This is a genomic window from Halobacterium wangiae, assembly GCF_021249345.1.
Classification (GTDB): domain Archaea; phylum Halobacteriota; class Halobacteria; order Halobacteriales; family Halobacteriaceae; genus Halobacterium; species Halobacterium wangiae.
Window position 1 is genome coordinate 436,610 of sequence record NZ_CP089588.1, and the last position, 219,204, is coordinate 655,813.

Genomic DNA, 219,204 nt, shown 5'->3' on the forward strand with positions numbered 1-219,204 from the left:
ACTTTATAAGTGTAGAAGGATTACCATAGGTTAGTCAAATGAATTTCGACACACTCACCGAACGGAGCGACGCGGTGGCTCGCCGGTACGACTACGGCGACGAGCAGGTGCTCGTGGCCGACCTGGGCGTGACGGACGACGAGGCGACCGTCGACGTCGTCGAGGACACCGTCATCCTCGTCGTCGAGGACGAGGGTGAACCCGTCCAGCACGAGTTCGAAACGCCCGAGGGAACCGTCGAGAAAGCGTTTATCAACAACGGCGTCGTCACTGTCGAGGTGGAACTATGAAGCTCACGGTCAAACCCCTCAAGCAGAAGGACGCCGGCCGCGGGTTGGCCGCCGTCGACCGACAGTCGATGGAGGAACTCGGCCTCGAGAACGGCGACTACGTTCTCATCGAGGGGAAGAGCGACCAGGGGCGCGCCGTCGCGCGCGTCTGGCCGGGCTACCCCGAGGACGAGGGCGAGAGCATCGTCCGCATCGACGGGCGCCTCCGCCAGGAAGCCGACGTCGGCATCGACGACCACGTCACCGTCGAACCCGCGGACATCAAGCCCGCGACCGCGGTCACCGTCGCGCTCCCGCAGAACCTGCGCGTACGCGGTGACATCACGCCGATGGTCCGGGACCGCCTGAGCGGGCGCCCCGTCACCGCCGGCCAGACCATCCCCATCTCCTTCGGGTTCGGCGGGATGAGCACCGTCTCCGGCCAGCAGATCCCCGTCAAGATCGCCGACACTGACCCCGAGGGCACGGTCGTCGTCAGCAACGACACCGATATCCAGGTCTCCGAACGCCCCGCCGAGGAGATCGCGCCCGGCGCCGGCGCGGGCGGCGGCAGCGGCGACGGCACGCCGAACGTCGCCTACGAGGACATCGGTGGCCTCGACCGCGAACTCGAACAGGTCCGCGAGATGATCGAGCTCCCGATGCGCCACCCGGAGCTGTTCCAGCAGCTCGGCATCGAACCGCCGAAGGGCGTGCTCCTGCACGGCCCGCCTGGCACCGGGAAGACGCTCATCGCGAAGGCCGTCGCCAACGAGATCGACGCCAACTTCCAGACCATCTCGGGCCCCGAGATCATGTCGAAGTACTACGGGGAGTCCGAGGAGAAGCTCCGCGAGGTCTTCGACGAGGCCGAGGAGAACGCGCCCGCCATCGTCTTCATCGACGAACTCGACTCCATCGCGCCCAAGCGCGGCGAGACGCAGGGTGACGTCGAGCGCCGCGTCGTCGCACAGCTACTCAGCCTGATGGACGGGCTGGAGGACCGCGGCGACGTCACCGTCATCGCGGCGACCAACCGCGTCGACGCCATCGACCCCGCGCTCCGTCGCGGTGGCCGCTTCGACCGCGAGATCGAGATCGGCGTCCCCGACCAGGACGGCCGCAAGGAGATCCTCCAGGTCCACACGCGCGGCATGCCGCTCTCTGACGGCATCGACCTCGACGCGTTCGCGGAGAACACCCACGGCTTCGTCGGCGCGGACCTCGAGAGCCTCGCCAAGGAGGCCGCGATGAACGCGCTCCGGCGCATCCGCCCGGACATCGACCTCGAAGCCAACGAGATCGACGCCGAACTCCTCGAGTCCATCCGCGTCACCGAACGCGACTTCAAGGACGCGCTGAAGGGCATCGAACCGTCCGCGCTCCGCGAGGTGTTCGTCGAAGTGCCGGACGTCACCTGGGACCAGGTCGGCGGCCTCGGCGACACCAAAGAACGCCTCCGCGAGACCATCCAGTGGCCCCTCGACTACCCCGAGGTGTTCGACTCGATGGACCTCGAGTCCGCGAAGGGCGTGCTCCTGTACGGCCCGCCAGGCACGGGGAAGACCCTGCTCGCGAAGGCCGTCGCCAACGAGGCCAACTCGAACTTCATCTCCGTGAAGGGCCCCGAACTCCTCAACAAGTACGTCGGGGAGTCCGAGAAGGGCGTCCGCGAGGTGTTCGAGAAGGCTCGCTCGAACGCACCGACCGTGGTGTTCTTCGACGAGATCGACTCCATCGCCGGGGAACGCGGCCGCGGTATGAGCGACTCCGGCGTCGGCGAACGCGTCGTCAGCCAGCTCCTGACGGAGCTCGACGGCATCGAGGAACTGGAGGACGTCGTGGTCGTCGCCACGACGAACCGCCCCGACCTCATCGACAACGCACTGCTGCGCCCGGGCCGCCTGGACCGTCACGTCCACGTGCCCGTGCCGGACGAGGAGGCGCGCCGCGCCATCCTCGAAGTCCACACGCGGAACAAGCCCCTCGCCGACGACGTCGACCTCGACGACATCGCCGAGCGCACGGACGGCTTCGTCGGCGCCGACATCGAGGCGCTCGCCCGCGAGGCCACGATGAACGCGACCCGCGAGTTCATCAACTCCGTCGACCCCGAGGAGGCCACCGAGTCCGTCGGCAACGTCCGCGTCACCATGGCGCACTTCGAGGACGCCCTCGACAAAGTGGTCCCGAGCGTCACCGAGGACGTCCGCGAGGAGTACAAGGAGATCGAGAGCCGCTTCGAGAAGGCCGACGCGCCCGAGACCGAGGAGACCACCCCCGGGGCGTTCCAGTAGGACCTTTTTACTGCGGGGGTTTCCTCGTTCGCGCTTCGCGCTCACTGCGGGAACCCACCTCGCAAAAAGCTACGCCGAGAGAGCAAAGCTCTCTCGAGCCCTGTCTCGCTTCGCTCGACAGGACGCCAAAAACTCCCCGCGCTCACTTCGTTCGCGCGGTGAAACTCGCCCTCCTGGCGAGTACGCTACTCCTTCCGCAATCGCAGTTTCACGGAGTAATCACTCCGTCCCGCCGACCGTCGACTCCGCAGGGGAGACCTCGGCCAGGAACTCCCGCAGCGCTGCCGTGAAGAACGCGGGGTTGTCGAGGTTCGAGGCGTGGCCCGCGTGCGGTACCTGCAGAATCGAGGCGTCCGGAATCTCGGACTCGAAGATGGGCGCGTGCCGGCGGACGAACGCCGGTTCGTCTTCGCCGTACAGCACCAGCGTCGGCACCGAGATCGCGGCGAGGTCGACGGTCGTCTCGTGGAACGCGGCGACGGCCCGCACCACCTTCGCGAACTCCGGGGTGGTCAGCTTCGGCCCCTCGGCTCGCAACCGTTCGATCTTCTCGTAGTCGCCGCCGACGCCCTCGCCGTGGAGGCGCTGCTGGAGCCACACCATCGCCTTCTCGACGCGCTCGTAGCCGAGGAGGCGGACCGGCGGGACGGTCGCTCGCAGCACGGCCGAGCGCTGGAGCCACTCACGCCAGCCGCCGAGGTCCGGGCTGAACGTGTCGGCGAGGACGAGCCCACGCAATCGGTCCGGGTAGCTCGCCGCGTACACCTGGGCGATACAGCCACCCATCGAGAGGCCACAGATCACCGGCCGGTCCAGGTCGAGTCCCTCGACGAGCGCTCGGAGGTCGTCGGCGAACAGGTCGATAGCGTAGGGCGAGCGGTCCGACCCGCCGGTGCGGCCGTGCCCCCGGACGTCGTACGCGACAGTCGTGTACTCCTCGCCGAGCGCCTCCACCTGCGGGGTCCACTGGGAGTGGTCGAGGATGGCGCCGTGAACGAACACGAGCGGCGGCCCGTTCCCGCGGCGCTCGTAGTACGTCTCGACGCCGTTCGTCTGTACTGTCGGCATACGAGAACTACACCGTCAGCACCGATGAACTTCCCGCAGAGAGAGGCGGTCGAGCGGTGCGTCGAGCGCCCTACTCCAGTTCCTCGGCCGCACCCTTCTCGACCAGCGGCGCCGCGTTCTCCTCGGGGAGCGTCACGACGTCCTCGGCTTCCAGGGAGTACGGTCGCTCGTCCACGCCGAAGATCTCGCCGACGTCGTCTGTCACGCGCACCGTCGTGCGGTCGACGTCCGCGCCACCCTCGTCCGTGTCCGCCGCGTCGTCTGCGGTCCCGCGGTCACCGACGGCTTCCGGGGGTTCTGCGTCCGCCGAGCGGTCCGGTCCCGAGTCCTCGTCGTCGTCCATACCGCCGCCCATCGCCGCGGCCGCCGAGGAGTCGGCAGACTCCGGTTCCGGCGGTTTCGCGGGCGACTCTCCGGGCGGCGACGTGTCCGCCGACCGCGTGTCGGCGTGGTCGTCTCTCGCCGCCTCGGTGCCGTGGCTGGTCTCTGCGTTCCCGGAGATGACGTCCAGCACGTGGGACTTGTTCGTCTCGATGCGCTCGACGAGGTCCTCGTAGAGGTCCCGCTCCTCGGCGGTCAGTCCGTTCCCGTCGTCGGGCATCCCCGCGGCCGCGAGACTGGCCTGCTTGACGAGTTTCCCCATCCGTCGCTCGTAGATGGCCTCCGTGACCTGCTCGGCGGTCTCGATCTTGTCCGTCAGCTCCTGGACCTCGGGGTCGCCGAACGGGTCGCTGGCGGCCGCAGCGGCCGCGTCGCGTCGCTCCTTCAGTTCCTCGAGGTAGTTCGCGACGTCGCCGTAGAACGAGTCTCGTAGCTCCTGGAGGCCGTCGGTCGCGCGCTCGCGGGTCTGGGCCGCGCGTAGGTCTTCGAGTTTCATTCTTTGGCCTTCTCGGCGGTGCCGCGGGCCATCAGGAAGATGCCCGCGTACTCTGGTACCGACACGACTCCCGGTTGTACCGTAAGCGTTTCCCCGAGCAGTTCGAGCGTGCGTTCGGCGTTCACCTCGACCGTGATGTCGTGGCCGACGAACGTCTCCGGGACGGCGTCGACCAGCGGGTCGAAGTCGTCCAGTTGCTCGCGGGTGAGCCGCTGAACGTGGAGGCCGCTGCCGCCGTGGAGCGTCCCCGGCAGGCGGATGAGGCGGTTCGTGTCCGTCGTCACCGGTTCGTCGATGGGCGCGTTCTCCGCCTCGACGGTCTCCGCGACGTACTTCCGGGCGACCTTCAGGAACGCGGGGTGGACGTCCACGTTGCCGGCCTTCACCGCCTCGGTGTTGTTCTCGACGACGTTGTAGATGGCGCGGGCCGACTTCTCGCCGACGCCCTCGAACCCCGAGAGGTACTCGACGGCGTCGTCCTCGCCGCGGGCGAGCAGGTCGTCGGCGAACGTCCCGAGGCGGTCCGTGACCCGCCGACCCCAGCCGCCGTCCGCGGGGAGCGTCCGCTTCGAGGTCGGGTTCTTCAGGCCGATGCCGTCGACCGTCTCCTCGCTGACGAGTGTGTCGAGGTCGAGTTCGTTCCCCCGGACGTAGTCCACGATCTCGCGACGCTGCTCGCGTTCGAGGTCGTAGACGCCGGGGTCGCGGACGTGGACATGGTAGCCGCGGCCGCCGGAGAACGTCACCGTGAGGTCCTCGAAGCCGAAGTCCCGTTCGAGGAAGTCCAGCAGGCGGTAGAGGGCGTCCTTGCACTTCGCGAGCATCTGGGCGTAGGAGTCCTCGCCGAGCGTGACGTTCGGGAGGTGGTCGGCGTCCAGGTCGAAGACGAGGTCCGACCCGCGCCACTGCTTCTCCTCCATCGTGCTCGCGCCCGGGTGGTCGTAGAACCCCGCCGAGAAGTAGACGTGGCGGGGGCGTTCGCGCTGGAGGAACGCCTCGGTGTCACCGAGGTCGAGCGTGGACTGGTGGCGGACCATCGTCGTGTCCGGCCCCGACGTCCACGGGATGTGGCCCCACTCGCGGTCGTCTGCCCGCGGCGGGAGCGTGACGTCTGCTCGGCGGTAGAAGTCGCCGAACCGACCCCGTAGATACGCTCGCGTCCGTTCCTCCATGTCGACAGTCGGCTACGACGACCTGTGGTAAATGCGTGTCGTTCGTCAGCCGACTGGTTACCAGGGGAAAATCGGTTAGTCGCCGCGGAGGATCTCGGAGATGCGGTCGCGGATGCGCTCGCGGTCGCCGAGGCGGAGGTAGTACGCGCCGACGCCGTCCTCGTAGTAGTCGTCGATCTCGCGCTCGACGGTGAACCCGAGGTGTCGGTAGAACTCGATGGCGTTGTCGTTCGTCACGCGGGCGTGACAGGACGCCTTCCCGGCCTCTCCGGCGACCGACGCGACGAGGCGTTCGCCGTAGCCGTGGCCGCGGTACTCTGGTGCGACCGCGAGGAAGAGGATGTAGCCGTCCGAGCGCGCGGCGGCGAAGCCGACGAGGGTGTCGCCGTCGAGGAAGCAGTGGACCGACGAGCGGCGGTAGGCGTTGGCGAAGAACCCCCGTCGCTGCTTGAGGAGGCCCTCCTCGACCCGGATCCGCTCTTTCAGTTCCCAGGCGCTCTCGAGGCACTCGGCGTTCCCCGGGGGCACCACGCGTTCGTCGACCGTTACGCTCACTGAGAGGGGGTAGCAGGCGCGTGACCATAATTCCACCGTCGCCGTCCGCCAAAATGCGTTTACGACTCGTCGCCCTCTGGTGGGACGATGCCAGGTGAGGAACGAGTCGGTGCCGGTCGAGTCCACCGGACGCGTCGTCGAGGAGCGCCGCTGCCGCGCGTCGGAGCGCCGACGCTCGCGGGTGGTTCCTCGTGACCTTCCGCCTCCGGGAGCACACCGCGGACGTCGCCGTGGAGGCCGAGGCGAACAGTCTGGGAGGCCTCTTCGCGGCCGTCGCGGACGGGATGGCGGCCGCGATGGTCGAGGATTTCCCCGACTCCGGCGAGCGGTTCACGCTGGAGGAGCGAGCGGGGAGCCGGGAGCGCGCGCTCTACGACTACCTCGACCGGCTCATCTACGAGCGGGACGTGCGCGGCGTCCTCCCCGTGGACAGCGACGCCACGGTCCGCGAAGTCGACGGCGAGTGGGTCGTCGAGGCGAGTGCGCGCGGCGTCCCCCTCGCGGCGGTCCACGGCCGCGACCTGAAGGCCGTGACGTACTCCGAGATGGTCCTCGAGGAGCGCGCGGACGGCTGGCACGGCTACGTGGTCTTCGACGTGTAGGCCCGACGAACGACCACGCTTTTCGGTCGTGGGAGCGTACCGCCGCCCATGTTCGAAGCCGTCGGCGACGGAGTCGGCCACGTCAGGTACGTCGTGGACGGCGCACCGACCGTCCGGGCCGTGACGTTCCTCGCGGACGTGCTGAGCGACCCGGTGAACGCCGCGCTCGTCGGTGGCGGGGGGCTCGCCGTCGTCCTCGCGATGGTCGCCTTCCTCCGGTACCGGCCCGCCAGCGCGGACGTCCGGGCCCTCCGGAACTCGCTCTGGGGCTACCGCGAGTTCGTCCCGTGGATGCTCCGGCTCGCCGTCGGCCTGCCGCTGATCGGCGCGGGGTTCGCCGGCTACTTCTTCTCCCCGGCGGTGCAGGCGCCGACACGCGTCTTCCAGGTCGCCATCGGCTTCCTCCTGCTGTTCGGGCTCGGCACCCGCGTGGTGGCGCTCGTCGGCCTGCTCGCGTACCTCGCCAGCCTCGCGGTGCGCCCGGAACTCGTGCTCGCCAGCGAGTACGTCGGCGGCTTCCTCGGCATCCTGGTCCTCGGGAGCGGCCGTCCGAGCGCCGACCACCTGCTCAAGGAGGTTGCGGCCACCGAACACACTGTCTACGGCCGCTTCGAACCGATCTATCCCGCCGTCGAACGGTTCCACGGCCTCGTCAAACCGTACGAACAGTACGCGCCCACCCTGATCCGCGTGGGACTGGGGTTCAACTTCGCGCTGCTGGGCTTCTGGGAGAAACTCGCGAACCCGGGCCACGCCCTGGAGGTCGTCGAGAAGTACGACCTGACGGCGGTCGTCCCCGTCGACCCGGGGCTGTGGGTCGTCGGCGCGGGCCTGACGGAACTCGCGGTCGGCGTGTTCCTCGTTGTCGGCCTGTTCACACGGGCGACCGCGGCGACGGCCTTCCTCGTGTTGACGACGACGCTGTTCGGCCTGCCCGACGACCCGGTGCTCGCCCACGTCACGCTGTTCGGGCTCACGTCCGCGCTGTTCGTCACGGGCGGCGGCCCGCTGTCCATCGACGAGCGCCTCGGCGTCGTCCTCGACCACTCGCCGCACCGACCGGCGACCGAGTAGGCAGTAGACGAAACGCCTACCAACGGGACGCACCGACTCTTCAGTATGAACTCGTTCGACGCCGGCGACCGGACGCTCTACGAGGTCGAGGAGAACGTCTGGGAGCTCGAAGCAGACGACGCGATGCGCGTCCCGGCCCGCGTACTCGCCAACGAGGCGCTGCTCGAACACATCGGCGACGACCGCACGCTCGGCCAGTTGCGCAACGTCGCGTGCATGCCGGGGGTCGTCGCGCCCGCGCTGTGTATGCCCGACGGCCACCAGGGGTACGGCTTCCCCGTCGGCGGCGTCGCCGCCTTCGACGCCGAGGACGGCTGCATCTCGCCGGGCGGCGTCGGCTTCGACATCAACTGCGGCGTCCGCATGGTGAAGACGGACCTCACGTACGAGGACGTCCAGGGCCGCGAGGAGGACCTCGTGGACGCGCTGTTCGACGCGGTGCCCTGCGGCCTGGGTGGCGGCGGCGTCCACGACGGCACGCACGGCGACCTGGAGGCCGCCCTGGAGCGCGGCGTCGACTGGTGCGTCGAGGAGGGGTACGCCACGCGCGAGGACCGACTGCACTGCGAGGACGAGGGGATGCGCCCGGACGCCGACCCGGACGCCGTCTCGAAGAAGGCCAAGGACCGCGGCGCGAGCCAGATGGGGTCGCTGGGATCGGGCAACCACTTCCTCGAGGTCCAGCGCGTCACCGACGTCTACGACGCCGAGACGGCCGACGCGTTCGGCCTCGCGGAGGACCAGGTCGTCGTCCTCATCCACTGTGGCTCCCGGGGGCTGGGCCACCAGATCTGCTCGGACTACCTCCGGCGCATCGAAGACGAACACCCCGACTTCCTCGCAAAGTTGCCGGAGAAGGACCTCGCCGCCGCGCCCGCCGGCTCCGAACTCGCCGACGAGTACTACGGCGCGATGTGCGCCGCCATCAACTTCGCGTGGGTGAACCGACAGCTCATCACGCACGCCGTCCGCGAGACGTTCGCGGACGTCTTCGATCAGTCGTGGGAGGCCCTCGAGATGGACCTCCTCTACGACGTCGCACACAACATCGCGAAGCGCGAGAGCCACGCGGTGCACGAGGTCGAGGACGGCTACAGCCTCTACGGCGACGGCGAGCAGGTCGAGCGCGACCTCTACGTCCACCGGAAGGGTGCGACCCGCGCGTTCCCCGCCGGCCACCCGGAGGTGCCGACCGCGTACCGCGACGTCGGTCAGCCGGTCATCATCCCCGGGAGCATGGGCGCGGGGAGCTACGTGCTGAGGGGCGGCGACGAGTCTCTCGGGCGGTCGTTCGGCTCGACGGCGCACGGCGCGGGCCGCCTGATGAGTCGCACACAGGCGAAGCGGGAGTACGGCGGCGGCGCGGTCCAGACCAGCCTCCGCGAGCAGAACCAGATCTACGTGAAGGCGGCCTCCGGCGAGACCATCGCGGAGGAGGCGCCCGGCGTCTACAAGGACGTCGACGAGGTGGTCGGGGTCTCGGACGCGCTCGGTATCGGTGACCTCGTCGTGCGGACGTTCCCCGTCTGCAACGTCAAGGGGTAGTCACTGCACGACCGGCTGGTCGAGGTACGGCCGCTCGATGCGGCCCTCCGTCTCCGTGTTCACGCCGTGTTCTCGCGCCCGCTCGACCAGCGCGTCCCGGAGGCTGCCGACCGTCCGCACCACGTCGCTCTCGTCGATGGCCTGCACGATGTGGTCGGTCACGACGTGGTAGTCCGAGAGCGCGACCTCGTACGTCTCCTCGGGGTGGACCGGCTCTCCACCGACAGTCGCTTCCACGACCGAGTAGTCCCGGTCGTCGTACACCAGCCTGGCGCCGGAGACGTGGCCGAACCACCACGGCGGCACGTCGTCGTCCGGGTAGCGGGCCGCCAACTGGAGGTCGGCGAACGCGTCGAGCAGCGTGGCGCCGTCGACGTCGGCGACGACCACCTCGTTGTCGAACGGACAGAGGCCGTGGATGTCCGCGGCGCTCACCTCGCCGTCGAGCGGGTCGTCCTGCCTGATACCGCCCACGACGAACGCGACGTCGGCGTCGCCGGCCGACCGGAGCGCGTCCGTGACGAAGTTCCCGACGGCGCTCTCGCCGCCCTTCAGGTGGCGCTCCGTCCGGCGCACTGGCCCGTCGACGTGTGCGACCGTCTCCGAGAGCCCCGTCTCGTCGAGGCGCTCGCGGAGCGCGTCCGCCACCGACTCGTCGACGGGGTAGTCGGCCGTCTCGCGGTGGCTAGCCGTCGGCTCGTCGCCGCCCAGCGTGACCTCGAGGAGCGTGTGGCCGTTGGAGCCGGGGCGCGCGACGAGCGTCCCGTCGACTTGCGCGACGACTTCGTCGTGCTCGTGGCCCCCGAGGACGGCGTCGGCCGACGTCTCGCGAGCGAGGTCCTCGTCGTCGCCACGGTGGGAGATGACGACCACCAGGTCCGCGCCGGCGTCGCGGAGGTGGCGCTCGGCGTCCTGGACTGCTTCGACCGCGTCCCCGACCGCCAGATCGTTGGCTACCGGGTTGATGTCCGGCGTCGTCTCTGCCGTGACGCCGACGAGGCCGACGGTCACGTCCCCAGCGTCTACGAGCGTCGAGGGGGTCGTGTGGTCGGCCGCGAAACGGTCGCCGTCGAGGTACGCGTTCGCGTTCAGCCACGCGCCCGGGAACTCGCGGGCGGCGCGGCGCGCGGCGTCGTAGTCGTGGTCGAAGTCGTGGTTGCCGAACACCTCGGCGTCCGGGTCGACGGCGTCGAAGAGGTCCTGTGACTGCGCGCCGCCGCAGGCCGTCGAGAGGACGCCGGGGCCGGTGTTGTCGCCGCCACCGGTGACGAGCGTCGGTACGTGGTCGTCGCGGAGGGCGTCGATGGCGCCGGCGAGACGACCGACGCGCTCGGGCGTGTCGTAGGCGTTCTCCACGTCTGCGTAGTGGAGGATACGGACGGTCATGGACGGACGTACCGCGAGTGTGACGAAAAGGGTTCCGTGAAGATTTCTGGGGTCAGGACTGTGCGGTCGTCGTCGCGTCGTCGCAGTCGTGGGTCGCCACGTACGTGATCTCCACGGCGTCCTCCTGGACGGTCACGCCGAGGGCGAGACAGGACTCCGCGGTGGTCTCGCTGGTGAACAGCGTGGTGTACGTCTCGTCGGTGTCGCGGACGCGCGCCCGGACCCGCCACTCGCCGCGCGACCGGGGGAACGCCGGCGGTTCGAACGTGGCGCCGTGGACGCTCTGTCCGACGTCGTCGCTGTCTGTCCCCTCGATGCCGACGTCGGACCAGAACACCACCTCGCCGTCGAGTTCGAGCTGGAGGTCCAGGGAGACAGACTGCGAGAGTGAGTTGCTGACCCGGACGCTGTCGAGGCGGGGGTTCTCGGTCCCCGACCCCGACCCGGAGTCCGAGGAACAGCCCGCGAGCGCGGCGAGCGAGACGACCCCCGCCCGGAGTGCGTTCCGGCGCGTGATGGGTGGCATACAGCCACGTGGGAACACCGCCGAGTAAAGCGTGTGGGTTTCAGTCTCGCTGCTGACGCATTGGCCGTCAGCGCGAGAACCCGGGTCCGGACGGGCCGCGGGGGCCGCTCGGCCCGCCGCCCTCGGCCAACTGGACGTACTCGGACTCGGGTTCGCCCGGAACCTCCTCGCCGTCCTCGTAGCGGACGAAGTTCAGGTAGAACGGTTCGCCACAGCCCGGTTCCTCGTCTTGCTCCGCGTCTGTGCCGCGGGTTGCGTCGCTCCCCGCTCTACCAACCGAGGCCTCGCGCGGAGGATGTGACCACTCGACGTCGCCCTCCCCACAGACGAACTGCACGCCGTCCGCGTCGTCGGCCTCGTAGTCGTCCGACGGACTGACGTATTTCCACCCCGCCAGCGGGAACGGCGTCACGGACTTGTCCGCCATGTAGGGGTCGCGGTCGAGTTCGGCGACGGCGCCACAGCGCGGACAGTAGTACGTCACGGCGACCATACGACGGGTTCGCGCCCGAGCGGCAAAGGCCGTTCGCCGACGGGCGTTCTCGAGCGCCCCACTGGTGGGCGTGTCAGACCACGCGGAGTTCCCGGGAGTAGTCGTTCAGGTTCTCGTAGCCGTCCTCGGTGACGAAGACGAGGTCCTCGAGGCGAACGCCGCCGGTCCCCTGCTCGTACAGGCCCGGTTCGACCGTCACGACGTGGCCGGGTTGGAGTTCGCCGCCGAACTCGCTGAGGCTGGGCATCTCGTGGACGTCGAGGCCAACCCCGTGTCCGGTGCTATGGAAGAAGCCGTCCTGGGTCGACTCGTCGGTCCGGAGCGTCGGGTAGTCCTCGCGCTCGAAGACGTCACACACCGCTCCGTGGACCGTTTCACCGGTCACGCCGGGCCCGATCGCGTCCAGGGCCGCCTCGAAGGCCTCCCGGGTGAGGTCGTACCACTCCCGAACCTGCGGGTCGGGGTCGCCCTTCACGAACGTCCGGGTCATGTCGCCGAAGTACCGCGACGCCTCGTTATGCGGGTAGATGTCGACGATCACCGGCTCGCCAGCGCGGATCGGACCCGACCCGGACTCGTGTGAGAGCGCGCCGTCGGCGCCGGCGGCGACGATGCAGTCGTCTACCCGACAGCCGTCCTCGAGGAGCGCGACCTCGATCGCGCGGCGGACCCGCTCGCTCGTCAGCACCTCGCCGTCGAGACGGAGCACGCCGTCGGTGACCGTCGCGCGTTCGAGTAGCTCCTCGGCGACTGCCATCGCGTCCTCGGTCGCGCGCTGGGTCTCCGCGATGTGGTCGATCTCCGCGTCGGTCTTCACCGTCCGAGCGCTGAGCAGGACGTCGTCGTAGTCCGTGACGACCTCGATGCCGTGGTCGCGCAGGACCTCCGCGGTCCCGGTCGGGAACGACACCGGGACCGACACGGAGTCGACGCCGTACTCGGCGAGGAACCCGGCGGTCGCGACGGGTCTGGCCTTCGTCCGCCCGTGGTCCGCGACCGCGTCCGCGAAGCCGAACTCCCGGAACGTCCGGACGCTGTCGGCGTCGGTGTCGGCGCTCGCTCGCGTGGACTCCAGCGGGGGCACGAGGAGCCTGACCGCCCCGTCCGCGTACAGCGTGACGAAGTCGTCCGGAGCGTGGTACCCCGAGAGGTAGTACTGGTTGCTGTCCTCGCCGTCGGCGTCGACGAGGTAGCCGTCCGTCCCCGCCTCGTCGAGGTGGTCCTCCAGGTGGGAGTGACTCTCGTTCACGGCCCGAGTTCGGCGCTGTGGTGTATAAAAACTGCCGAGGTGCGTCACCGACCGACACACGCCCCCGCAGCGGTACACGACCAGCGCACAATCCCGTGGCAGTAGGCAGCCGGCAGCCTGGCGGACTGTGAGGGCGACGACCGAGCGAGCGGCGCAGCGCGCCGCTCACGAGGGAGGAGGGCTCGCGAGTGGCCTACTTCGGAAGGCCTTTTGTCGCACCCCGGGTGGTAGCTACTATGATAGACGAGACTGCCGAGGAGATCCGAGAGATGCGGACGCACTCCTCCTCGGTCGTCGCCGTGAAGGCCGCTCGCGCGCTCCGGGACCTCCTCGACAAGGACTACCCGACCGTTGAGGAGTACGTGCGGGCGCTCGAACGGAACAGCAACGCCCTCCGCCGCGCGAACGCCTCCCACGCGTCGCTGGTGACCACCCAGCGCGCCATCGTCGAGGGCGTCCGGGACGCCGACCCCGCGTCCGTCGCGGAGGCCAAGGAGGTCACCGCGGCGGCCATCGACGACGTGGTCGACACCGTCGAGAACGCGAAACACGCGGCCGCAGAGGCTACCGCCGAGCGCATCGAGGACGGACAGACGCTGCTCACCCACGACTACTCCTCGACCGTGCTGGAGGCCCTCGAACTCGCCGCCCAGGACGGCAAACACCTCGACGTGTTCGTGACGGAGGCCCGCCCGCGCCACCTCGGCCGGAAGACGGCGCGGACGCTCGCGGCCATCGACCGCATCGACCCGACGCTCATCGTCGACGGCGCCTCCGGCTACTACCTCCCGGAGTGCGACCGCGTCCTCCTCGGGATGGACTGCATCGTCGACGACACGTACTACAACCGCGTCGGGACGTACCCGCTGGTCGCGACGGCCGCCGACATCGGCACGCCCGTGACTGTCTCGGGGTCGAGCGCGAAACTCGTCGACGACGGCTTCCGCTTCGAGAACGACTTCCGCGACCCCAGCGAGGTCATCCGTGAACCCCCGGAGGGCTTCGAAGTGGAGAATCCGGCGTACGACGCGACCCCGACCCGCCTGCTCGACGTCGTGGTGACCGACGAGGGCGTCGAGGAGTACTGAGGGCCGCCGGACTCGGTTCTACGCCGGACGCTCCGACGTGACCTCGTACTGTTCGTCCTCGTACTCGACGTAGACCGGTTCGTCGATGCCGAACGGCGGGACGGTCGCGTCCGGTGCTTCTAGGCGAACGGTCTCGACGCCCTCCTCGAAGAACGGAATCGTGTTCCGGTACGGCGTCGTCCGGCCCGTCCCGGGACCCGGTCTGAGGAGTTGCTCGGTGACGTACCGCTGGAGGGGGCGGCCTGCTGGAACCCCCTCGCGTTCGACGACGAACGCCGACAGCTCTTCGTCCTCCCCGGGTTCCTCGCCGGTGGTCACGACGACGGTGTCGCCGTCCCGCGACGCGGAGACGTCGTCGGTCGGCGTCAGTTCGAGTTGGTCGCCGTTCAGCCTGAAGCGGGCGCCGAGCGCCACGTGGAACGAGTCCTTGTCGCCGAGGGGGAACCATCCCTGCAGGGTGAACGCGTACTCCCCACCACCGAGGCCCGCGAGCGCGACGTCGCTATCGCTCGAGGACCCGCCGGTCGGCGTCTCGGAGTTGTCCACCGTGAACGACCACTCGTGGGACTCGCCGGCGGGGAGCATGTGGAGTGGCTGTGGCCAGTACTGCGGCGCGACGTGGAACCACTGGCCATGCACGCGCTTCGAGAGTTTCCAGCCGTAGAAGTTCGCGTGGTACTCGTAGTCGGTGTCGTTCGCGAGCGTGAACGTCGTCGAGTCCGTCGGCAGGTCGAGTTCGTCGTCGTCGGGCGTCAGCGAGAGAATCTCGCCGGTCTGCTCGGGGTAGCAGACGGCCCGTCCCTCGTCGCCGAGTGGGCATTCGCTCTGTGTCGTCGGAACGCCGAGTGAGAGTAACTCCGCCGGCGTGGCGTCCGAGGTGGTGGTCGGCTGCGTAGTCGACGTCGAGGTGGCCCGTGTGGTCGTCGTACTGTCGCTTCCGGACGGCTGGGCACCGGTACCCGTACAGCCAGCGACCGCCAGCGAAGCGATGGTGCCGAGGAGGGCGCGTCGTCTCATACCGGGGCGGTCGGCAGGAGGCGGTAAATGCTTCGTGGGGACTACGACGCGCGTTTCACATGTACATGCGGTCCTCGGAGCGTTCCTCCTCGGCGTGGCTCCGGATCCGCTCGCTGAGGTTCTCGTAGTGCTGGGCGACCTCCGCGGCGAACGCTTTCAGGGGCCCCGTGTCCACGTCCAGGTCGTAGACGCTGCTGGCGGCGTCGACGAGGCGAATTGCGGCCTCCACGTCGGGCACCTGTGCGTGGACGGGTGTCGTGTAGGTGCACGCGCGGAGGTTCGAATCCAGGCCGCGTGCGAGCAGTTCGGCGTTCACACCGTCGAGGAAGCCGTTCCCCATCGCCGGCACGTCGGCGTCCACGAGGCGCGCGTCGCGGTAGTCCTCGGTGGCGATGTAGAACGCGCGGTGTTCGTCGGGCCCGTGCGCGACGGGGACTCCAGAGAGCACGGCTACCTCGCCGACGTCGTTCTCGTCGATCCACGCGAGCAGCGACCTGGCGAACGGTTCGGCCGCCGGCAGCGGGATGAACAGTTCGCCGACGAGCACGGTGACGTCGACGTCCGGTTTCGAGAAGAACCGCGTGTGGTGGCGCGGCACGCCGTTCTCGAAGGGCGTGATCGCCGGGAGGCTCTCGACGGCGACGTGCCCGGTCTGCTCGAGGTCGAGGTGGTCGACCAGGTAGTCGGCGGCGGTGAGCCCGGCGAGTCCGAACTCGGAGAACCCACAGAGGAGCGCCTCGTTCGGGGGAGCGTCGTGCGTGAAGTGGAAGTCGGGGCGCTCTGGGCGGGTGTCTGTGTCGGCCATGTGTGTGAGAACGGCGACGATCTCCTTAGCCGTTGGCCCGGCCGGACCACGGCACCCGCCGATCGCCGCTCAGTCGTCGGCGTGGAGTTCGACGCGCCCCTCGATCTCGGGGTCGATGCCGCGCTGGCGAGCGTAGTCGGCGAGCACCCGGTGCTGGACCTCGAGGCGGTCCACGCGGTGGGCCTCGTCGAGCGCTGGGAACTCGTCGTCGGAGTAGAACAGGTAGTCCGTGGTGGCGAGCGTGTACGTCGCGGTGGGGTCGACTGGTTCGCCGTCGACGGTGGCTTCCAGGAGTTCGTCGCGGTCCGCGTCCCACACCAGTTCTGCCCCCGAGACGTGGGCGTGCCACCACTCGGGCTCCGCGAAGCCGAGGGAGCCACCGCGCGCGCCGTGGAACACGTCCAGCAGTTCCTCGCCGGTGAGTTCCGCGACGCTCACCGGTTCCTCGAAGGGGACGACGCTGACGAGGTCCGACACCGTCACGTCGCCCTCGATGTCCGGGCCGTCGCGGACGCCGCCGGAGTTCTGGAGTGCGACGTCCGTCCCCGCGGCCCACCGGTAGGCGTCCGCGACGAAGTTCCCGATGCGGGACTCCCCCCGGAACAGCGTCTGCTCGGTGCGCTCCAGGGGGTCCTCGACTTCCCCGACGACGTCGTTCAGTCCGGTCTCGTCCATGCGCTCCTGGAGTCGCTCGGCGAGCGGTTCGTAGACGGGTTCGTCGGCGACGACGCGCCGGGTCACGTCGCCCGATTCGAGGTCGACGTCGAGTACCACCTCGCCGCCCGATCCCGGTCGCGTCAGGAGCGTCCCGTCGATGCGCTCGACGCGCTCGGAGGCGATGTGCCCGCCGAGGACGGCGTCCACGTCGGTGGCTGCGGCGAGTTCCTCGTCGTCGCGGCCGAGGTGGGAGAGGACGACCACGTAGTCCGCACCGGCGTCCCGGACGTCGGCGGCGGCCTCGCGGGTCGCGGCGACGGGGTCGGTGACGGTGAGGTCGCTCGCCATCGGGTTGAGCGCGGGCGTGGCGTCGTCGAGGACGCCGAGGAAGCCGACGCGCACGCCGTCGTGCGCGTCGATAGTCCACGGTTCGACACCGCCGATGGGGTCGCCGTCGCGGGTGACGTTCGCGCTCACCCACGTCTGCGGGGAGGCGGCGACGATCTCGGCGGTGACGTCGGCGCCGTAGTCGAAGTCGTGGTTGCCGAACGTCGCGACGTCCGGGTCGACCGCGTCGTAGAGGTCCAGCGCCTGTCGGCCCTCGGTCACGAGCGAGAGCACGCCCGGCGAGGTGTTGTCACCGGAGCCGGCGGCGATAGCGTCCCCGCGGTCCCGGAGGAGTGAGGCGAGACGCCCCGCCTGCTCGGGCGTGTCGTAGACGTTCTCGAGGTCGGAGTAGTGGAGGATACGGACCGCCATTGTCGGCTGGAGGCGGGCACGGCCAATGAGCGCTTCGACCGCGACTGATAAATGCCGCAAGCCGGTACGTGGAGCCATGTTGACGGTGGCGACCGACGACGGGGAGACGCTGTACGTCGCCGAGGACGAGGCCGAGCGCGGGCAGGACGGCCCGTTCCTCGTCGTCTACCGGACGCCGGACAGACAGCGCCGCTGGGGCTGGTTCTGCACGAACTGCGAGTCCGTCGACAACGCGATGGACTCGATGGGGCGCATCGAGTGCAACGTCTGCGGGAACTTCAAGAAGCCCGACGAGTGGGACTCGGCGCACGAGTAGCGGGCCGGTCCGCCCCGGCCTGCGCGGCTCAGCTTCCGCCAACCCGGTCTTTATGCGCTCCGTGTCGTACCCGGTCGTATGAGCCGCGTCGACGAACTCGACCCGGAGACCAGGGACGCAGTCGAATCGTTCGTGAGCGAGTGGCTGGCCGACGAACACGTCCCCGGTGCGAGTGTGGCGCTCGTGGACTGCGCGGAGCCACGCTCCGCGGAAGACGCGAGTGGCGAGGGACGAAGTTCCTCGCACCGTTCGAGCGGGCAAAGCCCGCGAGAAGGCGGCGACCAGCCGCGAGCGGGCGACCACGTCGTGTACGCGGACGGCTTCGGCGCCCGCGACCTGGAGTCGAACGCGCCGGCGACGCCGGACACGGTGTTCGGCGTGGCGTCGGTGACGAAGTCGTTCGTCGCGACGAGCGTCCTCCGGTTGGTCGACGAGGGCCACCTCTCCGTGGACGACCCGGTGACGGACTACGTCCCGTACTTCCGGGACCTCGACGACCCGCCGACGGTCCACGAACTGCTCTCGCACACCTCCGGGATGCCCAGCGACGGCGCGAGCGTCGCGCTCATCTCGCGGTTCGTCGGCGGCGACGCGGCGACGGCGCCGCTGAGCTCCGACGCAGACGTCCGCCGGAACGTCCGCGACTCGCTCGCCGAACGCTCCGACGGCGAGCGCTTCTTCTACTACAACACCGGCTACACCGTCCTCGGCGAACTCGTTGAAGCGATCGACGGTCGGCCGTTCCCGGAGTACGTCGACGACGAGGTGCTCGGCCCGCTCGGGATGGACCGCTCGGTGGTGCGGGCGGACCCCGGCGACGTCGCGGACGGGATGACGCCGTACCGCCTCGACGACGGCGACCTAGAGGAGACGGCGTTCCCCGTGAAGGGGGTCGGAGCGGCGGGCGGCCTGTTGAGCACGGCCAGCGACCTCGCGGCGTACCTCCAGTTCGCGATGCACGGCGACGAGCGCGTGCTCCCGGACGACCTGCTGGACCTCGCCCAGGAGCCCCACGCGACGCGCCAGGAACGCGTCGACGGGGCGGCCAACCAGTACGGGTACGGGTGGATGCGACAGCCGCTGCTCGGCGACGAACTCGTCGAGCACTCGGGGGACCTCGCCGTATCGTCGGCGTACGTCGGCTTCCTGGAGGACGCCGGAGTCGGCGTCGCGGTGCTGGCGAACACGTCACCGGAGGTCCACCCGAGTTTCGTGGGCCGCGCGCTGCTGGCGCTCGTCCGCGGCGAGGACCCCGACGACGCGGTGCCGTTCTACGCACTCCGCGCGAAGTGCCGGCGGGTCGCGGGTCGCTACGAGTCCTTCCGGTCGGCGATGACGGCGGACGTCGAGGCCACCGGTGGGACGCTGCAGGCGACGTTCGAGACGGCGCTCGGCGAGGAGTCGGTGACTGCGTTCCCGGAGTCCCTCGACCCGACGGACCACCGGTTCTACACGGTGGACGCGGGCGGTAATCGCCAGCCGCTGACCTTCGAGGAGACCGACGAGGGACTGGACTGTTACTACCAGCGGTGGCGACTCCACGAATCGGACGAATAGCCACCGTTGTACAGGATTCCAAAACGTTCGTCCAGTATCGCCAGGGCCAGGCAGACGTTCGGTGAATGGTGGGAAAGCTTATAACCCGCTTCCACGAAGGGTAGTACGCATGGGGACTGTTACCACCCCTCCCGACGAGCAGGCCCGGTCGATCTTCGCCGACCTCGGGTACAGTCTCGCAGGTGACGGCGCAGAGTTCTCCGCGACTCGCGACTGGAAGGAGATACGAGTCTCCGCCGTCACAGAGAACGTCGACACGCCCGACGACAGCGGCTATCGCTGCTTCGTCACGTGGGCGGACGAGGCCGACGCACTGGAACGACAGTTACGCCGCGTAGATCCGCCCTACGAGTGGGCGGTGATGGGGGTCGAAGAGGACGGCGACTACGAGGTTGCGCGCGCACCGCCGGTCGAGTGACCGGTCGGTCGCGTCGATTTTTCGGGACCGAGTTGCCTAGCGGAGCGACTCGCGCGTCGCCGCGAGCCCCGCGTCCGCGTCGACGTCCGCGCCGAGCGCGTCGAAGGCGTCGGCGAGCGCCGCGACGACGAGGGTCACGTTCTCCGGGCGCGCACCGTGGCCCATGCAGCCGATGCGGAACACGTCGCCCGAGAGGTCGCCGAGGCCGGCCGCTATCTCCAGGTCGTAGGCGTCGAGCACGTAGTCGATGACGGCGCCGTCGTCGACGCCGTCGGGGACGCGGACGGCGTTCAGACTCGGCAGCCAGTAGTCGTCCTCGGGGTTGAGACCGAGACCCATCGCCTCCACGCCTGCCTTCAGCGCGCCCGCCATCTCCAGGTGGCGCTCCCAGCGCGCCTCGATGCCCTCCTCGGCGACGAGGCGGAGCGCTTCCCGGAGCGCGTACACGTTCGAGACGGGTGCCGTGTGGTGGTAGGCTCGCTCGTCGCCCCAGTAGCCCTCCAGCAGCGAGAGGTCGAGGTACCACGACCGGGCGGGTTCCTCGCGGTCAAGGACCTTGTCCATCGCGACGTCGTTCAGCGTCAGCGGGCTGGCGCCCGGCGGACAGGAGAGGCACTTCTGGGGGCCGGCGTACGCCACGTCGACGTTCCAGTCGTCGACGTGCAATTCGACGCCGCCGATGCTCGTCACGGTGTCAGCGATGACCAGCGCGTCGTGGTCGTGGGCGGCCTCGGTGATGGCGGGCACGTCCGGTTGCTTCACGCCCGTCGACGTCTCCGCGTGGACGAACCCGAAGACGTCCGGGTCGAACTCCTCGCAGGCGTCGGCCACGTCGTCCGGGTCCAGCGGTTCGCCCCACGGCGCACCGACGCGGACCACGTCGCCGCCCGCGCGACGCGCCATCGCCGCCATCCGGTCGCCGAAGTAGCCGTTCGTCGGCGCGAGGACCGTGTCCCCCGGTTCGACGAGGTTGCCGATGGCCGCCTCCATCGCGGCCGACCCCGTCCCCGAGACGGGGATCGTCCACTCGTTGTCGGTCTGGAATGCGTACCGGAGCAGTTCCTGGGTCTCGTCCATGATGTCGACGAACGACGGGTCGAGGTGGCCCACGAGCGGCGTGCTCATCGCCTTCAGCACGCGCGGGTGGACCGGACTCGGCCCCGGACCCATCAGCGTTCGCTGCGGCGGATTCAGCTCGCCGATGTCTGGCGCGTCTGTCATGTGAAACACACGCGTCGGGAGCGAGCAAGAAACTTCGGGATGCGGGGGCGTCGGCGGAGTTACGTGACCCCCGTGTGAACGGCCGGTATGCAGACCGACACGCCGTCGTCGCTGTCCGAGCTGGTGAACAGGGCCATCGACGGGTTCGTCGGCAACGTCGTCGACGCCCTCCCCGAGCTACTCACCGGCGTCGTCTTCCTCGCGCTCGCGGCCGTCCTCATCAGAGCCGTCGTCGCCGTATTGCGGTGGTTCCTGGCTCGCATCTACCGCAACCAGCCAATCTACGTCCAGCTCGGCGCCACGCTCGCGTCCATCCTGCTGTGGTTCGGCGCGCTGCTCGCGTTCCTCTCGGCGGTCGGCCTCCCGGAGATCGCGGCCGCACTCGGCACCGCCTCCGGGTTCCTCGCGCTCGGCGTCTCCTACGCGCTCTCGGGGATGCTCGCCGACGCCGTCGCCGGCATCTACCTCCTCCGCGACCCCGACTTCAACCCCGGCGACACCGTCGTCACTGGTGACGTCACCGGGACCGTCGAGACCATCGAGTTGCGGAAGACGCGCTTCGCGGTCGGCGAGGACATCGTGGTGCGTGCCAACGCGGAGGTTGAGAAGAAGTGGACGAAGAAGCCGGACTGAGCCGCGTTCCCGGCGGAGCGACCCGACCCGCGTGCTTATCAGCGACCGCGGCGTAGCGCGACTATGTTCGTCGGACACGCAACGTTCGCGTTCGGCGCCGTCGCCCTCCTCGCCCTCCAGTTCGGGAGGTCCCGAGAGCGTGCGCTGGCGCTCGGCGTGTTCGCCGGCCTCTTCGCCGCCGTCCCCGACGTGGACATGGCGTACGCCGTCGTCGGCCTCGTCGGTGCGGACCCGACCAGTCCGACAGCCGCCGCCAGTTCGTTCTGGGGCGCCTCCACGGTCGTCCACCGCGCGGTCACGCACTCGCTGGTGGTCGCCGTCCCGGCCGCCGCAGCGTTCGCGCTCGCTCCCACCCACCGCCGTCTCGCTGCGGTCGCGCTGCTCGGTCTGGTCGCGGTGGTCGGCACCACTGCCGGCGTGCTCGGCGTCTTCGTCGTCGCGCTGTTCGCCGTCGCGGGCTGGCTGGTCGCCGTCGGCGGCCACCACTGGGGCGTCCGTGGACCCGCGCTCTTCGGCGTCGCGCTCGCCGGCCTCGCCAGCCACCCGTTCGGCGACCTCCTCACCGGAGAGCCGCCACGCCTGCTGTACCCCCTCGACGTCGTCGTCTTCGACGGGCGGCTCACGCTGTCCGCGGACCCGACGCTCCACCTGCTCGGGGCGTTCGGCGTCGAACTCGTCGCCATCTGGGTCGGCGTGGTCGCGGCGCTCGCGCTCGCGGACCACCGGCTCACCGACCACGTGAACGGTCGCGCGGCGGTCGGCGCTGCCTACGCCCTCGCGGTGCTCGTGGTGCCCCCGCCGACGCTCGACGTCTCCTACCACTTCGTCTTCAGCGTCGTCGCGGTCGGTCTCGTCGCCGCCGTCCCCGTCCCGCGGGGGCGGTCGATTCCGCGCCCGACGCCGTTCAACGCGCTCGTGACGGGGCTGACGGCGGTCACGCTCGCCGGCACCGCGTACGCCGTGGCGTACGTCGGCGGACTCGCCTGAGGCCGCCGCCGGGGCGCGCGACCGCCCGTGACCGCGAGCGGGCCGGCGACTAGCTTTATCCGGCGTGCGACGGTATAACGTACTGATGGTCTACAAGAAGATCGAACTCATCGGGACCAGTGAGGAGAGCTTCGACGACGCCGCGGACGACGCCATTGACCGCGCGGAGGACACCCTCCAGAACGTGAAGTGGGCGGAGGTGATCGACCAGGGCGTCGAGATAGCCAACGCGGAGGACAGACAGTATCAGGTCGAGATGAAGGTCGCTTTCGAACTCCAGGACTAGGTGCGGAACGACTCGCCGCAGCCACACTCGCTCTCGACGTTCGGGTTCTGGACGTGGAACCCCGCTCCCTGCAGGCCGCCCTCGTAGGCGAGCTGGCTGCCGCCGACGTAGTTCAGGCTCGACTGGTCGACGAACAGCCGGATACCGTTGCTCTCGAAGATCTCGTCCTCTGGTTCGGGCTCGTTCTCGAAGCGCATCCCGTAGGAGAGCCCCGCACAGCCGCCCTGCTGGACGTAGAGTCGCAGGCCCGCCTCGCCCGCGTCCATCCCCTCGCCGTCCATCAGCTCCCGGGCCTGTTCGGCGGCTGGCTCGGTGGCCGTGACGACGACGTCTTCCTCGCCCTGTCCGGCGGTGGTGCTCATGGGAACACGTTCGCATGCTGCGGGGAAAAGGATGACGCCCCTACTCCTCGGTGAACCGCGCGTCGACGCTGGCAGCGTGGCCCTCCAGTCCCTCGGCGTCCGCGAGCGTCGTCACCGTCTCCCGGAGGTCGGCGAGCGCGTCCCGGTCGAGGCGCTGGACGGTCGTCGAGCGGACGAACGTGTCGACGCTGAGGCCGCCCGTGACCTTCGCCAGCCCGTTCGTCGGCAGCACGTGGTTCGTCCCGGTCGCGTAGTCGCCCGCGGCGACGGGCGCATACGGTCCGAGGAACACCGACCCCGCGCTGTCGATGCGGTCGAGGATGGCCTCGTCGTCCGCGGTCTGGATGGAGAGGTGTTCGGCGGCGTACTCCTCGGCGAACAGCACCGCCTCGCTCATCGAGCGCGCGACGAAGACCCCGCTCGCGTCGCTCTCGAGGGCCGCCCGGATGGTGTCAGCGCGCGCCCGGTCGTCGATTCGAGCGTCGACCGCCTCGCAGATGGCCGCCGCGGTGTCCTCGTCGTCGGTCACCGCGACGACGCTCGCGTTCGGGTCGTGTTCGGCCTGTGCGAGCAGGTCCGCCGCCACGAACCCGGGGTCCGCGGTGTCGTCGGCGACGACGAGCAGTTCCGAGGGGCCGGCGAGGAAGTCGATCTCCACGTCGCCGCGCACCTCGGCCTTCGCCGCCGTCACCCACTTGTTGCCCGGGCCGACGACCTTCTGGACGCGGTTCACCGTCTCCGTGCCGTACGCGAGCGCGGCGACCGCCTGGGCGCCCCCGGCGGCGTAGACGCGGTCGGCGCCCGCGGCGTGGATGGCGGCCAGCGTCACTGGGTTCAGCTCCTCGGCGGGCGGGGTCGCCACGGCGACCTGCTCGACGCCCGCGACGCGGGCCGGGATCACGCCCATCAGCACCGACGACGGGTACGCCGCGGTGCCGCCCGGCACGTAGACGCCGACGCGTTCGAGCGGCCGGAAGCGCCGCCCGAGTTCTCTCCCTTCACTGAACTCCCGTCGCCAGTCCTCGGGCAATTGGGCCTCGTGGAACTCGCGGACGTTCGCCGCGGCGTCCTCGATGGCCTCGCGGGTCGCCTCGTCCACCTCGTCGTAGGCGCGCTCGGCGGCGTCGGTCACGTCGAGGTTGCCGACCTCCACGTCGTCGAACTCGCTGGCGAACTGCCGGAGCGCCACGTCGCCCTCCTCCCGTACCCGGCCGACGATGTCTCGCACGTCCGAGCGGACCGCGTCGACGCCCGCGTCGCGCTCGAACAGCGCGCGGCGTCGCTCCGGTCCGAGCTCCGCGACGGCTTCGTAGTCCATGGGGCGGGCTACGCGGGGCCGCCGAAAAACGGTTTCTACACGCGGCCAGCGGCGCTACCGGACGGAGGGGAGTTCGACGTAGGTCGCCAGCTCCCGGCTCGGCTCCGCGAGCGCCACGAGCTCTCGCTCCGGATTGTAGTCGACGACGCCGGCGTCGGCCATCTTCGGTACGTGGGTGTGGTAGAGGTCGGCGTGGATCGCGGCGACAGCGTCTGCGGGGACTTCGGTGATGCGGGCGTCGTACTCCCAGACCGCGAGCTCGTCCGCGACGTCCGGGAGGGTGAGCGGCGTCTCGTACTCCGCGAGACAGGCGACGACGAACCGGCGGCGAGCGTGGGACAGCACGTCCATGAGTGCGTCAGTGTCCACGTCGAGGGCGGCGAGTGCAGCGTGGTCGGCGCTGACGCGTTCGTCTGCAGTCATTGTGTATTGGACTACGCCGAACGCTATTGAGCTGTCGGTCTAACAGCTAAGGGATTTAAATACCGGCGAGAGCGGCGCTGAGACGTCGGTAGTCCGACTGGTTCCTCCGGGTGGACTGCGTCTCCCCCGGTGGGGAACTGCTGGCTCACCTGCTGTGGGACCCCTCGGACGGGAGCGTGAACGAGAACGTCGTCCCCTCGCCGGGAGTGGACTCGACCCAGATCTCCCCACCGTGACGCTCGACGATGCGCTCTGCGAGCGCCAGACCGATTCCCGTGCCCGCGTGCTCGGCCTGGGAGTGCAGGCGCTGGAACACGTCGAACACTCGCTGGGCGTCCGCCGGGGCGATACCGATCCCCTCGTCGTGGACCGAAATCCGCCACGCGTCGGTCTCCCGCTCGGCGGTCACCTCCACGCTCGGCGGCGCCTCACCACTGTACTCGATGGCGTTGTCCAGCAGATTCTGGAACAACTGCCGCAACTGCCCCGCGTCGCCGTCGACGACCGGCAACGGTTCGTGGACGATCTCGGCGTCCGCCTCCTCGATGCGCACCTGCAGGTCGTCCAGCACGTCCGCGAACACACTGTCCAGGGCGACCGGTTCGAGCGGGTTCCCGCGGGAGTCCACGCGCGAGTACTCGAGGAGGCCTTCGATCATCGTCCGCATCCGGTCGGCGCCGTCGACGGCGAAGTCGATGAACTCCCGGCCATCGTCGTCCAGATCGTCGCCGTACCGGGTCTCGACGAGTTGCAGGTAACTCGACACCATCCGCAGCGGCTCCTGGAGGTCGTGTGACGCCGCGTACGCGAACTGCTCGAGGCGCTCGTTGGACTCCTCGAGGTTCTCGACCAGACTCTCGAGGTCGCTCTGGTACCGCTCGCGCTTGACAGCCTCCGCGAGCACGTTGGCGACGGTCTGGACGAAGTTCACGTCCTCCTCGGTGAACACCCGTGGCTCCGTGTCGTGGGTGCCGAGGATGCCCCACGGGTCGTCGACCGAGCCGACGATGGTACTGATGCCGCTGCGCACGTCGTGGCTCGTGAGGAGGTCCGGGCCGGAGAATCGGTGTTCCGTCTCGAGGTCCTCGACGACCACCGGCTCGTCGGACAACAGCGTGTAGGACGCTTGCGAGTCCCGCTCGACGGCCGACACCGTCGTGGAGCCGACGACACCCTCGCGCCAGCCGGCACCCTGCCGGAGCAGGAGTTCGTCGGCACCAGCCTGGAGGTCCAGCACCTTACAGTAGTCGGTGTCGAGGACGTCCGCGACCTGCCGGGCCGCCTCGTCCATGAGTTCGTCGAGGTCGTCGGTCTCGAGCGCGAACTGCCCGAGGTCCGCGACGACCTGCTGCTGGCGGGCGCGTCGCTCGAGTTCCTGCTCGTGTTCCTTCCGCTCGGTGACGTCCTGGGCGGTGCCGACGATGCGCGTCATCTCGCCGTCCTCGTCGCCCACCCGGGCACCCTGTGCGTGGACCCACCGGAGTTCGCCGTCGGGCCGGACGATGCGGTACTCGCCGTCGAAGGGCTCGGACGGGAGCGCCTCGAACCTCTCGCGGACGCGGTCGCGGTCCGCCCGGTGGACCGCCTCGAGGAAGGCCATCGGGTCCTCGTACAGCCGTTCCCGGTCCATCCCCCAGAGGTCCTCGAACGCCGGGTTGACGTAGACGAACTCCTCGACGTCCGCGGTCGCCATCCAGACGACCTCGTCGACGTTCTCCGCGAGCATGCGGAGTTTCGCCTCGCTCTCCTGGAGTTCGCGCTGGACCTCCCGGCGCTCCGTGACGTCCTGGACGACGACCATCCCGGTGAACGAGTCGCCGGACTCGATCGGGTGGGTGTTGACGAGGAGGTGGCGCCCGTGGAGTTCGAGTTCGAACGAGCGCGTTTCGCCGTCGAGGGCGGCCCTGAACCGCGGTTCGAGCCTGTCGGCTAACTCGTCCGGGTGGAGTTCGCGGATGGTGGCGCCGAGTCGGTCCTCGGGGTCGACGTCGAGGTCGTCCATCAGTTCTCCACCCACGGCAGTGTACCGCAGGTCCGCGTCGAACAGCCCCACTGCCCCGTTCGGGAAGTTCTCGACGAGTGCGCGGTAGCGGCGCTCGCTCTCCGCGAGCCTCCGCTCGCGCGCTCTCCGCTCCGTGATGTCCCGCACCACGCCGACACGGTACCAGCCGGACTCCCCGTCCGCCTCGAGTGGCGCGAACGTCGCCTCGGTCAGAACGGTGTCGCCACTGGCGGTCCGCAACTCGGCCTCGATAGTGGACGGTTCGATCGTCCCCTCCAGTAACCCCTGTCGCTGCTCCTCGACTCGTTCGACCACCTCGTCGTCGACGACGACCGAGGAGGCGGCAGTACCGACGAGTTCCGCCGGGGAGTAGCCGAGCATCGACGCGTACGCCTGGTTCACCATCGAGAAGTCGCCGTTCTCGTCGACGACGTAGACGCCGTCGTTCACCGTCTCGACGATGGTCTCGTAGCGCTGGAGGCGCCGCTCGCGCTCCGCCTGCTCGGTCGTGTCCTGGGCCATCGTCATCCCCGCGAACACCTCGCCGTGGTCGTCGGCCACCGGCACCACGTGGACCAGCCACTCCCGGTCGGCGTACGACAGTTCGACCGCCCCCTCCTCGCCGTCGAGAGCGGACTCCATCAGCGGGACGAGGTCTTCGGCGACGTCACTACCCCAGACGTCCCACGGACCACTCCCCTCCAGTTCGCCACGAGCGACGGGGAGGTCGTCGAAGACCTGTCCCGCCGCGAGCGTGTACCGGAGCTCCCGGTCGAACAGCGTGACGATGCCGTTCGGGAAGTGTTCGGCGAGCGTCCGGTAGCGCTGCTCGCTCTCCGCGAGCTGTCGCTCGTACTCGCGGCGCTCGGTGACGTCCCGGAAGTACACCGACAGCCCGGTCTCCGAGGGGTAGGCCCGGACCTCGAACCACGCGTCCAGTGGCTCGGGGTAGTACGCCTCGAAGGAGACGGTTTCCTGGTCGCTCATCGCGCGTTCGTACTGCTCCGCGAACTGCCGGCTGGCAGCCTCGGGGAACGCCTCCCAGATCCGTTCCCCGACCAGCGTACGGCCCTCGGGGTTGATCAGCTCGTGAGCGCGGTCGTTCAGGTACGTGAACCGCCACTCCTCGTCGAGCGCGTAGAAGGCGTCCGAGATGCGGCCGTAGATCTCCTCGACGTCCCGCTCGACACGCTCGCGCTCGGTGCGTTCGTTCTCGATAGCCGCCCCCAGTACGTTGGCGACGCCCTGGAGGAAGTTCACGTCGTGCTCCGAGAACTCCCGGTGATCGGTCGCGTACGCACCGAGGACGCCCCACGGGTCGTCGGGCGGGCCGACGACGACGCTGACACCGCTCACGACGTCGTGGTCGTCGAGCAGCCCCGACCCGGAGAACCGTTCGTCGGCGGACAGGTCCGCGACGACGGCCGTGCCGTCGCCGTGGAGGGCGTAGCCAGTCGCCGAGTCCGGGTCCGCGGCTACCGCTGCGCTCCCGACCAGGTCGTCGCGCCAGCCGGCGCCCGCACGAAGCAACGCCTCCTCGCCCTCGGGGAGCAGTTCGAGGACGGCCGAGTAGTCGATGTCCAGAATCTCGGCGACGACCGCCGCGGCGTCGTGTAGCAACTGCGCTACGTCGTCGGTCTCCAGGGCCTGCTGTCCGAGTTCGGCGACGACCGCCTGCTGGCGAGCCCGCCTGTCGAGTTCCGTGGCGGAGGCATCCATCTAGCCGGTCGTACTCCGGCAGCGCCTGTAAGCCCTTCCCCGGGTAGGACTCCCGGGCCCGCGTGGAGTGTCCACTGGCCGTCAGGACGTCTCGGCGTCGGCGTCCGTCGGGGTCCCGCCACCCTGTTCTTTCCACCTGTCGAGTGCGTCCATCACCGCGCTCGAACTGATGCCGTGGACGACGATCGACGAGAGGACGACGAAGCCGACGATCGCCCACAGCTGGTTGGCGGCGACGACGAGTTCGATCTCCTGGAACGACGACTCGGCGAGCGCGTGCGAGAGGTAGTAGAACGACCCGATCCCCCGGATGCCGAACGCGCCGACGACGATGCGCTCCGGCCACGAGGCGCTGGTGCCCACTAAGCTGAGGATGCCGACCACCGGACGGATGACGAGCAGGAGCGCCAGCCCGACCAGCGCTCCCCCCACGGTCAGGGGCGCGAGCAGGCCGCCGGCGATCGCACCGCCGAACAACACCAGGACGGTCGCCATCAGCAACCGCTCGGCGAGGACGGCGAAGTCGTGGAGCTCCACGTAGTAGTCGTGTTCCCACTCGGCGTGCCGGAGCGCCAGCGCGGCGACGAAGACGGCGATGAAGCCGTAGCCGTGGAGTTGCTCGGTGACGCCGTACGCGATGAGCGTCGTCGCCAGCGCCTCGACGCCCGCCATCACCTCCTCGCCGCGCCCCATCAGTTCCGCGACGCTCTTCGTCGCCGGGATGCGGAACAGGAGGCGGGCCATGAGGTGTCCGATGGCGTAGCCGATGAGCGTGCCGACGACGATCTTGTAGCCGACGTCGACGAGCAGCCAGTCGGCCAGCCACTCCTCCGGGGCGAGCAGCGACGCTCCCGCGACGGCGATAGCGAGGTTCGTCAGCGGGAACGCGAGCCCGTCGTTGAGGCCGGCCTCGGAGGTGAGCGCGAACCGGACCGACCCCCACCTGTGGCTCGGGTCCTGCTCCTCCTCGATCTCGGTCAGGGGCGCACCCGCCTCGATGCCGGAGGCGAGCACCGGGTCGGTCGGCGAGACGACGGCGCCCAGCAGGATGGCCGTCGCCGGGAGGAGGCCGAGGACGCCCCACGCGAGCACCGCCACCAGGGCGGCCGTGAGGGGCAACGCGACGACGAGCAGCCGCCACGTCGAGGACCACGACCGCAGCGAGAACGGGCGGTCGAGTTTGAGGCCGGCGCCCATCAGCGAGATGATGACGACGAGTTCGGTGAGCCGCTCGGTCAGGTGGGCGTTCTCGACTGGCTCGAGCGTCGGCGTTCCGGGGAGGAACGCGAACAGCAGGAAGCCGGTCGTCATGTAGACGATGGGGAACGACAGCGGCCTGTGTTCGAGCAGACGGGGCAGTATGGCCGTGCCGAGGAGCGCGATGCCGACGACCAGCAGCCCGATTTCGTAGACACCCATCACCACCTAGTAGCGTCGGCAGCCAGAAAAGCGTAGAACCTATTGGCGGACGCCGCGGCGGCCGGAACTGGGCTGTCTCAGTCGCGGTCCGGGAGTCGAACGGCGGAGAGCCAGAACCGTTTGAAGGCCTGCACCGCCTCGATGAACGCCCCGGGGTCGACCGGCTTCGTCAGGTACGCGTTCGCCTGCAGGTCGTACGAGCGGACCACGTCCGTCTCCGACTCGGAACTCGTGAACACGACGACTGGGATGCGCGCGAGTTCGGGGTCGGCGCGGACCTCCGCGAGCACCTCGTCGCCGTTCTTCCGCGGGAGGTTGAGGTCCAGCAACACGACGTCGACCCGCGGTGCGTCCTCGTAGTCGCCACGGCGGAAGAGGAAGTCCAGGGCCTCGTCGCCGTCGTTGACGACGTGGAGGGTGTCGGCGTCGCTCCCCGTCTCGAAGGCTTCCCGCGCGAGCCGGACGTCCCCCGGGTTGTCCTCGACGAGCAGGACGTTCGCCGGCTCCTCGCCTCGGGTCTGCTCTGTCACTGTCTCCTCGATAGTTGGCAATGTAAATGAAAATGCCGACCGGGGTCTGCAGGGCGTTCCCGGCGGTCGAGGCCCCCTCGGTACGCCGCGTGCGGATCGGAGTACGGGTCCATCCGTCGGGGAGTAACGGGTCGGCGCGTAAGGCCTTCGTGGCTACCGGGACCGCTCCGACCGGAGGTCGCGGACCCACGTTCCGCGGGTTGGCCGTCCGCGTCAGGGCGTGAACACGGGGCGGACGCAGCCGTCGGCCTTCTCCTTGAACAGTTCGTACCCCTCCGGGGAGTCCTCCAGGGAGAACTCGTGGGTGGCCAGGTACGACGGGTCCATCCGGCCCTCGGAGACGTGGTCGAGTAGCTCCGGGACGTAGCGCTGGCCGTGCTGCTGTGCGGTGCGGACGGTGAGGCCCTTGTTCATCACGACGCCGAGGGGGAACGTGTCCATCACGCCGTAGACGCCCAGGATGGAGAGCGTGCCGCCCTTCCGACAGGCGACGATGGCCTGCCGCAGCGCCTCCCCGCGGTCGGTGTGCAGCCGGAGTTTCTGCTTCGCGCTGTCGACGGCGTGCATCGTTCCCGTCCCGTGGGCCTCCATCCCGACGGCGTCGATGCAGGCGTCGGGGCCGCGCCCGCCGGTCATCGACTTGAGAGTGTCGACGACGCTGTCGACGGCGGTGTAGTCGATGGTCTCCGAGCCCGCCTCGTTGCGCGCCATTCGGAGGCGTTCGGGGAACCGGTCGATGCCGATAACCTGGTCGGCACCCATTAGCGCGGCGCTCTGCTGGGCCATCAGCCCGACGCCGCCACAGCCCCAGACGGCCACGGTGTCCCCGGGTTCGACGTCGCAGAAGTCCGCGCCCATGTAGCCCGTCGCCCACGCGTCGGAGGCGAACAGCGCCTGCTCGTCCTCGAGTTCGTCGGGGACGTGGAAGCAGTTCTCGTCGGCGTGCGGTACCCGGACGTACTCCGCGTGAGAGCCCGCGTAGCCGCCGAACGCGTGCGTGTACCCGTAGATACCCGCCGTCGAGTAGCCGAGCACCGGCTCTTGGAGTTCCGGGTTCGGGTTCGTGTTGTCACAGAGCGACCACTGGTCGGTCTGGCAGAACGTACAGCTCCCGCAGCCGACGAACGATGGGACGACGACGCGGTCGCCCACCTCGACGTCGTCGACCTTGCGACCGACCTCGGCCACCTCGCCCATGAACTCGTGACCGATGACGTCGCCCTCTCGCATCGTCGGGAGGTAGCCGTCGATGAAGTGGAGGTCCGAACCGCAGGCCGTGGTCTTCGACACCGCCAGGACGACGTCCCGGGGGTTGACGATCTCGGGGTCGGGGACGTCCTCCACGCGGAGGTCGTTGGTCCCCTCCCAGCAGAGCGCCCTCACAGCAGGTCACCCCGGCCGCGACCCGACGGGTTCCCTTCGAGCGTCGGCACCTCCCCCGTCTCCGCGAGGCTCTTGAACCGGTGAAGTGCCTTGCCGACCATCGTCCGGGGGACGAGCCCGAACCGCTCCAGAGCCATCCCCCCGAGCCTGCCGCCCGGCGGGTCGAAGCGCACGCGGAGGGTCACCTCCGTTCCCCGGTCGGCGGGCGCGGGTTCGAAGCGCACCGACCACTCGTTGGGCAGCGACGCGCCCGCCGTGGACTCCCAGCGGAGCAGTTCGCCGGGGCGCTCCTCGACGATGCGGGACTGCCAGGAGACCGTTCGACCCAGCGGCCCCTCCACCTGCCAGTGCCGGCGCTCCTCGTCGACCGGTCTGACCGTCGCGAAGTGGCCGACGACCTGGTCCAGCCTGTCGGGGTCGCGCCAGTAGTCGGCGAGGTCCTCGGCCTCCCCAGCGACGGTGATGGACTGCTCGAACTCGGTCGCGTCGGCGGTCGCACCGGGCTCGCGGTTGTCGCTCTCGCTCCTGATCACGCCGACCACCCGGTAGAGGATGCTCTGTCCCGAGACGCCACGGGAGAGTAGTGCTCCGCCGACGACCGTCATGAGAACCCCACGAATCGACTGCCGCCTGAGACCGCGAACGAGCAGCACGGCACCGACACCGGCGGAGACGACTCGTTCCCAGCGACCGACGTTGATCTCTCTCGACTGCAGACCCGTCCACTCCCTCTCGGCCGGTTCCTCGCCCGACCGCTCGTCCGGTTCGGCAGTGCTCATCGGCGGCGGTTCCTGCTGGAGAAACGCGGGTTCGGGCGGGTCGATGCGTCGTCACCGGCGGGTGTAGTGGGCCACCCGCGCGCTCCAGCGACCGGTGCAGGCGCGCGCTGGCTGTCGACGGCAGCTACTGACATTGAGAACAGTCACCACGAGTACTGACGGCGAACCGACGCTTAGATTCCGGGGCTGCAACTGCAGGCAGTATTCCCAAGGCTGTGCCAACCGTTCGACTAGGCCGGCTCGAACCGAGTGATACCAGATGACACAGCTACCCGCCACCAGTCCAGTCGCACAGCGGCAGAGACCGAACGCCGGACGCGCACGAAGTGGGGGATGCCGGCGATGAACGTGGACCTGAAACCCGTCGACCAGCAGGTGGTCGTCGTCACGGGCGCGACCTCCGGTATCGGGCTGGCGACCGCGCGAATGGCCGCCGAGCGCGGAGCGAAGGTGGTGTTGGCCGCCCGGAGCGAGGACGCGCTCGCGGAGCTGGCCGAGGAGATAACGGCCGCGGGCGGCGACGCGACGTACGTCGTGGCGGACGTGCGGGACCGAGACGACGTGGCCCGAATCGCTCGCACGGCCGAGGAGACGTACGGCGGCTTCGACACGTGGGTCAACGTCGCCGGCGCGTTCCTCTACGGCAGACTCGACGAGACACCCATCGAGGACATGCGCGCACAGTTCGAGACGAACGTCTGGGGGCTGCTGTACGGCAGCCTCGAGGCCGCCGACCACCTCGCGGAGCGCGGCGGCGCCATCGTCAACATCGGCAGCGTCGTCTCCGACCGCGCCATCCCGCTGCAGGGGAGTTACTCCGCGTCGAAGCACGCCGTCAAGGGGTTCACGGACGCGCTGCGGATGGAACTGGAGGAGGAGGGTGCGCCCGTGTCGGTGACGCTCGTCAAACCGGCGGCCATCGACACGCCGTACCCCGAACACGCGAAGAACTACATGGACGAGGAGGCGACGCTCCCGCCGCCTGTCTACGCCCCGGAGACGGCCGCGCGCGCCATCCTGGAGGCCGCCGAGCAGCCCCAGCGGGACGTCTTCGTCGGCGGCGGCGCGAAGGGGATGGCGGCGCTGGGCAACTACGCCGCGGGGCTCACGGACCGCATCATGGAGGCGACGTTCTTCGACCAGCAGCGGACGGGCCAGCAACCCGCCCAGCCCGACCGGAGCGGCATCGACGAACCCGTGGGTGAACTCGAGGAACGCGGCGACCACGAGGGCCACGTCGCGCAGTCGAGCATCTACACCCGACTCTCCCAGGGACGCTCCTCCGGGCCGCTTCTCCGTGGCGGCATCGTCCTGGCGGGGCTCTACGGCGCCTACCGAATGCTTCGAGGGCGGCGGTGAGGACGGCAGCGGCTCCGTGGTGAGACTGTCGCCCGCGGCACTACACGAGGACGAACTCCCGGGTATCGTTCGTGAATACGGGGTCCGAGCCGATCGCCAACATCGTTTTACGCGTCACTGACCTCCCACTAGGGTACTGACCTCTTCACTGGAGGCCCCCTCATGAGCGACTCACCGACCACCCTCGAGCGACTCGACCTCCCGGAGAGAATCGACTCGGGAATCGACCGCGTGATTCTGGCGTTCAGCGACGGTGAGTCCGGTACTCGGTTGACTGGAATGGAGAAAGAGCTGTTCGAGGTGCTCGTGGTGAGTGACGCGCTCCTCGAGACGGTCGGCCTCGACGGAGTATCGGAGAGCGTCGACACCGGAAAGCTCCTCGAGAGGGTCGACGTGGACCACCTCGCAGACGCGATCGAGGAACGCAACCCCGATCTGGCGTTCGACCTCAGTGACCTGGAGACGGTCATCGACAGGCGAGAGCTGTTGAACTCGATCGACCTCCTCGAATTCGCGAAAGCCAAACGGCAACTAGACGTCGAACTCGAGGACGTCGCCGGCGAAGGCGGCCTGGCCGGAGTCGGTAGCAACTCGAAAGCCAGTGCCGACATCGCTGCGTTCGTCTCGTCGCTCCGTTCCGAAGCGCCAGAAACGCTGCTGGAGCAGGAGACCACGGCGAAAGCGAGGGCCGTCCAGGAGAAGGTTGTAGAGGGACACGAGGAGCTCGAAGAGCGTTACGAGGCGAATAAACAGCGCTTCAGTAGTGACAATGAGCAGCGGGCTCCTGGAAATCCGACTGCGGTTTCGTTGCTCTCGTCGGGACCGCTGCCGGACAGCGTCTCGACCCGACTCTCGACGGTTCCGTCGAGGGTGCTGTATTCGAAGGCCGAACCCATCCCACGGGTGTACAGCCGGCGGTGGGCGAGAGGTCGCCCGAAGAGAACTCGATCGCGGTAGTCGCTAGTGTGTCGCCACCCCGGGAGACTGGCAGAGACTGATTCAGAGTACCGTCGTGGCGCTCCACGGCGAACGGACGCGCGGGAGAGACACGTTCTGACTCGTCGGCGTCCGCGGTACGCTCGACCGACGCCCGCGAAACCAGCCGAGGCGCTATCGCCACGGCTGTTGCAATCGGAAATGTGCGCCCGCAACACTAACGACCGACCTCATCCGTGGGCGGCGTGCCCCGTTGGCCGGGAAACCCTCGTGGCGGGCGGGTGCTCCGTCGGGAGCACCAGTGGCGAGGCGGCGTCAGCCGCCGAGCCGGGTGGCGCTACGCGCCACCGAGTGCCGAGACGGCGAAAGCCGTCGAGGCGGGTGATTCGTGACGTGAATCGGACGGACGCTGCGGGCGCCAACCGGGAACCGAAGTTCCGTGTCGCACGCCGGGGTTCTCCGAGCGTCATCGCGTCCGCGTGGACGAACTCGGTCGGGGACAAACGGCGCGCACTCGACCGTAGGCGCCCGCGTAGAAAGAGGGTTACGCCCCGTCGTCGGCGAGGGCGTACACCTGCTGTCTGCTCTCGCAGAGCCCACAGACGCACTCCGCCAGCCCCTCCTCGGAGAGTTCGGCGAGCGCCTCGCTGGCGGTGTCCTCCGAGAGGCGGGCCTCCTCGGCCACCTCCGCGGGGGAGAGCGGCCCACAGTTGTCCAGGACGACGTGCGCGAGCTTCGCCGCACACGACAGCGTGCCGGACTCGCTCATCGTTCCACCGTACTTGACTCGCGTCAAAAACCCTTCGTAAACCGGCGAGTAGGGGGTCGCGTCGCGGAACGCTTACGGCTCGCCGCGTCCACCACCGGGACGATGGTCGACATCGCCGTCCTCCGCCGGGGAACGCACGGCCTGCCGATGGACGAGTACGCCGCGGCGCTCCGCGAGCGCCTGCCGGACCGCGAGATAGCGCTCGCGCGGACGCCCGGCGAAGAGCGAGACCTCGTCGCCGACGCGCCCGTCGTCACCGGCAGTAGCATCGACGAGGAACTCCTCTCGGTTGCCGACGAACTGGAACTGTTCGCGTGTGCCTACGCGGGCTACGGCCACCTGCCGATGGACGCGCTCCGCGAACGCGGCGTCGCCGTCACCAACGCCGCGGGCATCCACGCGCCGAGCATCGCCGAGCAGGTGCTGGGCTACCTCCTGACGTTCGCCCGTGACCTCCACGAGGGGTGGCGACGCCAACAGAACCGCGAGTACCGCCACTACCAGGCCCGCGAACTCGGGGGGTCGACGGTGACCGTCGTCGGGATGGGCGCCATCGGGCACGCCGTCGTCGAGCGCCTGCGGGGGTTCGACGTCGACACTATCGGTGTGCGGTACACGCCGGAGAAGGGCGGCCCGACCGACGAGGTGATCGGATTCGACGAGGAGGCGTTCCACGACGCGCTCGCCCGGACTGACTACCTCGTGCTGGCGACCCCCCTGACCGACACGACCCGCGGCCTCGTCGACGAGGCGGCGTTCCACACGCTACCCCCGGAGAGCGTGCTCGTGAACGTTGCGCGCGGCGGCGTGGTGGAGACGGACGCGCTCGTCCACGCGCTCCAGAAGCAGTCGATCCGCGGGGCCGCCCTCGACGTCACCGACCCGGAACCGCTCCCCGAGTCCCACCCGCTGTGGAACTTCGAGAACGTCCTGCTGACGCCGCACAACGCCGGCCACACGCCCGAGCACTGGCCTCGACTGGCGGACATCGTGGCGACGAACGTCCCGCGACTCGGGACCGACGAGGACCTGGAGAACAGAGTCGATTAGGCCGGGTCGAGCGGCCCGCTACGCCGACGAACGGTTCCTACAGCCAGCCCTCGCGGGCGAGCAGTTCGCCGTTGAGGAGGCTGGCGCCCGCGGCGCCGCGGACGGTGTTGTGCGCGAGGCAGTTGTACTGGACGCCCGTCTCCGTCTCCTGGATGCCGCCCGCGGCGACGGCCATCCCGTCGCCGAGCATCCGGTCGAGACGCGGCTGGGGGCGGCTGGGGTCCTCGAACACCTCGATCAGCGGGTCGGGCGCGCTCGGCAGGTCGAGGGTGGGCGCGTCCTCGAACGCCGCGGCGACGTCCGCGACCGTCGGGTCGTCGTCGGTCTCCGCGAACACGTTCTCGAGGTGGCCGTCGAGGGTCGGGACGCGGTTGCAGGACGCGGAGACGACGGCGTCGTGCCACTCGACTTCCGCGCCGGTGAACTCCCCGAGGAGTTTCCTGGATTCGGTCTCCATCTTCTCCTCCTCGCCGCCGATGTGCGGGACGACGTTGTCCAGGATCTCCATCGACGTGACGCCCGAGTAGCCCGCGCCCGAGACGGCCTGGAGCGTCGAGACGTGGACGCGGTCGAGGCCGAACTCGTCGAGTGCGTTCAGGGTAGGGACCATCGTGATGGTCGAGCAGTTCGGGTTCTTCACGAGCGCGCCGTCCCACCCGCGCTCGTCGCGCTGCACCTCGATGAGGTCGAGGTGGTCGGCGTTCACCTCGGGGATGACGAGGGGCACGTCGTCGGCCGTACGCGCGTTCGAGGAGTTCGAGGAGACGACGAAGCCCGCCTCGCAGAGTTCCGGTTCGACGCGCTCGCCGACGCCCGACGGGAGCGCCGAGAAGAGGAGGTCGGTGTCGTCGGGAATCGCCGCGGGGTCCGTCTCGCGGACGGTGATGTCTGCCGTCGAGTCGGGGATGGGCGTATCGAGTCGCCAGCCGGCGGCCTCGCGGTACGGCTTCCCCGCGCTGTCGGAGCTCGCAGTGAGTACAGAGAGTTCGAAGTCCGGGTGGTCGTCGAGCAACTGGACGAACCGCTGCCCGACGGCACCGGTCGCGCCGAGTACGCCTACAGTAGTCATACCCGTCTCTGGGGGACGGGTAGGTGAAACCCCTTCGGGTGCGGGAAAAATTCAGTTACGCTTGTGCGTGATGTAGCCCGCGATACGGTTGCGGACCTCCTTGGACTCGATGTTCGTCAGCTCGCTGACGGCTTTCTTGTTGTGCTCGAAGTCCTCTCGCGAGAACGCGTCCTCGTAGCGCTCCATGAGGATGTTCCCGGTCTTCTTGACGTAGTCGGGCTTGATGGCCATACGACTCGTTTCTCCCGCCGTTCGTTAAAAGGATTCGTTTCGTGGGGAGCGCTAGTGGGTGTCTGTAGCGGAGGAAGTGATTTCTGTCAGCTCGAAAGGAGCGACATCCGGGAAGTAGTCCTCAGAAGAGTTACTTCCGAATTACCGTTCGAACGCGCCAGCAACCAGCAGTGGCAGCACTAGCGTCGCCTCCGCCTCGATCTGGGTGTAGTTGGGTTCGGCGTCGTCGTCCTTGATCTTCCCCCACGAGACCGCCTCCTCGGGCGGGGCACCCGACAGGGAGCCGTCGCCCTCCATGCCCGTGGAGATGTAGACGGCGTAGTCGGCGCCGCCGCGGAAGAGGTTCGTCATGATGGCGTGGTGTTTCGGGACGCCGGCGCCGACGGCGATGAGGCCGGTCTTGTTCGCGAGCAGGCCCTCCTCGATGAGCGAATCGTAGTCGTCGACGATCTCGATGCCGACCTCGGAGTCGTAGCCCTGGCGGTAGTAGTAGAGGAAGTTCCCGATCTCGGCGTCCGTGAGCGCGGGGCAGAAGACGGGGACGTCGTTGTCGGCGGCGTTCTTGAGGAAGGAGTCCTCGTCGTCGAGGGTCTCGCCGAGTTCCTTCGCGAAGTCCGTCGGCGTTCGGACCTTCTCCTCGGCGAAGAAGTCCTCGAAGAAGTCGTAGAGGTACTCCTCGAGCCAGACGTAGCGGTCCGAGGGGACGAAGATGTTGCCGAGTCGGTTGATGCCCTCCTCGCGGAGCGCGGCCTCGTCGACGTCCCACTCGCCCATCTTGAACGGCTTGGCGGTCTTGATGACGTCCTCCGTGAGCGACCCGGAGGTGGTGATGATGACGTCTACGTACCCCTCGCGGACGAGGTGCGCGACGACCTCCCGGAGCCCCGAGGAGACGATGTTCGACGTGAACGTGAGGTAGACGGTGGCGTCGTCCTCGTGCATCTGGCGGGTGATGTCGACGCCCTCCGCGAGGTGGGTCGCCTGGAAGCCGGTCGTCGCGTAGGCGTCGAGCATCTCGAAGAAATCGAAGTCGCCGCGGAAGTCGTAGCCGCGCACGTCCGGCGTGTCGAGGTCCTCGTCGCTCCCCGGCAGGACGTTCTCACGGGTGTCGTCGTCGGTCATGCCCAGTCGTTGTGAGCGCGCGGATTTGAACGTCCCGACATCCGGCGGCGCGGGCCCGCGGCAGTGGCCGGCTACTCGTCGGGGGTCGTCCGCCAGTACCGCCAGACCGCCTCGTTGCCGTCGCCCTCGCGCTCGACTCCGGGCAGTTCGGCGAGGTGCTCCCTGACGAACGCCCACCAGTCGTCGGCCGACTCGTAGCCGGCGTCGCGGTCCGGGTAGACCTGCTCCCGGAACGCAGTCGCCGTCGCGTCGTCGGACTCGGCGAGTAGTTCGAACGCCGCGCGGACCGCCTGCCGCTCGTCGTCTTCGACCGGGAGGCGTTCGAGCGCGAACTTCACGCTGTTCCGGCGGTTCCCCTTCGGACCCAGCAGCAGGCGGCTGTCGTCAGTGCGCTGGTCGACGGTGGGCGTCCCGTCGTAGCGCCACGCGCCGTTCGGGGAGTCTGGAGGGTCGACCGACGGCAGGGCGGCGAGGCGGTCCCGGACGAGTTCTGTCCACCAGGCGTCGCTGTCGTCGTACTCCGCGGGGTCCTCGGGGAAGATGGCGTCGACGATCTCGGGCGCGGTCGCTTCCCCCCAGTAGTGGAGGAACGCGAACGCGTTCCGGACGGCCTCCTCGCGGTCCGGGCGGAGGTCGTAGGACTCGATGGCCGCCTCGACGTCCTCGGGCGTGTCGATTCGGTTGTCCTGGAGGCCGGCGGGGGACGCGGCCACGACGCGCTCGCCGTCCTCGGTGAGCGCGTACGTGTCGTCGCCGACGCGCTCAACGAGCCCGTTGTCCAGGAGTCTCGGGAGGTGCTCGCGGACGTCCTCGGGGCTCGTGTTCACCGTCCCGGCGAGCGACTCGACGTCCGTCTCCCCGCGGTGGAGTCGCTCCAGGATCGCCCGGTCGCGCTCGTCGAGCGTGTTGCCCGCCATACGTCGGCTACGTCTCTCAGGTCCTTGACGGTGACTCCCCGGCGCCTACCAGTCGCCGTCCGCGAGTTCCCGCACGCGCTCGACGGCCACCCGCTCGCGCTCGCCGCCGCAGGTCTCCGCGACGCCCTCGAAGTACCGCAGACGCTCGCGCAGCGTCTCCGCGTCGTAGGCGTCGACGTCCAGGCGCGACACCGCCACCGTCATCTCGACGACGGCAGCGAACCCGCGGTCGATTGTTCTGGGGGCGGTGCGCCGGACCTCGCTCTCGACCGGGCGGAGTTCCCACTGCTCGGTTCGCGTCCCCGCGTCGTCGTTCGTCGCGACGTGTGTGACCTCCACGCGGGCCCAGGCGTCCGCCGAGTCGAGCACGGGGTCGGCCGCCTCCCGGATGGACAGCGCGGCCTCCGCGAAGTCCACGGGGTCGGCGACGAACTGGACGTAGCCGCCGCCCTCGCGGTGGAAGTTCCGGCGCGTCCGGGTGTTCCCCCACGTCGTGGCCGTGGCGGGGTCCCCCTCGGCAGGGGAGTGGAGGCCCAGCGCGGCGACGTTCCACAGTCCGTTCGGCCCGCGGGTCGTCACCACCGTCTCGGTGACCCCCGACAGGTCGACGGGCCACTCAACCATCCACGGACACCCCGCGTTCGAGGGCGACGAAGAGTGCAGCGGCGGTGAGGTCGGCCGTCGTCCCGGGATTGACGCCGCGCTCGACGAGTTCGTCCGCGAACTCCCGCACCGCCTCCGGGTCGCCGCCCTGGAGTTCGAGCGCGCGCTCCTGTAGTTCGTCGGCGACGCTCTCGCCGTGTTCCGTGACGACGAGCGTGTCCGGAGCCTCCGCGAGCAACTGGAGGAACGCGCGCGCCCCGCGGTCGGCGAGCGGGCCGTCGTCGGCCTCGACGCGGGCCGCCGCGCGGAACACCCGCGGGAACCCCTCGACCCACTCGCGGGCGTTGGCGTCGTGGTCGGCGCCCAGTCCGAGGACGTCGAGGAGAGTGAGTCCGCGCTCGCGGAGGTCGGGAATCGCGTCCGCACCCCGCCGCACGTCCAGCGCGTCGGCGCCCTCCGGGGGGTCCTGAACGGCGACGTCCGTCTGTTCGAACGCGCGGTAGAACGCCGCGGCGTCGTCGACGGTGGTCGCGTCGACCACCTCGCTGGCGCGCTCGCGGGTCAACTCGCCGGTGCTGGCGGTGCGCACGAGCGGGACGAGCAGGAGGAGACAGCCGAACTGGGTGTTCGTGCCGGCGGCGTCGGCCATCCCCGCGACGGCCGTCTCGAACGCCTCGCCGACGGGGCCGTCCTCGGCGGTTTCGAGGCCCGCACGAGCGCCCACCGCGCCCGCGAGGAACTGCTCGAAGCGGAGGTCCGGGAGGTCGCGCTCGCGGTCGACGTTCCCGGGCTTCGGCGCGCCCGTGACCTCCAGCAGCAACGCGAGTTCGGCGCGCTCGGCGGGCGTCACAGGAACCACTCCTTCACGGCGGCGTACGTGGAGCGCACCTGTTCGGGGTCGCGGCTCGGCCGCCCGACGCTCACCGCGTCGGCGCCGTACGAGAAGTACTCGAAGACGTCCTCGCGGGTGCGGACGCCGTTGTTCGCCACGACGAACAGGTCCGTCGCGTCGACCACGTCGCGGACGACGCGCCTGGAGTCCATCGCGTCGACGTGGATGGCGTCGGCGCCGGCGCGCTCGACGGCCTTCGCGAGCGTCGGCAGGTGGACGCCGTCGACCTCCGCGCGCACCTTCACGGAGACGTCGGCGCCCGTGTCGCTGGCCGCGCCGACCTGTTCACAGAGGCGGTCGGTCTCGCGGAGCAGCGTCTCGCCCGCGCCCGCGGCGCACATCTCGTCCTGCCGGCAGTGGGCGTTCACCTCCAGCATCGCGTCGTGGGCCGCGCAGACCGCCGCGACCTCCCGGAGCGGTTCGACGCTGGTCGTACGGACGTTCATCCCGGCCCGCAGGAACGTGTCGTCGAGTTCGGTGAGCTGGTCGTCGACGAACGCCACCGGGTCGTCGGGCAGGAACTCCTCGCGGTCGCGGTCGACCATCGAGCGGGCCGCCTCCCGGGTCGGTTCGTCGATGGCGATACCGCCGAGGAACGCGCCGCCCGCGGGGTGCGCGCAGGCCGCCGCCCACTCGGCGTCGGACTCGCCGCTGAGGCTGGCGAGCGCGAGGCGCGGCGCGAACATCACGGCACCTCCGCGCCGCCCACTCGTTCTAGCGCTTCCCGGCAGGCGCGGGCCACGCGCTTGGCGTCCGCCTCGTCGTTCATCTCGGTGTCCGTGCGGACCACCGTACGGTCGAGGTCGGTGCCGTCGGCGTCGTCGAGGACGAAGGCATCCACGAACGGGTAGGCGTCTGCGACGCCCGCCGTCGAGGGGTCGTAGCCGACCGCGTCCATCAGTTTCCCGGCGGGGCCGGAGAACACCCGGTCCTCGACGAACGGCGAGACGGCGACCACCGTGGTCGCTTCGAGTGCCTCGCGGACGCCGTCGAGCGCGAGCATCGGCCCGACACTCGTCACCGGGTTCGACGGGCCGATTATCACGGGACCGTCGCGGATAGCTTCGAGGGCGGGGTCGGCGGCGTCGGCGTCGCCGGCGCCACGGAACTCCACGTCTTCGACTGCTGGTTCGCCACCCTCGGCGACCCAGAACTCCTGGAAGTGTAGCGGGCCGTCCGGCGTGTGGACGATGCTCGCCACGGGGTCGTCGCTCATCGGTACGAGGTCCACGTCGAGGTCAAACGCGTCCGCGAGTCGTCGGGTCACCTCGGTGAGCGAGTGGCCCTCGTCGAGGAGGCTGGTGCGGAGGACGTGGACGGCGCGGTCGCGGTCGCCGATGAACATGAACTCCGAGGCGCCGGAGAACCGCCGCCAGCGCGCGATATCCCGGCCCGCGGTCTGCCCGTCGTCGGCGAGGTAGCGTGGTCGCTGGTCGATGCCCGCAGCGCTCGCGAGGTCGGTCAGGTAGTCGTGGGTCGTCGACTCGTCGCCCTCGATGCCCCACCACCTCTCGCGGTCCAGCACGTCGCCACCCTCGAAGAGGACGGTGTCGACGTCGGGGCAGACGAGCAGGCCACCGAGTTCCACGTCGTCGCCGGTGTTCCCGACGACCGTGACGTCGGCCGGGTCGAAGACGTCGTGGCTGCCGGCGAGCAGTTTCGGGGTGCCCGTCCCCCCGGCGAGGAACGTCGTCATACCCCTACGTCGACGAGCACTCCGGTAAACCCTTCCGTCACCGGGCGAGGTTGCAACAGCCGAGAAAGCGGCGTGGCTCAGGCTGAGGCCGAGGTGGTGGTCGCGGAGCCGTCGCTCGTGTTCGCGCGCGCCTCACCGATCCACGCGGGCGGTTCGACCGTCGTCTCGCCGAGGTCCGTGTACTGCTGGGTAACGGCGATCGACGCCGACTGGCCCTCGGTCTCCAGGCCCAGTTCGTAGCCGAACTGCTTGACGAGGCCGTCCTCGGTGATGTAGAGGGTGGCGCCGAGGTTCGAGACGTTCTCCGTGTCGAGACCGCTGAAGCCGGGTGCGGACTCGTTCAGGTCCGAGACGCCGCTGGCCTCGTACACATGTGTGTCCGTGCCGTCGACGGTCTCCGTGCCGACGTACTCGTACTCGAAGGCGTCGACGAAGGAGGCGATCTGTCCGCCCGCGATCACCGACGCGTTGGCGGTCTGCTGCGGGACGGTGTAGCGGACGTCGCCCGTCGAGAACTCGAAGCGCTGGTAGCCGGAGCCGTTGCCGAAGACGAACTGCTCGACGGTGCGGCCCCGCGACTGCTGGACGGAGCTGTACGCGCCGGAGTCGAAGTCGGCCCGGAGCGTGCTCTCCGAGGAGACCGACTGGTTCCCCTGGCTCTGGTTCGAGGTGGAGACGAGCGTGAACGTGGTCGCGTCCGCGACGACCGACTCGTGGTTCTCGGCCACCGTCGCGCCGTCGAGTGGCGTCTCGTAGATGGCGTCGCCCGCGTCGCTGGCTGTCGTCCCGTTCGGCGCCGCCTGTGTCGTGGTGCCGTCGCCGCCGCCACCGCCGGCGCTACAGCCGGCGAGGACGACGAGCGCTACGACGGCGACCGTGGCAATCGTTCGTCGCACGCCACCACGTTCGCCGAGCGCGCGGAAAACCCCTCCGAAGGTCGCGGGTCACTCAGTGGCGTTGCGCGCGTCCGGAATCCAGCGTGGCGGCGAAACGTCGGTGTCGCCGAGTCTCTGGACGTGCAGGTCGACGCTGGTGAGTTGGGATTCGCCGTCGGACTCGAACTGGAGCGTGTAGTCGGCGTGGCGGAGCGTCCCGTCCTCGCGGAACTGCAGGGTTGCCTCGGCACGGTTCACGGTGACGTTCTCTCCCCCGCCGAGATTCGACGGGTCGAACTCCCCCGAGCGGTCCAGGCTGTCCGCGCGGTAGACGTGGACGCGCTCCCCGTCGACAGCTCTCGTCCCCGCGTAGTCGAACGTGAACAGCTCGAGAGCGCCCCAGAGGTTCCCACTCGCGTACGTGGTTGCGTTCCCGACGCCGCGTGTGACGCTGTCGTAGGACACCTCGCCCGAGGAGACGAACCGGGCGTAGGCAGTCCCGTTGCCGAATCGGTACGTCTGCTGGACGTCCCCCCGGGCCGCCTGGTGTTCGTACACCGCACCGGTGTCGAGGTTCCCGCGCACCAGGATCTCCCTGCGCACTCGCTCGCTACTCCCGTGCCTCCAGGTCGCGTTCACGTCGACGGTGAACGTCCCGTGGTCCCGGAGGGCGTCGACGTGAGCGTCGGTCACCGTCTCGGTGTCGAGAGGCGTCTCGTACACCGGTTCGGCTTCGGTGTCGTACGCCGGAGTGGTCGTCGTGTCGCCGCCGCCGCTGCTACAGCCGGCGACGACGAGGAGGGCGACCACGGCGAGTGTCACGATCTCTCGTCTCACTGGCCCGAATTCGACGCCCTCTGGGAGGCCGGAGATTGGTCAGTTCGATTGCGCGCGACCGATACCCATCCCGGTGGCGAGACGTCGGTGTCACCGAGTTTCTCGAAGCGCCAGGTCGTCGAGACGGCGTCCAGTTGGTCACTGTTCTCGAACGCTACCGTGTACGCCACGCGGCGGAAGGCACCGTCCTCGCGGACGTGCACCGTCGCTTCGGCGTGGTCCACGGTGGCGCTGTCCAGCTGACGGACGGAGGGGAACGCGCTCGTATCGACCTCGTCGGGGCCGCTCGCCTGGTAGACGTGGACGCGGTCACCGTCGACGACAGTCGTGCCGGCGTAGTCGAACGTGAACACCTCGACGACGAGGAGGCCGCCCTTCGCGTACCCGGTGGCGTTCGTCCGCGCGCCGCCTCGACTGTAGTGCAGTTCGCCGTCGTTCACCAGTCGGTTGTAGCCGGTCCCGTCCGCGAACTGGTACGTCTGTCGGGTGTCGTCCCTGAACTTCCAGTGTCCGTAGACCGCGCCGCTGTCGAGGTTCGCGCGAACGAGCCCCGTTCGCAGCTCTCGGCCGCCGCTGTCCTCCCAGGTCGTGTTCTGGTCGATTGTGAACGTGCCGTGGTCTCGGAGGGCGTCGAGGTGGGCGTCAGTCACCGTCTCGGCGTCCAGGGGCGTCTCGTAGATCGGTTCGGCGTCGGTGTCGTACTCCGGGGTGGTCGTCGTATCGCCACCACCGCTACAGCCGGCGGCGACGAGGAGGGCTGCCACGGCGAGCGTGGCGGCAGGGCGTCGCATACGACGGCGGCTTCGGCGGCGGCCACCAAATAGCCACGGGAGTGAGCCGCGGTTTTTTACCCGAGAACGCCGAATCACGCCCCAATGACGACCATCAAGGACAGCGTCCACGACCACATCGAGGTCACGGGCGTCGCCGCCGACCTGGTGGACACCCCGCCCGTCCAGCGCCTCCGCCGCATCAAACAGCTGGGCACCGTCCACCTCGTCTACCCGTCGGCGAACCACACGCGCTTCGAGCACTCCCTGGGCGTCTACCACCTCGCCGACCGCGCGCTCGACCACGTCGAGATCGGCGGCGTCCAGGCCGAACGCGTGCGCGCCGCGGCCATCCTGCACGACGTCGGTCACAGCCCGTACAGCCACAACGTCGAGGGCGTCCTCGAACGCCGCACCGGCAAGCGCCACGACGACGTCGACGACCTGCTCACCGACGGTCGGGTCGCCGAGGTGCTGGAGTCCCACGGGCTCGACCCCGCGAACATCGCCTCGCTCGTGCGTGGCGAGGGCGAACTCGCGCAACTCGTCGCGGGCGAACTCGACGTCGACCGGATGGACTACCTCGTGCGGGACGCCCACCACACCGGCGTCCCCTACGGCACCATCGACACGGGTCGGCTGGTGCGAGAGCTGACGTTCATCGACGGCGACCTGGTGCTCGACGAGGGGAACGTCCAGACCGCCGAGAGCCTGCTGCTGGCGCGCGCGCTGATGAACCCCACCGTCTACAGCCACCACGTCGCGCGCATCAGCAAGTCGATGCTCCGGCGGGCCACCGAGACGCTCCTGGACACCAGCGAGATTTCTGCCGCTGAACTCCGCCGGATGGACGACTACGAACTCGCAGTGGCGCTGCGGACCCACGCGGAGACCGCCGAGTTCGGCCGCAGGCTCGCCGACCGCGACCTGTTCAAGCGCGCGGTGTGGGCGGAGATGGGCGACGTCGACGCCGACGTCATCGGTGCGGACCACGACGACGTCCGGGCGTTCGAGGCGGACATCGCGGCCGACGCCGGCGTGGCTCCCGAGAACGTCGTCCTCGACGTGCAGGGCCAGCCGTCGATGCGGGAGTCGACGACCGGTGTGCTCGTCAACGGGGAGGTGCGCCGTCTCGACGAGCAGTCGACGCTCGTGCGCGCCCTCCAGGTCGCCCAGCGCGAGCAGTGGCGACTCGGCGTCTACGCGCCGGCCGACAGCGTCGAGAGCGTCGGCCAGGCCGCCGAGCGCGTCCTCGGCCTGAAGACGGACGGGGCGCTCATCAGCGAGGTGAACACCCCCGGTCGGTACGCCTCGCTGGAGGAGTTCGAGTAAGCTTCACGGTGGCGGCCCGACAGTGACACGTATGGAACTCTCTGGGACGGTCCTCTGGGGGGAGGACTACGAACCAGTACAGGGGACGCTCGTCGTCGACGACGGCGAGATCGTCCGCCTCGACGAGGAGCGAACGGACTCGACGGACATCGTGTTGCCGGCGTTCGTGAACGCCCACACCCACATCGGCGACTCCATCGCGAAGGAGGCGGGTCGCGGCCTCACGCTGGAGGAACTGGTCGCGCCGCCGGACGGCCTCAAACACCGGCTGCTCCGCGAGGCCGACCGCTCGGAACTCGTCGAAGCGATGCGCCGGAGCCTCCAGTTCATGGCGGAGACGGGTACCGCGGCGACCCTCGAGTTCAGGGAGGGTGGTCTGGAGGGCGTCCACGCGATCCGCGAGGCGGCGAAGGGCGTGGGCGTCGAACCGTTCGTGTTCGGTCGCGGCGACCCGGCGGTCGTCGACGCCGCGGACGGCTACGGCGCGAGCGGCGCGGCGGACGGGGAGTTCGGGCGCGAGCGCAACGCCGCGCGGACCGCTGGCAAACCGTTCGCCATCCACGCGGGCGAGGTGGACGCCACCGACATCAACCCCGCGCTGGACCTCGACCCGGACATGCTCGTCCACATGGTGCACGCCGAACAGTTGCACCTCGACCGCGTCGAGGACAACGGCATCCCCGTGGCAGTCTGCCCGCGCTCGAACCTCGTGACGGACGTCGGCCTGCCGCCGGTCCGCGAGCTGCTCGACCGCACGACGGTGGCGCTGGGCACTGACAACGTGATGACGAACAGTCCGTCGATGTTCCGGGAGATGGAGTTCGTCGCGAAGTGCTGCGACGTGGAGGCGCCCGAAGTGCTGGAGATGGCGACGCGGGCGGGCGCGTCGGTGGTCGACGGGAACTACGGCGTCGTCAAGGCCGGCCGGGAGGCCCGCCTGCTGGTGCTCGACGGCGACTCGCACAACCTCGCCGGCGCCCGCGACGTGGTCCGCGCGGTGGTGCGGCGCGCCGGTTCGAGCGACGTGGAACGCGTCGTGCTGCCATGAACACTTAACCCCCCACCGCGTGAACACGTAGCACACATGGGTCGCTACGAGCGCATCCTCGTGCCGACCGACGGCTCCGAGGCGACGCGGAGAGCCGTCGAGCACGGGGTCGGACTGGCCGCCGAACACGGCGCCACGATACACGCGCTGTACGTCGTGAACTCGGCGAACTTCGCGGGCCTCCCGATGGACTCCTCCTGGGAGAGCGTGGCGGCGATGATGAACGAAGAGGGCACGAGCGCACTCGACGACGTCGAGGCCGTCGCCGACGAGCACGGCGTGACCGTCGAGCGCGCACTGGTCGACGGCAACCCGAGCCGCGAGATCGTGCGCTACGCGGAGGACGAGGGCTGTGACCTCGTGGTGATGGGGACCCACGGCCGCGGCGGGATCGACAGGCTCCTGCTCGGCAGCGTCGCAGAGAAGGTCGTCCGCTCCTCCTCGGTGCCGGTGTTGACCGTGCGCGTCGGCGAGGAGTAACGCTACGCCGAGCGGAGGTGCTGGCAGTCGCCGGCGTGGACGACCTGCGCGCCGTCCGCCGTGTCGACGACCAGTGCACCGTGTTCGGTCACGTCGACGGCGTCGCCGACGACGTCGCCGTCCGCGGTTTCGACGCGGACGCGCTGGCCGATGGTCGCCGCGCGCTCGCGCCACGCGGTCAGGATGTCGTCGGGGTCGTCCCTGAGTGCGGCGAACCGCTCGAGCAGGCGCTGGACGAACACTCTTCGGGGGACGTCACCCACCTCGGCCCGGACGCTCGTCGCTTCGCCGTCGAGTTCCCCGGGGTCGAGGTTGACGTTCACCCCGACGCCGACCGCGAGCCACGACACGCGGCTGGCCTCCCCCTCCATCTCCGTGAGGACGCCCGCGAGCTTCGCGCCGCCGCGACCCGAACTGTCGCGCTCGTCGGAGACGACGACGTCGTTCGGCCACTTTATCTCGGCGTCGACGCCGGCCTCCCGTGCGGCGTCGGTGACGGCGACGGCCGCCGCGAGCGTCAGTAGCGGTGCACGGGCCGGCGGTACGTCGGGGCGGAGGAGGAGGCTCGTCCAGACCCCGCCCGCGGGCGAGGACCACTCGCGACCCCTCCGGCCCTTGCCGCCGGTCTGGCGGTCGGCCAGGACGACCACGTCGCTGGCGCCGTCCGCGGCGAGTTCGCGCGCCCGGTCGTTCGTGCTCGGGAGGGCGTCGTGGTACTCGACGTCGAAGGGCGCGTCGAGCCCGAACTCGACGGCCGCCGCGCCGTACTCAGGGACGCCCGCGAGCACGTAGCCGTCCGCGACGCTGTCGACGACGAAGCCGGCGTCGCGGAGCGCTTCGACGTGCTTCCAGACGGCCGTGCGGGAGACCTCGAGGCGCTCGGCGAGCGCCGGGCCGGTGACCGGACCGTCGTCGAGGGCAGCGAGGACGGCGCGACGCGTCTCGTTCATCGCCCGGAGGTTGCTCGTGCGTCGGCAAAAACCTCCCTGTCGAGGGTGAAATCCGTTCACAATGCCCTCGTCGGGGGGTAGAGCACCTCCGAAGTTGATTTCGGCGTTTGATTCGGGAATTTTACGGATATTTTCTATCTGTTATCTTCAAATAGATTCAATATATTGACCGGTCTCTATCCAGTTGACGATGTCAGACAGCAAGCTCACGCAGTTCCTGACCGACAACCCGCGAATGATCGGCGTCCTGTTCAGCCTCATGGTCTTCCTCTCGACCACCGGCGCTGCCGCCGCGAGCAACACCTCCTCCATCTCGGGGCCGTAACGATGTCGGACAGCAAGCTCACGCAGTTCCTGACCGACAACCCGCGGATGATCGGCGTCCTGTTCAGCCTCATGGTCTTCCTCTCGACCACGGGCGCCGCAGCTGCCAGCAACACCTCGTCGATCTCCGGTCCTTAGTTCAGCTCGTTCTCCAGTAGTTCGTCGCTCCAGACCAGTTCGTCGTCGAGGAGCACCGGCACGACGCCGCGGTTGAAGAACTCGCGTAGCTCCGCCGCCGAGACCTCGAACGTGTCGATGTGCCCGGAGTTCAGGTAGCGTAGCGTGTTCTCCTGGACGTTCGGCGTCAACAACGACCCGATAGAGGTCCGCGACGTCGGGTAGCCGTGGATGGTGAGTTCGTAGCCATCCGACAACGTCTCTAGCTCCGTCGATACCGGCGTCCCGGTCGTGTGCTGGACCAGCTGTAGGGTCCCGTCACCGATGGTGATGTACTGGTTCCCGAACAGCGTGACGTTCCTGGCCACCGACAGCCCCGCCTGGAGCGTGAACCCGTTGTTCAGCAGGCGGGCGAGCGCGCGACCGATCCTGACCGCGGGGTCGTTGCTGATGTTCGTCAGCGTGACGATGCCGCCGAAACTCCCCCGGTCGACGAGCGCCTTCCCCTGTTCGTAGGAGCGGCAGGCGTTCAGGAGGAACGCGTCGACGTTGACCTCCGTCAGTGTGTGGGCGTCCAGCAGGCCGTCACTGCACTGGAACCCGCCGTCGTCGACGTGCCCGATGTAGTGGAGGAAGTCCGCGTCCGCCCGCAGCAGTTCGGCGAGTTCGGCCTTCGAGAGCTCGTAGTGGACGGCGATCTCGAACTCGAAGAGGTCCCGCGCCCCGTAGAACTGCTCGACGATGTCCTCCTCGCTCATCTCGGAGTCGTTGCAGACGATCTCGATGCTGATCGACTCCCTGTCGCGTTCCGGCCGCTCGAGCCGGCGGCGGTACGAGGGCGTGGTCGTCTTGCTCGCACCGAGCGGGTAGCCGTCGGCGATCCAGGCGTGTTCGATGGCGGTCGTTTCCGTCGGCTTCACGATACCGGAGTCGTCGGTGACCGCACCCGACTGGCTCCTGACGTTCGCGTCCTTCGCCCGGTAGAACGACGTCAGTTCCTCGGGCTCCGAGCGAACGGTGGGGTCCGGTCCCGTCTCGGGGATCCGTATCTCCGCGAGGTCGTTCGTGACGAACGGGATCGACTCGACGTTCGCGGGGTCGGGAGCCATGTCCGCCGTCAGCTTCCACCGCGGGCGGTACGGTTCCGTTACCTCGTAGGGCACCTCGAGGTACGCCCGGAGCTGTTCGGCGAGGGAGGCCTCGTACAGTTCGGCGAGGTCGAACGGGAGGTCGTCCTCGACTTCGTTCCGCTCGTGGAGGTCGACCGGGTAGAACCCCTCGGTCCGGGTCACACAGTCGAGGAAGAAGACGTGCTTGAGCAGCGTGTTCACCTCCGACTCGAAGCCACGTTCCGTGTCGAGGTCGTAGCGCCACCCGTCGACCACGAGCGTCCGCGTCTCCCCCGGGACGATCTCGGCGCCGAGGTAGTACGCCAGCGAACTCACCACGTAGAGGTCCGCGTAGTCGCGCGGAATCTCGATGGTCACGTCGGTGTCGGGTGCGACGAGGGCGTCCGGGGCGTCGAAGCCGTCGCCCCGCTCGACGAGCGGCGGGTGCCCCCGAAGCGTCGGGAACGACCGCTCGCAGGACGTCGTCTTCAGCGCCGACCCGCTCAGGGAGATGGCGCGCATCGCGTCCTCGACGCTGTCGCCGACGGTGATGGTGCCTGCTGGCGACTCGTGGAGGGAGCGAACGCCGACCGCGAGTGGCGTCACTTCGCCGAACTCCACGTGTGTCGAGTTCTCCAGGCGCCGGATCGTCACGCTGGACTCGACGACAACCTGGAGTTTCATCGGGCCGACGTCGAAGTTGAGCGAGTACCAGTCCAAGGGGTACTCGGCTCGTTGCTGGTTCGCGGACTCCCCGATGAGGGTCCCGTCGGCCGACCGGAGGATGACGTCCACGAGTCGCGGGATCTCGAGCGTGCCCGTCGTTACGCTGACCGCCTCGTCGGCCGGGAAGACGAACCGGTCGGTGTCCACCGGCGTCGGGTCGACGACGTGGTCCGTGTACAGTTCGAACTGCGCGTTCTCGATGGGGTCGAGGATGTGGAGGCCGGGCGGCGTCTCCAGGGTCGTGAACTCCGGTCTCACGCCGACCACCGTCCGTCTGCCCGGGGAGAGCCTGTGACCGGACCGGCGGACTCACGAGCGCAGTCGGTCGAACAGTCGGGGTGGAGGGGGGTTCTGCACGGGGTAGCTGTGTCGGCGGGGTCCATGGTGACGTCGGTAGCTGTCTGCGTCGAGAGGCACCGGACGCGGATAACCACCGCGGTGTCCGACGGGGGCGTGTGGGGGTCGACGGGACCCTCCAGCGGCTCAGTCGGCGCGTGAACGGCGACCCCCTCTTGTGGCATCGTACCACACAGGGGAGCCTGCTGTCATAAAAATTCGGACGGCGTCAGTCGATGACGACGAGCACGTCGCCCATGTCGACGCTGTCCCCCTCCTCGACCGCTACCTGCGTGACGGTGCCGCCGTGGGAGGCGACGACGTCGTTCTCCATCTTCATCGCCTCCAGCACCACCAGCACGTCGCCGGGTTCGACCTCGTCGCCCTCCGCGACGTCCACGGAGAGGATGGTGCCCTGCATCTCCGACTCGACGGTCTCGCCGTCGCCCTCGACGACCGTCTCGGAGTCGTCGTCACCGCTCGCGCGCTCGGGGCGCTGGCCGCCCGCGCTCCCGCCGCTCGTGGCCAGTTTGGCAGCGCCGCGCTCCTCGAGGTTGACCTCGAAGCGCTTCCCGTTGACCTCGACGGTGAAGTCGCGTTCGACGACATCCTCGTCGCCGTCGGCGCTGGTGGTGTCGCCGCCCCACTGCTCCTGGGCCTCGTCGATGCGCTCGGGGTCGAGCTGTTCGTCGAGGTACTTCGTCGTGTGCGTGCCAGCGACGAACGCGTCGTCGGTGAGCATCAGCCGGTGGAACGGGACGATGGTCGGGATGCCCTCGATGTCGTACTCCGCGAGCGCGCGCTGGGAGCGCACGATGCACTCCTCGCGGTCGCCCGCGCTGACGACGAGTTTCGCGACCATCGAGTCGTAGTCCGTGACGAGGTCGTCGTCCTGGCGCAGCGCGTCGTCGACCCGGACGCCGATGCCGCCCGGCGGGTCGTACGTATCGAGGCTGCCGCCGGTCGCTGGCGCGAAGTCCTCGGCCGCGTTCTCCGCGTTGATGCGGAACTCCATCGCGTGGCCCCGCAGGTCGACGTCGTCCTGGGCGAACGTGAGTTCCTCGCCAGCGGCGATCTTCAGCTGCCACTTCACGATGTCGATGCCCGTCAGTTCCTCCGTGACGGTGTGCTCGACCTGGATGCGGGTGTTCACCTCGAGGAAGTAGAAGTCCGTCTCCGGGCCGAGCAGTTCGCCGGCCTCCCGGTCGAGGTCCTCCTCGACGAGGAACTCGAAGGTGCCCGCGTTGTAGTAGCCCGCGACGTCCGCGCCGCGGCGCGCGGCCTCGCCGATCTCCTCGCGGAGGTCGTCCGTGAGCGCCGGGGACGGCCCCTCCTCGATGACCTTCTGGTGGCGGCGCTGCAGCGAACAGTCGCGCTCCCCGAGGTGGCGGACGTTGCCGTGGTGGTCTGCGACGATCTGGACCTCGACGTGGCGCGGGTTCTCGAGGTAGCGCTCGAGGTAGACGTTCGCGTTGTCGAAGTACGCCTCGCCCTCGCGCTTCGCGGATTCGAGCTGTTCCTCGGCTTCCTCGGCGCTCTCGACGATCTTCATCCCGCGGCCGCCACCGCCGCCCTCGGCCTTGATGGCGATGGGGTAGCCGTACTCCTCGCCGAACTCGTGGACCTCCTCGACGGACTCCGCGGGGTCGGTTGTGCCGGGGACGATGGGGACGTCGGCCTCTCGCATCGTCTTCCGCGCTGACGTCTTCTCGCCCAGCTGGGCCATCGACTCGGCGGCGGGGCCGACCCACGTCACGCCCTCCGTATCCTCGACCTTGCCCGCGAACGTCGCGTTCTCCGCGAGGAAGCCGTAGCCCGGGTGGATGGCGTCGGCGCCGGACTGCTCGGCCGCGTCGATGATGGCCTCGTGGTCGAGGTAGGAGTCGGCGGCGCGGGCGGGTCCGACGTTGTACGCCTCGTCGGCGTACCGGACGTGTCCCGCGTGTTTGTCGGCGTCGCTGTAGACGGCGACGGTGTCGATGCCGAGTTCCTCGCAGGCCCGCATCACTCGGACCGCGATTTCGCCGCGGTTGGCGACGAGTACCTTCTCGAACATTCTTGAAGTTTGATTCTGGGGACGGCCTACTGATACTGTCGGTTCGAATCCGCCTCCGACCCACTGCTGCTTCGCGGAATCGTCCACGTTGCACCCGGAGGCGGTTGACGAACCTACATCAGTGCGCCCATCACCTCGGCCTCGGCCTTCCGGAGGTGGTCCGAGACGGTCGAGGCGGCGACGTCGAGTTCGGCTGCCACGTCGTCTAGCGTCGCCTCCCGCGGCACCTCGTAGTAGCCGAGTTCAGTGGCCGTCTCGACGACCTCCCGCTGGCGGTCGGTCAGCGGCGCCGCGGGCGTCCGGAAGCGGTCGTACTCGCCGACCCGTTCGACGGTGGTGTCGATGCGGTCGGGGAACTCAGCGAGCATCCCGCGGAGGTCCGCGGGGTCGCCGAGCACCTCGAAGATGGCCTCGCCGTCGTCCGTGTAGACGATGGGCGGCATCACGACGATGCTCGCCCGGTAGAACGCCAGCATCCACTCCCACTCGCTCTCGGAGGGTTCCGCGTACACGAAACTGTAGAACGTCGAGTCCGTGACCGGCGTGAGGTCGAACTCCTGCACCGAGTCGACGTCCGCGATGCGCTCGCGGTAGGCGTCGACGTCGCCCACGGCGCGGAACAGCACCGTCGGCAGTTCGCCGACGAAACTCCACGACCAGAGTTCCTGGCGACGCATCTCGGGGTGGTCGACGAGGAAGTTGTGCATCGGGTGGCGCGTCCGCCGGGGGAACCCGAGTCTGACGCGCATGTGCTTCATACCGGCAACACCCACGCCAGGCTACATAAATGGGCTAGGATGGACGTGGCAAGCGCAATCATCCGTGGCGACGGAGCCTCCCACATGAGCGAGAGCGCCGACGCCCGACCGCTGCCCGGACCGGATGGACTACCGTTCGTCGGCAGTTTCCTCGAGTTCCGGCGCGACCCGTTCGCGTTCTACGACGACCTGCGCGAGTACGGCGGCGTCGTCGGCTACCGGATGATGGGCTACGACATGTGTTCGGTCCTCGACCCCGACGCCATCGAGGACGTCCTGCTGAACGAAGCCGACGCCTTCCAGAAACCAGCCCTGCTCGGCGAGTCCCTGGACGACTACATGGCCGAAGGCGTGCTCCTGACGGAGGGCGAACAGTGGCGCGCCCAGCGCACCATGCTCCAGCCGATGTTCTATCGGGAGCGCGTCGAGGGGTACGGCGACCTGATGGCCGACTACGCCGTAGAGGCGGCCGCAGAGTGGGCCAGCGATGGCGAGGTCGACGTCCAGTCCGCGACGTCCGACCTGACGCTCCGCATCCTCGCTCGCACGCTCTTCGACGTCGACCTCGACGAGCGTGCCGCCGTCGTCCGGGAGTTCGCGGACGCCGTGAGTGAGATCGGGCGCGCCGGCTCGCTGGAATCTCAGCTCCCCGGTTGGGTCCCGCTCCCCTCCCGTCGCCGCCACCGTCGGGCGTTCGAGAACTTCGACGACGCCCTGCGGAACCTCGTCGACGAGCGGCGAGCCAGCGGTGGGTCGGGTGACGACACGCCCGACGACCTGCTGACGTTGCTCCTGGACGCCGACTACCCGGACGGCTCGACACCCTCGGAGACGGAGATCCGCGACCAGTTGATGACGTTCCTGTTCGCCGGTCACGAGACGACCGCGCTCGCACTGACGTGGGCGTTCGTCCTCCTCGAGCGACGCCCCGAGACGTACGACCGGCTACGGCAGGAGGTGGACGACGTCCTCGACGACGACCGCGCGGCCGTCGCCGACCTCCCCGACCTGACGTACACGGACTGGGTCGCCAGAGAGGTGTTGCGACTCCGACCGCCGGCGGGTGCGCTGTTCCGCGAACCCCGCGAGGACGTCGAACTCGCCGGCTACCACGTCCCGGAGGGGACGATGGTCGTCCTCCCGCAGTTCGCCGTGCAGACCGACCCCCGGTTCTTCGAGGCCCCCGAGGAGTTCCGTCCGGAACGCTGGGCGGGCGACCTGGAGGACGACCTACCGGACTACGCGTACTTCCCGTTCGGCGGTGGCCCCCGACACTGCATCGGGATGCGCTTCGCGGCTCTCGAACTCCGGCTCGCGCTCGCGACCATCGTCCGCAACGTCGACGTCTCCGTCCGCAATCCCGACGTCGACCCGGACCTCGGGACGCCGTTCGCGCCCGCCGAGGACGTCCGCGCGGACGTGACCGAACGCTGAGGATCGGCCCGCGGAGGGTCAGTCGCGGAGGAACGCGAGCGTCTGGTCGACGACCTCGCGTTCCAGGTCCACCCCGCGGAACGAGTGGTCCTCGCCCTCGCGGACGAGCAGTTCCGCGTCAGCTAGCGCGTCGACGACGCGCCGGGAGTTCTCGACGGGGACCACCGCGTCCTCGGAGCCGTGGATGAGGAGGGCGGCGGCGTCGACGTCGGCGAGCGTCCCGGGACCGATCTGTCGCGAGTCGAGTTCCTCGATGGGAGCGGCGCTCACGCCCCCGATGTGTGACTCCTCGCCAAAGTCGAAGGCCGCGGGCGCCCACAGCACCAGTCTGTCGACGGCGTCGGGCACGTGGGTCAGCATGACGCCCGCGCCGAAGCTCTTCCCGACCACGGCGAGGTCCGTACAGCCCCGGTCCTGGAGCACCCGAACCGCGGCGTCGAGTTCCGCGTGGAGGTCGTCGAGGCTCTTCTCCCAGACGCCGCTGGGCGTCCAGCTCTCGAAGCGGAAGACGTGGCTGCCGTCGGCGGCGGCCGCTTCGGCGAGCCGGTCGAAGATGCCGCCCCAGGGACCGTGTCCGGCGCCCGGCATCACAGCGATGCCGCGGCCGTCCGGGTCGTCGGGGACGGTCAGTTCGGCCTCGTACGCGTCGCCGTGCGCGGAGAGCGTGGCTGCCTCTGAACGCATCGTCTATCCGACGGCGGGACGCCCCGTAACTCTTCGGGCACTCAGAACCGGTCCCGGCGGCCCGCCGCGCTCCATGCGTCGGTGGGCGCGCCGTCCGGCACGCGCACCGGACCGCCGTCGAGCGCCTCGATGCGGCCCGCGAACGACCACTTCCGGCCGGTCCACGTCGCCGCCTCGTCGCCCTCGGCGGCCGCGGCTTCGAGTGCCGCGAGGTGGGCGCTGACCGCGGCCGCGATGGCCGCCGCCTCCTCGTCGCTGGCGTCGTCGGGAATTGCGACCTCGGAGTCGTCGGTGACCATCACAGCGGGATGTTGCCGTGTTTCTTCTCGGGGGTGTCCTCGCGCTTGCTCGCCAGCATCTCCAGGTCCGAGATGAGCCGCGGGCGAGTCTCCGTCGGTTCGATGACGGCGTCGACGTAGCCGCGGTCGGCGGCCGTGTACGGGTTGGCGAACTCCTCGCGGTACTCGTCGATGAGCTCCTCGCGGAGTTCCTCCGGGTCCTCGGCGTCCTCGAGTTCGTCGCGGTAGAGGACGTTCACCGCCCCCTTCGGCCCCATCACGGCGATCTCGGCGGTCGGCCACGCGTAGTTGACGTCCGCGCCGATGTGCTTGCTCGACATCACGTCGTAGGCGCCGCCGTAGGCCTTCCGCGTGATGACCGTGAGCAGGGGGACGCTCGCCTCGGAGAACGCGTAGAGGAGTTTCGCGCCGTGGCGGATGATGCCGTCGTGCTCCTGGTCGGTGCCGGGGAGGAAGCCGGGGACGTCGACGAACGTCAGGATCGGCACGTTGAACGAGTCACAGAGGCGGACGAACCGGCTGGCCTTCTCGGAGGCCTCGATGTCGAGGGTCCCCGCGTTCACGCGGGGCTGGTTGGCGACCACGCCCACCGAACGGCCGTCGAGGCGCGCGAAGCCGACGACGATGTTCTTCGCGAAGTTCTCGTGGACCTCGAAGAACGACCCCTCGTCCGCGACGCTCCCGATGACGTCGGTCATGTCGTAGGGCTTGCGGGGTTCGTCCGGGACGATGGACTCCAGGTCCTCGTCGCGGCGCTCGGGGTCGTCCCACGGCTCCACTCTGGGTGGGTCCTCGACGTTGTTCTGTGGGAGGTACGAGAGCAGACGGCGGATGTCGTCGAGGGCCTGCTCCTCGTCGTCGCAGGCGAAGTGCGCGACGCCGGACTCCGAGGAGTGGGTGGTCGCGCCGCCCAACTCCTCGAAGCCGACCTCCTCGCCGGTGACCGTCTTGATGACGTCCGGCCCGGTGATGAACATGTGGCTGGTGTCCTTCACCATGAAAACGAAGTCCGTGATGGCGGGGGAGTACACCGCGCCGCCCGCGCACGGCCCCATGATGGCCGAGATCTGGGGGACGACGCCGGAGGCCTTCTCGTTGCGCGTGAAGATCTCGGCGTAGCCGCCCAGCGAGTCGACGCCCTCCTGGATGCGGGCGCCCGCGGAGTCGTTGAGGCCGACGACGGGCGCACCGACCTCCATCGCCTTGTCCATCACCTTCGTCACCTTCTCGGCGAACACCTCGCCGAGGCTGCCGCCGAAGACGGTGAAGTCGTGGGCGAAGACGAAGACGGTGCGGCCGTTGACCTCGCCGTATCCCGTGACGACGCCGTCGCCGGGGAGCTGTCTCTCCTCCATCCCGAAGTTGTGGCTGCGGTGGGTGCGGAGGCGGTCGAACTCTTCGAACGTGTCGTCGTCGAGGAAGTAGTCGATGCGCTCCCTGGCGGTCATCTTCCCCTTCTCGTGCTGGGACTCGATGCGGTCCTCGCCGCCGCCGAGGAGTGCGCGCTCGGTCTTCTCGCGCAGTTCCTCGATGCGCTCTTCCATCGTCATCTGATTGTGCCATGCTTCCAGCACCGAGGGCAAAAGGATTCCGAGACGGGTACAGCGCGCCCCGTAACTCCGGCTACAGCACGGACCGCGGGGACCGGAGTCCCGCGAACGCCGCGAGCACGAGAGCGGCGCTGGCGACGCCGAGGAGGCGTGTCTGGTCGAAGGTCACGCCCAGCACCGACACCGGGTCGACGGTGACGCCGAGTGCGGCGACGACGCCGGAGACGAGCGTGAACGTGAGGAACAGCGGGATGACGACGCCGACGGCGTACAGCCACGGCGTCCCGAGACTGCTCGCGAACGCGCCCGCGCCGCGGCGGTACTCGTCGAGCGCGTCGGCGCCCATCACCCACCCCACGAACAGCAGCAGGCCGAGGAGGCCGGCGGTCAGCAGGAGGTCGACGAGCGTGCTGGCGACGAAGTCGAAGAGCTCCGGGTCGAGCGCGCAGACGGTGCCCGTGACCGCGAAGAGGGCGGTGAGCCCTGCCGTCGCGGTCCGCCGCGTCACGCCGTACTCGTCGACGAGGAACGACACGGGGATCTCGAGCATCGAAATCGAGGAGGAGAGCGCAGCGAGCACGACGGCGCCGAAGAAGACGGCGCCGACCACCTGGCCGTACGGGAGCGCGGCGAACGCGCCCGCGAGACTGACGAACAGCGAGCCCGGACCGCCCCCACCCACGCCGACGCCGAGCGCGAACAGGATGGGGAAGACGACGAAGCCCGCGAGCAGGCCGACGAGCGTGTTGAAGCCCGCGATGGCGGTACCGTCGGTCGCGAGCGAGCGGTCCTCGCCGAGGTAGGAAGCGTAGGTGAGCATCGTGCCCGCGCCCAGCGACAGCGTGAACAGCGCCTGGCCGGCGGCGGCGGGGAGGATGGAGAGGAAGTTCGCCTGCAGGTAGCCGAGGTCCGGCGAGAGGAAGAACGCCAGCCCCTCGCCCGCCCCGTCGAGGCTGACGCCCCACGCGGCGAGGCCGACGAGCAACACGACGAGCGCGGGGACCATCACCTTCGCCGCCACCTCGATGCCGCGCTGGACGCCGCGGAGGACGACGAACGCGGTGAGACCGAGGAAGAGGAGGTGGAAGCCCACCGCCTCGACCCCGAAGTTGACGCTCTCGAAGTATGTGGCGGGGTTCCCGAAGTAGGCGCCGCCGAAGCTAGCGACGACGTAGCGGAGGATCCACCCACCGACGACGCTGTAGAACGAGAGGAGAGCGATTGCAGTGACGACGAAGAGGTAGCCGAACCCGCTCCAGCGTCTCGACCCGGAGAGTGCGCCGAGCGCACCGACCGGGTTGCGTTCCCCCCGGCGACCGACGACGAGTTCGCCGAGGAGGCCGGGCACGCCGACGAGCAGGACGATGGCGAGGTAGACGAGGAGGAACGCCGCACCGCCGTTCTCTCCGGTCATCCACGGGAACCGCCAGAGGTTCCCGAGGCCGACGGCGCTCCCGACGGCCGCGAGGATGAACCCGAGCCGCGTCTTCCAGGATTCGCGAGTCATTGGGTAGCGTTGCGACCACCCCCATTTGAGGGTTTTGACCGACGATTCCACAATCTGTCGAGAGTACGTCCTTTCGCTCCCGAGCGGGGACGCTGGTCCGTCGAGTTCACGGCCAATCCGGGACGACGGTGACGATTCCTAGATCGCCGGCAGCGGAATGTCGGGCGCGGGGAAGATGGAACTCACGCCGAGGTACAGCGTCACGAACACGCCCAGGAGGACGAACGTCCGGATGGACCAGAGCCACGCGGTGGCGAACGTCTCGCCGCCGCCGGTCCCCTTCTTCAGTTCGTCGACGGCTTCGGGGCCGTACACCCAGCCGACGAAGACGACGCCCAGCAGCACGGACAGCGGGAGGAGCACGCTGTACGCGAGGTCGTCGAACCAGCCGAGCCACGCGGTGTTCCACGCGGAGAGGCTCCCGACGGCGAACAGGCCGCCGGCGAAACCGAAGGCGACGGTGGGACGACTCGCGCCGTAGTTGTCCACGAGGTAGGAGGTGACGACCTCGAGCAAGCTGATGGCCGAGGAGAGCGCGGCGATGAGGACGACGCCGAAGAAGACGACGCCGAGGGCCTGCCCCGCGGCGCCGAGGTCGGCCAGCGCCGAGGCGACCGAGACGAACAGCGCGCCCGGGCCGCCGCCCGCCGCAGTGTCCGGGATGCCGTCGAACTGCACGAACAGCAGCGGGATGACGACGAGACCCGCGAGCAGGCCGACGAACGTGTTCAGCACGACGATGAGGCTCCCGTCGGCGGGGAGGCTGTCGACCTCGCCGAGGTAGGAGGCGTACGTGATCATCGCGCCCATCCCGAGCGACAGCGAGAAGAACGCCTGCCCGACGGCGAACGGGACGATGCTCTCGAGGTTGGCCGCGATGTAGTCGAAGTCCGGCGAGAGGTAGTAGCTGTACGCGGCAGCCGCGCCGTCGAGCGTGAACGCGTAGGCGGCGAGGCCGACGAGGATGACGACGATGGACGGCACCATCAGTTTGGTCGCCTTCTCGATGCCATCCTCGATGCCGAACGCGACGATGGAGGCGGTGAGCGCCATGAACGCGGCGTGGAAGGCGATGGCCTCCCACCCCATCGACACGCGGGCGAAGTAGTCGGCGGGCGCCGCGAAGTACGCGCCCGTCGCGCTGCCGGCGATGTACCGGATCACCCACCCGCCGACGACGCTGTAGTAGGAGAGGATCCACAGCCCGGTGAGCAGGCCCAGCGCACCGACGACGGTCCACGCGGGGTGTTTCAGTCGGTCGAACGCCTCGATCGCGTTGATGTTCGCGCGCCGACCGACGACGAACTCGCCGAGGATGGCCGGGAGGCCGATGACGAGTGCGGCGACGAGGTAGACGAACACGAACGCGGACCCGCCGGTGGTGGCCGTCTTGAACGGGAACTGCCAGATGTTCCCGAGGCCCACGGCGCTGCCGACGGCCGCGAGGATGAATCCGAGGCGAGTCGCCCAGGTCTCTCGTTCTGCCATTGTGTCCAGTTCGTACCGGCCAGTCCGTTCAAAAGCCGTTCGAATCGATAGACTCCAGTGCGGTTACAGGTCGCCTGCTGTCCGTTCGACGACGATTCCAGGGATGTTTCATCAGTGGCCTGTCGCGTCGGTCGAGTCGACGACGCCTGTTCGGAGTGTCACGCTTCGCCGTAGACCGGGACGGCAGCGCCGCTGGTCGGCGGCGCGGCGTCCGAACACAGCGTCACCACGACGCGCGCGATGTCCGCGGGGTCGACCCACGAGTCGTGGTCGGCGTCGGGCATCATCTCGCGGTTGGCGGGCGTATCGATGACCGACGGCATGACGGCGTTCGCGCGCACCTCGCCGGCGTTCTCCTCGGCGATGGTCTCCGTCAGCAGGCGGACGCCGGCCTTCGACGCGCGGTACGGACCGTCGCCCTCGCCGCCCTCCAGGGACGCCCTGGCGGAGACGGAGACGATAGCGCCCGAGGACTCCTGGAGGTGCGGGAGCGCGTACTTGCTCGCGAGGAACATCGTCTTCAGGTTCACGTCGAACACCTGGTCGAACTCATCGGCGTCGGTCTCCTCGATGGGCGACCCACCCTTCCACATCCCGGCGACGTTGCAGAGGCAGTCGAGGCCGCCGTGAGCGTCCACGACGCCGGAGACGACTTGCTCGGCCGCCGTGTCGTCGGTGAGGTCGCCGCGGTAGAACGGCACCTCCCCGCGGTCGAGTTGGGTCTCCTCGCCCGGTTCAACCACGTCGGTCCCACAGACGGTCGCGCCCGCCTCGTCGAAGGCGCGACATACCGCGCTGCCGAGGGTGCCCGACGCACCGGTCACCAGCACCACGTCGCCGTCGAAGTCGAACTCCGCGTGCATGGTGCGTACTGCCACGGCCAGCACCGTAAACGTACCCGGGGCCACGGAGACGGTGGCGCTTATGTCACCGGAGTGCAGGCTACAGCGCATGGACCCCGACAGACGCCTCCTCCTGGGCGGCGGTGTGCTGGTCGCGATCGCCGCCGTCGTCAGCGTCCTCGCCCATCCCGAGATGCCCGCAGAGATGGCGACGCACTGGAACGCGAGCGGCGACGTCGACGGCACGATGTCCCGCGAACTCGGCCTCGCGTTGCTGCCCGTGCTCGCGCTCGGCACGCTGGGCCTGTTCTACGCCATCCCACGAATCGACCCGCGCGAGGATTTCGAGAGCTTCCGGTTCGCGTACGACGCGCTGGCGCTCGCAACCGTCGCGCTCGTCGTCTGGGTCCACGGCCTCGTCGTGCTCGTCAACCTCGGCTACGAGTTCGGTATCCTCCAGGGTCTCGCGCCCGCCGTCGGCGCCATCTACGTCCTCGCGGGCTACGTCACGGAGCGCGCCGAACAGAACTGGTTCGTCGGAGTGCGGACGCCGTGGACGCTCGAGGACGAGCAGGTGTGGACGGAGACGAACCAGCTGGTCGCACAGCTGTTCAAGGTCGGCGGCGTCGTGGCCGCGGCCGGCGCGCTCGTTCCACAGTACGCCGTCGCGTTGATCGTCGGGCCTCCTGTCGTCGCCGTCGTCGTCTCCGCCGGCTACTCGTACTACCGATACCAGGGGACTGCGTAGGCCCGAGTCCGGTCGTGGGCCGCCAGCGACGCCGCCGTCGACGCCCGCACGACCGGGTAGCGGACGACGCCGAGATGGTGGCGTTCCCCCGCGGTTTCGGTACTTCTAACAGGGACTCGCCGAAACTACGTAGCGAGCCCAATATGAAACTGCACGAGTACCAGGCGAAGCAGGTCTTCGCCGACGCGGGCATCCCGACCCCAGGGTCGGCGCTCGCTACGTCTGCCGACGAGGTAGTAGAGGTCGCCGACGACCTCGGCTACCCGGTCGCGGTGAAAGCGCAGGTACACGTCGGCGGCCGCGGGAAGGCCGGCGGTATCAAGCTGGTCGACGACGCCGAGGAGGCCCGGGAGGCCGCCGACTCGATCCTCGGGATGGACCTCAAGGGGTACACGGTCGGGAAGGTCCTCGTCGAGGAGGCCGTCGACTTCACGAACGAACTGTACGTCGGCGTCACGATGGACCGCGGCGAGGGCGAACCCGTCGCCATGGTCTCCGAGCAGGGCGGCGTCAACATCGAGGAGGTCGCCGAGGAGGACCCCGACGCCATCGCACGCGAGCACATCGACCCGGCGTTCGGGATGCACCCGTACCAGGCCCGCAAGGCCGTCTACGAGGCCGACATCCCCCGTGACGTCGCGGGCGACGTCGCGAGCATCCTCACGACGCTGTACGACCTCTACGAGGCGAAGGACGGCTCCGACATCGAGATCAACCCGCTGATGGTCACCAGCGACGGCGACGTCGTCGCGGCGGACGCCGTGATGAACGTCGACGACGACGCGCTGTTCCGCCACCCGGACCTCGCGGAGATGGAGGACGAGGCCGCCGGCGACGACCTCGAGGCCAAGGCCAACGAGTACGGCTTCGACTACGTGCGCCTCGACGGCAACGTCGGCATCATCGGCAACGGCGCCGGACTCGTGATGACGACGCTCGACCTCGTCGACTACTACGGCGGGGAGCCCGCGAACTTCCTCGACATCGGCGGCGGTGCGAAGGCCGAGCGCGTGACGAACGCCCTGGACATGGTGTTCTCCGACGAGAACGTCGACTCCGTCGTCTTCAACATCTTCGGCGGGATCACCCGCGGCGACGAGGTCGCGAAGGGCATCAACGCCGCGCTCGAACAGTTCGAGGAGATTCCGAAGCCGGTGGTCGTCCGACTCGCTGGGACGAACGCCGCGGAGGGCCGCGAGATCCTGAACGCGGACCTCGTCACCGTCGAGGAGACCCTCGAAGGGGCTGTGCAGCGCGCTGTCGAGTACGCGGACACGGAGGCAGAACAATGAGCATTCTAGTCGACGACGACACCCGCGTCGTGGTGCAGGGCATCACGGGCGGGGAAGGCAAGTTCCACGCCGAACAGATGATCGAGTACGGGACGAACGTCGTCGCGGGCGCCGTCCCCGGCAAGGGCGGCCAGGAGGTCGCGGGTGTCCCCGTCTACGACACCGTCGACGCCGCCGTCGAGGCGGAGGACGCCGACGCGTCGGTCGTCTTCGTCCCGCCGGCGTTCGCCGCGGACGCTGTCTTCGAGGGCCTCGACACTGACCTCGACCTCGTGGTCGCCATCACGGAGGGCATCCCCACGCAGGACATGGCGAAGGTGAACAAGCGCCTGAGCGAGGTCGACACCCGCCTCCTCGGGCCGAACTGCCCGGGCATCATCACGCCCGGCGAGTCCAAACTCGGCATCCTCCCCGGCAACATCTTCGAGTCCGGGAACGTCGGCCTGGTCTCCCGTTCGGGCACCCTCACCTACCAGGTCGTCGACTCGCTGACCTCGCGGGGTATCGGACAGACCACCGCCATCGGCATCGGCGGCGACCCCATCATCGGGACGGACTTCATCGACGCCCTCGAACTGTTCGAGGCCGACCCGGACACCCACGCCGTCGTGATGTGCGGCGAGATCGGCGGCGAGGACGAGGAGGAGGCCGCCGACTACATCGCCCAGAACATGGACACCCCGGTCGCGGGCTTCATTGCGGGCCGCACCGCGCCGCCGGGCAAGCGCATGGGTCACGCGGGCGCCATCGTCTCCGGTAGCGGGACGGGCACCGCGGAGTCCAAGATCAACGCGCTGAACGACGCTGGCGTCCCCGTCGGCGACACTCCCGAAGAAGTCGCCGACGACATCGAGAGCCTGCTGTAGGCACTCGCGTTCTCCCGGTTCTCTGTCTCCCATTCTCTTCGCCTCCAGTTCTCTCCGCCTCCACCTCCGCGTCCCTGCGCTTCTCCGCCGACCAGACTGCCCCCGCTTCCCGAAGTGAGAATTCCGCTCGACTGCGTCGGAGTTCCCCGGTACTTCGCGGGTCGGCAATCGACGTAGGCCCGCCGTGAACCCCGATTTATCCCGGATTAATTCGGGTTAAGCGTCGCTAATCCAGGAGGGACTGTCTGTCCGGTTTTTCTTCCCCCCGACGGAAGGGGGAGACGACCATGCCAACTACCGCTCCCGAGACGGACCACCACGAGTTCTGCGAGCGCTGCGACCGCGACACGCCCCACACCGTCGGCATCGAACTCCGCACCGAGAGCGAACGCTCGGAGAACGTCGAGTTCTCACGGGAACCCTACCGCGTGAGCACCTGTCTGATCTGCGACGGCACGACGGCCCTCCGGATGAACGACGCCTGAACCCGACGGTGAGGAGTCGTTCTCACCTCGAACACCGAATCCCTCCCCTTCTGACGCAGAACAGTCGCGTCCCGTAGAGCCGGTACGTTCAGCCGACGAGAATCAGTGGTCGAGTGCTCAGTACGCGGCGTCCCGGATCTCCTCGCGCAGGTCCTCGAACTGCCGCAGGTACTCCTGTCGTTCGGCGCGGACCGCAGCCAGCTCGCCGCGGTAGTCCTCGACGTAGTCCGGCGGGTAGAACGCCTCGATGTCCATGCCGGGGACGTGCTCGGGGATCTCCAGGCCGAGCGCGTCGTCGTGGCGCCAGTCGATGCTGTTCCGCGCGACCTCGCAGAGGATGGTGACGGACTCCTCGACGCCGACGTCCTTCGCCTCGGAACCGAGGTGGCCCGTGTTGATGACGAAGCAGTCGACGTCGTTCGCGGCGACGAGGTCGTGGAAGCGGTTGCCCTCCTCGCCCTCCGAGCCCACGATGAAGGGGTTGGTGCCGACGACCCGGATGGCCTCGCCGGCCTCGTCGGGGTCGCCCGCGCTGGTCTGGATGGACTCGCCGAGCATGAACGCGACGGCGGCCTGCTCGGGCGTGAGACGCGCGACCGGCGGCATCACGGGGTTCCGGGTGATGAAGAACACCTGGTCGACATCCGGGAGGTCGATCTCCTCGTCCGCGCTCGGGAGGTCGTCGCGGCGGACGACCGCGCGGCCGTTACTCGTGAGCGTGTCGTCGTCGAAGTCGACGGTTCCGTCCTCGTCGACGGCGACGTTCTCCAGAACTGCGCGTTCGCGGGTGGCGGCGTGGTGGAGGCCCGGCTGCTCGTCGGCGTCCAGGCCGATGGTCTTGATGTAAAGGCCGCCGCCCTCCGAGCCGGCGACGGTGCCGTCGGGCAGGAACGCGCAGACGTCGTCCTGGAGCATCTCTGCGCCCTCGGGGCCGTCGAGCCAGCAGCCGTGGCAGGTCAGCGTCGACTTGCCGGTGGCCGAGAGACCCAGGAACGCCTGGCCGACCGTCTGGAGGTCGCCGGACTCGTCCGCGACCCGGACGCGCTTGCTGCCGGCGTGGATGCCCAGGCCGCCCTGCTGCTTCGTGCGGTACATGAACAGCCGCAGGAAGGACTTCTTCGCCTCGCCCGTGTAGTCGCTGCCGAGCACGTACGTGACCCCGGCGTCCACGTCCACACGGATGCGGGTGTCGTCGTGGTCGGGGAGCTGGAGCGTCTGGAAGTCGGGCTCGCGGCCCTCCGGTGCTGGCTCGAGCAGTTTCGCCCACGCGAGCGCGATGCGGCCGTACTCCTTCGGGACGTAGAGCCGGCAGCAGAACGCGGTCTCGGGGTGGCGACCGACCATGCGGTCGAGACAGACGAGTTCCGTCTCGTGGGCCCGTTCCTGGGCCTCGGACAGCCGCTCGCGGTCGGCCTCGGTGAACTCGTGGTCGACGGAGTTCTTCGTCCGGTCGGCGCTCCGCGACCGGAACTCGCTGACGTAGGACGGGCTTCCGTACTCCGTCGTCGTCTCCAGGTGCTCCGAGAACGCCCGGAGGTCGTCCAACGAGGGATCGTAGGTCACGTTCTCCGCTGTCCGCGGGTCGGGAAACTCGTGCGTGACGGTTTCCACCACGTGCTCGCTCATCAGTTCTGGCTACCGCCGCCGAGCGGTATAACAATGCGGTTTCTACCCGCGGCGAACTGTGCTCGTTCTGAGTAATCGGAGCCTACCGGCCCGTCCACAGGACCGCTCGCCCGCTCTCCCGAGCGAAACGCGTATGTGCCCCGCCGCGGACGCCTGACGTGATGGAGACGACCCACTGCGTCCACGTCGGCGACGCCCGCGACCTCCCGCTCGCCGACGACAGCGTGGACCTCGTGGTCACGTCGCCCCCGTACCCGATGATCGAGATGTGGGACGACACGTTCGCCGCCCTCGACCCGGCGGTCGGCGACGCGCTCGACGCCGGGGACGGCGCTCGCGCCCACGACCTGATGCTCGACGTCCTCGACGACGCGTGGGCGGAGGTCGCCCGCGTCCTCCGCCCGGGCGGCATCGCGGTGGTGAACGTCGGCGACGCGACCCGCACCGTCGGTCGATTCCGCGTCTACGACAACCACGCCCGCGTCACGGAAGCTTTCGAGGAACTCGGCTTCGACCCGCTGCCGGGCGTCCTGTGGCGCAAGCCCGCGAACAGCGCCGCGAAGTTCATGGGCAGCGGGATGGTGCCACCGAACGCCTACGTCACCCTCGAACGCGAGCACGTCCTCGTGTTCCGGAACGGCCCCCGCAGGAGTTTCGAGCCGGGCGCGGACCGCCGCTACGAGGCGGCCTACTTCTGGGAGGAGCGCAACCGCTGGTTCTCCGACGTCTGGACGGACCTCGGCGGCGAGCGGCAGGCGCTGGCCGACCCCGACCTCCGGGAGCGCTCGGCGGCGTTCCCGCTAGAACTCCCCTACCGACTCGTGAACATGTACTCCGTCTACGGCGACACCGTCCTCGACCCGTTCTGGGGGACCGGGACGACGAGTCTCGCGGCGGCCGTGGCCGGGCGGAGTTCCGTCGGCGTCGAGCGCGACCCCGGGTTCGCCGACGCGTTCGCCGAGCGCATCCGGGAGGCGCCCGCACTCTCCCGGGGGTTCGTCGCCCAGCGACTCGCGGACCACCGCGAATTCGTCCGCGAGACCGACGGCGAACTCGGCTACGAGGCCGAGCGGTACGACACCAGCGTCCGGACGAACCAGGAGCGCCGCATCCGCTTCTACGAGGTCGCGTCCGTGACGGAGACCCCCGAGGGGTGGCGGGCGACCCACGAACCGTACCAGGAGTGACAGCCGCGAGGGCCGCTGTCGGCGGTGGGAGGCCACCTGACACCAACCTGGCCACCGAGCCTAACTCTCCGGAACGAGTGACATCTGTATGGCGTATCGGACCACTGTCGGCTGGTCGCTGCTCACGTCTGGTGTCGTCACGCTGATTCTGAAGTGGCTCCCGGGGGACTCCCTGTGGTGGGGCGTCGGCCTGCTGATCGCCGGGGCCGTCGTTCTATACCTCCGCCAGATGTAGCCAGTAAGACTGTCGCCGACGCCCAGCAGTGCGACAGCGTGCGATCCCGAGACGAAATCCGCAGACTCAGGTGACGCCCGACGCCGCCTCGATGGCGTCCGCGAACCGCGGTACTGCGTCCTCCCCGTAGCCGAGGCCGAGGTGTGGCTCCACGAGTTCGAGTTCCAGCAGGCGGAGCTCGTCGTCCCGGACGACGCCGTCGACGCGAGCGTAGGGGAGCGCGGCGGCGTCGACGTCCAGCACCTCGTGGGCGGTCTGGAGCACGGCGGCGGCCTGTTCGACGAGGTGCTCGTCGGGGTCGAAGGCCGTCGTCGTCCCGCCGAAGCTCGGGTGCGCCCGGAAGTCGTCCTCGGCGGGCAGGCCGAGCCACGCGTGGCTGAACTCGCCGCCGAGGAAGACGAACGACGGCTCGCCGGCCTCGATCTCGAGCGCGAACCGCTGAACGAGCACGTCGCCCGCGTCGACCATCGTCTCGAACCGCGGCTGGTCGGCCGGCGCGGTCGCTCGCGACGTCCGCCACGTGTTCGCCGAACTAGTCCCGACGGCCGGCTTCACGACGGCGTCCGTCCACCCGCGGGCGTCGAGGACCCCCCGGAGGGACGTGTCGCTGGCAGTCGCGACGTACGCCGTGTCGAGGACGGGGACGCCCGCATCGGCGAGTTCGCGGAGGTAGAACTTGTGGACGTTCCAGCGGACGACGGACGGCGGGTTCAGCAGCGTCACGTCCGCGCACTCCAGCGTCTCGAGCCACGCGCGGAACGCGTCCACCTGCTCGTGGTAGTCCCAGCACGACCGCAGGACCGCGACGTCAAGGTCCGCCCAGTTCTCGTCGTCCGTCCACACCACCGGGACGGCGGTCGCACCGCGCTCGCGGAGCGCCGCGACGAGTTCCCGGGCGCCCGCCGTCAGTTCGGGTTTCCGCTCGCCCGTGACGACCCCGACCCGCAGCGAATCGAGTCCCGTCATCGCCACACAGTCGGAGTGAGGACCACTAATAGCCTCGCTGAACGCCCCTACCGTAATTTTCCTGTCACGTCCTGTGGGGTTCGCTCTCCGGCAGTCAGCGGGCGGGAGTTCGAGTACCTCCACCTGGACCAACTGGTAACTACACGGCGGTTCTGGGTGACTATCTGCCGTGAACGGGTCCAGAACCGCCTGTAGCCTGCAAGAACGATTAATCCGGTAGCTACCGCTTACCAGAGTGGCCCACGATCTATGCGCAGTAAGAGCACGATAACAGTTTTCGCCGCTGTCCTCGCGGTCCTCGGCCGAGAGCTCGTGGCGTTCGTGCAGGGGCTGGCGTTCTGGACGGCGGTGGTGTTGCCACTGGTGTATCTCGCCCTCCTGGTCGCCGGCTCACCCACCGTCAGCGACCCGTCCGCCGTCGCCGAACTGGCGACGCTCAACGTCGTCTCGCTGGTGCTCGGACACGGCTACGGCGACCCGTGACCCGCGACCAGTGAGCGCAGCCCCCGAACTACTCCTCGTCGTCGCCTCGTAGTAGCTGTAGTGCGGTGGCGACGCCGACGGCCGCGATCGCGACGAGTCCCCCGAGGCTGGTCTCGCCGTCGCTCTCCTCGACCGTCGGCCCCGCCGGTTCCCCGACGATGGCCCGGCGGGGAACCGACTCGGCGGACAGACTGACCCACTCGCTTCCGCACATCTCCGCACGGTTGATGATGAACACAGTGCTCTCCCGAATCTCGTCCTGTGTGCTGTCCCCGTACGCCGTCATCTCGATGGAGAGCGGGGCCTCCGACCGGCGGTCGAGAAGCAGTGCGTCGTAGGCGGTCGACTCGCCTGCCTCCCAGTCCGCCCACTCGCACTCGTCGGCGACCTGATCGTGTGGCTCCGCCGTCCCGGTCACCTGGAGCCACTGTCCGACGTAGTTGTTCTCGAACTCGTCGACTCGGGGGACGACGAATATCCTCGTGATGCTGGACTGCTGGTTCGCCCGACCCCGTAGTCCGAGGGCCGACACACCGACGGCCCCCGACTGTGTGAGGAACTGCCGCCGCGAGTGGGTCATGAGATACTGGCCTCCACTCCCTCGTTCCACGCTGAGTCGCAAAAGGGCACTGGCGCTCGACGCACTCAGATGTGCGTCTCCTGGCGGTAGACGGGCTGTTACTGGTGAACGGGTTCGCCCCTGGCCGCACACGACCGTGACACTACCTGGTACGTAACTGGCCGCTACCTCGAAAGTAAAGCCAACCCCGTCCGTCCGATAGTACACCCCATGCGACGCCGCCTGGTCGCCCTCGCACTCGCCCTCCTCCTCGTCGCTGCCGCCGGGTGCGTCGGCACCGACCCGGCTGGCTCGCCGTCCTCGGCCACGACGCCTGCCAGCGGGACGAACGGGACCCTCGAAGTGCACTTCGTCAACGTCGGGCAGGCGAGCGCGACGCTGGTCGTCGGTCCGTCGAACGAGACGATGCTCGTCGACACGGGCGACTGGCGCGACGACGGCGACGAAGTACTCGACTACCTCCGGGCGCAGAATGTGGACCGGATCGACTACCTCATAACCACGCACGCGGACGCCGACCACATCGGTGGGAACGCCGCCGTCATCGACTACTACGAGACGGAGGCCGACGGCGTCGGCGCCGTCTACGACCCCGGCCTCGCGTCGGCGTCCGCCACCTACGAGAACTACCTCGACGCCGTCGAGCGCCACGACGTCGCGCTGTACGAGACGCGCGCCGGCGACGCCATCCCGCTGGACGCCGCGACAGTCGAGGTGCTCTCGCCGCCACGGCCGTACCTCGCGGACGACGAGCAGAACGAGAACAGCGTCGTCCTCGACGTGACCTTCGGGAACACGAGCTTCCTGCTGACGGGCGACGCGGGCGAAGTGGCCGAACGACGACTCGTCGAGACGGACAGCGACGAGTTGAACGCGACGGTGCTCCAGGCCAGTCACCACGGCAGCGACTCGTCGTCGAGTGCTCCCTTCCTGGACGCCGTCGACCCTTCGGCGGTCGTGGTATCGAGCGCGTACGACTCGCAGTACGGCCACCCAGACGAGGCCGTCCTGGAGCGACTCGCCGAACGGAACCACTCGACGTACTGGACGGCCACCCACGGCGACGTCGTGACGGTGAGCGACGGGGAGAACGTCACCGTCTACACCCAGCAGGCGGCGCCGACGGACGCGGCGAGACTCCGTGACGGCGACCCCGTCGAACCGGGAGACACGACGGCGGTGACGGAGCGAGCGAGACTCGACGGGAGCGGCGTCCACGCGACGACGGCATCCACGCCCGTCACCGACGGCGGAACGACCACCGGGACAACCGCCGAACTGTCGACAGATCTCGGCCTCGTCGTGGAGACGGTCCACGCCGACGCCCAGGGAGACGACCGGGACAACCTGAACGACGAGTACGTGGTCTTCGAGAACGCCGGTGACGACTCTCTGGACCTGTCGGGGTGGACGGTCGGCGACGAGGCGGACCACAGCTACACGGTCCCGGAGGGCGTCACACTCGATCCGGGAACGACAGTGACGCTGTACACCGGGAGCGGCACCGACTCGGCGACCGAACTGTACTGGGGGGCCGACGCCCCCGTCTGGAACAACGACGGCGACACCGTGTTCGTCAGAACCGACGACGGTGAACTCGTCGTCGAGGAGGCCTACTGATGACCGACACCTACACCGCAGTCCTCGACCGGTTCGAGGCGACCGAAGACGGCGAGGAGCTCGCCGTCCTGCTCGTGGAGGCCGAGGGCGACGTCGTCGACGAGGTCGTGGTGGACCGCGAACGGCTACCCGCCGAGGGGCGCCACGAGAACGCCGTGTTCGCGGTCACCGTGGACGACGACGAACTGGCGGAGATAGTCTACCGCCCGGACGAGACCGAGGCACGGACGGAGGCGGCCCAGTCGCGCTTCGACCGCCTCTCGCGGCGGCCGCCGTCGGACGAGGACGACGCGGACTCCCCGTAGGCGAGACGCCTGTCGGTGCCCCGGACAGTTGAACAAGAGTTTTGCCCCCGGGGTGGGGAGTCGGCGGTAGTAGATGCCGCAGCCGCGAGACGACGACCACGACCACGACCGTGATTCCACGGCGACGCACGAGGCGACTGCCCACGCGCCCGGGCTCGACACGGAGTTCTACGAGATCGAGGGCGACGTCTCGACGGCGGAGTTCCTGGCCGTGGCGAGGGTGTACGCCCGCGAGGTGAGCCGGAACTACGGTCTCTCGGTGGACGTCGACGACCTGGAGTGGGAGGTGAGCAAGCGCGCGAAACGACGGGCGGGCGCGGTCAAGTACCGGAACGGGGAGCCCGAGACGGTGTCGCTCACGTGGGAACTGTTCCAGGAACGGGGGTGGGGTGCCGCCGCGGAGACCATCCGCCACGAACTCGTCCACGTCCACCTGCTGAACGAGGACGGCGACCCCAGCCACGGCAGTGCGTTCGAGCGGTGGGCGGACCGGTTGCAGACGCCGGTCACCTGCGAACTGTTCGCGGAGCCGAACTGGTGGGTGGAGTGCCAGTCCTGTGGCAGCGAGATGGCCCGGTACCGGGAGTCGAAGCTCGTTAAGAACCCGGACGCGTACCGCTGTGGCGGCTGCGGCGGCGACCTCCGTTCGCGGGAGAACGCGGGCGACGACTGAGCCGCAGGCGGGTCGCGCGACGGCAGCAGCCGCGGGGCTGGGCGGGACGTGACAGTTCCGCGATTCGACGGTTTCCGGGCGTCTCAGCCGCGTTATTGACCGATACCCCAACGTTGAATATCGCAGGACGGCTCTACGTTCCAATGACCGAGAAACAGTTCGACGGCTACGAGGCCTACGACTACCTCGTCGCCGACGAGGACTACCGGACGGTCGAGCTCCCGGAGATGCACGCGGGGTTCGAACCGCACGAAGTGGAGCTCACCGCCGAGCAGGAACAGCGCGTCGAAGAGGTCAACGAGGAGACCATCATCTCGCTGCACGAACACCCCTTCTACTTCCCGAAGGACGTCCACGAGGACCTCTGGGACTACATCCGCGAGGGCCGAATCCACGCCGCCTACGAGGACCTCTCGAAGGCGCCCCTCGACGCGGTGTTCGACTTCCACCTCGACGGCCTCTCGGGCATCCACTCCAAGCACGGCTGGAAGTGGGACGACATCGTCTCCGACGTCGCCATGCGCGCCGCCGACCAGGCTCACTCCGACTACGCGATCCGCTGTGGTGACGTCGACGACATCCACCGCGCGAACGAGGAGGGGAAACTCGCGTTCGTGCCGGCCCTGGAGTCCGCGGCGATGGTGGAGAACGAACTCGACCGCATCGACCTCCTCTACGGCATGGGCATCCGCCTGATGGGTGTCACCTACAACGCCTCCAACAGCATCGGCACCGGCCAGGGCGACATCTACGAGCGCGACGGCGGCCTCACTTCCTTCGGTGTCGACGCCGTCCACCGCATGAACGACGTCGGCATGGCCGTCAGCACCAGCCACTCCAGCCCGCAGACCACCCTCGACGTCTGCGAGGTCAGCGAGAAGCCCGTCTTCGACACCCACGCGCTCGCCCAGACCGGCGGGATGAACCAGCGCGGCTCCTCCGACGAGGCGCTCCAGGCGCTGGCCGACACGGGCGGCGTCATCGGCGTGCTCTCCTCGACGCACCTCCCGGACATCGAGACGTACATGGAGCACTTCGAGTACATGGTCGACCTCGTGGGTATCGACCACGTCGTCTTCGGCCCCGACGTCCTCTACGGCGACCACACCGCGCTGCTGGAGGTCCTCGCGACGTTCCACGGCGTGGAGCTCCCGGACAGCACGATGGAGAACCCCTACGTGAAGGGCCTGGAGAACCCGACGGAGGCCTGGCAGAACATCCCCCGATGGCTCGTCAAGGAGGACTATTCGGACGACGACATCCGGAAGGTCCTCGGCGGCAACATCCTCCGCGCGCTCGACGAAGTCTGGTAGCGGCGTAGACGCTCGGTTCGACGACGGAGCGGTAATTCTACTCGGCGACTGTCTTTCCCGACGCCTAGACGGCTACCGACTGGTGTGACGCCTAGCTGTGCGAACAGGTAGCTGGAGCTGCCGGCGAACGAGCGTCGCGACTGTTGGAGAAGTCACAGCAGAACGGTCGAAAGCGGTACGTGTGGCGGTGCGGGACCGCCGGTGGCGACTCGATTACTCGTCGAGCCAGACGCGCTCGAAGAACCAGAGCGTGTCGTACGGGTAGTTGAAGTTCTTCACGGACGGCTGGAACGCGGAGGTGATGTTCTGCCAGTACGGGTAGTACTTGCCCGCCTCCTCGTTGTTGATCTCGTAGATGCGCTTGTACTTCTGGTAGCGCTCGTCCTCGTCGGTCGTCTGGCGGGCCTCCTCGAGGAGCGTCTGGATCTCGTCGTTGACGTAGTTCCCGTAGTTGAAGAACGCGCCGTCGGTGAGGTTGACGGTGAGCACCTGGTCGGGGTCGTACATCCCGTCGAAGGCGCCCGCCGAGAAGCCGAACTCGAAGTTGGTGGTGCGCTGGAACTGCGTGCTCTTGTCGACCAGCTGGAGGTCGTGCTCGAGGCCGATGGTGTCGGCGAGCTGTGCCTGCAGCACCTCGTAGGCCTTGATGTCGCGTTCGAGGCCCTGGTTGGCGTAGTTCGTGAACGAGATCTGCGAGGCGTCGACGCCCGCCTCGTCGAGCAGTTCGTTCGCGCGCTCGACGTTCTGTCCCTCGAAGGGGTCGTCGAGCTCCTCGATGTTCCAGCCCGTGCTGGGCGCCAGCGGCTGGTTGTTCGTGTTCTCCGCGGTGCCACGGAAGACGACGTTGCGGTAGACGTCCCAGTCGATGGCGTGCAGGACGGCCTTCCGCACTCTCGGGTCGTCGAAGGGGGGTTCCTGGGTGTTGAACTGGAAGATGCCCATGAACCCACCGGGGCCGGTCCGACTCGTCTGCAGCGAGTCGTCGTTGCGGATGCTCTCGTCGTCCTTCGCGGGGACGACGTCGATCCAGTGGAGTTCACCCTGACGGAGGCTCTGGAGCTTCGTGCCGTCGTCCGGGTAGATGTTCAGACGGAGTTCGTCGACGTACGGGAGCTGGTTGTCCTCGCTGTCGGTCTTCCAGTAGTCGTCGAAGGCCTCCAGGTAGACGTGGTCGCCCTGCACCCACTCGGCGAGCTGGAACGGCCCGGACCCGACGGGGTTCTGGGACATGTCGCCCTCCTCGTCAGCCTTCTTGTTGACGATGCCGACGACGAAGCCCACGTTGGACTCGAGGGACGCGAACGGCTTGTCACCGGTGTCGAAGACGGCGGTGTGCTCGTCGCGGGCCTCGACGCTGACCTGCTGGGAGAACAGCAGGTTGGCGGTGTGCTGCGGGTTCGCCTGCATCGTCTCGAAGGTGTGCTGGACGTCGGAGGCGGTCACGGGTTCGCCGTTGTGGAAGACGGCGTCCTCCGCGAGGTCGAAGACGAGCGTCGTCTCGTCCTCCCACTCCCACGCGGTCGCGAGGTCGCCGACCAGCTTGAGCTGGTCGTCCTCGAGTTCGTACCGGAGGAGCTTCGAGTAGATGTTGTACATCACCTGCATCGACTGCAGGCTGGTGACCGAGCGGCCGTCGAGCGTGAGCACGCCCACGTTCATGCCCGCGTTGATCGTGCCACCGGTCTGGATCTCGGCTTCTTCGGTCATCGTCGGGTCGTCGCTGGAGTCGTCGGTCGTCGTCCCGTCCGAGTCGGAGTCGCCGCCCCCGAGACAGCCCGCAATACCCAGCAGCCCCGCTGCCGGGCCGAGTGTCTTCAGTAGGTCCCGGCGACTCGTAGACGAAACTCCATCTACGAGTACTTTCTCAGTACGCTTTGCCATGCCTCCCCATACGATGTTGTGGATATAGGCCTGTTGGTAGAAGCAGTGTTTGTGCAGATATCGGGGAGCTGAAGGCCCAGAAGACGTGTTTTTATTCCTCCAGTTGTGGAGGTTCACGGGCCAGAAACGGGGGTGATTTCGCGGAACTGCTAAGTACTGTGGCAGGCCACCGGGAGTCGTGACTACTCCCGACGACTACCACTCCTACGACTACCTCGACGCGGGTGAGGACTACCGCTCGTTCGAGTTGGCCGAGATGCACGCCGGCTTCGAACCGTACGAGGTACCACTCACCGCGGAGCAGGCGGAACGCCTCGAGGCCGTTCTCGCCGAGGACACCGTCGTCTCGCTGCACGAACACCCGTTCCAGTTCCCCGCGGACATCGAGGGCGATACCTGGGACTACATCCGCGAGGGCCGCGTCCACACGCCGTACGACTTCCTCGCCGAGTCCCCGCTGGACGCGGTGTTCGACTTCCACCTCGACGGCCTCTCGGGCATCCACTCCAAACACGGCTGGAAGTGGGACGACATCGTCCACGACGTGGCGATGCGCGCCGCCGACCAGGCCCACTCCGACTACGCCGTCCGCGCCGGGAGTGTGGCTGACATCGACCGCGCACGCGACGAGGGCAAGTTGGCCTTCGTCCCCGCGCTCGAATCCTCCGCCATGGTGGAGAACGAACTCGACCGCATCGACCTCCTCTACGGCATGGGCATCCGCCTGATGGGTGTCACCTACAACGCCTCCAACAGCATCGGGACGGGGAAACGGGATATCTACGAGCGCGACGGCGGGCTGACCTCCTTCGGCGTCGACGCCGTCCACCGCATGAACGACGTCGGGATAGCGGTCAGTACGAGTCACGCGAGCGAGCAGACGACCCTCGACGTCTGCGAGGTCAGCGAGAAGCCCGTCTTCGACACCCACGCGCTCGCCGCGGGTGTCGGCGACCGGGGGACGTCCGACGACTGCTTCGAGGCCATCGCGGACACCGGCGGCGTCGTCGGGGTCGTCGCGTCGAGTGTCCTCCCGGACATCGAGACGTACATGGAGCACTTCGAGTACATGGTCGACCTCGTCGGCGTCGACCACGTCGCCTTCGGCCCCGACGTCCTCTACGGCGACCACCGCGCGCTCCTGGGGCTGCTCGCCGAGCAACACGACATCGACCCACCGGGGGAGATCGACGGGCGTCTCCACGTGAAGGGCTTGGAGAACCCGACGGAGGCCTGGCAGAACATCCCCCGTTGGCTCGTCAAGGAGGGGTACACCGACGAGGAGATCGAGAAGGTCCTCGGCGGCAACATCCTCCGCGCGCTCGACGACGCCTGGTAGGCTACGGACGGACGCGCAGTCCCCGCCTCAGCCAGCCGGCGTGGCTGGCGGACGACCGGCGACTTCTTCCACTCGTCGTACTGACAGACGAATTCCGTTATTCTGCCGAGAGCGGCGCTCAAACGCCTGCAGAACACCGATATATTCTCAGGTATCGCAATGGCTTTACGCGGCTACGCTATTCCTCAACGCATGGCGTGGTACGAATACACAATAAAACGCTTGCTGCTGTTCGTGCCGATCCTCTTCGGCGTCTCGGTGCTCGTCTTTCTCATCGTGCATCTCGTGCCGGGAAGTCCAGCAGTAGCGATGCTCGGGGTGCAGGCCACTGCCGAGCGCGTCGCGCAGATCGAAGCGGAACTCGGACTACACAGGCCGTTGCTCGTACAGTACGGGGACTGGCTGGCTGGCGTGCTCACCGGCGACCTGGGCAAGTCCTACTCCTACGACACGGCCGTCAGTTCGTTGCTCCTGAGTCGGTTCTTCGTCACACTCGAGATCATCCTCCTCACGCTGCTCGCCTCGGTGCTCGTCGCCGTGCCGCTGGGCATCGTCGCGGCGCTAAACAAGAACTCCCTGACCGACTACTTCTCGATCGGGATCGGCGTCACGGGGGTGAGCATCCCGACGTTCTTCTCCGCGGTCGTCCTCATCTGGATCTTCGCGGTGACCTTCGACTTCTTCCCGACGAGCGGCTACGTCAAACCCAGCGACGACATCGTCGCCAACCTCAGGCACATGGCACTGCCGGTGATGACGATGACCCTGGTGGCCGTCGCGGTCATCATGCGGATGATGCGGTCGTCGATGCTGGAGACCATCGGCGAGGACTTCATCCGGTTCCACAAGGCCAAGGGCCTCGACCGGAAGTCCATCCTGTTCAAGCACGCACTGAAGAACAGCTTCATCCCGGTCATCACGGTTATCGGCCTCCAGTTCGGCTACATGATCTCCGGGGCGGTCGTCGTCGAACAGATCTTCGCGATCCCCGGACTCGGACGCACCGTCCTCCAGGCCGTCATCCAGCGGGACTACCCGCTCGTCCAGGGCTCGGTGCTGATGCTCGCGCTGTGGTTCTCGTCGGTGAACCTCGCGACTGACCTCATCATCACGCGCCTCGACCCGCGCATCATGGAGGGTGGCGAATGAGCACCGAGACGGCCGACGAGTCGGCCGAGGAGCGCTCCCACCCACTCCGGAGTTTCGCCGGACGATTCGGCGAGAACCGGCTGGCGCTGTTCGGCTTCCTGCTCGTCGCCCTCGTCGGCGTCGTCGCCGTGTTCGCACCGGAGATCGCTCCGTACTCGCCGACGGCCCAGGACTACAGCGCGCTCCAGGAGTCGCCGTCGCTGTCCCACCCGTTCGGGACCGACGACCTGGGACGCGACGTCTTCTCGCGGGTGCTGTTCGGCTACCAGACCGTGCTCACCATCACCGTCACCGGCGTGCTGATGTCGTTCTTCATCGGGACGTCGTTCGGCCTGCTGGCGGGCTACTCGGGCAAGTGGACGGACAGCATCGTGATGCGTGGCGTCGACGTGCTGATGTCGTTCCCGTCGCTGATCCTGGCGCTCGCGCTCATCGCGGCCATCGGGCCGTCGAAGTGGGGCGTGGCGCTGGTGCTCGGCATCGCGTACACGCCCATATTCGCCCGTGTCGCGCGCAGCGAGGCGGTCTCCGTGAGCCAGGAGCAGTTCATCAAGAGTCTCGACGTGCGCGGCGCGAGCAAGGCCCGCATCATCTTCGGCCACGTGCTCCCGAACAGCCTCGGACCGCTCATCGTCACCGTCACCATCCAGTTCGCGTTCGGCATCCTCACCACGTCGACGCTGTCGTACCTCGGCGTCGGGGTGCAGCCACCGGACCCGTCGCTGGGCCTGATGCTGGCCCGCGGGAAGGACTACCTCGACGTCGCGTGGTGGATGAGCATCTTCCCGGGTATCGCCATCATGCTCCCCGTCATCGGGTTCAACCTCATCGGGGACGGCCTCCGCGACAGCTTCGACCCCAAGCAAGGGGGTCGCTAACACAATGACTCGACTCTCCACGAACGGACTCAGCGTCACGTATCGCACGAAGCAAGGGGACGTCGGCGCGGTCGACCGCGTCTCCTTCGACATCAACAGCGACGAGATCTTCGGCATCGTCGGCGAGAGCGGCTGCGGGAAGAGCACGCTCGCGAACACCTTCCTGCGACTGCTCGACGACAACGGCGAGATCACCGGCGGCTCCATCGAGTACAAGGGCCGAGACCTCACCACGCTCACCGAGCGGGAGCTCGCCGACGAGGTCCGCGGGAGCGAGATCAGCATGGTGTTCCAGGACCCGAACACCAGCCTCGACCCCGTCTACACCATCGGCCAGCAGCTCGTCGAGACCATCCGCCGCCACCTCGGCGTGACGAAACGCGAGGCCAGGGAGCGCGCCATCCAGACGCTGGACGACGTCGGCATCCCCTCCCCGGAGGACCGCCTCGACGACTACCCACACCAGTTCTCCGGCGGGATGAAACAGCGCGCCGTCATCGCCATCGCGCTCTCCTGCGACCCGGACCTGCTCATCGCCGACGAGCCGACGACCGGGCTCGACGTCTCCATCCAGGCCCAAATCCTGGAGCTCCTCGAGCGCATCAACGAGGAGAAGGACACCGCCATCATGCTCATCACGCACGACCTCGGCGTGGTCGCCGACGTCTGCGACCGCGTCGGCGTGATGTACGCGGGGAACATGGTCGAGATCGGCGGCGTCGAGGCCATCTTCGACGACCCGAAGCACCCGTACACGCGGGCGCTGCTGCGGTCGCTGCCGGAGGCACACAGCATGCAGGACGAGCTGACGGTCATCGAGGGGGCGCCGCCGGACCTCCGGAACCCGCCCGAGGGCTGCCGGTACGCCGCTCGCTGTGACGAGCTCTGCTGTGACGCCTGCGAGACGGGCGACATCCCACCGCTGTACCGCGACGGCACCGACGTCCGGTGTTACCTCTACGACGAGGCCGAGAATCCGGAGTACGACGGCCAGACACGGGTCGTCGCGGAGCCAGAGGTGGAGCAATGAGCGACGCACCGCTGCTGGAGGTCGACGGGCTGGAGAAGGAGTTCGTAGTCAACGGCGGCATCGTCTCCCGGATGCTCGGCACGACGCGGCGGCTGCGGGCCATCCGCGACGTCTCCTTCGACATCGAGGCGGGCGAGACGGTCGGGCTGGTCGGGGAGAGCGGCGCCGGCAAGTCGACGGTCGGGAACGTCATCACGCGCCAGCTGACGCCCACCGAGGGCGAAGTCAGGTTCCGGGGCGAGGACGTCCACTCGCTGCACGGCGACGACCTCGCGGAGTTCCGGCAGTCCGTCCAGATGGTGTTCCAGGACCCCCACTCCAGTCTCGACCCGCGGTACTCCATCGGGCGGACGCTCGCGGAGCCACTGAAGATACACACGGACCTGAACAAGACAGAGCGCCGCGAGCGCGTCGAGGAACTGCTGGAGACGGTGAACCTCGACCCGAACTTCCGCAACCGCTACCCGCACGAGCTGTCGGGTGGCCAGCTCCAGCGCGTCTCCATCGCCGGCGCGCTCACCGTCGACCCCGAGTTCGTCATCCTCGACGAGCCGGTGTCCGCCCTCGACGTCAGCGTACAGGCGCGCATCCTCAACCTCCTGATGCGCCTCCAGGAGGAACACGGGCTCTCGTACCTGCTCATCAGCCACGACCTCGGCGTCGTGAAACACATCTGCGACCGCACTGCGGTGATGTACCTCGGGGAGATCGTCGAACACGGCCGCACGCGGAGCCTCTTCGAGAACCCCACGCACCCGTACACGGAGGGACTGCTCGCGTCCATCCCCAAGCCGGACCCACACGCGAAGAAGAGCGGCCAGCGACTCGGCGGCGAGATCCCGTCCGCGGAGAACCCGCCCTCGGGCTGTTCGTTCCACCCGCGGTGCGCGTACGCGACCGAACAGTGCGCCGAGGTGAACCCGCCACTGGAGGCGGTAGCCGACGGCCGGGACACGGCCTGTCACCACTGGCGGCAGGTCAGCGACGACCACAGCGAGGCCGCGGCCAGCGACCAGGCGGACGTCGGCGCGAGCGACTGACGCCAGGGTTCAGGGTTCGCCGCGACCACCAACCCCTTACCCCGTCACACCCTCCTCGCAGTCGAGATGTACGCCGACGTGAACGGGACCGAACTGTACTACGAGCGCCTCGGTGACGAGGCGAACCCGTCGATTCTGACGCTCCACGGCGGGCCGGGTGTCGGCGACCACCGGAAGGCCAAGGAGGCGTTCGAACCGCTCACCGACGACTACGAGGTCGTCGTCTACGACCACCGCGGCTGCGGGCAGTCCGGCGAGGACCCGCCGTACACGAACGCGCAGTTCGCGAAGGACGCCAACGCGCTCCGCGAGCACCTCGGCCTCGGGACGGTCGTCCTCATCGGCGGCTCCTACGGCGGGTTCGTCACCCAGGAGTACCTGACGCGGTTCCCCGAGACGGTCGCGGGGTTCGTCCTCCGTGACACTGCGCCGACCGGCGAGTACGACGAGCAGTCCCGTGAGAACGCCCGCGCCGGCCTCCCGGAGGTGTGGGAGCGGGGCCTCGACGTCCCGGAGATCACGTTCGAGGAGTTCGACCGCGTGATGGACGGTCGCGCGCGGGACAACGAGGAGTTCCGGCGCGTGTTCCACGGCATCCTCCCGCTGTACGTCCCTGACCTCGACGAGTTCGACGCGGACGCCGCGCGCGAGCAGATCGAGGGCATCCACTACCACTACGAGACGCACAACGCGATGTTCTCCGAGGAGCTCCCGAACATGGACTACCGCGAGCAGCTACGGGCGGTGGACGTCCCTGGCCTCGTCACCGTGGGCCGCCACGACTGGATCACGCCCGTCGAGGCCAGCGAGGAGATACACAGCCTGCTCCCCGACTCCCGGCTGGAGATCTTCGAGGACAGCGGCCACTCGCCGAACCTCGACCAGCAGGACGAGTACATCGAGCGCGTCCGCGAGTTCCTCGACGAGATCGGCTACTGAACGACGACCCGCGGGAGGCCGCCGGCCGTCGGCTCCCGGCAAGAGCCGCAGTCCTCCACAGCTTCTTGGCGACAGCAGTCGACGCTACAGTATGAGCCAGCAACCGTCCCCGGAGGACGTCCAGCGGTACGCAGCGCGGGCGGGTATCCCGGTCGACGAGGAGACGGCCACGGCGTTCGCCGAGCAGTTCGCCCAGCAGGACCTGCTCCTGGAGGGCCTCGAAGCGCTCGCGCCACCCGAACCGCCGGAACGCGACCACTGGGAGCCCACCGAGGCGGACGACCCGCTCGCCGCGTTCCTCACGCGCTGCGACGTCAGCGAGAGCTCCGGACCGCTCGACGGGATGACCGTCGGCGTGAAGGACAACCTCGCGGTCGCGGGCGTCCCGATGACGTGTGGGTCGCCGGTGCTGGAGTCCTACGTCCCGGAGTTCGACGCGACGGTCGTCGAGCGCCTGCTGGACGCCGGCGCGCGCATCGTCGGGAAGACGAACATGGACGAACTGGCGTTCGGCGGCGAGGAGGCCACGATGCGACTCCGGCTCGCGGGCAACCCACACGACCCCGACCGCCACCCGGGGAGTTCCTCGGCGGGCAGCGGTATCGTCGCCGCGACCGGCGAGGTCGACCTAGCTGTCGGGAGCGACACCGGCGGCTCCATCCGGTTCCCGGCGGCCTGGAGCGGGGCGCCGGGCATCAAGCCGACGCGTGGCCTGGTCTCCCACCACGGGTTCGTACAGTACGCGAAGACCCTGGACAACGTCGGCCTGCTCGCGCCGACGGTGGAGAACCTCGCGCGCGGCCTGGACGTCATCGCCGGGCGGGACGACCGCGACGAGCGTACGCGCGGGGCGGAGGTCGACGACTACGCGGCCGCCGTCGAGGCCGCCGCAGGAGGGACACTGGACGGGTTGACGATCGGTCTCCCCGAGGAACTGTTCGGGAACGCGCCCGACCTCGACGAGGTGACGAGGGACGCACTCGACCGTCTGGAGGCTGACGGCGCGGAACTCGTCGAAGTCTCGATCCCCGACTACGACCTCTGGCTGCCCGCCTGGCTCGCACTCGGGATGACGGAGGTCGGCAACTACTTCCGCGCGAACGCGACGAACCACTGGCTGTTCTCGGAGCCGTGGCCGAGCCTGAACGAGGCTCTGCAGGCGGGCTTCGAGGAGTCCGGCGACGAACTCGGCGCCACGTTCGTCGGCGCCCGCCTCTACGCCGAACACCTCTCGAAGGCCACAGGCGACCGGTACTACTCGCTCGCCCACGCCGCCCGCCAGCGACTCACGGCGGGCGTGGACGACGCGCTCGCCGACGTGGACGTGCTGGCGTCCACGACCGTCCCGATGCTCGCGCCGAAGTGGGGCGAGGGCGTCGGCGACGTCTTCGGCGCGCTGGCCAACACCGCGCCGTTCAACGTCTCGGGCCACCCCGCAGTGAGCGTCCCCTGTGGCACCGTCGACGACCTCCCGGTCGGCCTCCAGTTCGTCGGGGAGCACTTCGACGAGGCGACCATCCTCGCGACGGCGACCCACTGGAGCGACCGCTACGACTGGGCCCAGCCCAGCGCCGAGTGAGGTCGAACGCGGCAGTACGGACACCGCTCGCCGAGTGGGAGACGCCTGCTACTCGCCGTTGTAGGTGACCGTCCGTCCCCAGCTGCTCTTCTTCCCCCAGAGCCCCGAGCGCATGCACTCGAGTTCGACGATCTGTGAGTTGTCGACGAAGAGGTTGACGTTCGGCCCGAAGTTCTTCACGTACCACTCGAACACCGGCGGGTCGGCGGCCTCGAACACGCAGTTCTCGATGCCCACCTCGTTGGCGATCTCGAAGGCGACGTCGGTGCGCCACTCGCGGACGCGTTCGGTGATCCCCTCGGACTCGACCATGATCTTGTACGCGCCGGCGTCGAGGTGGCGCTCGGCTTCCGCGACGGCGCTGGCGGGGTCGATGGCCTCCTCGCTCTCCAGTTCCTCGACGCTGGAGGCGCCGCCGGCACCGAACTGGATGTTGATCTCGGGTTTCGCTTTCAACCCCTTCTCGGCGACGAGTTCGGTCAGCGCGACCATGTCGTCGACGTCGATGGCGAGGAACCCGCTGGAGATTTCGACGATGTCGAAGCCGAGTTCGCCGGCCTCCTCGACGTACGCCTCGACCTGGTCGTGGTCGCGGACGAGCACGTTCTCGATGAAGCCGCCGGTCGACACCTCGACGTCGAACTCGTGGCAGGTGTCGATCAGTTCGCGGACGGCGTCCTCGGGCATCAGCGCGAACGACCCGCCCGAGAACTTGTAGATGTCGACGTACCGGCCCATCGTCTCGAGGATGTCCCGGAGTTCCCGCGGCCCCATCGGGTCGTAGTAGGGGCCGCGGATCTCCGTGATACCGCGGTCGCGTGGTTTCTCCGGCCGGTCGTTGTGGTGCAGGAAGTCGAACGCTCGGTCTGAGTCGGCCATGGTCCGTGTTGACGTACGTCGCTCAGTTCCTTAGTCGTAGCCCGGTCACTCCAGCAGCGCGACGAGGTCCGCGACGTCGTAGTCCTCGAGGTTCCGGACCGTCTCGACGACGTCGGTCTGGCGCGCCTCGTCGTAGCGGGCGCCGGTCATGGTCCGGAACTTGCCCTCGACCTGCGCCCAGGACATCGGCTCCGTGGGGTGGCCGCCGAACGCGTCCTTCTCGACGCGGTGGACCGTCCCGTCGGTCAGTTCTACCTCGACGTGGGCGGGCATCTCGCCGTCCTCGAAGCGCGCCGTGAGTTCGGGGTCCTCCTCGACCGTCACCTTCCGCAAGAGGGACTGCACGGCCTCGCGGCGTATCTGCTGGGACTCGTACGCCGTGTTCGTCATCTCGCGGTCGACGAGCGCTGCCGCGAGCATGTACGGCAGCGAGTGGTCGGCCTGCGCCTTCGTCTCGACCTCGTAGCGCGACCCCTCGCCGCCCCCGATGATGAGTTTCGCGCCCGCGAAGGTGTCGAGACGGATCGCCGCCACGTCCTCGTGGTCGAGGTTCTCCCGCTCGGTGAGTTCGATGATCCCCTCGACGGCCGACTGCGCGTACGTCTCGGCGACGTAGCGCTTGGTCATCGTGTCGAAGACGTGCTCGCAACCAGGGTCGAGGTCGACCTCGAACGCCCCGGAGACGACCTCCTTCCACCCCTTCTGGCCCTCGAAGAGGTCGACCGGCCCCTCCATCCCGTTGCGCGCGAGCAGCACCGAGTAGACGGCGTTGCGGGCCGCGTTCGCGCTCGCGATCCCCTTCCACTCGTTGATGCCGCCGGTCCGGGTGACGCGGAGAGCGTTGTGCGCGGTTCCCGCGATGCCGATGGCGTTCCGGAGCTGGTCGGAGGAGAGGTCGAGCACCGTCCCCGCGCCGGCCGCCGCCGAGATGACCGTGTGGGTCACGTGGTCGAACCCGCGGTCCCGCACGGGCGCGTTCCACGCGAGTTCGCCCTGGATCTCGTAGGCGACCGCGATGCCCTCGAGGAGTTCCTCACCCGACGCCTCGGCGACCTCCCCGCAGGCGACGACGCTCGCGATGTTGTCACTCGGGTGCGGCGTCTCCCCGGGCGCGAGGAAGGAGTCCATGAAGTCGAGGTAGCGCGTGAGCGCCGTGTTGTACATCGCCGCCTGCGCCGGCGGGACGGTCTCCTCGCGGCCCCAGAGCCGACACGGCCCGCCGTGCCCGAACTCGGTGACGGTCGCCCCGACGGCGTCCACCGGTTCGGCACCCATCGCCCCGACGCCGATGCCCAGCGAGTCGAGAACGCGCTTCTTCAACTCCTCGCGGACGTCCGACGACAGGGAGTCGTACGAGACGTCGCCGGCGAACTCGGCCAGTTCTGCTGTCGTCGTCATGTGTTCACGTATGCCGTGCACAGCGAAAGGTGTGGTGTCGAGTGGCACGGTAGGCACTCGTCGCGGCCAGTTTCGGAGGATGTCGGGGCGGGTTCGAACCGGAACCAGACGTGCTCGTTCACGTCGTTCGCTGCACGCGACTGGTAGGGTTCGAATCCTTTCGACACCGCACACCTTAGAACGACGCGAGTGACACGGCGGTCGCTCGCGGTCGTTGCGTCAGTAGAAGTGGGTCGGGGCGGATTTGAACCGCCGACAACCGCGCCTCCCTCCGGTCGGGCGGTTTGCGGTTCCAACTCGGTCGGCCCCATTCCGCGGGGCCTCCCTTCGCCCCGACCCATCAGGCTCCCTCCCCGCGCTGGTCGGTCGCCGGATAGGCGGGGCGTGGAACCTGCCGTGTGTGGACGAGCCAATAACCATGTCCAACCACGGAATGAACCCCGACGATATTGAACTGAGCCGGATGATTGAACGCTTCCTTAACGAGAGGGAGGACGAGAAAAGCGAAGCGACCATCTACAACAACCGGAGTCACCTCGCGGACTTCAACGATTGGTGTGCCGAAAATGAGTATACCGTCGTCGGAGACCTCGACCCGTTCGTGGTGCTTGACTACAAGAACCACGTCAAAGCCAGAGTCCAGAAAACGACGCTCCGGGGGTACGTCTCGACCATGCGGGAGTTCCTTCGGTTCTGTAACCGGATGGACGTGCTGGGCGAGAACATCGTGGAGGCATTGGAGTTCCCCCAGCTCGGTCCCGACGAGGGGGCGCGCGATACAATGTTGGACTTCGAGGCCATCAAGGAGATAGAGGCGTTCCTCGACCGCTTCGAGTACGGGCAGTTCCGGCACGTCGTGTTCGGGCTGCTCTGGCATACTGGGTGCCGAATGGGGGCGCTGCGGGCGCTCGATTTGGACGACTACGTGCCAGCGTCGGAAACCAAGAAGGGGGTTGCCCGACTCAAGTTCCATCACCGGCCAGAAGAAGGCACACCGCTGAAGAACCAAGGCGGCAGTGAGCGGACGGTGAACCTCAAGCCGAAGTTTGCCACGCTGATTGAAGGGTACATCGACTACCACCGCAATGACGTTCGTGACGACTACGGGCGCTTCCCGCTGGTTACGACGACCCACGGTCGGCCCGCGCTGTCAACGATTCAGGGCCAAGTCTACTCCCTGACTCGGCCCTGCGTCTACACCGGGTCGTGCCCGCACGGGCGGGAAGAAGCCGAGTGTGAGGCGACAGAGTACGATAAGGCCCCGAAGTGTCCATCGTCGGTCTCCCCGCACCCGCTTCGCCGAGGGTCAATCACGTACCACTTGAAGAACGAGGGATGGACGTACGAGGAGTGTTCCCTTCGGTTCAACGTCTCAGTAGAGACCCTGAAGCAGCACTACGACCAGACGACACAGGGAGATATTGCGGACGTGCTGGCGGATAGGCACTTCTCCTAACTGCCGGTGAAGTATGGTTTCGGACAGGCAAAAGACGGGCTGAACAGGGCCTGAGGCAAGGTCAACGCAGAATCGCGCATCGGAATCGGGTCAAAAAGAGCGAGAACGCGCGCCTGCTTCCTTTCGAGGCTTCCCAGACCTGTATTGCCCCTGAATACAGCAATATCCCTGTTGAAATCTTATTGGTTCGACAATACCCCTACTGAAAGAGCCGTTAGATAGGTGGGCGGACCTATAACTGACTGCGGTCAGTCACAACTTGAATTCAGGGTGAGACGGCTCGCTTTCATGAGTCCGGAGAGCATGAGGAACCAGCCTACGGAAGAGACGACGACGATTCGGATTATGTCTGGTCCATACCCACGTGTATCGAACGTATATCCTTCCAAGAAGAGAAGGAAGTCGCGGATGCCGTAGCCGACGAGTAAGGTCCCAACACCGAGAAGAACCCCATATACGACGAACAATCCTAAATTATCTATGACTAAACGGTCTTTCCCGGAGGGCATGTCGGTTCACTTGTTTTCCCTCTATACGCCTTTATTCTGTTGAGATAATCGGCACATCCTCTGTACTTAGCAACCCCCCAGAGTCTATTTGAAGTTGAGTGTTTCAACAGAGCCGACACATGAAAACCACCACACAACGGCGACCCGGACCCGCCGACCTGATGGATTCAAGGAGGGGAATCCAATTACGAGTATAAAAGAACGTACCGCTGTCTGGCGGTTTTGTCTACTTCAGAAGGCAGCGTTCGCCTGATGGGTCGGGGCGGATTTGAACCGCCGACCTGCTCCGTGTGAAGGAGCCGTCATAGCCTGACTAGACCACCGACCCGCAGACCAGAGTACCCGGGTGCGGCCATTAAGGCTTGCGTTTACTCCCGAGTTCCCGCCCCAGCCCGAGCGCCGAACACCGGCCGCTGGCGTCGTGCACCGATGGGTTTTTGTCTGTTTAGGCCAACCTAAAGCGCGTCGGCGGGCGTGCCGACCGTCCGCCCACGTCTGTCCCAGACACCGTCGGCAACCGCGTCCCTCACGGGACGAAGACATCACTCGTCCGCGCGCCGTCAGTACGACGGCGACTCCTCGCGGACACCCGCTTCCTTGTTCGCCAGCCGCGCGAACACGAACAGCGCGTCCGACAGGCGGTTCAGGTACGCGACGGCCGTCTCGTTGACGCCGTCCCCGTGGTCGGCGAACGCGACCGCGCGGCGCTCCGCGCGACGGCAGACCGCCCGCGCCTGGTGGAGTTTCGCGCCCGACTCGCTGCCGCCGGGGAGGATGAACGACTGCAGCGGGTCGAGTCGCTCCTCGCAGGCGTCGATCCACTCCTCGACCGCGTCGACGTGCTCCTCGCGGACCACCGGGTCGTCCTCGTCCGGATCGGGGTTCGCGAAGTCGGCCTGGAGGACGTGGAGGTGGTTCTGGCAGGACGCCAGGTAGTCGTCGAGGTCGTCGACGCCCGTCGGCCGCGCGGTTCCCACGACGGCGTTCAGTTCGTCGACGGTGCCGTAGGCCTCGATGCGCGGACTGGCCTTGGAGATGCGGTCCATGTTCCGGAGGTCCGTCTCGCCGCTGTCCCCGCGGCGCGTGTAGATCTTCACGCCAGCGTCACCTCGACGTAGTCGAGGATGTTCTCGCTCTCGGCCATCGTCACGCCGTGGTCCTCGTCGACGAGCACCGGCACCCCGCGCTGACCGCTCACGCGCTTGACCTCGTTCCGCTCGGAGTGCAGCGCCTCGACCCACTTCGTCTCGTAGTCGAGGCCGTGTTCGTCGAGAGCGTCCGAGACCGTCTCGCAATACGGACAGCCGTCGAGGGCGTACAGGGTCAGAGCCATACCCGACGTTGACGCGGCGCCACCAAGAAGGTGGCCCCGAACACTCTTCGTCCGCGCCCGCCTGTGGCCGCCCATGGCAGACAGTCTCTTCGAGACGACGTTCCGCGTCGGCGAGGTCGTCGCCGCCGAACCGTTCGAGGAAGCCCGGAAACCCGAACTCGCGAAACTCCAGGTAGACCTCGGCGACGAGGTCGTCGACTCGGCCGCCCAGACTGGCTACAACTACGCGCCGGACGAACTGGTCGGCCGACAGGTGCTCTGTGCCACGGACCTCGGAACCGTCAACATCGCGGGCTACGAGTCCGAAGTGCTCACGGTCGGCGTCCCCGACGAGGACGGCAACCCCGTGCTCGTCGCGCCCGACGAGGACGTACCGCTCGGCGGCGAACTCTACTGAGGCTCCTCGGGGGCCTGCCGACGCTCGCCGTCGCGGCCCGCCGATGGTGTAGGGGCGACGTAGGAGAGTCGCGGCTTCGCGTCCTCGGGGAGCACGTCGTGGTCCGCTAGAAGCGCTCGAACGCCGTCGGGGCCACCGAAATCCCCCCTGTACCAGAGGAACACGCGAGGGACGCGCGCGACGTCCGAGCCGTCGTCGTACACGACGGTGGCGTCGAGGTACCGCGCAGTCACGTCCGCCAGGTCCTCGTCCACGTTCGCCGCTCTGAAGCTCGGAACCAGTCGCGGTGCCCGCCGGGCCGCCAGCACGGCGAAGTGGATTCGCGGGTCGAGGTCGTCGAGTCGGTGGCGGCGCGCGAACTGCCCCGGGAGCGGATCGGGGAGGTAGCCGAAGCCGTACTTCCAGCGGCCGGCCCGCAACAGCTTGTGAGCGACGTGGTCCGCGTCGAGTCGCGTGCCGGCGACGAGACAGGAGTCTCTCGGCGCTCTGTCGCGGGACCGCTCGGCGAGCGCACCGTGGACGTTCAACCAGAACGCTTTCGCCGCGGGCGCGTCCTCCCTCAGCCGGTCGAGGACGCGCTCCTCGAGGGCCGCCAGCGAGTCGAACAGTCTTGCGGCGTCGCTACTGTTGTGGACGGCGTGGCGCAGCCGACGCGACGCCGCTGTCAGGTCCCGGGCTGCCGTGGTGTCTGCGTTCGGCGCGAACATCTGGGGGATTCACACGGCTGTGTTCCGTGGTATTCTGTACCACAAAATCCGGCACACAACTACATACGTCTGACGGCGACCCGGAGAACCGCCGGCGTTCCAGATCGCCAGAACAGCCCGGCTACGACTACATCACGGGCAGTTCGGCGGTCGCAGTCCGGGAACACGGGTCGCAGGGCCCGGGTCGACCGTGGAGGCGTCCCCGACGCAGTCGCCTCAGAATCCGTCGAGCCAGGCCCGCCGGATTCGGTCGAACTCCTCGGGCGTGACGTCGTCGCGTTCGACTGCGATCTCCACGTCCTCGTCCGTGACCGTCCCACGTTCGAGAACGCGCTGGAAGACGTCGGCGACGACGGTGACGGTGTCGTCGCCGACGACCGCTCGCTGCCCGGTGGCGTCTTCGACGACGCCGTCGAACGCGAACGTGTCGCCGTCGCTGTGCTCCTGGGGGAGTTCGACCGTGTAAGAGACGGTCGGTGTGGACGACGACCGCTCGACGTCCCAGAACACGGACACGGCACCGTCGTCACGGGTCACTGCGACCGGTTCCGGGGCGACGTCGAGCGCCTCGACTTCGCCGGGGACGCGCTCGTCGAGGGACACGCGACCGTCGACGCCGTGCAGCGAGACCGACACCGGAACGGACTGGTCGGGCAGCGCGTACCGGCGCTCTATCGTCCGCGTCACGCCGCCGACGGCGGGCGTGGGTTCGTCGCCGGGGTCCGCGTCCGGTGCGCGACCGGAGAGTCGAGCCCACACCGCCAGCAGACTCGGCAGGACGAACACGCTGGCGAGGAAGGCGAACACGATGGTGAGCGCGGTGATGAGACCGAACGACTGGAGGAACGGCAGTATCGCGACCAGCAGCACGGCGAACCCAATGGCGGTCGTGGCCGCACTCGACAGCAGTGCCCCGCCGGTTCCGACGACGGTCTCCTCGAGCGCGGTCGCTACCGAGTCCGCGTCCGCCAGTTCCTGGTTGAACCGCTCGCTCACGTGGAGGCTGTAGTCCACGCCGAGGCCTATCGTCAGGCCCGTGATCATCCCGGTGACGATGTTGAACGGGATCTCCAGCAGCGCCATCGTCCCGAGCACCCAGGTCAGCGTGAACGCGACCGGGACGATAGTGACGACCCCGAGCGAGGCGCTCCGCTCGGTGAAGCGATAGGCCACAGCGAGCACGACGAGCACCGACAGGAGTGCGACGACCAGGCTCGTGACCGCCGTCTCGGCCAGCTGGTCGGCGGTGATCTGGTTGACGACGACGTCTCCGGTCGCTATCGCGGTGACGCCGTCACCGTCGACGTCGTCGGCGATCCAGGCCATCTGCTCGCGGACCGCCTCGCCCTCGACGTCGCCGTCGACGGTCACGACCATCCGGAGCGCCTCGTACGAACCGTCGTCGCTGTGGAGGACGTTCCCCGCGTCCTCGGGTGCGACCCGATAGAGTTCGTCGTAGACGGCGGACACGTTCTGGTCGGGGACGCCGTCGTCGTCGGTGTCGGCGGCCGCGAGCGTCGCGGCGAACGACTCGTTCCGGTCCGCGACGCGGTCCATCACCGTGATGGGGTCGGTGACCGCGGCTTCGCCGTCGGCGTACGTCTCCGTGGCGTCCACGCTGCTGGCGTTCGCCCGGGCCGAGTCGAGGCGGTCCAGCGTCGCCGGGTCGGTGACGTCGCCGCGGACGAGGATCGTCGCCGTCGTGTCGTGTCTCACGAAGTCCGCGTTCAGCGTGTCGATGGCCGTCTCGGCCGTGTACGTGCCCGGTGCTATCGGTTCGGGCAGGTCCTTGAGCCAGTCGGCGGGGTCCTCCGCGAGGAAGTCGGCCTGCTCGAAACTGGCGTCGATCCCCGTCGCCCCGTACGCGCCGGCGCCGCTGACGACGACTGCAACGACGATGACGACGTACGGCGCGGTCGTGGCGAGTTTCGCGCCGACGCCGAGGAACCGGTTGACCGACCCGCGACCGCTCCCGACGGCCGGTTTCACGCGGTCGACGCCCCGGGACTCCAGGTACGTGTCGAGTTCGACCTTCAGGGCGGGGAGGAGGACGCCGAAGACGAGCAGGGTGGCGACGATGCCGATAGCGCTGACGACGCCGAGCTGTCGGAAGACCGACAGCGGACTCGTGAGGTTGGAGAGGAAGCCGATGACGGTCGTCGTGGTGACGTAGACGAGCGCCACGCCGACGCTCCCGAGCGCGACGGCCATGGCGCGACTCGGCGAGACGTCGCTGGACTCGCGGGCTTCCCGCGAGCGCATGACGACGTGCAGTCCGTAGTCGATCGACAGCCCGATGAGCAGGACGAGGACGACGATGAACGGCTGGCTGAACGCGATGTCGAACCAGCCCATCGCCCCGAACGTCCACACGAGCACGAGGACGACCCCGAGCAGTCCGAGCAGGACGTCGAGGAGGTCCCTGTAGACGACAACAAGGACGAGGAGGACGAACGCGATAGCGAGCGGGCCGACCAGCAGGACGCTGTCGACCATCGAGTCCGTGATCTCCGTGGAGACGACGCCGTCCCCGTAGATGAGGACGGACATCGAGCCGTCGGCCGGGGCGAGGTCCGCCATGGCCGCCTGCGCGTCCTCGATCTCGGCGGGGGCGTCGCCGGGCGCGAACGACCCGCCGGAGGACTCCTGGGTGACCACCAGCAGGGTCGCGTTCACCGACGACGAGCCCGGCTCGTAGTAGTCCGGCATGAACGCTAACGCCCGCGACGACTGGCGCGTGTCGCCAGCGAGCACCTCGGAGGTCAGCGACTCGACCTCGGAGTCGTTCAGCGACCGCAGTGCGTCCACCTGCTCGTCGAGGGAGGGGTCGAGTTCCTGGAGTGCTCGTCGGTCCTCGGACAGGGCCGCGTACTCCTCGGCGAGGATGCGTCGCGTGACGTTCCCCTCCGCGTCCGTCCCGTTCTGTCCGCCGGTGCTCGCGTTCGCGTCGGCCGACCGTCGCTCCTCGACGCTCCGCACGAACAGCGCGTAGTCGGCGTCCGTGAGGGTCACGGACGTGTTCTCGTCCACGGCGTCGAACGCCGGTCGCACGCTCGCGTTCGGGGAGTCAGCGAGCGACGTGAGCGCGTCGTCCAGTGCCGCACTCGTCTGGTCGAGTGCCACCTGGCGGGTTCGAAGCTCCCCTGCCCGTTCTTCGCGGACCGCCGTGGTAGCGACGAGGTTCGCGGCGCTCCGCGTCGAGTCGTTCTCGACGAGCGTGTCCGCGACCGTCTCGTCCTCGCGTAACGCTTGCTCGTACTCGAGTGTCGCGACGAGCGTCTCCCGGTCGAGCACGTCGTCGTCCCTGACGACGACCTGTGCAGTGGTTCTGTCTCCCTCCCCCCTGGAGAAGTTCGCGTCCGCGTAGTCGAGCGCGTCGGCCTCCTCGGCGTCCGTCTGGAACTGGTCGAGGGACGTCGACCGCTCGACCATCGGGATGCCGGCGGCGACGACGGCAGACGCGACGAGCATGACCGCGACGACGACGCGAGCATTCTCCGTGATCGCCCCGGGAACGTCCGGTATCATCGGTGGTCCGCCCTGGAGGTGGTCGTCTCGGCGGGGGCGGGTGGCCCAGTGACGGCTGCGTCGGCCACAGTGCGGAGACGCGCAACGTCACTGTCCGAACCCCGACGTGTCCGACGTAACGGCCCCGAGTCGTCGTGTGCGACTGTTTTCGGCATCACGTCGAGGTACGAATCTAGGCTGGTTAGTCGCTGGTGCGAGCATTCGAGGCAGTCACTAACATGTTCGCAACGCACGTTATTCAGAGCGACCGGATAGGACGAGGTACCGACCGTGCCCCACGCGAAACTCACCATCGACGTCCCGGAGCACACCTGGATCGGCGAGATATCGTCGGACCACCCCGAACTGCTGTTCGAGGTCGTCACGAGCATCCCCGGGGAGGACAGTGGCATCGGGCTCGTCCGCCTGACCGCCACCAACCCGCTGCCGGTCATCACCGACATCCAGACCCGCGACGACGTCGACGCGCTCGAACTGCTGTGGAAACACGAGGACGAAGCACTCCTGCAGATCCAGTCGTCGAACCCGCTGCTGCTCCTCCCCGTCTGGCGGGCCGGCGTCCCACTCACGACTCCGTTCGACATCCAGGGTGGAGAGGCCACCTGGAAACTGACGACGTCGACCAGCCGCCTATCCAGTCTGCGGGAGCACCTCGAGGACCTCGGCATCGGCTTCTCCATCGAGTACGTTCGCGAGATCGACGCCAGTCAGGCCGACCAACTGTTGACCGACCGGCAGCAGGAGGTGTTACGGACCGCTGCCCGCGAGGGCTACTATCGCTCGCCACGTGACGCGACACTCGGCGACGTCGCCGATACCCTCGACGTCGCGAACGCCACGTGCAGCGACGTGCTCCACCGCGCCGAGGGGCACATCGTCCACTGGTTCGTCGAGGAACACATGGACGGGCAGCGCAGAGAGTAGTCGCCAACTTGGACGAACAGCCACCGAACCGACCCCTGGACTACGGCGTGGTGTCGTTCGACGGTGATTAGCGACCCTGAGCCGGCGCCTTCTGCGGGTTTCCACGCTATTACCGTCGGTAACGCCGTCCGCCTGCGCTCCGCTCGGGCCACGACCCAGTATTTTGTATCGTGGAATGTGGTTTAACACGTAAATACCCCCCGTCGGTAGCCCCCAAAACCAGTACGTTGAATTGCCTCCCACGTCGAGTCCCGTGTATGACTCGTGAACTCGAACACGACTGCCCCCAATGCGGAACGGAGCAGACGTTCTACCGAGCTGCCGCGACGAACCTCCACCTCGGACTGAAGACGAAGTGGTACTGTCCCGAGTGCAGCTACGGGTTCGTCCGCATCGACGGCGACATCGACTCCTCGGTCCCGGCCTAAGTTTTCGCCACGCGAACAATCCCCCGACTGTCGAACCCCATCCTCCGGGCCCGAACCCCCGGGGTCGCGTCGACGAGAGCGCATCCTTTGGACCCGTCGCTCGCTGTCACTCCCGACTAACGCGATTCGTGTCCCCGGAGAGGCAACGAAATATCGTTCCGTCGAGTTAGCGCGCGACGACCAGGTCAAGGAGCCGTCCGGCCTCACGCCGTCTCGAATCTGCCGCGCGATGAGCGCGAGATCGCGCGTGGTATCCGGGCGGCGAGAAAGGAGCGATCTCCCCTAGTTATGCAACACCGATTTTCTCCATACGCAACGCCGATTCTCCCGTGGCATCTGCTTCCGCGGGGCGCCCTGCGCAGTAGCCCGTCGACAGGCCCCGATACTACCAGCCCCCCACCAGTTCGCCCAGGGAACCCGTTCGAGAGCGGGGCCGACGCGAGCCACGCGATCGAAGAGCACCCTCCACTGCCCGCCGAGGCTAATTTCGGCCCAATCTGTGCCACACTGGGCATTCTACACAGGTTCTCGACATTAACTAGCGTGCTGAGCGTGGCGAATGAACCGCATTCTGCGATATAGAATCGGCGTTGCGCGTAGTCAGCCGTCTGTGAGAACGGGGTAGAACTCGGCGGCCGCTGTGGCGCGAGACTGGCGAGAACAGCAGTTCGCGGGTGGGATACGGCGCTGGATCCGTGGGGCGGTGGCTGAGACGCTACGTGTAGCGTCGAATCGCCCGGTCGCGGGCAGGAAGAGCCGGGGTCCGTGGCGTTACTCGAGGTCGTGCCAGGACAGCCGGGGGTCGCGGGCTGCGCTCGTCTGGTCGATCCGCCGCGCAGTCGTGCGGGTCGGTGCGTCCTCCAGGACGTCGTCGTCCTCGCTCGCGACCGCATTGAACGCGTCCGCGAGGTCGTCGAGGTTCGACTTCGTCTCGACCTCCGTCGGCTCGGTCATCAGCGCCTCGTCGACGAGTTCCGGCCACTTCGTCGTCGGCGGGTGGACGCCGTAGTCGAGCATGCGCTTGGCGACGTCCGCGGCGTCCTGGTCACCGGCGCTGGCGACGAACTCGTGGTGGAACGGGCCGAGCGGGATCTCGTAGTCGACCTGTTCGGCGAGGTAGTTCGCGTTCAGGACTGCCTTCGCGGAGGCGTCTGCGAGCCCCGCGTCGCCGAGACGGTCGATGTACGCGAACGCCTTGATGAGCACGAGCCAGTTCCCCTCGAAGCCGTGGACCTTCCCGACGCTCTGTTCGGGGGTGTACAGTTCGTAGTTGCCGCCGCCTCGCTGGCGGACGTGCGGGTCGGGGAGGAACTCCGCGAGGTCCTCGGTCACACCGACTGGGCCGGCGCCCGGGCCGCCGCCGCCGTGGGGCGTCGCGAACGTCTTGTGGACGTTGAAGTGCATGATGTCGAAGCCCATGTCGCCGGGGCGCGCGCGGCCGAGCAGCGCGTTGAGGTTCGCGCCGTCGTAGTACAGCAGGCCGCCAGCGTCGTGGACAAGTTCCGCGACCGCCTCGATGTTGCGCTCGAAGAGGCCGAGCGTGTTCGGGTTGGTGAGCATCAGCGCGGCGGTGTTCTCGCCGAGCGCGGCTTCGAGCGCGTCGAGGTCGACGCGGCCGTCGTCGCCGGAGGGGATCTCGACGACGTCGTAGCCGCCGAGTGCGGCGGACGCGAAGTTGGTGCCGTGGGCGGCGTCCGGGACGACAACCTCGTTGCGGTGGCCCTCGCCGTTGGCCTCGTGGTAGGCCTCCGCGAGCAGGATGCCGGCGAACTCGCCGGCGGCGCCCGCGGGCGGCTGGAGCGTGACGGCGTCCATGCCGCCGATGCGCCCGAGGTAGTCCTGGAGGTCGTACATCAGTTCCAGGGTGCCCTGCGTCGAGCGCTCCGAGCGGTCCGGGTGGACGCTCGCCGCGGGGAGGGCGGCGACGTCCTCGGTGAACCGCGGGTTGTACTTCATCGTGCAGGAACCAAGCGGGTACGGCCCGGAGTCGACGCCGTAGTTCTGCTGGCTGAGCCTGACGTAGTGGCGCGCGAGTTCGGGTTCTTCGAGGCTCGGGAGCGTGAGTTCGTCCCGCGTGAGGTCGTCGGGGAGCGAGGAGTCGACGTCGACGCTGGTCTCGTCCTTCTCGGAAAGCAGCGACTCGTACTGGTCGCCGTCGGCGGGCGCGTAGCGCGCCTGGTCGTAGAACTCCATCAGTTCGCCACCTCCGCGAAGGCCGCGACGAGCGCGTCCGTCGCGTGTTCGTTCGCGTCCGTCACGCAGATCTGGACCGTGTGGTCGTCGACCGCGTGCACCGCGAACCCCTCGGCCTCGAGGTCTTCGACGATGGCTGGAGCCGGCTGGTCGGTGCGAGCGAGGAACTCGCGGAAGTGGTGGCGGTCGTGGACCGGCGCGATCACGCCATTCAGGTCGTCGAGGTCCGCGGCGAGGTCCCGGGGCAGTTCGACCATCTGTTCGGCGAGGTCGAGGAGGCCGTCGGCCCCCAGGGTGGCAGCGTGGATGGCCGCGCGGAGCGCGACCCACGCCTGGTTCGTGCAGATGTTCGACGTCGCGCGCTCCCGGCGGATGTGCTGCTCGCGGGTCTGGAGGGTGAGCGTGTACGCGCGGTTGCCGGCGTCGTCCTCGCTCGCGCCGACGAGTCGACCCGGCACCTGCCGGAGGTACTCCTCGCGGCAGGCGAACACGCCCAGCCCCATCCCGTAGCTCGTCGGGAGACCGAGCACGCTCGCGTCGCCGACGACGACGTCGGCACCCACGTCGACGGGTCGCTGGAGCAGCGAGAGCGCGACCGGGTCCGAACCGAGGCAGAACACCGCGTCGTGGTCGTCGGCCAGGTCGCCGACGGCGTCGAGTTGTTCCTCGACGGCGCCCGTCGTGGTGGGGTTCTCGGCGTACACCATCACCACGTCGTCGTCCATCGTGTCGGCGAGTACGTCGACGTCGACGTTGCCACGCTCGGTGGCGTAGCGCTCAACGGTGACGTCGGACCCGCTCGTGTAGTTCTCTAGAACACTCACGTGGCCTTCGCGCACGTACGCTGGGACGAGCACGCGGTCACCCGACGAGGAGCGCACGCGTTTGGCGAGCAGCGCGGCCTCCGCGAGCGCCGTCGCCTCGTCGTACATCGAGCAGTTCGCCACGCCGAGGCCTGTCAGTTCGACGAGCAGCGACTGGTACTCGAACAGTACCTGCAGGAACCCCTGCGTGACCTCCGGCTGGTACTGCGTGTAGGAGGTGATGAACTCCGAGCGCTGGGAGAGGTGGTCGACGAGCGACGGCACGTAGTGCTCGTAGTGCCCGCGCCCGAGGAACTCCGTCAGGTCGTCGTTCTTCGACAGCCGCCGGGTCGTCTCCCGGACGGCCGCCTGTTCGGACTTCGCGTCGATGCCGAACTCCCCGTCGAAGCGCACCGACTCGGGGATGTCGAAGAGGGCTTCCACGTCGTCGACGCCGACCGCGTCGAGCATCGCTGCGGTCTCCGACTCCGAGTGTGGCGCGTACGGACTCCCGCTCATGGTCGGCCTCCCGAGCGACGAGCGACTCCGGTTTCGGTCATGGACACAATTTACGATGCGGACACTAAGATACTCCCGGTTTCCGGAACCACGAACCGGCGAATCTGAGCACCGACGTGCATTCGACGGTGCGTGCGAATCGTCAGGTAGACACGAACGAGCCACTACCCAGACACTACGCCGACCGCACGGGGGCGAGCGCCAGTTCACTCGACGGGTGTCTCGTACTCGCCCAGCGGCAGTCGGCCGACGGCGGCGAACGTCTCCACGAACCGCCGGACGAGCGAGATGAACGCCGCCGGGTCCACGGGTTTCACGAAGTAGCTGTTGGCCGCTAGCTCCCGTGTCTCCTCGATGTCCTCCCGCGAACTGGAACTCGACAGCACGACCACGGGAATCGACGCGAGGTCCGGCGTCGTCTTGACCGCCTCGAGGACCTCGTTGCCGTCCACCCGCGGGACGTTGAGGTCCAGGGTCACGAGGTCGGGGCGCTCGGCGTCCCGTCCGTGGAGGTAGTCGAGCGCCGCCTCCCCGTCGGTCGCGACGGCCAGCGAGCTGTCGAGGTGGCTCTCGGCGAACGCCTCGCGTATCAGGCGGACGTCGCCCGGGTTGTCCTCGACCACCAGCACGTGCGGCGAGTCGTCGGCCGGACGGGTCACGCTCTCGCCCTCCAGCGACGCTCCCGCTGATCACCGACTGGTCCGAACATGCGCTCTGGCACCCGGTTGGCTGCTAACTCGTGGCCGGGAGCGTGAAGTAGAACGTCGTCCCCTCGCCCGGTTCCGAGTCGACCCAGATGTCGCCGCCGTGGTGGTCGACGATCTTCCGGCAGAGCGCGAGGCCGATGCCCGTGCCCGGGAAGTCGTCGCTCGAGTGGAGCCGGTTGAACACCTCGAAGATCTGGCCGGTGTACGCCGGGTCGATGCCGATGCCGTCGTCCGCGACCGAGAACACGCGGCGGTCGCCGTGGCACTCTGCCGAAATCTCGACGTGCGGCGGGTCCTCGCCACTGTACTTGACGGCGTTCGAGAGGAGGTTCGAGAACAGCTGCTCGAACTGGTTGGCGTCGCCGTAGACGTCCGGCAGGTCGTCGACCTCGATGGTCGCGTCGCTCTCCTCGAGTTGGAGCTGCAGGTCGGTCAGGACGTCGTCGAGGACGTGCTCGCAGTCGACCGTCTCGAACGCCGAGTCCTGGATGTCGATGCGCGAGTACGCGAGCAGTCCCTCGACCATCGCACGCATCCGGTCCGCGCCGTCGACGGCGAACTCGATGTACTCCGCGGCGTCCGCGCCGAGGTCCTCGCCGTGTCGGTCTTCGAGCAACTGGAGGTAGCTCGAAATCATCCGCAGCGGCTCCTGGAGGTCGTGGGAAGCGACGTAGGCGAAGCGCTTGAGGCGCTCGTTGGACTCCTCGAGGGCATCGACGGTCTCGCTCAGTTCCACCTTCGACTCCGTCCGGTCGACGAGGGTGGCCAGCATCCGCTCGACGTCCCGGGCGGGTTCGTCGGGGTCCAGGTACTCCTGTGGCGGCGTGTAGTAGAAGTTGTGACAGAGCGTTCCGTCGTAGATGAGGTGAGGATGAGTGCGGACGACGTCGGTGAGGATCTCGGGCGGAATCGCCTCGCGGTCGTACTGGCAGAGCGCGATACAGTCCTCCCCCTCGAAGAGGTCGTTCACCCGGCTCTCGTACTCCATGAAGTCGGCAGTCTCCGTCTCGTCGTCGACGATCCAGTGGGTGTCCGCGGTGACCCGGAGCGCCGGATACTCCCCCGTGGCGTCGTCGATGGCGTCCGCGTAGAACTCTAGCATGTCGTCGGGGTCGAAGCTGCCGTTCCGGAGGTACGTCCCCTCGACGCTGTGGAAGGTGAGCGCCCCCGACGCGAGGGCGCCGTCGACCTCGACGCCACGGTCACGCATCGCGGCGACCACCGACTCCTCGTCGGTGGAGTCGTCGATGACGTACATCACTCGCTCGCCGCGTTCGAGCCCCTGGCGGACGAACGGGACCATCGCGGCGAACTGCTCATCGCGGGACTCGTAGAACAGCGCGATGTGCTCGTTCGCCGGCACGCCCTCGAGCGGTTCGATGGGGCCGCGGAACTCGGCGCTGTCCCGGAGCGCCTGAAGTCCCGTCTCCACGTTCAGCGGGTCGGAACGCTCGACAGTCGGGCCCGGGAGTTCGTGCTGCGGGCCGAGATTCGTCTGCTTGCTCATTGGACAACTGCACGCCCCGATGGAACGAAAACGCTTCGCCGAGCGATAACTGGGTGACAGGACGCGGACCGGAGTGCTCAGGCGATCTGGTCCCGGTAGTCGTCCGGACTCAGCAGGTCTTCGAGGGCGGCCTCGTCGAAGTCGAGTTCGACCAGCCAGCCGTCGCCGAACGGGTCCTCGTTGACGAGTTCCGGCTGGTCCTCGAGGGTGTCGTTGACCGCGGTGACCTCGCCGCCGACCGGCGCGTAGATGTCCGAGACGGCTTTGATCGACTCGACGACGCCAAACGCGTCCTCGGCGTCGAGTTCGTCGCCCTCGGCGGGCAGTTCGACGAACACGACGTCGCCGAGTTCGTCCTGCGCGAAGTCCGAGATGCCGACGCGGCCGGTCTGCGGGTCTATCCACTCGTGCGATTCCAGGTAGTACAGGTCGTCGGGTACGTCGAAGCTCATTGGTCGATGAAAGGTGGGGTGGTGACTGTCGTTCGTTTGCCGGTGCCGCGAACGACCACGTGGACCGTCGTGCCGTCCTCGGCGTACGCCGCGTCCACGTAGCCGAGTCCGATGGGTTCGCCGAGCGTCGGACTCATCGTGCCGCTGGTGACCTCGCCGACGGTGTCGCCGTCGGGAGTCGTGATCTCGTAGCCGTGTCGGGGGACGCCGCGCTCCTGCAGGACGAGACCGACGAACTCCTCGTCGACGCCCGCCTCCTGCTGGGCAGCGAGGGCGTCCCGGCCGACGAACTCCGTCTCGAGGTCGACCGTAAAGCCGATGCCCGCCTCGAACGGCGTCCGCGGGTTCTCCTCGGGGTGGAAGTCCTGGCCCGAGAGCAGGAAGCCGTACTCCATGCGGAGGGTGTCCCGCGAGCCGAGTCCGCAGGGCTGGCAGTCGCTGGCGAAGGCGTCCCAGACCGCGCCCGCGCCGTCCGACGGGAAGACGAGTTCGAAGCCGTCCTCGCCCGTGTAGCCGGTGTTAGCGACCCAGCAGTCGACGCCCGCCACCTCGGCGTACGCGGCGGTGAACGGCGAGAGGTCGAGGACGTCCTCGCCGGCGCGCGCGGCCACGAGGTCCGGGGCGTCCGGCCCCTGCACGGCGACCATGCCGTACTCCTCGGTGGCGTTCTCGACGGTGACGTCGAGGCCCCACTCGTCGCGGTGGGTCGTCCACCGCTCGTACATCTGCTCGTCGTGGCCGGCGTTTGGCACGAACAGGTAGTCGACGTCGTCACCCTCGGGCATGCGGTAGACGACGGTGTCGTCGAGGATGGCGCCGTCCTCGTTCGTGATAGTGGAGTACTGGGCGTCGCCGGGGTCGAGCGCGGACACGTCGTTCGTCGTGAGTCGCTGTAGCAGCGCCTCGGCGTCCGGGCCGGAGAGTTCGATCTCTCCCATGTGGGAGACGTCGAAGATGCCGGCGGACTCGCGGACAGCGGTGTGTTCTGCCGTGATGGAGTCGAACTCGACGGGCATCTCCCACCCGCCGAACTCCGTGAACTTCGCCCCGCGGTCCTCGTGGCGGCCGTACAGCGGCGGCGTCCGAAGGCCCATACCCGTGGGGTCGGCGTCCGGAAAGTAATGCTTTCGTATCCTGGCCAGGCTGAAGTGGAGTTCAGGTGGTGACACTCGCCGCCGCGTTGCGGTGTTCCGGCACCCTCTTGTCCCGCGGCCACGCACGCGACGTATGGAACGACTGCGGGAGTTGCTGGGCGGCGAGGCGGGCGGCGTCGCCCTCTTCGTGGACGGCCCGAACGTCCTCCGCGACGAGTTCGACGTAGACCTCGACGACGTGCGCGAACGCGCCGCGGCCGCGGGACCGCTGACGGTCACCCGGCTCTACCTCGACGAACACGCCACGCCGGAGCTGATCCAGGCGGCGGAGGCGCGCGGCTACGAGGTTCGCGTGACCAGCGGCGACGTGGACGTGAAACTCGCCGTCGACGCCACCGAACTCGTGCTCTCGGAGGCCGTCGACGTGCTCGCCGTCGCCTCGCGCGACACGGACTTCAAGCCCGTCCTCGAGCAGGCCGCCCGGCACGGCGTCCGCACGCTCGCCATCGCCCCCGGCGAACATGGCCGCTCGGACGCGCTCAGGAACGCTGCCGACGACGCTGTCGTTCTGGGCGAGTAGGCGGTTAGTTCTCTGCGTGTCGTTTCTAGTGCCGTATCTCGTTCCCCCCGACGACACCCAGAAAGCCCCGGCCAGGTACGGGAAGCCCGGCGACGTAAGCACTGGAGCGACTGGAAGGAGCGACGCGCGCAGCGAGTCGCGGACGGTTCAGCCGCCCGGGGCTTTCTGGGTGCTGTAGAAGCAACGAGAGCAAACGACAGAAGCACCCACTCCTGAAAGACTTTCACGCGACCAGCCAGAACACCCACCAATGACCGACTTCGAGACGCCAGTGCTGGACAACCACATGCACCTCGACGCCGACAACCGCGGCCTCGAGGCCGTCGACGAGTTCGCGCGCAGCGGTGGCACACACCTCCTCGTGGTGAACAAGCCGTCCTGGCACCACGGCGTCGAGGCCGACACGGGCGAGGAGTTCCGGCCGGTGTTCGAGGAGACGCTGCGTCTGGTCTCGGAGGCCTCAGAGCGCCTGCCCGGGCGCGCGTGGCCCGTCCTCGGCGTCCACCCCGGGCTAATCTCGCGGCTGGTCGACGAGCGCGACTTCGCCCCCGGAGAAGCTCGCGAACTGATGTGCGCGGGCATCGACGTTGCGGCGGAGTACGCAGCCGAGGGGCGCGCGGTGGCGCTGAAGTCCGGGCGGCCACACTACGACGTCAGCGACGAGGTGTGGGCGGCGTCGAACGCGGTCATCCGGCACGCCTGCGAGCGCGCCGCGGAGACGGGCGTCGCGCTGCAGTTGCACACGGAAGCCACGGAGGACCTGACCGACGTTGCAGAGTGGGCCGAGGACGCCGGCCTGCCCCCCGAGCGCGTCGTCAAGCACTACGCGAGCGGTCGACTCGACGGCGTGACGAAGAGCGTGATGTGCCAGAAGGGGTACCTGGAGACCGCCGTCGAGGTGGGCGAACCGTTCCTGATGGAGACCGACTTCGTGGACGACGCCGACCGACCGGGTGCGGTCATGGGGCCGAAGACGGTGCCCCGGCGCGTGCGGTGGCTCCGGGAGAACGGTCACGACGATGCCATCTCCCTGGCGCACGTCGAGACGCCGGAGGCGGTGTACGGCATCGACACGCGGGGGACGCTGGACGCCTGAACGGGCGTCTACGCGGCGCAACGCCCGTGTGAGAACGGTTGTGATGGCTCGTGGCTGAAGGAAAGGCCTTTGTCTCGGGCAGCCGGTTTTCGTGGTATGAGCGCCCCCGAGGAGGAGTTCTACTCCGAAGAACGCTGGCAGAACTGGCTCGACCGCCTCAGAGACGAGGAGATAGACCCCGAGGACGAGGACTCCGCGCGCCTCCTGTTGAACCTCCAGGACGACGTCGCCATCGCGGTGGCGAAGATCATCAAGGCCTACGAGGACGACGACATCGACGAGGACGAGGCGATGACGGAACTCGCGGACATCCGCGAGGTCGTGCTCTCCGAACCCGACTTCGACGACGAGGACAAGGTGATGCTCGTCGACGGCGTCCAGACGAGTCTCGTCTGCGTCTTCTACAGCTCCGAGCAGTTCGTCGCAGACGGCGTCGCCGACGAGGCGTCCGTCGAGGAGTACGTCGACGCGGCGGTCGCCGCCGAGGCCGACGAGGACCTCGACCGCGCGCTCGGCCTGAGCGCGTGTGCGGGCACTCGCGTCATCGACGGCGAGGAACTCGACATGAGCGTCATCGAGGACGTGGAGTACGGCCTCGTCACGGAGTGGGTCAACGGTCTGGACAGCCTCCAGAGCGCACTGTCGGACCCGGAAGTCATCGAAGACGACGACTGAGCGGCCAGCCGCCGCGTTTATACCGTTCGGCTCCCCACGTCCGGCAACCGTGCGATTCAGGGACGACACTCGGGGGGTGACGGTCCAGGTCGGGGCCGTCCTTCTCTTCGCGACCATCATCATCGCCCTCTCGCTCTACCAGGCGACAGTCGTCCCCTCGCAGAACGCGGACGTCGAGTACAAGCACAGCCAGGAAGTCCAGGGCCAGCTGACCGACGTCCGCAACGCGCTCCTCTCGACGGCGGCGACGGGGAACAGCCAGCCCGCGTCGGTGACGCTGGGCACCCAGTACCCGTCCCGCGTGTTCCTGATGAATCCGCCGCCGTCGACCGGGACGCTCAGAACCGGGAGCTACGACGACGACACCGTCAGCGTCTCGAACGTCCGCGCGACGAACCCCGAGACGGCGGACTACGTCGACGGTAACTGGTCGGCGTCCACGAAGTACCTGGTGTACGAGCCCGACTACAACGAGTACGACGGCGCCGCGGACCTCCTCTACGAGTCCTCGATCCTCTCGAACCACTACCCCGAGCAGAACACGACGGTTCCGCTGACCGACCAGGTGGTGGTCCGGGACGACGTCGTCACGCTGGTCGCCCTGAACGGGACGCTCAGTACCTCCCAGTCGGGGTCGGTCAGCGTCGACCCGGAGGCGTTGAGCGCGCCCCACAGCCGAGTGCAGGTGACCAACGACACCGCGAGCCCGGTGAATGTCACGCTGCCCACGCGGGCCTCGGCGAGTTCACTGGCGAACACCACCGACCTCGCCGAGCAGGACGCCGTCCGCGCGGTCGAACCGGCCGGTGACGGACGCGTTCGCCTGGTCCTCGAACCCGGGACGTACACGCTGCGTACGGCGAGCGTCGGCGTCGGTAGCAGGACGTCGAACCCGGAGCCGCACTACCTGACCGTGGTCGACCGCGACGACGACTCGGTGACCGTCGAGGCCCGCGACCGGTTCAACAACCCGGAGAGCGGCGTCGAGGTCAGTGTGAGCGGTACGAACCCGTTCGAGGACGCGAGCCAGGTGACCGACGCGGACGGGCGAGCAACCTTCGAGGCGGCAGCCGGGGAGTCCGGGACGGCGACGCTGGAGATCCTCGGCGGCGGCGACCCGCGCGAACGCGTGACGACGACCGTCGACACGAGTGGGAGTGTCGGGAACGGAACCAGCGGGAGCGAAGCGTACGTCGTGGACTGGAGCGAGACGAAGAGCGACAACCAGAACCCGGGGCTGACGTGTACCGGGGAGAACTGCACGCTCGACGCAGGCGTCCAGTCGTCGGTGACGCTGTTCGCGGACTCGACACCGATCGTCGACGGTGGCACGTTCGAGTACGCCGTCGGAGCCAGGACCGTCGGCGAGGTTTCGCCGGGCGAGGACGCGACGGACGCCAGCGGGGAGAGTTCGACGTCGTTCACCGCGAACAGCAACGGGACGACGAACGTGTACGTCTCCGGCGGCGGGAGCGGTGACCGACTCGAACTCACCGTCGAGAACCAGGGTACTGGCGGCGGTGGCGGCGGGCAGCAGCCGCTGATAGCGTTCCGGCTAGACGACCTGACCCACCAGGACCAGGACAGCGTGGAGTACGTCGGCTCCTACAGCATCTCGAACACGAACGCCTCGTTCGAGCGCGTGGAGGTCGAGTACGCGAACACGAACGACGGCTCCGCCACCCAGACGCTCCAGAAGGCCGCCGAGCGTGGCGGGCTCCAGTACACGAACGGCTACGGTGCCGGTGACACGTACGACGTGACTGTTCGGGTCATCTACGACGACGGCAGTGGGGAGTACGTCGCCGCCTCTCGGACAGTTACGGACGTGGCCGACGCCCAGAACCCCGCGGCGAACAACGACATCTCGACGGCCAGTACCGCGACACTCGACAGTTCGAGCATCAAGGACCAGAAGAACTCGGCCGAGTACCAGGTCAGCTACACCGTCTCCCCGACGGGCGGCTACTCGGAGACGCGGATGGTCGCCGTCTCCACTGGGACGGGTGACAAGGCGACAGCCACGAGCACCGCACGGTCCGAGAACAACGTGAAACTCCAGCCAGGCTACGGGAACGGCCAGCAGTTCAAGGTCGCCATCCTGGTGTTCGGGCCGGACGGGGCCGTGGTCGACGACCGCATCGTCTACGACACGGCGGACGGCACCAGCCCGTGAGTTCGACGACTGACGAACCCCTTATCGACAAGCCCATAAGCCACCTTTGAGAAATCGAGAGTATGACCGCTGTCGGCATCGACGCTATCGAAGTTCGGACGGGGAGATTACAGCTCGACCTCGCGGAGACGTTCGCCCCGGAGAAGGGCGACGACCCCGAGAAGTACACGAAAGGCCTCGGTCTACACCGGTCCTCGTTCCCGGACGCCTACGAGGACATCGTCACGATGGGCGCGAACGCCGCGCACCGACTGATGGAGCGAAAGGGCCTCGAACCCGAGGACATCGGCCGCATCGACGTGGCGACGGAGTCGGCGTTCGACAACTCCAAGCCCGTCTCGACGTACGTCGCGGGCTGCCTCGAACAGGTGTACGACGGCGACTTCCACCACGCGAACAAGGGCGAACGGAAGTTCGCCTGCATCGCGGGCACCCAGAGCCTCGACGACGCCGTCAACTGGATCCTCGCGGGGCGGAATCGCGGCCGCGGCGCGCTCGTCATCGCCACCGACACCGCGCTGTACACCCGCGGCGACCCTGGCGAGGCGACGCAGGGCGCCGGCGCCGTCGCGATGTACATCACCGAGGACCCCGACGTCGTCACCCTCTCGACAGAGCAGGGGTACGGCTCCGCCGACGAGACTGACTTCCTGAAGCCGAACCAGCAGTTCCCCTCGGTCGACGGCAAGCGCTCCATCCAGGTGTACCTCTCCCGGATGCGCGAGGCGCTCACCGACTTCGAGAGCGTCGCCGGGTCGACCCACCCCGACGACTACGAGTACATCCCGTTCCACACGCCGTACCCGGGGATGGTGCGGAAGGCCGCGCTTCTGGGCTTCCGGCACATGATCCGGAACACCGAGATCGAGGACGAACTCGCGAGCGAGATCGGGCGACAGCCCCGCCGCGAGGACTTCGACTCCCGCGAGGAGTTCGACGACGCCATCCGCGACCACATGGACGACCTGAAGGAGACCGACGCCTACCGCGAGTGGTACGCCGACGCCATCGAGCCGACGCTGTCCATCTCCAGCCAGGTCGGTAACTGGTACACTGGCTCGGTCCACCTCGCCCGCCTGAGCGCGCTGAAGCACGCCGCCGAGAACGACGTCGACCTCGCAGGGAAGAAACTGCTCGTCGCCTCCTACGGCTCCGGCGCGCAGGCCGAGTTCCACGCCGAGACCGTCCAGGCCGGCTTCCGCGACGAGGTCGCGGCGTGCAACGTCGACGAGCAGATAGACGCCCGCTACGACCTCACCTTCGGAGAGTACGAGGACGTACACGACCGGCACAACCACGAGAAGAGCTCCGAGCTCGAACCGTTCACGCAGCCGGACGCCGAGTTCGTCTTCGACGGCTGGGGCCCGATGAACGAGCGCAAGTACACCTACGTCGAGTAGCGTAGTCCCCTATTCTCTGCGTCGAGCGTCCGCCGGCACTACCACGCAGCGTCGAGCACGTCCCGGAGTTCCTCGACCGTCGGGTCGAGTCCCGCTGGTGCGTTCCGCATGAACACGTCGTCTGCGACGTACGCGGCGACGTCGTGGAGTTCGTCGCGCTCGGGGTAGTCGTCGAGGTCGCGGATGCGTTCGGGGAGGCCGAGGCCGTCCCGGATCGCGGCGAGCCCTTCGACGGCGGCCTCCGCAACGGCGTCCGGGTCGTCCTGGGCGGCGCCGGGGGCGAGCGCCTCCGCGAGCAGGCCGCGACGACCGTCGACGTGCTCGAAGAGGTAGCGCAGCGCGTGCGGCGCGACGGCGGCGTGCGCGCGGCCCTGGTGGGCGTCGAAGCCGTGGGTGAGGCCGTGGCCGAACGCGTGGACGAGCGAGAGCGTCGAGCCGTCGGGCCGCGAGACGCCGTACTGCGCGAGGACGATGCCGAGGACCGCGCGCTCGACGTCCCGCGGGTCCGGGTCGTCGCTCCCGAGTGCGGGCAGCCCCTCGCGGCAGAGGCGGAGGCCGTGGACCGCGGTGGCGTCGGAGATGGGCGTGGCGTTCCGGGCGTACAGCGACTCGACGGCCTTGTCGAGACCGTTCATCGCCGACCCCACGAGCACTCCCTGTGGCGTGGTGTCGAAGAGATCGGGGTCATAGTGGAGTGCGTCTGGCATCAGTCTGGGGTCGGATACGCCGCCGCCAGCGTGCGACTCGACCGGGTCGGTGTCGGGCGCGACGGAGATGCCGGCGCCCTGCGAGAGGTCGGCGCCGGCGAGCGTGGTGGGGACGACGACGGCCGGAGGGAGGTCGCCCTCCGGGACGTCGATCGTCCCGCTCTCCGCGAGTTCCGTCGCTGCTTGCTCGAGCGTGCAGTCCCGGGCTACGAGGAAGCGCGCGACCTTCGTCACGTCGAGGCTGCTACCGGAGCCGACGGCGACAAAGGCGTCGGCGTCCGCCGCGTCCAGGGCCTCCGCGGCGGCGTGAGCCGTCGCGACGCGCTTCTCGGGCGTCGTCTCCGCGAACTCGCCGGCGAGCGCGTCGCCGAGGCCGTCCCGGACCGGGTCCATGACGGCCGGCGTCGAGCCGACCGTCTGGCCGGTGACGACGAGCGCGCGGGAGGCGCCCACGTCGCGCAGTTCCTCGGCGAGCGAGGCCACGCAGCCGCGGCCGAACCGGACGGTCCCCGGTTCGTACTCGAACCGGAATCCGTCCTCGCCGTACGTCCGCCCGTCGAAGCCGTCGAGGGAGCTGTGGAAGTCCACCATATCGTCTGCCAGTACCAGCGAGAGCCACAAAAGCACTCGCGAAACCCACCCTCGCACTCGGGCGATCCCGGTCGCGGGACCCCAAGAATCTACACGGTGGGCTCGCGAACGTAGCGCCGAGATGGCGGACGACAGCCACGAGCAGCCGACGACGTACGGCTCGCTCTCCCCCGAGGCGGCGCTCGGCCTCCTCGGCAACGACGTGCGCGCGGAGATCCTGTGGGCGCTCAGCGAGGCGCGCGGCGAGGACGGGCCGCCGGCGCTCTCCTTCTCGGAGCTCCGCGAGCGGGTCGCCGAGCGTCGCGAGGCCAGAGCGCGCGCGGCCCGCGACCCGGACCCGCCCGAGTCGCTCGACAGCAGCCAGTTCAACTACCACCTCCAGCAGCTCGTCGGCCACTTCGTCGAGCGTCGCGGCGAGGACGGTACGGCGGAGTCCCAGCTTGTCCCCGCGATGGCGGGCGACCACGGCGACGGCTACGCGCTCCGTCCGGAGGGGACGACGCTCACGCGGACGGTCCGCTCGATGACGTTCACGGACGAGGCGACCCGCGACTCTCTGGACGTCGGCCTCGACTGCTACTTCTGCGAGACGGCCGTCGAGACGGCCTACGGAAACGGCATCTGCAAGGTACAGTGTCCGGACTGTGAGTACCTCTACGACTACAACCTCACGCCCCCGGGTGTCGTCGCCGACAGCGACGCCAAGACGCTCTCCCGGGTCGCACGCTACAACCGCCACGTCCGGTTGGCGTTCGCCGACGGCGTCTGCCCGTACTGCGCGAGCGACGTCGGTCACTCGTTCAAGGACCCCGCGGAGACCGGCTACCCGGGACGCGACCGGCGGACGGTCCTGCTCCACCGCCAGTGCGGCCACTGCGGGAACATGGACAACCTCACGCTGGGGGAGTTCCTGCTGGGCGACCCCGAACTGGTGGCGTTCTGCCACGAGCACGGCGTCGACGTCCGTTCGACACCCATCTGGGACCTGGCGTTCGCGGCGACCGACCAATCCGTTACGGTGCGCTCGCGGGACCCGTGGGAACTCGCCCTCGAGGTTCGACTCGACGGCGACACGCTCGAACTCGTGGTGGACGACGAACTGTCGGTCGTCGAGCGGACTCGCACCTGAGTCAGGCGTGTTCGCGGAGAGCGGTGAGCATCTCCTCGAGGTCCATCTCCGTGACCGCCAGCGAGAAGCCGTCGCGCTGTGCGAGGTCTGGGGCGTGCTCCCAGAGGTCGTCGGGGGTGAGTCCGTGGAGGAGGACGGCGCTCGGCGTGGGGTTGGCGACGCGGAGCGCGACCAGCGGGCTCTCCCCGCGGGAGACGTTCGTGAACCCGAGCACGCGGCTCGTCGACTGGCCGTACAGGCGGTAGAAGCCGTCGCCGCTCAGCCGCGTGATGGCGTTGATGGAGTCGATGACGGTGTGGCCGGTGATGCGGTCGCGGTCCCCGGAGACGATCTCGGTGGCGTCGACGGTGTCGTAGAGGGCGGTGAGTTCGACTGATGCCGGGTACTCCCGGAGGTCGAGGACGACGTCGCTGTCGAAGCCCGCCGAGAGGACGCGGGCGTACTGGCGGATGTGCTCGCCGCTGCGGCGCTCGTCGATGTCCAGGAGCGCGTTGACGAGGCGGCTGACGAGCGCGATGCCGGGGCTCTCCCGGCGGCCGCTCTCGTAGTCGGAGACGACAGACGACGAAACGTCGAGTTCGTCGGCGAGGGCGGTCTGGGAGACGTCGAAGTCCGTGCGCCACTTCCGGAGGGTGGCGCCGGGGTCGTCGCTGAGCGTTATCTCGCCGGCGATGCGCTCCGCGAGGCCGGCACGCGGGTCGGCGTCCATACGCGGCAGTCGCCACCGCCCGGCCAAAAGTCTGCCGGAGCGGGTTCGACACCTGACGAACGACAAAGCCCATTGGGCGGTGGTACCGAGACGCAGGCATGCCATCGACGGTCGTCCACGTGGCGTTCGGCGCGCTCGTGGCGACGGCGTTCCTCCGGGAGTTCGACGCGAGGGCCCTCGCCGCGGTCTGTGCGTTCACCGCGCTCCCGGACCTCGATACGTTCCTCGGCGTGTGGATCCACGGCGGCCACCGCGCGCTCCTCCACACCGCTTTGCTCCCGCTGTTGCTCGGCGCAGTCGTCGTCTGGGATGGGCGCCGGGCCGACTCGTGGCTCCGCGACCGCTTCGGCGCCCGCGGGCACCACGTCGCGGGCGTCGGCGTCCTCGCGCTCACACTGGGTGGCATCGGTCCCGACCTGACGACCAACGGCGTGAACCTCTTCTACCCCCTCCACGACCAGTTCTACGCGTTCTCGGGGCGACTCGAACTCTCCAGCACGGAGGGTGTCGTCCAGACGTTCGTGGAACTCGGCGAAGACGGCGACACCGCCCGCGGCACCACGGAGACGGTCCACTACTGGACGGGCGTAGACGTCAAGCGCGGACCGGACCCCGAGGGTGCCGAGCGCGTCTTCCCCATCGTCTCCTCGGGGCTCCAGTTGCTCGTCGTGGTGGTCGCCGCCGCGGGCGTGTTCGGCCGGTTCCGCGAGGCGAACCGCTAACGCCCCCCGGGCCGAACGCGAACCATGGTCAGGCCGTACGCGGACGGGGACAGCGACGCGCTCTGGGAACTCAAACGCGGCTTCGAGACCGGACTCGGCGAGGGGACCGGCGGGCCGGAGAAGGCCGCGACGTACGAGGCGAAACTCGACGCCGACTACCGCGAGCAGTGGCTGGCGTGGGTCGACCGCTGCGTCGACGAGCAGGAGCGCTGCGTGCAGGTGGCTCCGTCGGGCGAGGGCGACGGCCTCGCGGGCTACGCCTTCGTCCTCCCGGAGTCGATGGCGTTCGTCTGGGACGCCGCCGTCCTGAACGAGATCTACGTCCGCCCCGAACACCGGGGGACCGGCGTCGCGGACGACCTGCTGGCGGCCGCACTGGCGTTCGCCCGCGACCAGGACCTCCCGCTCGACCGGATGGTCCTCGACGTCGACCGGAAGAACGAACGCGCACAGCGCTTCTACGAGCGGAACGGCTTCGAGCACTGGGGCGAGATGGTCGCGCGCGAGCTGTCAGAGTAGTCGCCGGGAGATAGTAGTGGCCGAATGATCTCGGGAGCATCTCGGAGTGCGGCAGTGGACCCTCCGGAGACACTTTTCGTACTGAACGCGAACTAGCACGCATGGTTCGCACCCCCCGGTCGTGGTTCCTCCGGGACACCGTCATCGCGACTGTGGTCCTCGCGGGACTGTACGGGCTCGCTGTGGGTGTGCAGTTCCAGCCCGTCCAGATTCCGGGCTACCTCCTCCTGGTGGGGTTCGGCGTGCTGGACCGCACGGTCGGCCCGTCGTCGGCCAGTCACCCCGTGCTGTTCGCGGCGTATCTCCTCGCGCTCGGATTCGTCGGTGCGACGGTCGCACACGTGCTCTCCACCAGAGTGACGCCACTTCGACGGCCCTGGTGGCGAGTCGGCGTCGCCGCCGCCCTCGCACTGGTGGGCGTCCTCTCGCTGGGGTTCGCAGTGGCGGTCCTCCTCGGAACGTCGCAGCTGGAACCCGTCCTCGTCACGGGGGCGGCCGGACTACTGCTGTTGGGTCTCGCCAGCTGGCTCTCCGGCCTGGTCGGGGTCCGTTCGGTCCAGTAGCACGGACGTCGGTGGCCAGCGCTCCATTACTCGCGGCCGTTCGCCGCCCGCCACTCCGCCTGGGAGACCGTGTACCGGACCTCGTCGACGGGGCCCTCTGGCGACTCGCCGTGGTGCCGGAGGAGTGCCTCGCGGCGGCCGCCGTTGGCGTCGACGTACTTCCGGATGGCGCGCTCGGAGTTCTCGTTGCCCGCGTGGTGGGTGACCGCGACCACGCCGAGGTCGAGGTCGTCGAACGCCAGTTCGAGGAGTGCGTCGGCGCGTTCGCCCGAGTAGCCCCGGCCCCAGAAACGCTTGCGCAGCCAGAGCCCGAGTGTCGCACAGTCCTGGTCCCACTGGCAGGTCAGGCCGCAGGTGCCGGCGAGTTCGCCCGCGCCGTCCTCGCCCTCCCGGGGGCGAATCGCGTACGTCGCAACCTCACCGTCGTCCCACCCCTCCTCGAAGAGCGCGAGCGTGTCCCGGGACACCTTCATCGAGTCGTGGGGGTTCCAGGAGAGATGCTCGGTCACTTCCTCGATGTGGTCGTTGCGGCGGGAGGCGGCGGCGTAGAGTTCGCGGACGGAGACGTTGTCGCGGCAGCAGCGCTGGAGGCGGAGGCGGTCCGTCGTGATGCTGTCGGGGAACACGTTTCCGGTGTTCCCGCCGGCGACCATAACAGTTGTCTCGGTGTGAGAGCGCCTCACTCGGCCGGTGGTGGAGAACGAACGTGCACAGCGCTTCTACGAATGCCACGGCTCGCGCACTGGGGCAAGATGGTCGTCCACGACTGCTAGCGCGTTACCGCGCCGAGCACGCCGCCGAGCGCGCCGAACACCGCCGGGTAGACGATGCCGGCGAGCAGCACGCCGAGCGCGTAGTCGACGTGGACGGAGCTGTCGCCGACCGAGTACCGGAAGGCCAGCAGGCCGACCACGGCGAGCACGACGTAGCCTGCGGCGACGCTGACGCCCGCGCGGGCGCCGGACTCGGCTGTGGACGCGTCGGCGTTGCGCGCGACCACGAACCCGGCCAGCAGTAACAGGACGACCGGGACGAGGTACAGCAGCATCGGCGCGTTTCCGTCCGCGATCAGGTTCTGGGTGGTGCGCCCGCTGCCGAGCGCTGGCGTCGTGAACGCGACGTTGTGCGCGTTGTAGTACAGCCAGCCGACGGCCTGCCAGACCGGGATGGGGTCGCCGCCCAGGAAGTCCACGATGGCGTTGTACGCCTGGAGGTTCTCCTCGACGGACCCCGACTGCCAGAGGTACGTGACGAGGTAGCCGACCACGTAAGCGACGGCGTCAGTTGCCGCGCCCGCTGCGATACTCGCTCGCTCCTGCGGTGTCGTCTCGCCCGATTCCATGCTCCGGCCTGCGCCGCCTGCCGGGAAGTCACTTCTGGCCGGCGGCCAGCCCCCTCAGTCGTCGGCCGACGTCGCGTCGGCGTCCCCCGACGACGCCGTCGGCACCCCCGGGAGCGCCGCCACGCCGAGGTCCGCACGGCGGAGGAACTGGGCGTTGACGGCGACGATGACGGTGCTGAGCGACATCAACAGCGCGCCGACGGCCGGCGACAACAGGACGCCGACCGGCGCGAGGACGCCCGCGGCGAGCGGGATCGCGAAGACGTTGTAGCCGGCCGCCCACACGAGGTTCTCCTGCATCTTCCGGTAGCTCGCGCGACTCAGTTTCACCAGCCGAACGACGTCCATCGGGTTGTTCTGGACGAGGACGATGTCCGCGGACTGCACCGCGACGTCCGTGCCGCTCCCGATGGCGATGCCGACGTCCGCTCGCGTGAGCGCCGGTGCGTCGTTGACGCCGTCGCCGACCATCGCCACCAGGCCGCCTCGCTCCTGTAGCTGGGTGATCTTCTCGTCCTTGTCCCCGGGGAGCACTTCGGCGAAGTACGTCTCGATGCCGAGTTCCGCGGCGACGGCGCGGGCGACGTCCTCGGAGTCCCCGGTCAACATCGCCACCTCGACGCCGAGTGCCTGGAGCGCGTCGACGGCCCGTCGGCTCTCCTCGCGGATCACGTCCGCGAGCGCGAACGCCGCGACGACGTCCTCGTCCCGGATCAGGTAGACGACCGTCTGGGCGTTCTCGCCGGCCCGCGTGGCGAACTCGGCGAGCGTCCGTGGCGGGTCGACGGCGAGTTCGTCGAGGAGGTTCGGGCCGCCGACGTAGATCCGCTCGCCGTCGACGGTCGCGCGAGCCCCCTTCCCCTTGAGGGCCTCGAACTCGCTGGCCGTCGGCGTGCGGACGCCGCGCTCGGTCGCCCCCTCCCGGATCGCTCGCGCGATCATGTGCTCGGAGTCGGCTTCGACGGCCGCGGCGAGCGCGAGCGCGTCCGCCTCGTCGGTACCGTCCGCGGTCGCCACGTCCACGAGGCCCTGTTCGCCCTCCGTGAGCGTCCCGGTCTTGTCGAAGACGACCGTGTCCAGCGAGCGCGCGCGCTCCATCGCGATGCGGTCGCGGACGAGCATCCCGTTTCGCGCCGCCATCGACGTGTTGATGGCGACGACGAGCGGCACCGCGAGCCCCAGCGCGTGCGGACAGGCGATGACGAGGACGGTGACGACGCGCTCGACGACGGTCGCGTCGAACTGCGTGGCGAGCGTCCACGCGACGGCGGTGACGACCGCGGCGGCGACGGCGACGTAGAACAGCCACCCCGCGGCGCGGTCGGCGAGCACCTGCGTCCTGGACTTGCTCCGCTGGGCCTCCTCGACGAGTCGCATGATGCCAGCCAGCGCGCTGTCCTCGCCGACCGCCGTGATGCGGACGCGGAGGCTCCCGTCGCCGTTGATGGTGCCGCCGACGACATCGTCGCCGGGCGCCTTCGACACCGGCCTCGACTCGCCGGTGATCATCGCCTCGGTGACGTCGGACTCGCCGTCCGCGACGACCCCGTCGGCGGGCACGCTCGCACCGGGGCGGACGAGCACGAGGTCGCCGGCGTCGAGGTCGCCGACCGGCACTTCCTCGGTCCCCTCGTCGGTGACGCGCTCGGCGGTGTCGGGGAGGAGCTTCGCGAGTTCGTCGAGCGCGCCCGACGCCCGGCGCACGCTGCGCATCTCGATCCAGTGGCCGAGCAGCATGATGACGACGAGCGTCACCAGCTCCCAGAAGAACCCCGTCAGCCCCTCGACGAAGACGCTGACGAGGCTGTAGACGAACGCGACCGAGATGGCCATCGAGATGAGCGTCATCATCCCCGGCTCGCGGGCGCGCACCTCCGGGACGGCCATCCGGAGGAACGGCACCCCACCGTACGCGAAGACGGCGACGGCGAAGACGGGGCCGACCCACTCGCTGCCGGGGAACGCGGGGGCCGAGAACCCGAGCAGCATCTGCAGCATCTCGCTGTACACGAGGACGGGAATCGACAGTACCAGGCAGACGAAGAAGCGGCGGCGGAACATTTGCTCGTGGCCTGTGTGCATGCCACCGTGGTCCCCGTGGCCGTCGTGGTCTCCGTGGCCCGCCCGAGACCCTCGACCGCCGTGGGCGGGGTGACTGGCACCCCCGGTCGTTCCCTCCGCCTCGAGCACGCGCTGCTCGGTACGCTCCGTCCGGTGGTGGGAGTGCTCGTCGTCGGTGGTGTGGTGGTCGTGGTCGTCCATCTGAGCCTCGGGAGTACTGTCTACGGCTGCCAGCCACATCGCTTCCGGGGGCGCGCTCGGGATACGTCGCGCCGACGTGGACCGCCCGGGCGACGCTACGCGTCGACGCGAACGTCGAACCGGGTCGTCACCAGGTTCCCCTCCGGCCGGGCCTGGAGGAACAGGCGGTACCGCCCGGGTGTGGGGAACCGCGCGGCGAACTCGATGCGCCCGCTGTCGGGGGCCGTCTCGACGGGGTGGACGTGGAGGTACGCGAGGTCGCCCTCGCGGAGCGCGACGAGGTGGCCGAGCGCGCCGAGGTACTCGCCGAGTTCCGGGACGGGGTCGCCGTCGCGTCGGACGTCGAACGACAGCCTGCTGCGGTCACCCGCTACGACCTCGTCCGAGCGCAGTTCGACCTCGTAGCCGTCCGCGGCCGCTCGGCGCGAGGAGTCGGGGCGTGCTTCGACGTCGCCCGGCCCCGACGCGAACAGGTCGAACCCGAGCGTCGTCGGGGTGCCGTCGACTACCACGTCGACGAACGCACGGTACACACCGGGGTCGGGGAGCACGAGGTTCCCGACGTGCCAGGTGCCGTCGGCCGCCAGTTCCGGGTGGCGGTGCTGGAAGCGAGTGAGGTCCCGGCGGACCACGACGAGGTGGCTGCGCTGCCCGTGTGCCGCCTCGAACTCCGTCAGGACTCCGCCGTCGTCGTCGACGACGCGGAACGTCCAGTCGGTGGCCGCCCCCGCTTCGAAGCGCGTCTCGGCGGGGTCGAAGCGGAGGCCACTCGTGGCGAGTGAGAGGCCGCCCGGCGCTGCGTGGCCGTGTGGTGCGTACCCGCGAGTCGTCCCGTTCCCGTTCGGGCCGTCGCCGTGGTTCGAGTGGTCCTCCATGGAGGTAGCTACACGCCGAACCCTCAACGAGTTTGTGTCGCTCGCTGTCCACCACGGTTCTCCCGGGGGGCGCTCCGCAACCACTAAACGCACCTCGCACCTTCCTCCGCTAATGACCGACTGGACGGAGAAGTACCGGCCGTCCTCGCTCTCGGAGGTGCGCGGGAACAACAAGGCCCGCGACGCCCTGCAGAAGTGGGCGGACACGTGGGAGGACCACGGGGAGGCGGTGATCCTCCACGGGAGCCCCGGTATCGGGAAGACGTCGGCCGCGCACGCGCTTGCGGCGGACAAGGGCTGGGACGTCGTGGAACTGAACGCCTCCGACCAGCGCACCGCGGACGTCGTCGAGCGGGTCGCCGGCGAGGCCGCGAAGTCCGGGACGCTGACGGCGGGGTCGGGCGGCCGCAAACTCGTGGTGATGGACGAGGCGGACAACCTCCACGGCAACGTCGACCGCGGCGGCTCGGCGGCCATCACGCGACTCGTCAAGGAGTCCACGCAGCCCATCGTTCTCATCGCCAACGAGTTCTACGACATGAGCAACGGGCTGCGGAATGCCTGTCGCGACATCGAGTTCCGGGACGTCTCGAAGCGCTCGATCGTCCCCGTACTCCGGGACATCTGCCGGCGCGAGGACGTCGAGTACGACGACGAGGCCCTGGAGGCCATCGCCGAGCAGAACTCCGGGGACCTCCGGTCGGCGGTCAACGACCTCCAGGCGCTCGCCGAGACCACCCGGAAGCTCACCGTCGACGACGTCGTGATGGGCGAGCGGGACCGCTCGGAGGGCGTCTTCGACTTCCTCGACACGCTTATCAAGACCCACGGCGCCCAGGACGCCCTCGAGGCGGCCTACGACGTCGACGAGACGCCGGACGACCTCATCAACTGGGTCGAGGACAACGTCCCGAAGGACTACTACGGCGAGGAACTGGCGGTCGCCTACGAGTTCCTCTCGAACGCGGACGTCTGGCTCGGCCGCGTGCGGGCGACCCAGAACTACTCCTACTGGCGGTACGCGACGGACAACATCGCGGGCGGCGTGGCAGCCGCCCGCCGCAACGACCACGGCGGGTGGACGCGCTACGGCCCGCCCTCCTACTGGCGGAAACTCGGCAGTTCGCGGGCGACCCGGGAGAAGCGGGACTACGTGGCGCGCCACATCGCGGACACCGCGGGCTGTAGCATGGCGACGGCGCGCAGCGAGGTGCTGCCGTTCCTCGCGGTGATGACCCACCACTGCAAGAACCGGGAGCTGACGGTGGCGATGACGGCGGCCTACGACCTCGAGGCGGAACACGTCTCGTTCGTCACGGGCTCGGGGAAGACGACGAACAAGGTCCAGTCCATCGTCGAGGACGCCGAGTCGCTCCGCGAGGAAGAGGCTGTCGAGCACTCCGGAGGCGCCTTCGAGGGCGCGACCCGCGACGCGGACGCGGCCGTCTTCGGCGGCGAGGAGGAGAGCGAAGCGGACGCGGACGACGACGAGGCGGACGTACTCGTCGAGGACGACGAGAGCGAGGCGACCGAGGACCAGGCGGAAGCGGCGGCGGCCGACGACGGACAGTCCGGACTCGACGAGTTCTTCTAGTCCCCGGACGTCCGGCCGCCCGCGGAGCCGCCCACCCCGGGGATGGCGACCTGCCTGCGCACCCACTCCATTGTCGTCGTCGCGGAGAGGACGAGCAGGATGTAGACGACGGCCGCCAGCATGAAGAGGTCGAGGAACCGGTAGTTCTGGTAGGCGGTGCTCTCGGCGATCTCGTACAGCTCGGTGACGGTGATGAACGACGCCAGCGAGGAGTACTTCACGAGGTAGACGAGTTCGTTCGTCCATGACGGGATCGCGTACCGGAGCGCCTGCGGCAGGACGACGTGGCGGATGCCACCGATCTGCGAGAGGCCGATGGAGCGCGCGGCGGTGAGCTGACCCGACGGTACGCTCTCGATGGCGCCCCGGATGTACTCGGCCTGGTAGGCCGCGCTGTTGATGGTGAAGCCGACGATGGCGACCCAGGCCGCCTGTGCGGGCACGATGCCCGAGCCGACGTACGGCACGCCGGCGAACCAGCGGGACAGCGGGAGCGCGTAGTACAGCACGAACAGCTGTGCGAGCAGTGGCGTGCCGCGGATGAGTTCGATGAACCCGAGCGCGACCCACCCGCTCACGCGGCCGTAGACGCGGGCGGCCGCCAGCGGCACCGCGATGAAGAGGCCGAAGACGATGCCCAGCACGGTGAGCACGACGGTGAGCCACGCGCCAGCGGCGAAGTCCGGGAGGTACGTCGCGGCGAACGAGATCGACCCGAGCAGGTTCGCCACCCACCCCACGGGGGTGCCCAGGATGCCGAGTCCGGCCGCTGTCTCGCGGAGGGCGGCGGCCGCGTCCGCGAAGGGAGCCGGCGGGACGAACGGCTCACCCCGCGCGAAGAAGACGCCGCCGAACCAGTCGTTCAGCAGGCGCAGCGAGAACCAGAACCAGAACACCGCGAGGATGGCGTCCCGTACGACCCGCTGGGTGTTCCGGCTCATTGCCCGCCGTGGAGCTCCGTGAGCCGACTGAGGAACGCCGCGGTGCGGTCGTTCTCGGGGTGTTCGAACAGCTGTTCCGGCGGCCCGTGCTCGACGAGCCGCCCGTCCTCGAGGAACATGATGTCGGTTGCGGCCTGCTGTGCGAACCCCATCTCGTGGGTGACGACGAGCATCGTCATCCCCTCCTCGGCGAGGTCACGCATCACGCTGAGGACGTCGCCGATGAGTTCGGGGTCGAGCGCCGACGTCGGTTCGTCGAACAGCATCAGTTTGGGGTCCATCGCGAGCGCGCGTGCGATGCCGACCCGCTGTTTCTGTCCGCCGGAGAGCTCGGCGGGGTAGGAGTTGGCCTGCTCGGCGAGCCCGACGCGCTCCAGTTCCTCGAGTGCGCGCTCGGCGGCCTCCTCCTTCGAGAAGTCGCGGACCCGGCGCAGCCCCAGCGAGACGTTCTTCTTCGCAGTGAGGTGCGCGAACAGGTTGAAGTCCTGGAACACCATCCCGACCTGCCGGCGGAGGTCGTTCTGGTCCATCGAGAAGATGGACTCACCGTCGAGGACGATGTCGCCGTCGTCGATGTCGGTGAGGCGGTTGATACAGCGGAGCATCGTGGACTTCCCGGAGCCGGACGGCCCGACGAGCACCTGTACGTCCTGGCGGTCCATGTCGAAGGAGATGCCGTTCAGGACCTGCTCGTCGCCGTAGCTCTGGTGGACGTCCTCGACGCGGAGTAGTTGGTCTGTCATGGTTAGTTACCTCCGGGGATGGCGACGCGCTCGTTGAGTGCTTCGATGCCGCGGTTGACCGAGAAGGTCAACACGAAGTAGATGAGCGACGCCGCGAGGAACACCTCGAGCGCTGCCGACGTCTGCAGCGAGAAGAGGTCGTAGCTCCGTTTCAGGAGTTCGGCGACGCCGATCGCGTACGCGATGCTGGTGTCCTTCAGCACGATGGTGAACTCGTTCTGGAAGCCGGGGACCGAGCGCCGCAGCGCCTGCGGCAGGACGACGTGCCGGATGGCGCCGAACTTCGAGAGACCGACGGAACGCGCGGCCTCCATCTGGCCGCCGCCGACGCTCTCGATGGCGCCCCGGAAGATCTGGCTTTGGTAGGCCGCCGACCGAACGCCCAGCGCCAGCGTCGCCGCGAGGAACGCCGGCGAGATGCCGACGGCGAAGTACGTCAGCGCGATGATGACGAGGATCGGGGTGCCGCGGATGGCGACCCCGAGTGGACGCACCACGCCCTTCGAGTACCGCCCGCCGTAGGCCTCGACGACGCCCGCCGGGAGGCCGAGGACGAACCCGAGCACGATGCTGAAGAACGTCAACAGGATGGCGAGCCTGGTGCCGTCGATGAAGAACTGCCGCTGGCGCCAGACGAACTCCCAGTCGCCGACCCCCGCCTGGAGGACGAGTTGCGTCGGGTCCATCGCCGTTACTCGCTAGCGAACCACTCCTCGGTGAGCTCGTCGTACGTGCCGTCCTCCTGGATCGCCGCGAGCCCGTCGTTGAGCGCGCTCTGGAGGTCGGAGGCACCCTCGCGGACGCCGAAGCCGTACTCTTCGCCCGTCTCGATGGTGAACGCGATGACGACGTCGCGATTCGAGACGAACGTCTCCGCCACCGGCGTGTCCACGATGACCGCGTCCGTGTTGCCGTTGGTGAGGTCCTCGACGGCGAGCACGTAGTTCTCGTAAGTGGTCGCCTGGGAGTTGCTGATGCTGCCGTCGTCGACGAGCGCCTGCATCTGCTCGGCGCCCGTGGTGCCCGACTGGGCCCCGATGGAGCGGTCGGCCAGGTCGTCGGTCGACCCCGGCTGGAAGTCGCCACCCTCGCGCACGAGGACCGCCTGGTTCGCGTCGTAGTACGGGTCCGTGAAGTCGATCGTCTGGTCGCGTTCGTCGTTGATGGTCATCGCGGCCGCGATGACGTCGATGCGGTCGTTGTCGAGTGCGGTGATGAGCTGCCCGAACTCGAGGTCCTCCCACTCGCCCAGTTCGTAGTCGGTCTGCTCGACGACGGCCGACAGCAGGTCGACGTCGAAGCCGACGAGGTCGCCACTCTCGTTGACGAACTCGAACGGCGGGAAGCCCGAGGCCGTCCCGGGGACGATGGTGTTCTCGCCACCGCCGCCACCGCCGGTGAGCTCCGAGCAGCCCGCTACCGACAGTGCGACTCCTGTTCCACCGACGCTCTTCAGGAACGTCCGCCTGTTGAGATCAGACATGATGTATCCGTATGACCGCCCGTGATTTAAAACCCCTCCAACGGACCTGGCGTTAGGAGTTCTCTACGCCGGCTCTACTCGGTGCGGTCGTGGGCTTCCCGTAGGTGGCTACGACGAACAGCGCGCCGACGCCAGCGGTGAGGGCGTAGTAGGTGAGCTGGACGGTCGCGGAGAACTGGACGATTCCCGTGCCGAGGAGCACCTGTACGGTGACGATGGCGGTCGCCAGCCCGGTGGCGAGCGCGGCCCGGTCGGCGCCGCGGCGGCGTGCCCACACGAAGCCGGCGACGGTGGCGGTGAACACGAGCAGTTCGGCGGAGTGGTGGAGCAACTGGACGCGGGTGCCGTACACCGCGAACAGCGTGTTCCGCGAGAAGGCGAGCTGGAGGGGGAGCAACGCGAGTCCGGCGAGCGCCGCGGTTCTGACGCGTCCGAGCCCGCCGCCCGTCAGCTCACGGATGCGCAGCGTCGTGTAGACGAGCGTGCCGAAGATGGCGAGGGCGGCGAGGTGGTGGACCGCCTGCGTGAGCGGCATGTACCCCCACGGGAGCAGGCCGCTGAACGTCACAGTTGTGCCGCCGAGCAGCACCTGCAGCGGCAGGAGGACGACGGCGAGCACGCCGCCGAGACGGACGTCGCGGGCCTCGAAGTTGCGCCACGCGACGGCGCCGGTGCCGAGGATGAAGAAGCCGACGACCATCGCGACGCCCCGGTGGAACTGCTCGATGAAGTCGTGGATCTGGAGGCCGATCGGGAGCAACTGCCCGTTGCACTGGGGCCACTGGAGCCCACAGGTCGCTCCGGACCCGGAGACGGCGGTGTACTCCCCGAGCAGGATGAGGACGAACGTGAGGCCGGTGGTCAGGGCCGCGAGGTGGTACGAGCGGCGAGCCATGTACCGAGCTTTCGGCTGTCGGTACGTAGGCGTGTCGTCTCGCGCGCAACCCCCGAGGTTCGACGTCCGACGAAATCGGCTTCGACGCGTTGGGACAGGCTTTTGCCCGATGCCGCGGCAGGACTGTACATGGGACTGGACGAAGACGCGCTGGACTACCACGCCAGCGACCCGCCAGGGAAACTCGAGATCGCGACGACGAAGCCGACGAACACGCAGCGAGACCTCTCGCTGGCGTACTCGCCGGGGGTGGCCGCGCCGTGTCTCGAGATCGCCGACAACCCCGAGGACGCGTTCAAGTACACCGCGAAGGGGAACCTCGTCGGCGTCGTGTCGAACGGCTCTGCAGTGCTCGGTCTCGGCGACATCGGCGCGCAGGCCTCCAAACCCGTCATGGAGGGGAAGGGCGTGCTGTTCAAGCGGTTCGCCGACATCGACGTCTTCGACATCGAACTCGACCAGCAGAGCGCCGACGACATCATCCGGTCGGTCGCGGCGATGGAACCGACGTTCGGTGGCATCAACCTCGAGGATATCAAGGCGCCGGAGTGCTTCGAGATCGAGGACCGCCTCCGCGAGGAGATGGACATCCCCGTGTTCCACGACGACCAGCACGGCACCGCCATCATCTCCGGGGCGGCGCTGTTGAACGCCGTCGAGATCTCCGGGAAGGACATCTCGGAGGTCGAGGTCGTCTTCTCTGGCGCCGGCGCCTCCGCCATCGCCAGCGCGCGCTTCTACGTCAGTCTCGGCGTCCAGCGCGAGAACATCACGATGTGTGACTCCTCGGGCATCATCACCGAGGACCGCGACGTCAACGAGTTCAAACGGGAGTTCGCCCAGTCGGGCGACGGCGGCGACCTCGCGGACGCCATGGACGGCGCGGACGTGTTCGTCGGCCTCTCGGTCGGTGGTATCGTCAGCGAGGAGATGGTGCAGTCGATGGCCAGCGACCCCATCGTGTTCGCGATGGCGAACCCGGACCCCGAGATCGACTACGAGACGGCGAAGAACGCCCGCGACGACACCGTCATCATGGCGACCGGGCGCTCGGACTACCCCAACCAGGTGAACAACGTCCTCGGCTTCCCGTTCATCTTCCGTGGCGCACTCGACGTGCGCGCCACCGACATCAACGAGAAGATGAAGGTCGCGTGCGCGGAGGCGCTCGCCGACCTCGCGAAACAGGACGTCCCCGACCAGGTCGTGAAGGCGTACGGCGACCAGCCCCTGCAGTTCGGCTCCGAGTACATCATCCCGAAACCACTGGACCCCCGCGTGCTGTTCGAGGTGGCGCCCGCCGTCGCGCGCGCCGCCCAGGAGTCCGGTGTCGCTCGCCGCGAACTCGACCTGGAGGACTACCGCGAGAAACTCGAGGCGCGCCTCGGGAAGTCCCGCGAGATGATGCGCATCGTTCTCAACAAGGCCAAGAGCGACCCGAAGCGCGTCGCGCTCGGCGAGGGTGACGACGAGAAGATGATCCGCGCGGCCTACCAGATGGCCGAGGAGGGCATCGCCGAACCGGTGCTCATCGGCGACCGCGACACCATCCACGGCATCGTCGAGGCGCTCGGTCTCCAGTTCGACCCCGAGATCGTCGACCCCGACGAGGGCGACCACGAGGAGTACGCCGAACAGCTGTACGAACTCCGCCAGCGCAAGGGAATCACGGAGAGCGAGGCCGAGTCGCTCGTGAAACGCGACCCGAACTACCTCGGGTCCACGATGGTGCGCGCCGGCGACGCCGACGCCTTCCTCACCGGGCTGATGCACCACTACCCGAGCGCGCTCCGCCCGCCGCTGCAGGTCGTCGGCACGGCACCCGACGCCGACTACGTCGCGGGCGTCTACATGCTGACGTTCAAGAACCGCGTCGTCTTCTGCGCCGACACCACCGTCAACCAGAACCCCGACGAGGAGGTGCTCGCGGAGGTCGCACAGCACGCGGCGGACCTCGCGCGCCGGTTCAACGTCGACCCGCGCGTCGCGATGCTGTCGTACTCGAACTTCGGGAGCGTCGACAACGAGGGCACCCAGAAGCCCCGGCACGCCGCCCGGATGCTCCGCGAGAACCCGGACGTCGACTTCCCGGTGGACGGCGAGATGCAGGCCGACACCGCCGTCGTCGAGGACATCCTCCAGGGGACCTACGAGTTCTCGGAGCTCGAGGACCCCGCGAACGTGCTCATCTTCCCGAACCTCGAAGCGGGGAACATCGGCTACAAACTCCTCCAGCGCCTCGGCGGCGCGGACGCCATCGGCCCGATGCTGGTCGGCATGGACAAGCCCGTCCACGTCCTCCAGCGGGGCGACGAGGTGAAGGACATCGTGAACCTGGCTGCCGTCGCCGTCGTGGACGCACAGGAAGAGTGACGTAGCCCGACTACGGTTCCGTTCTCCGGCCCCGTTCTCGGTGCAGCGGTCTTCCAGCACTCGCCACCGAGCGCTACGTTCCGGCCGTTCCTGCCGGACTTCCCCAGTGCGAACATTGACGTACCCCTCCGATAATTGTCGTCAGAGCAACGGGACCACCATGGCCTGGACCCCATCAATCTACGTCCTCCCCAACCTCCTCGCCGGCGTCGTCTCCGCGCTGGTCGTGGCGTTCGCCTGGGGCCACCGCCGGGAGCGGACGGGCGGTCCGTTCGTACTGCTCATGCTCGGGTTGGCCTGGTGGTCTATCGCCTACGGCATCGAACTCGGGTTCACGGATACGGCCGCCATCGTCCTGTGGGACAAGATCGCGTTCGTCGGGTCGGTCACTGTCCCCGCCGCCCTGTTCCTGCTCGGGGTAGAGTACGCGGGCTTCGACGACTGGTTCCCCGACTGGACCCCGGCACTGCTCGCCGTGGAACCGCTCGTCACGCTCGCGCTGGTCTGGACGTACCCCGAGAGCCCCCTCGTCTGGGAGTCAGTCACGGTCGACCAGACGGGCGCCGTCGCGCTCCCGGCGGTCGAGTTCGGCGTCTGGTACTGGGTGAACTACGCGTACTCCTACCTCCTCATCGGGGCGGGGCTGGCGATGATCGCCTCCGTCTTCGTGCGCGGCAGCCGCGTCTACCGCCGACAGTCCGCGCTGTTGATCCTCGGCGTCGTCGTCCCGCTCGGCGCGAACGTCCTCTACAACGTCTTCCCGGGCCTCAGCCCGTTCCCCGCGGTCGACCTGACGACGTTCGCGATGACGTCGACTGGCGTCCTCTACGGCCTCGCGCTGTTCAAGTTCAGGATGCTCGATTTCGCTCCGGTCGCCGGGAACATGCTGCTGGACGAGGTCGGGGACGGCTTCGTCGTCGTTGACGATACCGGCGACGTGCTGGAGGGCAACGAGGTGGGGACGAGCGTCCTCGGGCGCGGCCCGAGCCGCCTCCAGCGGCGGGCGGGGTCCCGTGGCGGAGTCGCCGACCTCGACGGCCAGGTGCTCTCCGTCCACGTCGACGACGTCGACCGGTCGTACGAACTCAGGACCGACTCGGTCACCGACTTCCGCGGCGAGCAGCTCGGGACGCTGCTCGTCTTCCGCGACATCACCGAACTCGAGGTGGTCAGGCGTCACGAACAGCGCCTCTCGGTGATGAACCGGATCGTCCGACACAACATCCGCAACGAGATGAACGTCGTGCAGGGGTACGCCGAACTCCTCGCCGAATCGCTGTCGGGGGCCGACCGGGAGTACGCTGAGCTGATCGCCCGGAAGGCGACGCGGATGATCTCCGTCGGGGAGAAGGCCCACCACATCGGCGTCGACCTCGACCCCTCCCCGGAGCGCGAGGTGGTCGACGTGGTGCCGGTCGTCGAGTCGAGCGTCGAGGACGCGCGGGCCGATTACCCGGCCGCGGCGTTCTCCGTGCGCGGGGCCGCGGCCGGGAGAGCGAGGGTGACCGGGCGGAAGAGCGTCGCGACGGCGGTCAGCTACCTCCTCGAGAACGCCGTGGAGCACAACGACACGGCCGAACCGACGGTGACGGTGGCAGTGGACAGTGATGAGACCGCCGTAGAGATCACAGTCAGGGACGACGGCCCGGGTATCCCGGCTGGCGAACGGACCGTGATCGCGTCCGGGAGCGAGACCCCGCTCGAACACGGGAGCGGACTGGGGCTCTGGATCGTCTACTGGCTGGTCTCCCGCTCGAACGGGACGGTCTCCTTCGACGAGAACGAGCCCCGCGGGAGCGCCGTGACGATCCGGCTGCCCGCCGCTAACGCCGACGGCGACGCCGAGTTCCGGGACGAGGACGCCCACGGCGGCCCCTCCACTCGGGTGCGGACCGACGACCGACCCGCCGAGCACCAGTCCCCCGACGTCCAGGGAGTGTGACGGGACGGCGCCGGACTGAGAACCGACGGCCCCCGCCGTCTCAGTCGTCGTCCGCGAGCACCGCTTCGACGGGCCAGCGCGGCGTGTGGTCGGTGGCCTCGTCAGCGTAGCCGACGCGGAACAGGTGCTGGGGATGCTCGTCGGCGATTCCGAGCGCGTCGGCGAGGCGCTCCCGGGTCGACTCGCGTTCGAGTGTCTGGCTCATCGGGTGGACGGCGACGCCGGCGGCGGTCGCGGCGAGGGCGATACGCTCGAACGCGCGGCCGGTGTCGACGTGGGCAGAGTGGTCGTCGTCGGGCGTCGCGAGGACGAGGACGGCGGGCGCGGACCCGATGAGTTTCGAGTTCTTCCGGGCCTCGCGGCCGCCGAGGTCGAGGTGGGTGACGGCGAGCTGGCCGACCCGGGCGGCGAGCCATGACGCGCCGAGCGCGCCGGTCCCCACCCAGTGGCCGAGTTCGCGGCGGTACTCGGGGTCGTCCATCAGCGCGCGGTCGGCCTCCGCCTGGAGTTCGCCGACCGCCCGCTTGTCGTCGGCGGCGACGACGTGGAGGCTCCCGGCGTAGTCGCCAGCGGCGTCCCGGAGGCGGTCGAGCGTGGCGTCGTCGAGGGGCCGGTCGTCGAAGGGTGCGTGGCTGGTCGAGCGCTCCGTGAGCGCGGCGAACGTCGGCGTCCGGTCGACGGGTCCGGAGTCGCGGTCGCCGAGGTGGACGGTCGCAGTGAGGGCGTCGCGGTCCGTCTCGTACGCTACGCGGGGGTCGAAACCGAACGCGTCGGCGGCGACGACGAGGTTCTCGACGGCACACCCGAGGCTGACGTACAGTTCGCGGTGGGACTGGTCGGCCACCCGGAGCCAGCGCGACTCGTCGGGTTCGACGGTCACGGCGTCCCCGTCGACGTCCAGCCGCCACGGCTGGGAGTTGTGGCTGGACGGCGCGAGCACGGCGTAGCGGAGCAGGAACCGCGCCTGCTCTGCGACCGTGGCGTCCGCCGGGAACTCGTTCGGGTCGACCCGCCAGACGTCGGTTGTCAGGTCCTCGGGGCCCATACGACATGTACGGTAGCCACCACGAAAAACGGGTGGCCGGCCACCACCGACCACCCCCGATTCGCGCCGCGTTTGCCGTGAACGCGGCGCCGAGGACGAACGCCGATCCGACGACCGCGTTCCGGTCGCGCATAGCCGGCTACTGGCGTCGGTTCACGGGGAGGTTTGCTTTCGGTCGAGAAGGGGCAGCGACTGCTCAGTCGCTGGCGTGTCTGTCCGCCCGGGACGGCGGCGGAATCTGGGGGTCGGGCTCCGGCACCTCCGGGAGCAGGCAGCGCGCCGGTTCCTGGTTGACGTGGGCGTACTGGCCGGGTTCGTTGGCGAGGACGTGGGCCGGATTGCGCTTGCTGTCGACCTGGGCGGCCCGGAGTTCCTCGAAGCCGACGACGCGGGCGCGGATGCCCCGCCAGTGGTGCTCCGCGGACGCCGGGACGGAGAACTCCTTGAGTGGGCGATAGTCCCGCGTGCGCGAGGCGAGCATCGCGGCGTTCACGTTGCCCGCGAGGTTGTTGTGGTCGACGAGGACGCCGACACTCGCGTTCGCCGGCGCGCGGTGGGCGAGCGTGTCGAGGCCGAGGTGGAGCGCGCGGTACTCGGCGACGTTGTTGTTCGGCGCCTCGTCGGGTACCGAGAGGCGTGCTACCCGCTCGCCGTCTCGTGCCTCGATGATGACGCCCAGGCCGCTCCCGTCGCTCGCGTAGGAGCCGTCGGTGGCGACGTAGAAGTCCCGGCGATGGGAGCGCGGCGGGTGGGCGATGTGCGGCGTCGGAGAGTCGTCGAACAGGTCGCGGAGATTTGACCGGCCCACGATGGCCATACTACTCGTTTTCCGCGCCACCACTTAAGCAGTGCGCCGAAACCGAAACGATACGTGGCGTGCCCGTGACTCTCCACGTATGCAGGCACGCGACCTGATGACGGCCGACGTCGAGACCGTCCACGAGGACGAGGAGGTCAGCGAGGTCCTCCGGAAGCTCGCTCGCCGGGACTTCACGGGCTTCCCCGTGGTGGACGACGAGGACCGCCTCGTCGGCGTCGTCACCCAGCGGGACATGGTGGAGCTGTTCCAGCCGAAAGACCGCACCGTCTGGATCCCTATCGGCCTCCCGCCGTTCCTCGAGTCCCTGGAGTACGGTTTCGACCTCTCGTGGGACGAACTGGAGTCCGAACTCGACCTCGCGCGCCACGCCGGCAAGCCCGTCCGGAAGATCATGACGACGGACGTGCTCACCGTCGAACCCGACGCGAGCCTGGACGACGTGCTCGCCATCCTCGCCTCCGACGAGCGTGACGTGAACCGCGTCCCGGTCGTCGAGGGCGACGTGCTCGTCGGCCTCGTCACGCGCGAGGACGTGCTACGCGCACTCCACGCCGAGCGCAGCGGAGCGTGACTCTCGGTCGCCGAAGCGGCGGCAAGACGTGCCCCGCTTCGAAAGCGTAAACCCCCTCGCGGGCGGATTCTCGGCGTGACCAACTACCGGGACGCAGGACTGTTCCTCGCGCTCGCTGCCGTCTGGGGGTCGGCGTTCGTCGCCATCAAGGCCGGCCTCAACGCCGGCTTCGAGCCCGTGCTGTTCGCGGCCGTCCGCTACGACATCGCCGGCGTCCTCATGCTCGCCTACGCGGCGTACGTTGCCGACAGGTGGCTGCCGCAGTCGCGGGCCGACTGGACAGTCGTCGGCATCGCGGCCGTCCTGATGATCGCGGCCTACCACGCCTTCCTGTTCGTCGGCGAGACGAACCCACACGTCACGAGCGCCGTCGCCGCCGTCGGCATCAGTCTCGGCCCCGTGCTGACCACCGGGTTCGCGCGTGCGTTCCTGCCAGCCGAACGCCTCTCCGTGGGCGGCATCGCCGGGCTGCTGCTCGGCCTCGTGGGCGTCGTCGTGCTGTCGAACCCCGACCCGTCGAACCTCCTCGGGAAGAGCACGGTCGGCGTCATGCTGGTGTTCACCGCTGCCGCGTGTTTCGCGCTCGGCAGCGTCCTCATGCAGCGCGTCGACGACGACCTCTCCATCGAGACGATGGAAGCGTGGGCGATGCTGCTGGGCGCGCTGCTCATGCACGGGCTCAGCCTCGGTCTCGGCGAGACACAGGCGGTTCCGACGAACTGGGACGCACTGATCTCGATCGCGTACCTCTCCGTGGCCGCCTCCGCCGCCGGCTTCCTGGTGTACTTCGAACTGCTGGACCGCCTCGGCCCCATCGAGATCAACCTCGTGAGCTACGTTGCGCCCGTGTTCGCCGCCGTGGTCGGGCTGTTGCTGCTGGGCGAACCCATCACGGTGTACACCGCTGGCGGCTTCGTCGTCATCTTCGCGGGCTTCTGCCTACTGAAGCGGCGCGCGCTCGCCGACGAACTCGGGAAGGTCCGGACGTCGTGGGCGTAGAGGAGGCGGCTACTTCGCGTCGGCGATGCGCTCGAACTGGTCGTCGTTCAGGTCGATGTCCGCGGCGTCGAGGTTCTCGCGGAGCTGCTCTGGCGTCCGGGCACCAGTGATCGGTGCGACCACGCTGTCGTGGTGCGTGAGCCACGCGAGTGCGACCTGCGCCGGCGACGCGCCGACCTCTTCGGCGACGGCCTCGACCTCCTCGAGGGCATCGAAGTTCTCGGACGTGAGGTAGGAGTCGACGAACTGCTGGTCCGTCGCGCCCCGCGTCCCCTCCGGCGGCTCCTCGCCGCGAGTGTACTTCCCGGTGAGGAAGCCGCCAGCGAGCGGCGACCACGGCACGACGCCGACGTCGTAGTCGTCGCACATCTCGAGGTAGTTCCCCTCTATCTCGCGATTGACTGCGTTGAATCGGGGCTGAGCGACGGTGAACGGTTCGTACCCCTCGCGGCGCGCGATCTCGTTGGCCTTCGCGACCTTCCAGGCGTTCGGCTCGAACGTCGACGTCCCGAGGTAGTTCACCTTCCCATCGCGGACGAACCCGTCGAGGGTGCGCATGAACTCGCGGGCGGGCGTGTCGTCGTCCCAGCGGTGGATGTACAGCAGGTCGACGTAGTCCGTGCCGAGGCGGTCGAGAATCTCGTCGACGTTGTTCCGGAGGTGTTTGCGGTTGAGACCGCGTCCGTTCGGGTCGTCGCGGGTCGGCCAGTAGATCTTCGAGGCGACGACGAAGTCCTCGCGGTCGCGGTCGGCGAGCCACTCGCCGATGTACTGTTCGGCGCGGCCGGCGCCGTACATGTCCGCGGTGTCGATGAAACGACCGCCGGCGTCGGCGTACGCGTCGAGCAGTTCGTGTGCTCGCTCGCGCCCGACTTCGACGTCGCCCTCGTCGTTCTCCCGGCCGAACCGCCAGGTGCCGAACGCGATTTCCGAGACCTTGAGGCCGGTACGGCCGAGCGGAACAGAGTCGAGACCCATGCGAGAAGCGAGGAGAGCGCCGGTGTTAAGCGGTGCGTCTTCGGGCGAGGAGTGGGTCAGTCGTCGGTGCGGTGGCGGCGGCCGACCAGGAGCGCGACCACGTGGGCCACGACCAGTCCGGCGAGCGCGGTCTGTTCGGCCGGCGACGTCGGGCCAGCGACGACCAGCGGGAGGTAGAGGAACGGGAGGGCGACGGCGGACCAGAAGCCGACGACTTCCAGGGGCTTCAGGACCGTCGCGGACGCTGGCGTCGTGACGGCGTCCGATGCAGCTTCGGCGAGAGCGGAGCGGGAGGGGGTTGACATCAGGAGTTCACCTCGTCATCACAGTGTACTGGTGGCGCCACCATATAGGGGGCCGACCGTTGGAATCGTTTCACCCCGATTCAGTTCGTCAGCCCCGAAGTAACGTCAGTTTAGGACGTGTTTATAATCGTTTAGACGTTTTATCGAGGGTTCTGAGGCGTTCTTCGTGGTCCCCTAGAAATCCCGCCATATTCGGGGCGTCTGACGGAGGGCAGCCACTGGCACGCCCGAGGTCCGTCGGTCGTCGAGTGAGGACGCTGGCGACCCGCACGGCCGTCGCCACTCTGGACACCGCAGTGACAACTCGGGCGCACTCGGGTAGCCGCTCGACTGTCCGCGACTCCCGTCGGCGAGGCAGCGGGTGGAGAACTGAGGTCCGTCTGGTCCGGCCCGTTCGACTGTTGCTCGGGAGTCGGAACGCGACGTCGCTGCCCCGTCCAGAGGCTCTACTTCTGGCCCCGTAGCGAGACGTCGACGCAGTTGCCGGCGCCCGTCTCGGCGACGCGCTCGAACGCCGACTCTTCGAGGTTCTTGACGGTGTAGCCGAGCAGGCTCGTGAAGCCGTTGCTGTCGGGGTGGAGGCCCAGACCGCTGCCCGCTCCGATGAGTCCAGGGGGTTCGGTGTCGAGGTGTCGTCGCCACCAGTCGGCGTCGAAGAACAGCGACGAGATCTCGATGTGTTTCACGTCGTGCGTGAACAGGTACCCGCCGTCGACGAGGGCGGGCCAGAGGTGTTCGATGCAGGTCTCGGCCGAATCCCGCAGGCCGACGTCGAGGAAGACCAGCGCGCAGTCCGCCTCGAACTCCGGGAGCGTCTCCTCGAAGTACCCCCGGTGGAACGTACAGACCGAGGGGTCGCCGTACGCTGCGACGTTCGCCTGGGCTTCCTCGAGAGACGCTCGCCAGGAGTTCTCCGAGTACGTGTGGACCTGTTCGGATTCGACGAGGACGTGTGCCTCGTCGCGTTCGGAGGGTTCGGGCATCCCCTCGAAGGAGTCGAAGACGTCGAGCTGACGGCCGCAGGCGCTCGCCACCAGCGACAGGTTCGCCGTGCTCCCACCCTTGTAACAGCCGCACTCGACGATGCTCCCCTCCGTGTCCGCCGGCAGTTCGAGAATCTTCGTCGCGATAGTGAGATGTTCGAGGAACGTCGACCCCGTCGGAATCCGGCCGTTGTTCCGGGCCATCTGCCACACCAGCCGGAGTTTCGTGGGCAGTCCGACGCCGTACTCCGCGCCCGTCTCGGGCTTGAAGTAGTCGGTCAGGATGATCGGCGTGGCGAGAACGACGAGCCCCATCGTGTAAATTCGGTACAGCGTCTCGATCGCTCGGTCTGTAGTGTCCGTCATAGTCTGAATAGTCGTTTGTCGGTGTCGGTCGCTACGTCGTGTCTCGTTCGCAGAACGACAGTAGCCAGTTCGAGGTGTCCGTGAGCCGGTAGTCGTTGACGGTCCACGCGTCCTCGTTCAGGTCGCCGAGTGGCCGGACGGCGAACGTGCTCCGGTGGTCGGTGAACCGCGACAGCGGCAGGCGGTCGTCGGGGAAGAACCCGCTTCGCACCAGCAGGTCGTCGGGGAGCGCCCCCTCGGTTGCGGCGAGGACGTCCGAGTCGACGTGGTCGGCGACGACCCTGTCGAGCAGGCAGGCGAGGGCGGCGGACCGCCGGCGACCCCCCGCGAGCGGCACCACCTCGACGATCTGGGTGAGTGTGATACCAGCTTCCGTCGTGCGCGTGCGCGCGACGAGGCCAGCCACTTGGGTCCCGTTCTCCGTCGCGACGTACGTTCGACGGCTCCAGACCGGGCTGGCGAACCGCCAGCGGTAGAACGCCTCGTCCCGGGACGCGTGAATCTGTTCGGGGATCTCTCGCCGGTAGAGCGTGGTGAGCGTCTCCACTGGAGCACCGGATTCCACTTCGACGGTGAACGCCTCCGGCGACAGGCCGACCCGGGTCCACAGCGACAGGAGTGTCCGAGCAGCGGGGTTCGCCACTCTGCTGGCGTGCTTCGTGAGCTGGCCGTCCAGCGTCGAACCGGTGAACGCGGTCGGGTTCTGGATGCGGTAGTAGGTCTGCTGTTCGTCGACTGCTCGCCACCCGAGTTTCTCGTAGCCCGGCCACGCCTGCTCGTTCGGGAAGTTGAAGCACAGCTCGGGCGTCCGGTCCTCGTAGTGTGCGATCGCGGCCTCCGTCATCCGGGTGAAGATCCCGCGACCGCGGTAGTCGGGGTGGACCATCGTATCCGACGGCTGGAGGGCAGAGAGGGTCGTGTCCCCCGCACGGAGTCGGAACGCCATGAACGGGCGCGCTCCGACGACACGTCCGTCCGCGAGTGCGAGAAACACCGGTGGTTCGGTGATGTAGGGGTTCTCCTCGTACTTCCAGGCGAACCACGATTCGCTCCTCGTGCGGTCCCAGACGACTTCGTCGAGCGCGAGCACGTCGGCGCGGTCGCGGGGGTCGTATCGACGAATCCTGACTCGACTGTCGGAGCCCCCCGCTCCCCCGGACGTCGCGTTCATGACTCTACTCTGCGCAGTGGTGAGTTTCCACCCGACACGGTAGAACGTTCAAAGCTCGACTGCATTGTTATTGAGGCGCTGTCTGCCACTCTCTGCAGCACGCGTTTTTTAAGCCGGTCTTGCGGAGAGTATGGTGGCGTTGTCGGGCGGTCTAGCCGCTGCGTCCCACCGTCGTCGGCACCCGGAACGACCGTTCTGCAGACTGTCGGTCGCGACTGCGTGTTCGGCCGATACTGGACGTGCTCACGGCGGGTGAGCACAGTAGGACGAGCATGTGGAGCGGGCTTCGAATTACGGAAGCGTTTCGTGCTCCCTACGTTGCCGGTTCTCCTCTCGAACGTTCGACGGACGCCTCGCTCTGGTCGTCGTCGCGTCGAAGAATGCCCGGGGAGGGTTTTGAACCCTCGATCTCCGCATGTCCCAGGTTCGAGGCTCGGCGGGCCTCGCGGACATGCCGAACAACCACGTGGCGTGGGTTGCCGCACCGAAGCTCGGAACCCTATGAGTGCGGCGCTATGACCAGCTAAGCCACCCGGGCGCAGTCTCCGCTAGGCGGAGCCCATTCTTTAACGTTCTCATCTCCGGTGGCTACCCGTCGGGTTTATGCCGAGGGGGTGGCTTCGGGCGTACATGAACGTACCCGCGCTCGTCCAGTCGTCGCTCGGGGACGAGGACGTCGCCGCGCACGTGCCGTTGAAGGGGGAGGACGCGCTGTTCGTCACGCCGACGCGAACCATCATCTACCGGGCGGACGGACTGCTCAGCGACGAGACCGTCGAGGAGTTCTCGCACGACGCCGAGGGGATCCAGGTCAGCGAGGGACGACGGAAGGCGAAGGTCACGCTCGACTACGGCCTCGACGGCGAGGAGACGTTCTCCGTGCCGTCGGGGAAACTCGACGACGTGCTCCACCCGATCATCGCGGGCGTGCTGAACGCGGCTGGCGTCACGCAGCCTGGCGAGACCGTCAAGCGGACCTACCGGTTCAGCGAACTCACGCTGGTCGTCACCAGCGACCGCGTCGTCAGGCACATCGGCGAGGCGGTGTGGGGGCCGGACTACGAGGAGATCGACTTCGAGGCGGTCACAGGTATCGACGTCGAGGACGGCAACGTCGCGAGCCAGCTCGTCCTCGAGACCACCGGACGCACCCAGCGCATCAAGGCGCCGAACGAGGAGTTCCGTGACGTCCGGGAGACCGTCGAGGAGGGCGTCTACGCCTTCCACGACGCGGCCAGCGCCGAGGAGTTCGCGCGGATGAACGTCGACGAGGACGACGAGACGGCCACCGAGGAGGTGTCGTTCGGCGGCGGCGTCGACCCCATCGACACCAGCGGCGTCGGCGAGGACGAGAGCGAGACGGTCACGGGGGCGACCGAGGCCGGTGGCGCCCAGGCCCAGGTCGCCGAGGAGCCGGCCGAGACCGCAGCCGCCGCCGAGGCCGGCGAGGACGACGAGTTCGAGTCCAGCGGCTTCGAGACGGCGGCCGCGAAGATCGAACCACCCGTCGCGCCCGAGGAACTGGACGGAGAACTCGACGAGATGGAGGGCGTCGTCGCCGAGATGGCCGAGACGATCGATCGACAGCGGGAGGTCCTCGACGCACAGCAGGCCGTCCTGGAGGCCCAGCGCGAGCGCCTCGCGGCGCTCCGCGAACTCATTCCCGACCAGTGACCTTCCGGATGCACGACGACCCGAACGCGCCGAGTTCGCCGGCGTCGAGCCGGACGAAGTAGCCCGTCGAGATCGTCGACCCGCAGCGCCGACACGAGAACTCCCCCTCCTTCGTGAACACCTCCGAGCGGAACGACACGTAGGCGCCGCCCTGGGGGTACACCTCGCCGTCCTCGCGCTCGATGACACCGCGCTCCTCGGCGGCGTCGAGGATCTCGCGGGTCCGCCGCGGGTGGGTCGTCACCGTCTCGATGCGGTCGATGGCGTCGGCGACGGACAGCGACTCGAACTCCAGTTTCGAGAGGAGTTCCACGCCCAGCTCCACGGGGTCGGCCGTCTGGTCGCCAGCGTGGTCCGCGTCGCCGTCGCTCATGCGTACTCCTGGGTCGACGGCGCACTTGACGCTTGCGCGGATGGACAACGATAAGCGCCTCCCCCGGGTAGCGGGCGCCGATGAAGCGGTACGCGGCCGGCGCGGCGGTCGCCGCGCTGGTGGCCGTCGCCGTCGTCGTCCGCCCGGACCGTGCGCTCGGCGTGCTGCGCACGGCCGTCGCCAGCCCCTGGTTCCCGCTGCTCGCCGTCGGCCTCTACGCCGTCCGTCCGTTCCTCGGCTGGCCGATCAGCCTGCTGTCGGCGCTCGTCGGCTTCCGGTACGGCGTCGCCGTCGGCGTCCCCGTCGCGCTCGTCGGCGCGGTCGGCACCAGTCTCCCCGCCTACGTCGTCGGCCGGCGCGCCCCCGCGGACGGCCGCCTACTCGGGCGGTTCACCGACGGGAGCCGACGGTTCTTCGACGCGACCGGCGACCTCCGCGGCGTCGTCGCCGCGCGCCTCGCACCGACGCCCTCCGAACCCATCTCCGCGGCGGCGGGTGCCGGCGGCGTCGGCCTGCGCGCGTTCGTCGCGGGCACGCTGGTCGGCGAACTCCCGTGGGTGGTGGCGACGGTAACCCTCGGCAGTGGGCTGAACGCGTTCACGATGGACGCCGCGCACGTCGACGCGACGCTGCTCGTCGGCGGCGCACTCGCGGCGCTACTCGTCCTGACGCCGGTGGCGCACCGCACGTGGCGGGCACGGCGAACGTGAGTTACGAGACCCAGAAGTTGTCCGAGCAGTCCATGATGACGCCGTGCTGCGGGCAGACGTACTTGCAGTGGCGCTTGAACAGGTGCGCCTCGCACATCGGGCACGTCGGTCCACCCTCGTCGTCTGCCATACCAGTGGCTCTGGAGTCGACGAGTAAAGGCGTGTCTCTCGACACCGAGTTCTATGGGGTTCGACGCCAACGTCCACGTATGCGGTGGTTGCCTGGTGTCGAACGAGCCGTCCCCGCTGGAGTCGCCGCAGTCGCGGCTTCGTACGCCTACGCAGGGTTCACGCGGGAGTTCGTCGTCGCGCCGCTGACGCGCATCGTCGTCCGGTTCTCCCCGGACTCGCTCGTCGGGTTCGCCATCACGCAACTCGGCTCGACGGCACAGACGCTCGTTCTCGCCGCGAGCCTCGTCGCCGCCGCGGGGCTGTTCGGAGCGGCGGGCGCAATCGGCTGGGCGGCAGGGGACACGGTCGGTCGTGAGTGGGTCGCCATCCCGGTCGGCGCCGTCGCCGCGGGACTACTCGGCTGGCTACTCGCGCCGACGTGGGAAGTCGGCATCGTCACGGGACTCGCGGTCGGTCTCGTTCTCACGGCGTTCGCCGTGCCGGTCTCCGGGTCGGCGCCGGGCGCACCGCGGCGCCGCGTCCTCCGGGCGGCCGCGGGTGTGGCGGCGAGCGCGGGCGTCGGCTCCCTGCTGGCGAGCGAGCGGACGTACAGCGCCGACTCCGTCGTGCGCGACCCGGTCGCGGTCGACCTGCTGGAGGGCGCCGACGCCCGGAGTCTCGCCGTGCCGGACGTCGAACCGCTGGTCAGCCGGTCGTTCTACGAGGTGGACGTCAACGTCGTGAACCCGCGCGTCCGGACCGAGGACTGGACGCTGTCCGTGACCGGGTCGAGAATCGACACCGAGTACGACTTCGACGCGCTCCGCGAGTTCGACGTCGAACACCGGTTCGTCACACTGCGCTGCGTCGGCGACGCGCTGAACGGCCGGAAGATGGACACCGCGCTGTGGACCGGCATCCCGGTGCGTGCGCTGCTCTCGAAACTGGACGCCCCGACCAACTGCTGTGTGGTGACGCGGGCGGCCGACGACTACCACCAGGAGTTTCCGCAGGCCGCGCTCCGCGACGGTCTGCTGGCGTTCCGCATGAACGGCAAGCCGCTGCCGCGAGCGCACGGCGCGCCGGTCCGCCTACTCGTCCCGGGCCACTGGGGCGAGATCAACGTGAAGTGGCTCGACGAAATCGAACTCCGCGACGAACCCGCGACGGGCTACTGGGAGGAACGGGGCTGGCACGGCACCGGCCCGGTGAACACCGTCGCGAAACTCCACCACGCCGAGCGGGACGGCGACCGCGTCACCGTCGGCGGCCACGCGTACGCCGGCACGCGGGGCGTGAGCCGAGTCGAGGTGTCCCCGGACGGCGGCGAGACGTGGCGCGAGGCGGAACTCAGCCCGCGACTCCCGGGCGCCCACGGCGAGCACGGCTCGCAGTTACGGGAGATGGCGCGGGACGCGTGGCGGCAGTGGCGCTACAAGTTCACGGCCAGCGGAGAACGAGAGGTCGTCGTTCGAACGGTTGAATCGGACGGAACTGTACAGCCACGCGAGCGCTCGGCGGCGAAACCGGACGGCGCGAGTGGATGGGTCAGCGAGCGCGTGTAGCTAGCACTCGCTCCAGCCGCAGGACTCGCAGGTCTTGCAGCCTTCGCTGAAGTAGAGGCTCATCGACCCGCAGTCCGGGCACTCGGGGCTCTCGCCCGCCTCGATGAGCGACTGGGTCGCGTCCTCGGTGTCCTGTGCGGCGTCCTTGCTGGCGCCGCCGGGACCCTGCGGTCCGCCAAGCGTGGTGTCGGTCGGGCCGCCGTCGGTCTCCGGCGGACTCTCGGTCTCCCCGGTGAGTTCGGAGAGGTGTTGCTGCTGGGGGTAGGCCGCGCGGTCGACGTCGCCGTCGAGGTAGCGACGGAGCGCGGTGCCGAAGGCGTCCGGGATGGAGTTGACCTGCTCGCCCTTGTCCCAGGCGACCTTCGGGCTGCGGATGCCCTGCAGTTTGTCGGCGATCTCCTCGGGGTCGACGCCCGAGCGGAGCGCGACGGAGATGGTCTTCGCCAGCGCCTCCGTGAACGAACCCGTGAAGCCACCGGAGTTCCCGGTGTTCGCGAACAGCTCGAACGGCCGCTCGCGCTCGGGGTCCTCGTTGATGGTGACGTATAGCTTCCCGTAGCCGGTGTCGATGCGCTGGGTGACGCCGTGGAGGAGGTCGGGGCGGGACTGCTTCTCGGCGAACTCGCCCTCGAGGGCTTCCTCGTCGCCGGCGAAGAGGTCCCGGAGGTCGTCGCCGAACTCGGCCTGGACCTCCTCGGACTCGAGGAAGCCCTCGATGCCGCCGAACGTCTCCTCGATCTGCTCGACCATCGCCTCCGCAGCTTCGTCCTCGTCCATCCCGGAGAAGTCGGCGTTGTCGGCGCGCGTGGTGAGCACCTGCTTGCTGCGGGTGCCGTCGCGGTAGACGGTGACGCCCTTCCCGCCGTTCTCGTAGATGTAGCGGTACACCTCGTCCATGTCCTCGACGGAGGCGTCGTTCGGGAAGTTGCAGGTCTTCGAGATGGCGGAGTCGACGCCCGCCTGGCACGCGGTCTGGACCGCGGCGTGCTCCTTCCCGGAGAGGTCGGCGGTGACGACGAACAGTTCGCCGATGGCGTCCGGGACCGTCTCCAGGCCCTCGACGCCGTCGAAGACGTTTTCGGCCATCTGCTCCTGGGCCTCCGCCTTCACGGCGTCGACGTCGATGTCGTTGTCGACCAGCGTGCGGAGGAAGTAGTCGTCGAACTCGACGAGCATCTCGTCGCCCTGCACGTCGTCGCTGACGTTCTTGTAGTAGGCGACGTTGTAGATGGGCTCACAGCCGCCCGTGGTGTTGCCGACCATCGACGTGGTGCCGGTCGGCGCGATGGTGGTCGTGTTGTGGTTGCGGATGGGGTAGCCGTCGGCCCAGTCGTCGGCGTCCTCGCCGGTGTGGTGTTCGAACCACTCCGCGTACTCCGTCGGGTTCGCGTACTTGGACTTGCCCCACTCGTCGAAGCTGCCGCGCTCGCCCGCGAGTTCGTGGCTCGCGGCCTTCGACCCGTGGTCGATGCGCGTCATCAGCTGGCGGGCGATCTCGTTACCCTCCTCGCTGCCGTACTTCACGCCGAGCTGGATGTACAGCTGTGCGAGGCCCATGACGCCGAGCCCGATCTTGCGCATCTCGGCAACCTTCTCCTCGATCTTCTCGACCGGGAAGTCCGACATGGTGACGACGTTCTCCAGGAAGCGCGTCCCCATCTCGATGCGGTGGTCGAACTCCTCTGTGTCGACGGCCTCCGCGAGGAAGCGCTCGACGCCCTCCTCGAGGGAGTCGAACTCGTTGTTCTCGCTCCAGACGCGCCAGTCCGGCGCGTTCTGAGCGGCGAGCGTCGAGAGGTTGATGTGGCCGAGGTTGCACGCCTCGTACTCCTCGAGGGGCTGCTCGCCACACGGGTTCGTCGCGAGGATGCGGTGCTCGGGGTGCTCCTCGACGTCGAAGGAGTGCTGTTTGTTGACGCGTTCGAGGTAGATGACGCCGGGTTCCCCGTTCTCGTGGGCGCCCTCGACGATGCGGTCCCAGAGCTCGTGGGCGGGGATGGTGAGCTCCTCGCCGGGTTCGACGTAGTGGCCGAGCCCGTAGCGGGAGTACATCTCCTTGGTCTCCGCGGTGGCGACGTGCGGTTCGCCCGTGCGCGGGTTCGTGAACGTGTACTCCTCGCCGTTCTGGAGGGCCTCCATGAAGCCGTCGGTGACGCCGACGGAGATGTTGAAGTTAGAGAGGTGGCCCTCGACGGCGTTCCGGAGGTGCTTCGGGACCTTCCCGTCCTCGTCGATGAGGTCGCGGGCCTCCTCGAGCGCCTCGGAGAACGTGGTGTACGTGTAGTCGTCGGGGTCGTTGAGGCGCAGCGTGTGCGCGAGGCTCACGTCCTTGTTCTTCGCGTGGATGAACTCCACGACGTCCGGGTGGGAGACACGCATCACGGCCATCTGTGCGCCGCGGCGCGCGCCGCCCTGCGCGATGGTCTCGCACATCTGGTCGAACGTCTCCATGAACGTCAGCGGCCCGGAGGCGATGCCGCCCGTGGAGCCGACGGAGTCGCCGTACGGGCGGAGCTGCCAGAACGCGTACCCCATGCCGCCGCCGGACTGGAACACTTCGGCGGCCTCCTTGGCGGTCTGGTGGATGTCCGTGAGGTCGTCGCCCGGCGAATCGACGAAACACGCCGAGAGCTGCTGGAGTTCGTCGCCGGCGTTCATCAGCGTCGGCGAGTTCGGCATGAACGCCAGCCGCTCCATCAGTTCCTGGAACTCGCCGCGGACGCTCTTGACGTGCGCTCGCGCCGCGTCGTCCTCGAGTTCGGGGACGACGGTGTCGTAGGCGAACTTGTTGACGTTCTCCTCGGTGAGTTCGACCGTCTCGTCGGTGTCCGCCGGCGTGACGCCCTCGCCGAAGACCTCCTCGGCGAGTTCGTCGCGGCGCGGGTGGTCGGGCTTGAGCTGGTCGGGCGTGACGGTGACCGGCTCGTCGGTCTCGTAGACGACCTCCGCGAGCGCGATGTTCTTCGCGACGCGCTCGAAGAGGTCCTCCTGGCTCTCGACGAGGTCGCCGTTGGAGTCCTTGCGGAGGTAGCGAGCCGGCAGGATGTTCTCGTAGGCGTTGTCGGTCATCCGGTCGGCGAGCGTGTCGCCGTCGACGCGCTTGACGGGCAGGGTGAGATCGTCCGCGGAGAGGTCCCGAGAGCTCATCGGCTGTCCCTCCCCGGTACGGTGCGTTGCGTGGTTGGTTGGAGTATCATGGATTGGTCGAACACCGGGTCGCAGTTGACGACGAATGGTACCGCGCGGAGCGGTTAGTAGTTGTGTTTCTCCACCCCCGCGACACCCGCCGTCAACCCGCCCGAATCTGCGTGCCTCAAGCGTATGGATGGCTGGGTCATAAGCCCATCCAAAGCACGGTGAAAGTGGTAACCATCTGGCGACAAAAGTCGGAGACAGCACGGGGATTTCAGTTTCGTCCTCCAGTGGAACAAAAGGGGGGTTCGGCACCGCGCGAACCGGCGGCTGTTCGGGGTAGCGCAGCCAGCGACGACGACGTCGATTCGAAGGGTGAGAACCGGGGTTCAGACGCCCGCGAGGAAGTTCCGGACCAGGTCGTGACCGGCCCCGGTCAGGACGCTCTCAGGGTGGAACTGTACGCACTCGATCGGGTGCTCGCGGTGGCGCACGCCCATCGGGAGGTCGCCGTCCGCGACGGTGGCCGACACCTCGAAGCAGTCCGGGACCGCGGTGCACGCCAGCGAGTGGTAGCGGGCCGCGGGGAACTCCTGGTCGACGCCCGCGAACACGCCCCGGTCGTCGTGGACGACGGGGCTGGTCTTGCCGTGAATCGGGGCGGGCGCGCGGCCCACCTCGCCGCCGAACTCGTACACCGCGGCCTCCATGCCGAGACAGACGCCGAGCGTCGGCACGTCCGGGCTCACCGCCCGCAGAACCTCCCGGGTGACGCCGACGTCGCGGTCGTTCTTCGGGTGGCCGGGTCCGGGGCTGACGACGATGGCGTCCGGGTCGACCTCTCGCACGTCCTCGAGACTCGCGGTGTTCTTCAGCACCGGCGTCTCCGGGCGTTCGCCGTCGACGCGCTGCTCGGAGACGTACTCCACGAGGTTGTACGTGAACGAGTCGAAGTTGTCGACGAAGAGCACTCTCACGGCTGGACCTCCGGTTCCGGTTCGCGCTCGCGGATGCGCTCGACGGCGGCGAGCACGCCGTCCATCTTCGCCTCCGTCTCGTCGAACTCCGCGCTCGGGTCGCTGTCAGCGACAACGCCCGCGCCCGCACGCACGCGTAGGGTGTCCTCGCTCCCGTCGACACCCATCTCTATCGTCGCCGACCGGATGGCGATGGCGAACTCCGCGTCGCCGGTCCACGAGAAGTAGCCGACGCCGCCGCCGTAGATGCCCCGCGGGGAGGCTTCGAGGGCGTCGATGTGCTCCATCGCGCGGACCTTCGGCGCTCCCGACAGCGTGCCCGCGGGGAACGACGCACGGGTGGCGTCGAAGCAGTCGGCGTCGTCTGCGAGCGTCCCGGTGACGGTGGACTCGATGTGCTGGACGTGGCTGTACTTCAGGACGCGCATGAACTCGGGGACGCGGACGCTCCCGGGTTCGCTGACGCGACGCACGTCGTTGCGCGCGAGGTCCACGAGCATCGCGTGTTCGGCGCGCTCCTTCTCGTCGGCGAGCATCTCGCCCGCGAGGCGGCGGTCCTCGACGGGGCTGGCGCCCCGGGGGCAGGTGCCCGCGATGGGGTTGTTCACCACGGTGTCGTCGTGCACGGCGACCAGCGTCTCTGGGCTCGCCCCGACGACGGTGCGATCGTCGTGGGAGAGCAGGAACATGTACGGCGAGGGGTTCACGTCGCGGAGTGCCGCGTAGAGGCCCCGCGGGTCGACGTCACCGTCGAGTTCACGCGTGCGCGAGACGACCGCCTGGTACACCTCGCCGTCGAACACTGCCTCCTTGGCCTTCGAGACGGCAGCCTCGTACTCCTCGCGTGGACCGGCGCGCTCGTCGGTGACGCGGAAGCCACCGAACTCGGGGTCGGGCGCGTCGGTGAGCGCTGCCTGCACGCGTTCGGCCTCCGCGCGGAGCGTGTCGTAGACGGCTTCCGGGTCGTCGTCGGCGCCGACGACGGGCGTGAACACGAGCGAGACGTCGCCCGTCGCGCGGTCGAAGACGAGCGTCCGCGTCGAGAGCACGAACTCCGCGTCCGGGAGCGGCGTCTCGGGGCGCTCGACACCCACCTCCTCCAGCCAGAGGTCGTACACCGCGTCGTAGGCGAGGAAGCCCACGAGACCACCGTCGAGCAACTGGCGGTCCTCGTCGGGGAAGCCGCGGCGCTCGACGTTCGGCAGGACGTCACGCAGGCGGTCGAGGACGTCGCCCTCACCTGCGCCGAGCAGGTCAGCCGCGCGCTCGTCCCGGAGGCGCTCGACGTCGGTTCCCTCGGGCCCCACGGTGACGACGGCGGCGGGGTCGTAGCCGACGAACGAGTAGCGGGCGTGGCGGTTCTCTGTGGCGCTCGAAGGCCGGAACGCGCCGTCCGGGTCGCTGGCCGCGGTCTTCTCGGCGCTCTCCAGCAGGAAGCCGTACCGTCCCTCGGTGAGCGCGTCGTAGGCCGTCAGTGGCGTCACGTCGGTGTCGAGGGTGGCCGCGACCCGGAGGACCGCCGGCCCGTCGCCGGCGAGGTCCGCGAACGCCGAGCGCGTGGTGTCCATCACGACTCGACCACCGCGTGGCCAGCGTTCGCGTTCTCCACGAACGCCCGCACTGCGTCGTGGTCCTTCTTGCCGCCCGCGACCTCGACGCCCGAAGCGACGTCCACCGCGTACGGCTCCGCCGCGTCGACGGCGTCGGCGACGTTCTCCGGCGTGAGTCCGCCCGCGAGCACGACTGGCGAGTCGACCGACGCGGCGAACTCCCGGGTCGCGTCCCAGTCGTGCGTGCGGCCGGTTCCGCCCCCGCCACCGGCGTCTGCCGAGTCGACGAGCAGCGCGTCGACGACGTCGTCGTACCGACCAGCGCCGGGGTCCCCGGCGTCGACCGACTTCAGCACGGCTGCGTCCGCCTTCGCCGCGACGTAGGCCACGTCGCCGACCGGCAGGTCGCCGTGCAACTGGACGACGTCCGGGTCGACGCGGTCGACGAGTTCGACCGCGCGCTCGGGCGTCGCCGGCATCGTCACGAGCACCGTGGTGACGAACGGCGGCGCGGCGGCGACGAGGTCCGTGGCCCGCTCGACGGCGACCTCCCGCGGCGTGTCCACCGGGACATCGGAGATCACGCCGACGGCGTCGGCGCCGGCCGCGGCGGCCGCTCTCAGGTCGGTCTCGGAGGTCAGCCCGCAGATCTTCACGCGCGTCATTGCGTCGCCGCGTGGGTCCCCTGGAGGGTTCTGAGCGTCTCCTCGGCGTCGCCAGAATCGATCGCCTCGCGTGCGCGCTCCGCGCCCGCTTCGAGCGAGTCGGCCTCGCCGGCGACGTAGATGGCGGCGCCCGCGTTCGCGAGTACGATGTCGCGTTTCGGGCCGGTGACGTCGCCGGAGACGATGCCGCGGAGGTCGCGGGCGTTCTCCTCTGGCGAGCCACCGGAGACGGCCGTTATCGGGGCTTCGTCGAGGCCGAAGTCGGCGGGCGTGACGGTGTACTCCGCGACGGTGTCGCCGTCGACCTCCGCGACGGTCGAGGGGCCGTGGAGCGCGAACTCGTCGAGGCCGTCGCCGTGGACGACGAGCGCGCGGTCGACGTCCATGTGCGAGAGCGCGCGAGCGAGCGTCGGGACGAGGTCGGGGTCGTAGACGCCGACGACCTGGGCGTCTGCGCCCGCCGGGTTGGTGAGCGGCCCGAGGAGGTTGAAGATGGTCCGCATCTCGAGTTCCCGGCGCGGGCCGATGACCGCCTTCATCGCGGGGTGGAACGCCGGCGCGTGCATGTAGCCGATGCCGTGGTCCTCGACGAGCGCCTCGACCGCCGTGGGGTCAGCGTCGAGGTCGACGCCGACCGTCTCGAGGACGTCTGAACTGCCCGAGGAGGAGGAGACGGAGTAGTTGCCGTGTTTGGCGACGGGGACGCCGGCACCACCCACGACGAGCGTCGAGGTGGTGGAGACGTTGATGGTGTCGTAGTCGTCGCCGCCCGTGCCGCAGGTGTCGACCAGCGGCTCGCGGTCGGGGTCGATGGTGCGCGCGGCGTCGCGCATCCCTTGTGCGAACCCCGCGAGTTCCGTCTCCGTCTCGCCCTTCGCGCGGAGCGCCGCGAGCAGCGCGCCGATCTGGGCGTCCGTTGCGTCCTCGAAGATTCGGGTGACGGCGTCGCGGGCGTCGGCGAGGCTCAGGTCCTCGCCGTCCGCGACGCGCTCGGTGTACTCGTTTATATCGGACATCGATGTTCTATTCCGGGTTGTGGTGTACAAGTCTGTACAACGCCTTAAAGCTGTCGTGGGCGGCAGCGCTCGGTTCCCCTGTTTCGAAACCTTCAACTATACCCCCGGACTACGGTGAGATGCACCGAAGGCCACGCGGGTTGGTGGTCTAGTCAGGCTATGACACCTCCTTGACATGGAGGAGACCGGCGGTTCAAATCCGCCCCAACCCACTTCTACGAAACTCACACCGGCGAGCACCGCGTAGCGTGTGCGACGCCCCGAGAAGACGGTGAATGGGTTCGGGGATTCGAACCCGGGACGTCGCAGCGGCCGAGCGAAGCGAGGCCGACCATCTTCCTCGGGGTCACAATCCGCCCAGCCCACTTCTCGAATTGCTGCGCCGACGGGCGACGCTTGTGCCGCTCGACGCGCACCCGTTTGACCGTGGTTGCGACCGAGAACGTGCGGACGTGAACCCCGAGACCACGCGCGACGAATCTGTGAGCGGGTCCGCCCGATAGAGCCGAACGTGGACGGGTTACGCGCCGACTACCAAACTACCGGTACGCTATCGGTTGGGGTAATGTCTGGGAGTCGCTGGGACCCGAGCGCGCCCGTGACGACTGCGGCAGGGGCCCGCAGGCGTTCGGTGAGAGCGGCGGTCGTGGGGGTGGGAACGGTCGGGCTCCATCGAGCGGTCACGTTCGATGACGCCGACGTCGACGTGGTCGGCTACGACGTCGACGAGTCGGTCGTGGCGAAGTACCGCCGTGGAGTCGACGCGACTGGCGCCGTGGGTGACGCCCGGGTCGCCGAGAGTGACTGTTCGTTCACCACGGACTCCGCCTGTATCCGGGACGCCGACGTGGTGTTCGTGGCGGTCCCGACGCGCCACGACACCGAGACGCGGCGGTCGCTCCCCACGGTTCGGGCGGCCGCCGAAACCGTCGGCGAGCAGCTCACGCCGGACACAACCGTGATCCTGGAGTCGACCGTCCCTCCTGGTGGCACGTCGGACGTCTTCACGCCGACGCTCGAAGCGACCGCGAACATGACCGCCGGCGAGGAGTTCGCGGTCGCCTACTCGCCGGCACGGCTCTCGCCGGGGAACCGGGAGGGCGACGCGCGGAACCCGACGAAGCTCGTCGCTGCAGAGCAACGCTCCGTCGCCCGGGACGTCGCAGCGCTGTACGAGCGTGTGTTCGAATCGGTCCACGTCGTCAGAGACCCGGCAATCGCGGCGGCCGCGAAGTGCGTCGAGAACGTCTACCGGGACGTGACCATCGCGCTCGTGAACGAACTCGCCGCCGCCCTCGACGCGCTCGACCTCGCCGTCGACGACGTCCTCGACGCCGCGGCGACGAAGTGGAACGTCCCCCGCCTCGACCCGGGGCTCGTCGGCGGAACCTGTCTCCCGGACGACCCACACCTGTTCGCGGACCGGGTGGAACGCGCGGGTGGGTCGACCCCCCTCGTTCGGGCGGCGAGAGCAGTCAACGAGGCCGTCCCGGAACGCGTCGCTGAGACGACCGTCGCCGCGCTGGCCGACCGCGAGACCCGGACGAACCCGGCTCGGGACGTCGGCGAGCGCGAGCGCTCCGAGGCCGACGCCACGCTGCGGGGGAGTGGCGCGTCCGGCGACGAGGCGACCGTGTTGCTCCTCGGGCTCGCCTACAAGCCAGACGTGGCCGACCTCTCTGGGACGAGGTGCGACGTCGTCGCAGCGCGACTCGCGAAACGGGGCATCGACGTCGTCGGCTACGACCCGCTGGTGGACGCTGCCCACGCCGACCGCGCCCTCTCAGTCGACGTCCGGTCTGCCCGGCCGTTCGAGAACGTCGACGGCGTGGTGGTGCTCGTCGGCCACAGCGCCTTCGACGACCTCACGCTCGACGACGTGGCGGCCACGAACGACGTCCCACCAGTGGTCGTCGACGTTCCCCGTAGCTTCGACCACGGCCACTCCTCGCGACCCGACGTCGTCTACCGGTGTCCCTGATGTACCGGGACCACACCGTCGCGGTGGTCGTTCCGGCGTACGACGAAGCCCCGCACGTCGGCGACGTCGTCGCCGAGATACCGGCGTTCGTCGACCACGTCTACCTCGTAGACGACGCCTCGAACGACGACACGAGTGCGGTGGCGCTCGCTGCTGCCGACCCGGAACGCGGGCGAGCGACTGGAGCCGACATCTCGAGGAATCCGGGCGACGCCGCGAACGGAGTCTGGTCTGCCCTCGAGGACCGCGTCGCCGAGCGAACCCGCCGGGGGCGAGTGACCGCACTCCGCCACGGCGAGAACGAGGGGGCGGGTGGCACCGTCAAGACCGGCTACCTCGCCGCGCTCGCGGGTGGCGCGGAACTCGTCGCGACGGTCGACGGGGACGGCCAGCTGGACCCGGCCCGACTCGACCGGTTTCTCGAGGCCCTCACCACCACCGACGCGGACTACGTGAAAGGGACGCGGCTCCGCAGCCGCGAGGACCGCGACGAGATGCCGGCGTTCCGGCTGTTCGGCAACGCCGTCCTGACGCTCCTCTCTCGCGCGTCCACGGGGTACTGGGACCTGACAGACCCCGTGAACGGCTACACGGTGATCACCCGGGAAGCGCTCGCCGACGTACGCCCCCGGTCGCTCTACGAGGGGTACGGCTACGGCGTCCAGGTGCTGGCCAGACTGCACGCCGCCGGCTGTCTCGTCGCGGACGTCCCCCACCCGAGCGCGTACGGCCCAGAGGTGAGCGGCATCGACTACCGGACCTACGTCCCCCGGGTCTCCGGGCTGCTCGTCGAGACGCTCGCGTGGCGGCTCCGGCGGGAGCGCCTGGGCGCCCTCTCGGACCCCGGTGTCGCCGCCGCAAAGTCGGTCGTCGGTGACCTGCTCGGCGTCGTCGAGGGTGTAGTGAGCGCCGTTCGCGGGGGTGCGCTCGAACGGGGTCGGGAGCCGTGAGAGTCCTCTTCGACGTCACACACCCGGCGCTCGTCCACCTGTTCGAGGCACCCGCCGAGACGCTGGCCGACCGGGGACACGACGTCGCTGTCGCGGCACGCGAGAAGGACGTCACAACCGACCTTCTCGACGCCGCCGGCGTCCCCTACGAGGTGGCGTCCCGGGCCGGTTCCGGCCCCCTGTCGCGAGTCGCGGAACTCGTCGTGCGCGAACTCGGACTGCTGCGGATCGCCCGGCGGTTCGACCCGGACGTGATCGTCAGTCAGGTCGACCCGGCGGCCGTCCACGTTGCCCGCCTGGTCGGCGCCAGTGCCGTCGTCTTCGACGACAGCGAACACGAGCGGGTCGTCGCCAGTGTCACCCACCCGTTCGCCGACGTCGTCTGTACGCCCGCGGCGTTCCGGCGGGACGTCCCGAACCAGCGCCGGTACGACGGGTTCCACGAACTCGCGTACCTCCACCCCGAGCGGTTCACGCCGGACCCCGACGTCCTCCGCGAACACGGTGTCGACCCCGACGAGCCCTACGCCGTCGCCCGGTTCGTCTCCTGGGCGGCCCACCACGACGTCGGGCAGGGTGGCTTCTCGCCGACCGGCAAGCGCCGCCTGGTCGCCGAACTCTCCGAGTACGCCACCGTCTACGTCTCCAGCGAGGGCGACGTTCCCACGGGCGTGGACGCCGACCCGCTCCCGGTGCCGCCCGACTGCGTCCACGACCTGGTCGCGTTCGCGGACTGCTACATCGGCGACTCCCAGACGATGGCGACCGAAGCCGCCGTCCTCGGGACGCCGGCGGTCCGGTCGAACTCGTTCGCGGGCGACGGCGACATGAGCAACTTCCACGAACTGGAGGACGAGTACGGCCTGCTGGAGTCCTTCGAGGACGAGGACGTGGCAATCGAGCGCGCCGTCGAGTACGTCAGGGACCCACCCGAGGAGGCGCTGTCGAGGCGGCGAGCGCGGCTCGTCGAGGAGAAGATCGACGTCGCGTCGTTCGTCGTCGACGTCGTGGAGGGGGTCGCGTGAACGTCTGCTCGGTCGTCGGCGTCCGCCCGGAGTTCGTGATGGCGACGCCGGTCGTCAGCGAACTCGCGGCGAGCGGCCACGAGACGACGCTCGTCCACACCGGCCAGCACCACGACGACGCGCTCTCGACGGTGTTCTTCGAGGAGCTGTCGCTGCCGTCGCCGGACCACCACCTCGGTGTCGGGTCCGTCCCTCGCGACGAACAGGTCGCCGGCGCCGTCGCGCGCCTCGTCCCGGTTCTCGCGTCGACTGCCCACGACGCCGTCGTCGTCTACGGGGACACGACGTCGACGCTGGCGGGTGCGCTCGCAGCCAGCACGACGAACACGCCGCTCGTACACGTCGAGGCCGGCCTCCGGAGCGGCGACTGGTCGATGACCGAAGAGCGGACCCGCGTCCTCGTCGACCACGTCGCCGACCTCCGGTTCGCCCCGACCCGCGGCGCGCGCACCACGCTCGCGGACGAGGGCGTGACCCGGGGCGTCCACGAGGTCGGCGACGTCCGCGCCGACGCCGTCGCGATGGCCCGCGACGTCACCCCGGCGGCACTCCCGGACGTTCCCGACGAGTACGTGCTCGCGACGGTCCACCGCGCCGCCACGACGGACGACGAGTCGACACTCCGGGACGTGTTCGGGGGGCTCGCGAACGCCCGCCTCCCGGTGGTCCTCCCGCTGCACCCCCGGACTGCCGACCGGCTCCGCGAGTTCGACCGCTACGGCTGGGCGGCCGACCGGGTCGCGCTCGTCGAACCGACCGGGTACGCCGCGTTCCTCGAACTGGTCGAGAGCGCGTCTGCCGTCGCCACCGACTCAGGCGGCGTCCAGCGGGAGGCTGCCTACCTCGGGACGCCGTGCGTGACGCTCCGCGACACCACTGAGTGGAAGGGGACAGTGCGGCGTGGGCAGAACGTCCTCGCGGGGACGGACCCGGAGTCCGTCTCGGCGTCGATCGACGCCGCGACCGCCGAACGTGGACACGACGCTGACCCCCCGACCGGCGCGGCGAGCGATATCGTCGCGACCCTGGAAGCGTGGACGGACGGAGCGCAGTCCGGGGAGCCGTCCGTCCCGGGAGGAGTGCCGTGATGCGCGTCCTCAACCTCGTCCCCAGCGCGGAGTCGACGGCGTTCCGCGGGCAGGTGTGCGCGCTCCGCGACCGTGGTGTCGACTGCACCACGCTCGCTGTCCCCGGCAGCCACGTCCCCGGTGAGCGCGCGCGTTCCCCACTCGACTACCTCGTCCACCTCGGCCGCGCGCTCCGAGCGGCGGCCGACGACGTCGACGTTGTGCACGCGAACCAGGGTGTCGTCGCGCCGACGGCGCTGCTGACACCGGGTCTCCCGACGGTCGTCTCGCTCTGGGGGACCGACCTCTACGGACCGCTCGGCCCGGTCAGCCGGGCCTGTGCGCGGGCTGCGACGGAGGCCGTCGTGATGTCCGCGGCAATGGCCGACGAACTCGACGCCGACTGTCGGGTCGTCCCGCACGGCGTCGACACCGAGCGATTCCGCCCGCGCGACCCCCAGGAGGCCAGGGACACCCTCGGCTGGGACGACAGTCGAGTGCACGTCGTCTACCCCTACGCCCCGGAGCGGACGGTCAAGAACTTCCCGCGAGCACGACGAGTCGTCGCCGCTGCCGCGGACGAACTCGAGGACAGGCCGGTGCTCCACGCCGTCACGGGCGTCCCACACGCGGAGATGCCGACGTACCTGAACGCCGGCGACGTGCTCCTGCTCACCTCCGACCACGAGGGGTCGCCGAACGCCGTCAAGGAGGCGCTCGCCTGTAATCTCCCGGTCGTCTCGACGCCCGTCGGCGACGTCCCCGAGCGACTCGAGGGCGTCGACCCGTCTGCCGTCGCGGAGACCGACGAGGGGCTGGTCGACGCGCTCGTCGACGTGCTCTCCCGGGCCGAACGCTCGAACGGCCGGCAGTGCGTCGCGGGCCTCGACCGCGACTGGACCGCCCGGGAACTCGAGAGCGTCTACCGGTCGGCTCTCGCAGATGCGTAGACACGACGTCTACGCCCACGCCGCCCGCTCCCTCCTCGCGGACTGGCGGCGGGATCGGTCACCAGTCGAGGAGCTCCCGGCGGCCGCGCTCCGGGACGCCCTGGACGGGTTCGACGCGGACGTCGCCGTGGTGTACGCGGGACTCTCGGACGTGGTGGCCGCCCTGGGCGGCGACCCCTACGAACGCCTCCAGGACGCACTGCTCGCACAGTTCGACGCGGTCCTCACGCCGGGGTTCACGTTCTCCTTCCGGGACACCGGGTTCGTCGACCTCGACCGGGCACCCCCGGAGGTCGGCACGTTCGGGCGACGGTTCCTCGCAGACGCCGACGGTCGGACCGACGACCCCGTGTTCTCGCTCCTCTGGACCGGCGCCTTCGAGTTCGACACCGACGGCACCGACTGCAGTTACGGCCCCGGTGGCTACTGGCGAGAACTCCACGACCGGGACGTCCTCTACCTGAACGTCGGCACCGACCGCTTCCGGTGTTCGGCGTTCCACGTCGCGGAACTCCGTCACGACGTGCCGTACGTCTCGTGTGCCGAACACCGCGGCGTCGTCAGGCACGGCGGCACGACGCGCACCGTCGCACACCGCGCGCCGGTGGACGACCACTACCGCCGGTTCGCCCGCCGGAGCGTCCTCGAGGAACTCGGCGACGCGCTCGTCGACCAGTCGGTCTGCGGCCTCAGAGTACAGGGATGTCGAGCGAGCGACGTGGACGCGCTCCTGGACGACCGGCTCGACAGCGACCCCTACTACCTCGTGACGTGACGGGTCGAGCGCGTCGCCGACGGCTCCGCCCAGTTCGACCTCGAGACCGTCGCTGTCGGCGTCTGGAGCGACGGGGCATCGACAGCCGCGCGACCGGGACGGTGGAGGAGAGCCCACTACCGGTGCCGCCCCGAGCAGCTTCGGGCGCTGCGACTCTCCGCGTCGATTTATCTGTCCCGACGACCAACGAGAGGTATGGCAGACGTCACAGTGACGACGACGGACGGCATCGAGGGCGAGGAAGTCACCGAGTATCTCGGCATCGTCTCCGGGGAGGCGGTGATCGGCGCGAACGTCGTCAGCGACATCGCGGCCGGCATCCGGGACGTCGTCGGCGGGCGGAGTGGCTCCTACGAGAAGAAGATCGAGACGGGGCGCACGGAGGCCATCGCCGACATCGAGGCGGAAGCCGCCGAGATGGGCGCCGACGCCGTCGTCGGCGCCGCCCTCGACTACGAGGAGATGGCCGAGGGGATGCTGTGGGTGAACGTCTCCGGCACGGCAGTGAAGACGCGGCGGGAGTAGTCGCCACCAGTTCGTCTGAGACGACTAGCGTCGGACTGACAGTCGCAACGCTGCGGCGAGCCGTCACCGGCGTCTCGCCGTCGGACCGAGACGGCCGCATTCAGCCAGTTCGCTCCTCGGAACGACGGTACTGATGGGGTCACTCGCGCCGGAATCGGGTTTTCCGACCGAATGTTTACGTGTATGCGACGAAAATTTATTACATACTTAGCATGCCAATCCTTGGCGCGGCACTCCGGGGGGTGGTGCTCTCGCCGATCGTTCCACGAGGGACGCGCTCGTACGTCTTCGAGCAGATCTACGTCGTGTTCCTCGTTCTCGGGACGCTGGTGGGCATCGTCGTCATCGCCTACATGCTCCACAAGGCGTACACGTACCGTGCGTCGACGAGACACGGTGACGACGCGGACCGGCCGACCGTCGGTGAGATACCGTCTGGGAGCGGGGGTGGCCGGAAGCTGTTCGTCTCCTTCGCGCTCAGCGCCATCATCGTCGTCTCGCTCATCTCGTGGACGTACTTCACGCTGCTGTACGTGGAGAGCCCCGACACGGCGGCGGACGAGGAACCGCTCGAGGTGGACGTCGTCGCCCACCAGTTCTACTGGGAGTTCGTCTACCCGAACGGACACTCCGAGCGAGGCACGCTGCGCGTTCCGGAGGACCGTCGCGTTCGGTTGACGGTGACGTCGGCGGACGTGTTCCACAACTTCGGCGTTCCCGAACTGCGCGCGAAAGCCGACGCGGTACCGGGTGAGCGGACGGACACGTGGTTCGAGGCGTCGAGTCCCGGGACCTACGAGGCGCACTGCTACGAACTCTGTGGCACCGGCCACTCCTACATGGACGCCACCGTCCAGGTGATGGAGCAGGGCGCCTACGAGGAGTGGTACGCGAACACGTCGAACGGGACGGCCGAGAACGGTACGACTGCGGACGCGAGCGCGCCAATCGCGTCCGCAGCGGGGGTGTGACCACCGATGACGGGACACGAGACGCCGCCCGACGACCTGCCGCCCGGAGACGCCGCGTCCGACGCTGGGGACGAGCGAGACGGACGCCGAGACAGTGAACAGCCCGGAGAAGACGTCGAAGTCGACGGTGGTGTCGCCGGCGAGGCGGTGCACGACGACCACGCGTTCCCACCGAAGAGTTCGGTGAAGCGGTGGTTCGTCACGACCAACCACAAGGACGTCGGCATGCTCTACCTCGTCACGTCGCTGCTGTTCCTCGTCCTGGGTGGCGTGCTGGCGTTGCTGATGCGGACGCAACTGTGGGCCCCGCGCGCTCCGGGAACCGGGCCGCTGTCCGCGCTCGCCTACAACCAGGCCGTCTCGGTGCACGGCCTGGTGATGGTGTTCTGGTTCCTGTCGCCGTTCGCGTTCGGGTTCGCGAACTACGTCGTCCCCCTCCAGATCGGTGCGAAGGACCTCGCGTTCCCACGGCTGAACGCCCTGAGCTACTGGCTCTACCTCGCCTCCGGCATCCTGCTCGGCGTGTCGTTCTTCCAGGGCGGGTCGTTCGCGGGCGGGTGGACGATGTACGCGCCGCTGAACCTGCCGCGGTTCGTCCCCAGCATCGGCGGGAACTCGGCCATCCTCGCACTGCTGTTGTTCGTCGTGTCGGTGACCGTCGGGTCGGTGAACTTCCTGACGACCATCCACCGGATGCGCGCCGACGGCCTGACGCTCTGGCGGTTGCCGCTGTTCACGTGGACCATCCTGTTGACCGTGTGGATGATGCTGTTCGCGTTCGCGGCGCTGCTGGCGGCCCTGCTCATCCTCTCGGCCGACCGCCTGCTGGGGACGACCTACTTCGCGGCCGAGGCCGCCAGCGGCGCGCTCCTGTGGACACACCTCTTCTGGTTCTTCGGCCACCCCGAGGTGTACATCGTCTTCTTCCCCGCGCTCGGCGTGATGGCGGAGACGTTCCAGACGTTCACTGGCCGCCGAATCGTCGGCCGGAAGTGGTTCATCGCGGCGATGGTGCTGGTCGCGCTCCAGAGCTTCGTCGTCTGGATGCACCACATGTTCCTCACGAGCATCAACCTCGAGATCAAGACGCTGTTCATGGTGACCACCATCGGCATCTCCCTGCCGTTCGACCTGATGGTGTTCTCGCTCATCTACACGATGGTGAAGGGCCGCATCCGATTCACGACGCCGTTCCTCTTCTCCTTCGGGGGGCTGTTGCTGTTCATCGTCGGCGGCATCACGGGCGTGTTCCTGGGCGCCGTCGTCCTCGACTACGAGTTCCGCGGCACCTACTGGGTGGTCGCACACTTCCACTACGTGATGGTCGCGGGCGTCGCCGCGCTCATCGGCGGCCTCTACTACTGGTACCCGAAGATGACCGGCCGGATGTACGACGAGTTCCTCGGGAAGCTCCACTTCGCCGTGTTCTTCGTCGGCTTCAACCTGCTGTACTTCCCGATGTTCGTGGCGTGGGAGACGCCGCGCCGGAGCTTCGCGTACGAGCCCGGGATGACGCCGTGGCACCAGCTCGCGACCGTCGGCGGGTTCGTGTTCGGCCTGTCGTTCGTCATCATGCTCTACAACATGGTGGTCTCGGCGTACGCCGGCGAGCCAGCAGACGACAATCCCTGGAAGTACGGGTCGACGGCCGAGTGGGCGGTTCCGTCGCCGCCGCCGCTTGAGAACTTCCCCGGGGTGCCGAGCTACGGGGGTGGCAGACTCCAGTTCCTCGGCGGGGGCTCGGAGACGGACGCCATCGAGTCCGGCGCGGCCGACAGCGTCGCCGACGGCGGGCCGCCCGACGGTGTCGCCGACGGCGCCGGGACGGCCGACGTTGTCGGCGGTGAGGTCGCGGCCCAGCGCCGTCGCACCCGGGAGGAGACCCACGAACCCGCGCCCAGCCACGCCAGCATCTGGCCGTTCGGCGTCGGCGTCGCGGCGTTCTTCGCGCTGTTCGGGCTCTCCGGCTTCCAGAACGGGCAGTTCCCGTCCGGGGCGATGGGGACCGTCTACGTGGCGTCGACCGGAGTCGGCCTGTTCGGGGTTCTCGCGACGCTGGTCGCGATGGCGCGCGAGCGGTTCCACGGCCCGAGCGGCCCGTTCGGGGAGAGCTGGCCGTTCGGCGGCGTCGGCAACGTCAAGACCGGCGTCTGGATCTTCCTCGCGTCGGACGTGGTGCTGTTCGGGGCGTTCATCGGCGCGTACGTCTTCCTCCGGTTCTCCAGCGGCTGGGTGGCCTGGGAGCCGATTCCGGACAACGTCACGCCCGGCCTCGTGAACACGTACCTCCTGTTGACCAGCAGTTTCGCCGTCGTGCTGGCCCTGGAGGCCGCCGAACGGGAACACCGCTGGGGTGTGGTCGCCAGCCTCGGGACGACGCTGGTGCTCGGCCTCGGGTTCCTCGGCAACAAGGCCATCGAGTGGAACCACCTCTTCCACGAGGGCGTCTGGCTGTCCTCGAACGTGCGCGCGTCCACGTTCTTCCTGACGACGGGGCTCCACGCCGCCCACGTCATCACGGGACTGCTGATAGCGGCGTACATGCTCCCGCGGGCGTGGCGCGGCGCGTACCTCGGTGACAGCGCGCCGATAGAGCACTTCGGGCTCTACTGGCACTTCGTGGACATCGTGTGGCTGTTCCTGTTCCCGCTGTTCTACATCCTGTGACAATGACCAGGCTCAAACTGTACACCGCGATCTACGTCGTGTTGTTCGTCTCCGCGACCGTCCAGGTGCTCGTCGAGCAGGCCGGGATGGCCTACTGGACGGCTCTGGGGATCATCGTGGCACTGTCGTTCGCGAAGGCCGTCGTGGTCGCCGCCTACTATCAGCACCTCCGCTGGGAGCCGCGGTCGGTCACCGGTCTCGTCGCACTGGGGCTGCTGGCAGCACTGGCGTTGACCGTCGCGGCGACGTACTCGATAACGTGACCGCGCCGCCCGCGGCGTCGCCGTCGACGCGCGAACGACTGGGGTGGGCAGCGCTGTTCGCCGTGCCGATGGGCGTCGGCGTCGCCGTCGCGACGGCGCAGTCGGTCGGCCTCCCGCCGTCCCATCCGATGGTCGTAGCTGCGGGGGTAGGAACGACGCTGTTGCTGGCGCTCCTCGTCCTGGGGGCGACGGCGGTGAACCAGTCGGCCGAGTGACTCCCGGAGCGGGACTGGCGGCCCTGGCGCACAGTTTTACCGGGCCGATGCGTACACGCTAGCATGGGACGTGATCCGCTCGTGTACGGCGCCATCGTCGGCGTGCTGACCGTGGGCATCGCGGCGCTGCTCGCCGGGGAGTTCTTCCACGGCGTCGGCTACCTCGTGCCCGTGGGTGGCGCGCTGGCACTGCTCGCCGTCGGCGGCCTGACCGCCGCCATCGCGCGAGAGCCGGTTCCCGAGTCCGCCAGCGATCACTGAGTTCGGACCGGCGGGGACGGGAGCGCTACAGGATGTCGCTGCCGAGGACGACCATGTACAGCAGGACGGTGAGCGCGTAGAGGACGCCCAGCGCCACCACGACGCGCAGGTGGAAGTAGAACAGTTCCTCGCGCTCGGCCTCCCGGGCCGCCTCGTAGGCCGTGCGTTCCGCGGTCGAGCACTCCTCCGGGTGGACCTCGCCGACGTGCAGGTCGCGGGCCGCCGTCTCCGCGAACGGGCGACCACAGTGCGGACACGCCGCGGCCACGGAGTCCTCGGCGCCGACGTCCGACTCGACGTCGACGACTGGGTCCCGACGGTCCGCGCCGGTGGCAGACTGCATCCGTGTCGACGTGGGTGCTGGAGTCACAAGTAGACGGGGGCGACCGTCGGCTGTCCGACGACCCAGGCGCTGGTCATCGTGTACACCATCATCACGACGACGAACGGGTACTGGCTCCGGATGGGACGCAGGACGCCGGGGAACAGTTCTATCGCGAGGGCGTGGGCGACCCAGACGGCGAGCAGGTGGCCGAGGACGACGAGGGCCAACTGGAGCGTCCCGAACCACGCCGGGAGCACCGCGACCTGGACGGTGTCGACGCCACCGAAGGGCGCGCCCAGCAGGCCGACCAGCGCGGGCGACAGCGTGAGGAAGTAGCCGAGGAAGTGCGCGACGTGGTAGCCGGCGGCGATGGGCAGTAGCGACGGCGCGAACCACCGCTCGACGACCGACGGGGCGAGGAAGCTGTCGACGCGCTCCCGCGAGCGAGCGGCCGCGAACCGGTAAGCGAGGAGGAAGCCGCCGAACCCCACGAGGAGCGCGACCAGGTAGAAGAGCGCGACCACGGCACCGCCGAGGACGCCGTTGCCGGCGACGGGCGAGAGGAGCGGGCCAGCCAGGGCGTTCCAGGCCGGCGTCGCGACGAGGCCGTCGAACGTGGTGACCCAGAGGAGCGCGACGACGAACGCCGTCGACCCGGGTTCGTCGTCGGTTCGGAGGTCGGTGAGTGCCGCGCCCGGCAGTCTGAGCTGGAGTCCGTCCGGCCCGCGCTGGACCGGCGCGACGCGGCCGTAGAGGCGGAAGACGCGGGACACCGGGTCGACGCGACCGAACCAGGTGTCGGTGCCGTAGCGCGCCGCCCCGGCGAGCGTCGCGACGGTGTAGGCCGCGACGAGCGCGCCGAGCGCCTGGGGGTTGGCGGCGAGTGGACTGACGACTTCGACCCAGACGAGTGCGAGGAGGCCCGCGACGCTCGGCCACGCGCCGTAGCGCTCCGGGTACGGGCGCTGGCTCGACGTCGGGAGGACGCGGGCGAGCGTCCGCCACGGATTCACCACCGGCCAGCTGTTCCCGACGAGGTAGGTGGACATCGCGTAGCCCGCCCACCACCCCACCCAGACGACGAGGATAGCGAGGTTCGTCGTCGGCGTCGACGGGCCGAGCACACTGGCCGCCAGGACGAGCGCGAGCACTGCGACGCCAGCGGCCGACAGCAGCGTCGCGCCGGCGCGCCAGAACACGGCGGGGGACGGCAGAACCGCGTGCCAGCCGTTCACCGCGCGGATACCCTTGTGGTCCGTCAGCAGACTGTTGAAGAGGAACGACGCGCCGACCAGCACGCCGCCAGTGACGACCGTCAGCCAGGACGGGACCTGGGTCGCGGCGGCGGCGTCACTCAGGCCGCCGACGTGCGCTGGCAGCAACCGGAGTACATCCTGGGCGGTCCACCGTGCGACGAGGACGTCGAGAATGGCGACGAGGGTGGGGAACGGCACGACGGGTCACGCGCCCCCCGTTCGCCAGACCAGGAGGACGACGGCGGCGACGAACGCGGCCGTCGAGAGGTCGACTGCGAAGCTGTACACCGTCGTCGGGACGGCGCCGCCGAGGACGACGGCGAGCAGCGACGCGAACACCGGCCACGAACAACTGGCGCAGGCCAGCAGACCGAGCGCGCCGCTGAGGGCGGCCGCGGCGAAGTCGAGGAGCGCGACGTAGACGAGGTAGGTCAGGGCGAGGTAGCCGACGACCTGGTAGGGGACGAGTGTCAGGGTGAACGCGGCGTGGTCGTAGACCACCGTCGGACCCCACCCGGGCGGGAGCGACGTGAACAGTTCGAGGCCACGGGGGCCGCCGTGGCTGTGACCGTGTCCGAGGTGCGTGACGTCGAGCACGCCGCCGACGTACGCGAGCACCAGGAGGTAGCCCGCCGTGACCGCGAGGACGGCGCCGCGCACGCGCCGCGAGGCGTCCGGGGGGACGACGGTGAAGACGGCCCACGCGGCGAGGTTCACCCAGACGAACGGGTAGAGGAGGTAGCGGACGCTGGTCGGTTCCGCGCCGGTGAAGCCGAGGTAGCCCGCGAGGAGCGCGAGTTCGGCGAGGACGACGACTGTGACGACGGCGAGTGCTACCGGGGAGACCCGGCGAGAGAGCGCGGCGAGCGACCGGGCGGCGACTGAGTCGGTCATGGCGGGTGAGTGGGGAGTGCGGTCAGGCGACGAGGAGTTTCGTGGCGATGACGCCGACGAGGACGACGGCGAAGAGCCAGGCACTCAGCCCCACGGAGTGGGCCTGTGGGAGGCCGTGGGCTCGCGCGACGTGGTAGGTGCCCCACGCGAAGAAGGCGGCGAGCAGCGTCGGTGCGATGGCGACGAGGAGCAGCGAGGCGGCGTCGAGGAACACGGCGAGCGCCGCGACCAGGAGGAACACGGCGGTCGCAGCGAGTGCCACGGTCTCGCTCGAGACGCCGCCCGCGGGGATAGCCGACGACGCGTCGCTGCGTGGACGGAACGTCGGTGTGTACACCGCGTGGTGCCAGCGCCGCGAGACGGCGACGGCCGCACCGACCAGCAGTACCCCCATCACGACCGCGCTCAGCAGGACGCCACTCACTACCATGCTACATCATACCAGAGTTTCGTGCGAGCCATCAATAAGGTTCCTGTCAACCCTGGGTTCGAACGGGGTCAGACCTGGTGGTGTGGGATCCCCGTCAGTCGCATCATGACGAAGCCGAGAACGGTTCCGTACACCACGTGGGCGGCGAACGTCAGGACCAGGAACGAGGCGTTGACGACGAGGTTCGCTCCGGGCCAGAAGATGAAGACGAAGGTCACCCAGAACAGCAGCGCGATGGTCACACCGCGCAGGTACGCCGGTTCTCTCGGCGGGAGGAACGTCGCCGTCACGACGAAGAACAGCGGCAGCACGAACGCGCCGCCGCCGACGAAGAAGGCCAGCCCGACCGTCGCGTCCGCCTGCCTGATGACCAGGTTCGCGAAGGCCGCGAGCGGTTCCGCCTCGAATACGCCGAGGAGTAACGGGATGCCGGCGATGATGGGCGCCATGACGACGAGGCCGGCGATGCCGCCGACGATGGCACTGCCAATCACACGTAGCGTGAGCGGCTCGTCGTTCTCCCCCAACACGGGTTCGTCGGTGGCCGCCTCGGCCTGGGTGCTCTCCGGCATGTGCATATAATGGTCGTTCGTTATGTTAACGGTTGTCGTGAATGACAGCGCGAGGACTCGTTCGGCGACCACCACGACGCGAGCCTCCACCCCAGCGGACGGTGAAACTCGCGAGCAGCGTTACGGCGAGTCCGAGCAGTCCGCGCCGCAGTCCGGGCACTCGTCGTCGACGACGGTCACCTGGGCGTCACAGTCGGGACAGAAGTCGAGCCAGCACGCACGGTCGCCCATGACTCCAGGTTGGACGGCCAGCACCTTCAGTCCTCGCCGTGGATCGTCTCGTGGAAGCCGACGACGAGCGCGGGGACGACGACCATGAAGAGGTGTTCCTCGACGGGGATGCCGAGGAACTCCACGCCGGTCCGGAGTTCGATCGCGAAGACGCCGATCTCGAGCGTGTACCAGTCCCAGACGTACGCCAGCGGGTAGAGCGCCACGACTGTGACAGCGGCGCGCCGGAGTGCGTCGGCTCGGTAGAGGAGCACGAACGCGAGCGCACCGAACGCCACCTCCGAGGCGAGGTAGGTGTAGTCGCCGAAGACGGCGCCGATGTCGGGGAGCACGCGGCTGGCTACGTCCCGCAGGCGTAAAACTCTACGAGGGCGCTCCGGGACCGCGAGAGGCGCAACAAGGTTCAAGGCGCTGGTCCGTGTCCTTCCACGTGAAGGCCTATGGATATCTCTAACATCGCGACTAACGACTACATTCAGGTGGAATCCGAGGAACGACTGGGGAAGGTGCGGTCTATCTTCGAGGAGGAGAACCCCAAGGGGATCATCGTCACGAAGGCCGGACAGTACGAGGGAGTCATCTCGGAACGACAGCTGATCCAGTCCCACATCGAGGACCACACGAAGGTCGCCGCGCTGATGGCCGACGCGCCACAGGTCGACCGCACGGAGGACGTGCGGGACACGGCACGGATGCTCGTCGAGGGCGGCACCAAGATCGCGCCGGTGTTTGAGGCCGGCGACCTCTGGGGCGTCGTCAGCGAGGACGCCATCCTCGAGGCCGTCCTCGAGAACCTCGACGCGCTCACCGTCGGCGACATCTTCACCGAGAATGTCGTCACCATCGAGGAGAGCGAGACCATGGGCCGGGTCATCAACCTCCTCCGCGAACACGGCGTCTCCCGGCTGCCCGTCGTGGACGACGACGACGGCTTCCTCACGGGGATCGTCACCCGCCACGACATCGTCGACTTCGTCGTGCGCGACAACACCCGGACCACCCGGGGGGACCGCAGCGGCGAGATGGAGCGTCTGCTCGACCTCCCCGTCTACGACGAGATGTCCAGCCCCGTCGCGACCGCCTCCGTCGCCGACAGCGTGCGCGACGCCGTCGCCGAGATGCTCGACAACGACTACTCCGGCCTCGTCGTCACCCCGGAGAACGACGACCGGGTCGTCGGCGGCATCCTCACCAAGACGGACGTGCTACGCGCACTCTCCTACACTGAGGAGGAACACCTCGACGTCCAGATCACGAACATCGAACTGCTCGACGCGCTCACCCGCCAGGAGGTCCAGGAGCGCATCGAACAGGTCGCGGGCAAGTACAGCGAGATGAACGTCCACCACGCCCACGTCCGCCTCCACAAGCACAAGGAGAAGCTCCGTGGCACCCCACTCATCCAGGCTCAGATCCGCCTCCGCACGAACAAGGGCCAGGTCGCCGGCACCGGCGAGGGCTACGGCGCGGACAACGCCTTCTACGTCGCCCTCGACAAGCTCGAACGGAACGTGCTCGAACTGAAGGGGATCGAACACGACGAGGAGTACCGCGGCCAGCTCCTCCGGAAGCTGAACGAGCTATAGTACCTTTTGCTGTGCTCGCGGCCTTCGGCCGCTCGCTGGCAAAAGCTACGCTAAAGGCACTCCTCCTTCCCGCCGCTCGGTTCGCTCGCGTTAGTCAGTCGTCGGCCTCCGCTCACTCACTAACTACGTTCGTTCGCGGAGTGACTCACGGCGCTCGGGACCTTCGGACCGCTCGCGCCGTGAATGCTCGGGCTAGTGCTGCTGGACGCCCTCGATGCCGGTCTCGGTAATCTGGAAGCGAGCCTGGCCGCCCTCGGGCTGGGCGCGGTGTTTCTCGACGGTCGCGCGGCGGTTGCCGCCGCGGAAGCGGTCGATGCGGACCACGACGCCCGTCCAGTGGGAGAGCGTGTGGCCGCCGAGCGGGCGTACGCGGTCGCTGTCGCTCTCCACGTCGGTGAACACCTGGTTCGTGATGACCACCGCGAGGTCGTGCTTCCGGGCGAGCGACAGCAGGTGGGTGACCTGGCTGGCAACCTGCCGGAGCGCCTCGCCATGGTCGTCGTCGTCGCGTTCGAGGCGATAGAAGCCGGTGGCGGAGTCGAGGACGATGAGGTCCGCCTGCTCGGCGAAGTCGGCGGCGTCCCTGACGGCCTCGGCCTGCTCCTCGAAGTCGTGGACCGCAGAGAGGACGATGCGCGCGGAGGCGTCCTCGGTGTCGTCCGTACGCGCCGACAGTAGCTGGTCGAAGCGCTCGACGGAGAGCCCCTCGGTGTCGATGTAGACGGCCGTCCCGCCCTCGGCGGCGACCTCGACGGCGGTCGAGAGCGCGACGTTCGTCTTGCCGGCGCCGGGCGCGCCGTACACCTGCGTGACGGTGCCGCGCTCGATGCCGCCGCCGAGCAGGTCGTCCAGCGGGTCGCAGCCGGTCGAGACGTGGGTGTCGTCGCTCACTGCGCGGCTATTGGCGCGTCCCGTGCAAAGTATTCTCGGGTCGCTCGCGCCGAGAAAGCGTTTTGCGCCCGGGGCGCCCACCTCCAGACAGTGATCGTCGTCGTCACGGCGGACTTCGAGGTGTACCACGAGGTCGTCGGCGAGCTACGCGACCGGGACGTCGAGTTCACCACCGTCGAACCAGGCGACCCCTTGCCAACCGCGGCGGACGTGGTCGTCACCGCGGGGGACGCCGTGGACGTCGACGTCCCGGTCGTCGTCGCGACGGCCGACGACCCCCGCCGCGCGGTCGAGGAGGCGCTGGTTCACGTCCGGGGTGGCGACGGGAAGACAGTCGTCGGCATCGACCCGGGGACGCGGCCGGGCATCGCGGTCCTGCGGGGTGGCATGGTCGTCGGGGCGTTCCAGGTGCCCGCCGAGCAGGCGGCGGAGGTCGTCGCCGAGGAGGTCGAGGACGAGGCGGACGCCGTGGTCCGCATCGGCGACGGGGCGCGGCTGGCGGGTGCGCGCATCGTGGAGGAACTCGACGACGTGCGGGTCGAACTCGTCGACGAGACGGGGACTACGCCGTCGCTCGGACCCGGCGCCCGTGGCATGGGCGACGTGCTCGCTGCGGTGAACATCGCCCTCATGGCGGGCGAGGAGATCGAGGGCCGCAGCATCGACCCGACCGAGGGCGAGATACAGGTCATCAAGAGCCGGTCCCGGGAGGCCAGCGAGGAGAACCGCACCATCACGGAGGCGCTCGCGCGGAAGGTCGCGGTCGGGAAGCTCACGCTGGAGGAGGCGCTGGACGAACACCGCGAGAACAGCTAGAGCGCGTCCGCCGGCGGCCGAATCTCCGTCGAGAGTTCGTCGTCGAACCGCGGTCCCGCGAGCGAACGGTCCATCGCGACGTCCATCGACGCCGGGGCCTCGGTGGGACGGAGACCATCGGTGTCGACGCCGAGCGCGTCGAGCGCTCGCTGGTGGAACTCATACACGCTCAGCCGCGGGCCCGGAACGTGGAAGACGCCGGTCCAGTCGCCGGCGGCGAGTTCGCAGACGGCGGCCGCCACGTCGTCGACGTGCGCGGGACTCCGGTAGACGTCGTCGAATCGCTCGTACGTCCCGTCGGCGAGCGCGTCGCGGGCGGCCGCCAGTCGCGGCGACGGCGGACTGGCGGCGTACACGTAGCTCGGCCGGAGCACGACCGCGTCGTCGTGGGCCCGGAGTCTGTCCTCGAACAACTGGAGGCGGCGACCGTAGTCGTCCTTCGGTGACCGCGCGTCCGCGGGTTCGTACCGGCCGGCCGCGCCGTCGAAGACGGCGTCGCTGGACACGTAGACGAGTCGCGCCCCCGCGCAGGCGTCGACGAACGACTGGACGGCCTCGTCGTACTCGGGAATCGGCACGTCGGCTCGCTCGACGTTCGCCGCGAACACGACGGCGTCGAATTCGCGGGCGTCGACGAGCGACGCCGGGTCGTCGGCAAACAGGTCGAAGCCGGTAGTCGGGGACGCAGGAACACCACCGGTCCGCTCGACGACCGCCGACCCGAGGAGCCCCGTCCCACCGACCACGAGCACGTCCATACTGTCCCCCCGTTTCTCCGCGGTGAAAACTCCTCGCAGTCCACGACAGATTTGCCTCGTTCTGCGCCCAGTCCCGTCGCCCCGTTCGAACCCGGCACAAGGGATTTAGGAGGCTGCGGAGAACGCTGAACGATGGACGAGACGCCCATTGAAGTCGTATCCTACGACCCCGAGTGGCGCGACCGCTTCGACGCGGAACGCGACCGCCTCCGCCCGTGGCTCGACGACTTCACCACTCGCATCGAGCACGTCGGCAGCACTTCGGTCCCGGGGCTCGCTGCCAAACCAGTCGTCGACGCCCTGGCGGTCGTGGACGACCTGCCAGGGCTCTGGGGCGACGTGGACAAGCTACACGCGGCGCTGGGCTACGAACTCAGCCACCTTCCCCGGGACTGGCTGTTCCTACAGCGGGCCGACGGCGCCGATCGCGGCTAGAACCTCCACCTTGTCCCGGAGGACAGCGACCAGTGGCGACGGGACCTCATGTTCCGCGAGTACCTCCGCGCGAATCCCGAGGCGCGCGAGGAGTACGCCGCCGTCAAGCGCGAGGCCGCCGCTGAACACCCCGAGAACATCGGCGCGTACAACGCCGCGAAGGCCGACGTCTGCAAGGCGATTCTCGAACGCGCGCTCGCGGACGACTGCGGTCACCATCCCCGAGCCGGAGGGGTAAACTCCGCGCCGGCGGCTGGTGGAGATGCCGGCAGGACAGACGGGATGCGCCACGTCTTTCAAGCCGGGCGTGTTAGTACGTAGCAACCGCGGGCGGAACCGGTCGGCGGAAAGTACTTCCGTGACGGCGCCGGACTCCGAGACAATCCCGCAGTCTCCAATCATGAACGAAGTTCAACTCGAGGTGGCGAAAGCCTACCCCAACGACTCGGGGCGGGGTATCGCCCGCCTCGACCCCGACACGCTCCTGCACCTGAAGCTCAGCCCGGGTGACATCATCGAGATCGAGGGTGCCGAGACGACTGCCGCGAAGGTGTGGCGCGCCGACCGGCAGGACTGGAACACCGACACGATCCGCATCGACGGCTTCACTCGCCAGAACGCGGACGTCGGCATCGGCGAGCGCGTGAAGATCCGGAAGGCGGAGGCCGAGAAGGCCGACCGACTCGTACTCGCACCCCCGGAGGAGGCCAGCGTCCAGTTCGGCTCCGACGCCGCCGGGATGGTGAAACGCCAGATCCTGAAACGGCCGGTCGTCTCCCGGGACATCGTCCCAGTGATGTCGAGTACCAACCACCCGTTCATGCGGTCGCCGGGCCAGGCCATCCCGCTCATCGCCGTCGAGACCGAACCCGAGGGCGTCTGCCTCGTCACCGAGGACACCGAGGTGGAACTCCGCGAGGAGCCGATCAGCGGCTTCGAGCGCACCGGTGGCGGCATCACCTACGAGGACATCGGCGGCCTCGAGAACGAGATTCAGCGCGTCCGGGAGATGGTCGAACTCCCGATGAAACACCCCCAGATCTTCCAGAAGCTCGGCATCGAGCCGCCACAGGGGGTGTTGCTGCACGGTCCGCCGGGCACCGGGAAGACGTTGCTGGCGAAGGCCGTCGCCAACGAGACGTCCGCGAGTTTCTTCTCCATCGCGGGCCCGGAGATCATCTCGAAGTACTACGGTGAGTCCGAACAGCAGCTCCGGGAGATCTTCGAGGACGCCAAGGAGGACTCGCCGGCGATCATCTTCATCGACGAACTCGACTCCATCGCACCGAAGCGCGAGGACGTCACCGGCGAGGTCGAGCGCCGCGTCGTCGCCCAGTTGCTGACGATGATGGACGGCCTGGAGGGCCGCGGTCAGGTCATCGTCATCGCGGCGACCAACCGCGTCGACGCCGTCGACCCCGCCCTGCGCCGCCCCGGTCGCTTCGACCGCGAGATCGAGATCGGCGTCCCGGACGAGGTCGGCCGCGAGGAGATCCTGAAGATCCACACGCGCGGCATGCCGCTGTCCGACGACGTCAACCTCGGGTCGCTCGCCGACGACACCCACGGCTTCGTCGGCGCCGACATCGAGAGCCTCACGAAGGAGGCCGCGATGCGCGCGCTCCGGCGCTACCTCCCCGAGATCGAACTCGACGAGGAGGACATCCCGCCGAGCCTCATCGACCGCATGATCGTCAAGCGCCAGGACTTCAAGGGCGCGCTCAACGAGGTCGAACCCTCCGCGATGCGGGAGGTCCTCGTCGAACTCCCGAAGCTCTCGTGGGACGACGTCGGCGGTCTCGACGAGGCCAAGGAGAACATCAAGGAGTCCGTCGAGTGGCCACTCAACCAGCCCGAGAAGTTCACCCGGATGGGCGTCGACCCGCCCGCCGGCGTCCTGCTGTACGGCCCACCGGGCACCGGGAAGACGCTGATGGCGAAGGCCGTCGCCAACGAGACGAACGCCAACTTCATTAGCGTGCGTGGCCCGCAGCTGCTCTCGAAGTGGGTCGGCGAGTCCGAGAAGGCCATCCGGCAGACGTTCCGGAAGGCCCGCCAGGTCTCCCCGACCGTCATCTTCTTCGACGAGCTGGACAGCCTCGCTCCCGGCCGGGGACAGGACGTCGGGAATAACGTCTCCGAGCGCGTCGTCAACCAGCTCCTGACGGAGCTCGACGGCCTCGAGGAGATGGAGGAGGTGATGGTCATCGCCGCGACCAACCGCCCCGACATCATCGACCCCGCGCTCATCCGGAGCGGGCGTTTCGACCGCCTCGTGCAGGTCGGCCAGCCCGACGTCGAGGGCCGCGAGCAGATCCTGAAGATCCACTCCGCGGATATCCCGCTCGCGCCCGACGTGAGCCTCCGCGAACTCGCCGAGATCACCGACGGCTACGTCGGCAGCGACCTGGCGAACATCACCCGCGAGGCCGCCATCGAGGCGCTCCGCGAGGACGAGGACGCCGAGGAGGTCGAGATGCGGCACTTCCGCCGCGCCATGGAGGACGTCCGCCCCACCATCACGGACGACCTCATGGACTACTACGACCGCGTCGAGGAGCAGTTCAAGGGCAGTCAGAACCCCGAGACGGACCGTCGCCGCGGCGGTCACATCGGCTTCCAGTAACCGACTGGAACGCCGTCGCTGGTCGACGGACGACGTCGCGGTCGGCGCGCGCACGATTTTCGCCGGTCACTGTCACCACGACGAGTGAGCCACCGTACCACCCGTTTCGAAGTCTCTCGGGCCCGAATTTCGCCGGTTCGCCGTTCTGTCGACCGACCCCCGGGGAACTTCGGAACTGTGGACGCCGACGGGAAGTTCCACCCGAAACAGAGCCGACGTGCGTCAGACAACTCGGCGAACCCAGTACCGTCGGTCGTGTGAGCCACCCCGACGCTTGCTTGCGATACGCGAGCAGTGAAGCCACCTCCAGGCCACACTTTCACCGTTGAGAACGACGCGACCACTACGCTATCCCCCGGTTTCCAGTCGAAACGTGAGACGGCGAAGTGATTTTCCCGGTCACACTCTCGAACCCCGTTTCGTCGGGCAGTTCTCCAGCAGAAATATACCCCGGGCAGAGGGACGGTTCGTTTCGTGTCGTCTCGCGTTCATCTCATAGTAATCTTTACCTAACGCGAGCAGAGTGCCAGTAACCCGAAGCTAACTGGGATCCACATGGACTGTGTAGTTTGCCGGAAGCGGAGCGGGTACAACCGGGTCGTCGTCGACACCGAGAGTGGCCACGAACTCGGTGGGCTCTGCGTCCGCTGCGAGACCGAGAAGTTCGGCGAACTCGGCGACGAGCTCGGCGACTCGGGCACGGAGTGCGCGCTCTGCGACAGGGACGGCTTCTGGGCAGTACCGAAGTGGCTCCCCTCCACCTACGAGTCAGAGGGCAAGACGGTGTCGTACGTCGACTACGACGTGTCGGCGTCGACGCTCCGCCTCTGCGACGAACACCTCGCCAGACTCGGCGTCAAGGACATCACCATCCCCGAGGACGCCACCGCCAGCGAGGAGTTCATCACGCGCGGTGCCGAGGACTGACGTACGCCTTCTCCGTTTAGCGAGTCGAAACGACGACGAGCAGCGCTGCTCGTCGTCCGAGAGAACGCAGCGATAGAAGGGGAGAGAACCGCGTTACTCGACGAGGACGGCGTTGACCTGGCCGTTCTGGCCGGGCCGGGAGGTGACGCGGGCGGTGCCGACGTCGGTCTCGATGATGGCGCCCTTCGTGATGATGTTCCGGCGGGCGTAGTTCGGGTTCGCGCCGTTCTCGGTGACGTCCTCGATGGTGGCGCGCTCGGTGCCGTCGTCGGTGGCGACGTTCGCCACGTCCGTGGAGAGCGCGCGGACCTTGTCGACGTTGCCGCGGGCGTCGACGGTGCGGAAGCGGGACTCGCCGACGGTGGTCTCCGTGGGGGAGCGGCCAGTCTTCGACTTCTTCTTCTTGTTCTGCGGTCGGAGTCGGGCACCAGTCTTCGAGCGCTTGGAGCGTCCCTGGTATTGCATACCCGAGGAGTGGCGCAGGATACACTTGAAAGACTCGGTTGGGCCCGTGAGAACCAGATTCAGGACAGCATCCGCGACCCGAGCGGGTCGAAGACCCCGGAAGGGTCGCGGTTCACTCCGCGAACGAGCGCAGCGAGCGAGCGGAGGCTGACGACCGAGGGACCGCAGGGACCGAGGGAGGAGTGCTTTTGACCGAGCTATTGCCGAGGGCGCGGCGACGCCGCGCCCGTAGAGCAAAAGGTCGTTCCGCAGCCTTTACCGTCGGCGGTTCCGTCGGCCCGGCCATGAGTCTCCGGGTAGCGGTCGCCGCGCCGTTCAAGCAGAAGGGACGGACGCGCATCGCCGAACAGGCGTTCGTAGTGGCGCTGTCGCTGGACCGCGACTGGATGAGCCCGGACCAGGCGAAACGGCTGCTGGACGTGGCGACCGGCGAGGGGCTGATCGAGCGTGTGGACGGGAACCTCGAGGCCGCCTTCGACCCCGACGAGGTGGCGATTCCCGAGGAGTTCACGCCGGACGCGTCGCTGTTCCAGGAGCGGTCGGCGTTCGAGCGCGCGCTGGACGCGCTCGTCGAGGCCGACCACGACCGCCAGGAGACCGTCGCGGCGGTGAACCGACTCCAGCAGGACCTCGGCGTGACGGCGGACGCGGCCGCCGTAGTGTACGCGCGACGGCGCGACGTGGACGTCGACGGCGCAGCCGAGAAGGCCCGGGCGGACCTACAGGGCTAGTATGGTCGAGAAGCGAGAGACCGACGGCAAGCGGATCGCGGGACTGCTGTCGAGCGAAGTGACCGGCCACGAGAACGAGCCGTACGGCCGGCTCGCGGTGACGAACGCCGACCCCGGCGTCGAGGCGACGGCGGACGGCGCACACGCCTACGACGTGGAACTGGACGGTGAGCGACTGGCCGAGGTGTTCGTCCAGCCGGACCGGGCGCGAGTGGAACTGCGCGGCGGCCTGACGGCGGCCCGCGAGACGGCCGCCGAAGGTGGCCTGCGCGCGCGGCCGGTCGGCGGCGAGCCGCCGCGACTCGTCGTGTTCGTGGAGAGTGGCGCCGAAGTCAAGCGAGCGCTCGACGTGCTCGGGGCGGCTGCTACGTCGTGAACGCACCGTACGCGAGTTCGGCGGCGCGCCAGATAGCGACGAGGACGGCAACACCGAATGCGGTGGCGGAGAGGTAGAACCACCCCACTATCGCGACCGCGAAGCCACTGCCGCCGAACCAGTCGAACAGCACCCCAGGGACGACGAGCACGCCGACTGCCGGCAGGACGAACGCGGCGACGGCGAGGACACCGGCGAGTTTGAGACCGGTGCGCTGTGCGGGTCGGAGGGTGTGCCCGGAGAGCAGCGCGGCGGCGCCGAGGATTGCACCGCCGGCCGCGAACGCGAGCAGCGCGAACCCGAGAGCGAGTCCCGCGGGGAACGCGTCGCTCCCCCAGACTGACGCCCCGGTGAGCACGCCGAAACCCATCAGTGCGACACCCACGACCGCGAGGAGGGCGCGGAGGACGGAGCGAACGGGAGGCACGCCTGGACTGCGAACCGTGACCGGCAAGTGCTTTCCGTCGAGTCCCGGAAAACGAATCGCATCGCTTTTGCTCGCCCACGGGGAGGCCGAACCATGAACTTCTTCGACGACCTCGCCACTCGCATCGAGGCCGCCGACAGCGTCGTGAGCGTCGGCCTCGACCCGGACCTCGACCGCCTGCCCGAGGACCTGCTGGACCGGGACCTGCCGCGGTGGGCGTTCAACCGCCGGGTGATCGACGCGACCCACGAGCACGCGGCCGTGTTCAAGCCGAACGCGGCGTTCTACGAGGACGCGGACGGCTGGCGGGCGCTCCGCGAGACGGTGGCGTACGCCCACGGGAAGGACGTCCCCGTCCTGCTGGACGCCAAGCGCGCGGACATCGGGAACACGGCGCGTCAGTACGCCCAGGTGCTCGACGACGTGGACGCCATCACCGTCAACCCGTACCTCGGCGAGGACGCCCTCCAGCCGTTCCTCTCGCGGTCTGACGCGGGCGTGTTCGTGCTCTGCCGGACGTCGAACCCGGGCGGCATGGACTTCCAGCACCTCGAACTCGCGGCGTACGACCGACGGCTGTACGAGCACGTCGCCGAGCGCGCCGCAGGGTGGAACGAAGAGTACGGCAACGTCGGCCTCGTCGTCGGTGCGACGGCGCCCGACGAACTGGAAGCCATCCGGGAGCGCGTCCCCGAGTTACCGTTCCTCGTTCCCGGCGTCGGCGCGCAGGGCGGCGACGCGGAGGCCGCCATCGAGTACGGACTGAACGACGACGGCGTCGGTGTCGTGAACTCGACGCGTGGTATCATCTTCGCGGGCGAGGACTCCCCCGAGTGGGAGCGCGCGGCCGGCGAAGCGGCCCGCCGACTGAAAGAGCGACTGAACGAGTACCGCTAGGTCTGGGTTCAGCGCGGGCCGGTGTCTCCGCGGCCGCCCCGCACTTCGCTCGCGCACTCCGTGCAGAAGCCGGTCGCCGCGTCGTAGTGTTCCTGGCAGACGACCGCGCCGCAGCGGTCGCAGCTGAACTGGGCCTGGGCGTTCCCGCAGGTCTGGCAGAGGCCGGTGACGCTCATGGGTGGAGGTTGGTGGCGCAGGTGCTTGAGCGTGGGGCCAGACCCTTTACTGCTCGACTCCCTACCCCCACTGTGGTCCGGGATACGAGCATCGTCTGGGGGCTGGTCGGCGTGTTCGGCGTGCTCGGGGTCGTCTTCGGCGTCCTCGGCTTCGTCTACAGTCCGGTGGCGTTCGGTGTCGCGGTGCCGTTCGCCGTCACCGCCGCCATCTTCTACTACCACGCCGCCGGCCACCTCCGCGAGCACGCGTTCCAGCAGCGCCGCGTCAGCCGCGAGCAGTACCAGCGCGAGCAGCGACGGCGGCGGGAGGAACGCCAGCGATCGTTCCGGACCGGCAGCGGTCGCTCGCGTTCGACCGGCCGGGCAGCCAGCCGACCACTCCACGAGGACTACCGCGTGCTCGGCGTGGAACCCGGCGCGAGCGCCGACGAGGTTCGGGCGGCCTACCGCGAGAAGGCCCGCGAACTCCACCCGGACCGTGGTGGCGACGAGCACGAGTTCTCCCGCGTGAACGAGGCCTACCAGCGGCTGAAACGCGAGGCGTGAGGAGCGCGTCACAGAACAGTTTAGCCGGTGGCCCCGGGAAGCGACCACATGGACGCGGTGTACTTTGACCTCGACGGGACGCTCGTCGAGTTCGACCGGTCGTTCGTCGCCATCGTCGAGGACGCGGCCGTGCGACTCGACGCGGAACTCCCCGAGGGGAGCGTCGAGACGTTCGGGCGGGCGCTCGGAGAGCACCTGGAGTCGGCCGAGAACCCGTACGCGACGGCCGCGGCGGTGGCCGACCTCCCGGTCGACCCCGAGGCGTTCGCGACGGCGATGCAGGACGTCGAGCTCGCGGCGACCGTCCCCGTGGCGGGAGCGCGGGACGCGGTGGCGGCGCTCGCAGACGACTACCGCCTCGGCGTGCTGACGAACGGCCACGGGCCGATGCAGCGCGCCAAAGTCGACGCCGGCGGTTTCGGCGACGTCTTCGAGGCAGTCGTCGTCTCCGGTGACGTCGGGGTCGGCAAGCCCGACCCGGAGATCTTCGCGGCCGCCGAGCGGCAACTCCCGGCAGACGACCACGTGTTCGTGGCTGACGCCCTCGACCGGGACGTGCGGGCCGCCGAGGCCGCGGGCTGGCGCGGCGTCTACTACGGGAGCGAGGTACCCGCGGACGTGACGCGAGTCGGCTCGCTGTCCGTGCTCCCCGAACTGCTCTGAACGCCGGCGAGTCGCCGCGAGTGCCGCGCCTCCGGAGTGTTACGGTCTGATACGCGGGGAAGGCTTTTGTCTGCCACTCACTAACGCGCCTCCATGGGCCGTGACCGTGCCCGACTGGTGACCGCACTCGAACGCGGTGAACAGGAGGGCGGGAGTGTCGAGTTCAAGGAACGGTTCAGCCGCGACGTCCACCTCGCCGACGGCCGACTGGAGAGCCTCGTGGCACAACTGCGCCACCGCGTCCTCTCCGGGGACGGGGAGGCCGAGTACGTGCTCGGCGTCACCGACGACGGCGGTATCGCGGGGGTCTCGCGGGAGGTGTTCTCCGAGACGATGGACGTGCTGAGCCTGCTCGCCGAGGAGGCGGGCGCACACATCGAGGACGTCCAGACGTGGGGGACCGACGAGGGAGGACTCGTCGGCGTCGCCACCATCAGGGACGGGTCTGCGCTGACACCCGGCGACGACCACATCATCGTCGGGACGGCGGGGCACGTCGACCACGGGAAGTCCACGCTCGTCGGGAGCCTCGTCACGGGCGACCCGGACGACGGCGACGGCGGGACCCGTGGGTTCCTCGACGTCCAGCCACACGAGGTCGAGCGCGGCCTCTCGGCGGACCTCTCCTACGGCGTCTACGGCTTCGACGGCGAGGGACCGATGCGGGTGCGCAACCCCCACCGGAAGGACGAGCGCGCGGCGGTCGTCGAGAACGCCGACCGCGTGGTCTCGTTCGTGGACACGGTGGGTCACGAACCGTGGCTCTCGACGACGATCCGCGGCCTCGTCGGCCAGAAACTCGACTACGGACTGCTGACCGTCGCGGCCGACGACGGCCCGACGAAGACCACCCGCGAGCACACGGGCGTCCTGCTCGCGACGGACCTGCCGACCATCGTCGCCATCACGAAGACGGACCTCGTCGACGACGACCGCGTCGACGAGGTCGAACGCGAGGTCGAACGGCTGCTCCGGGACACGGGTCGCACGCCGCTGCCCGTCTCCCGGCACGGCGTCGACGCGGCCATCGAGGAGATCGGTGACAACGTCGTCCCCATCGTCCGCACGAGCGCGGTGTCACTGGACGGTCTCGACGTCCTCGACCAGTTCTTCCAGCGACTCCCGAAGACGACGGCCGCCAGCGGCCCGTTCCGGATGTACATCGACCGCACGTACAACGTGACGGGTGTGGGCGCGGTGGCGTCGGGGACCGTGAAGTCCGGCACCGTGGAGGCCGGGGACACGCTCCTGCTCGGCCCGTTCCCGGACGGCGAGTTCCGCGAGGTGGAGGTGCGCTCCATCGAGATGCACTACCACCGCGTGGACCGCGCGGAGGCCGGCCGCATCGTCGGCATCGCGCTGAAGGGCGTCCGAGAGGTCGACGTGGAGCGCGGGATGGTGCTGTTGCCGCCGGACGCCGACCCGACGCCAGTCCGGGAGTTCGAGGCCGAGGTGATGGTGTTGAACCACCCGACGCGCATCGACTCGGGCTACGAGCCAGTGGTCCACCTCGAGACCGTCGGTGAGGCAGCGCGCTTCGAACCCACCGACGGCCAGTTGCTCCCCGGGGACACCGGCGAGACGCGCGTCCGGTTCAAGTTCCGTCCGTACCTCGTCGAGGAGGGCCAGCGGTTCGTCTTCCGCGAGGGCGCGAGCAAGGGCGTCGGCACGGTCACGAACGTCTCCGACTGATCGAACTGTTTTCAGACACCCGTCCGAAGGAGACGCATGGTCAGTCGTCAGACGCTGGAGTTCGTCGTCGGCGTCGTCGTCGCCGGCGTGGTCGCGGGCACCCTGTCGTTGTCGATGTCGGCACCGTACGCGCTCGCCATCGGCCTGGCGGCGGGAACGCCGTCGCTCGTCCGCACGAGCCTGCGCATCGACAGGGCGGCCTACGACGCCGCGAAGACGAGCACGGCGCAGGTCGTCGACGGAGCGATCGCTGCCGTCGCGGCGCTCGCGGTCGGTCTCGCGGGCGGCTACCTCGCGGTGTCCAACGGCTACTCCGGGTCGATTGCGGCCGCGGTCGTCGCCGCGCTGGGTGTCTTCGGCGGACAGGTCGCGTTCTACGTCCGGAACAGCGACTACATCGAGTGAAACCACTCGCGGACCGCGTGGAGGTCCGGAAACGCGTGGTGGGGTTCGGGGTCGGGCTCGCGGTCCGGGTCCCCGGGCACCCACACCGACCGGAGGCCGGCCGCGTGCGCCCCGGCGACGTCGGAGGAGAGGGAGTTCCCGACGTGGACGGCGCGTTCGGGCGGGCAGTCGAGGACGTCGAGTGCGCGGTGGAACGGTTCGGGGTCGGGCTTCGAGGGTGCGTCGTACCCCGCGAACACGACGTGGTCGAAGGCGTCGACGAGCCCCGCACCCTGGAGCTTCTGGCGCTGGGCCTCGGGCGCGCCGTTCGTGACGAGCGCGACAGGCTGGTCGAGTGCGTCGACGAGTTCGCGGGCGCCCGGCAGCGCCTCGACGCGGGTCTGGTCGCGGACGGCCTCGTACGCGTCGGCGACCGAGCGGCCGACCGCCGGTTCGTACCCTGCTTCCGTGGCGAGGTGTGCGAAGCACGTCCGGCGGAGTTCGTCCATCGACTCGGCGTCGTCGGCGAACTCGCCGTAGGCCGCACGGTACTCGTCCGCGGCGAAACACGGCGCCACGCCCGCCTCGTCGAAGGCGTGGGCGAGCACCTCCTCGACCGAGCGTTCGTACTCGACCAGCGTGTCGTCGAGGTCGAAGCAGACGGCGTCGACAGTCACGCTCGCAGATACCCTCCGTCGGTCTCGCGGGCGAGGCCGAGCAGGACCGCCCAGTCGAGGCGCCGCTGGACGCGCTCCGTCCAGAACGCCGGCCAGTTCTCGCGCTTCGTGCGCTCCCAGCGGGGCACGCGGTCGCGGACGGATTCGAACACGGCCTCGGCCGACCGTGGGTCCGTGGCGTCCAGGGCGTCGAGGCAGTCCGCCGCGAGGAAGACGCCGTCGGTGAACGCGCTCGCGAGGTCCTCGCGGTCGAGGTCTGTCTGCGTGCGGGCGTAGCCGGTGTCCTCTTCGGCGACGGCGCCGAGCGCGGCGAGGAAGACGAGCCACGACGACGCGGTGCCGCGGTCCGCCACGTCGGTACGGTCTGTGACGCGCCGACAGCAGTCGTCCTCGGGTTTCGGGACGAGCGGTACCGCCGCGCGGACGGCCCGCAGCACGGACAGCGAGTCGGGAGCCGGCGGGACGGGTTTGCGTTGCACGTCCGTGCGTCGCCACTCCACGCTATTGAGTCGTTTGGAGAAAGGGGTGGGCGTCGCTGCTGCCACCGTGTTTTTTCTTTGTCCGCTCCGTAACCGAGAACAGCAACGCCGGGAGACACCTTTCCGACAGCGACGTCTCCCGGACGAGCCTCCCCGGACCATGGTCGACAGTACACACATCTCCACGAGCAAGGGAATCCAGCGGCGAACCGGGCGGACGTTCCACCTGGCGACGCGCCTCCTGCCCGAGCGTGTCCGCCACTCGACGTACGTCCTCTACGCGTTCTTCCGGATCGCCGACGACGTCGTCGACACCGTGGAGGACCGTGACCCCGCCGAGCAGCGAGCGGAGCTCGAACGCATCCGGGCGGAGGCACTGGGCGAGCGGGAGGCCGACGGCGTGCTCGCGGCGTTCCAGGAGCTCTCGGAGCGCCACGACTTCGACGACGCGGACGTGGACACGTTCGTCGACGCGATGCTCGCTGACCTGGAGACGACCCGCTACGACACCCACGAGGACCTGGAGGCGTACATGCGGGGGTCGGCGGTCGCGGTCGGGAACATGATGGTCGACGTGATGGAGGTCGAGGACCCGGAGGGGGCGAAACCCCACGCCGGGGCGCTCGCGGAGGCGTTCCAGCTGACGAACTTCCTCCGGGACGTCGCCGAGGACATCGACGACTACGACCGCGTCTACCTCCCCGCGGAGGTCCGGGAGGAACACGGCGTCACCGTCGAGCAGTTGCGCCGGGGGGAGGTGACGCCCGGGTTCCGGGAGACGATGCGGCAGGAACTCGCGTACACCGAGCGGAAGTACCGGGAGGGCGTCGCGGGCATCGAGTACCTCCCGGATGACTGCCAGTTCGCGGTGCTGCTGGCGGCGGTGCTGTACGCCGACCACCACCGGGAGATCCGGTCGCGGAACTGCGACGTGCTCACGTCGACGCCGGGGCTGAGCACGACCCGGAAGCTGTGGCTGCTGGCGAAGACGCGGCTGCTGTGGGCGGTGTACGGCGACCCGGAGTCGGTGTTCTACCGGGTGACCAGGCTGTCGACGACGGCCGAGCACGCCCACCACCGCGGCGACCCGCACCCGGCCCCCTAGCGGCGGACGGGCGACAGGCCGAGCACGTCGAAGTCGAAGCGGTCGGTCCTGAGGAGCGCGACCCCGAGGACGCCCGCCGCGAGCGCGGGGACGGCCTGGCCGAACGCGACGTTCACGGCTCCCCAGAGGACGACGAAGCTCACCAGGTCGTCGAGCAGGAACGGACAGTCGGCGAGGCGCTCGCGGAGGGCGGCGCGGTCGAACCCCAGGTCGAGTAGCGCCACCGAGACGGTGGCAGAGAGCACCCAGCCGAGGTAGTTCGACAGCGGGACACCGTAGTACGCGCCGGCGGCGTCGTACCGCCAGAAGCCGAGCGCGACGGCGCCCGGGTCGAGGACGACGTCCATCCAGAGGACGAGCGCCGCGACGGCGGGCAGGCGGACGGCGGCGCGGGCGGCGCGCGGACCGAACAGCAGCAGGACGAGGAGGTAGCTGTTCACGACGAGCGGGAGGAAGAAGACGGGGAGGCCGAGGGGGACGTCGCCCAGCAGCATCGGCCCGAGGTCGACGAGGTACTCGAAGTGGCCGTAGGGCCACCCAGTCGCCACGCCGACGAGTTCGATGCCGTAGGCGTAGGCGGTGAGCGCGACCAGCGCGACCGCTTCCCGCCTGCCGACCAGCGGGAGGAGCCCGGCGACCAGGGGCAGGCGCATCACGAGCACGCCGGAGAGGACGAGGTACGGGTTGAACGCCAGCGGCGCGGGCAGCAGGTCCCACGCGGACGCGAGCAGGAGGACGGCACCTACGGTGGGGAACACGACAGCGATCTCGAAGCGGTTGGCGGCGACGAGCGCCTCCAGTCGCCGTTCGACGGCTTCACGCATCGACGACCCTCCAGAGGCCGCCGAGCGTGAGCGCCATCCCGACGAGCGTGTTCACGTAGGGGTACCACCAGTACGCGCGCTCGACGTCGACCCGGGAGCGGACGATGGCGAAGACGAGCACCGGGTACGCGAACAGGAGCGCGCCGAGTCGCCAGTCGACGAGCGCGAAGGCGGCCGCTGCCGCGAGCCAGCAGGCCGCGCAGTAGGCGTACGTCTGGCGTTCGCCGAGCACGGTCGCGGTCGTGCGGAGACCGGCCTCGCGGTCGGGTTCGACGTCCGGGATGGCGGAGAACGTGTGCATCCCCATCGCCCACAGCCAGCCGCCCGCGACCGCGAGCAGCGGCGGCTGACTCCCGGCCACGGCGGCGTACGCGGCGGCGCCCGGGAGGACGTAGAGCCCGTTCGAGAGGGAGTCGAGGAACGGCGTCGTCTTGAACCGGAGCGGCGGCGCGCTGTACTCGGTGGCGAGGAACGCCCACGCCGCCAGCCACGGGTAGGCGAGCGGCGGGACGAACGGGAGGACGGCGAGCAGCAGAACGCCCGAGAGGACGACGACGGCGCTGACCCTGTGGCCCCCGCGGAACCTGGCCTCCCGGTCCTCCTTCTTCGGGTTGCGCTCGTCGGCGTCCCGGTCGAAGAAGTCGTTGACACCGTAGAGGTAGACGTTCGCGGGCACGAGGAAGTACGCGAACAGCGATGCCGCGGGTGCGGAGAACAGTTCCGGGAGTGCGTCCGCTCCGTAGGCGACGCCGACGAGCACGGGGCCGGCGAGGTAGAGCCAGAACCGGGGACGGGACAGCGTGAGCAGGTAGCGGAGCATGCCTCAGCGCTCGTCGGCGAGGACGTTCTCGGCGGTGATCTCGCCGCTGATGATGCACATCGGGACGCCGATGCCCGGCGTCGTGAACGCGCCCGTGAAGTAGAGGCCGTCGAGGGCCTTCGAGCGGTGGGGTGGGCGGAACAGCGCGGTCTGGCGGAGGGTGTGTGCGAGTCCGAGCGCCGTCCCCCGGTAGCTGTTGTAGCGGTCGGCGAACTCCGAGACGCTGAACGTCTCCTCGACGACAATCCGGTCACGGAGGTCGACGCCGGTGTTCTCGGCGACGTCCGCGAGCACGAGGTCGCGGTAGGACTCGCGGACCTCGGGAGTGTCGTCGAGGCCGGGAGCGACGGGGACGAGCGCGAACAGGTTGCTGTGGCCCTCCGGCGCCACGTCGTCGTCGGTCTTCGAGGGGACACAGAGGTAGTACGCGGGGTCCTCCGGCCACGCGGGGTCCTCGAAGATCTGGTCGAAGTGGGTCTGCCAGTCCGAGGGGAGGACGAGCGTGTGGTGGGCGAGCGGTTCGACGTCGCCCTCCACGCCGAGGTAGAGCAGGAACGCCGACGGGGCGTACGTTCGGGACTCCCAGTAGTCGGCGTCGTACTGTCGTTTCTCCGGCGGGAGCAGTGCCTGTTCGGTGTGAGCGTAGTCGGCGTCCGAGACGACGACGTCAGCGAGTTGCGCGCCCGTCGCGCCATCGGTCTCCACCTTGAACCCGCCGCGCTGGCCCTTGATGGCGGTGACCGGGTGGTCGGTGCGGAACGTCACGCCCAACTCTTCGGCGAGTTCGGCCATCCCGACGGCGACGCCGTTCAGCCCGCCGTCCGGGTAGTAGACGCCGAGGTTGAAGTCGACGTGGCTCATCAGGTTGTACAGCGCGGGCGTGGTGTCCGGCGAGCCCCCGAGGAAGACGAGGGTGTACTGCATCACCTGCTGGAGTTTCGGGTGGTCGAAGTACTCCTCCACGTGGTCCTGCATCGACCCGAGCAACGTGAGCCCGCGGGCGTACTTCGCGAGGTCCGGGTCGAGCCAGTCCCGGACTCGGGGGCGGTCCTCGTAGACGAAGTGCTCCATGCCGACCTCGTAGTTCTCCCGGGACTGCGCGAGGTAGTCGTCGAGTTGCTCCCCCGCGCCGGGTTCGTACGCGTCGAAGACGGCCTTCACCTGCTCGCGGTCCGGCGTCACGTCGATGGTGTCACCGTCGGCGTCGACGTCGAGACCCGGTACGTCGCCGCCGGGGCGACGGCCCTCGTTGTCCTTGAAGAAGATCCGGTAGTGAGGGTCCAGGCGCCGGAGTTCGTAGTAGTCGGTCGGGTGCCGGTCGAACTCCGCGAAGAACTGCTCGAAGACGTCCGGCATCAGGTACCACGACGGCCCCATGTCGAAGGCGAACCCGTCGCGTTCGAGTCGACTCGCGCGCCCGCCGACCTGCTCGTTCTTCTCCAGTACGGTCACGTCCGCGCCGGCGTCCGCGAGGTAACAGGCCGTCGAGAGACCACCGAAGCCCGCGCCGACGACGACGACCGACCGACCCGAGAGCGGTTGCATACCGGGGCCGTCGGTCGGAAACCTGATAAAACGCCGCCCTCCGGCGGCTACTGCGGGGTCGCCGCGTCAGGCGATGTCGAAGCCCTCGGCGAGCAGGTCCTCGTGGACGTCGCCGAGCGTGTACGTCGGGCCGCCCACGACGTCGACGGTGACCTGCGCCGGGCCGAAGACGCCCTCGTCGACGTCCGCGGCGTTCCAGTCGGCGTCCGCGAAGATGTCCGCGAACGGGACGCCGTAGCGCTCGGCCGCCGAGGACGGGACCGCCTCGAACTCGTCGAACTCCTCGGCGACGGTGAGGTGGACGCGGCCGCCGTACGCGAGCGCGTCGTTCGTCCGCCCGATGGCGGCCTCCTCGTCGCCCGCGACGGGTGCGACGGGCGCGCTCGCGCTGACGGTGAGTACGTCGAGCGGGTCGTAGCCGAGTTCGAACAGCCGGAAGACGGCGAGTTCGGCTGCCCGCGCGGCGGCGGTCACGCTCCCGGCGACGCTCGCCGTGCGGTAGGCCGCGAGGTAGACGCTCTCCGTGTTCACGTCGGCGAGTTCCGCGATCTGCTCGGCGGCGGCCGCGGTGGGCAGCGCGTCGCTCTCCAGGGCGAGCACCGCGAACTCGAAGGCGTCGACGTAGTCGAGGGCGCGGTACTCGCCCTCCTGGGCGACGAGTGCGCGCGCCGGGCCGCTCCCGAGTCCCTCGTAGTCGTCCGTGCTGACCTCCCAGCCGGCCTTCTGCGCGCCGAGCAGGGCCACCCCGGGCTGGTCGCAGGCGAGTTCCACGTACGGGAACGTCGCGCCCGCCACCTCGTCCACGCGGGTCTGTACGGTCGCGAGGCCGGCGGTCTGTAGCTCCGTGAGCAGCAGGCCGGCCTCGAGGCCGCCGACGTGCTCGACGCCGAAGTCGATGACCGTCGTGCCGTTGTCGAGTTCGAACGCGCCGACGTCGAGTTCCTCCGTGAACTCCAGGGCCTCGTCGGCGAGCTCCAGCGACATCCGGTTGAGACTGTCCATGCCGCCGGGTTCGGCGCCCCCACACAAGAGGTTTCTCAGTCCGCGTGAGCCGTCGACCGACGTCAGTCGCCGTTCGAGCGCGCTTCCCGGCCGAGTTCGCGCTCGACCGCCGCGACCTTCTCGCTGGCCGACTCGTCGCTCGTGCGCTTGTCGTCGATCTTCAGGAACGTGCTCACGCGGTCGGCGTCGACGGCCTCGTGGGCCGCGCCGACCGCCGCGAGCAGTGTGTCGACGTCGGCGGCCTCGATCACCGTCCCCATCGGGTTCGTCTCGTAGGCCACGTCGAAGTCGTCGAGTGCGGCGACGGCGTCGGCCACGTCCGCGGCCATGCTGTCCTCCGTCACGGGCGCGACGCTGAGGAGTGCGACGACGGTCATACCGAAACTTGGCACGGACGACACTTGGGTCCACTGGCCGCCGACGCCGGTAGCTGCGTGGCGGGCGGCGTCAGTCCGCGGCGACGGCGCCGGAGGACGGTTCGTAGTCCTCGCTCACCGGCGGCCGGAACGCCCACAGCAGGAACGCCCCGACCAGGAACAGCGCACCGAGGATGGCGACCGCCTTCAGGGGCGTGTACATCCCCGCGAGGATGCCGCTACCGACCCGGAACGGGATGCCGGCGACCTGCCGGAGCATCGCCACCGAGGAGAGGATCGTGGCGCGCCCGACGGACTGGACGTTGTCGTTGATGTAGCGGTTCCGGATGGGGCCGACGACCGAGCCGCCGCCCTTCATCACGAAGAACATCGGGAACGCGAGCAGCGGGAACAGCCCCGCGAACACGTACGTCGCCGCGATGGTGACCGGGATGAGCAACATCGCCTTGCGGACGCCGAGGAGCTCCTCGACGTCGCTGGCGTAGTCGCTGGCGATGGCGGAGATCACCGTGAACGCGGCGTACAGCAGCCCGATGATGCCGGACTCCGGCAGCCCCCACCCTTCGAGCGTCGGGCCGAAACTCGCCTCGAGGGTGTTCTGTGCGATGGGCTGGATCCACATGTCCATCGTCCAGATGGCGCCGCTGAACAGTGCGAGGTAGACGACGAACCACCGGAGGCGGGGCGCCGAGAGCTGGTCGCGGACGACGGGGAGGGCGTCCACGATGGTGAGCCGTTCCTCCCCGACGTCCTCGACGGTGTCGTCGTACGCCTCGTTCTTCGGCAGGCGCAGCACCATCACGAGACTGATGCAGGCCACGACGACGCCCGCGTAGAACGGGTAGAAGCGGTCCACGGCGTAGAGGAAACCGCCCACGATGAGGCTGGCCGCGCTCACCCACTGCGCGAGCGCCCGCGAGCGGCCCTGGATGTACGTGAAGTCGTCCTCGATGTCGTGTTCCTTGAGCGTGTCGTAGAGCCACGCGCTCCCGCTGCCGGAGACGAACGTGCCGCCGAACGACAGCGTGACGAACGTGAACGTGAACCCGACGAAGTCGGTGGCGACGAGGTAGCTGGCGTTCGAGATGAGCATGATGAACGCACCGACGGCGAGGCTGTTCCGCCGGCCGATGCGGTCGCCGACGTAGCCGGTCGGCACCTCGGAGGTGACGACGACGACGGACTGGATGCTGGCGATGAGCCCGATCTGTGCGAGGCTCAGCCCGTTGAACAGGAGGAACAGCGTGTACACGGGGTAGTGGAAGCCGGGACGGGCGGTCGCTCTGTAGAGGTAGTAACGGAGGATGACCTGCGATTCGGAGAGACGGGGCATCGGGGGGTCGTTCGACAATTCTCACGAACCGACAAGAAACCATCGTGAGAGTGCGTCACATCCACAGGGCCCGCGAACCGAAATCACGCCTCAGCAGCTCTCGACCGTCGTCGCGCTCGAACAGCGCCTGGAAGCCAGTGAAGAGAATTACAGTATAGAAAGTGATACGTGTGGTCTCGCAGCTGCTGCAGACGACGACGAGCGTTTAACTGGCTTGTCGTCGAAGAGCCGGTCGTGTTCGACAGCTCGAACCCCCTCCCCATCGTCGGCCTCCTGTTCGCCGTCGTCGGCGTCGTCGGCTACGTCGTGTTCGGCTGGCGGTTCGGCGGCGACAGTAGTGCCGTCGCGAACGCGCTCGCGCTCGTCGCCGTCGCAATCGCCGTGAGCGTGACCGTGTGGCGGCGCCGGCGGTAGCAGGTCGACGCCCTAGGGACGTACGCACTGACTATCGCGGCACTGCGACCCGCCGTAGGCAGTGCCAGTCGTCTCCCGAGCGCCGCCAGCGGCTGTCGTCCGGGAAGTACGTTCCCAATAACAAATCCTCGCGCTAGCCACCGAATCTGTATGGCCGGGACCAGACTGTCGGCGCTCGACTGGGTGTGTTTTGCGCTGCTCATCATCGGGGCGCTCAACTGGGGCGTCATCGGTATCGCGGACGTCAACGTCGTCGAGCTGGGGCTCGAGCCGGTGTTCCAGCCGGATGCGGCCGAGGTGATCGCGCGGGTCATCTACGCGATCGTCGGCCTCGCCGGTCTCTACTTCTTCTACCCGCTGTTCCGCGTCTTCAGGCAGTCGCGTAGGACCTGACCCGGTTCGCGCCGGCACCCGCCAACGTGGACGAGCGACTGGACTCACTCCGGGCACATCACGCGGCGCTCAGCGGTGCGAGTCAGTAGAGAAGTGCGCTGGCGGGGATTTGAACGAGGACCAGACGTTCCGGGCATGTGGCCTCGCTCCGTTCGGCCATTCCGGGACTGCGACTGGTTGGTTCAAATCCCAACGCACACACCTGCAACGACGCGAGAGACACGGAGGTCTCTCGCGGTCGTGGGTTAGTAGAAGTGCGCTGGCGGGGATTTGAACCCCGGTTGTGACCATGGCAAGGTCACGTGATACCACTACACTACCAGCGCGCCTGCGTCCTTCGCATCCAAACAATCGGCAGGGTTGTATATAAATCCACTCTTTGCAGACGAGTGTGCGAGTCGGGAACAACCGTAGACGACGGCGCCGTCGAGTCGGATCGGACGGCCCCGACGACCCGAATCGGGGACGGCCAGCAAGCCACCGAGACTGACAACAACTCGCACACGAATCGGCCGATAACTGGGGTGTGAGACCGCCACAGGGCGGCATCGGAAACGCCACCCTTTTAACGGAGAGGTCAATATCTAACCTACAGTCTCGTGACGAGACACGGACGCGACACGGCATGACACTCAGCGTACTCGTGCCGTCGTCCCTCGTCCGGGAAGCCGAGGACAAACGCGAGGCAACTCGCAAACTCGGTTACGTCGCCCGCGCGGCGGCGGTGTTCCGGGCTGACCGCCTCGTCGTCTTCCCCGACGAAGACGGCGAGCGGAAGTGGGGCGGCGGGTTCGTCGAAACGGTGTTGCGGTACGCCGCGACGCCACCGTACCTCCGAAAGGAGGCCTTCGACACGCGCGACGAACTGGAGTACGTCGGTGTCCTGCCGCCGCTCCGTCTCTCGTCATGGACCGGCTCAGACTCGAGCGGGTCTGGGTCGTTACGACAGGGAATCGTGACCCAGGTCGGATCTGAAGGGCGCGTTCGGGTCAATTGCGGCATGCAACACCCGATCTCCCTCCACCAGCCTCCCGGTATGGAGCTGTCGGAGGGGGAGCGCGTGACCATCAGGGTCTCTTCGCGACGACCGGTCCGTGCCAAGATCGTCGACGAACCCCTCCCGGGGTTCACGGTCGAACGCACGGCCCTCGGTGACGCACTCGACCGACCCGACGCGGGCGTTCGCATCGCCACCTCCCGCCACGGGACGCCGCTTTCGGCGGCATCCCTCGGGGGGTACGTCGAACGCATCGCCCGGGACGGAATGACCGTCGCCTTCGGTGCACCCGGACGTGGGCTCCCGCCCATGCTCGGACTCACCGAGGACGAGGTCAGCGAGGCCGTCGCCGACCCAACTGCCGACGCACCCGCGCGATTCGACGCCTGGCTCAACACCATCCCGTCGCAGGGGAGCGAGGTCGTGCGAACGGAAGAAGCTCTGTTCGCCTCCCTCGGCTGCCTGACGCTCACGGAGTGATACGATGCCACAGCCAAACAGACCACGCAAAGGCTCGATGGGGTTCAGTCCCCGCAAGCGCGCGGAGAGTGAGGTACCGCGCTTCAACTCGTGGCCCGCAGACGACGGGCAGGTAGGCCTCCAGGGGTTCGCCGGCTACAAGGCCGGCATGACCCACGTCGTCCTCGTCGACGACAAGGCCAACTCGCCCAGTGAGGGTATGGAAACGTCCGTGCCCGTCACCGTCGTCGAGACGCCCCCGATGCGAGCGGCCGCCGTTCGCATCTACGAAGACACGCCGTACGGCAAGAAGCCGCTCACGGAAGTCTGGGCAGACGACGTCCACGAGGACCTCGACCGCGCGCTCTCCGTCCCGCAGTCGGGCGGAGACACAGACGAACTGACCGAGACGCTCGAGAACGAAGACGTCGCGGACATCCGTGTCATCACGCACACGGTTCCCGGCGAACTCTCGAGCATCCCGAAGAAAACACCCGACATCATGGAGACGCGCGTCGGCGGTGGCTCCCTCCAGGAGCGTGCCGACTTCGCGGCCGAACTGCTCGAGGACGGCGGCGTCCACGAGTTCGGCGACGTCTTCCGTGCCGGCGAGTTCACGGACATCGCCGGCGTCACGAAGGGCAAGGGGACGCAGGGCCCCGTCAAGCGCTGGGGCGTGCAGAAGCGGAAAGGTAAGCACGCTCGCCAGGGCTGGCGGCGCCGCATCGGTAACCTCGGCCCGTGGAACCCGAGCCGCGTTCGCTCGACGGTTCCGCAGCTCGGACAGACCGGCTACCACCAGCGCACCGAACTCAACAAGCGCCTCATCGACTTCGGTGAGGGCGACGACGTGAACGCCGCCGGCGGCTTCCCGAACTACGGCGAAGTCGACGGCCCGTACACGCTCGTGAAGGGGTCGGTGCCCGGTCCAGACAAGCGCCTGGTGCGTTTCCGTCCGGCCGTCCGGCCGAGCGAATCGCCGCGCCTCGACCCCGAGGTGCGCTACGTCAGCACCGCATCTAACCAAGGATAACCATGCAGGCAACTGTACGCGACCTGAACGGCGACGACGCAGGCACGCTCGACCTGCCGGACGTGTTCACCGAACCCGTCCGCGCAGACCTGATCAAGCGTGCCGTCCTCGCCGCGCAGGCCAACCGAACACAGGAGACAGGCGCCGACGAGTACGCGGGCATGCGCACCTCCGCCGAGTCCCAGGGTAGCGGCCGCGGTATGGCCCACGTCCCCCGGACGAACGGCCGCGGGGCGCGCGTCCCGCAGACCGTCGGCGGTCGGAAAGCGCACCCGCCGAAAGCCGAGAAGGACCACTCCCTCGACCTCAACGACAAGGAGCGGAAGTCCGCCACCCGGAGCGCCATCGCGGCGACCACGGACGGCGAACTGGTCGCCGAGCGCGGCCACCGCTTCGACGAGGACACCGAACTCCCGCTCGTCGTGAGCGACGAGTTCGAGGACCTCGTGAAGACGAAGGAGGTCGTGGAGTTCCTCGAGGCAGTCGGCGTCCACGCGGACGTCGAGCGCGCGGACGAGGGCAAGCAGGTTCGCGCCGGGCAGGGGAAGCTCCGCGGTCGCAAGTACCGCGAACCGAGCTCCCTGCTCGTCGTCACCTCCAGCGAGACCGGTCCGTCGAAGGCCGCCCGCAACCTCGCGGGCGTCGACGTGGCGACCGGCCGAGAGGTGAACACCGAGGACCTCGCGCCCGGGACGGACCCGGGCCGACTGACCCTCTGGACCGAGAGCGCAGTCGAGGAGGTGGCCGACCGATGAGCGGCATCATCGACTACCCCCTCGTCACCGAGAAGGCGATGGACGAGATGGACTTCGACAACAAGCTCCTCTTCATCGTCGACCTCGACGCGCACAAGCCCGAGATTCGTGACGCGATCGAAGACCAGTACGACGTGACTGTCACCAACGTGAACACGCAGGTGACGCCACAGGGCGAGAAGAAGGCCACAGTCACGCTCTCGGAGGACGACGACGCACAGGACGTCGCCTCCCGCATCGGGGTGTTCTGAACATGGGACGCAGAATTCAGGGCCAGCGACGTGGACGCGGGACGTCGACGTTCCGCGCGCCGTCGCACCGATACAAGGCAGAACTGTCGCACCGCAAGGCCGAGGACGCGGACGTGCTCGTCGGCGAGGTCGTCGACATCGAGCACGACCCCGCGCGCAGCGCGCCCGTCGCGAACGTCCAGTTCGAGGACGACGACCAGCGACTCGTCCTCGCCAGCGAGGGCACCGCAGTCGGTGACACGGTCGAGATCGGTATCTCGGCGAGCATCGAGGAGGGCAACACCCTCCCGCTCGCGGAGATCCCCGAGGGCGTGCCCGTCTGCAACGTCGAGAGCCACCCCGGCGACGGTGGCAAGTTCGCTCGCGCGAGCGGGGTCAACGCCGACCTCATCACGCACGAGCGGGACGCCGCAGTCGTCCAGCTGCCCAGCGGCGAGATCAAGCGGCTCTCTCCGGACTGCCGCGCGACCATCGGCGTCGTCGCCGGTGGCGGGCGGACGGAGAAGCCGTTCGTGAAGGCCGGGAACAAGCACCACAAGATGCGAGCGCGCGGTGGGAAGTGGCCGATCGTGCGCGGTGTGGCGATGAACGCCGTCGACCACCCGTTCGGTGGTGGCGGCCGCCAGCACCCCGGTCGACCGAAGAGTGTCTCCCGCAACGCGTCGCCCGGCCGCAAGGTCGGCGACATCGCCTCCAAGCGGACCGGCCGCGGAGGCAACGAGTAACCATGAGCACGGAATACCGAACCGGCCGCGAGGGTGAGTTCACCTACCGCGGTCACGAACTCGACGAGCTGCAGGATATGAGCCTGGAGGAAGTCGCGGAACTGCTCCCCGCACGTCAGCGGCGAACTATCACCCGTGGGCTGTCCGACCAGCACCAGAAGGTGCTCGAGGAAGCCCGCGAATCGACGGCCGAGGAGACGGCGAACGACCCGATCCGGACCCACCTGCGCGACATGCCGGTGCTGCCGGACTTCGTCGGCCTGACGTTCGCGGTCTACAGCGGACAGGAGTTCGAGCGCGTCGAGGTCCAACCCGAGATGATCGGGCACTACCTCGGCGAGTTCCAGCTGACCCGGAACTCGGTCGAACACGGGCAGGCGGGCATCGGCGCGACCCGCTCCTCGAAGTTCGTGCCGCTCAAATAAACCATGGGAATCAGCTACAGCGTGGACACCGACCCGGACGTATCCGCGAGAGCGATGCTCCGAGAACGGCCCATCAGCCTGAAGCACAGCAAAGCCATCGCCCGAGAGATCAAGGGCCGGACGGTCGCCGAGGCGCGAGAGTACCTCGACGCCGTCGTCAACGAGGAGCAGTCGGTGCCGTTCAAGCAGCACAACAGCGGCGTCGGCCACCGGAACGACATCGAGGGCTGGGACGCCGGGCGCTACCCGGAGAAGGCCTCGAAGGACTTCCTGAAGCTCCTCTCGAACGTGGCGAACAACGCCGACCAGCAGGGCTTCGACGCCGACGAGATGGTCGTCACGCACGTCGCCCCGCACAAGGTCGACGAGAGCCAGGGCCGCAAGCCCCGCGCGATGGGGAAGGCGGACCCGTGGAATACCACCCTCTGTGACGTCGAACTCGTCGTCACCGAACCCGACGCCGAGGAGGTGAGCGCGTAATGGCCGACGAGATGCAGTTCATCGAGCAGGGCCTCCAGCGCTCCCAGATCGACGAGTTCTTCGCCACCGAACTGGCTCGCGCCGGCTACGGCGGCATGGAACTCGCACCGACGCCGATGGGGATGCAGATCGTCCTGAAGGCCGAGAAGCCCGGGATGGTCATCGGCAAGGGCGGGAAGAACATCCGGAAGATCACCACCCAGCTCGAGGAGCGATTCGACCTCGAGGACCCGCAGATCGACGTACAGGAGGTCGACGAACCCGACCTCAACGCACAGATCGTCGCGGACCGCCTCGCGAACGCGCTCGAACGCGGCTGGTACTTCCGGAAGGCCGGTCACACGACCATCGACCGCATCATGGACGCCGGCGCACTCGGCGCCGAGATCGTCCTCAGCGGGAAGGTCACCGGCAACCGCGGCCGCGTCGAGAAGTTCAACCGCGGCTACATCAAGCACAACGGCGAACCCGCCGAGGAGATCGTCGACCACGGCAAAGGTGTCGCGGTGATGAAACTCGGCACCATCGGCGTGAGCGTGAAGATCATCCCGCCGAACGCGAAGCTCCCCGACGACTTCGAGATCCAGGAGGAGGCCGACATCGAGGACCTCGTCGTCGACGAAGCCGAGGCCGACGAGGAACTCGAAGACCTCCTCGAAGGCGAGGGCGAGGCCCCCGCCGACGAGGCCGAGGCCGAGGAGGCCGACGCCGCGGCGGAGGCCGACGTAGAGGCCGCCGTCGAGGAGATCGTCGAGGAGGACGTCGAGGTCGAGGAGGGCGCGTTGTCCACCTCGCCGCCGGACGCCGAGGGTGACGTCGAGGAGGAACTCGACGAACTCGCCTCCGAGGTCGAGGCCGAGGAAGAGTTCGACGACGTCGACGAGTCGGCGGAGGAGACCGCCGAGGCCCTCATCGACGAGATGGAAGCAGCGGACGACGCCGAGGCCGAGGAGGCCGAAGCGGAGACCGACGACGAGACCGAAGACGACGCGGACACCGAGGAGGGTGAGGAGTAATGGCGATTCTCCACACCCAGGAGATCCGCGACATGACGCCCGCAGAACGCGAGGCGGAACTCGAGGACATCGAGACGGAGCTGCTGAACGCCAAGGCCGTGAAGGCTGCCGGTGGCGCCCCGGAGAACCCGGGTCGCATCAGCGAACTCCGCCGGACTGTCGCCCGGATCAAGACGATCCAGCGAGAGGAAGGCGACCTCGACGAGACAGACGAGAGCTAAGATGACAGTGACACCCGAGACGCTACCGCGACACGAACTCGTCGGCCTGCACGTGCGGGTCGCCGAGTCGACCGACCCCTCGCGGGTCGGCATCGAGGGGCGCGTCGTCCGCGAGACGATGCGCACCCTAGTTATCGACACCGGGTCGAACAGCGGCGACAGCGACGCGGGTGTCAAGCAGGTTCCCAAGCGGGGAGCCAGATTCACGTTCCGACTCACAGATGAAGCTGCGGTCGCCGCCAAGGCGACCGGGACCGCGTCCAAACCTGCAGGTGGCGAGAGCCAAACCACTGGCGAGGGCGTGGCCTACGTTACGGTGGATGGGGTCGCGTTGCTCTCACGACCAGCGTTACGCTCCGAGACAGGAGTTGATTCGAAATGGCGATAGGACTGAACGTAACAGAACCGGAGGGCACGTGCACCGACGGGAACTGTCCCTTCCACGGAAGTCTTTCCGTGCGAGGACAGGTTCTCGAAGGCGAAGTGGCCTCCACAGACATGGACAAGACCATCGTCGTCGAGCGCGAATACGACGTATTCGTGCCGAAGTACGACCGCTACATGAAACGGCGGTCCCGCGTTCCGGCGCACGCGCCGGAGTGCTTCGACATCGAAGTCGGCGACACGGTCAGCATCGCAGAAACCCGACCGCTCTCGAAGACCAAGTCCCACGTGGTCGTCGAAGTCACCGGCGGAGGTGACGCCTGATGGAAGCCATCAAGGCAGACGTCACGCAGGGCCTGGAGAAGGGCTCGCTCATCACGTGCGCCGACAACACTGGCGCACGCGAGCTCAAGATCACGAGCGTGTCAGGGTACCAGGGAACGAAGAACCGCCACCCGAAGGCCGGGCTGGGCGACAAGGTCACCGTCTCGGTGACCAAGGGGACGCCGGAGATGCGCCGTCAGGTGCTCGAAGCCGTCGTCGTTCGCCAGCGCAAGGCCATCCGTCGACCGGACGGGACGCGCGTGAAGTTCGAGGACAACGCCGCGGTCATCATCGACGACCTCGGCGAGCCTCGCGGGACCGAGATCAAGGGTCCCATCTCGCGCGAAGTGGCGGAACGGTACGGTACCATCGCGAGTACCGCGACGATGATCGTATAGACAATGACCGAACAACCACACAAACAGCGAAACCGCACGGAGCGCGCGTCGCTGCACGAGCGTCACAAGCAGGTGCGGGCGCACCTCTCCGAGGACCTCCGTGAGGAGTACGGACAGCGTCGCGTCCGCGTCAACGTCGGCGACACCGTCGAAGTGATGCGTGGCGACTACGCCGGCGAGGAGGGCGAGGTCATCGACGTCGACCTCCGCGAGGCGTCGGTGTCCGTCGAGGACGTCACCGTCGAGAAGGCGGACGGCGAGGAAGTGCCTCGCACGATGGACGCGAGTAACCTCCGCGTCACCGACCTCGACCTCGAAGACGACGTGCGCGCCGAGCGACTGGAAGGTGACAACGAATGACGAACCACCAGAAGCGACTCTCGGTACCGAAGTCCTGGCCTGTCGAGCGGAAGACGGAGACGTTCACCGCGAAGGCCGGGGCCGGTCCGCACGGCGAGTCGGGCGTTCCGCTCGTCGTCGTGCTCCGGGACGTCCTGGGCTACGTCGACGACAGCAGCGAGGCGCAGTACGCCATCAACACGGACGGCGTGCTCGTCAACGGCGGCTCCGTCGGCGACGTCAAACGCCCCATCGGGATGTTCGACATCCTGGCGTTCCCGGCGCGCGACGAGTACTACCGGGTCTTCCCGGACGAGGGCGGCCGCCTCGGACTCACGCCGATCGAAGCGGACGCGGCGGACAGCAAACTGAACAAGGTCGAGGACAAGACGACCGTCGCCGGCGGGAAGACGCAGCTGAACTTCCACGACGGCTCGAACCTGCTGGTCGAGGACGACTCGTTCAGCGGGGGCGACTCCGTCGTCGTCGAGAACGAGACCAACGAGATCGTCGCCCACTTCGAATACGAGGAGGGCGCGCTCGTCACCGCTGTCGCCGGCCAGCACGCCGGCGAGATCGGTACGGTCGAGGAGATCACCGTCCAGCCCGGCAGCGCGGAGAACACCGTCCGCGTCGAGACCGAGGAGGACGCCTTCGAGACCGTCGAGGAGTACGTCGTCGTCATCGACGAGAACTTCGTGGGTGATGACGAATGAGCGAGAGCGAGACAGAGGCCGAGTTCCACGAGATGCGCGAACCGCGCATCGAGAAGGTCGTCGTCCACATGGGCGTCGGTCGCGGTGGGGTCGACCTCCAGAACGCCGAGGACATCCTCTACGAGATCACGAACCAGGAGACGGTCCGCACGACCGCCAAGCGGACCGAACCCGAGTTCGGCATCCGCGAGGGTGACCCGATCGGTACGAAGGTCACGCTCCGCGGCGAGGACGCCGACGACTTCCTCGACCGAGCGCTCCCGGCCGCCGACCTGGCGAAGCGCCAGTTCGACGACACGGGCAACGTGAGCTTCGGCATCGACGAGCACACGGAGTTCCCCAGCCAGGAGTACGACCCGAACATCGGAATCTACGGGCTCGACGTCACCGTCAACCTCGTACGCCCGGGCTACCGGGTCGCCAAGCGCGACCAGGCTTCCCGGCAGATTCCGTCGAACCACCGACTCGACCCCGAGGACGCAGTCGCGTACCTCGAATCTAACTTCGACGTGGAGGTCAACGAATGAGCGAGACGGACGAAGCAACGGAGACGGGCCAGACACACGAGTGCCGACGCTGTGGCCGCAACCAGGGCCTCGTCGGCAAGTACGACATCTGGCTGTGTCGACAGTGCTTCCGCGAGATCGCCCGCTCGATGGGCTTCAAGAAGTACAGCTAACAATGACGGCAAACGACCCCCTGTCCGACGCACTCTCCGGCCTCGACAACGCCGAGAGCGTCGGGCATCTCACGCATACGGTAGAGCCCGCCTCGAACATGGTCGGCTCCGTCCTCGAGGTCTTCTACGACCGCGGGTACATCGACGGCTTCGAGTTCGTCGACGACGGGAAGGCCGGCCGATTCGAGGTCGAACTGAAAGGTGCCATCAACGAGTGTGGCCCCGTGAACCCGCGGTACTCCGTGGGTGCCGAGGACTTCGAGCAGTGGGAGAAGCGATACCTCCCCGCTCGCGACTACGGTTCGCTCGTCGTCACGACGAGCCACGGTATCATGAGCCACTACGAAGCCCGAGAGGAGGGCGTCGGTGGCCAGGTTATCGCGTACGTATACTAACAATGGCACGAGTCGAAATCGAAATTCCGGACGACGTGACGGCGGAGGTCGACCACCTCGACCTCTCCGTCGAGGGCCCCGAGGGGTCCGTGTCACGGCGCCTCTGGTACCCGGACGTCAGCGTCTCCGTCGAGGACGGCGCAGTCGTCATCGCCAGCGACGCCGAGGACGCCAAGACGATGTCCACCGTCGGGACCTTCGAGAGTCACGTGGAGAACATGTTCCACGGCGTCACCGAAGGCTGGGAGTACCGACTGCAGGTCCACTACTCTCACTTCCCGATGCAGGTCGAAGCGGAAGGCGAGGAGATCGTCATCCAGAACTTCCTCGGCGAGAAGGCGCCCCGGCGCGCCCCCATCCGCGGCGACACGCAGGTCTCCGTGGACGGCGAGGAAGTGACCCTCAACGGCCCGAGTATCGAGGACGTCGGCCAGACGGCGGCCGACATCGAACAGCTCACGCGCGTCACCGACAAGGACACACGCGTGTTCCAGGACGGCGTGTACATCGTCGAGAAACCCAGCAAGGGAGGTGCCTGATAGATGGCAGACGAAGACACCGCACCGGAGTCACTCGAGGACATCTCGGGTGTCGGCCCGTCGAAGGCCGAGGCGCTCCGCGACGCGGGCTACGACTCCGTCGAGGACGTGAAGGCGGCGAGCCAGAGCGACCTCGCGGACGTCGAGGGCATCGGCAACGCGCTCGCGGCCCGCGTGAAGGCAGACGTCGGCGGTCTCGAGGTCGAAGAAGACACCGAGGCGGAGGTCGAGGAGGCCGAACCCGAGGAGACCGAGGAGACCGAAGACGAGGACGTGGAGACGGAGCTCCGTCCCCGCGGCCTCGCGACGAAGACGCCGAACCTGAGCGACGACGAACAGCGGCTCCTCCAGAAGCGACGCCGCGAGGGGAAGCCGCAGTTCAACCGCCAGGACTACCACAAGAAGAAGCGGACGCCGTCGTCGTGGCGCCGTCCCCGCGGCCAGCTATCGAAGCAGCGCCGCGGCATCAAGGGCAAGGGCGACAAAGTGGAGTCCGGCTTCCGCACGCCGAAGGCCGTCCGGGGCAAACACCCGAGCGGCTTCGAAGAGGTTCACGTCCACAACACGGACGACCTCGACGGCATCGACCCGGACACGGAGGCGGCCCGCATCGCCTCTAAGGTCGGCGCACGCAAGCGCGAACGCATCGAGGAGCAGGCAGAGGAGGCGGGCATCCGCGTCCTGAACCCGACCTACGTCGAAGTGGAGGTAGACAATGAGTGATCTGAGCGCACAGAAGCGACTCGCAGCGGACGTCCTCGACGTCGGCAAGGGTCGCGTCTGGTTCGACCCCGAGGCCCAGGGCGACATCGCGGAGGCCATCACCCGAGCGGACATCCGCGAGCTCGTCGAGGAGGGCACGATACAGGCAGAGACCAAGCGCGGGAACTCCCGCGGTCGCGCACGCGAACGCGACGAGAAGCGGTCCTACGGCCACCGCAAGGGCCCCGGCACCCGGAAGGGCAAGCAGGGCGCCCGGCAGAACAGCAAGGAGGCCTACCAGGACCGCATCCGCGCACAGCGACGGACGCTGCGGGAACTCCGCGACGACGGTACCCTCACCGCGAGTGAGTACCGCGAACTGTACAACATGGCCAACGGTGGCGAGTTCGACAGTGTCCGACGCCTCAAGAACTACATCGAAGACAACTACGGTGAGATCTAATGGCAACAGGACCACGCTACAAAGTGCCGATGCGGCGACGCCGCGAGGTCCGGACCGACTACCACCAGAGGTTGCGCCTCCTGAAGTCAGGGAAACCTCGGCTTGTCGCTCGGAAGAGCAACAGGCACGTCACGGCGCAGCTGGTCGCGACCGGACCCGACGGCGACGAGACGATCGCGAGTGCACACTCCAGTGACCTCGAGGAGTACGGCTGGGAAGCCCCGACGGGCAACCTCCCGGCCGCGTACCTCACGGGGCTGCTCGCTGGAACGCGCGCTCGGGAAGCCGGCGCGGAGGAGGGCGTACTCGACATCGGCCTCAACACCGCGACCCCCGGCTCGAAAGTGTTCGCGATCCAGGAGGGCGCGATAGACGCCGGCCTGGAGATCCCGCACAACGACTCGGTCCTCGCGGACTGGTCGCGCACCCGGGGCGAACACATCGCCGACTACGCAGAGACACTCGAGGAGCCGCTGTACGGCGGCGACTTCGACGCAACGGAGCTTCCCGAACACTTCGACGAAGTACGGGAAGCCATTCAGGAGGACTAACACATGGGCTACAACGACACCTGGGAACCGAAGACGCGCCTGGGTCGCCTCGTCCAGGACGGCGAGATAGAGGACATGTCCGCCGCCCTCAACAGCGGGCTCCCGCTCAAGGAGCCGGAGATCGTCGACAACCTCATCCCGGGGCTCGACGACGAAGTGCTGGACATCAACATGGTCCAGCGCATGACGGACTCCGGCCGCCGAGTGAAGTTCCGCTGCGTGGTCGTCATCGGTAACCGTGACGGCTTCGTCGGCTACGCCGAAGGTCGCGACGACCAGGTCGGCGGCGCCATCCAGAAGGCGATCGAGGTCGCGAAACTGAACATCATCGACGTCTCGCGCGGCTGCGGGTCGTGGGAGTGTGGCTGTGGGCGACCCCACACCGTCGCGCTCCGCACGACCGGCAAGGCGGGCAGCGTCGAGGTTGAACTGATTCCCGCCCCGCGTGGCCTCGGCCTCGCGGGCGGCGAGACGGTCCGACACGTGCTTGAACTCGCGGGCATCGACGATATCTGGACGCGCTCCTCGGGGAAGACGCGGACGACGGTGAACTTCGCGAAGGCGACGTTCAACGCGCTCCGCAACACCGCCGAAGCGCGCGTGCCCGAACACGCTCGCGAGCAGCGCGAGGTGATCGAGTGATGCGGGCGGTCGTCCAGGTCCGCGGTGACGTCAACATGAGCGGCGACGTCGTCGACACGCTGGAGATGCTCAACATCCACAGCGTCAACCACTGCGCGCTCGTCCCCGAGACGGAGACGTACGACGGGATGGTCGCGAAGGTCAACGACTTCGTGGCGTTCGGCGAACCGAGCCTCGACGTGCTCACCTCGCTGGTCGGTCGGCGCGGCGAACCCCTCGAGGGGAGCGCCGACATCGACGACGAGTGGGTCGCCGAGAACACCGACTACGACGACGTCGACGACCTCGCACGCGCGCTCCTCGACGAGGAGACGACGCTGCGAGAGGCCGGGCTCGCGCCCGTCCTCCGACTGCACCCGCCGCGTGGCGGCCACGACGGCATCAAGCAGCCGGTCAGCGACGGCGGCCAGCTCGGAAAGCACACCACCGAGGAGATCGACGACCTCCTCACCGACATGCGCTAACCATGACTAGCAAGAAACGACGACAACGCGGCTCCCGGACGCACGGCGGCGGCACCCACAAGAACCGCCGGGGCGCCGGCAATCGCGGCGGCCGTGGGCGTGCGGGTCGCAAGAAACACGAGCAACACAACTACGAAGACGTCGGCAAGAGCGGCTTCAAGCGCCCGGAGAAGACCGACCGGGACGTCGCCGAGGTGTCCGTCCAGAAGCTCGACGAGGACATCGCCCTGCTCGCGGCCGACGGGGTCGCCGAGGAGACCGACTTCGGCTACCGCGTCGACGCCCGCGACGTCGCCGAAGACGGCTGGGAGGCCGACGTGGTGAAGGTGCTCGGCGGTGGACAGGTGTACGAACAGCTCGAGGTGACGGCGGACGCGTTCTCCGCGGGCGCCGTCGAACTCATCGAGAGTGAGGGCGGCGACGCCGTCGTCTCCGAGCGCGGAGCGGAAGACAACGAGGAGTAACCCATGGGATGGAAGGAGTCTGCTGCGCCGGTCCTCACGCGGATGCCCGCAGTGCAGCGTCCGGAGGGGCACGTTCCGTTCCGTCGGAAGATGTACTGGACGGCCGGCGTCCTCATCCTGTACTTCTTCCTGACGAACGTCTCGCTGTGGGGCCTCCAGGCTGGCGGTGACGACTTCTTCGGTCAGTTCCGGAGTCTGCTCGCCGGCGGTCAGGGGACGGTGCTCCAGCTGGGCATCGGCCCCATCGTCACGGCGAGCATCGTCCTGCAGTTGCTGGGCGGTGCGAACCTGCTCGGTCTGGACACGAACGATCCGCGTGACCAGGCGATCTACCAGGGGCTCCAGAAGTTCCTGGTGGTCGTGATGGTGTTCCTGACGGGGCTCCCCATGGTGTTCCTCGGGAACTTCCTCCAGCCGAGCGCGCAGCTCGCCCAGAGCCTCGGCGTCGGCATCCTCGGCGTTCGAGTGCTCATCTTCGCCCAGATCGCAGCGGGTGGCGTCCTGCTGCTGTACATGGACGAGGTCATCTCGAAGTGGGGTGTCGGCTCCGGTATCGGCCTGTTCATTGTGGCCAACGTGAGCCAGAGCCTGGTCGGTGGCCTGTTCTTCTGGGAGGGCGACGTCGGCAACCAGGGGCTCATCCCCACCTGGTTCGACATCGCGATGGGGAACGTCTCGAACATCCCACCGCTGCTGACGACCGACGGGCTCTCCTTCGTGTTGATGCAGGCCGGCATCCTCGGCGTCATCACGACGGTGCTCATCTACGTCGTCGTCGTGTACGCCGAGAGCGTGCGCGTCGAGATCCCGCTCAGCCACGCCCGCGTGAAGGGCGCCCGGGGCCGCTTCCCGGTGAAGCTCATCTACGCGAGCGTCCTGCCGATGATCCTCGTTCGCGCGCTGCAGGCGAACATCCAGTTCCTCGGGCAAATTCTCCAGTCGACGATGAACCTGCCGGCGTGGGCCGGCGTCTACGCGGACGGACAGCCCGTCAGCGGGCTGTTCTACTACCTCGCACCCATCTACAACCCCGACGCGTGGATGTGGTGGACCGCGGCCTCGACGGCCGAGCCGTGGCAGGTGATGATCCGCATCGCCGTCGACCTCACGTTCATGGTCATCGGCGGCGGTATCTTCGCCATCTTCTGGGTGGAGACCGCCGACATGGGCCCCGAGGCGACCGCCAAGCAGATCCAGAACTCCGGGATGCAGATCCCGGGCTTCCGGAAGAACCTCGGCGTCATCGAGAAGGTCCTCGAACGGTACATCCCGCAGGTCACCGTCATCGGCGGTGCCCTCGTCGGCCTGCTCGCCGTCATGGCGAACATGCTCGGCACCATCGGGAACGTCACCGGGACGGGCCTGCTGCTGACGATCTCCATCACGTACAAGCTGTACGAGGAGATCGCCGAGGAGCAGATGATGGAGATGCACCCGATGATGCGCGACATGTTCGGCGGCGACTGACCGGGACGCAATCCGGTTTCCATTTTTCGCGGCGGACCACGCCACGAGAGTAGCGTCAGCGACGCGGGACTGCCCCACCGCCGACGAGCGTCGAAGAAGCATGGGGGCGTCCCGCTATCCGGGACTCACTCATCGCTGTCGAGGGCCGCCGAGAGTTTCTCGGTCAGTTCGTCCCGACTGAGGTTCGCCTGGATGTCCCGCTCCTTCGCGAGCGACTGGAGTTCGCGGTAGGACAGTTCGGAGAGGTCGTCGACGCCCTCCGGGAACACGTCTTCGCCCCCCTCCGCCTCGCCCTCGCTCTCCGCCTCTTCCGCCTCGCCTTCCTCCTCACCCTCTGCCGCCGATTCGTCCTCCTCCGTCTCCTCTGCCGGGACTGCTCCAGCCCCCTCCTCGACGGCCTGCTCTGCACTCCCCGTTTCCCCCGCTTCGTCTCCATCGCCGGAGTCCTCTTCTTCGGCCTCCGCTTCGTCTCCGTCGCCGGATTCTTCTCCTTCGGTCTCCTCGCCTTCCGCCTCTTCGTCCTCCTCTCCTTCTCCCTCCTCATCCTCCGCTCCACCTTCATTTTCCTCGTCCTCCGCTTCCTCACCTTCAGCCTCCTCTCCTTCTCCCTCCTCACTCTCCGCTTCCTCGCCTTCCTCGCCCTCCTCGCCTTCAGCCTCCTCCTCACCCTCGTCTTCCTCGCCCTCCTCGCCTTCAGCCTCCTCCTCACCCTCGTCTTCCTCGCCCTCCTCGCCTTCAGCCTCCTCCTCACCCTCGTCTTCCTCGCCGCGACTGAGTGCCGAGCGAATCGCCTCCGCGATCTGTTCGGCGAGCATCTCCCCGACCTTCCGGCCGACCAGGGAGCCAACAGCGCCGCCGATTGCTTCCGAGGTCGACTTGTCGCCGTCGAAGTCGAACTCCTCGGCGAGCTCCGTCCCCTCGATCAGCTCCTCGTAGTCGATGCTCTCTAGCAGTTCTTCCGTGTCGATCTGGTCCGTGAGGGATGGCTCACTCATCAGTAGCGTACCAGGGTCATGCGTTCGCGGCCTCGTTGCCGTTGCCGTTGCCGTTACCGTTGTCGCCGCCGCTGTCGAGGAGCTGGGAGACCAGTTCTTCGAGGAACTGCGAGAGCAGTTCCATCAGCGGGAGCGCCGCGACGGCGTTGCCGAGCATCTCGCGGAGACGGGCCGCCAGCTTGCCGGCGAGTTTCCGGGCCCGCGCGAACGGGTTCGGGAGGTCGGGGAGGCTGGGCAGAGACGGCATGCTTGGTAGCAGGCCACCGTCGCCACCGCCGAGCAGACTCCCCAGTCCGCCGCCGTCGAGCAGTCCGGTCACGGCCGACAGCAGGTTCCCGAGGAGGTTGCCGGCGCCGGGCCGTGCGGTGAGGTCCAGCGTCACCTCGTCGAGGTCGACCTCCAGACCGAGCAGGTCGAGGAACAACCGGTCGAGGTTGAGGTGGAGGATGCGCGTTCCGTCCTCGGCAGTCGCCTCCTCGCGCTGTTCGTCCTCCTCCTCTTCGTCGCCGGCCGCTTCCGCCTCGTCACCGTCTCCTTCGGCCGCTTCGTCGCCGTCCTCCTGCTCGGATTCTTCGGCCGCTCCCTCCTCGTCCTCCCCGGCGTCTCCGCCCTGTTCAGTCGACTGTTCTGTCGCCTCCTCGTCGTCCTCGTCCGTTTCGGGTTCCTGGAGTTCGCCACCGTCTGGGACGAGAACACGGACGGAGACCGGAGTTCCGTCAGAACTGTTTCCCATACCACGTGATAACAGATTTCCACACTTAACCCGGCGGCTTGCAAGGTTCGCCCATTAATCTGCGTGGGGGGTGAACCCCTTCCGACAGTCGAGGCAGACGTGGGAGTCCTGGTTGAGCGCCTTCGCACTGGACTCACTGAGGCTGTCCCGGCTCGCGAGGAGTGCCGCGCCGACGCCGGCCTTGTACACCTGGTCGCTGCTCCCGCACGACGGACAGCTCACCGACGAGCCGTCTTCGAGCCCGGCGGTGCGCCGTTCCAGCTGCTTGACGCGCGACCTGAGCTTCTTGATCGTGTCGTCGTCGTCGTTGTCGGCCTGAGCGATCAACTCCACGGCCTCCGAGAGTTCGACCGGTTCGTCGATCCACGGGAGTTGGACGGTTTCGCTTGTTTCGCTGGTTTCGCTCATTGTGGTGCGTGTGGCGCTGTGACCGTCATACGTCCTGCTGCGTGTCGTCGCGGCGGTACCGGTGTGTCCGGTGGTAGCCGGTTATCTTTCGGTCCTCGTCGAGTGTCAGTTCGTAGCGCCCGAGGATGTCCTGTGTGTCGGGGACGCTCTTCCGTTCGACGACCTCGACGGCGACAGTCCACGTGTCGTCCCCGTGGTCGATGCTGGTGATTCCACTGAGGGGGTAGCCGACGATGTCTTCGGCGACATCCGCCACCTCAGCGCGAATCGCCCCGATCTCTGAGTCAGTCGATGTGTTTGACATGGTTGTCCGTCGGTCTTCGGAGTCGTCGGTTGCCTGGTCGTCGGTCTCTGCAGCGTCGGCTCCCTCTGCCACCGCCTCGTCGGCCGGGGAGTGCTGGTAACAGAAGCCGTCCTCCCCGGCCGGCCGCGAGCACCGCGTTCCCTGTTCGGTGATCGCCGAACACTGCGCCTCGGAGGCCATCGGTGGACAGTGGTGTCAGGACTCGTCTGACTGGGATTCGATCTCCACTGCCTGTTCCGGTTCCTCCTGCTGGGATTCCTGCTGGGACTCCTGCTGCAGGGACTGCTTCCATTCGGACTCCTTCTGGTCGCGGGACCGAATGTCGAGTTCGTCGAGCGCCCCTTCCTCCTCGGCCGCCTCGATCCGCGATATCTCCTGGGCGTAGTGGAGGAAGGTGTCGACGGAGGCGATCACGACGCGGGCCTCGACGGTGAGGATCTCGATCCCGACGAGCGAGATGCGAGCCCAGACGTCGATGACCACACCTTTGTCGAGGATTCGGTCGAGAACCTCCACGAGCTGACCCGACTGTGGGCGTGTGGCTGTTGAAGCACTCATTGCAACCGTACTGTTCGCGCAGTACGCGGGTACATGTTATGCCTGCACGCACAAGCACGGTTTTGATTCAACCGAGTCACCGAATGAGAGAGTATGGAAGAGGACGCGCTCTACGCCTACGGGGTCATCGACGGGGAGGCGGTCGAGTTCGAGACTGAGGGTGTCGGAGGGGCACAGCGAGCCTACTCCGTCGGAGACGACTCGCTGTTCGCCGTCGTGACGGACGTCGACACGCTCGACCCCGAACGGTCCGACGAGAACGTCCGCGCTCACAACGAGGTCCTCCAGCAGCTGCTCGAGTACGACGGGGGGCGGACCGTCGTCCCGATGCAGTTCGGGATGGCGTTCAAGGACGAGCGAACGCTGCAGAACCTGCTGAGCGAGACTCGTCCCGCGTTCACCAAGGCGCTCGAGGAGGTCGAGAACACGGTCGAACTCGGACTCAAGGTGATCACGGAGGCGGGCGCGGACGTCGACCGGAGCGCGATCCAGGCGGAGGTGGCCGACCGATTCGACGAACTCGCGGTGAGTTCGACGGCGGACGACCTGTTCTCCGAGCGCCTCGTCAGCAACCGCTCGTTCCTGGTCGACCGCGACGACCGGGAGGCGTTCGACCAGGCCGTCGGCGAGTTCGAGGCCGACCACGACGATCTGCTGGTCCAGTACACCGGTCCGTGGCCGCCGTACAACTTCGTCGACATCCAGATCGGGGCCAAACAATGATCATCGTCGACGACCTGTTCGTCCGTCCGTTCGTCTCCATCCTCGATTCGATTCACGCGCTCGCGCTCGAGGAGATGTACGACGTCGGGGAGATCCAGAACCAGCTGAAGGAGAACCGGCTGTTCTACGAACTCGGCGAACGCTCCGAGGAGGAGTACGAGCGACGCAAGGCCGAACTCGAGGAGGAACTCAGGATCGCCGAGTCCGCCCACGAACAGCTCCGCAACAAGCAGATACGGGTGCGACAATGAACGACGACCGCGAACCCGACCGGGACGACGACACGGGGAAGGGGCTGCTCGGGGCGATCCGACAGGTCCTCGGCGCGCTGGCGGACGCCGAGCGGGAGGGGCAGAGCGGAGTCGTGGGGGGCGGCAAGCGGTCCGGCGACCGCGTCTCGGTCGAGTACGGGTTCACCGGACGGCTCGGCGACCTCATCGACGAGACGGACGGGAGGCGACCCCGGGCGAGTTCGCGCCCGGACACGGAGGCGATCCCCGAGACCGAGACCGAGACCGAGACCAATAGCACCCACTTGCTCGACGTCCGGGAGGAGGAGGGAGCGTTCCTCGTCGTCGCGGACGTCGCGGGCGTCGACGTCGACGACCTCACCGTCGGACTCACCGACGAGCGGACGACCCTCGTCGTCCTCGTCGAGGACGAGCAACTCGGCCGTATCGACCTCCCGTGGCGGGCCGCCGAGGTCGAGGCCCAGCACCAACACGGCGTCCTCGAAATTCGGCTCACGCCGGAGGAGGGAGCCGGATGAGCGACGACGAGTTCGACGTCGACCGGCTGATCGGTCTCCTCGAGGACGGTCGGGACTACCTCACCCGGTTCAAGCGCGCGGTGGTCCAGGACGAGAGCAACGAGGACCTCATGGAACTCGCCGACGACCTCTGGACGGTGCTCGACGAACTGGAGGACGTCCTCGAGACGATCGACTTCGACGAACTCCCGGACGCGATCGACCTCGAAGAGCTCCCCGACGCGATCGACGTCGAGAACCTCCCCGACAGGCTCCTTGACGAGGACGAGGCGGCCATCGACCTCACCCACGCGCGAGAGGCCGTCAACCTCCGCGAACTGTGGGAGGCCGTCGACCTCACGGAACTGTACAAGCAGGCCAAGGAGCTCGACGCCGCGACCGACGACGTCATGGGTGCGGTCGGCGCCGGCGACGACGGGGACGGGGACGGGGACGAGGACGACGGCCTCCTGGAGGGGGTCGTCGAGATGGGCGAGGGGGCGACCGCCGGGCTCGGCGCCGCGGTGAGTCAGGCGGCCATCGAGGAGGAGATCCAGGACGCGATCGAGCAGTTCCGCGAGATGCTGCTGTCGACCCACGAACTGCTCCGGAAGCTCTACGAGAAGAACAAGGAGAGCCTGGGGCAGCCGGGCCGCCAGCCCGACTCGCTGAACCCCTCCGCGTACTCCACGCTCCCACCGGGGCCGGTGCCCGACTCCGCGTCGACCCGGACCTCGACGGTCCCTGACCGGGTGAAGTACTCGGGGGTCGAGCCGTCTCGACGCATCTACGGACGGCGGTTCGAACGGGAGCAGAAACGCAGGCAGGCGGACAGCGACGAGCGCACAGACGACGAGACGGCGACCGAGAGCGACCAGTCCGACGCGGAGGACGAGGAGGTGACAACTACAGATGACTAGCCCGAAACCCACCCGCCAACAGGCGGATCTGGCCGACGTCCTGGAGATGGTGCTCGACAAGGGCATCGTGATCAACGCCGACATCGCGATCACCGTCAACGAGACGGAACTGATCGGTATCGAACTCCGAGCGGCAATCGCGTCCTTCGAGACCGCCGCCAAGTACGGGCTCGCCTTCCCGAGCGGGACCGACATGCGCCGGGTCGAGCAGGCTTCCGGTCGGGAGCCCCTCGACGACGACGAGACGGTCGACCTCGGGATCGGGGCGAGTTCCGGCGGCGCGGCCGCGGAGGACGCCACCGAGAACCCGCCACGGACGCGCCCGGACCCCGAGACGCCGTTCGAGGAGGACGAGGCGGACGAGGACGACGAGCGCGCGAGCGAGTCGGAAGACGACACCGAAGAGCGTCAGAGCGAGGAGGCCGCGCCGACGACCGACGCGTCCGGTGACGGGGCCGATTCGGAGGACGCATGAAGGAGATCGAACTCGACGACGAGGACGGGGGCGGTGCCTCCGGCCTGATGGCGCTGCTCGTCACGGTGATGGAACTGCTCGTCGAGACGATGGAGCGCGAGGCGATCCGGCGGATGGAGTCGGGGTCGCTCACGCCCGAGGAGATCGAGCGCCTCGGCGCCCAGCTACATGCGATCGAGGCGGAGATCGAGGACATCAAGGCTCGCGAGGGTATCGAGGACGACGTTGAGGCGCTCCGTGACGACCTCGATTCGCTGGTCTCGGAGGCGGTCGAACAGGTCCGTGCGGAGGAGATCCCGGAATGACCGACCCCCAACCCGTCGACGACGGGAATGCGGACCTCGACTTCGAGGAGGGACGCTACCTCTACTGTGCGGTGTACGCCGACGACGACGCGACCATCTCGGCGGAGGGCCTCGACGGCGAGTCAGTCTCACTGCTCGTCGCGGACGGCGTCGGCGTGGTCGTCCAGCCGGTCGACTCGGTGTTCGACTCCGAGGACCTGACCCAGGTGCGGGAGTGGCTGCTCACCCACCAGGGAGTGGTCGACGACGCCGGAGAGGCCTTCGGGACGCCGCTGCCGTTCCGCTTCGACACGATCCTCCGCGGCGACGACGAGATAGTCTTCGAGTGGCTCGCGGGCCACCGTGCGGAGATCGAGGACGCGCTCTCGTGGCTCGCCGGGCGCTGGGAGTACCGCATCGAGGTGCGCTGGGACGAGGCAGCCGTCACCGAGTCGGTACGGGACACCGAGGACCTCCAGGCGCTCGCCGACCGGGTCGAGGACGCCTCGGAGGGGACGGGGTTCCTGCTCGAGTCGCAGTACGAGACCCGTCTCACGGAGCTCCTGGCGGAGCGACGCCGAGAGGTGGAGGCGGACCTCGCCGAGCGACTCGAACCCCACGCGGTCGAGATCCAGATGACGGGCGAGGGCCCGGGCGTGTTCTCGGGCGGGGCAGACGACGGCTTCGAGACGGTGACACAGTTCTCCGTCCTCGCCGAACGCGAGGCGGAGGGAGCCATCGGCGACCAACTCGAGCCGATCGCCGACCGGCCGAACTACGACGTCCGGTACACCGGCCCGTGGCCACCGTACAGCTTCGCGCCGGAGATCGGGGGTGAGCAGTAGCGTGGACCCGAACAAAGAGCGGGACCACGCGATCGTCGACGTACTCGACGTCCTGCTCCGGGAGGGGGCGATGATACAGGCGGACGTGCTGGTGACCGTCGCGGACATCCCGCTGGTGGGTATCAACCTCCAGGCGGCGGTCGCGGGGATGACGACGATGCGGGAGTACGGCTTCTTCGAGAACTGGGACCTCGAGACGCGCGAGGCGGCTCTGGAGACGTCGACCCAGGACGAGTCGGACACCGAGGAAGGATCCGCCATAGAGGAATCGCCCATAGCGGAGTCGTCCCGGGAAGAGTCGTCGTAGCGGAGTCCAAGGACCGGCAGTGACTGACTCGTGAGAACGAGCGCCGACCTGGCCGGCGCTACGTCTCGAACTCGAAGCGCGCGCCGCCGTCCTCGCTCTCTCCGAGCGACACCGACCAGCCGTGGTTCTCCGCGATGTTCTCCACGATGGCGAGGCCGAAGCCCGTGCCGTCCGCCGCCGTGGTGTACCCCATCTCGAAGACGTCCTCGCGCTCGTCGTCGGGGATGCCCGGTCCGTCGTCCGCGACGAAGAACCCCTCGCGGTCCTCGAGGGGGCTGACCCGAATCCGAACGCCCGTCTCCGCCTCGGCGACCGAGCCGTCGAGTTGCGTCTGGGCGACCGGCGGCGAGGCGTGCTCGACGGCGTTGCGGAAGAGGTTCTCGAGCAGTTCCTGGAGTCGGCCGCGGACCGCCTCCACGGTCACGCCCTCGAGGTCGAGACTGAGTTGGGCGTCGCCCGTGTCGACGGAGTCCCACGCGGAAATCGCGGCGACCTGCAACGCCACCTCGTCGGTGTCGCGGCCCGCCGTCCCGTCGCGGGCGAGCGCGAGCAGTTCCTCGAGGATCTCGTCGATCCGGTCGAGAGACCCCTCGACGCGGTCCAGCGCATCGTCGTCCTCGTGCTGCCGGTACTGCTCGAGCCAGCCGGTGGCGACGTTGAGCGGACTCCGGAGGTCGTGGCTGACAACGCTGGCGAACTCGTTGAGCCGTTCGTTCCGGGCCTCGAGTTCGCGCTCGCGGCGCTTGCGCTCGGTGACGTCCCGGAGGACGCCGATGGTGCCACGGAACTCCTCGTCGAACGGACGGAGCGCGAGGTGGCACTCGACGACGTGGGCCTCGTCGGCGTCCGTCGGGTAGGCGTGGAACTCGAACTTTCCCTTCGTGACGCCGCCCGCGGAGAGCAGTTCGCCGACGGTCTCCTCGTAGCGCGGGACGACCTCCGGGTCGAAGACGCCGTCCTCGACGAGTTCGGGGACGCTCGTCGACTCCAGGTCCGACTGCGAGTAGCCGGTGAGACTGGCGACCTGCGCGTTGGCGCTGACGCAGTTCGCGTCCCCGTCGACGATGAAGACGCCGTCGGGCGCCGTCTCGACGATGGTCTCGTACTGACGCCGCTCGCGGTCGCGCTGTCGGCGATCGCTGATGTCTCGACAGATAGCGAGCACCGCCGGTTCGCCCTCGTACGTGATCGTCGAGGCGGTGAACTCGATGGGGACGCGCTCGCCGTCGACGCTCTCCGCTTCGAACTCGTAGCGGCGCTCCGGGTCGTCGCCCCCGACGCGACGTTCGAAGCGTTCGAGCACCGTCGAGCGGTGTTCGGGAGCGACGACCTCCGCGATCGGCGTCCCCTCGAGGCTGTCGGCGCTCGCGTCGAGGATGTCCGCGGCCCGGGAGTTGGCGAACTGGAGTCGTTCGTCCTGGGCGATGATGACGGCGTCGTTGGCCTCCTCGACGACGGTCGCGTACTTCTCCTCGCTCTCCCGGAGTTTGCGCTCGCGGCGCTTGCGCTCGGTGACGTCGCGGACGACACCCGCGGTGCCCTGGAACTCGACGTCGAAGGGGAGCAACGCGATGTGGACCTCGACGCTCGTGACGTCGTCGGACCAGTTCTCCCCGCTCATCTCGGCGATTCCGGCCGTCTCCTCGCCGCCCAGCAGGTCCCGGATGATGGCCTCGCCAGCCTCGATGTCGTCGTCGGTCATCACGACCGAGCAGTGCTCGCCGACGAGGTCCTCGCGGTCGCGGCCCGTCAGCTCCTCGAAGGCGTCGTTGACGAACGTGAACACCCCCTCGGCGTCGAGGGTGTAGACCGCGTCGCCGACCGCCTGCACGATGGTCTGGACGCGCTCGATCTCCTGTTCGTGCTTGACGCGGTCGGTGATGTCGGTGAACGAGGCGACGACGCGGTCCACGTCGCCGTCTGCGTCGAACAGCGGCGCACAGTGCATCACGAGGTACTTCCGCCAGCCGTCCGGCCACTCGATGGCGAGCCGCTCACCGTGGAGCGGCTGTCCGGAGCTCGCCACCCGTCTGGCGGGGTGGTCGCCCTCGTGGATCGGTTCGCCGTCGAGCGTCTCGAAGGTCCACTCCGGGGTCGTCGGGAGTTCGGTGTCGGCGAGGCCGAGCGTCGCCTTCGCGCGGTCGGTCGCCGACGCGACGCTGCCGTCCGGTTCGAAGACGACCGACCCCGGCGTGGTCGTCAGTACCTGTTCGAGGAGGTGTTTCTCCTCGCGGAGCGCCTCCTTCGAACGGCGCTTCTCGACGGCGTTGCGGACGCGGTTGGCGAGCACCGCGTACTGGTCGGTGCCGCCGCCCTTCTGGAGGTAGTCGGTGACGCCCGCGGAGATGGCGTCGCTGGCGATCTCCTCGCTGCCCTTCCCGGTGAACAGCACGAACGGCAGTTCGGGGTCGCGCTCGCGGACCACGGCGAGGAACTCTAGGCCGTCCATCCCCGGCATGTCGTGGTCGGAGACGACGCAGTCGACCGACGCCGATTCGAGGAACTCCAGGGCGGGTTCCGCGGCGGGGCGCGTCGTCACGTCGAACTCCTCGGCCTCCCGCTCGAGGTACGTGGCCGTGAGGTCCGCCATCGAGTCGTTGTCCTCGACGAGGAGTACCTGGACGGGAGCCCCTGAACCGCGTGTCATCTTCTCACAATGTACGGCGGGGGACAATAAACGTTGTAGTCGGTTCCGAAGGGCTATTGCGTGGGGAGTTCGACCTATCGGTCATGCTAACCGGGGGCGCGAACTGAATGCGCATCCTCATCGTCGGAGCGGGTGAAGTCGGGTCGAGCATCGCGAACAGCCTGGCGGACGCCCACGAGGTCGTCGTCGTGGACGTCGACCCCGACCGCGTCGAGTCGATGACGTACTCCCACGACGTGCTCGCGGTCAGTGGGGACGGCACCGACCTCGACGTGCTCGTGGAGGCGGAGGTCGAGCGCGCCGACGTCGCCATCGCCAGCACGGACGACGACGAGACGAACCTGGCGACGTGTGGCACCGTCAACACCGTCAGCGACGCGTTCACCATCGCCCGCGTGAAGAACACCACCTACCTCGACACGTGGCGGAACCACCAGGGCGCGTTCGGCGTCGACTTCATGGTGTGTACGGACCTGCTGGCCGCGGAGGCCATCGTCCGCATCGTGGGCCTCCCGACCGCCCGGGACGTCGACCCGTTCGCCGGTGGCCACGTCGAGATGGCCGAGTTCGAGGTGCCCGCAGGCACTCCGCTCGCGGGCCAGACGGTGGCGGAGGCGGACCAGTTCGACGAACTGACCTTCGTCGCCATCATCCCCGACGGCGCGGACAGCGCGGTGATTCCCCGCGGGGACACCGTCATCACGGGCGACGCCCGCATCGTCGTCGTCGGGCGCCCGGCTGCGGTACGGAGCTTCTCGGCCACGATAAACCCCGACGAAGCGGCGGGCGAGGTCGACGACGTGGTCGTCGTCGGCGGCAGCACGACCGGTGAACTGACCGCCGAACTCCTCGCCCAGCGTGGAATCAAGCCCCGCATCGTGGAGGTCGACCGGGACCGGGCCAGGGAGCTCGCCGAGCGCATCCCGTCGGCGACCATCCTCTCCCACGACGGCACCGACCCCGAGTTCCTCACCCGCGAACACGTCCAGAACGCGGACGTCGTGGTCGCCACGCTCGGCAGCGACGAGCGGTCGCTGCTGGCGGCGCTCCTCGCCAAACGCGTCGGCGCGACGCGGGCCATCGCCGTCGTCGAGCAGGCCCGCTACGTCGATCTCTTCCAGGAGGTCGGCGTTGACGTCGCGGTGAACCCCCGGCAGGTCACGGCAGAGGAGATCACGCGGTTCACGCGCGAGCGGCACGCGGAGAACGTCGCCATCATCGAACCGGGAGGCGCCGAGGTGCTGGAGATCGAAATCGAGGAGGGGAGCGTGCTGGCGGGCCGCGCCATCAAGGACGTCGCAGGCGAACTCCCGGACGGCGTCGTCATCGGAGCCATCACACGGGACGACGAGTACGTCGTTCCCCGCGGCGACACGGTCGTCCACGTCGGCGACCACGTGGTCGCGTTCGTCCGCGCCGACGCGCTCGACGAGGTCACCTCGAAGCTATGAACCTCCGGGTGGAGTGGCGCGCCAGCGTCGCACTCGTCGGGACAGTCGTGAAGTGGCTCTCGGTGCCGCTGCTCGCGCCGCTGGTCGTCGCGCTCTACTACGGCGACGGGGGCCTGGTCGCGTTCGGCGCGACCATCGTCGTCGCGTTCGGCCTGGGGACGTGGCTCGAATCGCTGGGCGACCCGGACGCGATGGGGATCAGGGAGGGGTTCCTGATGGTGGCGTTGACGTGGTTCGCGGTGAGTGTCGTGGGCGCGCTACCGTACCTCCTGGCCGCTCACGGCGTTCCCGGCATCCTGCCAGCGACGGCGCCGTCGTCGACGCTCGCCAACCCGGCGAACGCGCTGTTCGAGTCGATGAGCGGCTTCACGACGACCGGAGCGACCGTGCTCGGTTCGATCTCCTTCGAGACGCACTCCCACGCGATACTGCTGTGGCGCCAGCTCACCCAGTGGCTCGGGGGCATGGGCATCGTCGTGCTCGCGGTCGCCATCCTCCCCGAACTCTCCGTCGGCGGCGCCCAGTTGATGGACGCGGAGGCGCCGGGACCGGGCATCGAGAAGCTCACGCCCCACATCGCGCGGACGGCTCGCGCCCTCTGGCTGGTGTACGCAGGCATCACCGCCCTCGAGATGGTGTTGCTGTACGGCCTCCACGTCGGCGGTTACGCTCCGAACATGGGGGTGTACAACGCCATCGCCCACGGCCTCACGACGATGGCGACCGGCGGCTTCAGCCCGGAGGCGCGCTCCATCGAGGCGTTCTCCGCGGCCGTCCAGTGGCTCGTCGTCCCGTTCATGGTCGCGGCGGGGACGAACTTCGCGCTGTTCTGGCACGTCCTCCAGGGGGACACCGACGAACTATTCGAGGACGCGGAGTTCCGGTTCTACGTCGGCGTCGTCGGTACGGTGACCGCGCTGCTCGCGGCGATCCTGTTCACGGGTCCGGCGCTCGGTCTGCGGGACGCCGTCGCGCCGGTCGCCGGCGACTTCGGGGAGTCGCTGCGGCACGCCGCGTTCCAGGCCGCCTCCATCGTCACCACGACGGGGTACGCGAGCATGGACTTCAACGCGTGGAGCCAGCCGGGACAGATGGTGCTGTTCGTCGCCATCTTCCTCGGTGGGAGCGCGGGGAGCACGGGCGGCGCGGTGAAGATGGTGCGCTGGCTGGTCATCCTGAAGTCGCTCAGACGGGAGCTGTTCGTCTCCGTCCACCCGGACGCTGTCCAGCCCCTCCGGCTGGCCGGCCGGGTGCTCGACGAACGCGGGGTCCGCGGCATCTACGCGTTCACGGCGGTCTACTTCGCACTGTTCGTCTTCGGCACCGTGTTCGTCGCCATCGACGCCGGGCGCATCGAGGAGACGGTGACGACCTTCGAGGCGATGAGCGCCGTCGCCGCGACCCTCGGTAACGTCGGTCCCGGCTTCGGCATCGTCGGGCCGATGAACAGCTACCTGCCGTTCACCAACTCGTCGAAACTGCTGATGGTCGGGCTGATGTGGATCGGTCGCCTCGAGATCCTCCCCGTGCTCGTGCTGTTCACGCGGTCGTACTGGCAGTCCTGACGCCGCTCAGACCTCGACCGCCCACAACTGGAAGTCCTCGGGGAGGTCGTACACCTCCCGGAAGACGGCCTCGACGAACTGGCCGACGCGGTCGTCGTCGGCGCGCGCCTCGATGCGAACGTTCGTCCCGGGAGCGTCCTCCTCGGTGTCGCGGGCGGTGACAGTGAACGCGCCGAAGCGCGCGAGTACGTCGCTCAGCACGTCGAGTTCCTCGTCGGTGCAGTCGAGGTTGAGCGTGCCGTCGGCGTACTGCACCCACGGCGGGAGGAACTCCGGGTCGTCGCTCGGGTCGTCGTCGGCTTCCAGCGTGCAGAACGCGCTCTCTCGTTCGCGGTGGGCGGCGACGGCGTCCGCGACGAGCGCGACGCGCTCGGCCTCCGAGTCGGCGTCGAATCGGGTCATACTGGCGCTTCGACGCCCGCCCACTAATGGGAACCGGGTTCGCCCCCGAGCACGAGGGGAGCCAACCGGCGGAGTAGTGGCCAGTTGCCGTCACGATGTCTGTCAGGTGGGTTGCAAACGTTTACCCGTCGCGTCGGTGTGTGTCGGAGTAGTATGACAGACCAATCTGAGCAAGGAGCAGGGATGGAACCGGGGCGACCAGCCGACGGCGAACCGTCGCTCGTCGACGAGTTACAGCAGCCGACGCCGATGCGGTACATCAAGTTCGCCGTCGCGATGTTCGCGGTTGTCGGCGTCGGGTACGGCCTGACGTTCTGGCTGTTCTCCGAACTCGGCACCATGGGGAACACCGGCGGGTCGATCCTCGTCGGTATCGGGACGTTCTTCGGCTTCCTGCTCGGACCAGTGGTCGCCGTGGGCACGGGCGCGTACACGGCCCTGAACTGGGAGGGCGAGGAGACGAAACTCGTCGCCGCGGCCGCCGGCGTCGGTGCCGCTGCCGGCTACGTCGTACTCGTGATGGTGCTGTTGCTGTTCGCCAGTCTGTCTTCCTCCGGCGGTGGCGGCGGGGGCGGCGGAACGAGTCTCCCCGGCGGAACCGGCGGGACGTTCGGATTGCTCCTGGGAATCGCCGCAACGGCCACGCTCACCGTCTACCTGACGGCCCGCGTTCGCATCGAATCCTGAGGGAGACGGCCCCGCGTCCGTCGTCACCACACCCGTCTGCGTGCCGAACGTCACACCGCGACCGGCGCGTCAGCGCGGCGTGGCCAGCGTGTTCACCCAGCGGCCCTCGGCGCGGGCCTCGCCTTCGAGGCCCGCGTCCGCGAGCAACTCTCGGAACTCGTCGCCACCGTAGTACGCGAAGAAGCGGTCGTCGCCGCCGCCGTGGTCGTCGTCGGGTTCGAAACCCGCGCTCTCGCCGCGTTTCACCGAGCAGAACAGCACGCCGTCGTCGGCGAGCACGCGCTCGAACTCGGCGAGCGCGTCGACGGCCGCCGGTTTCGGGAGGTGGTGGAGGACCGCACACGCCCAGACACCGTCGAACGCGCCGTCGGGAACCGGGAGCGAGCGCAGGTCGCCGCGGACGAACGCGCCGTCGACGTCCTCGCGGGCGGCCGCGACGAACGAGTGGGTGATGTCCACGCCCACCACGTCGAGGCCGCGGGCAGCGAACACCGCAGCGTCGCTCCCCGGGCCACAGCCGGCGTCGAGCACGCGGTCGCCGGCGAGCGCGTCGAAGAACGGGTCGCCGTGCCGCTCCGCGACGCTGGCCGTCCGGTACTTCTCGCAGTAGGCGTCGGCGTGGTCCTCGTAGGTCGCGGCGGTCTGGAGGGACTCGTCCATGCGCTCCCTCTAGTTCGAGGGGTCATAGGTTTGGCCGGAAACAACACCTCCTTAATCGGGGCCGGAGAACAGACGTGTATGAGTAGTCCACACGTGCTGATTCTCGGCGCGCCGGGCGCGGGGAAGGGCACGCAGAGCCGACGTCTCACCGAGGAGTTCGGCATCGAACACGTCACGACCGGTGACGCGCTCCGTGGGAACAAGGAGATGGACATCGGCCACCTCGACCTCGAGTACGACACGCCCGGCGAGTACATGGACGCCGGCGAACTCGTCCCCGACCCGGTGGTCAACGAGATCGTGAAGAAGGCCCTCGAGGACGCCGACGGCTACGTGCTCGACGGCTACCCGCGCAACGAGAGCCAGACGGAGTACCTCGACTCCATCACGGACCTCGACGTCGTGCTCTACCTCGACGTCGCGGAGGACGAACTCGTCCGGCGACTCACCGGCCGTCGCGTCTGTGAGGACTGCGGCGCGACCTACCACGTCGACTTCGACCCACCCGCGGAGGAGGGCGTCTGCGACGAGTGCGGCGGCGACCTCTACCAGCGCGAGGACGACACGGAGGAGACCGCCCGCGAGCGCATCCGCGTCTACGAGGAGAACACCCAGGACGTCGTCGACTACTTCCGCGACGAGGGCGTGCTCGCCGAGATCGACGGCGAACAGACCCCCGACGAGGTGTGGGACGACGTCAGGGACACCGTCGCCGAGCGCGCGGAGTAACGGCCGACGACTCGTTCTGGCGGCCCAGGAGACCGGTAGCCGTGGCTGTGTCGCCCACGTGGGAGCGACGACGCCTCCTGGGACCGCGTCCGAGAGCGGCACCCGGAGACCCACCGGCCCCGGTGTTAGTTTCCTATTATCAGCAATAAAATATAGGTAGATGCTGAAAAAGTTTAACTACCCCATGGCCTGTTGTACCGTCCGCCATGGTGTACTCACCCACGGGCAGGACACGACGTGACGTACTGAAAGCGGCCGGCACAGCCGTCGCGGGTCTCGGGCTGACGGGGTTGGCGTCGGCTACGGCGAACACCGTCGAGGTGAACGTCGGCTACCGGAGCGAGAGCGGGAAGCGGGCCGCGAAGGCCGAGGCGTCAGGCGTCGTCCGGGAGTTCAACTTCGACGCGCTCACCATCCGGGTGAACGAGAACGCTATCGAGGGCCTCTCCCAGCGCCCGGACGTGCGGTACGTCGAACGCAACGGCACGATGCACGCCCTCGACCAGCAACTCACGTGGGGCGTCGACCGCGTCGACGCCGAGGTGGCGACGGCGAACGGGTCGACGGGGTCGGGCGCCGACGTCGCGATCCTCGACACCGGCATCGACTCCGACCACCCGGACCTCGTCGACAACCTCGGTGCGGGCCGGGCGTTCGTCAGCGCTCGCGGCCCCTACGCGGAGAACTGGGACGACGACAACGACCACGGCACGCACTGCGCGGGCATCGCGGACGCCGACGACAACAGCCAGGGGGTCCGCGGCGTTTCCACGGAGGCGACACTCCACGCCGTGAAGGTACTCGACAAGCGCGGCTCCGGGTCGTTCTCGGACATCGCCGCGGGCGTCGAGTACGTCGCCGACCAGGGCTGGGACGTCGGGTCGATGAGCCTCGGCGCGTCCTCCGGCTCCCGGACCCTCAAGGACGCCTGCTCGTACGCCGTCGACCGGGGCGTGCTCCTCGTCGCCGCGGCCGGCAACGACGGGCCGTGTGGCGACTGCGTGGGCTACCCGGCGGCCTACCAGGAGTGTCTCGCGGTGTCCTCGTCGGCGTCCGACGACTCGCTGTCGTCGTTCTCCTCGACGGGGCCGGAGGTCGAACTCGTCGCGCCCGGCACGGACGTCTACTCGACGGTTCCGGGCGGCTACGACACGTTCTCGGGCACCTCGATGGCGACACCCCACGTCGCGGGCGCCGCCGGCCAGCTGATGGCCGACGGCTACACGAACACCGAGGCGCGCAGCAGGCTGAAGAGTACCGCCGAAGACATCGGCCTCGCGGACAACGAGCAGGGCGCCGGCCTCCTCGACACGGCGGCGGCGCTCGGGTACGACTCCAGCGACGACTGAGCAGCGACAGAGGCACAGCCACCGACGGGCCGCGGTACCCTCCGCGGCCCCACCACAGAGGCGCAGCCACCACCGACGGACCCGGTGTACTTTGTGCGGTCCAGCCGAGGAACGACACGTGCTCGACGCCACACTCGCGGTGACCACGGACGCGGAGGCAGCGTTCGCACTGACTGTCGAGAACGTCGGCAGCGAGGCGGTGTCGCTGTCGTTCCGGGACGGACAGCGCGCAGAGTTCGTCGTCGAGCGGACGGCCGACGGCGAGACGATCTGGCGGTGGAGTGACGACCGGATGTTCTCGATGGCCGTCGAGTCCGACGCGCTCTCTCCAGGCGCCGCGACGACGTACGAGGCGACGTGGTCGGCCCCGCAGTCGGGCGACTACGTGGCGCGTGCGTGGCTGACGGCGACCGACACCGACGTCGAGGCGGAGACGGCGTTCGTCGTTCCGTAAGAGGTTCAAGCGGT

236 protein-coding genes and 4 tRNA genes are annotated in these 219,204 nt (G+C 68.6%); 127 read left to right on the top strand and 113 right to left on the bottom strand.

What is annotated here, in order from left to right; translation table 11 throughout:
* Positions 1-38 precede the first annotated feature (38 nt).
* Both LT965_RS02355 and LT965_RS02360 read left to right on the top strand, forming a co-directional pair.
* Complete coding sequence (locus tag LT965_RS02355; RefSeq protein WP_232702409.1) at positions 39-290, top strand: DUF7127 family protein; 252 nt, start codon at positions 39-41, stop codon at positions 288-290.
* Complete coding sequence (locus LT965_RS02360; protein ID WP_232702410.1) at positions 287-2,566, top strand: CDC48 family AAA ATPase; 2,280 nt, start codon at positions 287-289, stop codon at positions 2,564-2,566. Before LT965_RS02355 ends, LT965_RS02360 begins: the two co-directional genes overlap by 4 nt.
* Positions 2,567-2,785: 219 nt before the next feature.
* Here the strand turns inward: LT965_RS02360 and LT965_RS02365 are convergent, their stop codons facing one another.
* The 4 genes from LT965_RS02365 to LT965_RS02380 all read right to left on the bottom strand — a co-directional run bounded on the left by LT965_RS02365 (position 2,786) and on the right by LT965_RS02380 (position 6,238).
* Positions 2,786-3,634: an alpha/beta fold hydrolase gene (locus LT965_RS02365; protein ID WP_232702411.1), complete on the bottom strand. Its 849-nt coding sequence runs from the start codon at positions 3,632-3,634 to the stop codon at positions 2,786-2,788.
* Between the two features lie 70 nt (positions 3,635-3,704).
* On the bottom strand, positions 3,705-4,511 hold the full coding sequence (locus LT965_RS02370) for a hypothetical protein (protein ID WP_232702412.1): 807 nt from the start codon (positions 4,509-4,511) through the stop codon (positions 3,705-3,707).
* Positions 4,508-5,683, bottom strand: coding sequence for a DNA primase small subunit PriS (priS, locus tag LT965_RS02375; RefSeq protein ID WP_232702413.1), 1,176 nt, complete (start codon positions 5,681-5,683; stop codon positions 4,508-4,510). The genes LT965_RS02370 and priS overlap by 4 nt, the downstream gene beginning before the upstream one ends.
* A 75-nt stretch (positions 5,684-5,758) precedes the next feature.
* Positions 5,759-6,238, bottom strand: coding sequence for a GNAT family N-acetyltransferase (locus tag LT965_RS02380; protein WP_232702414.1), 480 nt, complete (start codon positions 6,236-6,238; stop codon positions 5,759-5,761).
* 191 nt (positions 6,239-6,429) lie between these two features.
* Between LT965_RS02380 and LT965_RS02385 the strand changes: the two genes are divergently transcribed.
* The 3 genes from LT965_RS02385 to LT965_RS02395 are packed head-to-tail and all read left to right on the top strand — an operon-like array spanning position 6,430 to position 9,459.
* Complete coding sequence (locus LT965_RS02385) at positions 6,430-6,840, top strand: archease (protein ID WP_232702415.1); 411 nt, start codon at positions 6,430-6,432, stop codon at positions 6,838-6,840.
* A 48-nt stretch (positions 6,841-6,888) separates the two neighbouring features.
* Positions 6,889-7,914 carry a DoxX family protein gene (locus LT965_RS02390; RefSeq protein WP_232702416.1) on the top strand — a complete coding sequence of 342 codons (1,026 nt, stop codon included), beginning with the start codon at positions 6,889-6,891 and terminating at the stop codon, positions 7,912-7,914.
* A 45-nt stretch (positions 7,915-7,959) separates the two neighbouring features.
* Positions 7,960-9,459: an RtcB family protein gene (locus tag LT965_RS02395; protein ID WP_232702417.1), complete on the top strand. Its 1,500-nt coding sequence runs from the start codon at positions 7,960-7,962 to the stop codon at positions 9,457-9,459.
* Here the strand turns inward: LT965_RS02395 and LT965_RS02400 are convergent, their stop codons facing one another.
* The 4 genes from LT965_RS02400 to LT965_RS02415 all read right to left on the bottom strand — a co-directional run bounded on the left by LT965_RS02400 (position 9,460) and on the right by LT965_RS02415 (position 13,113).
* On the bottom strand, positions 9,460-10,845 hold the full coding sequence (locus LT965_RS02400) for a bifunctional metallophosphatase/5'-nucleotidase (RefSeq protein ID WP_232702418.1): 1,386 nt from the start codon (positions 10,843-10,845) through the stop codon (positions 9,460-9,462).
* A 52-nt stretch (positions 10,846-10,897) separates the two neighbouring features.
* A complete protein-coding gene (locus LT965_RS02405) occupies positions 10,898-11,371 on the bottom strand; it encodes a hypothetical protein (protein ID WP_232702419.1) in 474 nt (157 codons plus the stop codon).
* 67 nt (positions 11,372-11,438) lie between these two features.
* Positions 11,439-11,864, bottom strand: coding sequence for a DUF7969 family protein (locus LT965_RS02410; RefSeq protein WP_232702420.1), 426 nt, complete (start codon positions 11,862-11,864; stop codon positions 11,439-11,441).
* A gap of 73 nt (positions 11,865-11,937) precedes the next feature.
* Positions 11,938-13,113: a M24 family metallopeptidase gene (locus tag LT965_RS02415; RefSeq protein WP_232702421.1), complete on the bottom strand. Its 1,176-nt coding sequence runs from the start codon at positions 13,111-13,113 to the stop codon at positions 11,938-11,940.
* A 236-nt stretch (positions 13,114-13,349) separates the two neighbouring features.
* Here LT965_RS02415 and LT965_RS02420 point away from each other — a divergent pair, with 236 nt between their 5' ends.
* Positions 13,350-14,201 (top strand): eIF2B alpha/beta/delta subunit family protein, encoded by an 852-nt coding sequence (locus tag LT965_RS02420; protein WP_232702422.1) that lies wholly within the window; start codon positions 13,350-13,352, stop codon positions 14,199-14,201.
* A gap of 18 nt (positions 14,202-14,219) precedes the next feature.
* On the opposite strand, the gene LT965_RS02425 is transcribed toward LT965_RS02420, so the two are convergent.
* From LT965_RS02425 to LT965_RS02435, 3 genes are all read right to left on the bottom strand, one after another.
* Positions 14,220-15,218, bottom strand: a complete 999-nt coding sequence (locus tag LT965_RS02425; RefSeq protein ID WP_232702423.1) for a hypothetical protein — start codon at positions 15,216-15,218, stop codon at positions 14,220-14,222.
* A gap of 55 nt (positions 15,219-15,273) precedes the next feature.
* A complete protein-coding gene (locus LT965_RS02430) occupies positions 15,274-16,023 on the bottom strand; it encodes a proteasome assembly chaperone family protein (protein ID WP_232702424.1) in 750 nt (249 codons plus the stop codon).
* Between the two features lie 69 nt (positions 16,024-16,092).
* Positions 16,093-17,439 carry a bifunctional metallophosphatase/5'-nucleotidase gene (locus LT965_RS02435; RefSeq protein WP_232702425.1) on the bottom strand — a complete coding sequence of 449 codons (1,347 nt, stop codon included), beginning with the start codon at positions 17,437-17,439 and terminating at the stop codon, positions 16,093-16,095.
* 76 nt (positions 17,440-17,515) lie between these two features.
* Here LT965_RS02435 and LT965_RS02440 point away from each other — a divergent pair, with 76 nt between their 5' ends.
* The 3 genes from LT965_RS02440 (at position 17,516) to LT965_RS02450 (ending at position 19,730) form a co-directional block, all read left to right on the top strand.
* The gene (locus LT965_RS02440; protein WP_232702426.1) at positions 17,516-17,755 is read left to right on the top strand and encodes a DUF5816 domain-containing protein; all 240 of its coding nucleotides are present in this window, start codon (positions 17,516-17,518) and stop codon (positions 17,753-17,755) included.
* Between the two features lie 78 nt (positions 17,756-17,833).
* On the top strand, positions 17,834-19,312 hold the full coding sequence (locus LT965_RS02445) for a serine hydrolase domain-containing protein (RefSeq protein WP_232702427.1): 1,479 nt from the start codon (positions 17,834-17,836) through the stop codon (positions 19,310-19,312).
* A gap of 109 nt (positions 19,313-19,421) precedes the next feature.
* Positions 19,422-19,730: a DUF7116 family protein gene (locus LT965_RS02450; protein WP_232702428.1), complete on the top strand. Its 309-nt coding sequence runs from the start codon at positions 19,422-19,424 to the stop codon at positions 19,728-19,730.
* 36 nt (positions 19,731-19,766) lie between these two features.
* On the opposite strand, the gene LT965_RS02455 is transcribed toward LT965_RS02450, so the two are convergent.
* A complete protein-coding gene (locus LT965_RS02455) occupies positions 19,767-20,951 on the bottom strand; it encodes a pyridoxal-phosphate-dependent aminotransferase family protein (RefSeq protein WP_232702429.1) in 1,185 nt (394 codons plus the stop codon).
* Between the two features lie 87 nt (positions 20,952-21,038).
* Between LT965_RS02455 and LT965_RS02460 the strand changes: the two genes are divergently transcribed.
* From LT965_RS02460 to LT965_RS02470, 3 genes are all read left to right on the top strand, one after another.
* Entirely contained in the window at positions 21,039-21,584 is a 546-nt protein-coding gene (locus LT965_RS02460; protein ID WP_232702430.1) for a mechanosensitive ion channel domain-containing protein, read from the top strand.
* A gap of 63 nt (positions 21,585-21,647) precedes the next feature.
* Entirely contained in the window at positions 21,648-22,571 is a 924-nt protein-coding gene (locus LT965_RS02465; protein WP_232702431.1) for a metal-dependent hydrolase, read from the top strand.
* Between the two features lie 85 nt (positions 22,572-22,656).
* Positions 22,657-22,857, top strand: coding sequence for a dodecin (locus LT965_RS02470; protein WP_232702432.1), 201 nt, complete (start codon positions 22,657-22,659; stop codon positions 22,855-22,857).
* Here the strand turns inward: LT965_RS02470 and LT965_RS02475 are convergent.
* The 8 genes from LT965_RS02475 to LT965_RS02510 form a co-directional block, all read right to left on the bottom strand.
* Positions 22,854-23,219: a HesB/IscA family protein gene (locus LT965_RS02475; protein ID WP_232702433.1), complete on the bottom strand. Its 366-nt coding sequence runs from the start codon at positions 23,217-23,219 to the stop codon at positions 22,854-22,856. The two genes, LT965_RS02470 and LT965_RS02475, sit on opposite strands and share 4 nt — an antisense overlap.
* A gap of 40 nt (positions 23,220-23,259) precedes the next feature.
* Positions 23,260-24,537, bottom strand: a complete 1,278-nt coding sequence (gene hisD, locus LT965_RS02480) for a histidinol dehydrogenase (RefSeq protein WP_232702434.1) — start codon at positions 24,535-24,537, stop codon at positions 23,260-23,262.
* Between the two features lie 54 nt (positions 24,538-24,591).
* The gene (locus LT965_RS02485) at positions 24,592-24,960 is read right to left on the bottom strand and encodes a DUF7344 domain-containing protein (RefSeq protein WP_232702435.1); all 369 of its coding nucleotides are present in this window, start codon (positions 24,958-24,960) and stop codon (positions 24,592-24,594) included.
* Positions 24,961-25,105: 145 nt separating this feature from the next.
* Entirely contained in the window at positions 25,106-28,681 is a 3,576-nt protein-coding gene (locus tag LT965_RS02490; RefSeq protein ID WP_232702436.1) for a PAS domain S-box protein, read from the bottom strand.
* Between the two features lie 81 nt (positions 28,682-28,762).
* Positions 28,763-30,100, bottom strand: coding sequence for a cation:proton antiporter (locus LT965_RS02495; RefSeq protein ID WP_232702437.1), 1,338 nt, complete (start codon positions 30,098-30,100; stop codon positions 28,763-28,765).
* Positions 30,101-30,177: 77 nt separating this feature from the next.
* Positions 30,178-30,630 (bottom strand): response regulator, encoded by a 453-nt coding sequence (locus tag LT965_RS02500; protein WP_232702438.1) that lies wholly within the window; start codon positions 30,628-30,630, stop codon positions 30,178-30,180.
* A 213-nt stretch (positions 30,631-30,843) separates the two neighbouring features.
* Positions 30,844-32,013, bottom strand: coding sequence for a zinc-dependent alcohol dehydrogenase (locus LT965_RS02505; protein WP_232702439.1), 1,170 nt, complete (start codon positions 32,011-32,013; stop codon positions 30,844-30,846).
* Entirely contained in the window at positions 32,010-32,792 is a 783-nt protein-coding gene (locus LT965_RS02510; protein WP_232702440.1) for an SRPBCC family protein, read from the bottom strand. The genes LT965_RS02505 and LT965_RS02510 overlap by 4 nt, the downstream gene beginning before the upstream one ends.
* 342 nt (positions 32,793-33,134) lie before the next feature.
* Between LT965_RS02510 and LT965_RS02515 the strand changes: the two genes are divergently transcribed.
* Positions 33,135-34,151, top strand: coding sequence for an SDR family oxidoreductase (locus tag LT965_RS02515; protein ID WP_232702441.1), 1,017 nt, complete (start codon positions 33,135-33,137; stop codon positions 34,149-34,151).
* A gap of 231 nt (positions 34,152-34,382) precedes the next feature.
* Positions 34,383-35,108 carry a hypothetical protein gene (locus LT965_RS02520; RefSeq protein WP_232702442.1) on the top strand — a complete coding sequence of 242 codons (726 nt, stop codon included), beginning with the start codon at positions 34,383-34,385 and terminating at the stop codon, positions 35,106-35,108.
* 523 nt (positions 35,109-35,631) lie between these two features.
* On the opposite strand, the gene LT965_RS02525 is transcribed toward LT965_RS02520, so the two are convergent.
* Positions 35,632-35,856: a helix-turn-helix domain-containing protein gene (locus LT965_RS02525; RefSeq protein WP_232702443.1), complete on the bottom strand. Its 225-nt coding sequence runs from the start codon at positions 35,854-35,856 to the stop codon at positions 35,632-35,634.
* Between the two features lie 102 nt (positions 35,857-35,958).
* Between LT965_RS02525 and LT965_RS02530 the strand changes: the two genes are divergently transcribed.
* The gene (locus LT965_RS02530; protein ID WP_232702444.1) at positions 35,959-36,906 is read left to right on the top strand and encodes a D-2-hydroxyacid dehydrogenase; all 948 of its coding nucleotides are present in this window, start codon (positions 35,959-35,961) and stop codon (positions 36,904-36,906) included.
* Between the two features lie 37 nt (positions 36,907-36,943).
* Here the strand turns inward: LT965_RS02530 and asd are convergent, their stop codons facing one another.
* The 11 genes from asd to LT965_RS02585 form a co-directional block, all read right to left on the bottom strand.
* Positions 36,944-37,975 carry an aspartate-semialdehyde dehydrogenase gene (gene asd / locus LT965_RS02535; protein WP_232702445.1) on the bottom strand — a complete coding sequence of 344 codons (1,032 nt, stop codon included), beginning with the start codon at positions 37,973-37,975 and terminating at the stop codon, positions 36,944-36,946.
* Positions 37,976-38,026: 51 nt separating this feature from the next.
* Positions 38,027-38,206 carry a 30S ribosomal protein S17e gene (locus LT965_RS02540; RefSeq protein ID WP_232702446.1) on the bottom strand — a complete coding sequence of 60 codons (180 nt, stop codon included), beginning with the start codon at positions 38,204-38,206 and terminating at the stop codon, positions 38,027-38,029.
* Positions 38,207-38,347: 141 nt separating this feature from the next.
* Positions 38,348-39,328, bottom strand: coding sequence for a deoxyhypusine synthase (locus LT965_RS02545; RefSeq protein WP_232702447.1), 981 nt, complete (start codon positions 39,326-39,328; stop codon positions 38,348-38,350).
* A 71-nt stretch (positions 39,329-39,399) separates the two neighbouring features.
* Positions 39,400-40,245 carry a winged helix-turn-helix domain-containing protein gene (locus LT965_RS02550; protein ID WP_232702448.1) on the bottom strand — a complete coding sequence of 282 codons (846 nt, stop codon included), beginning with the start codon at positions 40,243-40,245 and terminating at the stop codon, positions 39,400-39,402.
* A 45-nt stretch (positions 40,246-40,290) separates the two neighbouring features.
* Positions 40,291-40,869: a DUF447 domain-containing protein gene (locus tag LT965_RS02555; RefSeq protein WP_232702449.1), complete on the bottom strand. Its 579-nt coding sequence runs from the start codon at positions 40,867-40,869 to the stop codon at positions 40,291-40,293.
* On the bottom strand, positions 40,862-41,698 hold the full coding sequence (locus LT965_RS02560; protein WP_232702450.1) for a triphosphoribosyl-dephospho-CoA synthase: 837 nt from the start codon (positions 41,696-41,698) through the stop codon (positions 40,862-40,864). The genes LT965_RS02555 and LT965_RS02560 overlap by 8 nt, the downstream gene beginning before the upstream one ends.
* Positions 41,695-42,426 (bottom strand): tRNA-dihydrouridine synthase, encoded by a 732-nt coding sequence (locus LT965_RS02565; RefSeq protein ID WP_232702451.1) that lies wholly within the window; start codon positions 42,424-42,426, stop codon positions 41,695-41,697. The genes LT965_RS02560 and LT965_RS02565 overlap by 4 nt, the downstream gene beginning before the upstream one ends.
* Positions 42,426-43,436 carry a 2-phospho-L-lactate transferase gene (cofD, locus tag LT965_RS02570; RefSeq protein WP_232702452.1) on the bottom strand — a complete coding sequence of 337 codons (1,011 nt, stop codon included), beginning with the start codon at positions 43,434-43,436 and terminating at the stop codon, positions 42,426-42,428. The genes LT965_RS02565 and cofD overlap by 1 nt, the downstream gene beginning before the upstream one ends.
* Positions 43,437-43,513: 77 nt before the next feature.
* On the bottom strand, positions 43,514-44,332 hold the full coding sequence (locus tag LT965_RS02575; RefSeq protein WP_232702453.1) for a DUF7537 family lipoprotein: 819 nt from the start codon (positions 44,330-44,332) through the stop codon (positions 43,514-43,516).
* A 48-nt stretch (positions 44,333-44,380) separates the two neighbouring features.
* Complete coding sequence (locus tag LT965_RS02580; RefSeq protein WP_232702454.1) at positions 44,381-45,148, bottom strand: DUF7537 family lipoprotein; 768 nt, start codon at positions 45,146-45,148, stop codon at positions 44,381-44,383.
* Positions 45,145-45,939 (bottom strand): DUF7537 family lipoprotein, encoded by a 795-nt coding sequence (locus tag LT965_RS02585; protein WP_232702455.1) that lies wholly within the window; start codon positions 45,937-45,939, stop codon positions 45,145-45,147. The genes LT965_RS02580 and LT965_RS02585 overlap by 4 nt, the downstream gene beginning before the upstream one ends.
* Positions 45,940-46,023: 84 nt before the next feature.
* On the opposite strand from LT965_RS02585, the gene LT965_RS02590 reads away from it, so the two are divergent.
* Genes LT965_RS02590 through LT965_RS02600 form a run of 3 tightly spaced genes read left to right on the top strand, consistent with a single transcriptional unit; the run spans position 46,024 to position 48,778 of the window.
* Positions 46,024-47,250, top strand: coding sequence for an HD domain-containing protein (locus LT965_RS02590; RefSeq protein WP_232702456.1), 1,227 nt, complete (start codon positions 46,024-46,026; stop codon positions 47,248-47,250).
* A 31-nt stretch (positions 47,251-47,281) separates the two neighbouring features.
* A complete protein-coding gene (locus tag LT965_RS02595; protein ID WP_232702457.1) occupies positions 47,282-48,298 on the top strand; it encodes an amidohydrolase family protein in 1,017 nt (338 codons plus the stop codon).
* Between the two features lie 36 nt (positions 48,299-48,334).
* The gene (locus LT965_RS02600) at positions 48,335-48,778 is read left to right on the top strand and encodes a universal stress protein (protein WP_232702458.1); all 444 of its coding nucleotides are present in this window, start codon (positions 48,335-48,337) and stop codon (positions 48,776-48,778) included.
* Positions 48,779-48,780: 2 nt separating this feature from the next.
* Here the strand turns inward: LT965_RS02600 and LT965_RS02605 are convergent, their stop codons facing one another.
* Entirely contained in the window at positions 48,781-49,728 is a 948-nt protein-coding gene (locus LT965_RS02605; RefSeq protein WP_232702459.1) for a biotin--[acetyl-CoA-carboxylase] ligase, read from the bottom strand.
* A 190-nt stretch (positions 49,729-49,918) separates the two neighbouring features.
* On the opposite strand from LT965_RS02605, the gene LT965_RS16540 reads away from it, so the two are divergent.
* Positions 49,919-50,053, top strand: a complete 135-nt coding sequence (locus tag LT965_RS16540) for a DUF7503 family protein (protein WP_269782708.1) — start codon at positions 49,919-49,921, stop codon at positions 50,051-50,053.
* A gap of 2 nt (positions 50,054-50,055) precedes the next feature.
* Positions 50,056-50,190 (top strand): DUF7503 family protein, encoded by a 135-nt coding sequence (locus LT965_RS16545; protein ID WP_269782708.1) that lies wholly within the window; start codon positions 50,056-50,058, stop codon positions 50,188-50,190.
* Here the strand turns inward: LT965_RS16545 and LT965_RS02610 are convergent.
* The 3 genes from LT965_RS02610 to LT965_RS02620 all read right to left on the bottom strand — a co-directional run bounded on the left by LT965_RS02610 (position 50,187) and on the right by LT965_RS02620 (position 55,154).
* Positions 50,187-52,262, bottom strand: coding sequence for a hypothetical protein (locus tag LT965_RS02610; RefSeq protein ID WP_232702460.1), 2,076 nt, complete (start codon positions 52,260-52,262; stop codon positions 50,187-50,189). The genes LT965_RS16545 and LT965_RS02610 overlap by 4 nt on opposite strands.
* 307 nt (positions 52,263-52,569) lie before the next feature.
* On the bottom strand, positions 52,570-54,396 hold the full coding sequence (locus LT965_RS02615) for an acetyl-CoA carboxylase biotin carboxylase subunit (protein WP_232702461.1): 1,827 nt from the start codon (positions 54,394-54,396) through the stop codon (positions 52,570-52,572).
* A gap of 113 nt (positions 54,397-54,509) precedes the next feature.
* On the bottom strand, positions 54,510-55,154 hold the full coding sequence (locus LT965_RS02620) for a helix-turn-helix domain-containing protein (protein ID WP_232702462.1): 645 nt from the start codon (positions 55,152-55,154) through the stop codon (positions 54,510-54,512).
* 84 nt (positions 55,155-55,238) lie between these two features.
* On the opposite strand from LT965_RS02620, the gene LT965_RS02625 reads away from it, so the two are divergent.
* Positions 55,239-56,588: a cytochrome P450 gene (locus LT965_RS02625; RefSeq protein ID WP_232702463.1), complete on the top strand. Its 1,350-nt coding sequence runs from the start codon at positions 55,239-55,241 to the stop codon at positions 56,586-56,588.
* A gap of 18 nt (positions 56,589-56,606) precedes the next feature.
* On the opposite strand, the gene LT965_RS02630 is transcribed toward LT965_RS02625, so the two are convergent.
* The 6 genes from LT965_RS02630 to LT965_RS02655 all read right to left on the bottom strand — a co-directional run bounded on the left by LT965_RS02630 (position 56,607) and on the right by LT965_RS02655 (position 62,979).
* Positions 56,607-57,272 carry an alpha/beta hydrolase gene (locus tag LT965_RS02630; RefSeq protein ID WP_232702464.1) on the bottom strand — a complete coding sequence of 222 codons (666 nt, stop codon included), beginning with the start codon at positions 57,270-57,272 and terminating at the stop codon, positions 56,607-56,609.
* 41 nt (positions 57,273-57,313) lie between these two features.
* Positions 57,314-57,571 (bottom strand): DUF8022 family protein, encoded by a 258-nt coding sequence (locus LT965_RS02635; protein ID WP_232702465.1) that lies wholly within the window; start codon positions 57,569-57,571, stop codon positions 57,314-57,316.
* Positions 57,571-59,115, bottom strand: a complete 1,545-nt coding sequence (locus LT965_RS02640; protein ID WP_349292080.1) for an acyl-CoA carboxylase subunit beta — start codon at positions 59,113-59,115, stop codon at positions 57,571-57,573. The genes LT965_RS02635 and LT965_RS02640 overlap by 1 nt, the downstream gene beginning before the upstream one ends.
* Positions 59,116-59,194: 79 nt before the next feature.
* The gene (locus tag LT965_RS02645; RefSeq protein WP_232702467.1) at positions 59,195-60,628 is read right to left on the bottom strand and encodes a sodium-dependent transporter; all 1,434 of its coding nucleotides are present in this window, start codon (positions 60,626-60,628) and stop codon (positions 59,195-59,197) included.
* A 138-nt stretch (positions 60,629-60,766) separates the two neighbouring features.
* Positions 60,767-62,116 carry a sodium-dependent transporter gene (locus LT965_RS02650; RefSeq protein WP_232702468.1) on the bottom strand — a complete coding sequence of 450 codons (1,350 nt, stop codon included), beginning with the start codon at positions 62,114-62,116 and terminating at the stop codon, positions 60,767-60,769.
* 158 nt (positions 62,117-62,274) lie between these two features.
* Positions 62,275-62,979 (bottom strand): SDR family oxidoreductase, encoded by a 705-nt coding sequence (locus tag LT965_RS02655; protein WP_232702469.1) that lies wholly within the window; start codon positions 62,977-62,979, stop codon positions 62,275-62,277.
* Positions 62,980-63,067: 88 nt separating this feature from the next.
* Between LT965_RS02655 and LT965_RS02660 the strand changes: the two genes are divergently transcribed.
* From LT965_RS02660 to LT965_RS02675, 4 genes are all read left to right on the top strand, one after another.
* A complete protein-coding gene (locus LT965_RS02660; RefSeq protein ID WP_232702470.1) occupies positions 63,068-63,706 on the top strand; it encodes an SdpI family protein in 639 nt (212 codons plus the stop codon).
* Positions 63,707-63,780: 74 nt separating this feature from the next.
* The gene (gene sucC, locus LT965_RS02665; RefSeq protein WP_269782722.1) at positions 63,781-64,998 is read left to right on the top strand and encodes an ADP-forming succinate--CoA ligase subunit beta; all 1,218 of its coding nucleotides are present in this window, start codon (positions 63,781-63,783) and stop codon (positions 64,996-64,998) included.
* Positions 64,995-65,864: a succinate--CoA ligase subunit alpha gene (gene sucD, locus LT965_RS02670; RefSeq protein WP_232702472.1), complete on the top strand. Its 870-nt coding sequence runs from the start codon at positions 64,995-64,997 to the stop codon at positions 65,862-65,864. The genes sucC and sucD overlap by 4 nt, the downstream gene beginning before the upstream one ends.
* 287 nt (positions 65,865-66,151) lie before the next feature.
* Positions 66,152-66,349: a DUF7835 family putative zinc beta-ribbon protein gene (locus tag LT965_RS02675; protein ID WP_232702473.1), complete on the top strand. Its 198-nt coding sequence runs from the start codon at positions 66,152-66,154 to the stop codon at positions 66,347-66,349.
* Positions 66,350-66,466: 117 nt separating this feature from the next.
* On the opposite strand, the gene LT965_RS02680 is transcribed toward LT965_RS02675, so the two are convergent.
* Complete coding sequence (locus LT965_RS02680) at positions 66,467-67,975, bottom strand: phosphoenolpyruvate carboxykinase (ATP) (RefSeq protein WP_232702474.1); 1,509 nt, start codon at positions 67,973-67,975, stop codon at positions 66,467-66,469.
* A 161-nt stretch (positions 67,976-68,136) separates the two neighbouring features.
* Here LT965_RS02680 and LT965_RS02685 point away from each other — a divergent pair, with 161 nt between their 5' ends.
* A complete protein-coding gene (locus LT965_RS02685; RefSeq protein WP_232702475.1) occupies positions 68,137-69,162 on the top strand; it encodes a DNA-methyltransferase in 1,026 nt (341 codons plus the stop codon).
* Between the two features lie 88 nt (positions 69,163-69,250).
* Positions 69,251-69,397: a hypothetical protein gene (locus tag LT965_RS02690; RefSeq protein WP_232702476.1), complete on the top strand. Its 147-nt coding sequence runs from the start codon at positions 69,251-69,253 to the stop codon at positions 69,395-69,397.
* A gap of 66 nt (positions 69,398-69,463) precedes the next feature.
* On the opposite strand, the gene LT965_RS02695 is transcribed toward LT965_RS02690, so the two are convergent.
* A complete protein-coding gene (locus LT965_RS02695; protein ID WP_232702477.1) occupies positions 69,464-70,363 on the bottom strand; it encodes an ATP-grasp domain-containing protein in 900 nt (299 codons plus the stop codon).
* A 249-nt stretch (positions 70,364-70,612) separates the two neighbouring features.
* Here LT965_RS02695 and LT965_RS02700 point away from each other — a divergent pair, with 249 nt between their 5' ends.
* Positions 70,613-70,846 (top strand): DUF8028 family protein, encoded by a 234-nt coding sequence (locus LT965_RS02700; RefSeq protein WP_232702478.1) that lies wholly within the window; start codon positions 70,613-70,615, stop codon positions 70,844-70,846.
* Positions 70,847-70,874: 28 nt separating this feature from the next.
* Here LT965_RS02700 and LT965_RS02705 read toward each other — a convergent pair whose 3' ends face one another.
* Positions 70,875-71,426 (bottom strand): hypothetical protein, encoded by a 552-nt coding sequence (locus LT965_RS02705; protein WP_232702479.1) that lies wholly within the window; start codon positions 71,424-71,426, stop codon positions 70,875-70,877.
* A gap of 210 nt (positions 71,427-71,636) precedes the next feature.
* Here LT965_RS02705 and LT965_RS02710 point away from each other — a divergent pair, with 210 nt between their 5' ends.
* From LT965_RS02710 to LT965_RS02725, 4 genes are all read left to right on the top strand, one after another.
* Positions 71,637-73,046 carry a lamin tail domain-containing protein gene (locus tag LT965_RS02710; protein WP_232702480.1) on the top strand — a complete coding sequence of 470 codons (1,410 nt, stop codon included), beginning with the start codon at positions 71,637-71,639 and terminating at the stop codon, positions 73,044-73,046.
* Positions 73,046-73,351: a DUF3006 domain-containing protein gene (locus tag LT965_RS02715; protein WP_232702481.1), complete on the top strand. Its 306-nt coding sequence runs from the start codon at positions 73,046-73,048 to the stop codon at positions 73,349-73,351. Before LT965_RS02710 ends, LT965_RS02715 begins: the two co-directional genes overlap by 1 nt.
* Before the next feature lie 73 nt (positions 73,352-73,424).
* Complete coding sequence (locus tag LT965_RS02720; protein WP_232702482.1) at positions 73,425-74,024, top strand: SprT-like domain-containing protein; 600 nt, start codon at positions 73,425-73,427, stop codon at positions 74,022-74,024.
* Between the two features lie 143 nt (positions 74,025-74,167).
* Complete coding sequence (locus LT965_RS02725; RefSeq protein ID WP_232702483.1) at positions 74,168-75,337, top strand: dipeptidase; 1,170 nt, start codon at positions 74,168-74,170, stop codon at positions 75,335-75,337.
* Positions 75,338-75,550: 213 nt separating this feature from the next.
* On the opposite strand, the gene LT965_RS02730 is transcribed toward LT965_RS02725, so the two are convergent.
* Positions 75,551-77,218 carry an ABC transporter substrate-binding protein gene (locus LT965_RS02730; RefSeq protein WP_232702484.1) on the bottom strand — a complete coding sequence of 556 codons (1,668 nt, stop codon included), beginning with the start codon at positions 77,216-77,218 and terminating at the stop codon, positions 75,551-75,553.
* 178 nt (positions 77,219-77,396) lie between these two features.
* Here LT965_RS02730 and LT965_RS02735 point away from each other — a divergent pair, with 178 nt between their 5' ends.
* The 7 genes from LT965_RS02735 (at position 77,397) to LT965_RS02765 (ending at position 85,172) form a co-directional block, all read left to right on the top strand.
* Complete coding sequence (locus tag LT965_RS02735; protein WP_232702485.1) at positions 77,397-78,557, top strand: dipeptidase; 1,161 nt, start codon at positions 77,397-77,399, stop codon at positions 78,555-78,557.
* A 192-nt stretch (positions 78,558-78,749) separates the two neighbouring features.
* Positions 78,750-79,706, top strand: a complete 957-nt coding sequence (locus LT965_RS02740; protein ID WP_232702486.1) for an ABC transporter permease — start codon at positions 78,750-78,752, stop codon at positions 79,704-79,706.
* A complete protein-coding gene (locus LT965_RS02745; protein ID WP_232702487.1) occupies positions 79,703-80,584 on the top strand; it encodes an ABC transporter permease in 882 nt (293 codons plus the stop codon). Before LT965_RS02740 ends, LT965_RS02745 begins: the two co-directional genes overlap by 4 nt.
* A gap of 4 nt (positions 80,585-80,588) precedes the next feature.
* Positions 80,589-81,614 carry an ABC transporter ATP-binding protein gene (locus LT965_RS02750; RefSeq protein WP_232702488.1) on the top strand — a complete coding sequence of 342 codons (1,026 nt, stop codon included), beginning with the start codon at positions 80,589-80,591 and terminating at the stop codon, positions 81,612-81,614.
* A complete protein-coding gene (locus LT965_RS02755) occupies positions 81,611-82,654 on the top strand; it encodes an ABC transporter ATP-binding protein (protein ID WP_232702489.1) in 1,044 nt (347 codons plus the stop codon). Before LT965_RS02750 ends, LT965_RS02755 begins: the two co-directional genes overlap by 4 nt.
* Positions 82,655-82,720: 66 nt before the next feature.
* Positions 82,721-83,593: an alpha/beta fold hydrolase gene (locus tag LT965_RS02760; RefSeq protein ID WP_232702490.1), complete on the top strand. Its 873-nt coding sequence runs from the start codon at positions 82,721-82,723 to the stop codon at positions 83,591-83,593.
* 91 nt (positions 83,594-83,684) lie between these two features.
* Positions 83,685-85,172: an amidase family protein gene (locus LT965_RS02765; protein ID WP_232702491.1), complete on the top strand. Its 1,488-nt coding sequence runs from the start codon at positions 83,685-83,687 to the stop codon at positions 85,170-85,172.
* Positions 85,173-85,220: 48 nt separating this feature from the next.
* Here the strand turns inward: LT965_RS02765 and LT965_RS02770 are convergent, their stop codons facing one another.
* Together LT965_RS02770 and LT965_RS02775 are read right to left on the bottom strand one after the other, a co-directional pair.
* On the bottom strand, positions 85,221-86,051 hold the full coding sequence (locus tag LT965_RS02770) for a phosphosulfolactate synthase (protein ID WP_232702492.1): 831 nt from the start codon (positions 86,049-86,051) through the stop codon (positions 85,221-85,223).
* A 45-nt stretch (positions 86,052-86,096) separates the two neighbouring features.
* Positions 86,097-87,449 (bottom strand): MmgE/PrpD family protein, encoded by a 1,353-nt coding sequence (locus tag LT965_RS02775; RefSeq protein WP_232702493.1) that lies wholly within the window; start codon positions 87,447-87,449, stop codon positions 86,097-86,099.
* 400 nt (positions 87,450-87,849) lie between these two features.
* Between LT965_RS02775 and LT965_RS02780 the strand changes: the two genes are divergently transcribed.
* Positions 87,850-88,905 carry a tyrosine-type recombinase/integrase gene (locus tag LT965_RS02780; protein WP_232702494.1) on the top strand — a complete coding sequence of 352 codons (1,056 nt, stop codon included), beginning with the start codon at positions 87,850-87,852 and terminating at the stop codon, positions 88,903-88,905.
* A gap of 762 nt (positions 88,906-89,667) precedes the next feature.
* Here LT965_RS02780 and LT965_RS02785 read toward each other — a convergent pair.
* The 3 genes from LT965_RS02785 to LT965_RS02795 form a co-directional block, all read right to left on the bottom strand.
* Positions 89,668-89,742: transfer RNA gene (locus LT965_RS02785), tRNA-Val, on the bottom strand.
* Positions 89,743-89,974: 232 nt separating this feature from the next.
* Positions 89,975-90,511, bottom strand: a complete 537-nt coding sequence (locus LT965_RS02790; protein ID WP_232702495.1) for a cob(I)yrinic acid a,c-diamide adenosyltransferase — start codon at positions 90,509-90,511, stop codon at positions 89,975-89,977.
* Positions 90,508-90,747 carry a glutaredoxin family protein gene (locus LT965_RS02795; RefSeq protein ID WP_232702496.1) on the bottom strand — a complete coding sequence of 80 codons (240 nt, stop codon included), beginning with the start codon at positions 90,745-90,747 and terminating at the stop codon, positions 90,508-90,510. Before LT965_RS02795 ends, LT965_RS02790 begins: the two co-directional genes overlap by 4 nt.
* Positions 90,748-90,820: 73 nt before the next feature.
* Here LT965_RS02795 and LT965_RS02800 point away from each other — a divergent pair, with 73 nt between their 5' ends.
* Positions 90,821-91,144, top strand: a complete 324-nt coding sequence (locus tag LT965_RS02800) for a tRNA-binding protein (protein ID WP_232702497.1) — start codon at positions 90,821-90,823, stop codon at positions 91,142-91,144.
* Here the strand turns inward: LT965_RS02800 and LT965_RS02805 are convergent.
* Both LT965_RS02805 and LT965_RS02810 read right to left on the bottom strand, forming a co-directional pair.
* Positions 91,138-91,851 carry a DUF547 domain-containing protein gene (locus tag LT965_RS02805; RefSeq protein WP_232702498.1) on the bottom strand — a complete coding sequence of 238 codons (714 nt, stop codon included), beginning with the start codon at positions 91,849-91,851 and terminating at the stop codon, positions 91,138-91,140. The two genes, LT965_RS02800 and LT965_RS02805, sit on opposite strands and share 7 nt — an antisense overlap.
* 216 nt (positions 91,852-92,067) lie before the next feature.
* Positions 92,068-95,379, bottom strand: a complete 3,312-nt coding sequence (locus LT965_RS02810) for an MMPL family transporter (protein ID WP_232702499.1) — start codon at positions 95,377-95,379, stop codon at positions 92,068-92,070.
* Between the two features lie 270 nt (positions 95,380-95,649).
* Here LT965_RS02810 and LT965_RS02815 point away from each other — a divergent pair, with 270 nt between their 5' ends.
* Together LT965_RS02815 and LT965_RS02820 are read left to right on the top strand one after the other, a co-directional pair.
* On the top strand, positions 95,650-96,303 hold the full coding sequence (locus LT965_RS02815) for a helix-turn-helix domain-containing protein (protein ID WP_232702500.1): 654 nt from the start codon (positions 95,650-95,652) through the stop codon (positions 96,301-96,303).
* Between the two features lie 257 nt (positions 96,304-96,560).
* Positions 96,561-96,731, top strand: a complete 171-nt coding sequence (locus LT965_RS02820) for a DUF7838 family putative zinc beta-ribbon protein (RefSeq protein WP_232702501.1) — start codon at positions 96,561-96,563, stop codon at positions 96,729-96,731.
* A gap of 771 nt (positions 96,732-97,502) precedes the next feature.
* Here LT965_RS02820 and gcvPB read toward each other — a convergent pair.
* From gcvPB to gcvT, 6 genes are all read right to left on the bottom strand, one after another.
* Positions 97,503-98,924 (bottom strand): aminomethyl-transferring glycine dehydrogenase subunit GcvPB, encoded by a 1,422-nt coding sequence (gene gcvPB / locus LT965_RS02825; RefSeq protein WP_232702502.1) that lies wholly within the window; start codon positions 98,922-98,924, stop codon positions 97,503-97,505.
* Complete coding sequence (gene gcvPA, locus LT965_RS02830) at positions 98,924-100,246, bottom strand: aminomethyl-transferring glycine dehydrogenase subunit GcvPA (RefSeq protein ID WP_232702503.1); 1,323 nt, start codon at positions 100,244-100,246, stop codon at positions 98,924-98,926. Before gcvPA ends, gcvPB begins: the two co-directional genes overlap by 1 nt.
* Before the next feature lie 206 nt (positions 100,247-100,452).
* A complete protein-coding gene (locus LT965_RS02835; RefSeq protein WP_232702504.1) occupies positions 100,453-100,905 on the bottom strand; it encodes a response regulator in 453 nt (150 codons plus the stop codon).
* Positions 100,906-100,978: 73 nt separating this feature from the next.
* Entirely contained in the window at positions 100,979-102,460 is a 1,482-nt protein-coding gene (locus LT965_RS02840; protein ID WP_232702505.1) for a sensor histidine kinase, read from the bottom strand.
* A 77-nt stretch (positions 102,461-102,537) separates the two neighbouring features.
* A complete protein-coding gene (gene gcvH, locus LT965_RS02845; protein WP_232702506.1) occupies positions 102,538-102,912 on the bottom strand; it encodes a glycine cleavage system protein GcvH in 375 nt (124 codons plus the stop codon).
* The gene (gcvT, locus tag LT965_RS02850; protein WP_232702507.1) at positions 102,909-104,006 is read right to left on the bottom strand and encodes a glycine cleavage system aminomethyltransferase GcvT; all 1,098 of its coding nucleotides are present in this window, start codon (positions 104,004-104,006) and stop codon (positions 102,909-102,911) included. Before gcvT ends, gcvH begins: the two co-directional genes overlap by 4 nt.
* A 133-nt stretch (positions 104,007-104,139) precedes the next feature.
* On the opposite strand from gcvT, the gene LT965_RS02855 reads away from it, so the two are divergent.
* The 5 genes from LT965_RS02855 to hmgB all read left to right on the top strand — a co-directional run bounded on the left by LT965_RS02855 (position 104,140) and on the right by hmgB (position 109,933).
* Positions 104,140-104,586 carry an NYN domain-containing protein gene (locus tag LT965_RS02855; RefSeq protein ID WP_232702508.1) on the top strand — a complete coding sequence of 149 codons (447 nt, stop codon included), beginning with the start codon at positions 104,140-104,142 and terminating at the stop codon, positions 104,584-104,586.
* 250 nt (positions 104,587-104,836) lie between these two features.
* Positions 104,837-105,682 (top strand): TatD family hydrolase, encoded by an 846-nt coding sequence (locus LT965_RS02860; RefSeq protein ID WP_232702509.1) that lies wholly within the window; start codon positions 104,837-104,839, stop codon positions 105,680-105,682.
* A 96-nt stretch (positions 105,683-105,778) separates the two neighbouring features.
* Positions 105,779-106,357, top strand: coding sequence for a DUF2150 family protein (locus LT965_RS02865; protein WP_232702510.1), 579 nt, complete (start codon positions 105,779-105,781; stop codon positions 106,355-106,357).
* A 49-nt stretch (positions 106,358-106,406) separates the two neighbouring features.
* A complete protein-coding gene (locus LT965_RS02870) occupies positions 106,407-108,533 on the top strand; it encodes an Ig-like domain-containing protein (RefSeq protein ID WP_232702511.1) in 2,127 nt (708 codons plus the stop codon).
* Positions 108,534-108,595: 62 nt separating this feature from the next.
* Positions 108,596-109,933 (top strand): hydroxymethylglutaryl-CoA synthase, encoded by a 1,338-nt coding sequence (gene hmgB / locus LT965_RS02875; RefSeq protein ID WP_232702512.1) that lies wholly within the window; start codon positions 108,596-108,598, stop codon positions 109,931-109,933.
* 38 nt (positions 109,934-109,971) lie between these two features.
* Here the strand turns inward: hmgB and LT965_RS02880 are convergent, their stop codons facing one another.
* Positions 109,972-111,231 carry an iron-containing alcohol dehydrogenase family protein gene (locus LT965_RS02880; RefSeq protein ID WP_232702513.1) on the bottom strand — a complete coding sequence of 420 codons (1,260 nt, stop codon included), beginning with the start codon at positions 111,229-111,231 and terminating at the stop codon, positions 109,972-109,974.
* A 121-nt stretch (positions 111,232-111,352) separates the two neighbouring features.
* Between LT965_RS02880 and LT965_RS02885 the strand changes: the two genes are divergently transcribed.
* Positions 111,353-112,360, top strand: coding sequence for a DUF7351 domain-containing protein (locus tag LT965_RS02885; protein ID WP_232702514.1), 1,008 nt, complete (start codon positions 111,353-111,355; stop codon positions 112,358-112,360).
* A gap of 1 nt (position 112,361) precedes the next feature.
* Here the strand turns inward: LT965_RS02885 and LT965_RS02890 are convergent, their stop codons facing one another.
* Entirely contained in the window at positions 112,362-113,069 is a 708-nt protein-coding gene (locus LT965_RS02890) for a helix-turn-helix domain-containing protein (RefSeq protein WP_232702515.1), read from the bottom strand.
* A 98-nt stretch (positions 113,070-113,167) separates the two neighbouring features.
* On the opposite strand from LT965_RS02890, the gene LT965_RS02895 reads away from it, so the two are divergent.
* The 3 genes from LT965_RS02895 (at position 113,168) to LT965_RS02905 (ending at position 114,873) form a co-directional block, all read left to right on the top strand.
* Positions 113,168-113,791: a metal-dependent hydrolase gene (locus LT965_RS02895; protein WP_232702516.1), complete on the top strand. Its 624-nt coding sequence runs from the start codon at positions 113,168-113,170 to the stop codon at positions 113,789-113,791.
* A 24-nt stretch (positions 113,792-113,815) separates the two neighbouring features.
* The gene (locus LT965_RS02900) at positions 113,816-114,310 is read left to right on the top strand and encodes a GNAT family N-acetyltransferase (RefSeq protein WP_232702517.1); all 495 of its coding nucleotides are present in this window, start codon (positions 113,816-113,818) and stop codon (positions 114,308-114,310) included.
* Between the two features lie 101 nt (positions 114,311-114,411).
* Positions 114,412-114,873, top strand: coding sequence for a hypothetical protein (locus LT965_RS02905; protein ID WP_232702518.1), 462 nt, complete (start codon positions 114,412-114,414; stop codon positions 114,871-114,873).
* A gap of 26 nt (positions 114,874-114,899) precedes the next feature.
* On the opposite strand, the gene LT965_RS02910 is transcribed toward LT965_RS02905, so the two are convergent.
* The 4 genes from LT965_RS02910 to LT965_RS02925 all read right to left on the bottom strand — a co-directional run bounded on the left by LT965_RS02910 (position 114,900) and on the right by LT965_RS02925 (position 119,352).
* The gene (locus LT965_RS02910) at positions 114,900-115,499 is read right to left on the bottom strand and encodes a GNAT family N-acetyltransferase (protein ID WP_232702519.1); all 600 of its coding nucleotides are present in this window, start codon (positions 115,497-115,499) and stop codon (positions 114,900-114,902) included.
* A 143-nt stretch (positions 115,500-115,642) separates the two neighbouring features.
* Complete coding sequence (locus LT965_RS02915) at positions 115,643-116,215, bottom strand: DUF7978 family protein (RefSeq protein WP_232702520.1); 573 nt, start codon at positions 116,213-116,215, stop codon at positions 115,643-115,645.
* 54 nt (positions 116,216-116,269) lie between these two features.
* Entirely contained in the window at positions 116,270-118,477 is a 2,208-nt protein-coding gene (locus LT965_RS02920) for a copper-translocating P-type ATPase (protein WP_349292049.1), read from the bottom strand.
* 95 nt (positions 118,478-118,572) lie between these two features.
* Entirely contained in the window at positions 118,573-119,352 is a 780-nt protein-coding gene (locus LT965_RS02925) for a FixH family protein (RefSeq protein ID WP_232702521.1), read from the bottom strand.
* Between the two features lie 112 nt (positions 119,353-119,464).
* On the opposite strand from LT965_RS02925, the gene LT965_RS02930 reads away from it, so the two are divergent.
* Positions 119,465-120,946: a replication factor C large subunit gene (locus LT965_RS02930; protein ID WP_232702522.1), complete on the top strand. Its 1,482-nt coding sequence runs from the start codon at positions 119,465-119,467 to the stop codon at positions 120,944-120,946.
* On the opposite strand, the gene LT965_RS02935 is transcribed toward LT965_RS02930, so the two are convergent.
* Genes LT965_RS02935 through LT965_RS02955 form a run of 5 tightly spaced genes read right to left on the bottom strand, consistent with a single transcriptional unit; the run spans position 120,943 to position 125,008 of the window.
* Complete coding sequence (locus LT965_RS02935; RefSeq protein WP_232702523.1) at positions 120,943-121,887, bottom strand: amino acid ABC transporter permease; 945 nt, start codon at positions 121,885-121,887, stop codon at positions 120,943-120,945. The genes LT965_RS02930 and LT965_RS02935 overlap by 4 nt on opposite strands.
* On the bottom strand, positions 121,884-122,630 hold the full coding sequence (locus tag LT965_RS02940; protein ID WP_232702524.1) for an amino acid ABC transporter ATP-binding protein: 747 nt from the start codon (positions 122,628-122,630) through the stop codon (positions 121,884-121,886). The genes LT965_RS02935 and LT965_RS02940 overlap by 4 nt, the downstream gene beginning before the upstream one ends.
* 2 nt (positions 122,631-122,632) lie before the next feature.
* Positions 122,633-123,316, bottom strand: coding sequence for an amino acid ABC transporter permease (locus LT965_RS02945; protein WP_232702525.1), 684 nt, complete (start codon positions 123,314-123,316; stop codon positions 122,633-122,635).
* Between the two features lie 5 nt (positions 123,317-123,321).
* Positions 123,322-124,113 (bottom strand): transporter substrate-binding domain-containing protein, encoded by a 792-nt coding sequence (locus tag LT965_RS02950; protein WP_232702526.1) that lies wholly within the window; start codon positions 124,111-124,113, stop codon positions 123,322-123,324.
* A gap of 52 nt (positions 124,114-124,165) precedes the next feature.
* Positions 124,166-125,008 carry a COX15/CtaA family protein gene (locus LT965_RS02955; protein WP_232702527.1) on the bottom strand — a complete coding sequence of 281 codons (843 nt, stop codon included), beginning with the start codon at positions 125,006-125,008 and terminating at the stop codon, positions 124,166-124,168.
* Between the two features lie 129 nt (positions 125,009-125,137).
* Here LT965_RS02955 and LT965_RS02960 point away from each other — a divergent pair, with 129 nt between their 5' ends.
* Entirely contained in the window at positions 125,138-127,381 is a 2,244-nt protein-coding gene (locus LT965_RS02960; RefSeq protein ID WP_232702528.1) for an NADP-dependent malic enzyme, read from the top strand.
* A 160-nt stretch (positions 127,382-127,541) separates the two neighbouring features.
* The gene (locus LT965_RS02965; RefSeq protein WP_232702529.1) at positions 127,542-129,323 is read left to right on the top strand and encodes a sensor histidine kinase; all 1,782 of its coding nucleotides are present in this window, start codon (positions 127,542-127,544) and stop codon (positions 129,321-129,323) included.
* A 40-nt stretch (positions 129,324-129,363) separates the two neighbouring features.
* Here the strand turns inward: LT965_RS02965 and LT965_RS02970 are convergent, their stop codons facing one another.
* Positions 129,364-130,368, bottom strand: coding sequence for an Acg family FMN-binding oxidoreductase (locus LT965_RS02970; protein WP_232702530.1), 1,005 nt, complete (start codon positions 130,366-130,368; stop codon positions 129,364-129,366).
* Between the two features lie 196 nt (positions 130,369-130,564).
* On the bottom strand, positions 130,565-131,185 hold the full coding sequence (locus tag LT965_RS02975; RefSeq protein WP_232702531.1) for a ribonuclease H: 621 nt from the start codon (positions 131,183-131,185) through the stop codon (positions 130,565-130,567).
* A gap of 79 nt (positions 131,186-131,264) precedes the next feature.
* On the opposite strand from LT965_RS02975, the gene LT965_RS02980 reads away from it, so the two are divergent.
* Complete coding sequence (locus LT965_RS02980) at positions 131,265-131,759, top strand: CBS domain-containing protein (RefSeq protein ID WP_232702532.1); 495 nt, start codon at positions 131,265-131,267, stop codon at positions 131,757-131,759.
* Between the two features lie 75 nt (positions 131,760-131,834).
* Positions 131,835-132,758, top strand: a complete 924-nt coding sequence (locus LT965_RS02985) for a DMT family transporter (protein WP_232702533.1) — start codon at positions 131,835-131,837, stop codon at positions 132,756-132,758.
* A gap of 9 nt (positions 132,759-132,767) precedes the next feature.
* Here LT965_RS02985 and LT965_RS02990 read toward each other — a convergent pair whose 3' ends face one another.
* From LT965_RS02990 to LT965_RS03010, 5 genes are all read right to left on the bottom strand, one after another.
* A complete protein-coding gene (locus tag LT965_RS02990; protein ID WP_232702534.1) occupies positions 132,768-133,736 on the bottom strand; it encodes an aldo/keto reductase in 969 nt (322 codons plus the stop codon).
* 56 nt (positions 133,737-133,792) lie between these two features.
* Positions 133,793-134,041, bottom strand: coding sequence for a DUF8028 family protein (locus LT965_RS02995; RefSeq protein WP_232702535.1), 249 nt, complete (start codon positions 134,039-134,041; stop codon positions 133,793-133,795).
* Positions 134,042-134,487: 446 nt separating this feature from the next.
* Positions 134,488-135,390 carry a TylF/MycF/NovP-related O-methyltransferase gene (locus LT965_RS03000; protein WP_232702536.1) on the bottom strand — a complete coding sequence of 301 codons (903 nt, stop codon included), beginning with the start codon at positions 135,388-135,390 and terminating at the stop codon, positions 134,488-134,490.
* Between the two features lie 31 nt (positions 135,391-135,421).
* Positions 135,422-136,561, bottom strand: coding sequence for a GNAT family N-acetyltransferase (locus LT965_RS03005; RefSeq protein ID WP_232702537.1), 1,140 nt, complete (start codon positions 136,559-136,561; stop codon positions 135,422-135,424).
* Positions 136,562-136,942: 381 nt separating this feature from the next.
* Positions 136,943-137,099: transfer RNA gene (locus LT965_RS03010), tRNA-Met, on the bottom strand.
* A gap of 92 nt (positions 137,100-137,191) precedes the next feature.
* Here LT965_RS03010 and LT965_RS03015 point away from each other — a divergent pair.
* A complete protein-coding gene (locus tag LT965_RS03015; protein ID WP_232702538.1) occupies positions 137,192-138,235 on the top strand; it encodes a DUF7115 domain-containing protein in 1,044 nt (347 codons plus the stop codon).
* On the opposite strand, the gene LT965_RS03020 is transcribed toward LT965_RS03015, so the two are convergent.
* Entirely contained in the window at positions 138,219-138,608 is a 390-nt protein-coding gene (locus LT965_RS03020; RefSeq protein WP_232702539.1) for a DUF5830 family protein, read from the bottom strand. The two genes, LT965_RS03015 and LT965_RS03020, sit on opposite strands and share 17 nt — an antisense overlap.
* 80 nt (positions 138,609-138,688) lie before the next feature.
* On the opposite strand from LT965_RS03020, the gene LT965_RS03025 reads away from it, so the two are divergent.
* Complete coding sequence (locus LT965_RS03025; RefSeq protein WP_232702540.1) at positions 138,689-139,318, top strand: TVP38/TMEM64 family protein; 630 nt, start codon at positions 138,689-138,691, stop codon at positions 139,316-139,318.
* 1 nt (position 139,319) lies between these two features.
* Here LT965_RS03025 and LT965_RS16550 read toward each other — a convergent pair whose 3' ends face one another.
* Entirely contained in the window at positions 139,320-139,448 is a 129-nt protein-coding gene (locus tag LT965_RS16550; RefSeq protein ID WP_269782709.1) for an HVO_2523 family zinc finger protein, read from the bottom strand.
* A gap of 79 nt (positions 139,449-139,527) precedes the next feature.
* Between LT965_RS16550 and LT965_RS03030 the strand changes: the two genes are divergently transcribed.
* Positions 139,528-140,994, top strand: coding sequence for a molybdopterin-dependent oxidoreductase (locus LT965_RS03030; protein WP_232702541.1), 1,467 nt, complete (start codon positions 139,528-139,530; stop codon positions 140,992-140,994).
* On the opposite strand, the gene LT965_RS03035 is transcribed toward LT965_RS03030, so the two are convergent.
* From LT965_RS03035 to trpD, 5 genes are all read right to left on the bottom strand, one after another.
* Entirely contained in the window at positions 140,995-144,141 is a 3,147-nt protein-coding gene (locus tag LT965_RS03035; RefSeq protein ID WP_232702542.1) for an adenosylcobalamin-dependent ribonucleoside-diphosphate reductase, read from the bottom strand. It lies immediately after the preceding gene.
* Between the two features lie 374 nt (positions 144,142-144,515).
* Complete coding sequence (trpG, locus tag LT965_RS03040; RefSeq protein WP_232702543.1) at positions 144,516-145,103, bottom strand: anthranilate synthase component II; 588 nt, start codon at positions 145,101-145,103, stop codon at positions 144,516-144,518.
* A complete protein-coding gene (gene trpE, locus LT965_RS03045) occupies positions 145,100-146,671 on the bottom strand; it encodes an anthranilate synthase component I (protein ID WP_432419304.1) in 1,572 nt (523 codons plus the stop codon). The genes trpG and trpE overlap by 4 nt, the downstream gene beginning before the upstream one ends.
* Positions 146,671-147,318: a phosphoribosylanthranilate isomerase gene (locus LT965_RS03050; protein ID WP_232702545.1), complete on the bottom strand. Its 648-nt coding sequence runs from the start codon at positions 147,316-147,318 to the stop codon at positions 146,671-146,673. Before LT965_RS03050 ends, trpE begins: the two co-directional genes overlap by 1 nt.
* The gene (trpD, locus tag LT965_RS03055) at positions 147,315-148,325 is read right to left on the bottom strand and encodes an anthranilate phosphoribosyltransferase (protein ID WP_232703608.1); all 1,011 of its coding nucleotides are present in this window, start codon (positions 148,323-148,325) and stop codon (positions 147,315-147,317) included. The genes LT965_RS03050 and trpD overlap by 4 nt, the downstream gene beginning before the upstream one ends.
* Before the next feature lie 146 nt (positions 148,326-148,471).
* Between trpD and LT965_RS03060 the strand changes: the two genes are divergently transcribed.
* The 13 genes from LT965_RS03060 (at position 148,472) to LT965_RS03120 (ending at position 159,984) form a co-directional block, all read left to right on the top strand.
* Positions 148,472-148,546 (top strand) — tRNA-Val (locus tag LT965_RS03060).
* Between the two features lie 353 nt (positions 148,547-148,899).
* Complete coding sequence (locus LT965_RS03065) at positions 148,900-150,315, top strand: nucleotide sugar dehydrogenase (RefSeq protein ID WP_232702546.1); 1,416 nt, start codon at positions 148,900-148,902, stop codon at positions 150,313-150,315.
* On the top strand, positions 150,315-151,265 hold the full coding sequence (locus LT965_RS03070) for a glycosyltransferase family 2 protein (protein ID WP_232702547.1): 951 nt from the start codon (positions 150,315-150,317) through the stop codon (positions 151,263-151,265). Before LT965_RS03065 ends, LT965_RS03070 begins: the two co-directional genes overlap by 1 nt.
* Positions 151,262-152,290 carry a DUF354 domain-containing protein gene (locus tag LT965_RS03075; protein WP_232702548.1) on the top strand — a complete coding sequence of 343 codons (1,029 nt, stop codon included), beginning with the start codon at positions 151,262-151,264 and terminating at the stop codon, positions 152,288-152,290. Before LT965_RS03070 ends, LT965_RS03075 begins: the two co-directional genes overlap by 4 nt.
* Positions 152,287-153,378, top strand: a complete 1,092-nt coding sequence (gene wecB / locus LT965_RS03080; RefSeq protein ID WP_232702549.1) for a non-hydrolyzing UDP-N-acetylglucosamine 2-epimerase — start codon at positions 152,287-152,289, stop codon at positions 153,376-153,378. Before LT965_RS03075 ends, wecB begins: the two co-directional genes overlap by 4 nt.
* Positions 153,378-154,307: a glycosyltransferase family 4 protein gene (locus LT965_RS03085; RefSeq protein WP_232702550.1), complete on the top strand. Its 930-nt coding sequence runs from the start codon at positions 153,378-153,380 to the stop codon at positions 154,305-154,307. The genes wecB and LT965_RS03085 overlap by 1 nt, the downstream gene beginning before the upstream one ends.
* The gene (locus LT965_RS03090) at positions 154,300-155,082 is read left to right on the top strand and encodes an AAC(3) family N-acetyltransferase (RefSeq protein WP_232702551.1); all 783 of its coding nucleotides are present in this window, start codon (positions 154,300-154,302) and stop codon (positions 155,080-155,082) included. Before LT965_RS03085 ends, LT965_RS03090 begins: the two co-directional genes overlap by 8 nt.
* A 195-nt stretch (positions 155,083-155,277) precedes the next feature.
* Positions 155,278-155,607: a YbjQ family protein gene (locus LT965_RS03095; protein ID WP_232702552.1), complete on the top strand. Its 330-nt coding sequence runs from the start codon at positions 155,278-155,280 to the stop codon at positions 155,605-155,607.
* 212 nt (positions 155,608-155,819) lie between these two features.
* Complete coding sequence (coxB, locus tag LT965_RS03100; protein WP_232702553.1) at positions 155,820-156,578, top strand: cytochrome c oxidase subunit II; 759 nt, start codon at positions 155,820-155,822, stop codon at positions 156,576-156,578.
* 6 nt (positions 156,579-156,584) lie between these two features.
* Positions 156,585-159,245, top strand: a complete 2,661-nt coding sequence (locus LT965_RS03105; RefSeq protein ID WP_232702554.1) for a cbb3-type cytochrome c oxidase subunit I — start codon at positions 156,585-156,587, stop codon at positions 159,243-159,245.
* A 2-nt stretch (positions 159,246-159,247) separates the two neighbouring features.
* Complete coding sequence (locus LT965_RS03110) at positions 159,248-159,508, top strand: cytochrome C oxidase subunit IV family protein (RefSeq protein ID WP_232702555.1); 261 nt, start codon at positions 159,248-159,250, stop codon at positions 159,506-159,508.
* On the top strand, positions 159,505-159,723 hold the full coding sequence (locus LT965_RS03115; protein ID WP_232702556.1) for a hypothetical protein: 219 nt from the start codon (positions 159,505-159,507) through the stop codon (positions 159,721-159,723). Before LT965_RS03110 ends, LT965_RS03115 begins: the two co-directional genes overlap by 4 nt.
* A 63-nt stretch (positions 159,724-159,786) precedes the next feature.
* Positions 159,787-159,984 (top strand): hypothetical protein, encoded by a 198-nt coding sequence (locus LT965_RS03120; protein ID WP_232702557.1) that lies wholly within the window; start codon positions 159,787-159,789, stop codon positions 159,982-159,984.
* Between the two features lie 25 nt (positions 159,985-160,009).
* Here LT965_RS03120 and LT965_RS03125 read toward each other — a convergent pair whose 3' ends face one another.
* The 6 genes from LT965_RS03125 to LT965_RS03150 all read right to left on the bottom strand — a co-directional run bounded on the left by LT965_RS03125 (position 160,010) and on the right by LT965_RS03150 (position 164,024).
* Complete coding sequence (locus tag LT965_RS03125) at positions 160,010-160,327, bottom strand: DUF7410 domain-containing protein (protein ID WP_232702558.1); 318 nt, start codon at positions 160,325-160,327, stop codon at positions 160,010-160,012.
* Positions 160,328-160,350: 23 nt separating this feature from the next.
* Positions 160,351-161,763 (bottom strand): hypothetical protein, encoded by a 1,413-nt coding sequence (locus LT965_RS03130; protein WP_232702559.1) that lies wholly within the window; start codon positions 161,761-161,763, stop codon positions 160,351-160,353.
* 6 nt (positions 161,764-161,769) lie between these two features.
* Positions 161,770-162,459, bottom strand: coding sequence for a DUF7546 family protein (locus LT965_RS03135; RefSeq protein ID WP_232702560.1), 690 nt, complete (start codon positions 162,457-162,459; stop codon positions 161,770-161,772).
* 22 nt (positions 162,460-162,481) lie between these two features.
* Entirely contained in the window at positions 162,482-162,889 is a 408-nt protein-coding gene (locus tag LT965_RS03140; protein ID WP_232702561.1) for a hypothetical protein, read from the bottom strand.
* A gap of 68 nt (positions 162,890-162,957) precedes the next feature.
* Complete coding sequence (locus LT965_RS03145) at positions 162,958-163,461, bottom strand: DUF6789 family protein (RefSeq protein WP_232702562.1); 504 nt, start codon at positions 163,459-163,461, stop codon at positions 162,958-162,960.
* A gap of 257 nt (positions 163,462-163,718) precedes the next feature.
* The gene (locus LT965_RS03150; protein WP_232702563.1) at positions 163,719-164,024 is read right to left on the bottom strand and encodes a lycopene cyclase domain-containing protein; all 306 of its coding nucleotides are present in this window, start codon (positions 164,022-164,024) and stop codon (positions 163,719-163,721) included.
* Positions 164,025-164,132: 108 nt separating this feature from the next.
* On the opposite strand from LT965_RS03150, the gene LT965_RS03155 reads away from it, so the two are divergent.
* The gene (locus LT965_RS03155) at positions 164,133-165,278 is read left to right on the top strand and encodes a CBS domain-containing protein (protein ID WP_232702564.1); all 1,146 of its coding nucleotides are present in this window, start codon (positions 164,133-164,135) and stop codon (positions 165,276-165,278) included.
* A gap of 192 nt (positions 165,279-165,470) precedes the next feature.
* Here LT965_RS03155 and radB read toward each other — a convergent pair whose 3' ends face one another.
* The gene (gene radB, locus LT965_RS03160; protein ID WP_232702565.1) at positions 165,471-166,169 is read right to left on the bottom strand and encodes a DNA repair and recombination protein RadB; all 699 of its coding nucleotides are present in this window, start codon (positions 166,167-166,169) and stop codon (positions 165,471-165,473) included.
* Positions 166,170-166,259: 90 nt separating this feature from the next.
* Here radB and LT965_RS03165 point away from each other — a divergent pair, with 90 nt between their 5' ends.
* Entirely contained in the window at positions 166,260-166,985 is a 726-nt protein-coding gene (locus LT965_RS03165; protein ID WP_232702566.1) for a hypothetical protein, read from the top strand.
* On the opposite strand, the gene LT965_RS03170 is transcribed toward LT965_RS03165, so the two are convergent.
* Positions 166,982-167,743, bottom strand: a complete 762-nt coding sequence (locus LT965_RS03170) for a sugar nucleotide-binding protein (RefSeq protein ID WP_232702567.1) — start codon at positions 167,741-167,743, stop codon at positions 166,982-166,984. The two genes, LT965_RS03165 and LT965_RS03170, sit on opposite strands and share 4 nt — an antisense overlap.
* A 132-nt stretch (positions 167,744-167,875) precedes the next feature.
* On the opposite strand from LT965_RS03170, the gene LT965_RS16675 reads away from it, so the two are divergent.
* Complete coding sequence (locus LT965_RS16675; RefSeq protein ID WP_432419305.1) at positions 167,876-168,178, top strand: GrpB family protein; 303 nt, start codon at positions 167,876-167,878, stop codon at positions 168,176-168,178.
* Here LT965_RS16675 and LT965_RS16680 read toward each other — a convergent pair.
* Positions 168,146-168,580 carry a hypothetical protein gene (locus LT965_RS16680; protein ID WP_432419306.1) on the bottom strand — a complete coding sequence of 145 codons (435 nt, stop codon included), beginning with the start codon at positions 168,578-168,580 and terminating at the stop codon, positions 168,146-168,148. The genes LT965_RS16675 and LT965_RS16680 overlap by 33 nt on opposite strands.
* Here LT965_RS16680 and LT965_RS03180 point away from each other — a divergent pair.
* Positions 168,579-170,804 carry a CDC48 family AAA ATPase gene (locus tag LT965_RS03180; RefSeq protein WP_232702568.1) on the top strand — a complete coding sequence of 742 codons (2,226 nt, stop codon included), beginning with the start codon at positions 168,579-168,581 and terminating at the stop codon, positions 170,802-170,804. The two genes, LT965_RS16680 and LT965_RS03180, sit on opposite strands and share 2 nt — an antisense overlap.
* A gap of 555 nt (positions 170,805-171,359) precedes the next feature.
* Positions 171,360-171,731 carry a hypothetical protein gene (locus LT965_RS03185; RefSeq protein WP_232702569.1) on the top strand — a complete coding sequence of 124 codons (372 nt, stop codon included), beginning with the start codon at positions 171,360-171,362 and terminating at the stop codon, positions 171,729-171,731.
* Between the two features lie 93 nt (positions 171,732-171,824).
* Here the strand turns inward: LT965_RS03185 and LT965_RS03190 are convergent, their stop codons facing one another.
* Positions 171,825-172,196, bottom strand: coding sequence for a 30S ribosomal protein S8e (locus LT965_RS03190; RefSeq protein WP_232702570.1), 372 nt, complete (start codon positions 172,194-172,196; stop codon positions 171,825-171,827).
* A gap of 284 nt (positions 172,197-172,480) precedes the next feature.
* On the opposite strand from LT965_RS03190, the gene LT965_RS03195 reads away from it, so the two are divergent.
* Positions 172,481-172,927 (top strand): DUF2240 family protein, encoded by a 447-nt coding sequence (locus LT965_RS03195; RefSeq protein WP_232702571.1) that lies wholly within the window; start codon positions 172,481-172,483, stop codon positions 172,925-172,927.
* 1 nt (position 172,928) lies between these two features.
* Positions 172,929-173,303 (top strand): DUF7993 family protein, encoded by a 375-nt coding sequence (locus tag LT965_RS03200; RefSeq protein ID WP_232702572.1) that lies wholly within the window; start codon positions 172,929-172,931, stop codon positions 173,301-173,303.
* Here the strand turns inward: LT965_RS03200 and LT965_RS03205 are convergent.
* Positions 173,293-173,730, bottom strand: coding sequence for a hypothetical protein (locus LT965_RS03205; RefSeq protein ID WP_232702573.1), 438 nt, complete (start codon positions 173,728-173,730; stop codon positions 173,293-173,295). The two genes, LT965_RS03200 and LT965_RS03205, sit on opposite strands and share 11 nt — an antisense overlap.
* Positions 173,731-173,823: 93 nt before the next feature.
* On the opposite strand from LT965_RS03205, the gene pyrF reads away from it, so the two are divergent.
* Positions 173,824-174,627, top strand: a complete 804-nt coding sequence (pyrF, locus tag LT965_RS03210) for an orotidine-5'-phosphate decarboxylase (protein WP_232702574.1) — start codon at positions 173,824-173,826, stop codon at positions 174,625-174,627.
* Between the two features lie 8 nt (positions 174,628-174,635).
* Here the strand turns inward: pyrF and LT965_RS03215 are convergent, their stop codons facing one another.
* Positions 174,636-174,803 carry a hypothetical protein gene (locus LT965_RS03215; protein WP_232702575.1) on the bottom strand — a complete coding sequence of 56 codons (168 nt, stop codon included), beginning with the start codon at positions 174,801-174,803 and terminating at the stop codon, positions 174,636-174,638.
* Between the two features lie 72 nt (positions 174,804-174,875).
* On the opposite strand from LT965_RS03215, the gene LT965_RS03220 reads away from it, so the two are divergent.
* The 4 genes from LT965_RS03220 to LT965_RS03235 all read left to right on the top strand — a co-directional run bounded on the left by LT965_RS03220 (position 174,876) and on the right by LT965_RS03235 (position 178,109).
* Entirely contained in the window at positions 174,876-175,349 is a 474-nt protein-coding gene (locus tag LT965_RS03220; protein WP_232702576.1) for a J domain-containing protein, read from the top strand.
* 48 nt (positions 175,350-175,397) lie between these two features.
* Positions 175,398-176,012 carry an HAD family hydrolase gene (locus LT965_RS03225; protein WP_232702577.1) on the top strand — a complete coding sequence of 205 codons (615 nt, stop codon included), beginning with the start codon at positions 175,398-175,400 and terminating at the stop codon, positions 176,010-176,012.
* Between the two features lie 93 nt (positions 176,013-176,105).
* On the top strand, positions 176,106-177,704 hold the full coding sequence (locus LT965_RS03230) for a GTPBP1 family GTP-binding protein (RefSeq protein WP_232702578.1): 1,599 nt from the start codon (positions 176,106-176,108) through the stop codon (positions 177,702-177,704).
* A gap of 36 nt (positions 177,705-177,740) precedes the next feature.
* The gene (locus LT965_RS03235) at positions 177,741-178,109 is read left to right on the top strand and encodes a hypothetical protein (protein ID WP_232702579.1); all 369 of its coding nucleotides are present in this window, start codon (positions 177,741-177,743) and stop codon (positions 178,107-178,109) included.
* Here LT965_RS03235 and LT965_RS03240 read toward each other — a convergent pair.
* Both LT965_RS03240 and LT965_RS03245 read right to left on the bottom strand, forming a co-directional pair.
* A complete protein-coding gene (locus LT965_RS03240) occupies positions 178,097-178,765 on the bottom strand; it encodes an HAD family hydrolase (RefSeq protein WP_232702580.1) in 669 nt (222 codons plus the stop codon). The two genes, LT965_RS03235 and LT965_RS03240, sit on opposite strands and share 13 nt — an antisense overlap.
* Complete coding sequence (locus LT965_RS03245; RefSeq protein WP_232702581.1) at positions 178,762-179,244, bottom strand: double winged helix-containing putative transcriptional regulator; 483 nt, start codon at positions 179,242-179,244, stop codon at positions 178,762-178,764. The genes LT965_RS03240 and LT965_RS03245 overlap by 4 nt, the downstream gene beginning before the upstream one ends.
* A 160-nt stretch (positions 179,245-179,404) precedes the next feature.
* Between LT965_RS03245 and LT965_RS03250 the strand changes: the two genes are divergently transcribed.
* Positions 179,405-180,349 (top strand): phytoene/squalene synthase family protein, encoded by a 945-nt coding sequence (locus LT965_RS03250; RefSeq protein WP_232702582.1) that lies wholly within the window; start codon positions 179,405-179,407, stop codon positions 180,347-180,349.
* Here the strand turns inward: LT965_RS03250 and cruF are convergent.
* From cruF to LT965_RS03280, 6 genes are all read right to left on the bottom strand, one after another.
* Positions 180,346-181,173, bottom strand: a complete 828-nt coding sequence (gene cruF, locus LT965_RS03255; protein ID WP_232702583.1) for a bisanhydrobacterioruberin hydratase — start codon at positions 181,171-181,173, stop codon at positions 180,346-180,348. The two genes, LT965_RS03250 and cruF, sit on opposite strands and share 4 nt — an antisense overlap.
* Positions 181,166-181,993: a prenyltransferase gene (locus tag LT965_RS03260; RefSeq protein ID WP_232702584.1), complete on the bottom strand. Its 828-nt coding sequence runs from the start codon at positions 181,991-181,993 to the stop codon at positions 181,166-181,168. Before LT965_RS03260 ends, cruF begins: the two co-directional genes overlap by 8 nt.
* A gap of 3 nt (positions 181,994-181,996) precedes the next feature.
* Positions 181,997-183,538: a phytoene desaturase family protein gene (locus tag LT965_RS03265; RefSeq protein WP_232702585.1), complete on the bottom strand. Its 1,542-nt coding sequence runs from the start codon at positions 183,536-183,538 to the stop codon at positions 181,997-181,999.
* Between the two features lie 66 nt (positions 183,539-183,604).
* Positions 183,605-184,540: a methenyltetrahydromethanopterin cyclohydrolase gene (gene mch, locus LT965_RS03270; RefSeq protein WP_232702586.1), complete on the bottom strand. Its 936-nt coding sequence runs from the start codon at positions 184,538-184,540 to the stop codon at positions 183,605-183,607.
* 62 nt (positions 184,541-184,602) lie between these two features.
* Entirely contained in the window at positions 184,603-184,917 is a 315-nt protein-coding gene (locus LT965_RS03275; protein WP_232702587.1) for an MTH1187 family thiamine-binding protein, read from the bottom strand.
* 70 nt (positions 184,918-184,987) lie between these two features.
* Complete coding sequence (locus LT965_RS03280) at positions 184,988-186,250, bottom strand: MFS transporter (protein ID WP_232702588.1); 1,263 nt, start codon at positions 186,248-186,250, stop codon at positions 184,988-184,990.
* A 234-nt stretch (positions 186,251-186,484) separates the two neighbouring features.
* On the opposite strand from LT965_RS03280, the gene LT965_RS03285 reads away from it, so the two are divergent.
* A complete protein-coding gene (locus LT965_RS03285; RefSeq protein WP_232702589.1) occupies positions 186,485-186,664 on the top strand; it encodes a hypothetical protein in 180 nt (59 codons plus the stop codon).
* Between the two features lie 150 nt (positions 186,665-186,814).
* Positions 186,815-187,057: a DUF378 domain-containing protein gene (locus LT965_RS03290; protein WP_232702590.1), complete on the top strand. Its 243-nt coding sequence runs from the start codon at positions 186,815-186,817 to the stop codon at positions 187,055-187,057.
* A 255-nt stretch (positions 187,058-187,312) separates the two neighbouring features.
* Here the strand turns inward: LT965_RS03290 and LT965_RS03295 are convergent.
* A tRNA-Gly gene (locus LT965_RS03295) sits at positions 187,313-187,383 on the bottom strand.
* Positions 187,384-187,682: 299 nt separating this feature from the next.
* Here LT965_RS03295 and LT965_RS03300 point away from each other — a divergent pair.
* From LT965_RS03300 to secY, 25 genes are read left to right on the top strand one after another with little or no spacing between them, the layout of a single operon-like run.
* Positions 187,683-188,534: a putative RNA uridine N3 methyltransferase gene (locus LT965_RS03300; protein WP_232702591.1), complete on the top strand. Its 852-nt coding sequence runs from the start codon at positions 187,683-187,685 to the stop codon at positions 188,532-188,534.
* A gap of 4 nt (positions 188,535-188,538) precedes the next feature.
* Entirely contained in the window at positions 188,539-189,546 is a 1,008-nt protein-coding gene (locus tag LT965_RS03305; protein WP_232702592.1) for a 50S ribosomal protein L3, read from the top strand.
* Between the two features lie 2 nt (positions 189,547-189,548).
* Positions 189,549-190,301 (top strand): 50S ribosomal protein L4, encoded by a 753-nt coding sequence (gene rpl4p, locus LT965_RS03310; protein WP_232702593.1) that lies wholly within the window; start codon positions 189,549-189,551, stop codon positions 190,299-190,301.
* Positions 190,298-190,552: a 50S ribosomal protein L23 gene (locus LT965_RS03315; RefSeq protein WP_232702594.1), complete on the top strand. Its 255-nt coding sequence runs from the start codon at positions 190,298-190,300 to the stop codon at positions 190,550-190,552. Before rpl4p ends, LT965_RS03315 begins: the two co-directional genes overlap by 4 nt.
* A gap of 2 nt (positions 190,553-190,554) precedes the next feature.
* A complete protein-coding gene (locus tag LT965_RS03320; RefSeq protein ID WP_232702595.1) occupies positions 190,555-191,277 on the top strand; it encodes a 50S ribosomal protein L2 in 723 nt (240 codons plus the stop codon).
* A 2-nt stretch (positions 191,278-191,279) separates the two neighbouring features.
* Positions 191,280-191,702, top strand: a complete 423-nt coding sequence (locus tag LT965_RS03325; RefSeq protein ID WP_232702596.1) for a 30S ribosomal protein S19 — start codon at positions 191,280-191,282, stop codon at positions 191,700-191,702.
* A 3-nt stretch (positions 191,703-191,705) separates the two neighbouring features.
* Positions 191,706-192,182, top strand: coding sequence for a 50S ribosomal protein L22 (locus LT965_RS03330; RefSeq protein ID WP_232702597.1), 477 nt, complete (start codon positions 191,706-191,708; stop codon positions 192,180-192,182).
* On the top strand, positions 192,182-193,198 hold the full coding sequence (locus tag LT965_RS03335) for a 30S ribosomal protein S3 (protein ID WP_232702598.1): 1,017 nt from the start codon (positions 192,182-192,184) through the stop codon (positions 193,196-193,198). Before LT965_RS03330 ends, LT965_RS03335 begins: the two co-directional genes overlap by 1 nt.
* Positions 193,198-193,419 (top strand): 50S ribosomal protein L29, encoded by a 222-nt coding sequence (gene rpmC, locus LT965_RS03340; RefSeq protein WP_232702599.1) that lies wholly within the window; start codon positions 193,198-193,200, stop codon positions 193,417-193,419. The genes LT965_RS03335 and rpmC overlap by 1 nt, the downstream gene beginning before the upstream one ends.
* Before the next feature lies 1 nt (position 193,420).
* Positions 193,421-193,807, top strand: a complete 387-nt coding sequence (locus tag LT965_RS03345; RefSeq protein ID WP_232702600.1) for a ribonuclease P protein component 1 — start codon at positions 193,421-193,423, stop codon at positions 193,805-193,807.
* Positions 193,798-194,127 (top strand): 30S ribosomal protein S17, encoded by a 330-nt coding sequence (locus tag LT965_RS03350; RefSeq protein ID WP_232702601.1) that lies wholly within the window; start codon positions 193,798-193,800, stop codon positions 194,125-194,127. The genes LT965_RS03345 and LT965_RS03350 overlap by 10 nt, the downstream gene beginning before the upstream one ends.
* A complete protein-coding gene (locus tag LT965_RS03355; protein WP_232702602.1) occupies positions 194,127-194,525 on the top strand; it encodes a 50S ribosomal protein L14 in 399 nt (132 codons plus the stop codon). The genes LT965_RS03350 and LT965_RS03355 overlap by 1 nt, the downstream gene beginning before the upstream one ends.
* A 3-nt stretch (positions 194,526-194,528) precedes the next feature.
* Complete coding sequence (gene rplX / locus LT965_RS03360) at positions 194,529-194,885, top strand: 50S ribosomal protein L24 (RefSeq protein ID WP_232702603.1); 357 nt, start codon at positions 194,529-194,531, stop codon at positions 194,883-194,885.
* On the top strand, positions 194,882-195,580 hold the full coding sequence (locus LT965_RS03365) for a 30S ribosomal protein S4e (protein WP_232702604.1): 699 nt from the start codon (positions 194,882-194,884) through the stop codon (positions 195,578-195,580). Before rplX ends, LT965_RS03365 begins: the two co-directional genes overlap by 4 nt.
* On the top strand, positions 195,577-196,107 hold the full coding sequence (locus LT965_RS03370; RefSeq protein WP_232702605.1) for a 50S ribosomal protein L5: 531 nt from the start codon (positions 195,577-195,579) through the stop codon (positions 196,105-196,107). The genes LT965_RS03365 and LT965_RS03370 overlap by 4 nt, the downstream gene beginning before the upstream one ends.
* Positions 196,104-196,259 carry a 30S ribosomal protein S14 gene (locus tag LT965_RS03375; RefSeq protein ID WP_009760682.1) on the top strand — a complete coding sequence of 52 codons (156 nt, stop codon included), beginning with the start codon at positions 196,104-196,106 and terminating at the stop codon, positions 196,257-196,259. The genes LT965_RS03370 and LT965_RS03375 overlap by 4 nt, the downstream gene beginning before the upstream one ends.
* 2 nt (positions 196,260-196,261) lie before the next feature.
* Positions 196,262-196,654: a 30S ribosomal protein S8 gene (locus LT965_RS03380; RefSeq protein ID WP_232702606.1), complete on the top strand. Its 393-nt coding sequence runs from the start codon at positions 196,262-196,264 to the stop codon at positions 196,652-196,654.
* A gap of 2 nt (positions 196,655-196,656) precedes the next feature.
* Positions 196,657-197,193 carry a 50S ribosomal protein L6 gene (locus LT965_RS03385; protein WP_232702607.1) on the top strand — a complete coding sequence of 179 codons (537 nt, stop codon included), beginning with the start codon at positions 196,657-196,659 and terminating at the stop codon, positions 197,191-197,193.
* Between the two features lie 3 nt (positions 197,194-197,196).
* Positions 197,197-197,916, top strand: a complete 720-nt coding sequence (locus tag LT965_RS03390) for a 50S ribosomal protein L32e (protein WP_232702608.1) — start codon at positions 197,197-197,199, stop codon at positions 197,914-197,916.
* Positions 197,909-198,358 (top strand): 50S ribosomal protein L19e, encoded by a 450-nt coding sequence (locus LT965_RS03395; RefSeq protein ID WP_232702609.1) that lies wholly within the window; start codon positions 197,909-197,911, stop codon positions 198,356-198,358. Before LT965_RS03390 ends, LT965_RS03395 begins: the two co-directional genes overlap by 8 nt.
* Positions 198,358-198,909 (top strand): 50S ribosomal protein L18, encoded by a 552-nt coding sequence (locus LT965_RS03400; RefSeq protein WP_232702610.1) that lies wholly within the window; start codon positions 198,358-198,360, stop codon positions 198,907-198,909. Before LT965_RS03395 ends, LT965_RS03400 begins: the two co-directional genes overlap by 1 nt.
* Before the next feature lie 3 nt (positions 198,910-198,912).
* A complete protein-coding gene (locus LT965_RS03405; protein ID WP_009487736.1) occupies positions 198,913-199,551 on the top strand; it encodes a 30S ribosomal protein S5 in 639 nt (212 codons plus the stop codon).
* Positions 199,551-200,015, top strand: coding sequence for a 50S ribosomal protein L30 (gene rpmD / locus LT965_RS03410; RefSeq protein ID WP_232702611.1), 465 nt, complete (start codon positions 199,551-199,553; stop codon positions 200,013-200,015). Before LT965_RS03405 ends, rpmD begins: the two co-directional genes overlap by 1 nt.
* Before the next feature lie 2 nt (positions 200,016-200,017).
* On the top strand, positions 200,018-200,479 hold the full coding sequence (locus LT965_RS03415; protein WP_232702612.1) for an uL15m family ribosomal protein: 462 nt from the start codon (positions 200,018-200,020) through the stop codon (positions 200,477-200,479).
* Between the two features lie 3 nt (positions 200,480-200,482).
* Entirely contained in the window at positions 200,483-201,946 is a 1,464-nt protein-coding gene (secY, locus tag LT965_RS03420) for a preprotein translocase subunit SecY (protein WP_232702613.1), read from the top strand.
* A 125-nt stretch (positions 201,947-202,071) separates the two neighbouring features.
* Here secY and LT965_RS03425 read toward each other — a convergent pair whose 3' ends face one another.
* The 5 genes from LT965_RS03425 to gvpA are packed head-to-tail and all read right to left on the bottom strand — an operon-like array spanning position 202,072 to position 204,944.
* Complete coding sequence (locus LT965_RS03425; protein WP_232702614.1) at positions 202,072-202,941, bottom strand: hypothetical protein; 870 nt, start codon at positions 202,939-202,941, stop codon at positions 202,072-202,074.
* 16 nt (positions 202,942-202,957) lie between these two features.
* Positions 202,958-203,674, bottom strand: a complete 717-nt coding sequence (locus tag LT965_RS03430; protein ID WP_232702615.1) for a hypothetical protein — start codon at positions 203,672-203,674, stop codon at positions 202,958-202,960.
* 54 nt (positions 203,675-203,728) lie between these two features.
* Entirely contained in the window at positions 203,729-204,082 is a 354-nt protein-coding gene (locus tag LT965_RS03435; protein WP_232702616.1) for a hypothetical protein, read from the bottom strand.
* 25 nt (positions 204,083-204,107) lie between these two features.
* Complete coding sequence (gene gvpO / locus LT965_RS03440; RefSeq protein ID WP_232702617.1) at positions 204,108-204,566, bottom strand: gas vesicle protein GvpO, halophile-type; 459 nt, start codon at positions 204,564-204,566, stop codon at positions 204,108-204,110.
* 15 nt (positions 204,567-204,581) lie between these two features.
* The gene (gvpA, locus tag LT965_RS03445) at positions 204,582-204,944 is read right to left on the bottom strand and encodes a gas vesicle protein GvpA (RefSeq protein WP_269782710.1); all 363 of its coding nucleotides are present in this window, start codon (positions 204,942-204,944) and stop codon (positions 204,582-204,584) included.
* 93 nt (positions 204,945-205,037) lie between these two features.
* Here gvpA and LT965_RS03450 point away from each other — a divergent pair, with 93 nt between their 5' ends.
* The 8 genes from LT965_RS03450 to gvpM are packed head-to-tail and all read left to right on the top strand — an operon-like array spanning position 205,038 to position 209,246.
* On the top strand, positions 205,038-205,667 hold the full coding sequence (locus LT965_RS03450; protein WP_232702619.1) for a GvpL/GvpF family gas vesicle protein: 630 nt from the start codon (positions 205,038-205,040) through the stop codon (positions 205,665-205,667).
* The gene (gvpG, locus tag LT965_RS03455; RefSeq protein WP_232702620.1) at positions 205,664-205,918 is read left to right on the top strand and encodes a gas vesicle protein GvpG; all 255 of its coding nucleotides are present in this window, start codon (positions 205,664-205,666) and stop codon (positions 205,916-205,918) included. Before LT965_RS03450 ends, gvpG begins: the two co-directional genes overlap by 4 nt.
* Positions 205,915-206,436, top strand: coding sequence for a gas vesicle protein GvpH (locus tag LT965_RS03460; RefSeq protein ID WP_232702621.1), 522 nt, complete (start codon positions 205,915-205,917; stop codon positions 206,434-206,436). The genes gvpG and LT965_RS03460 overlap by 4 nt, the downstream gene beginning before the upstream one ends.
* A complete protein-coding gene (locus LT965_RS03465; RefSeq protein WP_232702622.1) occupies positions 206,433-207,335 on the top strand; it encodes a hypothetical protein in 903 nt (300 codons plus the stop codon). The genes LT965_RS03460 and LT965_RS03465 overlap by 4 nt, the downstream gene beginning before the upstream one ends.
* Entirely contained in the window at positions 207,328-207,810 is a 483-nt protein-coding gene (gvpJ, locus tag LT965_RS16555; protein WP_269782711.1) for a gas vesicle protein GvpJ, read from the top strand. Before LT965_RS03465 ends, gvpJ begins: the two co-directional genes overlap by 8 nt.
* Entirely contained in the window at positions 207,807-208,115 is a 309-nt protein-coding gene (locus LT965_RS03475) for a gas vesicle protein K (protein ID WP_232702623.1), read from the top strand. Before gvpJ ends, LT965_RS03475 begins: the two co-directional genes overlap by 4 nt.
* On the top strand, positions 208,112-208,939 hold the full coding sequence (gene gvpL, locus LT965_RS03480) for a gas vesicle protein GvpL (protein ID WP_232702624.1): 828 nt from the start codon (positions 208,112-208,114) through the stop codon (positions 208,937-208,939). Before LT965_RS03475 ends, gvpL begins: the two co-directional genes overlap by 4 nt.
* A gap of 1 nt (position 208,940) precedes the next feature.
* Positions 208,941-209,246, top strand: a complete 306-nt coding sequence (gvpM, locus tag LT965_RS03485; protein WP_232702625.1) for a gas vesicle protein GvpM — start codon at positions 208,941-208,943, stop codon at positions 209,244-209,246.
* A 58-nt stretch (positions 209,247-209,304) separates the two neighbouring features.
* On the opposite strand, the gene LT965_RS03490 is transcribed toward gvpM, so the two are convergent.
* The gene (locus tag LT965_RS03490; RefSeq protein WP_232702626.1) at positions 209,305-211,893 is read right to left on the bottom strand and encodes a PAS domain S-box protein; all 2,589 of its coding nucleotides are present in this window, start codon (positions 211,891-211,893) and stop codon (positions 209,305-209,307) included.
* Between the two features lie 107 nt (positions 211,894-212,000).
* Here LT965_RS03490 and trkA point away from each other — a divergent pair, with 107 nt between their 5' ends.
* Positions 212,001-213,344 carry a Trk system potassium transporter TrkA gene (gene trkA / locus LT965_RS03495; protein ID WP_232702627.1) on the top strand — a complete coding sequence of 448 codons (1,344 nt, stop codon included), beginning with the start codon at positions 212,001-212,003 and terminating at the stop codon, positions 213,342-213,344.
* Positions 213,341-214,909 carry a TrkH family potassium uptake protein gene (locus LT965_RS03500; protein WP_232702628.1) on the top strand — a complete coding sequence of 523 codons (1,569 nt, stop codon included), beginning with the start codon at positions 213,341-213,343 and terminating at the stop codon, positions 214,907-214,909. The genes trkA and LT965_RS03500 overlap by 4 nt, the downstream gene beginning before the upstream one ends.
* 6 nt (positions 214,910-214,915) lie before the next feature.
* Here the strand turns inward: LT965_RS03500 and LT965_RS03505 are convergent, their stop codons facing one another.
* The gene (locus LT965_RS03505) at positions 214,916-215,311 is read right to left on the bottom strand and encodes a DUF7975 family protein (protein WP_232702629.1); all 396 of its coding nucleotides are present in this window, start codon (positions 215,309-215,311) and stop codon (positions 214,916-214,918) included.
* 153 nt (positions 215,312-215,464) lie between these two features.
* On the opposite strand from LT965_RS03505, the gene LT965_RS03510 reads away from it, so the two are divergent.
* Positions 215,465-215,998, top strand: a complete 534-nt coding sequence (locus LT965_RS03510) for a hypothetical protein (RefSeq protein WP_232702630.1) — start codon at positions 215,465-215,467, stop codon at positions 215,996-215,998.
* A 69-nt stretch (positions 215,999-216,067) separates the two neighbouring features.
* Here the strand turns inward: LT965_RS03510 and LT965_RS03515 are convergent, their stop codons facing one another.
* On the bottom strand, positions 216,068-216,658 hold the full coding sequence (locus tag LT965_RS03515; RefSeq protein ID WP_232702631.1) for a class I SAM-dependent methyltransferase: 591 nt from the start codon (positions 216,656-216,658) through the stop codon (positions 216,068-216,070).
* Between the two features lie 78 nt (positions 216,659-216,736).
* Here LT965_RS03515 and LT965_RS03520 point away from each other — a divergent pair, with 78 nt between their 5' ends.
* The 3 genes from LT965_RS03520 to LT965_RS03530 all read left to right on the top strand — a co-directional run bounded on the left by LT965_RS03520 (position 216,737) and on the right by LT965_RS03530 (position 219,190).
* Entirely contained in the window at positions 216,737-217,387 is a 651-nt protein-coding gene (locus tag LT965_RS03520; protein ID WP_232702632.1) for an adenylate kinase, read from the top strand.
* A 206-nt stretch (positions 217,388-217,593) separates the two neighbouring features.
* Entirely contained in the window at positions 217,594-218,736 is a 1,143-nt protein-coding gene (locus LT965_RS03525) for a S8 family peptidase (RefSeq protein ID WP_232702633.1), read from the top strand.
* Between the two features lie 118 nt (positions 218,737-218,854).
* A complete protein-coding gene (locus LT965_RS03530; protein WP_232702634.1) occupies positions 218,855-219,190 on the top strand; it encodes a BsuPI-related putative proteinase inhibitor in 336 nt (111 codons plus the stop codon).
* Positions 219,191-219,204 lie beyond the last annotated feature (14 nt).

Excerpts from the sequence above, each read along its gene's own strand:
- LT965_RS02530 (WP_232702444.1), top strand. The coding sequence starts at position 35,959 with ATGGTCGACATCGCCGTCCTCCGCCGGGGAACGCACGGCCTGCCGATG.
- LT965_RS16545 (WP_269782708.1), top strand. The coding sequence starts at position 50,056 with ATGTCGGACAGCAAGCTCACGCAGTTCCTGACCGACAACCCGCGGATG.
- LT965_RS02900 (WP_232702517.1), top strand. The coding sequence starts at position 113,816 with ATGGTCAGGCCGTACGCGGACGGGGACAGCGACGCGCTCTGGGAACTC.
- LT965_RS02405 (WP_232702419.1), bottom strand. The coding sequence starts at position 11,371 with ATGCCACCCATCACGCGCCGGAACGCACTCCGGGCGGGGGTCGTCTCG.
- LT965_RS03510 (WP_232702630.1), top strand. The coding sequence starts at position 215,465 with ATGACAGACCAATCTGAGCAAGGAGCAGGGATGGAACCGGGGCGACCA.
- LT965_RS02555 (WP_232702449.1), bottom strand. The coding sequence starts at position 40,869 with ATGGTTGAGTGGCCCGTCGACCTGTCGGGGGTCACCGAGACGGTGGTG.
- LT965_RS03490 (WP_232702626.1), bottom strand. The coding sequence starts at position 211,893 with ATGACACGCGGTTCAGGGGCTCCCGTCCAGGTACTCCTCGTCGAGGAC.
- trkA (WP_232702627.1), top strand. The coding sequence starts at position 212,001 with ATGCGCATCCTCATCGTCGGAGCGGGTGAAGTCGGGTCGAGCATCGCG.
- LT965_RS03380 (WP_232702606.1), top strand. The coding sequence starts at position 196,262 with ATGACGGCAAACGACCCCCTGTCCGACGCACTCTCCGGCCTCGACAAC.
- LT965_RS02485 (WP_232702435.1), bottom strand. The coding sequence starts at position 24,960 with ATGACTGCAGACGAACGCGTCAGCGCCGACCACGCTGCACTCGCCGCC.
- gvpG (WP_232702620.1), top strand. The coding sequence starts at position 205,664 with ATGATCATCGTCGACGACCTGTTCGTCCGTCCGTTCGTCTCCATCCTC.
- LT965_RS02970 (WP_232702530.1), bottom strand. The coding sequence starts at position 130,368 with ATGGGCCCCGAGGACCTGACAACCGACGTCTGGCGGGTCGACCCGAAC.
- LT965_RS02740 (WP_232702486.1), top strand. The coding sequence starts at position 78,750 with ATGGCGTGGTACGAATACACAATAAAACGCTTGCTGCTGTTCGTGCCG.
- LT965_RS03000 (WP_232702536.1), bottom strand. The coding sequence starts at position 135,390 with ATGACGGACACTACAGACCGAGCGATCGAGACGCTGTACCGAATTTAC.
- LT965_RS03230 (WP_232702578.1), top strand. The coding sequence starts at position 176,106 with ATGGGCCGTGACCGTGCCCGACTGGTGACCGCACTCGAACGCGGTGAA.
- LT965_RS02585 (WP_232702455.1), bottom strand. The coding sequence starts at position 45,939 with ATGCGACGCCCTGCCGCCACGCTCGCCGTGGCAGCCCTCCTCGTCGCC.
- LT965_RS02420 (WP_232702422.1), top strand. The coding sequence starts at position 13,350 with ATGATAGACGAGACTGCCGAGGAGATCCGAGAGATGCGGACGCACTCC.
- mch (WP_232702586.1), bottom strand. The coding sequence starts at position 184,540 with ATGGACAGTCTCAACCGGATGTCGCTGGAGCTCGCCGACGAGGCCCTG.
- gcvPB (WP_232702502.1), bottom strand. The coding sequence starts at position 98,924 with ATGGAGTTCTACGACCAGGCGCGCTACGCGCCCGCCGACGGCGACCAG.
- sucD (WP_232702472.1), top strand. The coding sequence starts at position 64,995 with ATGAGCATTCTAGTCGACGACGACACCCGCGTCGTGGTGCAGGGCATC.
- LT965_RS02605 (WP_232702459.1), bottom strand. The coding sequence starts at position 49,728 with ATGAACGAGACGCGTCGCGCCGTCCTCGCTGCCCTCGACGACGGTCCG.
- LT965_RS02855 (WP_232702508.1), top strand. The coding sequence starts at position 104,140 with ATGGAACGACTGCGGGAGTTGCTGGGCGGCGAGGCGGGCGGCGTCGCC.
- LT965_RS03505 (WP_232702629.1), bottom strand. The coding sequence starts at position 215,311 with ATGACCCGATTCGACGCCGACTCGGAGGCCGAGCGCGTCGCGCTCGTC.
- LT965_RS03435 (WP_232702616.1), bottom strand. The coding sequence starts at position 204,082 with ATGAGCGAAACCAGCGAAACAAGCGAAACCGTCCAACTCCCGTGGATC.
- LT965_RS03330 (WP_232702597.1), top strand. The coding sequence starts at position 191,706 with ATGGGAATCAGCTACAGCGTGGACACCGACCCGGACGTATCCGCGAGA.
- LT965_RS02925 (WP_232702521.1), bottom strand. The coding sequence starts at position 119,352 with ATGGAGGACCACTCGAACCACGGCGACGGCCCGAACGGGAACGGGACG.
- LT965_RS02650 (WP_232702468.1), bottom strand. The coding sequence starts at position 62,116 with ATGGCAGAACGAGAGACCTGGGCGACTCGCCTCGGATTCATCCTCGCG.
- LT965_RS02545 (WP_232702447.1), bottom strand. The coding sequence starts at position 39,328 with ATGACCGACGACGACACCCGTGAGAACGTCCTGCCGGGGAGCGACGAG.
- LT965_RS02510 (WP_232702440.1), bottom strand. The coding sequence starts at position 32,792 with ATGAGCACTGCCGAACCGGACGAGCGGTCGGGCGAGGAACCGGCCGAG.
- priS (WP_232702413.1), bottom strand. The coding sequence starts at position 5,683 with ATGGAGGAACGGACGCGAGCGTATCTACGGGGTCGGTTCGGCGACTTC.
- LT965_RS02950 (WP_232702526.1), bottom strand. The coding sequence starts at position 124,113 with ATGTCTGATCTCAACAGGCGGACGTTCCTGAAGAGCGTCGGTGGAACA.
- LT965_RS03325 (WP_232702596.1), top strand. The coding sequence starts at position 191,280 with ATGAGCACGGAATACCGAACCGGCCGCGAGGGTGAGTTCACCTACCGC.
- LT965_RS03465 (WP_232702622.1), top strand. The coding sequence starts at position 206,433 with ATGAGCGACGACGAGTTCGACGTCGACCGGCTGATCGGTCTCCTCGAG.
- LT965_RS03450 (WP_232702619.1), top strand. The coding sequence starts at position 205,038 with ATGGAAGAGGACGCGCTCTACGCCTACGGGGTCATCGACGGGGAGGCG.
- LT965_RS03315 (WP_232702594.1), top strand. The coding sequence starts at position 190,298 with ATGAGCGGCATCATCGACTACCCCCTCGTCACCGAGAAGGCGATGGAC.
- LT965_RS02525 (WP_232702443.1), bottom strand. The coding sequence starts at position 35,856 with ATGAGCGAGTCCGGCACGCTGTCGTGTGCGGCGAAGCTCGCGCACGTC.
- LT965_RS03265 (WP_232702585.1), bottom strand. The coding sequence starts at position 183,538 with ATGCAACCGCTCTCGGGTCGGTCGGTCGTCGTCGTCGGCGCGGGCTTC.
- LT965_RS02445 (WP_232702427.1), top strand. The coding sequence starts at position 17,834 with ATGAGCCGCGTCGACGAACTCGACCCGGAGACCAGGGACGCAGTCGAA.
- LT965_RS03070 (WP_232702547.1), top strand. The coding sequence starts at position 150,315 with ATGTACCGGGACCACACCGTCGCGGTGGTCGTTCCGGCGTACGACGAA.
- LT965_RS03250 (WP_232702582.1), top strand. The coding sequence starts at position 179,405 with ATGGTCGACAGTACACACATCTCCACGAGCAAGGGAATCCAGCGGCGA.
- sucC (WP_269782722.1), top strand. The coding sequence starts at position 63,781 with ATGGTGGCGTTCCCCCGCGGTTTCGGTACTTCTAACAGGGACTCGCCG.
- LT965_RS03415 (WP_232702612.1), top strand. The coding sequence starts at position 200,018 with ATGACTAGCAAGAAACGACGACAACGCGGCTCCCGGACGCACGGCGGC.
- rpmC (WP_232702599.1), top strand. The coding sequence starts at position 193,198 with ATGGCGATTCTCCACACCCAGGAGATCCGCGACATGACGCCCGCAGAA.
- LT965_RS02630 (WP_232702464.1), bottom strand. The coding sequence starts at position 57,272 with ATGCGTTCAGAGGCAGCCACGCTCTCCGCGCACGGCGACGCGTACGAG.
- gcvPA (WP_232702503.1), bottom strand. The coding sequence starts at position 100,246 with ATGAGCGGGAGTCCGTACGCGCCACACTCGGAGTCGGAGACCGCAGCG.
- LT965_RS03395 (WP_232702609.1), top strand. The coding sequence starts at position 197,909 with ATGAGTGATCTGAGCGCACAGAAGCGACTCGCAGCGGACGTCCTCGAC.
- LT965_RS02940 (WP_232702524.1), bottom strand. The coding sequence starts at position 122,630 with ATGACAGACCAACTACTCCGCGTCGAGGACGTCCACCAGAGCTACGGC.
- LT965_RS03355 (WP_232702602.1), top strand. The coding sequence starts at position 194,127 with ATGGAAGCCATCAAGGCAGACGTCACGCAGGGCCTGGAGAAGGGCTCG.
- LT965_RS03305 (WP_232702592.1), top strand. The coding sequence starts at position 188,539 with ATGCCACAGCCAAACAGACCACGCAAAGGCTCGATGGGGTTCAGTCCC.
- LT965_RS02395 (WP_232702417.1), top strand. The coding sequence starts at position 7,960 with ATGAACTCGTTCGACGCCGGCGACCGGACGCTCTACGAGGTCGAGGAG.
- hisD (WP_232702434.1), bottom strand. The coding sequence starts at position 24,537 with ATGGACTACGAAGCCGTCGCGGAGCTCGGACCGGAGCGACGCCGCGCG.
- LT965_RS02370 (WP_232702412.1), bottom strand. The coding sequence starts at position 4,511 with ATGAAACTCGAAGACCTACGCGCGGCCCAGACCCGCGAGCGCGCGACC.
- LT965_RS02710 (WP_232702480.1), top strand. The coding sequence starts at position 71,637 with ATGCGACGCCGCCTGGTCGCCCTCGCACTCGCCCTCCTCCTCGTCGCT.
- rpl4p (WP_232702593.1), top strand. The coding sequence starts at position 189,549 with ATGCAGGCAACTGTACGCGACCTGAACGGCGACGACGCAGGCACGCTC.
- LT965_RS02435 (WP_232702425.1), bottom strand. The coding sequence starts at position 17,439 with ATGGCGGTCCGTATCCTCCACTACTCCGACCTCGAGAACGTCTACGAC.
- LT965_RS02425 (WP_232702423.1), bottom strand. The coding sequence starts at position 15,218 with ATGAGACGACGCGCCCTCCTCGGCACCATCGCTTCGCTGGCGGTCGCT.
- LT965_RS03200 (WP_232702572.1), top strand. The coding sequence starts at position 172,929 with ATGGTCGAGAAGCGAGAGACCGACGGCAAGCGGATCGCGGGACTGCTG.
- LT965_RS02495 (WP_232702437.1), bottom strand. The coding sequence starts at position 30,100 with ATGGGTGTCTACGAAATCGGGCTGCTGGTCGTCGGCATCGCGCTCCTC.
- LT965_RS03050 (WP_232702545.1), bottom strand. The coding sequence starts at position 147,318 with ATGACGCGCGTGAAGATCTGCGGGCTGACCTCCGAGACCGACCTGAGA.
- coxB (WP_232702553.1), top strand. The coding sequence starts at position 155,820 with ATGCCAATCCTTGGCGCGGCACTCCGGGGGGTGGTGCTCTCGCCGATC.
- LT965_RS02640 (WP_349292080.1), bottom strand. The coding sequence starts at position 59,115 with ATGGAAGAGCGCATCGAGGAACTGCGCGAGAAGACCGAGCGCGCACTC.
- LT965_RS03145 (WP_232702562.1), bottom strand. The coding sequence starts at position 163,461 with ATGCCGGAGAGCACCCAGGCCGAGGCGGCCACCGACGAACCCGTGTTG.
- LT965_RS03120 (WP_232702557.1), top strand. The coding sequence starts at position 159,787 with ATGGGACGTGATCCGCTCGTGTACGGCGCCATCGTCGGCGTGCTGACC.
- LT965_RS03290 (WP_232702590.1), top strand. The coding sequence starts at position 186,815 with ATGGCCGGGACCAGACTGTCGGCGCTCGACTGGGTGTGTTTTGCGCTG.
- LT965_RS02860 (WP_232702509.1), top strand. The coding sequence starts at position 104,837 with ATGACCGACTTCGAGACGCCAGTGCTGGACAACCACATGCACCTCGAC.
- LT965_RS02685 (WP_232702475.1), top strand. The coding sequence starts at position 68,137 with ATGGAGACGACCCACTGCGTCCACGTCGGCGACGCCCGCGACCTCCCG.
- secY (WP_232702613.1), top strand. The coding sequence starts at position 200,483 with ATGGGATGGAAGGAGTCTGCTGCGCCGGTCCTCACGCGGATGCCCGCA.
- LT965_RS03430 (WP_232702615.1), bottom strand. The coding sequence starts at position 203,674 with ATGGGAAACAGTTCTGACGGAACTCCGGTCTCCGTCCGTGTTCTCGTC.
- LT965_RS02915 (WP_232702520.1), bottom strand. The coding sequence starts at position 116,215 with ATGGAATCGGGCGAGACGACACCGCAGGAGCGAGCGAGTATCGCAGCG.
- hmgB (WP_232702512.1), top strand. The coding sequence starts at position 108,596 with ATGACCGCTGTCGGCATCGACGCTATCGAAGTTCGGACGGGGAGATTA.
- LT965_RS02410 (WP_232702420.1), bottom strand. The coding sequence starts at position 11,864 with ATGGTCGCCGTGACGTACTACTGTCCGCGCTGTGGCGCCGTCGCCGAA.
- LT965_RS02450 (WP_232702428.1), top strand. The coding sequence starts at position 19,422 with ATGGGGACTGTTACCACCCCTCCCGACGAGCAGGCCCGGTCGATCTTC.
- LT965_RS02355 (WP_232702409.1), top strand. The coding sequence starts at position 39 with ATGAATTTCGACACACTCACCGAACGGAGCGACGCGGTGGCTCGCCGG.
- LT965_RS02600 (WP_232702458.1), top strand. The coding sequence starts at position 48,335 with ATGGGTCGCTACGAGCGCATCCTCGTGCCGACCGACGGCTCCGAGGCG.
- LT965_RS02745 (WP_232702487.1), top strand. The coding sequence starts at position 79,703 with ATGAGCACCGAGACGGCCGACGAGTCGGCCGAGGAGCGCTCCCACCCA.
- LT965_RS03390 (WP_232702608.1), top strand. The coding sequence starts at position 197,197 with ATGGCAGACGAAGACACCGCACCGGAGTCACTCGAGGACATCTCGGGT.
- LT965_RS03105 (WP_232702554.1), top strand. The coding sequence starts at position 156,585 with ATGACGGGACACGAGACGCCGCCCGACGACCTGCCGCCCGGAGACGCC.
- LT965_RS02820 (WP_232702501.1), top strand. The coding sequence starts at position 96,561 with ATGACTCGTGAACTCGAACACGACTGCCCCCAATGCGGAACGGAGCAG.
- LT965_RS02750 (WP_232702488.1), top strand. The coding sequence starts at position 80,589 with ATGACTCGACTCTCCACGAACGGACTCAGCGTCACGTATCGCACGAAG.
- LT965_RS03170 (WP_232702567.1), bottom strand. The coding sequence starts at position 167,743 with ATGGACGTGCTCGTGGTCGGTGGGACGGGGCTCCTCGGGTCGGCGGTC.
- LT965_RS02465 (WP_232702431.1), top strand. The coding sequence starts at position 21,648 with ATGTTCGTCGGACACGCAACGTTCGCGTTCGGCGCCGTCGCCCTCCTC.
- LT965_RS03020 (WP_232702539.1), bottom strand. The coding sequence starts at position 138,608 with ATGAGCGACGGCGACGCGGACCACGCTGGCGACCAGACGGCCGACCCC.
- LT965_RS02390 (WP_232702416.1), top strand. The coding sequence starts at position 6,889 with ATGTTCGAAGCCGTCGGCGACGGAGTCGGCCACGTCAGGTACGTCGTG.
- gvpO (WP_232702617.1), bottom strand. The coding sequence starts at position 204,566 with ATGGCCTCCGAGGCGCAGTGTTCGGCGATCACCGAACAGGGAACGCGG.
- LT965_RS03365 (WP_232702604.1), top strand. The coding sequence starts at position 194,882 with ATGACGAACCACCAGAAGCGACTCTCGGTACCGAAGTCCTGGCCTGTC.
- LT965_RS02615 (WP_232702461.1), bottom strand. The coding sequence starts at position 54,396 with ATGTTCGAGAAGGTACTCGTCGCCAACCGCGGCGAAATCGCGGTCCGA.
- LT965_RS03215 (WP_232702575.1), bottom strand. The coding sequence starts at position 174,803 with ATGAGCGTCACCGGCCTCTGCCAGACCTGCGGGAACGCCCAGGCCCAG.
- LT965_RS02675 (WP_232702473.1), top strand. The coding sequence starts at position 66,152 with ATGCCAACTACCGCTCCCGAGACGGACCACCACGAGTTCTGCGAGCGC.
- LT965_RS02920 (WP_349292049.1), bottom strand. The coding sequence starts at position 118,477 with ATGGACGACCACGACCACCACACCACCGACGACGAGCACTCCCACCAC.
- LT965_RS03155 (WP_232702564.1), top strand. The coding sequence starts at position 164,133 with ATGGATATCTCTAACATCGCGACTAACGACTACATTCAGGTGGAATCC.
- LT965_RS02475 (WP_232702433.1), bottom strand. The coding sequence starts at position 23,219 with ATGAGCACCACCGCCGGACAGGGCGAGGAAGACGTCGTCGTCACGGCC.
- rplX (WP_232702603.1), top strand. The coding sequence starts at position 194,529 with ATGACCGAACAACCACACAAACAGCGAAACCGCACGGAGCGCGCGTCG.
- LT965_RS16680 (WP_432419306.1), bottom strand. The coding sequence starts at position 168,580 with ATGATTGGAGACTGCGGGATTGTCTCGGAGTCCGGCGCCGTCACGGAA.
- LT965_RS02865 (WP_232702510.1), top strand. The coding sequence starts at position 105,779 with ATGAGCGCCCCCGAGGAGGAGTTCTACTCCGAAGAACGCTGGCAGAAC.
- LT965_RS02905 (WP_232702518.1), top strand. The coding sequence starts at position 114,412 with ATGGTTCGCACCCCCCGGTCGTGGTTCCTCCGGGACACCGTCATCGCG.
- LT965_RS02725 (WP_232702483.1), top strand. The coding sequence starts at position 74,168 with ATGACCGAGAAACAGTTCGACGGCTACGAGGCCTACGACTACCTCGTC.
- gcvT (WP_232702507.1), bottom strand. The coding sequence starts at position 104,006 with ATGGGCCTTCGGACGCCGCCGCTGTACGGCCGCCACGAGGACCGCGGG.
- LT965_RS02890 (WP_232702515.1), bottom strand. The coding sequence starts at position 113,069 with ATGGACGCCGACCCGCGTGCCGGCCTCGCGGAGCGCATCGCCGGCGAG.
- LT965_RS03500 (WP_232702628.1), top strand. The coding sequence starts at position 213,341 with ATGAACCTCCGGGTGGAGTGGCGCGCCAGCGTCGCACTCGTCGGGACA.
- LT965_RS02805 (WP_232702498.1), bottom strand. The coding sequence starts at position 91,851 with ATGTTCGCGCCGAACGCAGACACCACGGCAGCCCGGGACCTGACAGCG.
- LT965_RS03345 (WP_232702600.1), top strand. The coding sequence starts at position 193,421 with ATGACAGTGACACCCGAGACGCTACCGCGACACGAACTCGTCGGCCTG.
- LT965_RS02540 (WP_232702446.1), bottom strand. The coding sequence starts at position 38,206 with ATGGCCATCAAGCCCGACTACGTCAAGAAGACCGGGAACATCCTCATG.
- LT965_RS03140 (WP_232702561.1), bottom strand. The coding sequence starts at position 162,889 with ATGGTAGTGAGTGGCGTCCTGCTGAGCGCGGTCGTGATGGGGGTACTG.
- LT965_RS02810 (WP_232702499.1), bottom strand. The coding sequence starts at position 95,379 with ATGATACCGGACGTTCCCGGGGCGATCACGGAGAATGCTCGCGTCGTC.
- LT965_RS16675 (WP_432419305.1), top strand. The coding sequence starts at position 167,876 with ATGGACGAGACGCCCATTGAAGTCGTATCCTACGACCCCGAGTGGCGC.
- LT965_RS02755 (WP_232702489.1), top strand. The coding sequence starts at position 81,611 with ATGAGCGACGCACCGCTGCTGGAGGTCGACGGGCTGGAGAAGGAGTTC.
- LT965_RS02470 (WP_232702432.1), top strand. The coding sequence starts at position 22,657 with ATGGTCTACAAGAAGATCGAACTCATCGGGACCAGTGAGGAGAGCTTC.
- LT965_RS02490 (WP_232702436.1), bottom strand. The coding sequence starts at position 28,681 with ATGGATGCCTCCGCCACGGAACTCGACAGGCGGGCTCGCCAGCAGGCG.
- rpmD (WP_232702611.1), top strand. The coding sequence starts at position 199,551 with ATGCGGGCGGTCGTCCAGGTCCGCGGTGACGTCAACATGAGCGGCGAC.
- LT965_RS02455 (WP_232702429.1), bottom strand. The coding sequence starts at position 20,951 with ATGACAGACGCGCCAGACATCGGCGAGCTGAATCCGCCGCAGCGAACG.
- LT965_RS03405 (WP_009487736.1), top strand. The coding sequence starts at position 198,913 with ATGGGCTACAACGACACCTGGGAACCGAAGACGCGCCTGGGTCGCCTC.
- LT965_RS03300 (WP_232702591.1), top strand. The coding sequence starts at position 187,683 with ATGACACTCAGCGTACTCGTGCCGTCGTCCCTCGTCCGGGAAGCCGAG.
- LT965_RS03370 (WP_232702605.1), top strand. The coding sequence starts at position 195,577 with ATGAGCGAGAGCGAGACAGAGGCCGAGTTCCACGAGATGCGCGAACCG.
- LT965_RS02700 (WP_232702478.1), top strand. The coding sequence starts at position 70,613 with ATGCGCAGTAAGAGCACGATAACAGTTTTCGCCGCTGTCCTCGCGGTC.
- LT965_RS02660 (WP_232702470.1), top strand. The coding sequence starts at position 63,068 with ATGGACCCCGACAGACGCCTCCTCCTGGGCGGCGGTGTGCTGGTCGCG.
- LT965_RS02995 (WP_232702535.1), bottom strand. The coding sequence starts at position 134,041 with ATGTCAACCCCCTCCCGCTCCGCTCTCGCCGAAGCTGCATCGGACGCC.
- LT965_RS02440 (WP_232702426.1), top strand. The coding sequence starts at position 17,516 with ATGTTGACGGTGGCGACCGACGACGGGGAGACGCTGTACGTCGCCGAG.
- LT965_RS03090 (WP_232702551.1), top strand. The coding sequence starts at position 154,300 with ATGCGTAGACACGACGTCTACGCCCACGCCGCCCGCTCCCTCCTCGCG.
- LT965_RS03525 (WP_232702633.1), top strand. The coding sequence starts at position 217,594 with ATGGTGTACTCACCCACGGGCAGGACACGACGTGACGTACTGAAAGCG.
- LT965_RS02840 (WP_232702505.1), bottom strand. The coding sequence starts at position 102,460 with ATGAGCAAGCAGACGAATCTCGGCCCGCAGCACGAACTCCCGGGCCCG.
- LT965_RS02935 (WP_232702523.1), bottom strand. The coding sequence starts at position 121,887 with ATGAGCCGGAACACCCAGCGGGTCGTACGGGACGCCATCCTCGCGGTG.
- LT965_RS03095 (WP_232702552.1), top strand. The coding sequence starts at position 155,278 with ATGGCAGACGTCACAGTGACGACGACGGACGGCATCGAGGGCGAGGAA.
- LT965_RS03015 (WP_232702538.1), top strand. The coding sequence starts at position 137,192 with ATGAACGTACCCGCGCTCGTCCAGTCGTCGCTCGGGGACGAGGACGTC.
- LT965_RS02690 (WP_232702476.1), top strand. The coding sequence starts at position 69,251 with ATGGCGTATCGGACCACTGTCGGCTGGTCGCTGCTCACGTCTGGTGTC.
- LT965_RS03375 (WP_009760682.1), top strand. The coding sequence starts at position 196,104 with ATGAGCGAGACGGACGAAGCAACGGAGACGGGCCAGACACACGAGTGC.
- LT965_RS16540 (WP_269782708.1), top strand. The coding sequence starts at position 49,919 with ATGTCAGACAGCAAGCTCACGCAGTTCCTGACCGACAACCCGCGAATG.
- LT965_RS02705 (WP_232702479.1), bottom strand. The coding sequence starts at position 71,426 with ATGACCCACTCGCGGCGGCAGTTCCTCACACAGTCGGGGGCCGTCGGT.
- pyrF (WP_232702574.1), top strand. The coding sequence starts at position 173,824 with ATGAACTTCTTCGACGACCTCGCCACTCGCATCGAGGCCGCCGACAGC.
- LT965_RS03400 (WP_232702610.1), top strand. The coding sequence starts at position 198,358 with ATGGCAACAGGACCACGCTACAAAGTGCCGATGCGGCGACGCCGCGAG.
- LT965_RS03180 (WP_232702568.1), top strand. The coding sequence starts at position 168,579 with ATGAACGAAGTTCAACTCGAGGTGGCGAAAGCCTACCCCAACGACTCG.
- LT965_RS02460 (WP_232702430.1), top strand. The coding sequence starts at position 21,039 with ATGCAGACCGACACGCCGTCGTCGCTGTCCGAGCTGGTGAACAGGGCC.
- trpE (WP_432419304.1), bottom strand. The coding sequence starts at position 146,671 with ATGGACACCACGCGCTCGGCGTTCGCGGACCTCGCCGGCGACGGGCCG.
- gvpA (WP_269782710.1), bottom strand. The coding sequence starts at position 204,944 with ATGAGTGCTTCAACAGCCACACGCCCACAGTCGGGTCAGCTCGTGGAG.
- LT965_RS02645 (WP_232702467.1), bottom strand. The coding sequence starts at position 60,628 with ATGACTCGCGAATCCTGGAAGACGCGGCTCGGGTTCATCCTCGCGGCC.
- LT965_RS02975 (WP_232702531.1), bottom strand. The coding sequence starts at position 131,185 with ATGGCCATCGTGGGCCGGTCAAATCTCCGCGACCTGTTCGACGACTCT.
- LT965_RS03385 (WP_232702607.1), top strand. The coding sequence starts at position 196,657 with ATGGCACGAGTCGAAATCGAAATTCCGGACGACGTGACGGCGGAGGTC.
- LT965_RS03335 (WP_232702598.1), top strand. The coding sequence starts at position 192,182 with ATGGCCGACGAGATGCAGTTCATCGAGCAGGGCCTCCAGCGCTCCCAG.
- LT965_RS02625 (WP_232702463.1), top strand. The coding sequence starts at position 55,239 with ATGAGCGAGAGCGCCGACGCCCGACCGCTGCCCGGACCGGATGGACTA.
- LT965_RS02980 (WP_232702532.1), top strand. The coding sequence starts at position 131,265 with ATGCAGGCACGCGACCTGATGACGGCCGACGTCGAGACCGTCCACGAG.
- LT965_RS03235 (WP_232702579.1), top strand. The coding sequence starts at position 177,741 with ATGGTCAGTCGTCAGACGCTGGAGTTCGTCGTCGGCGTCGTCGTCGCC.
- LT965_RS02695 (WP_232702477.1), bottom strand. The coding sequence starts at position 70,363 with ATGACGGGACTCGATTCGCTGCGGGTCGGGGTCGTCACGGGCGAGCGG.
- LT965_RS03320 (WP_232702595.1), top strand. The coding sequence starts at position 190,555 with ATGGGACGCAGAATTCAGGGCCAGCGACGTGGACGCGGGACGTCGACG.
- LT965_RS02800 (WP_232702497.1), top strand. The coding sequence starts at position 90,821 with ATGGCAGACAGTCTCTTCGAGACGACGTTCCGCGTCGGCGAGGTCGTC.
- LT965_RS03110 (WP_232702555.1), top strand. The coding sequence starts at position 159,248 with ATGACCAGGCTCAAACTGTACACCGCGATCTACGTCGTGTTGTTCGTC.
- LT965_RS03280 (WP_232702588.1), bottom strand. The coding sequence starts at position 186,250 with ATGCCCCGTCTCTCCGAATCGCAGGTCATCCTCCGTTACTACCTCTAC.
- LT965_RS02365 (WP_232702411.1), bottom strand. The coding sequence starts at position 3,634 with ATGCCGACAGTACAGACGAACGGCGTCGAGACGTACTACGAGCGCCGC.
- LT965_RS16550 (WP_269782709.1), bottom strand. The coding sequence starts at position 139,448 with ATGGCAGACGACGAGGGTGGACCGACGTGCCCGATGTGCGAGGCGCAC.
- LT965_RS02885 (WP_232702514.1), top strand. The coding sequence starts at position 111,353 with ATGGCGGACGACAGCCACGAGCAGCCGACGACGTACGGCTCGCTCTCC.
- LT965_RS03065 (WP_232702546.1), top strand. The coding sequence starts at position 148,900 with ATGTCTGGGAGTCGCTGGGACCCGAGCGCGCCCGTGACGACTGCGGCA.
- LT965_RS03185 (WP_232702569.1), top strand. The coding sequence starts at position 171,360 with ATGGACTGTGTAGTTTGCCGGAAGCGGAGCGGGTACAACCGGGTCGTC.
- LT965_RS03085 (WP_232702550.1), top strand. The coding sequence starts at position 153,378 with ATGCGCGTCCTCAACCTCGTCCCCAGCGCGGAGTCGACGGCGTTCCGC.
- LT965_RS02590 (WP_232702456.1), top strand. The coding sequence starts at position 46,024 with ATGACGACCATCAAGGACAGCGTCCACGACCACATCGAGGTCACGGGC.
- LT965_RS03125 (WP_232702558.1), bottom strand. The coding sequence starts at position 160,327 with ATGCAGTCTGCCACCGGCGCGGACCGTCGGGACCCAGTCGTCGACGTC.
- LT965_RS02795 (WP_232702496.1), bottom strand. The coding sequence starts at position 90,747 with ATGGCTCTGACCCTGTACGCCCTCGACGGCTGTCCGTATTGCGAGACG.
- LT965_RS02515 (WP_232702441.1), top strand. The coding sequence starts at position 33,135 with ATGAACGTGGACCTGAAACCCGTCGACCAGCAGGTGGTCGTCGTCACG.
- LT965_RS03005 (WP_232702537.1), bottom strand. The coding sequence starts at position 136,561 with ATGAACGCGACGTCCGGGGGAGCGGGGGGCTCCGACAGTCGAGTCAGG.
- LT965_RS02720 (WP_232702482.1), top strand. The coding sequence starts at position 73,425 with ATGCCGCAGCCGCGAGACGACGACCACGACCACGACCGTGATTCCACG.
- LT965_RS02400 (WP_232702418.1), bottom strand. The coding sequence starts at position 10,845 with ATGACCGTCCGTATCCTCCACTACGCAGACGTGGAGAACGCCTACGAC.
- asd (WP_232702445.1), bottom strand. The coding sequence starts at position 37,975 with ATGACTACTGTAGGCGTACTCGGCGCGACCGGTGCCGTCGGGCAGCGG.
- LT965_RS03030 (WP_232702541.1), top strand. The coding sequence starts at position 139,528 with ATGCGGTGGTTGCCTGGTGTCGAACGAGCCGTCCCCGCTGGAGTCGCC.
- LT965_RS02960 (WP_232702528.1), top strand. The coding sequence starts at position 125,138 with ATGGGACTGGACGAAGACGCGCTGGACTACCACGCCAGCGACCCGCCA.
- LT965_RS02595 (WP_232702457.1), top strand. The coding sequence starts at position 47,282 with ATGGAACTCTCTGGGACGGTCCTCTGGGGGGAGGACTACGAACCAGTA.
- LT965_RS03515 (WP_232702631.1), bottom strand. The coding sequence starts at position 216,658 with ATGGACGAGTCCCTCCAGACCGCCGCGACCTACGAGGACCACGCCGAC.
- LT965_RS02990 (WP_232702534.1), bottom strand. The coding sequence starts at position 133,736 with ATGGGTCTCGACTCTGTTCCGCTCGGCCGTACCGGCCTCAAGGTCTCG.
- cofD (WP_232702452.1), bottom strand. The coding sequence starts at position 43,436 with ATGACGACGTTCCTCGCCGGGGGGACGGGCACCCCGAAACTGCTCGCC.
- LT965_RS02635 (WP_232702465.1), bottom strand. The coding sequence starts at position 57,571 with ATGGTCACCGACGACTCCGAGGTCGCAATTCCCGACGACGCCAGCGAC.
- LT965_RS02775 (WP_232702493.1), bottom strand. The coding sequence starts at position 87,449 with ATGACGACGACAGCAGAACTGGCCGAGTTCGCCGGCGACGTCTCGTAC.
- LT965_RS02770 (WP_232702492.1), bottom strand. The coding sequence starts at position 86,051 with ATGGCCGACTCAGACCGAGCGTTCGACTTCCTGCACCACAACGACCGG.
- LT965_RS03195 (WP_232702571.1), top strand. The coding sequence starts at position 172,481 with ATGAGTCTCCGGGTAGCGGTCGCCGCGCCGTTCAAGCAGAAGGGACGG.
- LT965_RS03135 (WP_232702560.1), bottom strand. The coding sequence starts at position 162,459 with ATGACCGACTCAGTCGCCGCCCGGTCGCTCGCCGCGCTCTCTCGCCGG.
- LT965_RS02945 (WP_232702525.1), bottom strand. The coding sequence starts at position 123,316 with ATGGACCCGACGCAACTCGTCCTCCAGGCGGGGGTCGGCGACTGGGAG.
- LT965_RS03025 (WP_232702540.1), top strand. The coding sequence starts at position 138,689 with ATGAAGCGGTACGCGGCCGGCGCGGCGGTCGCCGCGCTGGTGGCCGTC.
- LT965_RS03035 (WP_232702542.1), bottom strand. The coding sequence starts at position 144,141 with ATGAGCTCTCGGGACCTCTCCGCGGACGATCTCACCCTGCCCGTCAAG.
- LT965_RS03425 (WP_232702614.1), bottom strand. The coding sequence starts at position 202,941 with ATGAGTGAGCCATCCCTCACGGACCAGATCGACACGGAAGAACTGCTA.
- LT965_RS02730 (WP_232702484.1), bottom strand. The coding sequence starts at position 77,218 with ATGGCAAAGCGTACTGAGAAAGTACTCGTAGATGGAGTTTCGTCTACG.
- LT965_RS02565 (WP_232702451.1), bottom strand. The coding sequence starts at position 42,426 with ATGTTCGCGCCGCGCCTCGCGCTCGCCAGCCTCAGCGGCGAGTCCGAC.
- gcvH (WP_232702506.1), bottom strand. The coding sequence starts at position 102,912 with ATGAGCTTCGACGTACCCGACGACCTGTACTACCTGGAATCGCACGAG.
- LT965_RS02680 (WP_232702474.1), bottom strand. The coding sequence starts at position 67,975 with ATGAGCGAGCACGTGGTGGAAACCGTCACGCACGAGTTTCCCGACCCG.
- LT965_RS02715 (WP_232702481.1), top strand. The coding sequence starts at position 73,046 with ATGACCGACACCTACACCGCAGTCCTCGACCGGTTCGAGGCGACCGAA.
- LT965_RS02620 (WP_232702462.1), bottom strand. The coding sequence starts at position 55,154 with ATGAAGCACATGCGCGTCAGACTCGGGTTCCCCCGGCGGACGCGCCAC.
- LT965_RS03225 (WP_232702577.1), top strand. The coding sequence starts at position 175,398 with ATGGACGCGGTGTACTTTGACCTCGACGGGACGCTCGTCGAGTTCGAC.
- LT965_RS02965 (WP_232702529.1), top strand. The coding sequence starts at position 127,542 with ATGGCCTGGACCCCATCAATCTACGTCCTCCCCAACCTCCTCGCCGGC.
- LT965_RS02880 (WP_232702513.1), bottom strand. The coding sequence starts at position 111,231 with ATGGTGGACTTCCACAGCTCCCTCGACGGCTTCGACGGGCGGACGTAC.
- LT965_RS02550 (WP_232702448.1), bottom strand. The coding sequence starts at position 40,245 with ATGGCGGGCAACACGCTCGACGAGCGCGACCGGGCGATCCTGGAGCGA.
- LT965_RS02895 (WP_232702516.1), top strand. The coding sequence starts at position 113,168 with ATGCCATCGACGGTCGTCCACGTGGCGTTCGGCGCGCTCGTGGCGACG.
- LT965_RS03460 (WP_232702621.1), top strand. The coding sequence starts at position 205,915 with ATGAACGACGACCGCGAACCCGACCGGGACGACGACACGGGGAAGGGG.
- LT965_RS03260 (WP_232702584.1), bottom strand. The coding sequence starts at position 181,993 with ATGCTCCGCTACCTGCTCACGCTGTCCCGTCCCCGGTTCTGGCTCTAC.
- LT965_RS02955 (WP_232702527.1), bottom strand. The coding sequence starts at position 125,008 with ATGGCTCGCCGCTCGTACCACCTCGCGGCCCTGACCACCGGCCTCACG.
- LT965_RS02360 (WP_232702410.1), top strand. The coding sequence starts at position 287 with ATGAAGCTCACGGTCAAACCCCTCAAGCAGAAGGACGCCGGCCGCGGG.
- LT965_RS03475 (WP_232702623.1), top strand. The coding sequence starts at position 207,807 with ATGAAGGAGATCGAACTCGACGACGAGGACGGGGGCGGTGCCTCCGGC.
- gvpJ (WP_269782711.1), top strand. The coding sequence starts at position 207,328 with ATGACTAGCCCGAAACCCACCCGCCAACAGGCGGATCTGGCCGACGTC.
- LT965_RS02760 (WP_232702490.1), top strand. The coding sequence starts at position 82,721 with ATGTACGCCGACGTGAACGGGACCGAACTGTACTACGAGCGCCTCGGT.
- LT965_RS02765 (WP_232702491.1), top strand. The coding sequence starts at position 83,685 with ATGAGCCAGCAACCGTCCCCGGAGGACGTCCAGCGGTACGCAGCGCGG.
- LT965_RS02930 (WP_232702522.1), top strand. The coding sequence starts at position 119,465 with ATGACCGACTGGACGGAGAAGTACCGGCCGTCCTCGCTCTCGGAGGTG.
- LT965_RS03350 (WP_232702601.1), top strand. The coding sequence starts at position 193,798 with ATGGCGATAGGACTGAACGTAACAGAACCGGAGGGCACGTGCACCGAC.
- gvpL (WP_232702624.1), top strand. The coding sequence starts at position 208,112 with ATGACCGACCCCCAACCCGTCGACGACGGGAATGCGGACCTCGACTTC.
- cruF (WP_232702583.1), bottom strand. The coding sequence starts at position 181,173 with ATGCGTGAAGCCGTCGAACGGCGACTGGAGGCGCTCGTCGCCGCCAAC.
- LT965_RS02655 (WP_232702469.1), bottom strand. The coding sequence starts at position 62,979 with ATGCACGCGGAGTTCGACTTCGACGGCGACGTGGTGCTGGTGACCGGT.
- LT965_RS03275 (WP_232702587.1), bottom strand. The coding sequence starts at position 184,917 with ATGACCGTCGTCGCACTCCTCAGCGTCGCGCCCGTGACGGAGGACAGC.
- LT965_RS03520 (WP_232702632.1), top strand. The coding sequence starts at position 216,737 with ATGAGTAGTCCACACGTGCTGATTCTCGGCGCGCCGGGCGCGGGGAAG.
- LT965_RS02430 (WP_232702424.1), bottom strand. The coding sequence starts at position 16,023 with ATGGCCGACACAGACACCCGCCCAGAGCGCCCCGACTTCCACTTCACG.
- LT965_RS03190 (WP_232702570.1), bottom strand. The coding sequence starts at position 172,196 with ATGCAATACCAGGGACGCTCCAAGCGCTCGAAGACTGGTGCCCGACTC.